This is a genomic window from Streptomyces sp. NBC_01261 (assembly GCF_036226385.1).
Lineage (GTDB): Bacteria > Actinomycetota > Actinomycetes > Streptomycetales > Streptomycetaceae > Streptomyces.
On sequence record NZ_CP108463.1, the window covers coordinates 6,772,501 to 7,001,321 of the forward strand.

Sequence of the window (228,821 nt, forward strand, 5' to 3'; positions counted from 1 at the left end):
TCAGAGGCCAGTTCATCGGCGAACGTCCGGTGCTGGTTGCTCAAGGGTGGAACGTTGATTATTCGGTGTCGCCGCTCATCTCGGGCTGCAAGTACTGCTCTTCGGGGCGTGGAAAGCTGACCACGAGTGACGGGGATATTGGGCACGCTGTTGGGTGTCTGAGGGCACGGCCGTGAGGCTGCCTTCAGTGCCGACCCCGGTAAAACATCGTGTGAGCGGTGTGTGACGGGTGGTTGGTCGTTGTTTGAGAACTGCACAGTGGACGCGAGCATCTGTGGCCAAGTTTTTAAGGGCGCACGGTGGATGCCTTGGCACCAGGAACCGATGAAGGACGTGGGAGGCCACGATAGTCCCCGGGGAGTCGTCAACCAGGCTTTGATCCGGGGGTTTCCGAATGGGGAAACCCGGCAGTCGTCATGGGCTGTCACCCTTGCCTGAACACATAGGGCAAGTGGAGGGAACGCGGGGAAGTGAAACATCTCAGTACCCGCAGGAAGAGAAAACAACCGTGATTCCGGGAGTAGTGGCGAGCGAAACCGGATGAGGCCAAACCGTATACGTGTGAGACCCGGCAGGGGTTGCGTATGCGGGGTTGTGGGATCTCTCTTTCACAGTCTGCCGGCTGTGAGGCGAGTCAGAAACCGTTGATGTAGGCGAAGGACATGCGAAAGGTCCGGCGTAGAGGGTAAGACCCCCGTAGTCGAAACATCAACGGCTCGTTTGAGAGACACCCAAGTAGCACGGGGCCCGAGAAATCCCGTGTGAATCTGGCGGGACCACCCGCTAAGCCTAAATATTCCCTGGTGACCGATAGCGGATAGTACCGTGAGGGAATGGTGAAAAGTACCGCGGGAGCGGAGTGAAATAGTACCTGAAACCGTGTGCCTACAAGCCGTGGGAGCGTCGCTGTATGTGCTTGCACATGCAGTCGTGACTGCGTGCCTTTTGAAGAATGAGCCTGCGAGTTTGCGGTGTGTTGCGAGGTTAACCCGTGTGGGGAAGCCGTAGCGAAAGCGAGTCCGAATAGGGCGATTTAGTAGCGCGCTCAAGACCCGAAGCGGAGTGATCTAGCCATGGGCAGGTTGAAGCGGAGGTAAGACTTCGTGGAGGACCGAACCCACCAGGGTTGAAAACCTGGGGGATGACCTGTGGTTAGGGGTGAAAGGCCAATCAAACTCCGTGATAGCTGGTTCTCCCCGAAATGCATTTAGGTGCAGCGTCGTGTGTTTCTTGCCGGAGGTAGAGCACTGGATAGGCGATGGGCCCTACCGGGTTACTGACCTTAGCCAAACTCCGAATGCCGGTAAGTGAGAGCACGGCAGTGAGACTGTGGGGGATAAGCTCCATGGTCGAGAGGGAAACAGCCCAGAGCATCGACTAAGGCCCCTAAGCGTACGCTAAGTGGGAAAGGATGTGGAGTCGCACAGACAACCAGGAGGTTGGCTTAGAAGCAGCCACCCTTGAAAGAGTGCGTAATAGCTCACTGGTCTAGTGATTCCGCGCCGACAATGTAGCGGGGCTCAAGCGTACCGCCGAAGTCGTGTCATTCATACAATAGGGCCAACGCCTGTATGGATGGGTAGGGGAGCGTCGTGTGCCGGGTGAAGCCGCAGCGGAAGCTAGTGGTGGACGGTTCACGAGTGAGAATGCAGGCATGAGTAGCGATACACACGTGAGAAACGTGTGCGCCGATTGACTAAGGGTTCCTGGGTCAAGCTGATCTGCCCAGGGTAAGTCGGGACCTAAGGCGAGGCCGACAGGCGTAGTCGATGGATAACCGGTTGATATTCCGGTACCCGCTGTGAAGCGTCAAACATCGAGCCCATTAATGCTAAGGCCGTGAAGCCGTTCCGGACCCTTCGGGGAATGGAAAGTGGTGGAGCCGCCGGCCCAAGATGGTAGTAGGTGAGTGATGGGGTGACGCAGGAAGGTAGTCCATCCCGGGCGGTGGTTGTCCCGGGGTAAGGGTGTAGGACGTGGTCTAGGCAAATCCGGATCACACATAGTCTGAGACCTGATGCCGAGCCGATTGTGGTGAAGTGGATGATCCTATGCTGTCGAGAAAAGCCTCTAGCGAGTTTCATGGCGGCCCGTACCCTAAACCGACTCAGGTGGTCAGGTAGAGAATACCGAGGCGTTCGGGTGAACTATGGTTAAGGAACTCGGCAAAATGCCCCCGTAACTTCGGGAGAAGGGGGGCCATCACCGGTGAGAGGATTTACTCCTTGAGCTGGGGGTGGCCGCAGAGACCAGCGAGAAGCGACTGTTTACTAAAAACACAGGTCCGTGCGAAGCCGTAAGGCGATGTATACGGACTGACGCCTGCCCGGTGCTGGAACGTTAAGGGGACCGGTTAGTCACTCTTCGGGGTGGCGAAGCTGAGAACTTAAGCGCCAGTAAACGGCGGTGGTAACTATAACCATCCTAAGGTAGCGAAATTCCTTGTCGGGTAAGTTCCGACCTGCACGAATGGCGTAACGACTTCTCGACTGTCTCAACCATAGGCCCGGTGAAATTGCACTACGAGTAAAGATGCTCGTTTCGCGCAGCAGGACGGAAAGACCCCGGGACCTTTACTACAGTTTGATATTGGTGTTCGGTTCGGCTTGTGTAGGATAGCTGGGAGACTTTGAAGCTCACACGCCAGTGTGGGTGGAGTCGTCGTTGAAATACCAGTCTGGTCGTGCTGGATGTCTAACCTGGGTCCGTGATCCGGATCAGGGACAGTGTCTGATGGGTAGTTTAACTGGGGCGGTTGCCTCCTAAAGAGTAACGGAGGCGCCCAAAGGTTCCCTCAGCCTGGTTGGCAATCAGGTGTTGAGTGTAAGTGCACAAGGGAGCTTGACTGTGAGACCGACGGGTCGAGCAGGGACGAAAGTCGGGACTAGTGATCCGGCGGTGGCTTGTGGAAGCGCCGTCGCTCAACGGATAAAAGGTACCCCGGGGATAACAGGCTGATCTTCCCCAAGAGTCCATATCGACGGGATGGTTTGGCACCTCGATGTCGGCTCGTCGCATCCTGGGGCTGGAGTCGGTCCCAAGGGTTGGGCTGTTCGCCCATTAAAGCGGTACGCGAGCTGGGTTTAGAACGTCGTGAGACAGTTCGGTCCCTATCCGCTGCGCGCGCAGGAACATTGAGAAGGGCTGTCCCTAGTACGAGAGGACCGGGACGGACGAACCTCTGGTGTGCCAGTTGTTCTGCCAAGGGCATGGCTGGTTGGCTACGTTCGGGAGGGATAACCGCTGAAAGCATCTAAGCGGGAAGCCTGCTTCGAGATGAGTGTTCCCACCCCCTTGAGGGGTTAAGGCTCCCAGTAGACGACTGGGTTGATAGGCCGGATCTGGAAGCCCAGTAATGGGTGGAGGTGACCGGTACTAATAGGCCGAGGGCTTGTCCTCAGTTGCTCGCGTCCACTGTGTTGGTTCTGAAACCACGAACAACCCCATGTCCGGGGCCACCGGGTGTGGTGCGGTTGTCTGTTTCATAGTGTTTCGGTGGTCATAGCGTGAGGGAAACGCCCGGTTACATTCCGAACCCGGAAGCTAAGCCTCACAGCGCCGATGGTACTGCAGGGGGGACCCTGTGGGAGAGTAGGACGCCGCCGAACAAATATTGCGAAAACCCCCGTACCGTTTATTCGGTACGGGGGTTTTCTGCGTTTAAGGCGTTCTGAATTCTGTGAAGGGCTCTGCTTTTCGAGCGGGGCCCGCTGTATTACAGACGGCCCGCGCTCTTGAGAGCCAGATATGCGTCCGCGAGTGCCGGCGCGAGATCGTCCGGTGTCGCGTCGACGATGGTGACGCCGGCCCGGCGGAGTTTTTCCGCGGTGCGGTCGCGTTCGGTCTGGGCGCGTGCGGCGGCTGCCGCCTCGTAGACCGCCTCTGTGTTTCCGCGGGCCGTGGCCATGCGGGCGATGTGAGGGTCTGCCACGGATGCGACCAGAACCGTATGGCGCTGGGTGAGTTGGGCGAGTACGGGGAGCAGGCCCTCTTCGACCGGGGCCGTGTCGAGGCTGGTCAATAGGACGATCAGGGAGCGGCGGGGTGCCGTGCGGATCGCGGTGGCTGCCAGGGCTCGGGCGTCTGTTTCGACGAGTTCCGGTTCGAGGGTCGCCATCGCGTTGACGAGTGACGGGAGTACGTCTCGTGCCGTGCGGCCCTGGACGAGGGCGCGGACCCGGCGGTCGTAGGCGAGGAGGTCCACGCGGTCGCCGGCGCGGGATGCGAGGGCTGCGAGGAGCAGGGCGGCGTCCATGGAGGCGTCGAGGCGGGGGGCGTCGCCGACGCGGCCCGCTGAGGTTCGGCCGGTGTCGAGGACGAGGAGGATGTGGCGGTCGCGTTCGGGGCGCCAGGTGCGTACCGCGACTGTTGTCTGGCGGGCGGTGGCGCGCCAGTCGATGGAGCGGGTGTCGTCACCGGGGACGTACTCGCGCAGGCTGTCGAATTCCGTGCCTTCGCCGCGGGTCAGGACGCTGGTGCGGCCGTCGAGTTCGCGCAGGCGGGCGAGTTTCGAGGGGAGGTGCTTGCGGCTGGTGAACGGGGGCAGGACGCGGACCGCCCAAGGGACGGCGTGGGTGCCTTGGCGGGTGAGGAGGCCGAGGGGGCCGTAGGAACGGATTGTCACTCGGTCTGCGTGGCGGTCGCCGCGGCGGGTGGGGCGTAGGCGGGTGGTGAGGCGGCGGCGCTCGCCGGGTGGGATTGTCAGGCGGTGGCGGGATCCGGCGAATTCGGTGCCGGGGCGCCAGCTGCTGGGGGGCCAGGCATCGCGGATGCGGGCGCGGAGCGGGCGGCGGGATGGGTTGGTGATCGTCAGGGTGACGTCGGCGGATTCGCCCAGCCGGACGGAGGTGTCGCCGGAGCGGGTCAGGCTCAGGCGGCGTACCGGGGCGGCCAGCGCGAAGTCGCAGGCGCAGGCCACCGCCAGGGGGGCGTTGACGGCCAGGATGCCCGTCCAGCTGGGTTCCCAGATGCCTACGGGGAGGGAGCCCAGGGCGGCGAGGAGGGCGGCGCGCCCGGTGAGGGCCATCAGCGGGGGACCGGGACGTGGGCGAGGATCGCGTTGATGACGGAGTCCGCCGTCACGCCCTCCATCTCGGCCTCGGGGCGCAGTTGTACGCGGTGGCGGAGGGTGGGGAGTGCCAGGGCCTTCACGTCGTCCGGGATCACGTAGTCGCGGCCCGTGAGCCACGCCCACGCGCGCGAGGTGGCCAGGAGGGCGGTGGCGCCGCGTGGGGACACGCCGAGGGTGAGGGACGGCGATTCGCGGGTGGCGCGGCAGATGTCGACTACGTACGCGGTGATTTCGGGGGAGATCGTCGTCTTGGCGACGGCCGCGCGGGCTGCTTCGAGGTCGGCCGGGCCGGCCACGGGGCGCAGGCCGGCGGCGTGCAGGTCGCGCGGGTTGAAGCCCTCGGCGTGGCGGGTGAGGACGTCGATCTCGTCCTGGCGGGAGGGAAGAGGGATCGTCAGTTTGAGGAGGAAGCGGTCGAGTTGGGCCTCGGGGAGGGGGTACGTGCCCTCGTACTCCACGGGGTTCTGCGTCGCGGCGACCAGGAACGGGTCGGGGAGCGGGCGCGGGGTTCCGTCGACCGTGACCTGGCGTTCCTCCATGGCTTCCAGGAGGGACGACTGGGTCTTGGGAGGGGTGCGGTTGATCTCGTCCGCGAGGAGCAGGTTGGTGAAGACCGGGCCGGGCTGGAAGCGGAACTCGGCGGAGCGCGTGTCGTAGACGAGGGAGCCGGTGACGTCGCTCGGCATCAGGTCCGGGGTGAACTGGATGCGCTTGGTGTCGAGTTCGAGCGCGGATGCGAGGGCGCGGACGAGCAACGTTTTGGCGACCCCAGGGACTCCTTCTAGGAGAACGTGTCCACGGCAGAGGAGGGCGACGACGAGGCCGGTCACGGCGGGGTCCTGGCCGACCACGGCTTTGGCGATCTCGGCTCGCAGGGATTCGAGGGAGGCCCGGGCGGTGTCCGGATTTCCCGCGGTCCCGGCGTTGTCAGTGGTCGGGTCCATCATGAACGGCGTACCTCTCTTTCGAGGGCGTCGAGTTGGTCGGCAAGTGCGATGAGGGCCGTGTCGTCGCTGGGCGGCGGGCCGAAGAGGAGGGCGTGCAGGGTCTGTCCGTCGCCGTGGAGATGGGCGGAGAGCGCGGGGAGCAGGGCTTCGGGCGCGTGCGCCTGGGAGACGGGGACGCCTACGAGGGGGGCGAGGCGGGTGCGGGTGGTGGAGCGCAGGGCGTTGGCCGCGCGGTCGCGGGCGTTGGCCTTGCGGTAGAGGCGGGCGCGGCCTTCGACGGTCTCGGAGGCGCGGATCACCACGGGGAGTTTCTCGGGCACCAGGGGGCCCAGTCTGCGTGCCCGCCACAGGGCGGCAACTCCTGCTGCGATGAACAGTTGCAGGGTGCCCCAGAGCCAGCCCGAGGGGAGCAGGTCGAAGAAGCTCTGGCTGCCGGAGGCGGTGGCCGAGGCGTCGGACAGCGAGGGGAGGTACCAGACCAGATGGGGGCGGGAGCCGAGGAGTTGGAGGGCGAGCGAGGCGTTGCCCTGCTTGTCGAGACGCTTGTTGAAGAGGATGTCGGGCGAGCCGATGACGACGGTGTCGCCGCCCTCGGACGCGGCCGGGAGGCGGAGCAGGGTCGATCGGCCCTCACTGGGGTAGCACTGGTCGGCGTTGTCGGCCGTGGTCGTGTACCGGTAGTCGCCGGTCTCCGCGTCGCCCGCGCGCCGGGCGGCGGGCAGGGAGCAGTCGGGGGAGAGTGTCGAGGCGAAGGCGGGTGCGGAGTCCGCGGTGACCTCGGGGGCGAGTCGGGGCAGGGACGCGGGACCGGGGGCGACGAGGACCGTACGGCTGCCGGAGTTGGCGAACGCCGAGTGCAGGCCGGACTGTTGACGCTTCGTCAGCAGATCGGGGACGGCGACCAGGAGGGTGGTGTCCGGGTCGGCCGCGGCGCGGGCCTGGGCCAGGGTGGTGACCACGCGCGTGGACACGCCCCGGTCGCCGAGGAGTTCGGCGACGGCGCGGCTGCCGTAGGGGTCGGCGGAGCGCGGGTCGAGGTCGCCGTGCCGTTCGTCGGAGCGGATCGCGGCGATCGCCACGCCTGCCGCCAGGAGGATCACGAGCGCGAGGAGGATGCCCCGCGCGCGGGTCCACACCTGGCGGGCGGTCGGCGAGGCCGAGGTGGCGGGAAGCGTGGCCTCCGCGGTCATTCGGCGGCCCCCTGGCTGCTCTGGTGGGCCGTGCTGTGGGCGCTGCTCGTGAGGACGGGCCTGGTGCGCTCCAGCTCGCGGTCGAGTTCGGCGATGCGCCGGTACGACTGCTCGCTCGCGCCGCGTCCGCCGTACGTCACGTCGTCGAAGTGCGCGGCGGCGGCGCGGAGTTCGGCCCTGTGCGAGGGCAGCGCGCGACCGGCTTCCGCGACGGCTTCGTCTGCTGTGCGGCCGGGGCGTACGTCGAGCAGGGCCCGTTCCTCCAGGGCGCGGACGATGGCACGCATGCGTTCCTGCACGGCGGGGTTCCAGTGTCCCTGGGCGGCGTGCGCCTCGGCGGCGGCGCGGTGTTCGGCGGCGCTGCGGGGACCGTCCTCGAACAGGGCGGCGGCGGAGCCGGGTTGGCGGCGCGGGGTGCCGAGGCGCCACCACAGGGCGGCGCCGACGACGAGGACGGCCAGGATGACGACGACCAGGCCGAGTGTGCCGCCGGGTGCTGCCGCCGATGCCGTGCCGAACAGTTTGTCGATCCAGTCCCAGATGGCGTCCAGGGCCCGCTGCACCAGGCTGGGGTCGTTCTCGTGGTACATCTGCTTGGACAGTTCACGCCGGGCCGCCTCCCGCGCGGGGTCGCGCGGGATCGTCACCGGCGGCTCGTCGCCCGAGAGGGCCGATGACCGTACGACGGTGCCGTGGGCGCGCAGCAGTGCCCCCGCGGCCGATGAGACGGCACGCGGCAGCGCCGCGGGTACCGCTGTGAGAACTCCCCCCGCCAGGCTCACCGCATCAACTCCCCGGAGTGGGGCCGGTGGCGGCGGTGCCCTGGTCCTGGACGCCGGCGGCGCGGGCCAGGTCGAGGTCGAGGGCCTCGCGCCGGATGCGCTGGTCGATGTACAGGAGCACGGTGACGCCCGCCGTGATCGGGAACGCGATCATGCGGCCGATCACCGAGCCGAGGCCGCTGATGATGAGGAACGTCCAGCCGAGGTCGCCGGTGCCGTCGACGAGGCCGCTGATGCCGTCGCCGCTGAACAGGCCGGCGATGAAGGCGAACGGGATGACGAGGATGGACGAGAGGATGCTCGCGATGATCTGGGCGAGCAGCTGGATGCCGAAGATCCGCCACCAGGAGCCGCGCACCAGCTTGGCGGAGCGGGTCATCGACTTCACGATGCCCTGCTTCTCCAGCATGAGCGCCGGCGAGGCCAGGGAGAAGCGGATCGCCAGCCACAGGGTGACCACGCAGCCGGCGAGGCCACCGAGGACGGCGAGCGCGATGCCCCCGTCCTGCGACCCGGTGACGGCCACGATGATGCCGGGCACGGTGGGGACGCCGATCAGGACGACGGCCATGAGGATCAGCAGGCAGATCAGGCCGAACAGTTTGAGCACCTGGGGGCGGGCGTCGCGCCAGGCCTCTCCGGCGGTGACCGGCTTGCCGAGCACGGCGCGGCTGGTGACCGAGGTGAGCAGGGCGGTGGCGACGACGGTGCCGATGAGGACGACCAGGTAGACGACGCCGGTGCTGAGGAAGGCCTCGCTCATGGCGCGGGTCACTTCGGAGGCGCTGGCGTTCGGGTCGTCGAGGGCCTGGGTGCTGGCGAGGTCGTTGAAGGCGAAGCCCTGGACGAGGACGACGACGGTCTGCATGACGACGGCGACGGTGAGGGAGATGCCCAGGACCGTGCGCCAGTAGGTCCGCATGGTGGAGACGGCGCCGTCGAGGATCTCGCCCACACCGAGCGGGCGGAGCGGGATGACACCGGGCTTGGCCGCGGGCGGGGGGCCGCCCCAGCCGGTTCCCCAGCCGCCGGGAGCGCCGTTGCCGCCGTAACCTCCGTAGCCGCCGCCGTATCCCGCAGGGCCTCCAGGGCCCGCCGGGCCGCCGGGGTGGCCGCCCCAGCCCGGGCCGGGCGGTGGGGGCGGGGGCGCCTGGCCCGGGCCGGGGGCGCCGGTGGGCGCGGACCACTGGGCGGGTGGCGGCTGCTCCTTGGACCACTGCGGGCCGGGGCCCGACGGGTCTGTGCCCGGCTGGTCCGCGGGCTGTGCGGGGCCGGGGCCGTCGGTCGGCTCGGCGGGACCGGACGCGCCGGGCTCGGGCCCGTCGGGCGGGGCGGATCCGGGCGAGGCCCAGCCCGGAGTGTCGTTCATCGTCGCTCCTTCACGGTGCCCGTCCGCGGGCGCGGCGGCAGGTTGGCAGCCATCGTGCCATGGGGTGGTCGGGCGGTGACCGGCCGCGGTATGGGCTGCACACCTTCAATTGTCCGCCGGATCCGGGGCAGACTGACCGCATGGCTGATCAGTACGCGCAATCCGGCGAGGACGGCCGGCCGACCGAAATACCCGCGATCCGTTGGGACGAACCTCCCGAGGGCCCTGTGCTGGTCCTTCTCGACCAGACGAGACTGCCGGCCGAGGAGGTCGAGCTGGTGTGCACGGACGCGTCCGCGCTGGTGGAGGCGATCCGCTCGCTGGCGGTGCGCGGTGCGCCGCTGCTCGGCATCGCGGGGGCGTACGGCGTCGCGCTCGCCGCCGCGCGGGGCTTCGACGTGGACGAGGCCGCGATCGCCCTGGCGGGTGCCCGGCCCACCGCGGTGAACCTTTCCCTCGGCGTGCGCAGGGCCCGGACAGCGCACCGGGCCGCGCTCGCCGAGGGAGGCGGTGTCGAGCGGGCGGCGGCGGCAGCGTTGGCAGCGGCGCGGCGATTGCACCGGGAGGACGCCGAGGCCAGCGCGCGGATGGCCGCGCACGGGCTGGCCCTGCTGGACGAGCTGCTGCCCGGCGGTGGGCACCGGATTCTGACCCACTGCAACACCGGGGCGCTGGTGTCGGGCGGCGAGGGCACGGCCTTCGCGGTGGCGCTCGCGGCGCACCGGGACGGGCGGCTGAGGCGGCTGTGGGTGGACGAAACGCGTCCGTTGCTGCAAGGTGCTCGCCTGACGGCGTATGAGGCGGCACGCAACGGAATGGCGTACACCTTGCTCACGGACAACGCGGCGGGCTCTTTGTTCGCGGCCGGGGAGGTGGACGCGGTACTGATCGGGGCGGACCGGATCGCCGCCGACGGTTCGGTGGCGAACAAGGTGGGGAGCTATCCGCTCGCCGTGCTCGCCCGGTACCACCATGTGCCGTTCATCGTGGTGGCGCCGGTGACGACGGTGGATCCGGACACGCCGGACGGGGCGTCCATCGAGGTGGAACAGCGCCCCGGCTTCGAAGTGACGGAGATCACGTCACCCCAAGTGACGGTGTCGGGAGCGGGAGGCGGGATTCCGGTGGCACCCCTGGGGACGCAGGCGTACAACCCGGCGTTCGACGTGACGCCTCCCGAGCTGGTGACGGCGATCGTCACCGAAGAAGGCGCTGTTTCGCCCGTGACGGCGGAGGCGCTGGCAGAGCTGTGTGACAGGTCACGACAGGTAACGATTTAGTTAATGGGATGATGTCGTTTATGAAGGGACGAGTCCTTGTCGTCGATGACGACACCGCACTGGCCGAGATGCTCGGCATTGTGTTGCGTGGTGAAGGTTTTGAGCCGTCTTTCGTAGCCGACGGCGACAAGGCGCTGGCCGCTTTCCGTGAGAGCAAGCCCGACCTGGTGCTCCTGGACCTGATGCTGCCCGGACGGGACGGTATCGAGGTGTGCCGCCTGATCAGGGCGGAGTCCGGGGTACCGATCGTGATGCTCACCGCGAAGAGCGACACCGTCGATGTCGTGGTGGGCCTGGAGTCGGGCGCTGACGACTACATCGTGAAGCCGTTCAAGCCGAAGGAGCTGGTCGCCCGGATCCGGGCGCGGCTGCGGAGGTCGGAGGAACCGGCGCCCGAGCAGCTCGCCATAGGCGATCTGGTCATCGACGTGGCCGGTCACTCCGTGAAGCGGGACGGGCAGTCGATCGCGCTGACGCCGCTGGAGTTCGACCTGCTGGTCGCGCTGGCCCGTAAGCCGTGGCAGGTGTTCACGCGTGAGGTGCTCCTGGAGCAGGTCTGGGGCTACCGGCACGCGGCGGACACCCGGCTGGTGAACGTGCATGTCCAGCGGCTGCGTTCCAAGGTCGAGAAGGACCCGGAGCGGCCGGAGATCGTGGTGACCGTCCGCGGGGTCGGTTACAAGGCGGGACCGAGCTGACATGTCCAGGGACAGTGCCGCTTCGGCGCCCGGGGGGTCCGGGGCCCGCGCGGGGCGGCCTGTCGGCCGGACGGCGGCGGGCTCCCGGTGGGCACGCCTGTGGGAGGGCGCGCTGCTGCAGGGCGGGGTCCAGGGCAGCCCGGTCCTCCGCCTGTTCATGCGCTGGGTGCGCCGGCCGCTGCTGCCGGTCATGCGGCTGTGGCGGCGCAACATCCAGCTCAAGGTCGTCGTCACGACCCTGCTGATGTCACTGGGCGTCGTCCTGCTGCTGGGCTTCGTCGTCATCGGGCAGGTGCGCAACGGCCTGCTGGACGCCAAGGTGAAGGCCTCGCAGAGCCAGGCCACGGGCGGTTTCGCCGTGGCCAAGCAGCGGGCCGACGAGGCGGGCAGTGGCGCCGCCGCCGACGGTTCCGCGACCGACGACGGTTCCTCCCAGAACGTCATCTCGTGGATGAGCGACCTCGTGTCGTCGCTGTCCAGTGGCGGCCAGGGGGCCTTCGACGTGGTGACACTGCCCGCGGGCATGGACAGCGGCAGCGGACGCAGCCCGCGCGGCTCCGGGTACGTCGACCCGTCCGCCAGCGTGCCCGAGGACCTCCGTGCGCGGGTCAACGACCGTACGACGGCGGCCCAGAGCTACACCCGCATCATCTACAGCAACGGCAAGGAGTCCCAGCCGGCGCTGGTCGTGGGCAAGCAGGTCAACGACCCGAACGGCGACCCCTACCAGCTGTACTACCTCTTCCCGCTCACCCAGGAGGAGAAGTCGCTCAGCCTGGTCAAGGGAACCCTTGCCACGGCTGGGCTCTTCGTCGTCGTCCTCCTGGGGGCCATCGCCTGGCTCGTCGTACGGCAGGTCGTCACGCCGGTGCGGATGGCCGCCGGGATCGCCGAGCGACTGTCCGCCGGGCGTCTACAGGAGCGCATGAAGGTCACCGGTGAGGATGACATCGCGCGCCTCGGCGAGGCCTTCAACAAGATGGCGCAGAACCTTCAGCTGAAGATCCAGCAGCTGGAGGACCTGTCGCGGATGCAGCGGCGGTTCGTGTCCGACGTGTCGCACGAGCTGCGGACGCCGCTGACGACCGTACGGATGGCGGCCGATGTCATCCATGACGCGCGCGTGGACTTCGATCCGATGACCGCGCGGTCGGCCGAACTGCTCGCCGACCAGCTGGACCGGTTCGAGACGCTGCTCGCGGACCTGCTGGAGATCAGCCGCTTCGACGCGGGCGCGGCAGCCCTGGAGGCCGAGCCGATAGACCTCAGAGTGGTCGTACGGCGGGTCCTCAGCGGCGCCGAGCCGCTCGCCGAGCGCAAGGGCACACAGATACGCGTCGTCGGCGACCAGCAGCCCGTGGTGGCCGAGGCGGATCCCCGGCGGGTGGAGCGGGTGCTGCGCAATCTCGTCGTCAACGCCGTGGAGCACGGCGACGGCAAGGACGTCATAGTCAAGCTCGCCACCGCGGGCGGGGCTGTCGCCATCGCGGTGCGCGACTACGGGGTGGGGCTCAAGCCCGGTGAGGCGACCCGGGTGTTCAGCCGCTTCTGGCGCGCCGACCCGGCACGCGCGCGTACCACCGGCGGTACCGGTCTGGGGCTGTCCATCGCCCTGGAGGACGCGCGGCTGCACGGCGGCTGGCTGCAGGCGTGGGGTGAGCCCGGCGGCGGTTCGCAGTTCCGGCTGACGCTGCCACGGACCGCGGACGAACCGCTACGGGGCTCACCGATACCCCTGGAGCCGAAGGACTCACGCCGTAACCGCGGGCTCAGCGACGCAGGGCTGCCGAGCGGGGGCGGCGACAAGCGCGCGACGGTCCCGGTGCAGCCGATGGGCGACCAGGTGCCGCCGATACCCTCGCGGGCCCCGATCGCCCCCAGGATGGCCGCCACGACCGCCACGGCGGACCCGACGGCGCTGCCCGGCAACGGCGCGCGTGTGGTGCCCCGGCCGACCGGCGGAACCCGGCGGCAGGAGGACCGGTCGCCCGCGGAGTCGGCCCGGAGCGAGACCACGGGCATGGACCCGGCCGGCGTACCTGAGGACTCGAACAAGCAGGGGGAGGCATCTCGTGGGCGCTGACCGCGCGGTGGGCGCCCGGCGGAAGCCGGCACGCGCGGCGGCGTACGTCGCGATGGGCGTCGTAGTGCTGGCGGGATGTGCCTCGATGCCCGACAGCGGGGATCTCCGGGGGGTCGAGTCGACGCCCCGACAGGACACCCAGGTGCGCGTTTTCGCGATGCCGCCCCGGGAGGACGCGTCGCAGGGGGAGATCGTGCAGGGCTTCCTGGAGGCGCTCACCAGCGACGATCCGAACTACAAGACGGCGCGTATGTACCTGTCCGCCAAGGCCGCGCGGAACTGGCAGCCGGAGCTGTCCACCACGGTGCTCGCCGACGGACCGAGCACGGAGGCCGTCCGTCCCCCGGTCGGCCGGGAGGACACCGGCACTTTCACGTACACCCTGACCGGCGACCGGGTCGCCACGGTGGATTCGCAGCAGGCGTACGCGCCGGCGGACGGGCAGTACAGCAGGGCCGTACATCTGACGAAGGACGCGAAGAGCGGCCAGTGGCGCATCGACGACCTGCCGCAGGGCGTCGTCATGGGCGAGTCGGACTTCCAGCGCAACTACATGTCGGTCAACAAGTACTACTTCGCGTCGAACACGACGGCCGGGACGAGCTCCCAGCCGATCGCGGTCGCCGACCCCGTCTTCGTACGGCGGCGGGTGGACCCGATGACGCAGATGGTGCGGTCGCTCCTGAGCGGGCCCACCAGTTGGCTCGGGCCCGTGGTCAGGTCGAGCTTCCCGACCGGGACGGCGCTGCGGAAGGGCGTCACCTCGCTGACGCCCGACGATCAGAACAAGGTGACGGTCCCGTTGAACCAGAAGGCCTCGCGGGTGGGGCTGGCCCGGTGCGACGAGATGGCCACGCAGATCCTCTTCACGCTCCGGACCATGACGCCCACGGTGGACAAGGTCGAGCTGCAGGCCGCCGACGGCGCGCAGTTGTGCGACTACAACGAGAGCGACGCGGACACCCTCGCGGCACACGGTGTCGTGAACCATCCCGTGTACCTGTACTTCCTCGACGACAAGCACCGTGTGGTGCGGATGTCCAGCCGCGGCGCGCACGCCGATCCGGTGCCGGGCGCGCTGGGCGAGGGCGAGACGCAGCTGCGGTCGGTGGCGGTGTCACGCGACGAGGAGACCGGGGCCGGGGTCGGCCTCGACGGGAAGTCGCTCTACGTCGGGTCGATGGTGTCCGGTGCCTCGCTCGGGGACCCCGTGCTGACCAGCCAGGGCAAGACGGAGGCCGACCGCCTGACGGCTCCCAGCTGGGACGCGCAGGGCGACCTCTGGGTGGCCGACCGGGACCCGAAGAAGCCTCGGCTGCTCCTGCTGCAGAAGGGCGCGGGACAGCCGATAGCGGTGGAGATGCCGGGACTGGACGGCCGTATCGAGTCGGTGCGGGTGGCCGCCGACGGGGTGCGGATCGCGCTCGTCGTGGAGAAGGACGGCAAGCGGTCCCTGCTCGTCGGGCGGATCCAGCGGAGCGGGGCGGCGGGGGAGACCCCGGTGATCTCGGTCCTCGAACTGCGTTCCGTGACCCCGGACCTGGAGGAGATCACGGCCATGTCGTGGGCCGGGGACAGCCGGCTCGTGGTGGTGGGGCGCGAGCACGAGGGCGTGGTGCAGATGCGGTACGTCCAGGTCGACGGCTCCACGCCGGAGGGCCCGGCGCCCGCGGCCCTGACCGGGGTGAAGGAGATCGCCGCGTCCGAGGACGACAAGCTGCCGCTGGTGGCCTACTCGGAGGACGGGATCGTACGGCTGTCCAGCGGGGCGCAGTGGCAGAAGGTCGTCAAGGCGGGGTCGGCGCCGGTGTATCCGGGGTGACGCGTTGACGCACCGATGCGTCGAGGCTTTGAGATGGCCGAGGCACTGAGGTGGCGGACTGAAAGCGGCCGTCTCCGGTCGGGCTGAGGCTCGGGGAGGCGGCCGTTCGCGTGTTCCGCGGTGGCTGTTCCGGGTGGCCTCGCACTCGTGTGGGTGACGGCTGTTGACGGTTGCGCGGAGTTGTCCACAGGCCCTTGTCCACAGGGGTGGCCGGTCGGGCGGGGCGTTGGCACAGTGGTGGGCATGCGGGGGTGGTGGCGGGACCTCACGGATCTGGTGCTGCCGGCCGAGTGCGGGGGCTGCGGCAGGCCTCGCACGGTCCTCTGCCCGGAGTGCCGTGCGGCTCTGAGCGGGGCCGTACCGGGCCGGGTACGACCGATGCCCGAGCCGGTGGGGCTGCCGGCGACGTATGCGGCGGCTCCTTATGCGGATGAGGTGCGGGCGGCGATCCTCGCTCATAAGGAACGGGGGGCGCTGGGGCTTGCGGGGGCGTTGGGGGCGGCGTTGGCGGGGGCTGTGCGGGTGGGGCTTCGGGAGAGCCGGGGGCGAGGCTACGGGGCTGTGGCCGGGCGGGATGCGGGCTTGCTGGGGATGGACGGGGGTGTGGAGGGGCTGGGCGGAGGCTTGGCGCAGACATTTGGGGAGCTGGGGGAGGAGGAGCTGCGGGAGGAGGCCGACCGGGGCGGTTGGGCGCGGGGCGCGGCAGAACGGTCGGGGCGGGGTGCGGGAGATCCCGGCTCTGGTGGTGGGCAGGTCGCGCGGTTGAGGGTGGCCGGGCCTGGTACGGGGGAGGTGGGGGAGGCAGCGGCAGAGGCTGTGGGGTATGGCGCAGGGCTTGGCGCAGGGCTTGGTACGGCGCCGAGTGGGCGGGATCAGGCAGATTCGGTGCAGGGTGGGCAGGGCCAGGTACCGCAGCCGCAGGCACGACAGGCTCACGCTGGGGGAGCCGCGCAGGCTCCGGCAGGACAAGCCGCGCAGCCCTGGACGAAAAGAGCTGCGCAAGCTCGTGCAGGACATGACCAGGCTGAGGTCGGGCAAGTCCCGGTGGGGCTTCGCCAGGATGAAGGCGGGCAACTTCAGGTGGGGCTTCGCCAGGATCAGGGCGGGCAACTTCAGGCGGGGCTTCGCCAGCCGCAAGTCGGGTGGCACACGGATGCCGGTCGTGTTGAGCCCCAGAGCCACGGTCACGCGCCCGTGCTGCTCGTCCCCGTGCCCTCTGCGCGGAGCACCGTGCGGGCCAGGGGGCAGGATCCGGCCCGGCGGATCGCGCTCGCCGCGGCGGGGGAGTTGCGGCGGACCGGGACGCCGGCTCGGGTGGTGGCGGTGTTGCGGCAGCGGAGGTGGGTCGCGGATCAGTCGGGGCTCAACTCGCGGGAGCGGATGGGGAATCTCGACGGTGCGCTGGAGGTGGTCGCGGGTGGTGCGCGGTTGCTCGTCGGCGGTCCGGTGGTGCTCGTGGACGACCTGATGACGACCGGGGCCTCCTTGAGGGAGGCGGCGCGTGCCGTGCGGGAGGCGATCGCGGGCGGCGGGGAAGTTGGCGCGACTGCCCCTGTGTACGCGCGTGTGTCCAGGGAAGGCAGAGAGGAACACAACGAGAGATCAATGGAGAACGGGAGGAACATGGCACTCAGTGCACCGGGAATCGTGAGTGCGAACGGCCCCGCTGACCTGATCTGCGCCGCGGTGATCGCGGCGTCGCCGGATTCCTTCGAAATAAACCGGAACTGACCGTGAACTTGCGTCGTTGCAGGTAATGACGAGACCAATTCACCTGAACGGAGGTACGCGGCAGTAGAGGGTGACGACATCCGTCCGGGCGAGATATGTTCGGTTGTGAGAGAAAGGCGCAGGCCGCACCTCTCCTATCCGAATGCCGTGCTGTGGGTTTTCTGCAATCACCCGCGGCCATGGGGTGGAGATCTTGCCCATGGGGGAGGAGGAGGTGGAAGTCACCGAGTCCGAGGGTCCGGGGTGACCGGAGCCTGGTGCGAAAGGGAGACGCTCCGCAGCGAAGCGGAGCGATCCGGGAACGGAGTTCTGCGTGGACATCGTCGTCAAGGGCCGCAAGACCGAGGTGCCCGAGCGGTTCCGCAAGCACGTGGCCGAGAAGCTGAAGCTGGAGAAGATCCAGAAGCTCGACGGCAAGGTGATCAGCCTCGACGTGGAGGTGTCCAAGGAGCCGAACCCCCGACAGGCCGACCGCTGTGACCGAGTGGAGATCACGCTCCGCTCCCGCGGTCCGGTGATCCGGGCGGAGGCATCGGCCAACGATCCGTACGCGGCACTCGACCTCGCGGCGGAGAAGCTGGATGCCCGGCTGCGCAAGCAGCACGACAAGCGCAACACCCGGCGCGGCGCCCGCAGGCTCACCGCCGCCGAGGTCCCCGACCATGTCCCGGGCGCAGCAACGCTCAACGGCAACGGCCACGCCGTCCCGGACGAGCAGTCGGACGGTGTGCCCACCAAGAAGATCGGCTCGCTGGAGGTCAAGGGCGAAGGCCCCCTGGTCGTCCGCGAGAAGACCCACGTTGCCTCTCCGATGTCCCTCGACCAGGCGCTCTACGAGATGGAACTGGTCGGACACGACTTCTACCTGTTCGTCGACTCCGAGACCAAGGAACCGAGCGTCGTCTACCGACGCCACGCCTACGACTACGGCGTCATTCACCTCAGCACGGACCCGATGGTCACGCAGGCGCAACCGCCCGCGGCCGGCGGCACGCTGGGCGGCTGACCCACCCGGCAGACAGCTGAGCCGGTGCCCCTGGAGCGCGTGTGCGCCCCCAGGGGCACCGGTGTGCGACCACTTCGCGCCCCGCTCCGTGACCGCACCGTCGTCCGGGCATGGAATCATGGCCGTACAGGCCCAACCGGTGGGCCGCTGCCTTGGGTTGGCGATGGCACAGGACCACAGGCCACAGCCTTCAGGGGGAGGAACGATGGCGGACAGCTTCGGACCGATGCATGTCGGAGATGCCGACGGCGGCGTCGTCGGTATGAGCCCTGATGCGGGCTCGACACGCAAGGAGCCGATCAGAGTCCTTGTCGTGGACGACCATGCCCTCTTCCGTCGTGGCCTGGAGATCGTGCTGGCGGCCGAGGAGGACATCCAGGTCGTCGGCGAGGCGGGCGACGGCGCCGAGGCCGTGGACAAGGCCGCTGATCTGCTGCCGGACATCGTCCTGATGGATGTGCGGATGCCGAAGCGGGGCGGGATCGAGGCGTGCACCTCCATCAAGGAGGTGGCACCCAGCGCGAAAATCATCATGCTCACGATCAGCGACGAAGAGGCCGATCTCTACGACGCGATCAAGGCGGGCGCGACGGGTTATCTCCTCAAGGAGATCTCGACCGACGAAGTGGCCACCGCCATTCGCGCCGTGGCCGACGGACAGTCGCAGATCAGCCCCTCCATGGCGTCGAAACTGCTCACCGAGTTCAAGTCGATGATCCAGCGCACCGACGAGCGCCGGCTGGTGCCCGTGCCCCGGCTCACCGACCGTGAGCTGGAGGTTCTCAAACTGGTCGCCACCGGAATGAACAACCGCGATATCGCCAAGCAGTTGTTCATCTCCGAGAACACCGTGAAGAACCATGTGCGCAACATCCTGGAGAAGCTGCAGCTGCACTCCAGGATGGAGGCGGTCGTCTACGCGATGCGGGAGAAGATCCTGGAGATCCGCTGACCCTCGGGCCAGGTGTCCCTCATGCCAGGAGGCGGGCCAGTTCTCCGGCGAGGGGGGCGCGCAGCTCGGGGGCGTCGACCCGCTCCACGCGTACGTCCGTGCAGTCCACCCAGCTCGCGGCCTCGACCAGGGCCTGGGCGACGGACGGGACGGCCTTCACGCCGTCCAGGGTGACCTGCTTGGCCACCAGTGTGCGGCCCTCGCGCGCGGGGTCGACGCGACCGACCAGCCGGCCTCCCGCGAGCACCGGCATCGTGAAGTAGCCGTAGATCCGCTTGGGCTTGGGGACGTAGGCCTCCAGGCGGTGGGTGAAGCCGAAGATGCGTTCCGTGCGGGCCCGTTCCCAGATCAGGGAGTCGAACGGGGACAGGAGTGTGGTGCGGTGGCGGCCGCGCGGGGGTGTCTCCAGGGCAGCCGGGTCGGCCCAGGCGGGCTTGCCCCAGCCCTCGACCGTGACCGGGACCAGGCCCGAGTCGGCGATCACCGCGTCGACCTGCTCACCCTTGAGGCGGTGGTAGTCGGCGATGTCCGCGCGCGTGCCGACGCCCAGTGAGGCGCCCGCCAGGTTGACCAGGCGGCGGAGGCACTCCGTGTCATCCAAGTTGTCGTGCAGCAGCGCCTTCGGGATCGCGCGCTCGGCGAGGTCGTACACCCGCTTCCAGCCGCGGCGCTCCACGCACACCACCTCGCCGTACATCAGCGCGCGCTCCACGGCGACCTTGGCGCCGGACCAGTCCCACCACTCGCTGGTGCGCTTGGCGCCGCCCAACTCCGTTGAGGTGAGCGGTCCTTCGGTGCGGAGCTGCTTGATGACCTGGTCGTAGGTGCCGTCGGGGAGGTCGTGGTTCCAGTGCGGGCGGCTCCGGTAGGCGCGGCGGCGGAACGCGAAGTGGGGCCACTCCTCCACCGGGAGGATGCACGCGGCGTGCGACCAGTACTCGAAGGCATGCGTCTCGGTCCAGTACGCGTCCTCGACCGTCTTGCGGGGGACCGCGCCGAGGCGGGCGTACGGGATGAGTTCGTGGGAGCGGGCGAGGACCGAGATGGTGTCGAGCTGGACCGCGCCGAGATGGCGGAGCACGCCGCGCACGCCCGCGCGGCGGTCGGGGGCGCCGAGGAAACCCTGGGCACGCAGGGCGATGCGGCGGGCATCGGCTGCCGACAGGTCGGTCGTGGGGCGCGGGGCACTCGTCATGTCTCCGCACGATAGAGGGTGGCACTGACAACGCGGGCCGACCTGCGGATTCGCCGCTGCTTCAGCGCCGGGCGGGCAGGTACGGCGCCGTCGACGGCAGGCCCAGGTCGGACGGGAGCAGGGAGCCGCCCCAGCAGTCCCGGCGTACGCCCCCGTGGTTGATCGCGGAGCGCAGCGTGCCCTCCATGGTGAAGCCGGTGCGTTCCGCGACCGCGCGCGAGGCCTTGTTGCCGACCTCCGCGCGCCATTCCAGGCGGTCGATCGACATGGCGGTGAAGGCCCAGCGGGCAACGGTGAGTACGGCCTCGGTCATGTAGCCGTTGCCGCGGTTTTCCTTCGTGCCCCAGTAACCGACCTCGCCGACGCCGAGCGAGCGCATCGTGATCCCGAGCATCCCCACCAGCTCCCCTTCGGGGAGAAAGAGACCGAAGGTGAACATCGAACCGTTCGCCCAGCCCTCCGGGACCAGTTGTTCGGTGAAACTCTGCGCGTGCTCCAGGAGGTAGGGCGAGGGGATCGTCGTCCAGCGCTGGATGTCGGGGTCCTGGGCGGCGGAATACACGACGTCGGTGTCCTGCGGGCCGACGCTGCGCAGGAGGAGACGGTCGGTCGAGAGCGTTACGGGTTCCATCGGCCGATTCTGCTCGGGGGCGCACAAGGACGCCATACTTTTGCGCAGCGTGAGCGGGTGATCACATTTCGCGCAATTCCTCGGAGGGGCGCGGCACCATCGGCGACCCCCGGCCGTTGTCCCTTTGAAGCAGATGTGAAGGAGTGGGCGGTCGGCGTCCCCGGCAGGCTCCCGGCGTGGCGGGGTCCTCGCATACGATGGCCGTTGCTCAGTCATGTCATTGGTAACCGACCGTCCCAGGCCCGACCGGCAAGGAGACCAAGCCCCGTGTCCGTCCTCTCGAAGATCATGCGTGCAGGCGAAGGCAAGATCCTGCGCAAGCTGCACCGCATCGCGGACCAGGTCAAGTCCATCGAAGAGGACTTCGTGGACCTCTCCGACGCCGAGCTGAAGGCCCTCACCGAGGAGTACAAGCAGCGCTACGCCGACGGTGAGACCCTGGACGACCTGCTGCCCGAGGCGTTCGCCACCGTCCGCGAGGCCGCCAAGCGCGTCCTCGGCCAGCGCCACTACGACGTGCAGATGATGGGCGGCGCGGCCCTGCACCTCGGCTACGTCGCCGAGATGAAGACCGGCGAGGGCAAGACCCTGGTCGGCACCCTGCCCGCGTATCTGAACGCCCTCTCCGGAGACGGCGTCCACATCATCACGGTCAACGACTACCTGGCCGAGCGCGACTCCGAGATGATGGGGCGCATCCACAAGTTCCTGGGCCTTGAGGTCGGCTGCATCCTGGCCAACATGACCCCGGCCCAGCGCCGCGAGCAGTACGCGTGCGACATCACGTACGGCACGAACAACGAGTTCGGCTTCGACTACCTGCGCGACAACATGGCGTGGTCGCAGGACGAACTGGTGCAGCGCGGCCACAACTTCGCGATCGTCGACGAGGTCGACTCCATCCTCATCGACGAGGCCCGTACGCCGCTGATCATCTCCGGCCCGGCCGACCAGGCCACCAAGTGGTACGGCGACTTCGCCAAGCTCGTCACCCGCCTGAAGAAGGGCGAGGCGGGCAACTCGCTCAAGGGCCTGGAGGAGACGGGCGACTACGACGTCGACGAGAAGAAGCGCACGGTGGCCATCCACGAGGGCGGTGTCAGCAAGGTCGAGGACTGGCTGGGCATCGACAACCTCTACGAGTCGGTGAACACCCCGCTGGTGGGCTACCTGAACAACGCCATCAAGGCCAAGGAGCTCTTCAAGAAGGACAAGGACTACGTCGTCATCGACGGCGAGGTCATGATCGTCGACGAGCACACCGGGCGTATCCTCGCCGGCCGCCGCTACAACGAGGGCATGCACCAGGCCATCGAGGCGAAGGAAGGGGTGGACATCAAGGACGAGAACCAGACGCTCGCCACGATCACCCTTCAGAACTTCTTCCGCCTCTACAGCAACCTCTCGGGCATGACCGGTACGGCGATGACCGAGGCCGCCGAGTTCCACCAGATCTACAAGCTCGGCGTCGTCCCGATCCCGACCAACAGGCCCATGGTCCGCAAGGACCAGTCGGACCTGATCTACCGCACCGAGGTCGCGAAGTTCGAGGCGGTCGTCGACGACATCGCCGAGAAGCACGAGCAGGGCCAGCCGATCCTCGTGGGTACGACGTCGGTCGAGAAGTCCGAGTACCTCTCGCAGCAGCTCGCCAAGCGCGGCATCCAGCACGAGGTGCTGAACGCGAAGCAGCACGACCGTGAGGCGCCGATCATCGCCCAGGCCGGCCGCAAGGGCGCCGTGACCGTCGCGACCAACATGGCCGGCCGCGGTACGGACATCAAGCTCGGCGGCAACCCCGACGACCTCGCCGAGGCGGAGCTGCGCCAGCGCGGCCTCGACCCCGAGGAGCACATCGAGGAGTGGGCGCAGGCCCTGCCCGCCGCCCTGGAGAGGGCCGAGCAGGCGGTCAAGGACGAGTTCGAAGAGGTCAAGGACCTCGGCGGCCTGTATGTCCTCGGCACCGAGCGGCACGAGTCGCGCCGTATCGACAACCAGCTGCGAGGTCGCTCCGGCCGCCAGGGAGACCCGGGCGAGTCCCGCTTCTACCTCTCCCTCGGCGACGACCTGATGCGGCTGTTCAAGGCCCAGATGGTCGAGCGCGTGATGTCGATGGCGAACGTCCCGGACGACGTTCCGATCGAGAACAAGATGGTCACGCGCGCGATCGCGTCCGCCCAGTCGCAGGTCGAGCAGCAGAACTTCGAGACCCGCAAGAACGTCCTCAAGTACGACGAGGTCCTCAACCGCCAGCGTGAGGTCATCTACGGCGAGCGCCGCCGTGTCCTGGAGGGCGAGGACCTGCAGGAGCAGGTCGTGCACTTCATGGACGACACGATCGACGCGTACATCACCGCGGAGACCGCCGAGGGCTTCCCGGAGGACTGGGACCTCGACCGGCTGTGGGGCGCGTTCAAGCAGCTCTACCCGGTGAAGGTCACCGTGGAGGAGCTGGAGGAGGCGGCCGGGGACCGGGCCGGTCTGACCGCCGAGTTCATCTCCGAGTCCATCAAGGACGACATCCACGAGCAGTACAAGGACCGTGAGGAGCAGCTCGGCTCCGAGATCATGCGTGAGCTGGAGCGCCGCGTCGTGCTGTCGGTCCTGGACCGCAAGTGGCGCGAGCACCTCTACGAGATGGACTACCTCCAGGAGGGCATCGGCCTGCGCGCGATGGCCCAGAAGGACCCGCTGGTCGAGTACCAGCGCGAGGGCTTCGACATGTTCACCGCGATGATGGACGGCATCAAGGAGGAGTCCGCCGGCTACCTGTTCAACCTGGAGGTCCAGGTCGAGCAGCAGGTCGAGGAAGTCCTCCTGGAGGACGACAAGCCGTCGCTCGACAAGGAGGACACGGTGCCCGCGCAGGCGAGCGCCCGTCCCGAGATCCGCGCCAAGGGGCTCGACGCCCCGCAGCGGCCGGACCGGCTGCACTTCTCCGCGCCGACCGTGGACGGCGAGGGCGGCATCGTCGAGGGCGACTTCACCAGCGACGACGAGCCGGTGCGCTCCGAGGCGGACGGCCTCACGCGCGCGGAGCGCCGCAAGCAGGGGCGTCGGAGCAGCCGCCGCAAGAAGTGACGGTCGCTCCGCGGGTCGAGCGGTTGAGCTGCGGCGGGCGGCCCCTTGATGAGGGGTTGCGCTTGCCGGGGCCGCCGCTCTCCGGTGGAGGACCTTGAAGGGCCGGGCATCGTGAAGGTGCCCGGCCCTTCGGCGTGTGTGCGTGTGTGCGGGCGGAATGCGGGCGTGTGCGGTTGCGGGCGGGCGCGGGGCAGCGGTGGGTACGGCGGGGCGCGTCGACCGGCGCGGACGGGAGCGACCCGGCGTAGCGTGCGGTTGCCTTGCCCGCCAGCCGCCAGCCGCCAGCCGCCAGCCGCCAGCCGCCAGCCGCCAGCCGCCAGCCGCCAGCCGCCAGCCGCCAGCCGCCAGCCGCCAGCCGCCAGCCGCCAGCCGCCAGCCGCCAGCCGCCAGCCGCCAGCCGCCAGCCGCCAGCCCACCCGATCCCGGTTCGCTCTAGCCGCCGTAGCCCTCGGTCCGCCGGCAGGGCTTCTCAGTCGTCGTCCGGGTGCGGTGCGCGGGGGCCGCCCAGTTCCACCGCCTTCGGTCCGCCGGCAGGGCTTCTCAGTCGTCGTCCGGGTGCGGGGCGCGGGGGCCGCCCAGTTCCACCGCCGTGCAGCGCCAGCGGAGGTCCGCGCCGCGTTCCAGGCGGAAGGCCATGGCCCGTACCTGGTCACCGGCGCCGATGCGGGCGAAGGCCTCCACGGCGCCCTCGCGGGCGACGTAGTAGCCGATGTCGCGGACTACCGGGCGCGTGCCGCGAGTGGCGCGCAGGGGGCCGTGTTCGGCGAGGCGGGCCAGTTCGTCGTAGGCGCGTCCGGCGGTGTGCCGGAGCATCCAGTGGACGGGTCGCTGACCGCTCAGGACGGCGAGGAGACGGTCGGCGAAGAGGTCGGTGGGGCGGGGCTGCGGGACGCGGCTGCGGGCGGCCTGGGCGGGCACGGTGTGGGGGTCGGCGTGCGGCGAGGTGTGGGGAGCGGCTCGGCCTGCCACGGGAGTTGATGCCGTTGGGGCTGTGCGGTGGCTGGGCGCCGGTGCGAGGGCCGTAGGGGCTGCGCCTCGGCCTGAGGTCGGCGTGGGCGTGGCAGAGACTGCGCCTCGTCCCGCCGCAGCCGGTGTACGAGCCCCGCGTCCCGGCGCGGCTGCCGGGCGGCCGTCTCCCGGTGCCGTACGGGCTGCGCCCTGGCCGGGAGCCGCAGACGGGGTGTCCGTGTCTGTGTCCGTCGCCGGAGCCGCGCTCTCCGCCGCAGGTGTCGTACGGGACGTGCCCCCGCCCTGTCCGCGAGGCGAAGCCGTGCCGGGGCGGCGGGGGTCGCGGCGGGTCGGGGGGCGGGTCGGGGTGTGCTGGGCGGTCCTGGTCATGACCTTGTGCATGGGGTCCCCGTTTGGTCGGCCCGGGATGTACCGGGAAGTAACTTCGTGGTTGGGGATCTTGTACGGGGCCATGGGCGGGGGTTGCAAGGAAGGGGCGGCGCGCGTCGGAGGGGCTGGATTGTTCACTTATCCGAGTGATTGAGGGGCCTCGAAGCCCGTCGGCGCAGGGGTGTCCCGGGTGAATTTCAGGCGTGGGGTGGACGCCTCCGGGGGTGTGGGTGGGGACTCGATGGGGGACCCCGCGCACGTATCCTGGAGCCCCTCCCGGAGGCGCGGCACCGTCCGCGGAACCCCCTTCCTGGGGGCACTCTCCGAACTACGAAAGCGGCCAGCCATGCGCGTCTACGTCCCCCTGACCCTCTCCGGTCTCGCCGAGGCGTACAAGACGGGTGAGCTGGGGACGGGGCCCTTCGCCGCGTACGCCGTGACGCCCGCGCTGCGCGAGTGGTACCTCTCCGACGACATCGAGGAGCTGGAGTACGCGGCGCTGAACCGGGCCGCGCTCGGCTCGCTGCGGCTGCTGGCGTTGCACCCCGACGCGCCGCGGCGCCGGGTCGTGGTCGCCGTCGACGTACCCGACGGCACCGCGCACGCCGACCCCGATCGCGGACTCGACCCGGCGGCGCTCGGCGAGGTGCGGGTCAGCGGAACGGTGGCGCTGGCCAAGGCGGCCGCCGTACACGTGGATCTCGGGGACGCGGAGGGCGATGTGCGCGCCGCCGCCGACGCGCTTGCGGCGGCGGACCGCGGGGACGACGACGCGCAGTTCGTCGTGGACGGGGCCGAGGACCACGAGCTGCTCTGGTACGCGACGCAGGAGATCCCGAACCTCGTCGGGCTGGCCGACTGAGCCCGTTCGGCGGCGGCCGGATGGCCTTATGTGCCCGTTGACCTGCGATTATCTTGATTGTCAGTGGCGGCGGGTACTTTTTTGGCATGGGGATGCAAGGAAGCGCGCACATCGTCTGGGACTGGAACGGCACGCTGTTCCACGACAATGACGCGATCATCGGGGCGACGAACGCGGCGTTCGCCGAGTTGGGGCTGACGCCGATCACGATGGAGGAGTACCGGGCGCTCTACTGCGTGCCGGTACCCAAGTTCTACGAGCGGCTGCTGGGGCGGCTGCCCACCGGTTCCGAGTGGGAGGTCATGGACGTGACCTTCCATCGGTACTACGCCGAGCACCGCGTCGTCTGCGGGCTCACCGAGGGCGCGGCGGACCTGCTCGCGGGGTGGCGGACGGCGGGTCGCAGCCAGTCGATCCTCAGCATGTACGGCCATGACGAACTCGTCCCGCTGGTGCGGGAGTTCGGTATAGAACCGCACTTCATACGGGTCGACGGGCGCACCGGCCCCTCCGGCGGCAGCAAGGCCGAGCACATGGTGCGGCACCTCGGCGCGCTGACCGGCGTGGACCCCGCGCGCACCGTGGTGATCGGGGACGCCGCCGACGACGCGGTGGCCGCCCTGCACGTGGGGGCGCGGGCCGTGCTCTACACCGGCGGTTCGCACAGCCGGGCCAGCCTCGAAGTGGTCGGCGTACCGGTGGTGGACTCGCTGGCGGAGGCCGTCGCGGAGGCGGAGCGGCTGGCGGCGTGACGGTGACCGGTCGGCAGGGGTGACGAGCCGCGACGCCTTCAAGAGGCCGTGTCTTCCGAAGTGCCGCGTCTCAAGGGCTCTGTGCCTCAGAGACACGGCACTTCAGGAAACACCGCTCACCTCGTCACCTCATGCAGACCGCCGAGGTCACGTCACCGGTGCCTTCGCCCGCAGCACCGTCAGGAACTCCCGCATCCAGCTGGAGTGATCCGGCCACGCGCGAGCGGAGACCAGCGTGCCGTCGACCACCGTCTCGGTGTCCTGGAAGGTCGCGCCGGCGGCCTGCATGTCGAGTTCGAGCGCCGGGTACGCCGTGACGCGTCGGCCGCGCAGGCCGTCGATCGCGGCGGTGAGCAGGGGGCCGTGGCAGATCTGGGCCACGGGCTTGTCCGTGTCGAAGAAGGACTTGAGGATCTTGCGGAGTTCGGGATCGTTGCGGAGGTACTCGGGGGCCCGGCCGCCGGGGATGACGAGGGCCGCGTACTGGCCGGGATCGACCTCGGAGAAGGCGAGATCGGCGGGCCACGTGTAGCCGGGCTTCTCGGTGTACGTGTCGAAGCCGGGTTCGAAGTCATGGACGACGAACTGCAGCTTCTTGCGCTCGGGAGCCGCGATGTGGACCTCGTAGCCCTCCTCGCGCAGGCGTTGGTAGGGGTAGAGGACCTCCAGTGACTCCGCTGCGTCTCCGGTGACGATGAGGATCTTCGCTGTCATGTCGGTGCGCTCCTCGGTGGCCGTGGCATGCGTCTCGGTCGGGCGTCATGAGCTCACGGGTTCGTGGACTCATGGGCAACGTGCCGCGTGCCGGGGTGCTTGCCAAGGGGCCTCACAGCTCGGACACCGTCATCGTCCCGACTGCCCGTGAATACGACGATTTCACGTACTGCGCCCCTGTGCATAACGTCAAAGTTCCACCCTCTGTTTTGTACACAACCGGCTCATGACGAGCCCCCGGTAAGGAGAGATAGCCTTGTGGCGTGATCAGCGCGATATTTCGCGGGGGCATCGTCGCCCCTGCTCCGCGCCCGGCGACCACGGACGACATCCGTGACCGGGCGGCGGTCGCTGGTCCCAGGGTCTGTCCGACAGACCCTCGCGGGCGGGACGGAGCTCCAAGGGCTCCCAGGACGCCGTGCACACCCCGGGTACCGACGCGACAGAGAGCAGCGTCACACCCGTCGGGCGTGCCGAAAATGGCTGATAACCCACCGCTCATCTCACCTTGCGGCATAGCGTCTGAGCAGACCGGAGAACCCGGGCCGTGGCGTCGAGCCGCAGGGGAAGTGACCGTACTTCTTTCTACGTCACGCAACGGCGCGCGACAGGAGCCAGAGGACAATGCAGACCAAGCTGGACGAAGCAAAGGCCGAGTTGCTTGAGAGGGCTGCTCGGGTAGCTGAGAACAGCCCGGTCGGGGGGCATCTACCGACCGGGACGACGGACGAGGGCACCCCGGACCGGGACACCGTGCTCGCGTTCCTCCAGCGCTACTACCTGCACACCGCCCCGGAGGACCTCGCGGACCGCGACCCGGTCGATGTCTTCGGTGCCGCCTTCTCCCACTACCGGCTGGCCGAGACCCGACCCCAGGGCACGGCGAACGTACGGGTGCACACCCCGACGGTCGAGGAGAACGGCTGGACGTGCAGCCACACCGTCGTCGAGGTCGTCACCGACGACGTGCCCTTCCTCGTCGACTCGGTGACCAACGAACTGACCCGCCAGGGCCGTGGCATCCACGTCGTCATCCACCCGCAGATCGTCGTCCGCCGCGACCTCACCGGCAAGCTCGTCGAGGTGCTCACCACCCCGCCCGCCGGTGAGCTGCCGCACGACGCGCACACCGAGTCCTGGATCCACGTCCAGATCGACCGCGAGACCGACCGCGCCGACCTGAAGCAGATCACCGCCGACCTGCTGCGCGTCCTGTCCGACGTGCGCGAGGCCGTCGAGGACTGGGAGAAGATGCGGGACTCGGCCCTGCGGATGGCCGACGAGCTGCCCACCGAGCCGACCGCCTCCGACCTGCCCTCCAGCGATGTCGAGGAGGCCCGTCAGCTGCTGCGCTGGCTGGCCGCCGACCACTTCACCTTCCTCGGCTACCGCGAGTACCAACTCCGCGAGGACGACTCCCTCGCTGCGGTCCCCGGCACCGGCCTCGGCATCCTGCGCTCCGACCCGCAGCACGGCGGCGAGGACAGCCACCCGGTGAGCCCGTCCTTCGAGCGGCTCCCGGCCGACGCCCGGGCCAAGGCCCGCGAGCACAAGCTCCTCGTGCTGACCAAGGCCAACAGCCGTTCCACGGTGCACCGTCCGTCGTATCTCGACTACGTGGGCGTGAAGAAGTTCGACGAGAACGGCGAGGTCGTCGGCGAGCGCCGCTTCCTGGGCCTGTTCTCCTCCGCCGCCTACACCGAGTCCGTCCGCCGGGTGCCCGTGATCCGGCGCACGGTCGACGAGGTGCTCGAAGGCGCCGGGTTCTCGCCCAACAGCCATGACGGGCGCGACCTGCTGCAGATCCTGGAGACGTACCCGCGCGACGAGCTGTTCCAGACCCCGGTCGACGAACTCCGGTCCATCGTCACGTCCGTGCTCTACCTGCAGGAGCGCCGACGGCTGCGCCTGTACCTGCGCCAGGACGAGTACGGCCGCTACTACTCGGCCCTCGTCTACCTCCCGCGCGACCGCTACACCACGGGCGTACGCCTGCGGATCATCGACATCCTCAAAGAAGAACTCGACGGCATCAGCGTCGACTTCACCGCCTGGAACACCGAGTCGATCCTCTCCCGGCTGCACTTCGTGGTCCGCGTCCCGCAGGGCACCGAGCTGCCGGAGCTGTCCGACGCCGACAAGGACCGCATCGAGGCCCGCCTGGTCGAGGCCGCCCGCTCCTGGGCCGACGGCTTCGGCGACGCGCTGAACGCCGAGTGCGGCGAGGAGCGCGCGGCCGAACTGGTGCGCCGCTACGGCAACGCCTTCCCCGAGGGCTACAAGGCGGACCACTCCCCGCGCGCCGCCGTGGCCGACCTGGTCCACCTCGAAGCGCTCACCGAGGAGCAGACCTTCGAGCTGAGCCTCTACGAGCCGGTGGGCGCCGCCCCCGACGAGCGCCGCTTCAAGATCTACCGCAAGGGCGCCCCGGTCTCCCTGTCGGCCGTGCTGCCGGTCCTCAGCCGCCTCGGTGTCGAGGTCGTCGACGAGCGGCCGTACGAACTGCGCTGCTCGGACCGTACGACGGCGTGGATCTACGACTTCGGGCTGCGGATGCCCAAGTCGCAGAACGGCAGCGGGGACCACCTCGGCGACGACGCGCGCGAGCGGTTCCAGGAGGCGTTCGCCGCCACCTGGACCGGGCAGGCCGAGAACGACGGCTTCAACGCGCTGGTGCTGAGCGCCGGGATCGACTGGCGACAGGCCATGGTGCTGCGGGCGTACGCCAAGTACCTGCGGCAGGCCGGTTCCACCTTCAGCCAGGACTACATGGAGGACACCCTCCGCAACAACGTCCACACCACCCGGTTGCTCGTCTCCCTGTTCGAGGCGCGGATGTCGCCGGACCGGCAGCGCGCCGGGCGCGAGATCGTGGACGCCCTCCTCGAAGAGGTCGACGCGGCGCTCGACCAGGTGGCGAGTCTCGACGAGGACCGCATCCTGCGGTCCTTCCTGACCGTCATCAAGGCGACCCTGCGCACCAACTTCTTCCAGGAGGCGCTCGGCGGGCACGCGCACGCGTACGTCTCGATGAAGTTCGACCCGCAGGCCATCCCGGACCTGCCGGCGCCGCGACCGGCGTACGAGATCTGGGTGTACTCGCCGCGCGTCGAGGGCGTGCACCTGCGCTTCGGCAAGGTCGCGCGCGGCGGGCTGCGCTGGTCGGACCGGCGAGAGGACTTCCGTACCGAGATCCTCGGCCTGGTCAAGGCGCAGATGGTGAAGAACACCGTCATCGTGCCGGTCGGCGCCAAGGGCGGCTTCGTCGCCAAGCAGCTGCCCGACCCGAGCGTGGACCGGGACGCGTGGCTGGCCGAGGGCATCGCCAGCTACAAGATGTTCATCTCGGCCCTGCTCGACATCACCGACAACCTGGTGGCCGGCGAGGTCGTCCCTCCGGCGGACGTCGTCCGGCACGACGAGGACGACACCTACCTCGTGGTCGCCGCCGACAAGGGCACCGCGACGTTCTCGGACATCGCCAACGGGGTCGCCGAGAGCTACAACTTCTGGCTCGGCGACGCCTTCGCCTCCGGCGGCTCGGCCGGCTACGACCACAAGAAGATGGGCATCACCGCGCGCGGGGCCTGGGAGTCCGTCAAGCGGCACTTCCGGGAGCTGGGCGTCGACACCCAGAGCGAGGACTTCACGGTCGTCGGCGTCGGCGACATGTCCGGTGACGTGTTCGGCAACGGCATGCTGCTGAGCGAGCACATCCGCCTGGTCGCCGCCTTCGACCACCGGCACATCTTCCTGGACCCGACCCCGGACGCAGCCGTCTCGTACGCGGAGCGGCGCCGCATGTTCGAGCTGCCGCGCTCCAGTTGGGCCGACTACGACACCAACCTGCTGTCGGCCGGCGGCGGCGTCTTCCCGCGTACCGCGAAGGCGATCCCGGTCAACGCCCACGTCCGCGAGGCCCTCGGCATCGAGGACAAGGTCGCCAAGATGACACCGGCCGACCTGATGAAGGCGATCCTCAAGTCGCGGGTCGACCTGCTGTGGAACGGCGGCATCGGGACGTACGTCAAGGCCAGCACCGAGTCCCACGCGGACGTCGGCGACAAGGCCAACGACGCGATCCGCGTGGACGGCGCCGACCTGCGCGTCAAGGTCGTCGGCGAGGGCGGCAACCTGGGCCTGACCCAGCTCGGCCGGATCGAGTTCGCCCAGCAGGGCGGCAAGATCAACACGGACGCGATCGACAACAGCGCGGGCGTGGACACCTCCGACCACGAGGTGAACATCAAGATCCTGCTCAACGGCCTGGTCACCGACGGCGACATGACCGTCAAGCAGCGCAACAAGATCCTCGCCGAGATGACCGACGAGGTCGGTGCGCTCGTCCTGCGCAACAACTACGCGCAGAACACCGCGATCGCCAACGCGCTCGCCCAGTCCAAGGACATGCTCCACGCCCAGCAGCGCTTCCTGCGCACCCTGGTCCGCGAGGGCCACCTCGACCGCGCGCTGGAGTTCCTGCCCACCGACCGCCAGATCCGCGAACGGCTTGCCCAGGGACAGGGGTTGACCAGTCCCGAGACGGCCGTCCTGCTGGCGTACACGAAGATCACGGTCGCCGACGAGCTGCTGCACACCACGCTGCCCGACGACCCGTATCTGCGCACCCTGCTGCACGCCTACTTCCCGACCGCGCTGCGCGAGACGTTCGCCGAGCAGATCGACACCCACGCGCTGCACCGCGAGATCGTCACCACGGTCCTCGTCAACGACACGGTCAACACCGGCGGTACGAGCTTCCTGCACCGCCTCCGCGAGGAGACCGGGGCCTCCCTGGAGGAGATCGTCCGGGCGCAGACCGCGGCCCGCGCGATCTTCGACGCCGCCGAGGTGTGGGACGGCGTCGAGGCCCTCGACAACACCGTCGAGGCGCCCGTCCAGACCCGCATCCGGCTGCACTCGCGCCGCCTGTGCGAGCGCGGCACCCGCTGGCTGCTCAACAACCGGCCGCAGCCGCTCCAGCTCGCCGAGACCGTCGAGTTCTTCAGCGAGCGCGTCGAACAGGTCTGGTCCCAGCTCCCCAAGCTGCTGCGCGGCGCGGACCTGGACTGGTACCAGGAGATCTACGACGAGCTGACCGGCGCCGGCGTCCCGGCCGAACTCGCCACGCGCGTGGCCGGGTTCTCCTCCGCCTTCCCGGCGCTCGACATCGTCTCGGTGGCCGACCGCACGGGCAAGGACCCGATGGACGTCGCCGAGGTCTACTACGACCTCGCCGACCGCCTGCACATCACCCAACTCATGGACCGCATCATCGAGTTGCCCCGCGCGGACCGCTGGCAGTCCATGGCCCGCGCCTCCATCCGCGAGGACCTGTACGCGGCCCACGCGGCGCTGACGGCCGACATCCTCGCGGCGGGCAACGGCACCTCGACCCCCGAGCAGCGCTTCGCGTCCTGGCAGGAGAAGAACGCGGCGATCCTGGGCCGGGCGCGGACGACCCTGGACGAGATCCAGGGCTCGGAGACGTTCGACCTCGCCAACCTGTCGGTGGCGATGCGCACGATGCGCACGCTGCTGCGCACGCACTCGTAGTCCCTGAGTCGTAGTCACTACGCGCCTTCATTAGAAGTCGCCCATCAGTAGCCGCTACGACGAGGAGGGCGCCCTGGGCCGTGACGGCTCGGGGCGCCCTTTTCATGGAGTGCCTTAGGGGTAATCGGAGGGAGGACTTACTCTGCCCCGCTAAGCCTGGTGACGTGACTCCGAACCTCACCGAGGAACGCGTGGCCGAGCCCGTCCGACCGGTGCGCAAGGTCGTCCTGGAAGTCGTGAAATTCGGCATCGTCGGCGGCAGCGGCGTCCTCGTCAACTTCGCGGTCTTCAACGCCCTGCTGCACGGCCTGCGGTGGCCCGCGATGCTCGCGACCGTCCTGGCCAGCTGCGTCGCCATGGGCGCCAACTACCTCGGCTTCCGCTACTACACCTACCGCGACCGCGACGCCCCCGGCGCCCGCCGGATCGCCCTGTTCTTCGTCTTCAGCGGCATCGGCGTCCTCATGGAGAGCGGCCTCTTCTACGTCGGCTACCACGGACTGGGCCTCCACGGTCCGCTTGAGGCGAATGCCGTGAAGGCCCTGTCGATCGTGCTCGCGTCCGCGTTCCGCTTCCTGGTCTACCGCACCTGGGTGTTCCAGGACGAGGACCTCTAGACGACGGCGACCTGGCCCGCCGGCGCCGGCGCCGGGGTCGCTTCCTTGGGCTTGTCGGCGCCGCCCGTGAAGGCCTCGTACGCCTCCAGGACCTCCTCCGTCGGCCCGTCCATCAGCAGCTCGCCGCGCTCCAGCCACAGCACGCGGTCGCAGGTGTCGCGGATCGACTTGTTGTTGTGGCTGACGAGGAAGACCGTGCCCGCGTGCTGGCGCAGCTCGCGGATCCGCTCCTCGGAGCGCCGCTGGAACGACCGGTCGCCCGTCGCCAGCGCCTCGTCGATCAGGAGGACGTCGTGGTCCTTGGCGGCGGCGATGGAGAACCGCAGCCGGGCGCCCATGCCGGAGGAGTACGTCCGCATCGGCAGGGTGATGAAGTCGCCCTTCTCGTTGATCCCGGAGAAGTCGACGATGCCCTGGTAGCGCTCCTTGACCTGCTCCCGGGACATGCCCATGGCCAGGCCGCCGAGGTACACGTTGCGCTCGCCGGTCAGGTCGCCCATCAGGGCCGCGTTGACGCCGAGGAGGGAGGGCTGGCCGTGGGTGTAGATACGGCCGTTCTCGACCGGGAGGAGGCCCGCGACGGCCTTGAGGAGGGTGGACTTGCCGGAACCGTTGGTGCCGATGAGCCCGATCGCCTCGCCCTTGTAGGCGACGAAGGACACCTTCTTGACGGCGTGGACCCTGCGGACACCCGCGGCCTTCTCGGTCTTCTCGCGGTGCATGATGCGGTTGAGGGCGGCGGTCGCGGAGCCGCGTCCGGCGCCGGTCCCGTTGACCCGGTAGACGATGTCCACGCCGTCGCAGACGACGGTGGGGATGGTGCTGTCCGCGGCCACGGGGGTCCGCTCGGTGTGGTACTCGACGGTCTGCTCAGCCACGGCCGTAGGTCTCCTCAGCCTTCCAGAAGTAGATGAAGCCGCCGACTCCGGCGATCAGCGCCCAGCCCAACGCCGCCGGCCACACGTGCGGGGGGAGCTGGCTGGAGTGGTAGCTGTCGATCAGCGAGTAGCGCATCAGGTCGATGTAGACGGCCGCCGGGTTGGTCTCCAGGGCGAGCGTCACGATGTGCGGCAGGTGGTCCTTGCTGGTCAGCTTGTCGATGCTCCACATGACGCCGGAGACGTACATCCAGGTGCGCAGGATGAACGGCATCAGCTGCGCGATGTCCGGCGTCTTCGCGCCCATCCGGGCCATGATCATCGAGACGCCCGCGTTGAACGTGAACTGGAGGATCAGCACCGGGATCGCCATCAGCCAGGAGAAGCTGATCGGCACACCGAAGCAGAGCAGGATCACGACCAGGGCGGCCATCGAGAACAGCAGCTGCTGGAGCTGCTGGAGCGCGAACGAGATCGGCAGCGCGGCCCGCGGGAAGTGCAGGGCCCTGACCAGGCCGAGGTTGCCCGAGATCGCCCGGGTGCCCGCCATGATCGAGCTCTGCGTGAACGTCCAGATGAACACGCCCGTCACCAGGAACGGGATGTAGTCCGGCACGCCGCGCTTGGTGCCCAGCAGGATGCCGAAGATGAAGTAGTACACCGCCGCGTTCAACAGCGGCGTCATCACCTGCCAGACCTGGCCCAGCTTCGCCTGGCTGTACTGGGCGGTCAGCTTGGCGGTGGCGAACGCGGTGATGAAGTGCCGGCGCTCCCACAGCTGGCGGACGTACTCGCTCAGGGAGGGGCGGGCGCCACTGACCGTGAGGCCGTGGCGTGCGGCGAGCGCCGCGAGGTCGTCTTCGTCGGCCGGAGCCGGCGAAGGGGGCGGTGTGTGGAGGACCTGGCTCACATCCGCTGCTTTCGCTCGGGGGGAGGGGGTGCGTGCGTCCGGCTGCCGTGTTCCGTTGCCCGGCGTTTTCTTACGCTTCTCTTTACGTTCTCTTACGTCGGGACGGGACCGTATCGTCGCAACGTGAGCGTAGGCGGATTCTGCGTCGGAACGCAACCGTTTCGTCGTGACGGATGTGATGAGGCCGTTAGGTTTTGGGCCGGGACGGGTCTGTTGCGTCGATACGGTCCGAGTGGACGGGGGTGGACGGGGGTGGACGGGGGTGGACGGGGGTGGACGGTGGGATCTTGGCGTGGGGTCGGGCCGGGCGCGTTGCGAGGACGGGCCGGTTCCGTCGCGGCGACGGGCCGGTTGCGTCCCCACGAGCCGCCCGCTCGCTCATCGGTCCACCGTCCGCCGCGCGCCGTCCGCGTCACGACGAGCCTGTTTCGTCGCAACGCGCCACGCACACGCCGCGTCGGAACGCAACCGTTTCGTCGCAACGCCCCTATGCTTGGGCTATGACGACGAACGCCGACGAGCCCCAGACACGTCAGCGCCGCCGCACCCCCGCCGGGGCGGCCGTACTCCGCGAGGATGTGACCGAAGCCATCCGGGCGGCGGTCTTCGAGGAGTTGGCGGCGGTCGGATATGCCCGCATGTCGATCGAGGGGATCGCACGGCGCGCGGGAGTCGGCAAGACGGCGGTGTACCGTCGCTGGCGTTCGAAGCTGCACCTGGTGCTCGACGTCGTGTCGGCGATCGCGGTCATGGGACTGCCGACGCCGGACACCGGCTCGCTGGAGGGTGACCTGCGGATGCTGTACGAGGTGACGTCACGGGCGTTGCGTCACCCCGTCGCCTCGCAGATCATCCCGGACCTCCAGGCGGAGGCGGCCCGTAACCCCGAGATCGCCGACGCCATGCAGAAGGCGCTGCGCGAGGGCCAGGAGGGCGTGGCCAGCAAGATCCTCGCGGCGGCGGAACGGCGTGGCGAGATCCGCCCCGGCATGGACGAGGACCTGGCCCTGGACCTGATCTCCGGCCCCCTGTACTGGCGTGCCGTGGTGATCCGCAGCCCGAAGCTGCCGAAGGGCTACCTGGGGGCGCTGGCCCGGGCGACCACGGAGGGTCTCAAGGCGCTGTAGGCCTCCGCCGTACCCGCCGGCTCCCCGACTCCCTCTCTCCCGCGCCTCTCGGTCGACCGGTGAGTCAGCCGCCCCCGTGGTCCAACCGCCGCGCCAGCTCCCCGAGTTCAGCCGCGCGCAGCACCCGCCCGCTGAACCCCGGCAGTGGTACGTGCAGGACCTCGGTCCAGCGTTCGGGGATCGCCGTGCTGCCGTACACCGCGCCGGCGAGGCCGCCCGTCAGGGCGGCGACGGTGTCCGTGTCGCCGCCGAGGTCGATCGCGGCGCGTACGGCGTCCTCGTAGGAGGACGTGGTCCGCAGGGCCCAGACGGCGGAGCCGAGGCAGGGCCAGACGGCCCCGTTGAACTCCGTCGCCAGGTCGGGGTGCCAGTCCGGGGCGAGGACGACGCGGTAGCGCTCCTGATGGTCGGGGTGGACGGACCGGAGGGTCTCCGCGACGGCGTCCAGTGGGTCGCCGCCGTTCAGTGCGACGCGTGTCAACTCGTGGAGGACGGCGGTGCCTTCCCAGGCCGCGCGGTCTCCGTGGGTGAGGGCGGCGATGCGGCGGGCGGCGTCCGTCGTGGCGTCGCGTCCCGCGCGCGCGAAGTGGACGGCCGACGGGGCGGCGCGCATCAACGCACCGTTCCCGGCGCCCCGTTGGCTCGTCTGGAGGTGCAGGGCGGCGGCCTGGTCCCAGGGGTCGCCGCTGCCCAGTACGGCCTCGGTCTGCAGCCCGATGTCCTTCGGGTCGGCGGCCGCCCATTGCCGGAACCGCCGGAACATGTCCGGGAGTTGGAGCCCGCCGCACTCCAGCAGCGACTCCGCGACGAGTACGGCCATCTGCGTGTCGTCGGTCGCCTCGCCCGGGTCCCAGCCGCCGCCCCCGCACATCTCGCCGCCATGACCGGGCACCGGAAAACGGACGGAGAAGGCGCCTTCGGGACCGAACTCGAAGGGCGCGCCGAGCGCGTCACCGACAGCGGAGCCGAGGACGGCGCCCAGAGCGCGTTCCGATCGCGAACAGCCGTCCACAGGGCCGGAGTTCATCAGTCCCCCGTGTTCATCCAGACCGCGCGGCCCCCGGATGCAACCGCACCCACCCCTCCCAGGCCGACGCGATCATGTCCTGGACGTCGTGCTTGGCCTTCCAGCCCAGCTCGGTGGTGATGCGGTCGGCGGAGGCGACGACGCGGGCCGGGTCGCCGGGGCGGCGGGGGTGGACGGTCGGGGGGCGGTCGTAGCCGGTGACCGCGTTGATGAGGTCGATCATCTCGCGGACCGAAACGCCTTCGCCGCGGCCGATGTTGAGGGTCAGGGCGCGGCCGGGGGAGGCCTGGAGGGCGCGGGCGGCGACGACGTGGGCCTCGGCCAGGTCCACGACGTGGATGTAGTCGCGGACGCAGGTGCCGTCCGGGGTGGCGTAGTCGTCGCCGAAGATGCGCGGGGGCGCGTTCTCGGTGAGCTTCTCGAAGACCATGGGGACGATGTTGAAGACGCCGACGTCGGCGAGTTCGGGTGCGCCGGCGCCGGCCACGTTGAAGTAGCGCAGGGAGGCCGTCGACAGGCCGGTCGCCCTGCCCGTCGCGCGGACCAGCCACTCGCCGGCCAGCTTGGTCTCGCCGTACGGCGACATCGGGACGCAGGGCGTCTCCTCCGTCACCAGCTCCACGTCCGGCATGCCGTAGACGGCCGCCGAGGACGAGAAGACGAAGGACGGGACGCCGGCCGTGGTGACCGCCTCCAGGAGGACGCGCAGGCCCTCGACGTTCTCCCTGTAGTAGTGCAACGGCAGGTCCACCGACTCGCCGACCTGCTTTTTCCCCGCCAGATGCACGACTCCGGTGACGTCCTGGTCGGCGAGGGTGCGGGCCACCCGTTCCGCGTCCAGGGTCGAACCCACCACCAGGGGCACGCCGTCGGGCACGCGCTCGGCGATGCCGGTGGACAGGTCGTCGTAGACGACCGCCTGTTCGCCCGCCTCGGTCATCGCCCTCACGACGTGCGCTCCGATGTAGCCGGCGCCGCCGGTGATCAGCCAGGTCATGTGCGGCCGTCCCCTCCGTCACTGGATGTCGTTCGACCCGCGCGCGGTGCGTCCCCCACGCGTTCCGGGCCTCAGTCAATCAGGCGCCGGAGTGTGCCGAGGTCAGCTGCTGGGACTCCCCGTAGGGGCCGGGGGACTGCACGCGCGCGTGCGTCGTCGCCGGGAGCGGCCTCGACGACCGCCACAGACGGACGAACGAGAGGACGGCCGCGGCGGCCAGCAGGCCATTGCGTACGACCATCAGGGCACAGCCCGTCCAGGTGGAGTGGATGACGTCGAGGTACAGGACGGGAAACTCGACGGAGCTGACCGCGGTCGCCGCCACGATCAGCGCGGCCGTCGCGCGCTGGGTCGTGAGCCGCGAGGTCAGACAGACGGCGGCCAGGCCGAGCAGCCAGATCATGTACTGGGGACTGATCACCCGGCTGGTCACGGTGAACAGCAGGACGGCGCTCAGCGCGGCGTCGTACGGGGTCGCGTCGGTCCAGCGGCGGGCCCGGAGCCGCCACCAGAGCAGGAGCCCGAAGGCGACCGCCGTGAGCGCGAGGGAGGCGTCGGTCACGGAGGAGACGTACGGCCCCGTGAACTCCATCGCGCCGTATCGGTAGTGCACCTGGCCCGGCCAGCCGACGTGGGTCGCCAGGCCGAGGGCCGTGCCGCCGAGCGACTCGATCTGTACGCCCCGGCCGCCCTGTTGGCGCAGGAAGGCGAAGGGATTGTTGAACAAGACCACGAGAGACATGAGCGACAAGGCCCCCGTCCCCACCGCCCACGACCACACCGACCGCGTGGTCCGCCCCCTCGGCATCCCCAGCAGCACCAGCGCCGGCCACACCTTCACCAGCGCGCCCAGCGCGGCGAACGCGCCGCACACGCGCGTGGAGCGCGACAACGTCAACAGGGAGATGACGGCGAACGCCGTGACCTGCACGTCGTAGCGGACGAGGGGCATGTGCAGGAGGAGGGGGAGGCAGGCGATCCAGTACGCGGCGCCGCGCAGGCTGTGGCCGGGGCGGGTGCCCGCGCGGGCCAGGGTCAGCGTGATCACGGCATCGGTCGCGAGGGTGAGGACGACGAAGGCCTGGAAGTACGTCAGGTCCGGCAGCAGCGCGGGGGCCAGGAGGACGGGGCCGGCGCCCGGCGGGTACTGCCACAACGGGTCGTGCGCCGGGAACGCGCCGTGCGAGAGGACGCCGTACCAGTGGTGGTACAGCCGCCACACCTCCCGTGCGACCCCACCGTGGCCGAGCAGGGGGAGGCCGTTGTACGCGAGGAGGAGCAGCATCCCCGCACGGGTGGCGAGCCAGGCGAGGGTGAGGGCGAGGAGACGGTGTCTGCGGGCGGCGTTCATCATGGCGGATCGTAAGCCGGGCGAATGCCGCAGGAATGCTAATACACCGTCAATCGTCGGTAAGAGCTTGCTAACAGTACAAAATCAGCCAGGTGGACAGCCAAGGTGAGGGTGAGTACAGGCACGGGCGACGGACGCGTGCGGGGGTCGTGGCCGTGGTCGTGCCGGTGGTCGTCATGCTCGCGCTGGGGCTGTGGGGGCTCGACCGCGGCGGGATGTGGGGCGACGAGGGTGTCACGTTCCTGGTCGGGCGGCGCACGGTGCCGCAGATCTGGCACCTGTTGCACGGCGTCGACGCGGTGCACGGCCTGTACTACCTGCTCATGCACGCCGTCCTCGCCGTCCACCCGGGTGAGGTGACCCTGCGCCTGCCATCGGTGTGCGGCGCGGCGGCCACGGCAGGCCTCGTCGCGGCCCTCGGCGTCCGCCTGGCCCGCCCCCGCGTCGGCCTCTGGGCCGGCCTCCTCTACGCGATCACCCCGCTGACCGGCCACTACGCCCAGGAAGGCCGCTCCTACGCCCTTGTCGCGGCGGGCGTGGCGTGGGCGACGCTGCTCCTGGTACGGGCGTTGGAGGGGCGTTCGTGGTGGCCGTACGGCGCTGTCCTCGCCGTGACCTTCCTCCTGCACGAGTTCGCGGTCCTGGTGCTCTGCGCCCACGCACTGACGCTGGCGGCGGCGCGGGCGCCCAGGGCGACGTGGCTCGGCTGGGGCCGTTCGGCCGGTGTGGCGGGGGGCGCCCTGTTGCCCCTGGCCTGGGTCTCCCAACGCCAGTCCGCGCAGGTGGCCTGGCTGAGGATCCCGGACTGGGACACGACCGAACGCCTCGCCCGCGACTTCCTCGCCGTCGCCCCGACCGGCATCGTCTTCTGGGCCTCACTCCTCCTGATCCTCCTGGGCCTCGGCTCCAACCGCCTCACGTCGGTAGCCCTGCCGTTGCTCCTGGTACCGCCGGTCCTCCTGCTGACGGTGTCTCAATTCAGGCCCTTGTTCCACGAGCGGTACGTGCTGTATGCGCTCGCGGGGGCGCCGTTGCTGGTGGCGGCGGGGGCGGACCGGGTGGTGGGGGCACTCAGGTGGCTGTGGCTGGAGGCACGGGGCGTGCCGACCGGTCGGCGCACAGAGGTCGAGCGGATGGTCGTTGGGGCCGGGAGTCGCCGCGAGTCGGCGGGTGCGGTGAGCGGGGTTGGTCACCGCCTGGGGGACGACCGTAGGACAGGAGCCGGAGTCGCAGCCCAAGCCGACGCCAGGGACGAAGCCGCATCCGAAGCCCTGGAAGAACCCAGGACCCGAGCCGACGTACGAGACAGAGCCGCAAGCGCAGGCGAAGCCGGAGCTGGAGGCGGCGCCCGACCCACAGCCGGACTGGGAGCCGGACCCGCAGCCGGAGTCGGAGCCGGGCCCCGAGCCGGAACCGGAGACAGAGCCGGAGCTGGAGACGGCGCCCGAGCCGCAGCCGGACTGGGAGCCGGACCCGCAGCCGGACTGGGAGCCGGTGCCACAGTCGGAGTCGGAGCCGGGCCCCGAGCCGGAACCGGAGACAGAGCCGAAGCTGGAGACGGCGCCCGACCCACAGCCGGACTGGGAGCCGGACCCGCAGCCGGACTGGGAGCCGGTGCCACAGTCGGAGTCGGAGCCGGGCCCCGAGCCGGAACCGGAGACAGAGCCGAAGCTGGAGACGGCGCCCGACCCACAGCCGGACTGGGAGCCGGACCCGCAGCCGGACTGGGAGCCGGTGCCACAGTCGGAGTCGGAGCCGGGCCCCGAGCCGGAACCGGAGACAGAGCCGAAGCTGGAGACGGCGCCCGACCCACAGCCGGACTGGGAGCCGGACTGGGAGCCGGTGCCACAGTCGGAGTCGGAGCCGGGCCCCGAGCCGGAACCGGAGACAGAGCCGAAGCCGGAGCTGGAGGCGGCGCCCGACCCACAGCCGGACTGGGAGCCGGACCCGCAGCCGGAGTCGGAGCCGGGCCCCGAGACAGAGCCGAAGCCGGAGTTAGAGGCGGCGCCCGACCCGCAGCCGGACTGGGAGCCGGACCCGCAGCCGGAGTCGGAGCCGCGCCCCGAGCCGGAACCCGAGACAGAGCCGAAGCCGGAACCGGAACCGGAGACAGAGTCGAAGCCGGAGTTGGAGGCGGCGTCCGAGCCGCAGCCGAACGGGGAGCCGGTGTCACAGTCGGAGCCCGATACGGAGCCGCAGTCGGAGCCGGGCCCCGAGGCAGAGCCGCAAGCGCAGGCGAAGCCGGAGCTGGAGGCGGGATCCGGGCCACAGCCGCAGCCACAAGCCACCCATCTTTCATCGGAGTTGACCGTACGACCCTCCTACGGTCCGGCACCAGCCGCCCCGCGACCGACCGCCGCCCACCCCGCCGCACCCACCTCGCCACCCGCGCCAACCTCGTAACCCTCGCCGGCGTCCTAGCCGCAACCGCCCCCTTCCTCCACAGCCTCCCCGCCTACCGCGACGACCGCTCCGCCGCCCACCGCCCCGAGAATCTCGCCGCCGTCTCCACCCTCGCCGGGCGTGAACTCCGCCCAGGTGAACCGGTGTTGTTCCTGCCCTCGTTCTGGCGGGTGACGGCGCTGGCGTATCCGGGGCCGTTCGTAGGGGCCCGGGATCTGGCGTTGGGGGAGTCGGGGGCGAGGTCGGGGACGCTCAGCGGACGGGAGGTGGGGCCGGGTGAGTTGAGGGCGCGGCTCGCCGGGGTGGACCGGGTCTGGATCGTCGCGCAGTCGAATCTGCTGCCCTCGCGCTGGGTACCCGGCGACCCGACCGACCGGGTCAAACTCGACGTCGTGGACGGGGAGTTCGCGCGAAGACAGGAGTACGTACGAGGGCGAGTGAAGCTCGCCCTCTACATCCGCCGAATGCCCCCGCAATCCACGCAGCCGAACCAGCCGGCACCTACACCTACACCTACACCTACGCCTCGTCCAACGTCGCCGAATCCAACGCCCCCGTGAGCTGGTCAAGCCGCTCCCGCAGCGCCCGGATCTCGTCAAGGTCGAACCCCGTCGCCCCCAGGATGCGCCGAGGCACCTCGACCGCCCGCTCGCGCAGCGCGACCCCCTCGTCCGTGAGCCGCACCTCCACCGACCGTTCGTCACGGACGCTGCGCTCACGCCGTACCAGACCCGCCGTCTCCAGCCGCTTGAGCAGCGGGGACAGCGTGCCGGAGTCGAGCCGCAGGTGTTCGCCGAGCTTCTTGACGGGCAGCTCGCCGTGCTCCCACAGCACCAGCATCACCAGGTACTGCGGATACGTGAGCCCGAGATCCTTGAGGATCACCCGGTACACACCCCCGAAGGCACGCGACGCGGCGTTCAGGGAGAAGCAGATCTGCTGGTCGAGGCGGAGCCAGTCGGTGCTGGGAGAGGCGGCGGGAGTGGTGGTCATGCCCCCAGGATAGCGCTAGTGGGCCATTTAGTTGTGTGCAATTGAATTGTGTGCTCTACTTCTCTCTGTGAGGCGGTCCGGACACCCGGACCGGCCACCCCCGTACAGACTTCCGAGAGGGATGGTTTCCATGGACGCGATCTACACCGCCGTAGCCACCGCCACCCACGGCCGTGACGGCCGCGCGGTCAGCAACGACGGCAAGATCGACCTTCAGCTCGGCATTCCGGTCGAGATGGGCGGCAACGGCCAGGGCACCAACCCTGAGCAGCTCTTCGCCGCCGGTTACGCCGCCTGTTTCGGCAGCGCCCTCGGCCTCGTCGGCCGGCAGGCGAAGGTCGACGTCACCGACGCGGCCGTGACCGCCGAGGTCGGCATCGGCAAGCAGGGCGAGGGCTTCGGCCTCAAGGTGACCCTCCGCGTCGAGCTTCCCGACACCGTGGACGAGGCGACCGGCCGCAAGCTGGTCGAGACCGCCCACCAGGTCTGCCCCTACTCGAACGCCACCCGCGGCAACATCGAGGTCGACCTCGTCATCGAGTAGTCGCTACGACCCTCCCGTGACCCGGCGCAAAGGTGGCCGACGGCATACGCGCCGTCGGCCACCTCGTCGTACCGCACCTCACCTCACCGCAACGAGTGGGCGTGCTCCCCAAGTCCCTGCCCCGGCACCGGCGTCGGCACGGGTACGGCCCCTGCCGCCTTCCCCCGCACCACACCCTCCAGCAACAACGGCACCCCCACCACCGGCAACAACCACACCAGCACGATCAACCGCCCACCCCACACGCTGATATCGGGATGCGCGGCCTGCGTGAGAATCCCCGTGAACGCGGCCCCGATCAGGAACACCCCGAACGCCGGCCGCCGCACCGCACCCCACGCCCCCGCACCCAGCGCGGCCACAAGCATCGGCTGCCACAACTGCTGCCGCGTCCACTCCAGCCAGAAGTCCGCTTCCAGGTGCAGGAATTCGGGCCACAGCCGCGTGCGGTCGGGCCGGGCATAGTGATCGGTGAGCAGGTCCTGAAGACTGTCGGTCTGGGACGGATAGTGGAGCGCACTCGCCAGAACCAGCGTGCCCAGCGCGGCAGTTGCCCCGAGCACGGCGACCGTCACCAACGCCCGCCCCGGCGCCCGCCCACGCCGCATTCGCCCTACGGCGACCACCGCACCCGCACCGGCCAGGCACAGCCCGAGGAACAGGGACTGCGAGTGCTTGACGGTGAAGAGAAGCACCAACGAACCGCCGACCAACGAGAGCCCGACACGCGTACGTTGCCCCTTCAGCACGAGCGCGCAGCCCCACACCGCGGCCAGCGTCAGGGCCGTCATCAGCCCCTCGGTCATCGGCCGCATCGAGGTCGTCCCGCACGGCAGCACGTAGTAGAGGGCCTGCCCGGTCAGCGCGAGCGGCACCGACACGGACAACGTGCGCAGGATCAGGAAGACAAGGATCCCACCCCCGACCGTGAGGACGACACTCGCCGACCACATCCCCCAGACCGGCCCGAGCAGCGTCACGAACGGCACCAGGAACACCGGGTAACCGGGCCGCACTTCGAAGATCCGCATGAACCGCTCGGACGTGAACGGCGTGATGAACCCGCCCGTCTGCCCTGCCTGCAGCCGCGCGTTCACCCGCCGCCACTCCGCGTCCCGGCACTTCTTCGCGACCCGCGCGGCCGGGTCCTTGCCGTGGAAGTTCAGCGGGTTCACGCTCTGGTCGCGCCGCGCGTTCGCCCCCTGGCTCGCGCAGCTGTAGTCGATGGCGACGGTCGCCGCCTCACGCTCGCTCGCCCCGCGCAGACTCATCGCGTACGACAGGTAGTTCTTCGTGTCGGGGGTCGCCCGCCCGGTGACATTGGCGAGTTGGAGCACCGCGAACACCGCGGCCAGCACCAGCACCCAGGTACGCGGCCTCATGAGGACGCCAACTGGTCGTGCCCACTGGCAGGAGAGGGCACCCGCGCACCGGGCTCGGCCTGCGGCAGCCGGCCCCCGTCGCCCAGAAGCAGGGTCCGTACGACCCTCTCCGCGGCCTTCCCGTCCTCGAACTCGCAGTACCGCGACCGGAATTCGGCCCGCAGCCGCGTCGAGTCGTCGTCCCGCCAGGCACCCGACGCGAACACCCACGCCAACTCCCGGTAGGAACCGGACACATGACCCGGTGGCGCGGCGGTGACGTCGAAGTAGGTACCCCGGCTGGCCGCGTACGCCTCCCGGTCGTCGGCGTGCAGCACGATCGGCCGGTCGAGGGTGGCGTAGTCGAACATCAGGGCTGAGTAGTCGGTGACGAGCGCGTCGGACGCCAACATGACGTCCTCCACGGAGGGTTCGTCGGTCGCGTCGACCAGGACCCCGCGCCGGTGCAGGTCCGCGAGGCCCATCCCGCGCGCGGGTCCGGTCGCGAGGGACGGGTGCAGCCGGACGACGAGGGTGTGCTCCGGGCCGAGATCCTCGGCGAACCGGGCCAGGTCCAGCCGGTCGACATGCCCGCCCCGGACGTACTCGCGGCGGGTCGGCGCGTACAGCACGACGGTGTTCCCGGCGGGGATGCCGAACCGTTCCCGAACTGCCGCCCCCGCTGCGGGAGTCGCGCCGACGAGAACGTCGTTGCGCGGGCTCCCCGTCCGCGCCGAGGCGAAGTGACACGGATACGCCCGCTCCCACACCAGCTCCGAGTGCCGGTTGGCGACGAGGCTGTGGTCCCAGCGGTCGGCCCGGCGCAGCATCTGCGGTACGTCGACGCCGAAGCGCCCGCCGGGCTTGTCCAGCAGGTCGGCCGCCATGTACTTGAGCGGGGTGCCCTGGTGGGTGTGGATGTGGACGCTGCCGGGGCGCTTGGTGAGGGTGCCGGGCCAGTTGACGTTGTTCACGAAATACGTTGCACGGGCGGTGAGTTGGCGGTACCGCAGGGTGTTGAGGAGGACGTGCTCGACATCCGGCGGCAGCAACGCGGCCTGCTCCGCGTCCTGTACGACCCACACGCCCCTCAGCTGCGGGGCGATCTCCCGCGCCTTGTAGTAGACGGCGGCCGGGTCGCCGAGGACCCCGCGGTGCGAAAAGGCCGAGTACACGACGAGGTTGGGGTCCAGCGAACGGCGGGCGTGCAGCGCGCCCCAGCCGCCCTTGACCCGTCCGGCCGCCGATTTGCGGGCCTGCGACGCCCGGCGTTCGAGCTGCCGGGCGGCCCGCCCCGCCTGCCGCCGCACCCGGTACCGCGCGTAACTGCCTTCCAGGGCACGGACTTCGGCGTCCGCCTTCGCGCCCACCGGCTTGTGCCTGGCGAACAGTTCGGCCGTACGACGGAAGAACTCGGCCTTGTCGGACGGGGGCAGCCGGTCCGGCTTGGCGAGGATGTCGAGACAGTGCTCGGCCATCTTGCGGTGCAGGTACGGCAGCCAACTCGCCAGCTCCGGGCGGGAGTCGACGAACGCGAAGACCCGCTCGTACTGGTCGTGGACGTCGAAGTGCTTGCGGCTGGTGGTGGACAGGATGTTGCCCTGGCGCCGCTGCCGGTAGTTCAGGCAGATCCGGTCGAGGGTGGCGATCCGTTCGGCGCTGAGCAGCACCGGGAACGTCCAGGGCGTGTCCTCGTAGTAGCCCGGCGGGAACTCGAAGGCGTGCTTGTGCACGAACTCCCGGCGGTACACCTTGTTCCACACGACCATCAACAGGTCGAGGATCTCCGGGTGTTCGGCGACCGTGAAGGTGCCGTCGACCTCCGTGAGGACGTGCGCGAGAACGTTGCGCCGGGTGCCGCCCCACCAGTAGGTGCGCGCGTAGTCGAAGACCAGGACATCCGGGTCGCCGCTGGCGTCGAGCCGGTCGGCCATCGCGCGCAGGGCACCCGGCGTGAGGGTGTCGTCGCTGTCGAGGAAGAACAGGAAGTCGCCGGTGGCCAGGGGCATTCCGGCGTTGCGGGCGCGGCCGAGGCCGACGTTCTCCGGCAGATGCAGGACCTGCACACGCGGGTCGCGGGCCGCGTACTCGTCGAGGATCGCGCCGCACCCGTCCGGCGAGCAGTCGTTCACGGCGATCACCTCGATGTCCTGGTACGACTGCTCCAGAACCGAGTCGAGGCACTCGCGCAGAAAGCCCTGCACCTTGAAGACGGGGACGATGACGCTGAAGCGGGGCACTTCGGGTTCAGCTCCTTACGAGGGTGGCGGCGGGGGCCGGGACGCGCTCCGAGAGCGGGACCACGGGCGGCACGGTCTCCGGCGGCTCGCCGAGGAACACCCGGCGTACGACCCGCTCGGCGGCCAGTCCGTCGTCGAACTCGCAGAAACGGGACCGGAATTCGGCCCGCAGGGCGCTGGACTCCGCCCCCGCGTACGAGCCGTCGCGGAACACCTCCGCCAGCTCCTCGGGCGTGCGGGCGACCGGGCCCGGCGGCGCTTCCATGAGGTCGAAGTAGACGCCCCGCGTCTCCCGGTAGACCTCCCAGTCGTCGGCGTACACGACGATCGGCCGGTCGAGGTTGGCGTAGTCGAACATGATCGACGAGTAGTCCGTGACCAGCGCGTCGGCGGCCAGGCACACGTCCTCGGAGGAGCGGTGGCCGGTCACGTCGATGATCCGGCCGCTGCTCTTCGCGCGGCCCTGGTCGTAGAAGTAGTGGGCGCGCAGCAGCACGACCACGTCGTCGCCGGCCGCCGCGCAGAAGGCATCCAGGTCGAGGCCCGTGTCGAAGCCGGTCTGGTAGTCGCGGTGGGTGGGCGCGTACAGGACGGCCGTCTTGCCCTCCGGGACCCCCAACTCCGCCCGGACACGGGCCACTTCGTCCGCCGTCGCCGTGTAGTAGACGTCGTTGCGCGGATAGCCGTACTCCAACGCCTCGTACGAGCCCGGGAAAGCGCGCTCCCACATCTGGGTGGAGTGCCGGTTGGAGGAGATGTTGTAGTCCCAACGATCCACCCGGCCCAGCAACTTGGCGAAGCTGCCGGTCGCGGCGGCCACCACCGGGTACGTCGACTGGTCGACGCCCATCTTCTTCAGCGGGGTCCCGTGCTGCGTCTGGACGTGCACGCTGCCGGGCCGTTTGACGACGCCCTCCGCGAAGTTGGCGTTGTTCACCAGGTACTTGGCCCGCGCCAGCACCTCCCAGTACTTCCGGCTGCCGATGACGGCGTGCTCGACACCCTTCGGTACGGCGTCCACCGCGTCCGGCTCGACCAGGAACACCGAGCGGATGTGCGGGGCGAGTTCACGCGCCTTGGCGTGGATCGCGGCCGGGCTGCACGCGTAGCCGCGTCCCCAATAGGCGCAGTACACAGCCAGGTTGGGGTCGAGGCGACGGCGCAGGGCGCGGGCGTAGAGGAGCCGGGTGCGGAGCATCCGGGGGCGCGGGACCCTCCCCCAAGCTCTCGACTTCGCTCGACTCGGGGGGACCCCCATGGCCGCCCCCACCACCGACCGGTTGGCGCCGCGCAGCGCCTTGAACGCCGTGTACGCCCCCGACGCCAACAGCCGGTGCTGCACTCCCAGACTCCCGCCCGGCGCGTGGAAATCGGCGGGCCGGTGACTCCGGTACAGCCGTCCGGCCCGGCGGAAGAAGGCGCGGTGCCCGGAGGGGAGGCGCTCGGGCCGCGAGGCGGTCTTCAGCACCACGGCGAAGAGCTGCTCGAACAGCGCGTGCGACCGCTCGGGAGCCAGACCCTGGGCCGCGCCGAGCACCAACTCCACCTGGTCGAGCAGTTGATGGTGGTGCTCGCCGGGCAGGTTGAGCCGGCTGCCCTGCCTGCGCAGCAGATGCCGTACGACCACCGAGCGCAGGACCGCCACGCGCTCGGCGGCGACGGTGACCAGGCCGCCCCAGCCGAGGTCGGTGAACCGGCCCTCGGGGAAGGTGAGTCGGTGCTCGGTGAGGAAGGCGCGGCGGTAGGCCGCGCTCCACGCCGGGAGCTGCACGCCGGTCAACTGCGGTGCCTGGGAGGGGGAGAAGGCGCCCGCCGGGGTCTTCGCGAGCAGCGGGGCGGCCGGGTTGGTGGGCTCGCCCTCCCACCACGGGGTGCGCTCGTGCTCGAAGTACAGGACGTCGACGTCACCGGTCTTTGTCAGCCGGGCGTCCAGCGCGGCCAGCGCGCCCGGGGCGAGGGTGTCGTCGCCGTCCAGGAACAGGACGTGGGCGCCGGTCGCCGCCCGTAGCCCGGTGTTGCGGGCCCCGCTCAGGCCTGCGGAGGGTGGCGAGTTGACCGGCGCCACCCGGGAGTCCCGCCCGGCGTGGCCGGTGGCGACGTCGGCGGCCGGGGAGCCGGGGGCGTCGCAGACGGGGATCAGCTCGAAGTCGCCGTAGGACTGGGCGAGGACCGAGTCCAGGGCCAGGGACAGCCGGCCGGCGACCCCGTGGGACGGGACGATGATGCTGAAGCGGGGCATTCTGTTCTTTCTCCCGTGGTGCGGAGGGGGCCGGGTCAGTGCGCGCGGCAGGCCCTGGGGCGTCCGGTCGGGCGCCAGGTGGTCGGGCGGGTCGGGGTGGGACGTGACGGGCTTGAGGGCATGTGAACTCCCCGGTGTGGGAACGGCGTTCAGAGGCGGTCGGTGACGGGCTGGGACGCCGCGGGCTGCGGCACGGTGGCGAGCGGGGAGCGCGTGGGGCTCGCGGCGGTCGACGGCACCGGGTGGCGCTCGGCGAGCGGCACGACCGGCGGGAGGCCGGTCTCGCCCAACACCACGTGGCGTACGACGCGTTCGGCGGCGCGGCCGTCGTCGTAGGGGCAGAAGCGCTCGCGGAACGCGGCGCGCAGCTGGGCCGAGCGGGAGCCGCGCCAGTGGTCGGTCGCGAAGATGTCGATCAGTTCGTCCTCGCTGCGGGCGACCGCGCCCGGCGGGAAGGCGCGCAGGTCGAAGTAGGTGCCGCGGGCCGCCTCGTAGGCCTCCCAGTCGTCGGCGTGGATGACGATCGGGCGGTCGAGGTTGGCGTAGTCGAACATCAGGGACGAGTAGTCGGTGACCAGCGCGTCGGAGGCGAGGCAGAGCGACTCGACGCTGGGGTGGTCGGTGACGTCGATGATCCGGCCGGTCGCGTGGGCGGCGAGCGGGCCGTCGTGCCAGTAGTGGGCGCGGGCCAGCACGACGAAGCGCGGGCCGAGGCGGCGCAGGACGCGGTCGAGGTCGAGGTGGGCGCGCTGGACGCGCCGGTAGTCGCGGTGGGTCGGGGCGTAGAGCAGGGCGATGGTGTCCTGCGGGATGCCGAGGGACTCGCGCAGCCGGGTGACGTCGGCCGAAGTCGCCTGCTGGAACACGTCGTTGCGCGGGTAGCCGTAGGCGAGCGTGGTGTAGCTGCCGGGGTAGACGCGCTCCCAGGTCAGGGTGGTGTGGCGGTTGGCGGACAGGACGTGGTCCCACTTGTCGACGCCCTTGAGGAGTTCGGCGAAGTCCATGTCCCGTGCCGCTGCCGGGCGTTCCTGGAGGTCGAGGCCCATGTGCTTGAGCGGGGTGCCGTGTTGGGTCTGGATCATGACCTGGCCGGGACGCTTGACCAGCCGGCGGTCGAAGTTGACGTTGTTCACCAGGTACTTGGAGCGGGCCAGCGCCGTCCAGTAGGAGGCGGTGTCCGGGCGCAGCCTGCGGGTGACGGCCGGGATCGTGTGGTGGTGCTCGGGGCGGGCGATCCACGCGGTGCGGATGTGCGGGGCGTGGGTGCGGAACGCGCTCTCCAGCGCCCCCGGGTTGCAGCTGTGGCCGCGTCCCCAGTAGGCGGCGAAGACCGCGTGATCCCTGAGCGGGAGCCGGAGTTGGACGCGGTAGTGGAGCTGGAGGATCGCCGCCCTGAGTGCGCGCAGGGCCTTCGCGGTGAGCTTGACCGCGCTGCGGCGCCAGCTCATCGCCTTCTGCAGGGCGCGGAACGTGCGGTGGACGCCGAAGTGGACGAGCGTGTGGCGCATCCGGGTGCGCAGCGGGACCGGGGTGCCGGGGATGCGGTAACGGCGGTAGTGCGCGCGGGCTTTGCGCAGGAACTCGGCGCGGGTGCCGCGCGGCAGCCGGTCGGGCTTGGTGAACACCGTCGCGAGGTGGTCGACCATGCGCCGGAACAACACCGGCCGCCACTGGGCGAGTCGGGGGCGCGCGTCGACGAACGCGAAGACCCGGTCGTACTGGTCGAAGACGTCGAAGTGCTTACGGCTGGTGGTGCCGAGGATGTTTCCCTGGCGGCGCTGGCGGTAGTGGACGCAGACCCGGTCGAGGGTCGCGATCGTCTCCGCCGTCATCAGGACCGGGTAGGTCCACGGGGTGTCCTCGTAGTAGCCGGGCGGGAAGGCGAAGCCCTCGCGCTCGACGAACTCCCGTCGGTACGCCTTGTTCCAGGCCACCATGATGACCCGCAGGAGCCCGGGGCGGTCCTCCAGCCGGAAGGGCGCCGGGCCCTGTTCGGTCAACTGGGCGGCGACCTTGTTGCGTTGTGCCTCGCCCGACCAGAAGGTGCGCGCGTAGTCGAAGACCAGGACGTCCGGCTCGCCGGTCTCCTTCAGGCGGTCGGCGATCGCGCGCAGCGCGTCGGGCGTGAGCGTGTCGTCGCTGTCGAGGAAGACGAGGTAGTCGCCGGTCGCCTGTTCCAGACCGGCGTTGCGGGCGCGGCCGAGACCCTGGTTCTCGGGGAGATGGACGGCGCGCACCCGGGCGTCGCGGGCCGCGAACTCGTCGATGATCGCGCCGCAGGCGTCCGGCGAGCAGTCGTCGACCGCGATCAACTCCAGATCGGGGTACGACTGGGAGAGCACCGATTCCAGGCATTCGTGCAGGTACGCCTGCACCTTGTACGCGGGGACAATGACACTGAACCTGGGCAAGGGACATCCATGGGTCGGTCGGCGCGGGCGTTCTGCCCGGGAACGGCCGATGGAGTGACTTGGTTACGCCGGGTACGGCATACGGGGGACGCACGGTGAACGAAAAGGGGCGGGCCGGTGACGGCCCACCCCTTCGAACTATGCGCGTTTTGTGGCTATTTGACCGCTCCTGCCATCACACCGGTCACGAACTGCCGCTGGAACGCGAAGAACACGGCCAACGGGATCACCATGGAGATGAACGCACCGGGTGCCAGCACGTCGATGTTGTTGCCGAACTGGCGTACCTGCGTCTGCAGCGCGACCGTGATCGGCTGGGTGCTCGACTTGGTGAACACCAGCGCGACCAGCATGTCGTTCCACACCCACAGGAACTGGAAGATGCCCAGGCTCGCGATCGCGGGGCCGCCCAGCGGCATCACGACCCGCGCGAACAGCCGCAGTTCGCCCGCGCCGTCCAGCCGGGCCGCCTCCAGGAGTTCGCGCGGGATCTCCGCGAAGAAGTTCCGCAGCAGGAACACCGCGAACGGCAGCCCGTAGCCGACATGGAACAGGATCACCCCGAAGATGGTCCCGAACAGGCCGATTTTTCCGAAGAGTTCGGCGATCGGGATCAGCGCGACCTGCACCGGCACGACCAACAGGCTGACCACGCCCAGGAACCACCAGTCGCGGCCCGGGAACTCCATCCACGCGAACGCGTAGCCCGCGAGCGAGCCGATCACCACGACGAGGATCGTCGCCGGGACGGTGATCAGGACGGTGTTCCACAGCGAGTTGGTGATGTCGCTGTTCTCCAGCAGCGTCTTGTAGCTGTGGAGGGTGAGCTGGGACGGCTGGCTGAAGACCTTCCACCAGCCGCTCGCGCTCATGTCCTCCGGGCTGCGCAGCGAGGACAGCAGCAACCCGAGCGTCGGCACCAGCCAGAACAGGCCGACGAGGATCAGGAACACCCGGACCAGACCCCCGCTCGCCGCCGCCGCGAGCCGGGAGCCGAGCGACTCCCGCGCCTTGACGACCTCGACGGGCCCTGTCTTTCCCAGAGTTCCGGCATCCGTGGTCATCGCCGCACCTCCCGCCTGAGCCGACGCACATTGAAGAGCATCACCGGAATCACCAGCAGCAGGAGGAACACCGAGATCGCGCTGGCGATACCCGGCTGGTCCTCCGAGAAGCCCTTCCGGTACAGCTCCAGGGCCAGCACGTTCGCGTCGTCCTGCGAGGAACCCGGGGCGATGATGAAGACCAGGTCGAAGATCTTCAGCACGTTGATCATCAGCGTGACGGCGACGACCGCGAGCACCGGCGCCAGCAACGGCACCGTGACGCGCCGGAACACCTGCCACTCGTTGGCGCCGTCGACCCGCGCCGCCTCCAGCAACTCCCGTGGCACACCCGCGAGTCCGGCCGCGATCAGCACCATCGCGAACCCGGCCCACATCCACACGTACGACCCGATGATGGCCGGCGTCACCAACGACGGGCCCAGCCACTCCACTCCGTTGTAGGGCGCCTTGAAGTTGCCTGCCGGGAGCCGGAGTTGGGCCCCGTCGGCCTTGGCGGGCAGCGTGAAGGTGCCGTCGCCCGCGGCCTTCGTCGAGGCGACCACCTTGCCGTCCTTGACCGCCTCGATCCTCATGCCGCCGTAGCCGAGTTCGGACGGGTCGACGCCGCCGAGCTTGCCGACGCCCTTGCCGCGGGTGAAGTCCTGCCAGGTCGTGCCGGTGATCTTTCCCGGCTCAGGCTTCGCCGCTACGGCCTTCTTCGCGCCGTCGGGCATCTGGTCGGGGGCGACGCCGACCAGCGGGAGCGTGACGGTCTGGCCGGTGTGGACCGTCGTACTGGTGATGAAGGCGCCGTGGTCCGCCTTCAGCGGCGACTCGCGGCCCGGGTGGGCGTTGGGGAACGCCGACGACGAGACGAACGTGTCGTGGATGCCGACCCAGACCGCGTTGGCGACGCCCTTGTGCGGGTCCTGGTCGTAGACGAGGCGGAAGATGATGCCGGCGGCCAGCATCGAGATCGCCATCGGCATGAAGACGACCAGCTTGAACGCCGTTCCCCAGCGCACCCGTTCGGTCAGCACCGCGAAGATCAGACCGAGGGCGGTGGCGACCGTCGGCGCGAAGATCACCCAGATGACGTTGTTCTTCAGGGCGGTGCGGATGCCGTCGTCGGTGAACAGGGCCTTGTAGTTGTCGAATCCGGCGAATCCGTCACCGGCCTGGTTGCCGAAACTGCGGACCAGCGAGTACCCGATCGGGTAGACCACGAGCGCGCCGAGCAGCACCAGGGCGGGCAGCAGGAACAGCACCGCCACGGTCCTGCTGGTGCCGGTCACGCTCTTGCGGTTGCGGGGAGGGACGGAGGCCCCGGGGGCCTCCGCCGCAGCCGATGCCATCTCGGCTCAGCTCCCGCTCGCGTACGCCGCCGCCGCGTCCTTCTCCAACTGCGCCTGCGTGCCCGCGACATCCGTCGGGTTCTTCAGGAAGTCCTGGAGGTCCTTCCACTCGCCCTTGCCGGGCGTACCGCCGAAGGACTGCGGGGCCTGGTCGGACATGTCGAAGCGGAAGTCGTCACCGGCCGCGACCAGCGACTTGGCGATCGTCCGCTGCACCGCGTTCGGGTACGCCGAGTCCGGCACGTTCTTGTTGGGGGAGAGATAGCCGCCGAGCTTCGCCTGGATCGTCGCCGCGTCCGGTGAGGCGAGGAAAGTGGCCAGTGCCTGGGCCGCCTTGGAGTCCTTCAGGATGACGGCCGCGTCGCCGCCGGAGACCACGGGCGCGGTGGAGCCGACCGACGGGAACGGGAACACCTTCGCGTCGGTGCCCACCTTCGCCTTGGTCTCACCGATGTTGACCTGCACGAAGTCGCCCTCGTAGACCATCGCGGACTTCGGCTGGTCGCCGCCGTTGAAGGTCTGCGTGACGGACGCGGGGAACTCGGTCTGCAGCGCGCCGTTCTGGCCGCCTGCGATGTAGGCCTTCTTGCCCCAGATCTGGGCGAGCGTGGTGAGGGCCTGCTTGACGGAGGGGTCCGTCCACTTGATCTTGTGCTGGGCGAGCTGGTCGTACTTCTCGGGGCCGGCCTGCGACAGATAGACGTTCTCGAACCAGTCGGTGAGCGGCCAGCCGTCCGCGCCCGCGATCGAGAACGGGGTGACCCCGGAGTCGTAGATCGTCTGCGCGGTGGTCAGCAACTCCGCCCAGGTCTTCGGCTCCTTGGCGCCCGCGTTCGCGAAGACCTTGGCGTTGTACCAGATCAGCGACTTGTTGGCGGCCTTGTAGTAGACGCCGTACTGCTTGCCGTCGACCTTGCCGATGTCCTGCCAGCCCTGCGAGTAGTTCTTCTGCAACTCCGCGAGCGCGTCGGCGCCGAGGGGCTTGGCCCACTTCTTGTCGACGGCCTGCTTGATGGCGCCGGGCTGCGGGAGCATCGCGACGTCCGGCGGCTGGCCGCCCGCGATCTTCGAGCCGAGGAAGTTGATGATCGGGTCCTGCGCGGGCACGAAGGTGACCTTGGCACCCGTGCGCTTCTCGAACTCGGAGAGCACCGCCTTGAAGTTCTTCTGCTCGGCACCCGTCCACACGGCGGCCACTTCGAGGCTCGCGCCGTTCAGTTTCGGGAGGGTGACCGTGCCCGCGGTCTCCGAGGGACTGCTGGATTTACTGCTGTCGCTCTTGTTGTCACTGCCTCCACAGGCGGCGAGCGAGAGCGTCAGTGCCCCGGCGGCGACAACTGCCGCTGTACGTACGGTGGTGCGTGTCCGGTGTGTGCTGCTCGTGCTGCGCATCACTGCCCCGTTCTTCGTTCCTCGTCGAACGCTCGAACGCTTCCGTGCGCACTGTCTACGCCCGGTACTTGAACGCGGCAAGATGGCGTCCGCTGTCAAGTACGCGATCGTGATTGGGTCGTGACGTGGGGTTGTGTGGGCAACCTGTGAACGATCAGAGGAGCGACGGCACCTCCGCCGCCGACACCGAGCGCGTGGCCCGCTCCAGCGCGCTGGCCAGGAGCGCCAAGTCCGTCGGCCCGTTGCCCAGTTCGCGGACCGGGCGGCGGGCCGGCGGGTCGCCCATGCGCTGCCACTCCAGCGGCACGACCGTGGGCCGGAGCGTCGCCGTACGCGGGATACGGCCCGTCACACGGCCACCCTGGAACGGGGTCGCCCGCCCGTCCGGCAGCGTCAACCGGCCACGCCCCGGGGCGGGTTCGTCCGGCCCCTGGGTCGTCGCGTCGAGGCTGACCCGGAGGGTGATGTGCCGCGCGGGTTCGGTCTCGGACGTACGGGCCTCTACGGCGGCAGCCGCCACCAGGTGCACGCCGAGCCGCTCGCCCTCGCGGGCCACCGCCTCCAGTGCGCGTATCACCGACCCGGCCGCGGGACGCCCGGGGGAACCGAGCGGGGGCTTCACCAGCGCGTCCAGATCGTCGACCACCACGACGAGCCGGGGCAACGGCGGTGCCGCCTCGGTCTGTTGACGGGCCGCCGCCGACGGGCGCAGCCGGATCGTCGAACTGGTCGGGGACTCCAGATCCCCGGCACCGGACGTGCCGCGCTGGGAGATGATCCGCCCCGACACCTCGTGCCGCGAGTGCCACTCGACGAAGCCGATCCGGCCCAGCAACTCGGCCCGCCGCTTCAGCTCGGCGCTCAGCGACTGCGCGAACTCCCGCATGCGCACAGGGTCGTTGGCGGTGAGGTGGGTGGTGACATGCGGTACGTCCGTGCAGACCCGCAGCCCCTCGCCGTGCCCGCAGCTCGCGCCGACGCTGTCCCGCCCGTCCATCAGCACGATGCCGAGCCGGTCCGGGCGCTCGGCGGCGGCCAGGGACGCGACGACCGCCCGCAGCGACTCCGTACGGCCACTGCCCGGTGGGCCCTCGATCAGCAGATGCGGCCCCTCGGCGGCGAGGTCCGCGGTGACCGGCCCGCGCGGCCCGGCCCCGAGCACCGCCCAGGCCCGCCCGCCGACCGCGTCCTTGTCGTCCCCGGCATCCGCCCACCGCGTCAGCAGCGAGGCCGGGGTGGCCCGCGCCAGCCCCAACTCGTCCAGCAACCGCGCCGATTGAGGCAACGGCGCCGACACACGCGCGTGCCGTTCGTTCGCGGGCCCGTCCGTCCGGAGCGGCGCCAGCGCCCGCGCGAACCGCTCGGCCCAGGCGAGGGACACCGCGTCCACGGCGGCGATGGTGCCGTTCCCTACGGGGCCGGGGCGGGAGAGGGCGGGGTCGTGCCGGCCGAGGTGTGCCTGGTCGGGGTAGGGCTGTCCGAGGCCGGTCCGATCGGGGGCGGTGGCGGTCTGGTTGGGGCGCGATGCCGCTGTGCCGGGGCGGGATGCCTCCGTGCCGGTCCGCGGTGCTCCGGCTCCGTTTCGCGACGCTTCCGTACCGCCGGCCCGCGACGCTCCCGTACCGCCGTGCGCCACCCGCAACAGCCGTAGCGCCGTGGCGACATCACCGCTCAGCAGCGCGACCGCCCCGCACTCCCGGAACGTCGGCGCCGCCGCGCAGGCGGCCTCGTAGGTCTCCGTCACGGGGGACACGGGCGAGGCCGCCTCCGTCTCGGCGAGGCACACGACGTGGATACCGGCCCGGGGCCCTTCGTGGGCCAGCCGCGCCACCGCCTCGCGCACATCGGCGCCACCGGGATCACCGTCCACCACGAGCACGGTGTACGGCCCCACGAAACCGTCCGCCGAGCCGTCACCGTCGTCGGTGCGGGCCCACGCGGGACGGTGGGCGGCGCCACGGAGGGAATCGGCGGAACTGTCGGAGCCGGCGGGCCGGGGCCGGGTGGCGCCGGAGACCGGGTCGTCGGAGGTGCCGGAGCGGTGGTGGTGGGCGTCGTCGGTGGTGTGGTAGGTGGTCGGGGTGCCGGAGGTGCCCGTCGCCCCGCGCTGCTGACGGTCGTCGGCCGTGCGCCCCGCGGCGGCACTCAACTGGCCTTCGGCCGAACCGTGTTGTGAGGCGAGTGAACCGTGTGGTGCGGGGAGACCCGACCGTCCCTCCGCCGACCCGCGCTGCGCGCCGATGCCCGGAGTGCGACGGCCGGAGGCGCTGGAGGAGTTGGAGGCGCCCGAGGTGACACCCGGTCGCCCCCCGCCCCGCGCATCCATGACGTGGTCCTCAAGCCGCCGCAGCAGCTCATCAGTCCGGGCCGTCGCCTGTTCGCGGTCGTAGGCCAGCAGCAGTCGGCAGTCCTGGCCGTGTCCGGGGCGCAGGTGCGGCAGCCAGCCGAGCCAGGACCACTCGGCGGTTCGCTCGGCCACCGTACGCGCGCGGTCCGTGCTGATCAGCACGATCTCCAGGGCGTCGGGGGAGTGCAGCGCGGCGAGTTGGGCCACCACCGCGCGGGCCAGCCCCGAGAGCCGCGCGCGCGGACCGGCCAGGCCCAGTGCGCCGACCTCGCGGAGCCCGGCGGTCACCGGCACCGCGGGCAGCAGCGCCGAGCCGTCCGGAGTCGCCCGGTCCGCCGTGCCGAGCCGCACGGTGAGCGCCTCGGGGTGACCGGGGGCGCGCTCCCACAGGCGGGGGCCCGGGCCCAGGGCGGTGAGCAGCAGGGCCGCCGGATCGGGCCAGGTGTCGGGTTGCTGGAGGACGACGGGCGGGGGCGGCACGCTCTCGTCGGCGACCTCCTCGTCGTACGACGACTCGGGGTCCCCGGCCGTCGACTCGCCACGGCCGCCCGTCAGGCGCCGCGCCCACTTGCCGATGCCGCCGCGCCTGCGCACGCCCGGCGGCACGTCGGTGCCCTGGAGCGGGGTGCCCTTGCGTCCGCCGTGGGCGTCGTCGGTGTCGTCGTACGGGGGAATGCGGGAGGTCGTCGTAGGCGCGGAGAACAGGTCCTCGGCGCCCTCCGACCGCTCGTCGCCGAGAGGCTCGCCGAACACGCCGAAGCGGCCCGCGTGGGTGTCGCCGCCCTCGTGGACGCCCCGGTGCTCGATGCTCGGGGCGCTGCCCTGGCCCGGCACCACGAGGGGTTCGCCGCGGGAGTCGGCCGGGGTGCCGGGGGACACGCGCACGTGGCCCTCGCCGTCGGGGGCCGTCTCGGCGCGCGCTCCCGGGCCGCCGGACGGGGTCAGCCGCAGGGCCGACTCGCCGATGCGGAGCAACGCGCCCGGGGCGAAGCGCACAGGGCGGGTGCCCACGCGCGTGCCCGCCAGGGTCGTGCCGTTCGTCGAGCCCAGGTCGGCGACCGAGACGCGGCCTCCGGGGTCGACCGTCACCGCGCAGTGCAGCCGGGAGACGTCCGGGTCGTCCAGCGGGACGTCGGCGTCGGCGGAGCGGCCGATGTGGATCTGGCCGCCGTGCAGGAGGTGCACCCCGCCCGCGTCCGGGCCCGCGACCACATGGAGCCGGGTCGGGGCGTCGTCCAGCTCGGGATGTGCCTCGGGCTCGGCGGGGGCGCCCAGGGACAGCACCGCGCCGTCCGTCAGCGGCGGCTCGCCGAGGGTGCAGCGCTGGGTGTCGAGGCGCTCCACGCCCGCGTACAGCACGATCGGGCCGCCGGACTCACGGCTCCGCTCGGACTGCGACGCGGCCCCGTCGGCGGAGACCGCCGAGGCCAGCGCGGACGCCACCGCGGCCAGGGCCGTGCCGGCGGGCGCGGTGACCAGCACATCGCAACTCGCGGAGCGGCCCCGCGGCTGCGCGGGCGGCCCCAACGGGTCTACGACGGTCAGCCGGATCTGCATCGCCGTCAGCGGTCCCTTCTGCCCGGGCACGGAATTTCCCCCACCCCGCGCGAGCAATCGGCCAGTACTGCACGCATCCTCGCACCTGCCACTGACAACTCGCCCGGGGCCCGGTGGCAAGTGATCTTGATTGGTCAGCTCTGTCCCCAAAAGTGCCTGACCAGTGCCGCACCGGTGATCGAGTGAGACCGGTCATGTCCGCCTTCGGTGACCATTGGGGCAACCGGGAGACCGGGGAGAGCGTCTTTCCTTCGAACATGTACGGCGATGCTTACGTAGGTAGCCGCGAGAAGGGCGGCACTACAGTGGACCGGAACACAGGCAAGCAGCAGGGAGCGCAGACGTGCGGCCGGTAGGCAGCAAGTACCTCCTGGAGGAGCCACTCGGACGCGGCGCCACGGGCACCGTCTGGCGGGCCCGCCAGCGTGAGACCGCGGGCGCCGAGGCAGCCGTCCAGGGACAGCCCGGCGAGACCGTCGCGATCAAGGTTCTCAAAGAAGAGCTCGCGAACGATCCCGACATCGTGATGCGGTTCCTGCGCGAGCGGTCGGTGCTGCTGCGCCTGACCCACCCGAACATCGTCCGGGTCCGCGACCTGGTCGTCGAGGGTGATCTCCTGGCGCTCGTCATGGACCTCGTCGAGGGCCCCGACCTGCACCACTACCTGCGCGAGAACGGCCCCTTCAGTCCCGTCGGCGCGGCCCTGCTCACCGCGCAGATCGCCGACGCGCTGGCCGCCAGCCACGCCGACGGCGTCGTGCACCGCGACCTGAAGCCGGCGAACGTCCTGCTCAAGCAGGGCGGCGGCCAGATGTACCCGCTGCTCACCGACTTCGGCATCGCCCGCCTCGCCGACTCCCCGGGCCTGACCCGCACGCAGGAGTTCGTCGGCACGCCCGCGTACATCGCGCCGGAGTCCGCCGAGGGCCGCCCGCAGACCTCCGCCGTGGACATCTACGGCGCCGGCATCCTGATGTACGAGCTGGTCACCGGCCACCCGCCGTTCTCCGGCGGCTCGGCCCTCGAAGTCCTCCACCAGCACCTGAGCGCCGAACCGCGCCGCCCCTCGACGGTCCCCGACCCGCTGTGGACGGTCATCGAGCGCTGCCTGCGCAAGAACCCGGACGAGCGGCCCAGCGCCGAGAACCTCGCCCGCGCCCTGCGCGTCGTCGCCGAGGGCGTCGGCGTGCACGCGAACGCCGCGCAGATCGCCGCCGCCGAGAACGTCGGCAGGCTGCTGGCCCCCGACCCGGACCCCGCCGCCGTACCGGGCGTGCCCGGCGCCGCCGACCCGACGCAGGTCCTGTCGCACAGCGCGGGCGCCTACGACCCGAACGCGGCGACCAGCGTCCTCCCGCACACCAGCGGTCCGGTGGGCGCCGCCGACCCGACCACCGTGATGCCGAACCGCGGCGCGGCCGACCCGACCACGGTCATGCCGCAGAGCCAGGCAGGGCAGTACGGCCAGCAGAACCAGCAGAACCAGTCCGGCGGCCCCGAGCAGCCGCACCCCTGGCAGAACCAGCTCCGCGCGGCCCGCGACCGCAACGAACAGACCCAGTTCCAGCCCTACCTCGACCCGGGCGAGGACCCGCTGCGCCGCCGCCCCCAGCGCCAGGTCTCCCACCCGCAGCAGCAACCCCGCCAGGCCGCCCAGCAACGCCCGCAGCAGCGCCCCTCGCAGCGCCAGCAACCGCAGCGGCAGGGCGGCGGCTACGGCCATCCGCAGCAGCACCAGCCGCAGCAGTACGCCCCGCCGAGCCGCCAGCAGCCCCAGCGGCAGCCGGAGCCGACGCGCGAGCCCCGCCAGCCGCGGCAGCGCAGCGCCAACCCGATGAAGATCCCCGGACTGGGCTGCCTCAAGGGCTGCCTGTTCACGATCGTCCTGCTGTTCGTCGCGGGCTGGCTGGTCTGGGAGCTGACTCCGCTTCAGGACTGGATCGGCACGGGCAGGAGCTACTGGCACGAGATCAGCCACGTCGCCGGACAGGTGAGCGGCTGGGTCAAGGATCTGAGTTCCGCGACCGGCAACTGACGGGCAACCGACTCTCGACGCGACCGGCAACTGCCCCCCGAATCGCCCTTGTCGGACGCTGGCTTGGGGATTTGTCGACACCCAGTGGGTGATTTCCGCCTCGGCGGTGAAGGTTGGCTCATCCGACGCGTAGTTTTAGCGACACACGCGTCGGTAGGAGCAGCCTTGGCACGGAAGATCGGCAGCCGGTACACCGCCAACCAGATCCTGGGGCGGGGCAGTGCCGGCACGGTGTGGCTGGGTGAGGGACCCGAGGGGCCCGTCGCCGTCAAGCTGCTGCGCGAGGACCTCGCGTCCGACCAGGAACTCGTCGGACGCTTCGTGCAGGAGCGCACGGCCCTGCTCGGCCTGGAGCACCCGAACATCGTGTCCGTACGGGACCTGGTCGTCGACGGCAACGACCTCGCCCTCGTCATGGACCTGGTCCGGGGCACGGATCTGCGCACCCGCCTCGACCGGGAACGCCGGCTCTCCCCCGAGGCGGCGGTCGCGATTGTCGCCGACATCGCGGACGGACTCGCGGCGGCCCACGCGGCCGGCGTCGTCCACCGGGACGTGAAACCGGAGAACGTGCTCCTCGACATGCAGGGCCCGCTCGGCCCCGGCGGCGCGCACCCCGCCCTGCTGACCGACTTCGGGGTCGCCAAACTCATCGACTCCCCGCGCCGCACCCGCGCCACGAAGATCATCGGCACGCCCGACTACCTCGCCCCCGAGATCGTCGAGGGCCTGCCCCCGCGCGCGGCCGTCGACATCTACGCCCTGGCGACCGTCCTGTACGAACTCCTCGCCGGATTCACCCCGTTCGGCGGCGGCCACCCCGGCGCGGTCCTACGGCGCCACGTCACCGAGACCGTCGTACCGCTGCCCGGGATCCCCGACGAGCTGTGGCAGCTGATGGTCCAGTGCCTGGCGAAGGCCCCGGCCTCCCGCCTCCGCGCCTCCGAGCTCGCCGCCCGCCTGCGCGAACAACTGCCCCTGCTGGCCGGCATGCCCCCGCTGGACGTCGACGAGCCGGACACCGAGCAGGAGGAAGCGGAGCAGGAGGAGACCCCCGCGCCCGCGCCCGCGCGCAGCGAGCGGGTACGCCGGGGCGCCGTACCCCTGGTCCCCGGCGCCAAGCCCGCCGACTCCAACCGGGACACCCACACGTCGATGCGGGTCCCGGCACCGGACGAACTGGCGGGCGGCCCCCGCGGCACGGCCCGCGCCCCGCGCCCGGCGGGCGCCCCGCGCCCCGGCTCGGCCCGGCACCGCGCGGCCACGCGCCGTCGCCGGCTGACGCTGGCGGCGGCGGGCGTGGTGCTGGTCGCGGCGGTCGGGGTCGGCACGTGGGCGGCGACATCGGGCGACTCCGGTGGGGACTCCCCGGACACGAAGAACTCGGCACCGGCTTCGCCGTAAGGGGTCCGGGGGCGGAGCCTCCAGGGACGCCCGCCCCGGCGCCCGCTGGCCAGAGCCCCGTTTCAGGCCCGGCGCTGCCCGCTTGGCGGAGCCGTTACGCTGGAGGCGTGGCAGTCGTCGATGTATCCGAAGAGCTCAAGTCCCTCTCCTCGACCATGGAGTCGATCGAGGCCGTCCTGGACCTGGACACGCTGAGGGCAGATGTCGTCGTCCTTGAGGAGCAGGCGGCAGCGCCCTCCCTGTGGGACGACCCGGAGGCGGCGCAGAAGGTCACCAGCAAGCTGAGCCACCTCCAGGCCGAGATCCGCAAGACGGAGGCCCTGCGCAGCCGGATCGACGACCTCTCGATCCTCTTCGAGATGGCCGAGGAGGAGGACGACCCGGACACCCGCGCCGAGGCGGAGAACGAACTGACCGCCGTCAAGAAGGCGCTGGACGAGATGGAGGTCCGCACCCTCCTCTCCGGCGAGTACGACTCCCGCGAGGCCGTCGTCACCATCCGCGCCGAGGCCGGCGGCGTCGACGCCTCCGACTTCACCGAGAAGCTCCAGCGCATGTACCTGCGCTGGGCCGAGCGCCACGGCTACAAGACGGAGCTCTACGAGACGTCGTACGCCGAAGAGGCCGGCATCAAGTCGACCACCTTCGTCGTGCACGTGCCGTACGCCTACGGCACGCTCTCCGTCGAACAGGGCACCCACCGGCTGGTGCGGATCTCGCCCTTCGACAACCAGGGCCGCCGGCAGACCTCCTTCGCCGGTGTCGAGATCCTCCCGGTCGTCGAGCAGACCGACCACATCGAGATCGACGAGTCCGAGCTGCGCGTCGACGTGTACCGCTCCTCCGGCCCCGGCGGCCAGGGCGTCAACACCACCGACTCCGCGGTGCGCCTGACCCACCTCCCCACCGGCATCGTCGTCTCCTGCCAGAACGAGCGCTCGCAGATCCAGAACAAGGCGTCCGCGATGAACGTCCTCCAGGCCAAGCTCCTTGAGCGCCGCCGCCAGGAGGAGCAGGCGAAGATGAACGCGCTCAAGGGCGACGGCGGCAACTCCTGGGGCAACCAGATGCGTTCGTACGTCCTGCACCCGTACCAGATGGTCAAGGACCTGCGCACGGAGTACGAGGTCGGCAACCCCGAGGCCGTGTTCAACGGCGAGATCGACGGCTTCCTGGAGGCCGGAATTCGCTGGCGCAAGCAGCAGGAGAAGTAAGTTTGTCGACAAGGCAACTGCCGCCCACCGGGCGGTAGTTGCCTTTCGTGTATCCGGATGTCTGGGTTTTACATCACACTCACAGGTTCCATCTCCCAGCAAAGAACCCGTAGATGGACATTGCGCTCGCAACGGCCTTGACGTTGCTGTGAAAACTGGGAAGGGTGAAGCGTGGCATGCGTGTCTGCGGGGCGCATGTGAACCGGGGGGATCTCAGCTTTCGCCAGCCGCCACCCCCGTCGATCACGGCCCCGGACACCGACGCGCCACCCTGACGACGAGCTACTGGGGGTAGCAACCTAATGACCAAGAAGACGCGGATCCGTGTCGCGCGCATAGCGGCCGGCGCGATCATCGCCGCCGGCGCCTCGCTGACCGCCGCGGGTGCCGCATCGGCGCTCGACCTCGGTGTGACCGTGGACGGGAGCGGGGTCGGCGCGGACGTCAACGTCGACGACCCGACCACGCCGAGCACCCCGACGGACACGCCGACCGACGAGCCCACCGTCATCCCGACGGATGAGCCGACCTCGACGCCGCCGACGGACGAGCCGACCTCGACGCCTCCCACGGACGAGCCCACCGAGCCCACCGGCAACCCCACGGAGCCGACGGACGAGCCGTCCTCGGTCAGCCCCACGGACACCGCCACCAGCGGCTCCGGCACGGGCTCCACCGGCGGCAACAACACCGACCCCGACGGCGGCTCCTCCGCCCAGGAGGCGGGCACCTCCGCGCTCACCGACACCGGTTCCGACACGTCGGCCCAGGGCAAGGGCGGTGAGCTCGCCGAGACCGGTGCCGGCCAGACCACGTTCCTGCTGCTCGGCGCCGCGACGATGATCGCCGGCGGCATCGCCTTCCGCGTCCTGCCGCGCCTCGCGAGCAGCAACCGCGGCGGCACGATCGCCTGACGGTAGCCGTCCCCGTACGGACCGTACGCGCGTCGTACGACGAAGGGCCCGGAGCATGTCGCTCCGGGCCCTTCTGTATGTCCTTGTACAGGCCGCCTACGCGGTGACAGGCCGCCTATGCGGTCTGGTGCGCCACCAGCGCCAGCGCCGCGATCAACACCGCGAGCAGGGCGATCAGCGCCATGGGGTTGAGATTGCCCCACGGATTCTCCTGCTGCAGCCGCGCGCGGCTCGCACGGCAGACGGGACAACGGCCCTCGTTCACGGGCGCCGCGCAGTTCGCGCACACCAACCGGTCGTACGTCATGCGCTCGCCCTCCTTGCACCGGCTTTCACAGACACAACGCCGCGGGATACGAGAACGTTCCCGAACGTTCCCCTCCACTGTGCCAGGTTCCGCGGGATTCGGCGCGGCTCGCCTTATCCTGCCCCGACCCTGTGCGTTCCAGCCCTTCAAATCGGCGACAAAACGTGCAAGCGTCGCACAACCCCGGACGCCGACTGCGCGGGCACACCCGGGTCGCGTATGGTCACGCTCACCTACCCCCGGCTACCCGTGGTGCACCCGTGATCCGATTCGACAGTGTCTCCAAGGTCTACCCCAAGCAGACCCGCCCCGCCCTCAGGGACGTCTCCCTGGAAGTGGAGAAGGGCGAGTTCGTGTTCCTCGTGGGGTCCTCCGGCTCCGGAAAGTCCACCTTCCTGAGGCTGGTCCTCCGCGAGGAGCGGTGCAGTCAGGGCCAGGTGCACGTGCTGGGCAAGGACCTCGCCCGCATCTCCAACTGGAAGGTGCCGCAGATGCGCCGCCAGCTGGGGACCGTCTTCCAGGACTTCCGCCTGCTGCCGAACAAGACGGTCGCCGAGAACGTGGCCTTCGCGCAGGAGGTCATCGGCAAGTCCAAGGGCGAGATCCGCAAGTCGGTCCCCCAGGTGCTCGACCTCGTCGGGCTCGGCGGCAAGGAGGACCGCAGGCCGGGTGAACTCTCCGGTGGTGAGCAGCAGCGCGTGGCCATCGCGAGAGCCTTCGTGAACCGGCCCAAGCTCCTCATCGCGGACGAGCCCACCGGCAACCTCGACCCGCAGACCTCCGTCGGCATCATGAAACTGCTCGACCGGATCAACCGGACGGGCACCACCGTGGTGATGGCGACGCACGACCAGAACATCGTGGACCAGATGCGCAAGCGCGTCATCGAGCTGGAGGGCGGCCGTCTCGTCCGTGACCAGGCGCGTGGCGTCTACGGCTACCAGCACTGACAGCCGACCGACCGCCGTCTGATGTCCGTCCACGGAAAGGCCTGAAGAAGCCGCCATGCGCGCCCAGTTCGTACTCTCCGAGATCGGTGTCGGTCTCCGCCGCAACCTGACGATGACCTTCGCGGTCGTCGTCTCCGTAGCCCTGTCCCTGGCCCTCTTCGGCGGCTCGCTCCTGATGAGCGACCAGGTGACCACGATGAAGGGCTACTGGTACGACAAGGTCAACGTCTCGATCTTCCTCTGCAACAAGAGCGACGCCGAGTCCGACCCCAACTGCGCCAAGGGCGCGGTGACCGACGACCAGAAGAAGTCGATCGTCTCCGACCTCGACAAGATGGCCGTCGTCCAGAAGGTCGTCTTCGAGTCCCAGGACGAGGCGTACAAGCACTACAAGCAGCAGTTCGGCGACTCCCCGCTGGCCAGTTCCCTCACTCCGGACCAGATGCAGGAGTCGTACCGCATCAAGCTCAAGGACCCGGAGAAGTACCAGGTCATCGCGACGGCCTTCGACGGCCGCGGCGGCGTCCAGTCGGTGCAGGACCAGAAGGGCATCCTGGACAACCTCTTCGGCCTCCTGAACGGCATGAACTGGGCCGCCCGCGCGGTCATGGCGTTGATGCTGGTGGTCGCCCTGATGCTGATCGTCAACACGGTGCGTGTCTCGGCGTTCAGCCGGCGCCGCGAGACCGGCATCATGCGCCTGGTCGGCGCCTCCGGCTTCTACATCCAGGCCCCGTTCATCATGGAGGCCGCGGTCGCCGGCCTGATCGGCGGCACGGTCGCCTGCGGATTCCTGGTGGTCGGCCGGTACTTCATCATCGACCACGGCCTGGACCTGTCCCACAAGCTGAATCTGATCAACTTCATCGGCTGGGACGCCGTTCTGACGAAGCTCCCGCTCATCCTCGCGACGAGCCTCCTGATGCCCGCGCTTGCGGCGTTCTTCGCGCTGCGCAAGTACCTGAAGGTGTGACACATGCCAAGAGGGCCGTACGGGCAACCGCCCGTGCGGCCCTTCGCGTTGTCCTAGACTCACCGCCATGTCAGGTCGTGACCTGTTCTGTCAGCCCCGCCGCATCCGCCGCGGGGCCGCCCTGACATTGGTGTTCGCGAGTGTGCTGGTGGCCGGTGCGGCGGCCGGGTCGTTCGACGAACCCGGGCGGGCCGACCGGAAATCGGCTCCCGGTACGGCGCGTTCGGCGCACCTCGGACGTACCGAAGAGGTCGCGAAGGCCGCCGCCGAGGCCAAGGCCGACGGCAAGTCGCCCATGGAGGCCGCCGAGCGCGCCGTCAGCCGCAGCGGGGACCGGTGGGGTGCCGTGTACTCCCAAGGGGAGTACGAGGAGTTCGAGGAGGCCCTCGACGGCCAGTACACCGGCGTCGGGCTCTGGGCCCGCCGGGAGCGGGACGGCCGGATCGAGGTGACCCGTGTGCAGTCCGGGTCGCCCGCGGCCACCGCAGGGGTCCGCAAGGGCGACCGGCTGCGCAGCGTCGACGGGGAGAACGTCGACGGACAGCCCGTCACCGAGGTCGTCTCCTTACTACGGGGCGACGCCCAGGACGCCGCCGCCGGCACCGCCGTCACCCTCGGCCTGGAACGCGGCACGCACGCGTGGAGCGAGACCGTACGGCGCGCCCGCCTCTCCACCGACTCCGTGACCGTCCGCAGGCTCGCCGGTGAGGTCACCGTCATCAAGATCGCCGCGTTCACCAAGGGCGTCGGCGACCTCGTCCGCACCGCCGTACGACAGGCTCCCGCCGACTCCGCGTTCATCCTCGACCTGCGCGGCAACTCCGGCGGACTGGTCACCGAGGCCGTCACCACCGCCTCCGCCTTCCTCGACGGCGGCCTCGTCGCCACGTACGACGTCGACGGCCGGCAGCGCGCCCTGCACGCGGCCACCGGCGGCGACACCACCAGACCTCTGGTCGCGCTGGTCGACGGCGGCACGATGAGCGCGGCCGAGATGCTCACCGGCGCCCTCCAGGACCGCGGCCGTGCGGTCGTCGTGGGCTCCAGGACCTTCGGCAAGGGCTCGGTCCAGATGCCGAGCAAACTCCCCGACGGCGTCGTCGCCGAACTGACCGTCGGCCACTACCGCACCCCCTCCGGCCACACCGTCGACGGCCGGGGCATCACCCCCGACCTCGACGTCACCGCACAGGGACAGGCCGCCGTGGAGCGCGCCGAGACGGTGTTGAGCGGACTCGGGGACGCGTCGTAGGCGTTTGTGACGCCCGTCTGTAATCGCCTTTCCCTCGGACCCCCCTGTAGTGCGAAAATGGGCAGCACTATGAGCAAGGGAATGTACGTACCCAAGGAGTCCCAGCCCAAGCAGGGCGGCGGGGCCGCCGCCGGCAAGGCCAGGGACGGCGAGAAGGGCGGCAAGCGCAAGATCGTCGCCCAGAACAAGAAGGCCCGGCACGACTACGCGATCATCGACACCTACGAGGCCGGGATCGTCCTCTCCGGTACCGAGGTCAAGTCGCTGCGTGAGGGCCGGACCTCGCTGACCGACGGCTTCGTCCAGATCGACGGGGGCGAGGCGTGGCTGCACAACGCCCACATCCCCGAGTACCACCAGGGCACCTGGACCAACCACTCCGTGCGCCGCAAGCGCAAGCTGCTGCTGCACCGCGAGGAGATCGACAAGCTGGAGTCCAAGATCCAGGAGACGGGTCACACGATCGTGCCCCTCGCCCTGTACTTCAGCAACGGCCGGGCCAAGGCCGAGATCGCCCTCGCCCGAGGCAAGAAGGAGTACGACAAGCGGCAGACCCTGCGCGAGAAGCAGGACCGCCGGGAGTCGGACCGCGCGATCGCGGCGGCGAAGCGGAAGCAGCGCGGCGAGTAGCCACGAGGAATACGGTGGCCTCGCCGTGCGTTGGTCACGTACGATGGCGACTGCACCCCACAGCGGGTGTGTATCCCTCTCCGGAGGGGCTTGAAAAAACAACATGGGGATGATCGGTTTCGACAGCGGATGTCGAAGCAGGTGAAGCGTGTCGAGGAAGCGGCAATGATCTCGTTAACCATATGTCGCAACCAATAATCGCCAATTCCAAGAGCGATTCCCAGTCCTTCGCCCTCGCTGCCTAATAACAGCGACTGAAGGACCCTAAAAGGGTGTCAGCCCGGGAGTGTTCCCGACCCGGACCCTGGCATAATCTAGGGAACTAAACCATCGAGCCCGGTCACGGGGTTCGATGGGAAATCAAACAGTGACTGGGCCCGTCGGCGACTTGTTCGCGTGATCACCGGGGCCGAGAAAATCACAGCGAACTGCACACGGAGAAGCCCTGATTCTGCACCGGTGGACGCGGGTTCGATTCCCGCCATCTCCACTCATCCCATGTTTGTGATTGAGCACAATGGTAAAGCCCCCTGCCGCTTCGGCGGCAGGGGGCTTTTTCCTGTCACTGAATGGCGAAGGTCGCCATTCGCAGCCCGTCGCTCAGGACCAGGTACACGTCCGTACGACCCTTCGCCGCACCCGACAGGTCGGCGGTCACCGTCTCATAGTCGTACGACGACGCCGTCCCGCCCGCACGTGCCGTACCGACGAGCCTGCCGGTCGGAGAGCCCAGCCGGACCTCGACCGTGCCGGCGCCCGTACCCGCCACCCGGGCCGTGAACTTCGTTGCCCCCGCACCCAGTTGCGTATCCGCGAACTTCAGCCACGCCCCGTCCGCAGCCGCACCCACCGCCGTCCCGCTCGCCTTCGACTCGTCCATGAGGTGAATGCCGGAGTAGTCGTCGAAGGTCTCGGCGCGGGTCGTCCGGGACAGGTTCCGGGGTGGAATGGTCTCCCCGTGGACGCGCCAGGTCGTACGGGCGCGGATGTCCGCCGACGACGCTCCGGCCATGACGTCGTACGTGCCGCTTTCCACCGCCCATTTCGAGCGGGTGACGTCCCAGTGCGCGAGGTCTTTCCGCTGGATTTCCAGGCGGACCGTTTTTGTCTCGCCCGGTTTCAAGGAAACCCGCCGGAAGGCCTTCAATTGCTTCAGGGGTTCTTTGTCGCGGGATGTGCGCTGGTGTGTGTAGAGCTGTACGACCTCGTCGCCGGCCCGCGTTCCCGTGTTCGTCACCGGGACCTCGTACCCGCCGGTGACGGGCTTCAGGGCGCCGTAGCGGAAGGTCGTGTACGAGAGGCCGTAGCCGAAGGGATAGAGCGGGGTGCCCTGGAAGTACTCGTACGTGCGGTCGGACTTGATGATGTCGTAGTCGAGGATCGACGGGAGGTCCGACTCCGAGCGGTACCAGGTCTGGGTGAGGCGGCCGGACGGGTTGACGTCGCCGTAGAGGACGTCGGCCAGGGCGTTGCCCGTCTCCTGGCCCGCGTGGGAGGTCCAGAGGAGGGCCGGGACCTCCTTCCGCAACGCGCCCAGCGTGGTGGGGTAGCTGTTCTCGACCACCACCACCGTCTTCGGGTTGGCCGCGTGGACCGCCCTGACCAGGGTCTCCTGGGTCGGGGCCAGGGCCATGTCGGTGCGGTCGTGGGCCTCGCGGCCGTTGATCGACGGCATGGAGCCGATGACGACGACCGCCGTGTCCTTGCCCTTGACCGCCGCCACCGCGTCGGCGACTCCGCTGCGGACCACGTCCTTCGCGTAGTGCGCGGCCTGGTCCTTGGAGACCAGGCCCAGGGTGCCGTTCGCGTCGGTCGGGCCGAGGTAGAGGGGGCTCGACCACCAGGACTCCGACGTTTCGTAGCCCGCGTACTTCAGCAAGTACGTTCCGTCGTCCTGCTGTTCCAGCTTGAACTGCTGCTGGACGTACCAACCGTTGGGCTGCGTCTGGTCGTTGACGAAGTTGGACCAGTTGTAGCCGACGTATTTGCCGTTGGCGGCAGAGCGCAGGGTGACGATGCCGGAGCCCCAGTCGAAGGCGTCGAACTGGGCCGCTGTCGTAGGGGTGTTGGTGGTCTCCTGCAAGGGCGCGCCGGTGTCGCCGGTGCCCGCCGTGACGTACTTGCCGGTTGCCGTGTCGCGCAGGGCGATGCGGTCCACGCCCTCGCTGGTCGTGACACCGGTGCCGAGTTTCGTGGCGATGCCCTGTGCGGGGGTGACGGCGTAGGGGAGGGTGCCCGAGTACCAGTCGGTGTAGAGGGTGTCGGCGAGAGGGCCGACCACTGCTACGTTTTTCTGTGACACTTTCAGTGGAAGTGTCACACTTTTTTTGAGCAGCACCATTCCCTCGGCCGCCGCCTTGCGCGCCAGCTGCTGATGGGCCGGGCTGTTGATGACGGACGCGTCGATCGAGCCGTACTTGCCGCCGCCCGGGTCGAATTCACCGAGTCGGACGCGGACGGAGAGGATGTGGGAGACGGCCGTGTCGATGTCCGAGGGCTTCAACAGGCCTTGTTGGAGAGCCGAGTTGATGGCCGTCGTCGTCGGGCCGGGGTCGGCGCTGTTGTCCGTGAAGCTGTCTACGCCGGCCTTGAGCGCGGCAGCGTCGCCCTCCGTGACGCTGGGGTAGTACTGCTGCGGGGTGACGAGGTTGCCGGGGGCGAAGGCGTCGGTGACGTTCAGCAGGCTCTGGTCGGTCCACTTCCGTACGACGTCGTTCAGGTCCGGATTCACCGTGCTGGGGCGACCGTTGACCAGGTTGTACGACGTCATCACGCCCGTGGCCGCGTCCGCCTCGATGGCCGGTTTGAAGGCCGCCTCGTCGTACTCCTTCTCCACCCGGGGGCGGAGATCGGAGGACGTGGTCGCGCGGTCGACCTCGTTGTCGTAGGCGAGGTAGTGCTTCAGGGTGGGGGCCGTCTTGAGATGGTTCGGGTCGCCGCCGGTCAGGCCCTCGCCGTAGGCCGTCGAGAGGGCGCCGGTGAGTTCCGGGTCCTCGCTGTAGCCCTCCTCGTTACGGCCCCAGCGCGGGTCGCGGAGGAGGTTCACCACCGGGGCCCAGAGGTTCAACCCCCATCCGTCCGGGCGCTGTTGCTGGAAGCCGCGGGCTTCGTCGCCGACCGCCGAACCGACCTGCCGCATCAGCGCCGGGTCCCAGGTCGAGGCGAGTCCGATGGCCTGCGGGAAGTCGGTGGCTCTGCCGAGCCAGGCGACGCCGTGCAGGGCCTCGGTGCCGGTGCGGAAGGACTGGATGCCGAGGCGTGGGATCGCGGGCTCGTACTGGTGGAGGAGGGAGATCTTCTCGTCGAGGGTCAGTCGGGACAGGAGGTCGTCAACGCGCTTGCCCACCGGGAGAGTTGGGTCGCGGAAGGGGTACGGCGTGTCGGCCGTCGCCGGGGCCGTGGCTCCCAGACCGGCGATCAGGGCGAAGGCGACGACGAGGGTGGTTCGGTGTCTTCTCGTGCTGTGTCTTCTTCTCTTGCCTTTCATGTCATGGCTCCTCAAGTAGGGCCTTGCCTGCGGGCATTACCGAACTCGGAGACCTCAGGGCGCGTTGCGCGGTGCCGTGCTCGCGCGTTCCGTCAGCCGGGGGGACAGGAGCGTCGCGTCGGGCACGGTCTTGCCGCCCAGCTTCCGCATCAGCAACTCGACGGCCCTGGAACCGAGTTCGGCGGTCGGAAGGGCGACCGACGTGACCGGGACCCGTACGGACTCGGCGAGTTCGTCGGGGCAGATCGCGGTGATCGACAGATCGCCGGGGACGCGCAGTCCGAGGTGCTCGAAGGCGTCGATGAGGGGTTCCAGGAGCGGCTCGTTGTGGACGACGACTCCGGTCAACGCGGGCTGTTCGCGCAGCAGTTGCTCCGCTACGGCGGCTGCCGCGGCCGGTGCCGCCTCACAGGGGTGGACGGAGGAGGCGAGCCGGTTGCGGTCGGCGGCGGCCGTGAAGCCCTGAACGACCCGCTGGGCGAAGGCGGTTCCGCGGACGTACACCTCGGGCGGTGAGCCGACGAGGGCGACGACCCGGTGCCCGAGCCCCGCGAGCCGTTCCACGCACAGCTCGCCGGCCGCCTTGAAGTCGAGGTCGATACAGGTCAGCCCGTCCGCCTCGGCGGGAAAGCCGATCATCACGGACGGCCGGTCCAGGGAACGGAGCAACGGCAGCCGGGGGTCGTCGAGTTGGACGTCCATCACGATCATCGCGTCGACCAGTGCGGTGTCCGCGACCCGCCGCAAGCCCTCCTCGCCCTCCTCCTGGGTGAGCAGCAGGACGTCGTGGTCGTGGCGGCGGGCGGTGGTCACCACGGACACCGCGAACTGCATGACGACCGGGACGTGGATACCGGTCCGTAAGGGGATCACCAGGGCCAGGACGTTGGACCGGCTGCTGGCCAGGGCGCGGGCGCCGGCGTGCGGCCGGTAGCCCAGCTCGCGGATGGACGCCTCGACACGCAGCCGGGTCTCCTCGGAGATCGGGCGCTTGCCGCTCAGGGCGTACGACACGGTGCTGGGGGAGACACCGGCGTGCCGGGCCACATCCGTGATCTTCACCATCAGCCCAGCTCCAGGGTCAGGAACCCGCTGCCCGACTTCGACCGCGAACCGGCGGCCAGCGCCCACGAGATGGACGGATCACTGCAGGACGCCCGGAGCGTGTCCCCTTCCCGTACGACCGTGAAGGTCACCTCGCCGACCGACACCGTCACCTGCGCGCCCCGCCCCAGGTCGTACGCCCGCAGGGTGACGCCGTCCGTGTAGTCGTAGTCGGGCCGGTCGGACACCGCGCCGACCGGGATCACCGCGCCCGGCCGGACCAGGAGTGGCACGCTGTCGAAGCCGTGCTTCTCGCGCACCCAGCGCGGTCCGGTGACCGTCCGGCCGGTGAGGTAGTGGGTCCAGGTGCCCTCGGGGACGTAGTAGGAGACGTCCCCGTCGTCGCTGAACACCGGTGCGACCAGGAGATCCGGGCCGAGCATGTACTGCCGTTCCAGGTGCGTGCACCCGGGGTCGTCCGGGAACTCCAGCACCATCGCCCGCATCATCGGCACGCCCTCGGCGGAGGCGGTGCGCGCGGTCTCGTAGAGGTACGGCATGAGGCTCAGCTTCAGGCGGGTGAACTGCCTTAGTACGTCCACGGATTCCTCGTCGAAGAGCCACGGGACGCGGTACGACGAGCTGCCGTGCAGGCGGCTGTGGGAGGACAACAGGCCGAAGGCCAGCCAGCGTTTGAAGAGGGCGGGGGTCGGGGTGCCCTCGAAGCCGCCGATGTCGTGGCTCCAGTAGCCGAAGCCGGACAGGCCGAGCGAGAGGCCGCCGCGCAGCGACTCGGCCATCGACTCGTACGTCGCCTCGCAGTCGCCGCCCCAGTGGACGGGGTACTTCTGGCTGCCGGTTGTGGCCGATCGGGCGAAGACCACGGCCTCGCCCTCGCCCCGGTGCTTGCGCAGCACGTCGAAGACGGTGCGGTTGTAGAGGTAGGTGTAGTAGTTGTGCATCCGCTCGGGGTCCGCGCCGTCCGCGTAGGCCACGTCGACGGGGACGCGCTCGCCGAAGTCGGTCTTGAAGCAGTCGACGCCCTGCGCGAGGAGCGCCTCCAGCTTTCCGGCGTACCAGTCGCGGGCGGCCGGACTCGTGAAGTCGACCAGGGCCATGCCCGGTTGCCACAGGTCCCACTGCCAGACGCTGCCGTCCGGTCGGCGGAGGAGGTGCCCAAGTGCCTTGCCCTCGGCGAAGAGTGGCGAGCGCTGGGCGATGTACGGGTTGATCCAGACGCTGATGTGCAGGCCTTTGGCCTTGAGCCGGGTGAGCATGCCCTCCGGGTCGGGGAAGACCCTCGGGTCCCACTGGAAGTCGCACCAGTTGAACTCGCGCATCCAGAAACAGTCGAAGTGGAAGACGGAGAGCGGGAGTTCACGCTCCCGCATGCCCTCGATGAACGACGTCACCGTCTCCTCGTCGTAGGAGGTGGTGAACGACGTCGACAGCCACAGGCCGAACGACCAGGCGGGCGGGAGGGCCGGGCGGCCGGTGAGGGCGGAGTACTTGCGGAGGATGTCCTTGGGGGTCGGGCCGTAGATGACGTAGTACGTCAACTGCTGGCTCTCCACGCTGAATTGGACCCGGGACACCGCCTCCGAGCCGACCTCGAAGGACACCTTTCCGGGGTGGTCGACGAAGACGCCGTAGCCCGCGTCGGTCAGGTAGAAGGGGACGTTCTTGTAGGCCTGTTCGGTGGCGGTGCCGCCGTCGGCGTTCCACATGTCGACGACCTGACCGTTCTTGACGAGCGGGCCGAAGCGTTCGCCGAGTCCGTAGACGGAGGTGCCCACGTGGAGCCCGAGCTGCTCGCGGAGGTAGTGGGCGCCGGTCGCGTCGCGCATGATGCCCATGCCCTTGGGACCGCTGCTGGTGAGGGTGCGGCCGTGGGCGAGGAAGTCGACGTGCCAGGGGCCGGTGCGGGCCACCTTGACCGAGAGCGCGCCGGAGGTGAGGGTCGCGTGTTCGTCGTCGTAGGAGGTGTGTACGGCGAACTCCTCCTTCTGCACGTCGAACTGGGGGCCGCGCGGCTGTTCGCCCTCGAAGTGGGTGAAGGTGACGCCGATGATGTCGGGCATCGGGGCGTGGGCGCTGATCGTCACGACCGGTCCCTTCAGCAGGTCGCCGCGGTGGCGGATCGGCATGGTCGGCGCGTGGATCTCCAACGCCCCGTCCGGAGCGGTGACATCGAGGACCTCGACCGGGTGGGCGGCGGTGACGCCCTCGCGCAGCAGCCAGTAGCCGTCGGTGAACTTCATGTGGGGGTCCCCTTGCTACTTGACGGCACCCACGGCGATGCCGCGTGTGAGGGTCCGCTGGAAGACGAGGAAGAAGACGATGGCGGGCAACACACCCAGCAGGGCAGCCGCGTTGGTCATCGTGGCGTCCATCAGACGCTGGCCCTGGAGGACGCCGAGGGCCACCGACACGGTCTGGTTGTCGTTGGAGATGAGCATGACCAGGGGGAGCAGGAACTCGTTCCAGGTCCAGATGAAGAAGAAGACCAGCAGGACGCCGATGGTCGGGCGGCTGACCGGGACCACGATCCGCCACAGCACCTGCCACTTGTTGGCACCGTCGATCCGGGCCGCTTCGAGGATCTCGCGGGGGAACTGGCCGAGCACGGAGGAGAGGAGGTACGTGCCGAACGCCGCCTGGATCACCGTGAAGACGATGATGACGCTCAACCTCGTGTCGTACAGGCCGACTTGCTTGCTCAGGTAGTAGATCGGGTAGACCAGCGCCTCCTGCGGCAGCATGTTGGCGAGGACGAAGAAGGCCAGCACCCACGTGCGGCCTTTGATACGGCCGATGCCGATCGCGTACGCGTTGAGGACGGAGAGGGCGGCGGCGAGGAGGGCCACCGAGCCGCTGATCAGGGCCGAGTTGAAGAGTTTCTGGCCGTAGTCGACGCGCTGCCAGAAGTCCTTGAGGCCGTCCAGGTAGAGGCCCTGGGGGAGGCTGAGAGGGCCGTGTTCGGAGTACTCGGCCGGTGACTTCACGGCATTGACCACGACGATCAGGAACGGCACGACCATGAAGAGGGCCGCGAGGCACAGGGCGATCAGTACGGGGTAGCGGCGCAGGGCGGTCGTCATGTTCGGGCCCCTTCCTCGGCGTCCTCCGCGCGGGTCTGGAGTTTCAGGAAGGCGAGGGAGAGCACCAGGATGATCACCGTCAACACCGTTGATATCGCGGCTCCGTAGCCGACCTGGGTCTTCTCGAAGAACGTGGTGAAGGAGAAGTAGGACGGGACGTCGGTCGCGCCGCCCGGACCGCCCTTCGTGAGGACGTACACCGCGCCGAACACCTTGAGCGCCGCGATCGTGCACCAGGTGAGGACGACGTATATCTCCGGGCGGATCTGCGGCAGCGTGATGTGCCAGAAGCGGCGCCACCAGCCGGCGCCGTCCAGCTCGGCCGCCTCGTAGAGCTGCGGGTCCACGCGTTGCAGGCCCGCCATGAACACCACGAGCGGGAAGCCGAGTTGGACCCAGACCATGACGCCCATGACGCTGTAGAGCGCGATGTCGGGGTCACCCAGCCAGTCCTGCTGCCAGGAGCCCAACCCGACTGCTTTCAGAAGGGCGTTGAGGGAGCCGTTGTCGGGGGCGAGGATCCAGCTCCAGACGATGCCGGCCACCGCGATCGGGAGCACCTGGGGGAGGTAGAAGCAGGCGCGGAGGATCGCGGCGATGCGGGTGCCGAAGTGTTTGGCTATGTAGTCGAACAGGGCGGCGGCCAGGACGAGTCCGACCAGTGTCGGTACGGCTGCCATTGCCACGACCATGAACAGGCTGTGGCGGAAGGACGCCCAGAACTCCGAATCGTCCAGCAGGTCACGATAGTTGGCGAGGCCGGTCCACTTGGGGTCGCCCACGCCCTGCCAACTCGTGAAGCTCACGGCCGTGTTCATCAGGAAGGGGATGACGATCACGGCGAGGGCGGCGAGGGCGCCGGGGAGGAGGAAGAGGGCGTAGGAGTTGCGGGGGTGGGGGCTACGAGGGTCGCGCGGGCCGGGGTGTCGGTTCCTGCGGGTGGCCCGCGCGCCCTTCTCGACGGTGACCGTCATGTCGACGGGACGCCCTTGTCGTACGCCTTCTGCAGGTTGCTGAGATAGGCGTCCGGCTTCTCGCTGTTCGTGATCAGCTTCTGGGTCTCGGAGACGAGGACGTCGTAGAAGCCGGGGACCGGCCAGTCCGGGTAGAAGGCGAGGCCGTCGCGGGCGGAGACGGTGTTGAAGTTGGCGATGAGTTCCTTGGACTTGGGGTCGGTGATCGCGGAGGTGTCGGCCGCGACCGGGATGCCGCCCTTGTTGCCCATCAGGTTCTGGATCTTCTTCGACAGGGTGATGTCGATGAAGTCGTAGGCGAGTTGCTTGTTCTTGGCGCCCTTGGGGACGACCCAGATGTTGCCGCCGGAGCCGAGGGTGAGGTTCGAGCCGGGCCAAAGCGTCGTGTCCCAGTCGAACTTGGCCTCCGTCTGGAAGCGGCCGTACCACCAGCTGCCGGAGAAGAGGATCGGGGCCTTGCCCTGGATCCAGGAGACTCCGGCGTCCTCGGCCTTGGTGGAGCTGGAGGTCTTGGCGATGTAGCCCTTCTTCACCCAGTCGGCGAAGGTGGTCGCCGCGTAGGTCCAGGCCGGGTCGTGGAAGTCCGTCTTGCCCTTGTACAGCTCGTACTTGTCGACCCAGGCGCGGTCGGCCTTCGAGAGTGCCAGTTGGTAGAGGTACTGCTGGGCCACGTACTCGGCGCCGGCGTTGGCGAGGGGGGTGATGCCCTTCGCCTTGAACTCGCCCAGGGCGGTGGTCAGTTCGTCGAACGTCTTCGGTTCGGCGATCTTGTACTTCTTGAAGAGGGCCTTGTTGTAGTAGACCATCGTGTACTCGCCGTAGTCCGTGACGCCGTACCACTTGCCGGAGCCCATCACCCCGTCGGTGTTGTAGACGTCTGTCGTGCCTACGCTCGCCGGGATCTTCTTGTCCCAGCCGCGTGACTTCGCCTCGGCGGTGAGGTCTGTGAGCAGGCCTTGTTTCGAGAGCAGGCCTGCCGTCGCGTTGCCTTTGTTGTACTCCATGATGTCCGGGGCGTCCGAGGAGTTGAGGACCATGGGGGCCGTCTTCTGGATCTGCTCGAAGCCTTTCTCCTCGAACTTCACCTTGACGCCCGGGTGTTGGGCCTCGAACTCCTTGATGGCCTCGTTCCAGGCGACGCCCATCGCGCTGTCGGGACCCTCGTAGTGCCAGAGCTTGAGGGTTTTGCTGTCCGAGGAGTTGCTGTCGGAGCCGCCGCAGGAGGTGAGGAGCAGGGATCCGGTGAGGATCAGTGCGGCTGTCGTTGCTCGCCGTTGTGTCGTCAGCATCCAGTGCCTCCAGGGGAGTCGGAGGGGATCGAATCGATTCGACGGAAGGTGTCGAAGCGCTTCGATGAAGGAAGGTATGTAGGGGCTGTGAGGGCGTCAATGGGTGCGGCAGGGATTGGGGCAAGCGGTTCGATGGGTTTGTGGGTGGGTGCGGGTCCGGTGGGGGCTGGTCGCGCGGTTCCCCGCGCCCCTCAAGGGGTTGCTCTGCTCGGTGCTGCGATGACCAGCAGTGCTGTTGCTGCTGCCGCGACCGGTATCAGGAAGCCGGCCGTCACTCCCGCGTGCTCCGCCGCCCAGCCGCCCGTTGCCGAACCGCACGCGATGCCCAGCAACAAGCCCGTCACCGCCAGGCTCATGCCTTCGTTCAACCTGCCCTTGGGGGTGCGGTGTTGGAGCAAGGTCATTGCGGTGATCATCGTGGGGGCCGTTGCCATGCCTGCCGGCAGCAAGGCCGTCGCCAGTGCCGTCAGGGAGTCGAGCGTGCGTGCCGCCAGCAGGGGGAGGGACATCGAGATGCTCATCGCCAACAGGCACCATCGCAGGCGGCGTTCCGGTGCGTCCGTCGGTCTCAGCGTGCCGTAGAGCAGGCCCGCCGCGCAGGAGCCCGCCGCCTGGAGGGCCAGTACCGCGCCGCCCGCCGTGCGGTGGCCCGTCGCGTCCGCGTAGGCGAGTGTCGCGACCTCCATCGCGCCGAACACCGCACCGGTTGCGATGAAGCCGGCGATCAGGGGTGGGATGCCCGGGGTGCGGAGAGGCGAACTGCCCTTCGGGGTTGGGCTTGGCGGGGGTTCCGTGGCGCGCTGGGCCGTGAAGATCAGGATGCCTGTCACGAGCAGGACCGCCCCCGCCAGCGTGCCCGCCTCCGGGAAGAACGTGCCGCACAGGAAGGCCGCGAGCGCCGGGCCCAGCATGAAGCACAGCTCGTCGGCCGCCTGCTCGAAGGAGTTGGCCGTGTGGAGGGCCTCGGGATCGTCGGCGAGGAGGTGGGCCCAGCGGGCGCGGGACATGCCGCCGGTGTTGGGGGTCGTCGCGGTGGCCGTGTACGCGGCGAACAGGGTCCAGTCGGGGGCGCCGTAGTGGACGCAGAGGAGGAGGGAGAGGGAGCCCAGTGCCGCAACTGCCGTCGCTGGTACGGCTGTTCGGGACTGGCCGTGTCTGTCGGTGAGTCGGGCGATCCAGGGGGCGGTCATCGCGGTCGCCGCCAAGCCCGTTGCCGTCACCGCGCCGGCCAGGGCGTACGAACCCCGTGTGCCGGCGATCATCACGACCGCGCTCACGCTGAACATGCCGGCGGGGAGGCGGGCGATGAGGTTGCCGGCGGTGAAGGCCCGGGTGCCGGGGAGGGTGAACAGGCTGCGGTAGGTGGGCTGTTGGGGCGTACTGGGTGGCATGCGGCAAGCGTCGTCCGGAGTGGATCACCGGGTCCAACACCTGGTCAGGGGCGATTCACGCACCTGCGTTGTAGGTTCGCCGGATGCCTGCCCACCTGGACCCCCGACTCCTCCGTGCCTTTCTCGTCGTAGCCGAAGAACTGCACTTCAGCCGTGCCGCCGCTCGTATGTATGTCGCCCAGCAGGCGCTCAGTCGTGATGTGCGGCGGCTGGAGCGGGAGTTGGGGGTCGAGTTGTTCGTACGGACCACTCGGCAGGTGACGTTGACGGCGGACGGTGAGCGGCTGGTGGCGTATGCGCGGCGGGTGCTCGGGGCGCAGGAGGAGTTGCTTGCCGCGTTCCGGGAGGCCGGGCCCCGGCCGTTGCTCGTCGATCTGAACCTGCCGGGTCTGCTCACCGGGCGTCGCGTGCTGCACCGGGCCCGTGAACTCGCCCCCGAGCAGGAGCTGATGGCCCGCTACGAGAGTGGACTGACGGGCGCGGCGGGGGAGTTGCTGGCGGGGCGGCTCGATGTGTCGTTCGGGCGGTTCGCCGGGCTGGAGCCGGGGTTGCGGGCCGGGCTCGATCATCAGCTCGTGCGGTACGAGCCGATGGCGGTGCTGTTGCCCGAGGGGCATCGGCTGGCGTCGCTCGACGCGGTGCCGGTGGACGCGCTCGTGGGGGAGGTCGTGTACGCGGGGGCCGGGAATCCTCGTACCCCGGAGTGGACGGATCTCGCGCGTCGACTGTTCGAGGGGCGTGACATCGAGGTTGCCGCGCCCGCGCCCATGGCCGTAGGCGAAGAGGAGTTCGAACGGGTCATGGCGAAGACGGGGACGCCGATTCTCGCCGTGGTGGATTTTCCGGCCATGCCCCGGACAGTGCTGAGGCCATTGGTGAACCCGGTGCCGTTGTCCGTGGTGTCGCTCGTGTGGCGAAAGGGGCTGGTGCACCCCGGATTCGATGCGCTTCGACGTGCTGCGGTGGAGATCGGCAACGCCGATGGATGGCTGCGTCGGCCGGTTGATGGATGGATTCCAGCCATCGACGTGGACATGCTAAAAAGGAGGAAATGACGCATCCCGTCACATGGGGTGCTCCCCGTGCGCTACCTTCAGGGCCTGAGCACGGTGTGGTAAGGGGGGCGCGAGGACCGGGTGGGGGCCCGGTTCGGCGGCGTGTGCTCAGGGTCGTCTGCGCACCCGGAACAGTCCCGTGGGGGGATGAGCGTGCGCATGGAAAAGTGGCGAGAAGACGCCCAACCGGAATGGCCCCAAGCTGCATCCGCGACCAGAGAGGTACCGGTCATAGGCGGAGAGGCCGAGGAGGCGTTCCCGGACACCGAAGTGACCGGAGCGGTCGGAGGAACCAGAGGACCAGAAATCCTGGAGGGGGGCCGGCATGCCGCCAAGGTCGGTCGAAATATCGGCTCGGACGGTCGGCATGGCGGCGCGGATGCTCGTCATGCGGGCAAGGACAGTCGTCGTACGGCCAAGGACGGTCGCCGTATACGGACCGGGTGGCCCGAGCCGCCCGCCGGCAAGGACGTGTCCGCCATCGGCGCGGGAATCCTCGCCGATCCCTGGGGCGCGTCACCGGAGACGGGTACGGGGGCCGGGACCGGGTCCGGGTCCCAAGGGGGCGTTGCCGATCCCGACGAGGTGACCGTCCAGCTCGACGGGCCGGCCCAGCACGCGGAGGCCGGGGGCAAGACCGGCACCGGTGCCGGCCAGGACGGTTCCGACCGGCCCGTCTTCGTCGACGAGTCCGGACGTCGTAGCCGTAGGTACCGGCGGTTCGGTATGGCCGTCGGCATCGCGTGCGCGGTGTACGCCGTCGTCATCGTCATCACGTTGCTGTCCGGCAGTTCGGACGCGCCGTGGCTGCCGGTGCCGGGGCAGAAGGACGACGCGCCCGCGGGCAAGGTCGACACCTCGCCGTCGCCCGACCGGTCGGGGAACCCGTCCGGCGGCAGCGACAGCGTGGCGCCGGGGAACATCCCGACGGCGAGCGACGGTACGACGCCGTCGCCGGGCGCGCGCGCGAGCGGCACGGCCGGCGCGTCCGCGAAGCCCGGCGGCAGGACGAGCGCGTCCGCGTCGCCCGGGGCGTCCGCGAGCAGGAGCGCCTCGGCGCCGGCGGGGGGCAGCGCCACCAACCCGGTCGTACAGCCCTCGCGGTCGTCGACCACGCCGTCGTCCGACCCGTCCCCGACCGCCAGCGTGAGCACGCCGGTCGATCCGACACCGACCCCGAGCGCGACGACGGGCACCGGCACGGTGGCCGACGCGCCGAGCACCCCGTCGCCCGTGGCGCAGGGACCGGCCGCTCCCTCGGAACCGGCACCGTCCAAGACCCCGGAGCACATCCTCTGATGGCATCGCACAACCGCCGCCCCAGGCCCGCGAATCGGGCCCCGGGCGGGCGCCATGGCACAACTCCGTCCGGTCGGGCGGAAGTTGGGGGCAGCTCTGGGGCAGGGTCCGGAGCCGGCTCCGGAGGTGAGCCCGGATTCGGATCAGCTTCCGAGTCCGGAGTCGGGCCTGGAGCCGGCTTTGGAGCCGAACCGGGGTCCGCGGCGGCACCCGTGTCCGGAAGGCGGCCACCGGCGCCCGGAGAACCGCAGCGCGCCGCGCACTCCTCAGTGCCCCGCGCCCCGCATCGCGCCGCCTCTCGCGCCCCGCGCGTGCTCCGGCGCCGCCGGCTGTCCATGCGGTTCCTGCTGCCGATGCTGCTCCTCGTCGCGCTGCTGGCGATGATGATGCTGCGCGGCTACGTGCACAGCGAGATCCTCGCCGACCACCGCATCCGCCCCGAGGCGGCCACCAACAAGGTGCCGGACAAGATCCTCGACGGCGGCCCGGTCATCGACACCCGCAGCGGCCGTACGACCAGCCTGGACGTGCCGGACCACGACATCGTGCTGACCTTCGACGACGGCCCCGACCCGACCTGGACGCCCAAGGTCCTGGACGTGCTCAAGAAGCACAACGCGCACGCCGTCTTCTTCGTCACCGGCACGATGACCTCGCGCTACCCGGAGCTGGTCGAACGCATCGTGGCGGAGGGCAACGAGGTCGGCGTGCACACCTTCAGTCACCCCGACCTGTCCTTCCAGTCCAAGAAGCGCATCGACTGGGAGCTGTCCCAGACCCAGTTGGCGATCACCGGCGCGGCGGGCATCCGTACATCTCTCTTCCGCCCGCCGTACTCGTCGTCCGCCGACGCGATGGACAACCTGTCCTGGCCGGTGACCGAGTACATCGGCACCCGCGGCTACATCACCGTCGTCAACAACACGGACAGCGAGGACTGGCAGAAGCCGGGCGTCGCGAAGATCATCAGCAACGCGACCCCGCGCGGCGGCAAGGGCGCGATCGTCCTGATGCACGACTCGGGCGGCGACCGCCACGAGACCGTGCAGGCGCTGGACAAGTTCCTGCCGGAGATGCAGGCCAAGGGCTACAGGTTCGACAACCTCACCCAGGCACTCGGCGCGCGCAGCGCGCTCACCCCGGTGACCGGCGTCAACCTGTGGAAGGGCAAGGCGTGGATCTTCCTGGTCCGGGCCGCGGACGACATCACGGGCGTCCTGGTGGTGGGCCTGGCGATCACCGGCTCACTCGTCATCGCCCGCTTCGCGCTGATGCTCCTGCTCTCCGGCATCCACGCCCGCCGGGTGCGCCGCAAGGACTTCGCCTGGGGGCCACCGGTCACCGAACCGGTGACAGTCCTGGTCCCGGCGTACAACGAGGCCAAGTGCATTGAGAACACGGTCCGTTCCCTCATGGCGAGCGAGCATCCGGTCGAGGTGATCGTCATCGACGACGGCTCGGCGGACGGTACGGCGAGAATCGTGGAGGCGCTGTTCCTGCCGAACGTACGGGTCGTACGCCAGGTCAACGCGGGCAAACCGGCCGCCCTCAACCGCGGCCTGGCGAACGCCAGTCACGACCTCATCGTCATGATGGACGGCGACACGGTCTTCGAGCCGGCCACCGTACGGGAGCTGGTCCAGCCCTTCGGCGACCCGCGTGTGGGCGCGGTCGCGGGCAACGCCAAGGTCGGCAACCGGGATTCCCTGATCGGTGCCTGGCAGCACATCGAGTACGTGATGGGCTTCAACCTCGACCGCCGCATGTACGACATGCTCCGCTGCATGCCGACGATCCCGGGCGCCGTGGGGGCCTTCAGGAGAAGCGCGCTGGAGCGGGTCGGCGGCATGAGCGACGACACGCTCGCCGAGGACACCGACATCACGATGGCGATGCACCGGGACGGCTGGCGGGTGGTCTACGCCGAGAAGGCGCGGGCCTGGACCGAGGCGCCGGAGACGGTCCAGCAGCTCTGGTCGCAGCGCTACCGCTGGTCCTACGGCACGATGCAGGCGATCTGGAAGCACCGGGGCGCCCTGCTGGACCGGGGCCCGTCCGGCCGCTTCGGCCGCGTCGGCCTCCCGCTGGTGGCGCTGTTCATGGTGATCGCCCCGATCCTGGCCCCGCTGATCGACGTGTTCCTGCTCTACGGCCTGGTGTTCGGCCCGACGGAGAAGACGTTCCTGGCCTGGCTGGGCGTGTTGGCGATCCAGGCGTTCTGCGCGGCCTACGCCTTTCGCCTCGACCGCGAACGCATGACCCACCTCGTCTCCCTGCCCCTGCAACAGATCCTCTACCGCCAACTCATGTACGTCGTGCTGCTCCAGTCCTGGATCACCGCGCTCACCGGCGGCCGCCTGCGCTGGCAGAAGCTGCGGCGGACGGGGGTTGTCGGGACGCCGGGGGGTGCGGTGCCGGGGGCGCGCAGCGGTAGCGGTAGCAGTAGTGACCGGAGGACTGTGGCATGACGCACGGATACACGGCGGGTACGGGCACGAACCCGGATCCCGAGTCGACACCGGCGTACGGGATACCCCAACAGCGCCAGCAGGAAACGGAGTTGGCACCGGAGCCGAAGAAGGCGAAGGGGGCGGGCGGCCGGGACCGCTACCTCGACCTCCTCCGCTCGATCGCCCTGGTCCGGGTCGTCGTCTACCACCTCTTCGGCTGGGCGTGGCTGTCGGTCCTGTTCCCGTCCATGGGCGTGATGTTCGCGCTGGCGGGTTCGCTGATGGCCCGCTCGCTGAACCGTCCCGCGCTGGGTGTGATCAGGGGTCGGCTGCGGCGACTGCTGCCCCCGCTCTGGGCGTTCGGCGCGGTCGTGCTGGTGATGATGTTCGCGAGCGGCTGGAACCCGCTCAAGGACCCTGACCTGGGCGGCAGTTGGGGTGTGCTGAAGCTCTTCGACTACCTCGTGCCGTTCGGTGCGCCGCCGTATCCCGAGCATCTGGGTTCGGAGTCGGGCCTGTTGGAGAGCACGTGGGCCGACCAGGCGGCGGGCCCGTTGTGGTACTTGCGGGCGTACCTGTGGTTCGTGATCGCGTCGCCGTTGCTGCTGTGGGCGTTCCGCAGGATCCCCTGGGCGACGCTGCTGGCACCCTTGGCTCTGACGGCGGTTGTGGGCACGGGCCTGGTGACCATCCCCGGCGAGACGGGCAACGCGGTCTCCGACTTCGCGGTGTACGGCGGCTGTTGGGTCCTGGGCTTCGCGCACCACGAGGGCGTACTGAAGAAGGTCCCGCGCTACCTCGCGGTGTCGGGCGCGACCCTGATCATGGGCTTCGGGCTGTGGTGGGCGTCGGGTCATCTGGGCCCGGACGGCTGGGACCTGAACGACATCCCGCTCGCGCAGGCGGCCTGGTCCTTCGGCGTCGTGGTGATCCTGCTCCAGTACGCGCCGTCCTGGCAGCAGTTGCCGGGGCGGTTGGCTCGCTGGGACAAGCTGGTGACGCTGTCCAACAACCGTGCCGTCACGATCTACCTGTGGCACAACCTCCTCATCATGGCCACGGTCCCGATCATCGACCAGCTGTACAACCTGCCGTTCATGGAGAGCGACGCGGCGACGTCGCTCCTCGACAAGGCGGACACGTTCCTGATGTTCCTGCTGATCTGGCCGCTGATCGCGGTGGCGATCCTCGCGTTCGGGTGGATCGAGGACATCGCCGCCAAGCGGAGTCCGAGGCTGTGGCCCAACGGGGTTGTGCGGGGCCGGAGTCGGCGGAAGGTGGCGTCTTCTTAGTCGGAGTCGGAGTCGGAGTCGGAGTCGGAGACGGGGGCGGAGAGAGCGACGGCGACCGGTCCGAACAGGTTCACCAGTTGCTGCTGGAGAGCCATCACATCCGTCATCGTGTACAGGCCCCGGCCGGGTACGGGTTCTCCGCCTCGTGGCCCGTCCGCGTGCGCCGCCGCGACGGACCTGACCTGATGGGCCGGGTCGGGCAGATACGTGAGGCCGGTGACGCGGAAACGGGCCAGGGCCGCCGGCTGAACGTGCCCGCGTAGAACTCGATCACGGGCGTCTCGTTGAGGCCCTCCACCTCCCACACGTAGGCGGCGTGGAAGCGCCTGCCCAACTCGACGGACAGGACATCGCCCGTGCGCAGGAACGTGAGGGGGCGGGGGACGCTCGGCTTGCGGGTCAGCGGAGCGGGTTCCGTGGACAGGAACTTCTTGATGTTCTCCGACTGCCGCGCGAAGGCGTCGGAGAGCACGACATCGTGATTCAGCTAGTCGATCGCCCTGATCGCGTGCGCGGTGAACTCGTCACCAACGCCTACCGGCACCCACACGGCCCCGCGTCCCTACGGCTCCTGGGGCGGCTGGCCGATCGGGGACGGCTGGTCGATGGACCGGGGAGCGGGAAAGCTGCTGCAGTTCGAAGGGGGCGGCCATTGAGTTACCGCCGAAGTCCACCCGAACCCGGTGCCGGGGCGACGTGGTAGGGGGATGCTCCCGCCCTTCGAGCCCCCGACACCCTCCTCTCAGAAATGTGACACTTTGCTGCAAACTGTCACACTTCCACGACCCACCTCCCCCCGAGAGCCCCCACACCCGCCAGGTGCCCACCTCACCGCGCCCACCCTCCGCCCGTGAGAGCAACGTTCCCTTCCGGTCACTCACAGCCACAGCGTGGAAACGCGCCCTCCCTACCTTCGGGATGCATCACTGCTCGTTACCCCGTAGTGCACCGTGGAGGCGTCATGACAGCCACTGGCAAGTGGATCGAGCACTGGGACCCGGAGGACGAGACCTTCTGGCGGGAGACCGGGGAGAAGGTCGCGCGGCGGAATCTCGTCTTCTCCGTGCTCTCCGAGCACATCGGCTTCTCGATCTGGACCCTGTGGTCCGTGCTGGTGCTCTTCATGGGCCCGGAGTACGGGCTGACCCCGGCCGACAAGTTCCTGCTGACGTCGATGGTCACGCTGGTCGGCGCGGTCGTCCGGGTGCCGTACACCTTCGCGGTCGCCGTCTTCGGCGGGCGGAACTGGACGATCGTCTCCGCGAGCCTGCTGCTCGTCCCGACCATCGCCGCCTTCGTGGTGATGAAGCCGGGGACCTCCTTCGACACCTTCCTCTGGATCGGCCTGCTGGCCGGCATCGGCGGCGGCAACTTCGCCTCCTCCATGACCAACATCAACGCCTTCTTCCCGTTGCGGAAGAAGGGGTGGGCTCTTGGGCTCAACGCCGGTGGGGGCAACATCGGTGTTCCGGTCATCCAGTTGGTCGCCCTCGCGATCATCGGCGCCGGTGGCGGGCCGCGCGTACTGCTCGGGATCTACATCCCGCTCATCCTCGTCGCCGCCGTCCTCGCCGCCCTCTTCATGGACAACCTCACCTCCGTGAAGAACGACACCGGCGCCGCCAAGGACGCCGCGCGCGACTGGCACACCTGGATCATGGCGTTCCTGTACATCGGCACCTTCGGGTCGTTCATCGGGTACGCGTTCGCGTTCGGGCAGGTGCTTCAGGTCCAGTTCGGCCGTACGCCGCTGCAGGCCGCGTATCTCACCTTCATCGGCCCGCTGCTCGGCTCGCTCATCCGCCCGGTCGGCGGGTGGCTCGCGGACCGCTACGGCGGCGCGAAGATCACGCTGTGGAACTTCGTCGCCATGGCCGCCGCCACCGCCGTCCTGATCGTCGCCAGCATGCAGAAGTCGCTGCCGCTGTTCGTCACGGTGTTCATCGTGCTGTTCGTGCTCAGCGGGCTCGGCAACGGGTCGACGTACAAGATGATCCCCGGCATCTTCCAGACCAAGGCGCTCGCGAAGGGGCTCGAAGGGGACGGGGCCGCCGCCTACGGACGTCGGCTCTCCGGGGCCTCCATGGGGCTCATCGGGGCCGTGGGCGCGCTCGGCGGGGTCGGCATCAACCTCGCCTTCCGGCAGTCGTTCCTGTCCTCCGGCTCGGGGACCGGCGCGTTCGTCGCCTTCCTCGTCTTCTACGGCCTCTGCTTCGGGGTGACTTGGGCCGTATACCTTCGCCGCCCGACCGCCCAGGCTCAGGCCAAAGCTTCCGCATCGGAGGCGAAGTCGCAGCTCAGCTATGCCGAGGTGTGACGTAACACCGGCGACATAAAGCCGAACCGAGCCTGTCACGCACCGTTGACAGGCTCGGTTCGGCATGTAGGCACCGGGTCATTCCACACACGACCGCGTGTACGACTACGTTCGGGACGAGAGCCATGCACGAGGAACAGCAGCCAGCGGAGCGCGCGCAACACGGGCCCCTCTCCGGGTTCACCGTGGGCGTCACCGCCGCGCGCCGTGCCGACGAGCTGGGGGTACTGCTCCAGCGGCGCGGCGCGGTGGTCGTGCACGCGCCCGCGCTGCGCATCGTGCCCCTCGCCGACGACAGCGAACTGCTCGCCGCGACCAAGGAGTTGATCGACCAGGCGCCCGACGTCGTGGTGGCCACGACCGCGATCGGGTTCCGGGGGTGGATCGAGGCCGCCGACGGGTGGGGGCTCGGCGAGGCGCTCCTGGAACGGTTGCGCGGGGTGGAACTGCTCGCGCGCGGGCCCAAGGTCAAAGGGGCGGTGCGCGCCGCCGGGTTGACCGAGGAGTGGTCGCCGTCGTCCGAGTCCATGGCGGAGGTGCTGGACCGGTTGCTGGAGGAGGGTGTCGAGGGGCGCCGGGTCGCGATCCAGCTGCACGGCGAGCCGTTGCCCGGGTTCGTGGAATCGTTGCGGGCCGGGGGAGCGGACGTGGTCGTCGTTCCCGTGTACCGGTGGATGCCGCCCGAGGACATCGCCCCGCTGGACCGGCTCCTCGACGCCACGGTCTCCCGCGGCCTGGACGCGCTGACGTTCACCAGCGCACCGGCCGCCGCGTCACTCCTCTCCCGCGCCGAGACCCGGGGCCTGCTCCCCGAACTCCTCGCCGCCCTCCACCACGACGTCCTGCCGGCCTGCGTCGGCCCCGTCACCGCCCTCCCGCTCCAGAACCACGGCATCGCCACCGTCCAGCCCGAACGCTTCCGCCTCGGCCCCCTCGTCCAACTCCTCTGCCAGGAACTCCCCGGCCGCGCCCGCACGTTGCCCATCGCGGGCCACCGCGTGGAGATCCGCGGCCACGCGGTCCTGGTAGACGGCGCGCTACGACCCGTCCCACCGGCCGGCATGTCCCTGCTCAGGGCCCTGTCCCGCCGCCCGGGTTGGGTCGTCGCCCGCGCCGAACTCCTCCGGGCCCTCCCCGGTGCCGGCCGCGACGAACACGCCGTGGAAACAGCGATGGCCCGCCTCCGCACAGCACTTGGTTCCCCGAAGCTGATCCAGACGGTGGTGAAGCGGGGGTACAGGTTGGCGTTGGATCCGGCGGCCGACTCCAAGTACTCCGACGAGTGAACCGGTGCGAGGGCGGGCGTGGGGGGCGGCCGTAGCTGAGGGCCGCGCCCCCAGACCCCCGCGTCGGCCCTGAACGGGCCTAGCCCTCAAACGCCGGACGGGCTGGATCGTGCCGCACCGCGCTGAGAAGCGACCCTGCGCCGAAAGCCCCCGTACAACACCAGCCCTCGTACCAGACACCCCACGCCCACGGTCGACAGGACAGCCCGCACCACGTTCCACCCCACCCACGCGCTCTCGAACCGCTCCCGCGCCACCCCCGCGTCCGCCGTGTCCGCCAACCCGTCGTTCAGCGGGATGTTGAAGGCGACCGTCACCAGAAACGCCAACGCGTACGCGACCAACCCCGCCCACACCCACCCCCGGTACGGCCTCCCGCGCGCCTGCCACGCGGACACCCCGGCCAGCACCAACGCCCCCATGAAGCTCAGGAAGAACACCGGGTTCTGGATCACGTCGTTGATGTTGCGCATCACCTCCACGAACACCCGGTCGTCGCTGCGCGCCAGCGCCGGCATGATCGCGCAGGCGAACACGTAGAAGACCCCGGCGATCAACCCCATCGCGACGGTGGCCGCACCCAGTACCCAGCCCGTACCGCTCGTGCCCTGTTCCTCTGTCATGCCCTCCAGTCAACGGACAGGGCACCCCGCCGAACATCGCCGAGACGCGCGACCGCATACGCGACCGTCCACACCGATGTCCACGCCCGCCCCGCACAAGGGGTTACGGCCACGCGAGCGGGCAGGCACTGTAGGGAGAACGGCTTCCCGCACCCGCGACCGCACCCCGCACCCCTCTTCGCCCCACTCACCCACCCACCCCCACCGACCGACCCGACGACCGGGGCAATCCCTAGGTGGTGACAGGCACATGGCACTGGGTTCGACCATGGCCCCGTACGAGCTGCGTTTCGACGCCGGGCGGATCTGTCTGGATCTCCTCGCGACCACGCATCCCGAGGAACGGCTCGACGCGCCGGAGCCGCTCCGCGCGTGGATCGTCCGATCGGGACTCGTCCCCGCGACCACCCCGCTCACGCACGTCGATTCCGGCTGGCTTGTCGGTTTTCGTGAACTACGGGGGCAAGTAGCCCAGTTGGTGCGCAGGAGTACTGGTTCCGACATCCGGACCTACGACCTCGCCCTCGCCCGCGTCAACGACCTCGCCCGCGCCGCACCCCCCGCTCCCCGTGCCGTACGCGATGAAGAGGGCGTGCTGGTGCGGCGGTTGGACGGGACCCCGGGGTGCGGCGCGCTGCTCGCGGTCATCGCGCGGGACGCCGTGGAACTGCTCACCGATCCCGTCGCGCGGGCCTCGCTGAGGGAGTGCGCGGGGGACAACTGCCCGATCGTCTATCTGGATTCGTCCCGGGGGCGGCGGAGGCGCTGGTGCTCCAGCGAGGTCTGCGGGAACCGCGAAAGAGTGGCCCGGCATCGGCGGCGCGCCGCGCTCGCGCGAGCCTGAGAATCCCTTATGTGGCTTCTGTGGAGTGACGGGACGTCAATTGCCGAAGTGATTTCGACAACAGTGCGTTTCACTCCGGCGCGGTCCGGGCAGCCCTCGTGATCTTGCTCGTGTGGTGGAAATGTAAAGATCGTACGGTGGGAATGTGCACTCATGTCCCGCTCGTCACGTCAGTTCAAAGAAAACTGTCGCCTCACGTTGAACACCCGCCCACCCGCTCGCGTACCTCTCCATGAGCGACCGACCGGGGGAACCCCCGGACACCGGAGGTGGGCGTGCGCAAGGATTCCGTCGTGGCCAATGAACACGCACCGAGGGCCCGACATCGCATGTCCCAGTCCTCGGAACCTGATGAGGAGCTGATGCGTGCCCTGTACCGAGAGCACGCCGGACCCTTGCTCGCCTATGTGTTGCGGCTCGTCGCCGGGGACCGGCAGCGTGCCGAGGACGTGGTGCAGGAGACGCTCATCCGGGCCTGGAAGAACGCCGGCCAGCTCAACCGGGCGACCGGATCGGTACGACCCTGGCTTGTGACGGTGGCACGGCGCATCGTCATCGACGGTCACCGCAGCCGGCAGGCCCGGCCGCAGGAGGTGGACCCGTCGCCGCTGGAGGTCATCCCCGCGGAGGACGAGATCGACAAGGCGTTGTGGCTGATGACACTGTCGGACGCGCTGGACGACCTGACCCCGGCCCACCGGGAGGTGCTCGTCGAGACGTACTTCAAGGGACGTACCGTCAATGAGGCGGCCGAGACGCTTGGCATCCCCAGTGGCACGGTGCGCTCAAGGGTGTTCTACGCCCTTCGATCGATGAAACTTGCTCTGGAGGAGCGGGGGGTGACGGCATGAGCATTTACGGGGGATACGGAACGGGTAGTCCTGGTTCCATGCAGGGATCTCAGGGCTCGAACGAACACGAGACCGTCGGCGCCTACGCCCTCGGAATTCTCGATGACACCGAAGCAACCGCTTTCGAGGCCCATCTCGCCACCTGCGAATGGTGTGCCCAGCAGCTCGACGAGCTGGCCGGGATGGAGCCGATGCTGGCGGCGCTCGCGGATCTGCCGGGCACCGGTACCCCTGCGATCGCCGAGTCCCTGGCCGCGAAACCCAGTCCACGGCTGGTGGAGCGGCTGGTCGACGACGTCGGTGAACGTCGGGCCCTGAAGCGCCGACGCAGTTTCTACATGATCGCCGCCGCGGCGGCCCTGATCATCGCGGGACCGCTGGCCGTCATCGCGGCCAACGGCGGCGACAGCTCGGGCCAGAAGGGCAGCGTGGCCGCGTCGCCCGCCAAGACCACCTTCGACACTTTGTCCGACAAGGTCACGGCGACGGACGCGAGCACCAAGGTCACCGCGACCGTGGCGATGTCCAAGAAGGACTGGGGCACCCTCGGGGTCGTCGAGCTCAAGAACGTCAAGGGCCCGCTGAAGTGCTCCCTGATCGCCGTCGGCAAGAACGGCGAACGCGAGACCATGAGCTCCTGGTCGGTCCCGGCCTGGGGTTACGGCATCGCGAACGCCACGAAGACGGAGGCCAAGAACCCGCTCTACGCCCAGGGCGGCGCGGCCTTCACACCGAACGAGATCGACCACTTCGAGGTCATGACCTTCGACGGCAAGAAGCTCGTGGCAGTGGACGCGTAAGCACCGGTACAACCGACCGGTTGTGGTGTGTGGGGCCCGGAACGCGGAAGGTGCGCGTGCCGGGCCCGCGTCTTTGTCAAGATCCACCGGGCAGGCCCCTCACTACCGAGGCCTTTTTTCGCGTACGGTTGACGGCTGCCCAGCACGTCAGAAGGGGGCCCGGTGGCCGCACAGGCTCAACAGGAGACCGCGCTCGACACGGTGTCCGACAAATCCGCCCAGGATTCACTACGGGACCGGGAGATCAGCGTCGAACAGGCACACCTGGACCGGGTGTACCGGCGGCTCGAAGAGAAGATCCACGAGGCCGAGTTCCTCATGAACGACGCGGCCAAGCGCGGCCAGGTGGGCACGCCCGGCGCGCTCGCCGAACGGGACGCACAGGTGTTCCGCGCCGGTATCCACCTCAACCGGCTCAACAACGAGTTCGAGGACTTCCTCTTCGGCAGGATCGACCTCCTGCTCGGAGAAGACGGCAAGAAGGGGCCCGACGGCGCCTACACCGCCGTGGAGCCCGCCGAAGGCGCTGTCCGGGACGACCGGACCGCCGACATCGCCGAGACCCTGCACATCGGGCGGATCGGGGTCCTGGACTCCGAGTACGCGCCGCTGGTCATCGACTGGCGGGCGCCCGCCGCCGCGCCCTTCTACCGGTCCACGCCGGTCGATCCGGGGCGGGTCGTGCGCAGGCGCGTCATCCGGTCCAAGGGGCGGCGGGTCCTCGGGGTCGAGGACGACCTGATGCGGCCGGAGCTGACCGCCTCCCTCGACGGCGAGCAACTGGCCGTCATCGGCGACGGCGCCCTCATGGCCGCGCTCGGCCAGGCCCGCAGCCACACCATGCGCGACATCGTGGCGTCGATCCAGGCCGAGCAGGACCTGGTGATCCGCGCCCCCGCCGCCTCGGTGACATACGTCGAGGGCGGCCCGGGGACGGGGAAGACCGCCGTCGCGCTGCACCGCGCCGCCTACCTGCTCTACCAGGACCGGCGCCGGTACGCGGGCGGCATCCTCATCGTCTCGCCCACCCCGCTGCTGGTCGCGTACACCGAGGGTGTCCTGCCGTCCCTCGGCGAGGAGGGCCAGGTCGCCATCCGGGCGATCGGTTCGCTCGTCGACGGCGCCGAGGCCACCCTGTACGACTCCCCGGCGGTGGCCCGCGCGAAGGGGTCGTACCGGATGCTCGCGGTGCTGCGGAAGGCCGCGCGCGGGGCCCTGGAGCTGAGCGATTCGCCGAACCGGCTGCGGGTCGTCGCCTTCGGGCGCCGCCTCGAACTGGAGGCCGCCGACCTGGAGCGCGTCCGGCAGAGCGCGCTCAGCGGTACGGCCCCGGTCAACATGCTGCGGCCGCGCGCCCGCAAGCTGCTCCTGGACGCCCTGTGGGAGCGCTCCGGTTCGGCCGGCCGGCACACCGACCCCGAACTCGCCGCCGAACTGCGCTCGTCCTTCGACGAGGACATCGCGAGCGAGGACGACTTCATCGCGTTCCTCGACGCCTGGTGGCCCGAACTCACCCCGCGCGCCGTCCTGAAGTCCATGTCCGACGAGCGCAAGCTGGGCCGCTGGGCCCGGCGCATCCTCAACCCCGGCGAGGTCCGCAGGGTCGCCCGCGCGCTGAAGCGGGACGGCCTCTCGGTCCACGACGTGGCGATCCTCGACGAACTCCAGGCGATCCTCGGCACCCCGGCCCGCCCCCGCAAGCGCCGCGACCTGGACCCGCTGGACCAGCTCACCGGCCTCGAAGAGCTGATGCCGACGCGTGAGGAGTCGCAGCGCGAACGGGCCGAGCGGCTCGCCCAGGAGCGTGTCGAGTACGCGCACGTCATCGTGGACGAGGCCCAGGACCTCACCCCGATGCAGTGGCGCATGGTCGGCCGCCGCGGCCGGCACGCCACCTGGACGGTCGTGGGCGACCCGGCCCAGTCCTCCTGGTCGGACCCCGACGAGGCCGCCGAGGCCCGCGACGAGGCCCTCGGCTCCCGCCCCCGCCGCCGCTTCACCCTCACGGTCAACTACCGCAACCCGGCCGAGATCGCGGAGCTGGCGGCGAAGGTCCTGGCCCTGGCGATGCCCGGCTCCGAGTCTCCGTCCGCGGTCCGCTCGACCGGTGTGAAGCCCCACTTCGCCGTCGTACGGAACTCGTTGTCCGAGTCGGTCCGCGCGGAGGCCGCCCGGCTGCTCGACCGTGTCGACGGCACGGTCGGCGTGGTCGTCGCCATGAACCGCCGCGAGGAGGCCCGCCGTTGGCTCACCGGCCTCGGGGACCGGGTCGTGGCCCTCGGCAGCCTGGAGGCCAAGGGGCTCGAATACGACGCGACGGTCGTCGTCTCGCCGGCGGAGATCGCCGACGAGTCGCCCGCCGGCCTCAGGGTCCTCTACGTCGCCCTCACCCGCGCGACCCAGCAGCTCACGGTCGTCTCGGCCGAGCGGGACGAACCGGACGCGAACGGGGTGCCGGATCTGCTGAGGGACTGACCGGACCGGACCCGATCGAGGGGTGCTTTATATGAACTCTCGGGATGGGAATGGTCTTACGGGATCTGTTTGTTAGCCTGGTATGTGACACCGGCCCGATCCAAGCCCCCGGGCCCAACCTTCGTCGCTTAGAGCGACCACTTGCCGCGAGGCGAGCATGGCGGGTCGGTGTCATTGCTTGTCAGAGAGGTCCCCGTCACGGGAAAAGTGACGGGGACCTCTTTTTCTTGCGAACAAAACGTTCGCAATCGGGGGCGGCTAACGCCTACCCGGTAGTAGGTGCGACCATCGGAACGCATACTCAGCTCAACGGTGAAAGCAGAGGAAGTCGGCCATGGCTACGGCGCCCAGCGTCTCCTACTCGATCACGGTCCGTCTGGAGGTGCCCGCCAGCGGAACGGCGGTATCCCAGATCACCACGGCCGTGGAGTCCCACGGAGGCTCGGTGACCGGCCTCGACGTGACCGCCTCCGGCCACGAGAAGCTCCGGATCGACGTCACCATCGCGGCGTCCTCGACGGCCCACGCCGACGAGATCGTCCAGCAGCTGCGTGGCATCGAGGGCGTCACCCTGGGCAAGGTCTCCGACCGTACGTTCCTCATGCACCTCGGCGGCAAGATCGAGATGCAGTCCAAGCACCCGATCCGCAACCGTGACGACCTCTCGATGATCTACACCCCGGGTGTCGCCCGCGTGTGCATGGCGATCGCGGAGAACCCCGAGGACGCGCGCCGCCTCACCATCAAGCGCAACTCCGTCGCGGTCGTCACCGACGGCTCGGCCGTGCTGGGCCTCGGCAACATCGGTCCCATGGCCGCGCTGCCGGTCATGGAGGGCAAGGCGGCCCTGTTCAAGCGGTTCGCCGGCATCGACGCCTGGCCGCTGTGTCTGGACACCCAGGACACCGACGAGATCGTCGCGATCGTCAAGGCGATCGCCCCGGGCTTCGCCGGCATCAACCTGGAGGACATCTCCGCGCCGCGCTGCTTCGAGATCGAGGCCCGGCTGCGCGAGGCCCTCGACATCCCCGTCTTCCACGACGACCAGCACGGCACCGCGATCGTGGTCCTCGCCGCGCTGACGAACGCGCTGCGGGTCGCCGGCAAGGGCATCGGTGACATCAGGGTCGTCATGTCCGGCGCGGGCGCGGCCGGTACGGCCATCCTCAAGCTGCTGCTCGCCGCCGGCGTCAAGAACGCGGTCGTCGCCGACATCCACGGTGTCGTGCACGCCGGCCGCGAGGACTTGGTCGACGCCAAGCCCGACTCGCCGCTGCGCTGGATCGCCGACAACACCAACCCCGACGGCCTCAAGGGCACCCTGAAGGAGGCCGTGCGCGGCGCCGACGTCTTCGTCGGTGTCTCCGCCCCGAACGTCCTCGACGGCGACGACGTGGCCGCGATGGCCGAGGGCGCGATCGTGTTCGCGCTCGCGAACCCCGACCCCGAGGTCGACCCGACGATCGCCCGTCAGACGGCGGCGGTGGTCGCCACGGGCCGCTCGGACTTCCCGAACCAGATCAACAACGTGCTGGTCTTCCCGGGTGTCTTCCGCGGTCTGCTCGACGCGCAGTCCCGCACCGTCAACACCGAGATGATGCTCGCCGCGGCGACCGCACTCGCGAACGTGGTGACCGAGGACGAGCTGAACGCGAACTACATCATCCCCAGCGTCTTCAACGACAAGGTCGCCGGCGCGGTCGCGGGCGCGGTGCGTGACGCGGCGAAGGCGGCGGGAGTGGTGGCGGCCTCGACGGCGCCCTCCGCGTCGTAGAACCCCTCGAACGGCGGGTGTGCGGCGGTTGTGAGGATCGCCACGGCCGCTCACCCACCGGCGCGTCGCGGAACCCCGGGCCTTCGGCGGCCGTTTATCGTGGCGGCCAGGTTTCGGGCCTTCCAGGCCCGGCCCTCGCTGCCGGGAGCCGACGGAGCGTCACCACGCAGAGGGCGTGGCGCTCTTCGTGTGACTCCCAAGGGTGTTCTCGCGACTCCTACGGGTGCCGGATTGGCTTTCCCGCCGCAGGTAGGGGCAGGATGCGTCTTCGGGCGCGAGGGTCTGGACGACGGACCCGGGTCCGGGGACTCACCGAGGACCCTGGCAGCATCGGCTTCACCGTGCCCGATATGCGGCTCCGCCGCGTGGCACGCCTCAAACGGCAAGAAGAACACGGGAGTAACAACATGAACCGCAGTGAGCTGGTGGCCGCGCTGGCCGACCGTGCCGAGGTGACTCGCAAGGACGCCGACGCCGTTCTGGCCGCGTTCGCCGAGACCGTCGGTGAGATCGTCGCCAAGGGCGACGAGAAGGTCACCATCCCCGGCTTCCTGACCTTCGAGCGCACCCACCGTGCCGCTCGCACCGCGCGCAACCCGCAGACCGGCGACCCGATCAACATCCCCGCCGGTTACAGCGTCAAGGTGTCCGCGGGCTCGAAGCTCAAGGAAGCCGCCAAGGGCAAGTAGTCCTTCGCGTACGCGACGGGATTGCGTACGAGGCTCAAGTAACGCGAATGGGGCGGCCACCCGGTCAGGGTGGCCGCCCCATCGTCGTACGACCGACTGCTAGCCGAGCGCCTTGCCCGGGAGTTCGACCTTCGCGCCCAGCTCCACGAGCTTCTCCATGAAGTTCTCGTAGCCGCGGTTGATGAGGTCGATGCCGTGGACGCGGGACGTGCCCTGGGCCGCCAGCGCCGCGATGAGGTACGAGAAGCCGCCGCGGAGGTCGGGGATGACCAGGTCGGCGCCCTGGAGGCGGGTCGGGCCCGAGACGACCGCCGAGTGCAGGAAGTTGCGCTGGCCGAAGCGGCAGTGCGAGCCGCCCAGGCACTCGCGGTAGAGCTGGATGTGCGCGCCCATCTGGTTGAGCGCGGAGGTGAAGCCCAGCCGGGACTCGTAGACCGTCTCGTGCACGATGGACAGGCCCGTCGCCTGCGTGAGGGCGACGACCAGCGGCTGCTGCCAGTCCGTCTGGAAGCCGGGGTGCACGTCCGTTTCGAGCGCGATGGACTTCAACTGGCCACCGGGGTGCCAGAAGCGGATGCCCTCGTCGTCGATCGCGAAGGCACCGCCCACCTTCCGGTAGGTGTTGAGGAACGTCATCATCGAGCGCTGCTGCGCGCCCTTGACGTAGATGTCGCCCTCGGTCGCCAGTGCCGCCGACGCCCAGGACGCGGCCTCCAGACGGTCCGGGAGGGCCGCGTGGGTGTAGCCGCCGAGCGAGTCCACACCGGTGATGCGGATCGTGCGGTCGGTGTCCATGGCGATGATCGCGCCCATCTTCTGCAGTACGCAGATGAGGTCCTCGATCTCCGGTTCCACGGCCGCGTTGGCGAGTTCGGTGACGCCCTCCGCCAACACCGCCGTCAGCAGCACCTGTTCGGTCGCGCCGACGGACGGGTACGGCAGCTGGATCTTCGTGCCGCGCAGCCGCTGCGGGGCCTCCAGGTACTGGCCGTCCGCCCGCTTCTCGATCTTCGCGCCGAACTGCCGCAGCACCTCGAAGTGGAAGTCGATCGGCCGGCCGCCGATGTCGCAGCCGCCCAGCCCCGGGATGAACGCGTGCCCGAGCCGGTGCAGCAGCGGACCGCAGAACAGGATCGGGATGCGCGACGAGCCCGCGTGGGCATCGATGTCGGCGACGTTGGCGCTCTCCACGTGCGACGGATCGAGCACCAGCTCGCCCGGCTCCTCACCCGGACGGACCGTCACCCCGTGCAGTTGCAGGAGGCCGCGTACGACACGAACGTCACGGATGTCCGGAACGTTGCGCAGTCGACTTGGCTCACTGCCCAGCAGGGCGGCGACCATGGCCTTGGGTACGAGGTTCTTCGCACCGCGGACACGGATCTCGCCCTCCAGCGGGGTTCCGCCGTGGACAAGCAGTACGTCGTCTGAGCCGTTGACGGTCATGAATCTCGCGTTCCGTGGAGTTGGGCAGGGGCCGAAGAGACAGAGTAATCGCCGCCCACCCCCCTCCTGTAAGCCCAAGGAGTACCCAGCTACGTCATAGCTGTGTCACAACACGAACCGTTCCCAATCGGGCACATGGGGTCACGGGGCGGGGGTGTGCGCGGAGGACGCTTCGGTGCGCCCTGAGCTGCGTTCACTCAGGTACCCGCATTGCCTCCCCCATCACGGGGAAGATGCGGGATCATGTCAGGCATGACCGAGGTGTCCTCGCTCACAGGGCGGTTGCTCGTGGCAACACCCGCCCTGGCGGACCCGAACTTCGACCGCGCGGTGGTGCTCCTTCTCGACCACGACGAGGAGGGCTCCCTCGGTGTCGTCCTCAACCGCCCGACCCCGGTGGACGTCGGCGACATCCTGGAGGGCTGGGCGGAGCTCGCCGGCGAGCCGGGAGTCGTCTTCCAGGGCGGCCCGGTCCAGTTGGACTCGGCCCTCGGCGTCGCCGTCATCCCGGGCGGCGCGACCGGCGAGAGCACCCCGCTCGGCTGGCGGCGCGTGCACGGCGCGATCGGGCTCGTCGACCTGGAGGCCCCGCCGGAGCTGCTCGCCTCGGCGCTCGGCTCGCTGCGGATCTTCGCCGGGTACGCCGGCTGGGGGCCGGGGCAGCTGGAGAACGAACTGGCGGAGGGCGCCTGGTACGTCGTCGAGTCGGAGCCCGGTGACGTGTCCTCGCCGTCCCCGGAGAGACTCTGGCGCGAGGTGCTGCGCCGCCAGCGCAGCGAGCTGGCGATGGTGGCGACGTATCCGGACGACCCGTCCCTGAACTGATCCCCGAACCGATCCCCGAACTGAACGACCCTTCGCGGAACCGATGCCCGTGAGCTTCAGTACCCTTGGCACTATGAGCACTCTTGAGCCCGAGCGCGGGACTGGTACGGGGACCCTCGTAGAGCCGACGCCCCAGGTGTCGCACGGCGACGGGGACCATGAGCGCTTCGCCCATTACGTCCAGAAGGACAAGATCATGGCGAGCGCCCTCGACGGCACTCCCGTGGTGGCGTTGTGCGGCAAGGTCTGGGTGCCGGGGCGCGACCCGAAGAAGTACCCGGTGTGTCCCATGTGCAAGGAGATCTACGAGTCCATGGGCTCGGGCGGGGACGGCGACAAGGGCAAGGGCGGCGACAAGTAGCCGTTCGGCCGGTCCGACTTTCTGAGGCTCTCGGTTTCTGAGGCCCTCGGGGCGCGCTTCGGTGCGCTCCGAGGGCCTTTTGCGTGTCACGAAGTGGTTGAGACCTCTTGTGGCCGCGTTCATCCACTCCTTAATCTCCGTGGTGTTGTGCAGAGCGAAACGCCCATTGCATATGTTGCAACGCACGCCCGGATTCCCGGAGGAACGCTCCATGAAGCTCGCCCCCCGATTCGCCGTACTCGTGGCGGCCGCCGCTGTCGTCGCCGGCTGCGCGCCCCAGACCTCCGACAACTCGTCCTCCGACAAGGACGACCAGAGCGGCACCCTGCGGGTGTGGCTCTTCCAGGAGGTCGGCAACGATCCGAAGGCGAAGGTCGTCGACTCCGTGGTCGCCGCCTTCGAGAAGGCGCACAAGGACACCGAGGTCGACGTCGAGTACATCCCGATCGACACCCGCGCCCAGCGCGTGAAGGCCGCCTTCAACGACCCGAAGTCCGCGCCCGACGTCATGGAGTACGGCAACACCGACACGGCCGGCTATGTGAAGGACGGCGGACTCCTCGACGTCACCGAGGACTTCGGCGCGTGGAGCGAGGCCAAGGACACCGACCCGACCGCGAAGCAGTCCGTCACGGTCGACGGCAAGATGTACGGCTCCCCGTTCTACGTCGGCGTCCGCGCCCTGTACTACCGCACCGACGTCTTCAAGGACCTGGGCCTCCAACCCCCCAAGACCATGGCCGAGTTGGCCGCCACCGCCCGGAAGATCCACAAGGCGAAGTCCGACCTCTACGGCCTTGTCGTCGGCGGCGCCTACACGTACGGCGCGATGCCCTTCGTCTGGGCCAACGGCGGCGAACTCGCCACGGCCAAGGGGGGTTCGGGGGACTCGTACACCTCCGCGATCGACAGCGCCGCCGCCCAGAAGGGCATCAAGGCCTACACCTCGCTGTTCACCAGCGACAACTGTCCCGCCGCCAAGTGCGCGGTGATGGGCGGCAACGACACGATCACCGCGTTCGCGGCCGGCAAGGCGGGGATGGCGATCGGGGGCGACTTCAGCCACACGGCGGTCGAGGCGGGCAAGGTCAAGGGCAAGTACGCGGTCGTGCCGTTGCCCGGGGTCGCGTCCGGGTCTGTCGCCCCCGCGTTCGCCGGGGGCAACAACATCGGTGTCCTGAAGAGCACTTCGCACCGCACGCTCGCGGTGGACCTGATGGAGCAGCTCACCTCGAAGACGACGCAGGCGTCCATGTTCGACGCGATGGGGTTCCTGCCGACGTTCACCGACGTCCGGGACGCGGCCGCGGCGAAGGTGCCCTTCGAGAAGCCGTTCGTGGAGACGCTGGCCGCGGGGACGAAGTTCGTTCCCGCGGCGCCGGGTTGGTCGGAGATCGACTCCTCGTTGGTGCTGCCGACGATGCTGCAGGAGGTCATCAGCGGCAAGAAGAGTGTGGCTGCGGCTTCGGGGGATGCGGCGAAGAAGATGAACGACGCGTTCAGCTCCGCGGGTTGAGCGGATGCGTACGCGAAAGGCCTGGACCCCCTGGCTCTATCTCGCCCCCGCTCTGGTCGTCCTTGGCGGGTTGCTGGTCTACCCGATTTACCAACTCGGCCTGATCTCCTTCTTCCAGTACACGCAGGCCCAGGTCAGTGGTGGGGAACCGACGACCTTCAAGGGGTTCGGGAACTACTCGGAGTTGTTCTCGGACAGTCAGTTCTGGCAGGTGCTGCTGTCGACCGTGTTGTTCGCGGGGGCGTGTGTAGTCTCGACGCTCGCCGTCGGGTGTGCGCTCGCGGTGTTGCTCACGCGGGTGCGGGCCTTGCCCCGACTGGTGCTGATGCTGGCCGCGTTGGGGGCCTGGGCTACGCCTGCGGTCACCGGGTCGACCGTCTGGCTGCTGCTCTTCGACCCGGACTTCGGGCCGGTGAACCGCATCCTGGGCCTCGGTGACCACTCCTGGACGTACGGACGGCTCAGCGCGTTCTTCCTCGTCCTGCTCGAAGTGGTCTGGTGCTCCTTCCCGTTCGTGATGGTGACGGTCTACGCCGGGATTCGCGCCGTGCCCTCCGAGGTGCTGGAGGCCGCCGCGCTGGACGGGGCCTCGCAGTGGCGGATCTGGCGGTCCGTCCTCACGCCGATGCTGCGGCCGATCCTGACCGTCGTCACCATCCAGTCCGTCATCTGGGACTTCAAGGTCTTCACCCAGATCTACGTCATGACCAACGGCGGCGGCATCGCGGGCCAGAACCTCGTGCTGAACGTGTACGCCTACCAACAGGCCTTCGCGTCCTCGAAGTACAGCCTCGGCTCGGCGATCGGTGTCGTCATGCTGCTGATGCTGCTCGCCGTCACGCTGGTCTATCTGCGCCTGCTGCGCAGGCAGGGGGAGGAGCTGTGAGTCTGCTTCGCGGTCTTGTACGGCGGCCCTGGCGGCTCGCCGCCGAGGCCTCGGCGCTGCTGATCGCGGTCGTCGTCGCCTTCCCCCTCTATTGGATGGTGCTCAGCGCCTTCAAACCGGCCGGGGAGATCGAGTCGAGCGAGCCCCGGCCATGGACGCTCGCGCCCTCTCCGGACTCGTTCCGGCGGGTGTTCGGGCAGCAGGAATTCGGCCGGTACTTCGTCAACAGCCTTGTCGTGGCGGGCTCGGTGGTCGTCGTCTCGGCGCTGATCGCCTTTCTCGCCGCGACGGCGGTGACGCGATTCCGGTTCCGCTTCCGGACCACCCTCCTGATCATGTTCCTGGTGGCCCAGATGGTGCCCGTGGAAGCGCTGACGATCCCCCTGTTCTTCACCATGCGGGGGCTCGGGCTGCTGAACACCCTGGGGTCGCTGATCCTGCCCCAGATCGCGTTCTCGCTGCCGTTCGCGATCTGGATGCTGCGGGGGTTCGTGAAAGCCGTACCGGACGCGCTGGAGGAGGCCGCGTACATCGACGGGGCGAGCCGGACGCGATTCCTGTGGCAGATCCTTTTCCCGCTCGTCTTCCCGGGGCTGGTCGCCACGAGCGTGTTTTCCTTCATCTCGGCCTGGAACGACTTCCTCTTCGCCAAGTCCTTCATCATCAGCGACACTTCCCAGTCGACCCTGCCGATGGCCCTCCTCGTCTTCTACAAGCCGGACGATCCTGACTGGGGCGGGGTCATGGCGGCCTCCACGGTGATGACGATTCCGGTGCTGGTGTTCTTCGTACTCGTACAGCGACGTCTGGTCTCGGGGCTGGGCGGAGCGGTTAAGGACTGACGTGACTGACGTGACTTCAGAGACGGAACTGATTCCGGCGCCGAGCAGCGTCGCGCACGCGCTGCCCGGTGGGGGTGTGGGCTACGTCCTCGACGCCGGGACCGAGATCGACGCGGGCCCCGGCACCGAGCGGGTGGCGCAGTGGCTGCGGGCCACCGTCGGCGCGGCGACCGGACTGCCCCTGTCGCCTCATCAGGACAGCGGAAACCGCATCATGCTGCGCGTCGGCCCGGGGGAGTCCGACGATTCGGAGGCCTACACCCTGATCGTGGACGGGTATCTGGTCCACCTCTGGGGGGCCGACGAACCCGGCCTGTTCTACGCCGCCCAGACCCTCCGTCAACTCCTCGGCCCCGAGGCGTTCCGCCGCGCCCCGGTCACCACCGAGCGGCGCTGGGAACTGCCCGCGGTCAGCATCCGCGACGCACCCCGATTCCGCTGGCGCGGCCTCATGCTCGACGTCGCCCGGCACTTCATGCCCAAGGAAGGCGTCCTGCGCTACCTGGATCTGATGGCGGCGCACAAACTCAACGTCTTCCACTTCCACTTGACGGACGATCAGGGCTGGCGCGTACAGATCAAGCGGTACCCGAAGCTGACCGAGATCGGGTCCTGGCGGGCGCGCACGAAATTCGGCCACCGTGCCTCACCGCTGTGGGACGACAAGCCCCACGGCGGCTACTACACGCAGGACGACATCCGCGAGATCGTCGCGTACGCCGCCGAGCGGCATATCACCGTGGTCCCCGAAATCGACGTACCGGGACACTCGCAGGCCGCCATCGCCGCGTATCCGGAACTCGGCAACACCGACGCCCTCGACACCGACTCCCTCTCCGTCTGGGACACCTGGGGCATCAATCCGAACGTACTCGCCCCCACTGACAACACCCTGCGCTTCTACGAGGGGGTGTTCGAGGAACTCCTGGAGCTGTTCCCCTCGGAGTTCGTCCACGTCGGCGGCGACGAATGTCCCAAGGACCAGTGGAAGCAGTCGGCGACCGCGCAGGCGCGCATCAAGGAACTCGGGCTCGCGGACGAGGACGAGTTGCAGTCGTGGTTCATCGGGCACTTCGACAAGTGGCTCTCCGCGCGCGGGAGAAGGCTCGTCGGCTGGGACGAGATCCTGGAGGGCGGGCTCGCGGACGGAGCTGTCGTGTCGTCATGGCGCGGCTACGAGGGTGGGATCACCGCCGCCCGCGCGGGCCACGACGTCGTCATGTGCCCTGAACAGCACGTGTACTTGGACTGGCGGCAGGCCCCCGGGGAGGACGAGCCGGTGCCGATCGCCCATGTGCGCACCCTTGAGGACGTCTACCGCTTCGAGCCGGTTCCCGAGCAGCTCAGCGAGGCCGAGGCACGGCATGTGCTGGGCGCGCAGGCCAACGTGTGGACCGAGGTGATGGAGGATCACGCACGCGTGGACTACCAGACGTTCCCCCGGCTCGCGGCCTTCGCCGAGGTCGCCTGGAGTGCTCTTCCGGCGCCCGCGGAACGGGACTTCGGCGACTTCGAGCGCCGGATGGCCGCCCACTACCCGCGCCTCGACGCCCTGGGGGTCGCCTACCGTCCGCCCACCGGACCACTGCCGTGGCAGCGGCGCCCCGGGGTGCTCGGCCGACCCAAGGACGGCCCGCCCCCGAACGCGTAGAACCCGTAAGGGAAAAAGGCCCCATGGGTCACCGTTGAGTGGCAATCCGCGCGTACCGGTGATGCCGTACGAAAACGGACCATCTCCCTGATGAGGCGGGCGAATGCCTCCTTGCGGACCCCCGCGCTCGGGTCTTGCGAAGATGTGCCAGAGTTGCCACGTCCGCCCTGTCAGCACGTACCGTACGGCAGCAACAGGTGGGACCAGGTGGGGCAGCGGGAAGGGGCAGCCGGTTTGACCACGCACGCACCGCAGGCGGGGCAGTCCGTCACGCTGCCCACGACGCTGGACGAGGCCGTGGCGGCGCTCACGGACCTGCCCACGGCCGTCCCGGTGGCCGGTGGCACCGACCTCATGGCGGCCGTCAACTCGGGCCAGCTGAGGCCCAGCGCGCTGGTCGGTCTCGGGCGGATCAGCGAGATCCGCGGCTGGCAGTACCAGGACGGGCACGCGCTGCTCGGCGCGGGCCTCACGCATGCCCGGATGGGCCGCCCGGACTTCGCCGCCCTCATCCCGGCGCTCGCCGCCTCCGCGCGTGCCGCGGGCCCGCCGCAGATCCGCAACGCGGGCACCCTGGGCGGCAACATCGCCTCGGCCGCGCCCACCGGGGACGCGCTGCCCGTACTGGCCGCCCTGGAGGCGACGCTGATCATCGCGGGCCAGGACGGAGCCCGCCGGGAGATCCCGGTGTCGCACCTCCTGGCCGGCGTGGAGATGCTGCGCGGCGGCGAACTCATCGGCTTCGTGCGCGTGCCGCTGCTGCACGCCCCGCAGGTCTTCCTGAAGGCCACCGGCAGGACCGGCCCCGGGCGCTCGGTCGCGTCCGTCGCGGTCGTCCTCGACCCCGCCCGGCGCGGGGTCAGGTGCGCCGTCGGAGCCATAGCGCCGATGCCGCTCAGACCGCTGGACGCCGAACAGTGGGTGGCCCGGCTGATCGACTGGGACAACAGCCGCACGATCGTCCCCGAGGCGCTGAGCGCCTTCGGGGAGTACGTCGCCGCGGCCTGCATCCCCGACCCGGTACCGGCCGAGGACGGCTCCGTGGAACAGCTTCCGCCCGCGGTACTGCACCTGCGGCGCACCGTCGCCGCACTGGCCCGACGAGCACTCGGGAGGGCGCTGTCGTGACCGACGACCAGCACGGAGAGGGCACCCCTCAGGGCGGCGGACGCTGGGACCCGCTGCCCCAGGGCGACTACGACGACGGCGCCACGGCCTTCGTGAAACTCCCCGAAGGCGGCATCGACGCCCTCCTGGCCGCCCCGGGGCACGGCTATGTGCCGCCGCCCATCACGGCCACCCCCGCCCCGGACGCCGACCCCTCGGGCACCGGCTCCTGGGCGATTCCCGCCGAGGGCGTCCAGTGGCCCGACCCGAACGCCGTACCGCAGCGCGGGACGGCCGGGGGCGACCAGTTCTCGTACCGCCCCGGGTCCACCGGCCAGTGGACCTTCCAGGACACCAACGCCCCGGACGCGGGCGCCGCTCCCGGTCGCGACGTGACCGGGGAGTGGTCGATCCCCGTCGCCGGCGGTGATCTCCCGGACGAATCGGGCGAGTTCACCACCTCGGCCCTGGTCGAGCAGTGGGGCGGCACCCCGCCGGCCACCCTGCCCGGCGGCGCACAGGCGCCCTGGGCGACGGACGGCGCGGGCCAGAACTGGGCGCAGCAGGCGTCGGACACCGGAGTGGTCGAGCGGCCCGGCGAGCACACCGACGGACGCGGTCTGGAACACCCGGCCGACCGGTCCGCCACGCACACCACCGGCGAGGTGTCGGCACGGGCCGCCACCCGGCCGCCCGCCGAGGCGACCCGGCAGCCGTACGGCGAACCCGGCGACCCGTACGCGCACACCCGATCCGAAGCACCCGGCGACCCCTACGGCGACGCGCGCGCCGACCGCCACGACGACACCGCCGCCGAACTCGCCGCGGACGACGCGCAGTCGGCTCACGGGAGCGGCGCGGCGGGCGACGACGGCGAAGGGCCCGCGGAGGGCACTGAAGGGCCCGCTGCGGCGTCCGCGGCGGTCGATGCGGCCGACGGTGCCGACGACGCTCCGGAGGCCGCTGAGGCGCCCGTGGCGGCCGTCGAGCCCGACGCGCCGGACGAGGCCGCCGAACCGGCCCCGAAGATCCCCGGCGAGGAACACCCCCTCGCCTCCTACGTGTTGCGCGTCAACGGCGCCGACCGGCCCGTCACCGACGCCTGGATCGGCGAGTCGCTGCTCTACGTGCTGCGCGAACGCCTCGGCCTCGCGGGCGCCAAGGACGGCTGCTCGCAGGGCGAGTGCGGGGCCTGCAACGTCCAGGTCGACGGCCGGCTCGTCGCCTCCTGCCTGGTGCCCGCCGTCACCGCCGCCGGCTCCGAGGTCCGTACGGTCGAGGGTCTCGCCGTCGAGGGGCAGCCCTCGGACGTGCAGCGGGCGCTCGCCAAGTGCGGTGCCGTGCAGTGCGGTTTCTGCGTGCCCGGCATGGCGATGACCGTGCACGACCTCCTGGAGGGCAACCCCGCGCCCACCGAACTGGAGGCGCGCCAGGCCCTGTGCGGCAACCTGTGCCGCTGCTCCGGCTACCGGGGTGTCCTGGACGCCGTACAGGAGGTCGTCGCCGAGCGCGAGGCGCACGCCGCTGCCGCCGAACCCGAGTCGGACGGCGACGAAGCGCGTATTCCCCACCAGGCGGGTCCCGGGGGCGGTGGCGTCCACCAGTCGGCGTTCGAGTCCCCGCGCACACAGGACCAGGTGTACGGCCAGGACGGAGGTCAGGCGTGAGCAACGAAGCCGCCACCGCGACCACGGAGGCCGCGCCCGCCCCGGAGCTGCCGGGCCACGGGCTGGGCGCCTCGCTCCCGGCCGCCGACGCCCGCGCGAAGACCGAGGGCACCTTCCCGTACGCGGCCGACCTGTGGGCCGAGGGCCTGCTCTGGGCGGCCGTCCTGCGCTCGCCGCACCCGCACGCGCGCATCGTGTCTGTCGACACGTCCCACGCGCGGGACATGCCGGGTGTCCGGGCCGTCATCACGCACGAGGACGTGCCGGGCCGGGACCGCTACGGCCGGGGCACGGCCGACCGTCCGGTGTTCGCCTCCGAAGTGGTGCGCCACCACGGGGAGCCCATCGCCGCGGTCGCCGCCGACCACCCCGACACCGCGCGCATGGCCGCCGCGGCCATCATGGTCGAGTACGAAGTACTCGACCCGGTGACCGACCCCGAGCAGGCCTTCGAGGCCGAACCGCTGCACCCCGACGGCAACCTGATCCGGCACATCCCGCTGCGTCACGGCGACCCGGACGCGGTCGCCGACATCGTCGTGGAGGGCCTGTACCGCATCGGCCGCCAGGACCCCGCCCCCATCGGCGCCGAGGCCGGTCTCGCCGTACCCCGCCCCGACGGCGGCGTCGAGCTCTACATCGCCTCCACCGACCCGCACAACGACCGCGACACGGCCGCCGCCTGCTACGGCCTGGAGCCCGACCGCGTGAAGGTCGTCGTCACCGGCGTCCCCGGGGCCACCGCCGACCGCGAGGACCAGGGCTTCCAACTCCCGCTCGGACTGCTCGCGTTGAAGACCGGCTGCCCGGTCAAACTCACCGCCACGCGCGAGGAGTCCTTCCTCGGCCACACCCACCGCCACCCCACGCTCCTGCGCTACCGCCACCACGCCGACGAGGACGGCCGGCTGGTCAAGGTCGAGGCCCAGGTGCTGCTCGACGCGGGCGCCTACGCCGACACCTCCTCGGAGGCGCTGGCCGCCGCCGTCTCCTTCGCCTGCGGCCCGTACGTCGTCCCGAACGCCTTCATCGAGGGCTGGGCCGTGCGCACCAACAACCCGCCCTCGGGACACGTCCGGGGCGAGGGCGCCATGCAGGTCTGCGCCGCCTACGAGGCGCAGATGGACAAGCTCGCCAAGAAGCTCGCGATGGACCCGGCCGAGCTGCGCCTGCGCAACGCCATGGCCACCGGTGACGTCCTGCCGACCGGTCAGACGGTGACCTGCCCGGCGCCGGTCGCCGAACTCCTCCAGGCCGTACGGGACTTCCCGCTGCCGCAGCTCCCCAAGGACACCCCCGAGGACGAGTGGCTGCTGCCCGGCGGCCCCGAGGGCGCGGGCGAACCGGGCGCGGTGCGCCGGGGCGTCGGCTACGGCCTCGGCATGGTCCACATGCTCGGCGCCGAGGGCGCCGACGAGGTCTCCACGGCCACCGTGAAGGTCCACGACGGCATCGCGACGGTGCTGTGCGCGGCCGTGGAGACCGGCCAGGGCTTCACCACGCTGGCCCGGCAGATCGTCCAGGAGACCCTCGGCATCGACGAGGTGCACGTCGCCCCCGTGGACACCGATCAGCCCCCCGCCGGCCCTGGTTGCCGAGGCCGTCATACCTGGGTATCGGGCGGCGCCGTCGAACGCGCCGCGAAGATGGTCCGCACCCAGCTCCTCCAGCCCCTGGCGCACAAGTTCGGGATGTCGACCGAGCTGCTCCAGATCACCGACGGCAAGATCACCTCCTACGACGGTGTCCTCTCGACGACCGTCACCGAGGCCCTGGACGGCAAGGAACTCTGGGCCACCGCCCAGTGCCGTCCGCACCCGACCGAGCCCCTGGACGAGGCGGGTCAGGGCGACGCCTTCGTAGGGCTCGCCTTCTGCGCGATCCGCGCGGTGGTCGACGTGGACATCGAGTTGGGCTCGGTCCGGGTCGTCGAGCTGGCCCTCGCCCAGGACGTCGGCCGCATCCTGAACCCGACCCAGCTGGTCGCCCGCATCGAGGGCGGTGTCACCCAGGGCGTCGGCATCGCGCTGACGGAGAACCTGCGCACCGCGCGCGGGTTGATCCGCCACCCCGACCTCACCGGCTACGCCCTGCCCACCGCCCTGGACGCCCCCGACATCCGGATCGTGAAACTCGTCGAGGAACGTGACGTGGTCGCCCCCTTCGGGGCGAAGGCGGTCAGCGCGGTCCCGGTGGTCACGTCCCCGGCGGCGATCGCGTCCGCGGTGCGCGCGGCGACGGGCCGTCCGGTGAACCGGCTGCCGATCCGCCCGCAGGCTGCGGTGGTGACGAACAGCGGTCCCTACGGGCAGTAGGTGCCAGGTGCTTGAGGGGGTCGTCCTCATCACCGGCGTGATGGCCTCCGGCAAGTCGACGGTCGCGCAGGCGCTGGCGGAGCGGCTGCCGAGGGCGGCGCATGTCCGGGGTGACGTCTTCCGGCGGATGATCGTCTCGGGGCGCGAGGAGTACGTCCCCGGTGCGGGCGGCGCGGGGGAGTCCCAACTCCGGTTGCGGTACCGGCTGTCGGCGGCGACCGCGGACGCGTACGCGGAGGCCGGGTTCACCGCGGTCGTCCAGGACGTGGTGCTGGGCGCGGAGTTGTCGGCGTACGTCGACCTGATCCGCACCCGCCCGCTGCACGTGATCGTCCTCGCGCCGACCCCCGCGACCGTGACGGCACGGGAGGCGGGGAGGGCGAAGAGCGGCTACGGCGCGTGGACGGTCGAGGAGTTGGACCGCGCGCTGCGGACGGAGACCCCGCGCATCGGCCTGTGGCTGGACACCTCCGGGCTGACGGTGGGGGAGACGGTGGACGCGATCGTCGGGGGACGGGAACGTTCGCGGGTGGTCTGAGCGTCTGATGAGGTGAGGACGTTTCGGACGTTTCGCGTCCTCCGGGGCTCTGTAGGGCGTTTTCGCTGGTCAGGGCCGTTGTCAGTGGTGCCGCGTAGTGTTCTGGGCAGTGGGGACGACAGCGGAACACCGGTGCCACACGGGGAAGATTCACGCACGGGGGAACGATGAGCAGGACCGACGCCGGTGCTACGGCGACCATGATCACCTTGACCGAGGACGACCTCGATCCGTACATCACGCACGCGTCGACGCGTCGTTGGCTGACCGGTCCCGGACTGCCGGGCGACAGCGGCCTGTTGACGTTCGAGGAGCTGCGCAGGGCGGGCCTGCGGACGGTGGCTGACTCGCTGGGCGACCCCGCGCCGCTGGCGGAGGAGCTCCGGGACCAGCTGGTGATAGGCGCGCTCTGGGGACCCGACGGCGGCGAGGCGGAGTCGATCCTGCTGGACGGCGAGACGGGCGAGATCGCGACGACGTACTTCTTCCACGACCGCCCGCACCTCATGGAGACCGGCCCGCTGGCCCCGTCGATCGAGACGCTGGCCCGCTTCACGACGACCACGGACGAACTGACGGACCTGCGCGGCCAGTTCGCGTCCTACGAGGGCCGCCACGGCACGAAGACGGCGGCGGAGGCATCACGTCAACTCCTCGCGGTCTTCGAGTCGGAGACGGACGGCGAAGTCCCCCCGTTCTGGAAGGCGGCGGCCCTGATCCGTCCGCTCGCGCTGGTCGCGGGCCCGGGCACGACGTCAGGCCTGACCCTCGACATCCCGGCCCGCCTGCTGGACCAGGAGTTCGGCCAGGGCGCGGTCGCCCGCTTCGAAGAGGTCGACTTCCCCGCCACCCTCACTCACGAACCGACCCGCCGCTTCCTGCGCGAGACCGGCCTTCCCGAGGACGCGTTCCTCTTCCAGCTCGACACGGAGGTCCCGCTCCCCACCCTCACCGAGTTCTTCGAGGACGAGCCCGCCGAGGAACTCCCGCCCCGCGCCGACCAGTTGATCCGCCTCGGCTACCTCATGGAGGACAACAGCCTGGTGGTGGACGGCGCGACGGGCGAGGTCCTGACGTGGAGCGAGCCGGAGGCGACACTGGCTCCCCTCAACACGGACGTCTCGACCCTGGCCTTCACCCTCTGGCTGCTCCACCGCGAGAAGGCGATCGACGCGGACCTGTCGGGCGAGCTGACGGCAGAGGCGTACGACCAGTTGGCGACGACGATGCTCCAGACGCTGTCGGCGGTGGACCCGACGGTGGCGGGGCGCCGGCGGGCCGGCCGCGATCACCCGCACTACTGGACGGAGGCGTTCCAGGACGAGGCGGGCGGGGTGCTGTGACGCGCGCGTGGGCGGCCGAGGAATTCGTTCGCGCCGCGGTGGGGCGAGCCGCTACCGTCCGCGTGGCCGCACCGCGGTGGGTGGGGGCGGGGTACGAGACGGCACGGGCGAGGGGACCACACATGGAGACCGAGCGCATGCGGACCGACCGACTGGGCCTGCTCCTGGAGCAGTTCGACAAGGCCCGGGAGATGGCCCAGGTCCGGCTGAAGGGCCTCGGTGACGAGGAGTACCTCTGGGAGCCGGCCCCCGACTGCTGGTCACTCCGGCACCGGAGCGAGGCGGTGACACCGAGGGCGTTCGGACCGGGGGAGTGGGTTCTCGACCTGGGCGCGGCGGACATCCCGGCGAGCGAGTACGCGGAGGTCGCCCGGCAGGCCGCCGACGGCATGACGGTCGCGAAGATCGCCGAGGACTGGAGCGTGACCGTCGAACGCGTCGAGGAGATCCTCGCCCACGAGGGCGAGCCGGAACCCGACACGACACCGATCACGACCATCGCGTGGCGCCTGGGACACCTGCACTTCCAGTTCGCGGGGGCGTGGGAATGGGCGTTCGGTGAGCGGCGCCGGGACCCGAAGCAGATGGTCGACTTCAGCCCCTCCGCAGCCCTGACCCTGGACCGGTTCTGGCCGGTGATCGACCGCTGGCGAGCAGCCGTGGCCACGGTCACGGAGGACCAGTTGGACGTGGTCGGCTTCTCCCGGTACCCGTACGGCTCCGACCCGGACGACCCGTACGTCTCCGTACTGGCGGGGGCGAACCTGGAGTTCATCCACCACATGGCGGAGATCGCGTTGCTGCGGGATCTGTGGCGGACGCGGGGTGCGAGCGAGGGCTGAGCCCGAGGCGCCTTCGGGGAGTTCAGGCGCCTCGCGGGAGTTCGGCCGAGGGCGGGGAAGGGAAGCACCTCAGGCCGGGGCGAGGGGCTCGGCGGGAACGGTGGCACCGAGCGCGGCGTTCTGCAGGGCCGTGATGCGCTCGATCACGAGCCCCGCCAGTACGGCAGCCGCGATCATGAGTGCCTCCTCCACCACCAGGAAGGCCATCGAGCCCGGGGCCACCCGGATCGCGACCGTGAGCACCAGCGCGTGCCCGACCCAGGCGGCCCACCACGCGTTCACCAGGGTCGTGTCCCGCTTCTCCTGCCAGGACGCGGAGCTCGCGCGTCCGATGGCGAGGACGATCCCGCGAGGGACCACGAGGTTGACCAGCGGAACGAACCACATGCCGATCGTCCGGCCCCGGCTCGGCACCGAGGCCCCGGGCGACAACTCCTGCGCGTTGCGCCGGGATTGGGTGAGCCACACGAGGAACAGCACGATCGCGAGAGTCGTCAGATAGACGGAGACCATGGAGACGAGGCCCGACTCGGATGCGTCCGTGCGGTGCAGGTATTGATCCCGGACCGTCGCCGCACGGAACACGTCCCCCACAGCGGACACGGCTATCGCCACCTGCGCGGAACGGACCAGGATCCGGGGAGCTCTGCGGGCGGTACTCGTCATCGGCTTCGGCCTGTCTCGGAGGCGGGTGCGGCCGCGGCGGACGCCGGGGCTGAGTGATCATAGGGTCCGATCGCCGCACGCGCGTACGATTTTCGCGTCCCCGCTCCGGGACTTCGGCCGGTCAGCCCGCCGCAGGACTCTGCGGGTCCTGCGGAACCCGCGCCCGCACGAACCCGTGACTCCGCTCCACCTTCGCCACATGCAGCGTGTAGCTCTCGTACCACTGGTCCTGCCCGCGTTTCTGCGCCGCACGGTGCTCCGCGTTGGTCCGCCACTCCGCGAGCGCGTCGGCGTCACGGAAGTACCCGACGGTGATCCCCAGCCCGCCCGGAGTCTGCGCGTGGTCCATCCCCAGATACCCGGGGATGGCCCTCACCAGCTCCTCCATACGTGCGTTGGTGTCGCCGTAGCCGCTCTGCTCCTGGGTTCGCACGGTGGTGAACACGGCTACGTAGTAAGGGGGTTGATAGGCCTCGACGGGCGTGACAGGCGCGACAGGTGCTTCGGGGTGATCGCTCATGGCGCCACGGTAGGGCAGGGCGCACCCGGTGTTGACGCCGAGAGGTGAACCGGCACGTGGCACCGCCGAGGTCGGGCAGAGGGCCACGCCGCGTGCTTGTCGGACGTACGACCGGAGGCCGTGGCGGGAATCGAACCCGCGTAACTCGCCCTGCGGGCTTGCCTGTTGTGCCCCTCTGCGGGGGAGTCGCAGCCGTACCTCGGTCAAGGTCGTCGCCACTGCTGCCGACGTCAACGACAAGCTCGCGACGCCGAGCCGCCGACCCGCGCCCGGCCGGTTCTGCCGGTTCGGTCGGTTCGGCCGGGATCAGTGGTCGGAGGCGGTCAGCAGGCCGATCAGGTAGCTCGCGATCGAACGCTCCAGCGCCGCGGCGAAGGGCGTACGGAGGAAGGCGAGGCTCGGAGCGTAGGCGTAGGCGGTGCGTGCGGCCTCCGCCGGGTGCCGGGTGCCGGGTGCCGGGTGGTTGCGTGTCCACAGTGCTCCGACGAGGACGCTCGTCATGTCGGCCGCTTCGGCTTCCTTCCGGTCGCCGGGTTCGGGCAGGAGGGCGTACGACCTGTTGCGGATGTTCGGCCGCGAGGGGTAACTCACGCCGCTGGGACAGGCGTTCGTCGAGTACGGGCGGATCGCCGAGACCCTCTGCGCCTGCTCGCCGTCGTCGACCCGGCCGATGACACCTACCGCCGGCGGGCGACGCGGTACATCGGCGCCGCCGCCGCCCGGCTCCGCGCCGTGGGCCACGAGATCCGCGACGAGGATGTCGCCCGCCCGTCCCCGCTCAAGCACCGCGACCTCGACGTCCCGGGCCGCTACGGCTTCGATGCCGTCCGTCCCCGTCGGCGGGAGCCTGCGGCCGTTGCGCGATTGGCAGGCGGCGGGGCTCGACGACGGTGAGGACGGTGGGCGGGACTGGCCGGGCGGTGGGTCAGAGGGTGAACTCGACGGGTTCCCTGCCCTGCGTGACGAGGCTCTTCCACAGGTCGCTGGGGTTGCCGGTGGAGGCGTTGCGGAACTCCTCCCAGTACCAGTCGGCGCCCAGGAGCTGCTTGACGCGGGGTACGGCGACTCCGTCGGGGCCGGTGTAGTAGCGGACCTTCTCGATCCTGCCGTCCGTGACCGCCTGGTAGATGGCCTTCGCGGTCACGGCCGGGCTGGAGCCGGTGCCCTGCATGCCGAAGAAGCGCTGCATGCCGGACTGGTACTCCTCGGGGATGTCGTCCGCCTGGTCGATCTTGGTGAAGATGCGTGTGGCGTGGGCGCCCGGGAAGACCGCCTTGACCGAGACCCCGAAGGCCGCCATCTCGATGTTGAGGCCCTCGGAGAAGGCCGCGACCGCGGCCTTGGAGGCGGCGTAGACGGCGGTGTAGGGGTAGCCCTGGTCGGCGCTGATCGAGGCGATGTTGACGATCACGCCGGAACGCTGCTCGCGGAAGTGCGGCAGGAAGGCCTTGGTCAGGGCCATCAGACCGAAGACGTTGGTCTGGAACTGGTCGTGGACCTGCTCCATCGAGGAGGCCTCGACGGGGCCCATGTGGTAGTAGCCGGCGTTGTTCACCAGCGCGTCGATGCCTCCGAACTGGGCGGCGGCCTGTTCGGCGAAGGCGGCGTCGGCGCCCTCGTCGTTGACGTCGAGCAGCAGGGTCTTCACGTTCGGCAGGTCGTCGTGGATGGCGAGGTCCGTCTCCTTGCGGACGGTCGCCACGACGTTCCAGCCCTGGGACGCGAACAGGCGGACGCTGTCGCGGCCGAAGCCTGAGGTGGTGCCGGTGATGACAACGGTGCGGTTCATGAGGGGGACTCCTTCGTGGTCTTGGCGGTGTCGATCCGCCGGGGCACACGCCGCCGGATGGCCCGGCCAGAGGTGGCGGTCTCTTGCGTGATCACGGATCGGCAATTTCAGACCGCCGGTCTGTTGAGATGCCCCCAACTTAAGGTACCGGCGGTCTGATGTCAAAAGACCGGGAGTCTGTAATATGTGGGGCATGAGTACTTTCCAGCGTGCGCGCAGCGAGGAGCAGCGAGAGATCCGGCGGCGGGCGATCCTCGACACCGCCGCCGCCATGCTCGACGAGATGCCGGTGAGCGCGGTCAGCCTCAACGAGCTGAGCCGTCGCGTCGGGCTCGCCAAGTCGAACGTGCTGCGCTATTTCGAGTCCCGCGAGGCGGTCCTGCTGGAGCTGCTGGACCACGCCTGGAAGGGGTGGACGGCAGACCTGCCCGACCTGCTGACCGCCGGTATCGACGCGGAGGCCGCGGCGGAGGAGCGCGGCGAGCAGTTCGCCGCGGTGATCGGTGACTCCCTCGCCGAACGCCGCATGCTGTGCGATCTGCTCAGCGCACAGGCCGGCGTGCTGGAACACAACGTCTCCCCGGAGGTCGCCGCCCGCTACAAGAGGGCCGCCGTCGACAACGTCGACGCGCTCACGGCCCTCGCCCGCGTTCACCTGCCCGAGCTGGGAGATCGCGCTCAGCAGCTGGCCGCGTCCATGATCATGGTGATCGGCGCGGTGTGGACCCACGCCCGCCCGTCGCAGGCGATGCTCGCCGCCTACGAGGCCGACCCCTCGCTCGCTGTTCTGAAGATGGACTTCGCCATCGCCCTGCGAGAAGCGCTGGCCACCCTCACCGTCGGCACGCTCGCCCGCACTTCTCCCTGAATCCCACCCTCAGCCCAAAGCCGAGCCACCCCCTCTCATGCCTAGGAGCAGCCGTGCGCGTCATCGTCTTCGGAGCGTCCGGAATGGTCGGCCACGGCGCGGTGCGCGCCTGTCTCCTCGACGAGGCCGTCACCGAGGTCCTCGTCGTCGTCCGCAGCCCTCTTCCTCTGGACCATCCAAGGCTGCGGCAGATCATCCACACCGACTTCACCGACTACACCGCCGTCCAGGACCAGTTGAAGGGCCTGGACGCGTGTTTCTTCTGCCTCGGCGTCTCCGCCGTCGGGCGCGGTGAGGAGGAGTACACCCGCGTCACCTACGACTACGCCCTCGCCGCCGCCCGCGCCCTGAACGCCGCGAACCCCTCGCTGACCTTCGTCTACGTCTCCGGCGAGGGCACGGACAGCACCGGCAGGAGCCGCCAGATGTGGGCCCGCGTCAAGGGCCGCACCGAGAACGACCTGCTCGCCATGCCGATGCGCGCGTACATGTTCCGCCCCGGCTACATCCAGCCCGTCGGCGGCGCGACCTCCCGCACCCCGGTCTACCGCGTCCTGTACCGCATCACCGCGAGCCTGTACCCGGTCCTGCGGCGAGCCTTCCCCCGCCATGTCACCACCACCGACGCCGTCGGATCCGCCATGCTCGCCGTCACCCGGCTGAAAGGCGCGGGCCCCACGGTGCTGCACAACCCCGACATCAACCGCCTCGCCGCAGCCGAGCCCGGGCAAGCGCCCAAGCCTCCGCACTCCTGACTGCCCTGGGGGCCGCTCCCGGTGACCCCCGGCCATGGGCGTGGCGCTCCGGATCGGCTGCGCGAGGACGTCGACCGTCCGTCAGGAGCAGATCAGCACCCGCATCAACAGCAGGCCCTCAGAAATACGGCCGGCCCCACCGTATTTCTGCGTTCGGGTGGGGCTGCGACCGGAACCGCTCGCGCAGGTCGATCTCCTCAGCGGCGAGCGGGTCCTCGGGCAAGCAACTGACCCGGACCCGTCCTGAACGGGGCCCCAGACCTGGAGAGCGGCCTTCGATCAAGGAACATGCAGATCAAAGCTACTACTGGAGGCCGTGGCGGGAATCGAACCCGCGTAACTCGCTTTGCAGGCGAGTCCCTGAACCACTCGGGCACACGGCCGTGTTTGGTGATTTGACCGTAGGGCCGGGGGGTGGGGCCGGGCAAGGGGGCCGGGGGTGGTGCAACGGGACTGCCACACGCCGTTCATGAAGAGGAGCGGGGCGGCTGTGGTCGTACGACCAAGGTCTCAGTCCTCGACCATCCTCCGACAGGGGTCAACCCGGCCTGTGGACCTTACGCTGGCGGGCATGACCGTCCTTGAACCTCGTGACGCCGACGTCACCGACAGCGCCTCTGACCTGGCCGACGAGTGTCGTGACTCCGTGTTGGGGCGGTCGCATCGGGCGCTCAGTGTCGGGATCGTGTCCGTCGTTCTGCTGATCGCCTTCGAGGCGACGGCGGTTGGGACCGCGATGCCGGTTGCCGCTAGGGAACTGGGCGGGGTGTCGTTGTACGCGTTCGCGTTCTCCGGGTACTTCACGACCAGTCTCTTCGGGATGGTGTTCGCCGGGCAGTGGTCGGATCGGCGGGGGCCGCTCGGCGCGTTGACCAGTGGGATCGGGGCTTTTGCCGCCGGGCTGGTGGTGGCCGGGACCGCTCAGGTCATGTGGGTGTTCATTCTCGGGCGGGCCGTGCAGGGGCTCGGGGGTGGGCTCGTCATCGTCGCTCTGTACGTCGTCGTCGGGCGGGCTTATCCGGAGCGGTTGCGGCCCGCCATCATGGCCGCGTTCGCGGCGAGTTGGGTGGTTCCGTCCATTGTCGGGCCGCTCGCCGCCGGGGCCGTGACGGAGCATCTCGGGTGGCGGTGGGTGTTCCTCGGGATTCCGGTGCTTGTTGTCTTTCCGCTCGCGCTCGCCCTTCCTCAGATACGGCGGCGGGCGGCCGGGCCCGTGTCGGAACACGATCAGCAGTCGTCCGGGTCCTTCGACCGGCGGCGTATTCGGCTCGCCTTCGGGATCTCGGTCGGCGCCGGGCTCTTCCAGTACGCGGCTCAGGACGTGCGGTGGTTCTCGCTTCTCCCCGCTGCCGCCGGTGTCGCGCTGCTCGTGCCCGCCGTGCTCGGGTTGTTGCCGCGGGGGACGTATCGGGCGGCGCGGGGGCTGCCCTCCGTCGTGTTGTTGCGAGGGGTGGCCGCGGGATCGTTCATCTCGGCGGAGTCCTTCGTGCCGTTGATGCTCGTCACGCAGCGGGGGCTGTCGCCGACCTTGGCCGGGTTCTCGCTCGCGGCGGGGGGTGGGACGTGGGCGCTCGGGTCGTGGGTGCAGTCCCGGGCGGGGGTCGAGCCGTATCGGGAACGGCTGATGACGGTCGGGATGGTGCTGGTGGCTGCCGCCATCGCCGGGGCGCCGAGTGTTCTTTTCCATGCCGTGCCCGTGTGGATCGTCGCCGTCGCGTGGGCGTTCGGGTGTTTCGGGATGGGGCTGGTGATCTCCTCCACCAGCGTGCTGCTGCTTCAGCTGTCCGCTCCGGCGGAGGCCGGGTCCAACTCCGCCGCGTTGCAGATCTCCGACGGGTTGTCGAATGTCGTGCTGCTCTCTGTCGGCGGGGCCGCGTTCGGGGCGTTGGGCGGGGGCACGGTGGGGCATGTCGTCGGTTCGGCGGGTGGTGGGGGACATCCGGGGGCGTTCGCGGCGGTGTTCCTGCCGATGGCGGGGGTGGCGTTGGCGGGGGCCTGGGTGACCACCCGGGTGCGGGCGGAATCGCGGTGACGTCGCGTGTGGCGCTCGGCGCCGCTCGCCGGCGCTCGGTGTCGTTGAAGGGCGGTTGGACCGACTGTGGTACAGGGACGAGGGGGGCTCGATGCCCCTGCGTGACCGCTCGGCGGGTGGTGGGGGCCGTCCGGGGGCCTGGGTGACCTACGCGGGTGCGGGCGGAATCGCGGTGACGTCGCGTGTGGCGCTCGGCGCTGCTCGCTGGCGCTCGGTGTCGTTGAAGGGCGGCTGGACCGACTGCGGTACACGGACGAGGGGAGCTCGATGCCCCTGCGTGACCGCTCGGCGGGTGGTGGGGGCCGTCCGGGGGCGTGGGTGACCACGTGGTGCGGGGGAACGTCAAGGAGCCGTGAGCCGTAGAGCGGGATCGTGGTGATATTCCGTCGCCTGCCGGTGATCGGCGCCCCTACCCTCGCCCCATGCACCAGCCGACCTCCCGCCACCAGCTCCACCTCGAACTCGACCCCGGCCTCCGGCAGGCCCTCGATGACCTCGCCGACGCCACCGGCCGGCCACCGGAGGACCTCGTGCGGGACGCCGTAGGCAGATATCTGGACGAGGAGGGTGCGGCGGTGCGGGCGGCGGCCGAGCGGCTTGCCGTCGCGCATGCCGATCTGTTGAGGAGACTCGGCGAATGACGTACGACTCCAGCGCCTCCGGCCGTCGTCACCTCACCGTCGGCGAAGTGACCGACGTCGCGCGGATCGCCTTCGGCGGTCGGGCGCCCGAGGTGCGTGAGCCGGGGCTGTTCGCCTCGGCGGTTCACCGGCCGCGCGCTCGTATGTTCGGTACGGCGGCCTACGCGGATCTGTACGAGCAGGCCGCCGCTCTTCTCCACGCCCTCGCCACGAACCACCCCCTCGTCGACGGCAACAAGCGCACCGCGTGGCTCGCCGCCGCGGCCTTCCTCGCCGTCAACGGGGTCGATCTCGCCGAGGTGGACCAGGACGGGGCATATGACCTGGTCATCGACGTGGCCTCGGGGACGGAGGGGGACGTGGGGGTGATCGCGGAGGTGCTGCGAGGCCTCGCCGGACAACCGATGTGACCTCAGTCCCACCCCCGCCACCCCGGCGCAGTCCGCACGCTGACACCGCCACCCCGCCGGTAGGGTGGCCCGGTTGTCATATGTAGCCGACGTAGCCGACGTGACCGAGCCGCCCTACCCCCGAACCCGGAGACCGTGACTACTACCGCCGCCTCCTCCGCCAGCTCCCACCACCTCTCTCCCGCCTTTCCCGGCCGCGCCCCCTGGGGCACCGCCGGCAAGCTGCGTGCCTGGCAGCAGGGCGCGATGGACAGGTATGTCCAGGAGCAGCCGCGGGACTTCCTCGCGGTCGCGACCCCCGGTGCCGGCAAGACGACCTTCGCGCTCACCCTTGCCTCCTGGCTGCTGCACCACCATGTCGTGCAGCAGGTGACCGTGGTCGCGCCGACCGAGCACCTGAAGAAGCAGTGGGCGGAAGCCGCCGCGCGGATAGGGATCAAACTCGACCCGGAGTACAGCGCGGGGCCGCTCGGCAAGGACTACGACGGTGTCGCGATCACGTACGCCGGTGTCGGCGTACGGCCGATGCTGCACCGCAACCGTGTCGAGCAGCGCAAGACGCTCGTCATCCTCGACGAGATCCACCACGCCGGTGACTCCAAGTCGTGGGGCGAGGCGTGCCTCGAAGCCTTCGAGCCGGCCACCCGCCGCCTCGCGCTGACCGGTACGCCGTTCCGGTCCGACACCAATCCCATTCCCTTCGTGACGTACGAAGAGGGAAACGACGGGATCCGGCGGTCCTCCGCCGACTACACCTACGGGTACGGCAACGCGCTCGCCGACCACGTCGTCCGGCCCGTCATCTTCCTCTCCTACAGCGGCAACATGCGCTGGCGGACGAAGGCCGGTGACGAGATCGCCGCGCGGCTCGGCGAGCCGATGACGAAGGACGCGATCAGTCAGGCCTGGCGTACGGCGCTGGACGCGCGCGGTGAGTGGATGCCGAGTGTGCTGCGCGCCGCCGACCAGCGGCTGACCGAGGTCAGGAAGGGCATCCCGGACGCCGGTGCCCTCGTCATCGCCACCGACCAGGACTCCGCGCGCGCCTACGCCAAGCTGATCCGCGAGATCACCGGCAGCAAGGCGACCGTCGTGCTGTCGGACGACACCGGTGCCTCCAAGCGCATCGACGACTTCGCGGCGAGCAACGACCGGTGGATGGTCGCCGTACGCATGGTGTCCGAAGGTGTCGACGTGCCTCGCCTCGCCGTCGGCGTGTACGCCACCACCATCTCCACGCCCCTCTTCTTCGCCCAGGCCGTCGGCCGCTTCGTGCGGTCCCGGCGGCGCGGCGAGACCGCCTCCGTCTTCCTGCCGACCGTCCCGGACCTCCTCACCTTCGCCAACGAGATGGAGGTCGAGCGCGACCACGCCCTCGACAAGCCCAAGAAGGAGGGCGAGGAGGACCCGTACGCCGAGTCCGAGAAGGAGATGGAGGAGGCGAACAAGGAGCAGGACGAGGACACCGGCGAGCAGGAGCAGTTCTCCTTCGAGGCCCTGGAGTCCGAGGCCGTCTTCGACCGCGTGCTCTACGACGGCGCCGAGTTCGGTATGCAGGCGCACCCGGGGAGCGAGGAGGAGCAGGACTACCTCGGTATCCCCGGACTCCTCGAACCCGACCAGGTGCAGATGCTGCTCCAGAAGCGGCAGGCCCGGCAGATCGCGCACAGCCGCAAGAAGCCGGACGGGGAAGCCGACCTGCTGGAGCTGCCCGCCGAGCGGCGGCCCGTCGTCTCCCACAAGGAGATGATGGAGCTGCGGAAGTCGCTCAACACCATGGTCTCCGCGTACGTCCACCAGACCGGCAAACCGCACGGCGTCATCCACACCGAGCTGCGGCGCACCTGCGGCGGTCCGCCGAGTGCCGAGGCCACGGCCGGTCAGCTGCGGCAGCGCATCGCGAAGGTCCAGGAGTGGGCCACCCGCATGCACTGACCGACCCCGCTCGCGCACCCGCCTGACCCGCACATCTGTACGGAATCCGCGCAGGAGCGACCCCCAGGTCAGGACATATCGACATGAACGGAACCGGTCCGTACCAGTCGGTGACCGGATTCTGGACGGAGACTTCCGCTCAGCGAACCGCCTTCGCTAGTGTCCCGCTACGCACACGCCCCGTGGCAGCGCCGCCGCGGAGCGCAGCCGTGAAGCGACTGGGCCCGGACACGCCGGGCCGCCTCGCCGATCGGCGGCCTCTGAAGCGCGTCACTGACGGGACTCGGTGACGCATCCGCCGCCAGGGGGCCGCCGACCTCACCACTTAAGGAGTGGGCGTCGTGACCGCGGAGACCTCCCAGACGCTCGACCGAGGACTGCGCGTCCTCAAACTGCTGGCCGATACGGACCACGGGCTGACCGTCACCGAACTGTCCAACAAACTGGGCGTCAACCGGACCGTCGTGTACCGGTTGCTGGCCACCCTCGAACAGCACGCACTCGTACGCCGTGATCTCGGCGGCCGGGCCCGCGTCGGGCTCGGCGTGCTGCGACTCGGCCGCCAGGTGCATCCCCTCGTACGGGAGGCGGCGCTCCCCGCGCTGCGTTCGCTGGCCGAGGACATCGGGGCGACCGCTCACCTCACCCTGGTCGACGGGGCGGACGCCCTCGCCGTCGCGGTCGTCGAGCCGACCTGGACCGACTACCACGTCGCCTACCGCGCCGGCTTCCGCCACCCCTTGGACCGTGGTGCCGCCGGCCGCGCGATCCTCGCCGCCCGGCACCAGGCCGCGGACGAACCCGGATACACCCTGACGCACGGCGAGTTGGAGGCCGGCGCGAGCGGTGCCGCGGCTCCGCTGCTGGGCGTCACGGGGGTCGAGGGCAGCGTCGGCGTCGTGATGCTGGCCGACGCGGTGCCCGAGCGGGTCGGACCGCGGGTCGTCGACGCGGCGCGCGAGGTCGCCGAAGCGCTGCGCTGAGGCCTGAGGTCGTTTACCGCCAGGGGTGACCGGCGCCCGGCCGAAAGTGGCCGTCGCGTTAGATTGATCCCGTGCTCCTCTCTCGCCTCACGCGCCCCCAGGCCGTAGCCGTCTGCGCCCTGCCCGTCGTGGCCCTGCTCGCCACGGCGGGTTTCGCGCCGCTGCCGTTCTCGCTGGCGCAGCCCGGCCTGACCGCGAACGTGCTCGGCGAGAACAAGGGCACCCCGGTGATCACGATCTCCGGGGCGCCGGTGCGCACGACGAGCGGTCAGCTGCGCATGACGACGATCGAAGCGACCGGGCCCGATCAGCGTGTGTCGTTGAGCGATGTGATCGACAGCTGGTTCCGTACCGATCGAGCGGTCATGCCGCGTGACTCGGTCTACCCGAGCGGCAACAGCGTCAAGGAGATCGAGCAGCACAACACGGAGCAGATGCGGGAGTCGCAGGACGACGCGACCACCGCCGCGCTCAATTACCTGAAGCTCAGCGACAAGAAGGTCAAGGTCACCCTCACGCTGGCGGACGTCGGCGGCCCCAGCGCGGGCCTGCTGTTCACCCTGGGCATCATCGACAAGCTGAACGGCGACGGCAGCGGCGGTGATCTGACCGGCGGTCGCACGATCGCCGGTACGGGGACGATCGGCACCGACGGTACGGTCGGCGCGGTCGGGGGAGTGGCCCTCAAGACCCAGGCCGCGCGACGTGACGGTGCGACGGTGTTCCTGGTCCCCAAGGCGGAATGCTCGGACGCCAAGTCCGAACTGCCCAAGGGTCTACGACTGGTCGCGGTGACCTCGCTGAAGGGCGCGGTGTCCGCCCTGGAGGCGCTGGAGACGGGTAAGGGGTCCGTGCCGGGCTGTTAGGCGAGCGCCGGCTTCGTACCGCCGGGGGTGGCGGCCAGTCGCAGACCCAGTTCTACGAGGGTCCAGCCGAGGCGGGTGCGGAGTTCGCGGGGGTGCCTGGCCTGGGCGGCGAGGCGATGGGCCGCGGCGTCGGCCTGGAGTTCGGCGGCGCGGGCATGGTGCAGCTGAAGGTGGGTTTCCGGGTGCATCGGGGTCTGCCTCGTCTCACTCTGATTCGGTCGGGAAGGCGTGCAGGTGGAAGCGCACCTGTTCTGCTCCGGGTGCGTTCTCGTCCTCATAGCTTTCGAGCAACTCGTGCATTTTTCCGACGAGTTCACGGGTGCGCTCGGGTGTCAGCCGCACGGTCCAGTCGCTCATGTCGGTCGAGTGGGACCAGTTGGGCAGCCAGTCCTCGCGGGTGCCGACCCAGGTCGACAGTTCACGGGCGTGGGTGGTCGCCACCTCGTGCAGGAACGTGTCGGCCGCGCCACGCACCGCCGGGTCGGCGTCGATGAGCAGGTTCTCGTCGAAACCGATGCCCTGCTCGACCGCCTGCCACCAGCGCTCCCGCCCCTTGCCGCGCTCCGGGGCGTCTTCGACGAACCCGTGCGTGGCCAGCTGGCGGAGGTGGTAGCTGGTCGCCCCGCTGGACTCGCCCAGCCGCTCGGCGAGCATCGACGCGGTGGCCGGTCCGTACCGTCGCAGCGCGTTCAGCAACTGCATCCGCAGCGGATGGGCGATCCCGCGCAGCGAACGGGCGTCGAGATTGCGGTACTTGGACGGTTCGGGCTCGTACATGAGTACAAAGATAGCGTTGCAAAGGACCGGTTGCAACGGATTCTTTGCAACTAACCCTTTGGAACTCGCCCCCCCCGCAAGCCCTACTTGACCAACCCCTCCGCCTTCATCCAGTCCAACGCCACCTGATGCGGATCCTCCCCGTCGACATCCACCTTCGCGTTCAGCGTCCGCGCCACCGTGTTGTTCAGCTTCTTCGTCACCGGGTCCAGGACCCGCGCGATCGCCGGCCACTTCTTCAACGCCTTCGTGTTGATCTCGGGCGCCGCGTTGTAGTTGGGGAAGAACTTCTTGTCGTCGGCCATCACCGCGAGGTTCATCGACTTGATGCGGCCGTCGGTGGTGAAGACCTCGCCGTACGTGCAACTCCCCTTCTTCACCTGGGTGTAGATGATCCCGGTGTCCATCTGCGTGATGTTCTTCGCGGGGAGGTTCATCCCGTACGCCTTCTCCATGCCCGGCAGCCCGTCCGCGCGGTTGGCGAACTCGCTCTCCACGCACACCGTCACCGCGCCCGGGTCCCGCTTCGCCAGCGCGGCCACCTCGGACAGCGTCTTCGTGCCGTACTTCTTGAAGTTGGCCTGGTTCATCGCGAGGGCGTAGGTGTTGTTCAGGGCCGACGGCGGCAGCCAGGTGATGCCGTTCTTCAGGTCCGCGTCCCGTACCGCCTGCCACTGCTTCATCGGGTCGGTGATCGGCTTGCTGTTGCCGAGGTAGGTGATCCACGCGGTGCCGGTGTACTCGTACATCCCGTCCGCGTCACCGGACTTGACGGCCTCCCGCGCTCCGATCGAACCCTGGATGCCGGTCCGGTCCAGGACGTCCGCGCCGGCCGCCTCGAAGGCGATGCCCATCATCGCGCCGAGGACCAGCTGCTCGGTGAACTCCTTCGAGGTGACGGTGAGATGGGCACCCTTGAGGGGCTCGCCCCGCCCGACCGTGCCGGGGCTGACGTCGTCGACCATCGGGGAACCGCTGGTCAGTCCGCAGCCGGAGACGACGACCAGCGTCCCGGCCAGCACCAGACAGGTGCGCCTCATGAGCCCGTCTCCAATCCCCTTGGCCGCAACAGGAGTTCGGCCAGGGAGGCCAGCCAGTCCACGAGCAGGGCGAGACTGACCGTGAGGATCGAGCCGAGCACCAGGACCGGCATCCGCTGGGTGGTGATGCCGGTGGTGATCAGGACGCCCAGGCCGCCGCCCCCGCCGAAGGTCGCCAGGGTGGCCGTACCGACGTTGAGGACCAGGGCGGTTCGGACCCCGGCCAGGATCAGCGGGACGGCGAGCGGCAGCTCCACCTTGGCCAGGACGCCGAGTTGGGACATGCCGATGCCTCGGGCGGCTTCGAGGAGGGTCGGGTCGTTGGCCTTCAGGCCCGCGATGGTGTTGGACAGGACCGGCAGGACGGCGTAGATGATGATGCCGATCAGGGCCGCCTTCTCGCCGGTGCCGAGCCAGATCACCAGCAGGGCCAACAGGCCGATCGCCGGGGTCGCCTGTCCCATGTTGGCGAAGGTCATCGCCACCGGGGCGGCCTTGCGGAACGCCCTCCGGGTCAGCAGGACGCCCAGCGGGATCGCGATGATCAGCACGAAGAACGTGGAGATCACGGTCAGTTGGACGTGCTGCCAAAGAGCCTTGCTCACCTGGCCGTTGGAGAGGGCGTTCTCCGAAATGGCGTCCAGGTGCGCCTGGTTGAACCACAGCCAGGTCGCCAGCAGGATCGCCACCAGGGCGGCGGGCAGGAACGTCAGCTTCTGCCAGGTGATCCGGCGTTTCGGGGGAGTCGCGGGCGGCGGGGCCTCGACTTCCGTCTCCTCTTCCAGCTCGGGAGTGGTCACGCCTTCTCCTCCCCGCCGGCGCCTTCCTGCTCGGCGTGCGTCTGGAGGGCCCGGGCCTCCTCCAGCCCGTGTTGGGCCTCCATCGCCTCCAGCCGGTCGGCCTCCAGGAGTTCGTGCACGGAGTTCATCAGCGTCTCCATGTCGACGACGCCGGTGTACTCGCCGCGCCGCCCGGTGACCGCGACCCGCCCCGCGTTGTCCGTGAGCACCGCCTCCAGCGCGTCCCGGAGCGTCGCGTCCCGCGTCACCGTGTCGCTGACCAGCGTGCCCGCCCGGGCCAGCGACCCCTTGGCGCGCATCATGTCGCCGCGCCGCAGCCACTTGTAGGGCCGGCCCCGCTTGTCGAGGAGGAGGATCTCGTTGGTGCCGCTGTCCCGGAGCTTGTCGAAGATGTTCTGGAGCGGGTCGTCGACGGTCACCGTCGGGTAGTCGGTGATCTCCACGTCCCGTACGCGGGTCAGGTTCAGCCGCTTCAGGGCCGCGCCGGCGCCCACGAACCCGGACACGAAGTCGTCCGCCGGGTTGGTGAGGATCGCCTCCGGGGTGTCGAACTGCGCGATGTGCGAGCGTTCGCGCAACACCGCGATCCGGTCGCCCAGTTTGATCGCCTCGTCGAAGTCGTGGGTGACGAAGACGATCGTCTTGTGCAGTTCGTGCTGGAGCCTGATCAACTCGTCCTGGAGATGATCGCGGGTGATCGGGTCGACCGCGCCGAACGGTTCGTCCATCAGCAGCACCGGCGGATCCGCCGCCAACGCCCGTGCCACGCCCACGCGTTGCTGCTGTCCGCCGGAGAGCTGGCGCGGATAGCGGCCCTGGAACTCGCCGGCGTCCAGCCCGACCAGGTCGAGCATCTCCTCCACCCGGTCCCTGATCCGGGACTTGGACCAGCCGATCATCTTCGGCACGAGCGCGATGTTCTGGGCGACGGTCATGTGCGGGAAGAGCCCGCTCGACTGGATCGCGTAGCCGACCTTGCGGCGCAGCTTCACCGGGTCGATGTCGGTGACGTCCTCGCCGCCGATGCGGATCCGGCCGCCGGTCGGTTCGATCAGCCGGTTGATCATCTTGAGCGTCGTGGACTTGCCGCAGCCGGACGGGCCGACGAAGACGACGAGTTCGCCCGCCTTGATCTCCATGTTGACGCTCTCGACGGCCGGGTCGGCGCTGCCCGGATACCGCTTGGTCAGGTTCTCCAGCTCGATGGAGGCACCGGAGGTCGCGGTCGCCGGCTCGGACGCGGATCGCTCGGACGCGGATGGCTCAGGCACGGATCCCCCTGGGAATGGTCAGCCGTCCGAGAAGGACGTACGCGGCGTCGAACAGCAGCGCCAGGACGATGATCCCGAGCGTGCCCGCGAGCACCTGGTTGAGGGCGTTCTTGCTGCCCAGCGACCCGATCCCGCGGAAGATCTCGTTGCCGAGGCCGGGCCCGGAGGCGTACGCCGCGATGGCCGCGATGCCCATCAGCATCTGGGTGGAGACCCGGATCCCGGTCAGGATCGGCGGCCAGGCCAACGGCAGTTCGACCCGCAGGAGCCGCGCGAGCCGGGACATCCCGATGCCCTTCGCCGCGTCCACGAGCGACGGGTCGACCCCGCGCAGGCCCACGATCGAGTTCCGGACGATCGGCAGCAGGCCGTACAGGGTCAGAGCGATCACCGTGGGCGGAACGCCAAGACCGACGATCGGAATGAGCAGACCGATCATGGCGAGCGACGGAATGGTCAGGATGGTCGAGGTGGCCGTGGTGGCGAGGTTGCCCGCCCACTCGCTCCGATACGTGACGACCCCGATCACCACACCGATCAGCGTGGCCACGACCATGCACTGGAAGACCGCGCTGGCGTGCTGGTAGGCGTCGGTGAGCAGTTGCTGGTGCCGGTTGCCCACGTACTCCCAGAAGCTCACATGCCCACACCCCTACGTCGGCCAGGTCGTCCCTTCCGGGTCTTCCGCCGCCTGTTTCACCAGCGGGATGATCCGCAGCGGAACGGGGTTCTCCATGACGATGGCGGTGGCGGCCCGGACAATGCCATCAAAACCGACAACCCGGTCGATGACCCGCTGGAGATCGGCGTTCGACCGGGCCACGAGCCGGCACAGCATGTCCCCGCTGCCGGTGGTGGTGTGCAGTTCGAGGACCTCGGGGACGGTCGCCAAGTGCGCCCGGACGTCCGGGCCTTGCCCCTGCCGGATCTCCAGCGTCGCGAACGCCGTGACCGGATACCCGAGCGCCGCCGGATCGACCTGCGGGCCGAATCCCCGGATGACGCCATTCGACTGAAGCCGGTCCAGCCGCGCCTGCACCGTCCCGCGGGCCACCCCCAGCCGCCGGGACATCTCCAGCACCCCGATCCGCGGCTCCTCGGCCAGCAGCACGATGATCCGGCCGTCGAGACGATCGATGCCCATGGTGTCCGCCTCCGAGGATGGTCATCCTGTACAGAAAGACCGCCGAAACGGTCGTATCGCTGAACAGAATGCCCAGCAGATACGCAAACTATTGCGCACCTTGCCAGGGAGGGGGGAGCCTGCGGACATGACGCAGACCACTCACCACACCCCCGACACCGCCCGGCAGGCCGACCCCTTCCCGGTGAAGGGAATGGACGCGGTCGTCTTCGCCGTGGGCAACGCCAAGCAGGCGGCGCACTACTACTCCACGGCCTTCGGCATGACGCTGGTCGCCTACTCCGGTCCGGAGAACGGCAGCCGCGAGACCGCCTCGTACGTGCTCACCAACGGCTCCGCCCGCTTCGTCCTCACCTCCGTCATCAAGCCCGCCACCGCCTGGGGCGAGTTCCTCACCCGGCACGTGGCCGAGCACGGCGACGGTGTCGTCGACCTCGCCATCGAGGTGCCGGACGCGCGCGCCGCGTACGCCTACGCCGTCGAGCACGGCGCCCGCTCCCTCGCCGAGCCGTACGAGCTGAAGGACGAGCACGGCACGGTCGTCCTCGCCGCCATCGCCACCTATGGCGAGACCCGCCACACGCTCGTCGAGCGCACCGGCTACGACGGCCCGTACCTCCCCGGCTTCGCCCCCGCCGACCCGCTCGTCGCGGCCCCCGCGCACCGCACCTTCCAGGCGATCGACCACTGCGTCGGCAACGTCGAACTCGGCCACATGAACGAGTGGGTCGGCTTCTACAACAAGGTCATGGGCTTCACGAACATGAAGGAGTTCGTGGGCGACGACATCGTGACCGAGTACAGCGCGCTGATGTCGAAGGTCGTCGCCGACGGCACGCTCAAGGTCAAGTTCCCGATCAACGAGCCCGCCGTGGCGAAGAAGAAGTCGCAGATCGACGAGTACCTGGAGTTCTACGGCGGCGCGGGCGTCCAGCACATCGCGCTCAACACCAACGACATCGTGCAGACCGTACGGACGATGCGCGCGGCCGGAGTGAAGTTCCTCGACACCCCAGACTCCTACTACGACACCCTCGGCGAGTGGGTCGGCGACACCCGCGTCCCCGTCGACACCCTGCGCGAGCTGAAGATCCTCGCCGACCGCGACGAGGACGGATACCTTCTCCAGATCTTCACCAAGCCGGTCCAGGACCGGCCTACGGTGTTCTTCGAACTGATCGAGCGACACGGCTCGATGGGCTTCGGCAAGGGCAACTTCAAGGCGCTGTTCGAGGCGATCGAGCGGGAGCAGGAGAAGCGGGGCAACCTGTAACGCACAGGTCCCGCAAGGGACTTGGGAGGACCGTGGCCGACGCGCCGATCGACCTGTCGGCACCGGCGCTGCGCTGGCTGTGGCAGAAGGGCACCCTGCACGAACCCACGGTCCTCCAGTCGTTCGCCCTCGACGAGGTCCACCAGCGCCTGTACGTCCTCCAGTTGAGAACGGGCGGCGCCGACACCGGCAACCTCTGCCTCAACCAGCTCGACTACACGGGCAGGGCGCTCGGCCACATGCACCTCCAGGGCTTCGGGCACGGCGTCAGCATGGGCGTGCAGAACACCGCCGACGGCGACGTGTGGATCTGGACCGAGGCCGCCGCGAAGACCGGTTCGGGCGGTGCCTACGGCCAGGCCGTCACCCGCTTCCACTTCGCCGGCGGCGCCACCCGCACCTCCGCCGACGTCGCCATCCGCAAGCCGATCGCCGACTCCACCAACAACCAGCCCACGGTCTGCATGACGTCGAAGCGGTTGGCGATCCGCTACCGCATCGCCAACCAACCCCGTTACAGGGTCTGGGACTTGGACGCCTTCGTAGCCCGCGACTACGCCACTCCGCTGGCCGACATAGCCCAGACCGGCGCCCACCCGAACCCGGCGATCCCGTTCCAGGGCTACGCCCTCGACGGCGACCACCTCTACCAACTCGCCGGAACCGCCTACGAATCCACCACCAACCCGCCCGCGAAACACGGCAACGCCTACGTCTCCTGCCTCGACATCCGCACCGGCGAACTCGTCCAGCAGTCCCGCACGGAGGCCGGCTACAACCTCACCTACCGCGAACCGGAAGGCCTCGCCGTCCGCACCAAGCCCCGCACCCGCCTGTGCGTCGGCTTCGCGTCCGGGGAGGCGGGGGCACGGAAGTTCTCCCTCTGCTACAAGCCGTAGCGGTCAAACAGGTCCGGTCGGCTTCTCCTGCGGCTCCTTGTCCGTCGGCAGGGGCTCGGTGGGCGGCTCGCCCAGCGTCGCCAACGCCGCCTGCGCCGGCGGCACCCGCAGCGGTGAGAAGTACGGGTTGATCTGCAACGCCTCCTGGAGATGCCGGCGCGCGGACGCGAACTTCTCCAACTCCTTCTCGATCATGCCCCGGTGGAACGCGTACAGCGCGTCCCGCACCCCACCCCCGTGCACCCTGTCCGTCGCCGCCGACGCGAACTTCAGCGCCTCCTCGTCCTGCCCCGCCCGGTGCAGCGCCCACCCGAGCGCGTCGGCCACCGGGATGCCCGGCTGCCGCGTCCACTCGGCACGCAGTCGCCGTACGGCGTCCCGGGCGTCGCCGTGGTCCGCCTCGAACACGCCGAGGATCAGCTCGTCGTCCACGCCGGCCGCCGCGTCCTTGGCGGCGAGGGCGCGCAGCGTGTCGTACTGGACGCGGGCGGCCTGCGTGAGTCCGAGCGACTCGTACAACTCACCCAGTTCCAGGGCGTATTGGGGGGTCGGCTGCTTGGCGAGGGCGACCTGGTAGGCGTTCAGGGCCTCCGAGGTGCGGCCCAGCGCCGCCAGCGCGCGGCCCTTACCGGCGAGCGCCTCCCGCTGGTCGGGGTCGAGCCGTACGGCCGCCTCGAAGTGCCGTAGCGCGACCTCACGGTCCCCGCGTTCCCAGGCCAGCTCGCCGGCGCGCTGCAGCCAGGCGGCCTGCTCCGCCGGGGCGGTGGCCTTCGCCGCCGCGTCGGCGAGCTGGGCGGCGGCGTCCTCGCGCCAGCCCCGGTCGCGGTAGACGGCGGCGGCCCGCGCCATCACGGCCGGGCCGGTGTGCAGCTCCAGCAGCTTTTCGAGGGTGCGCTGGGTCGCCTTGTAGTCACCGAGGCCGGTGTACGCGTCGATCAGCAGCGGATACGTCGTCCACCGCCTCGGCGCCGCCTTCACCGCGGCCTCGCCCCAGGTGCGCGCGGCACGGAAGTCCCGCCGTTCGTTCGCGAGGGCCGCCAGGCCGTCCATCGCGACGGCGCTCGCGTCGTTGCCCTTCGCGCGCACCTTCAGCGAGGTGCGGAGGGCCTCCTCGGCCTTCGGGTAGTACAGGGTGTCCCCGGTTCGCCGCCCCTGCTCCACATAGGCCGAGCCGAGCACCGCCCACGACCGGGCGTCCCTCGGATGGACCCGTACCCGCGTCTCGCGGTCGCCGATCAGCGCGGCCAGGTCGGGCAGCGCGGCCGGCACCCCCGCGGTGACCGCGCTCAGCGCCTGCGCCTTGGGGCCCGGAGCGGGCGGCGGCGCCGGACGCGGCTCCTCGGGGAGCAGCCACAGCAGTCCGCCGACCACGGCGCACCCGGCGACCGTCGCGATCAGCACCCGGCGCGGAACGGGGGAGCGGCGCCTGGGCGCCTCCGCCACCAGGGACGTACCGGGGCCCCGCTGTTCGTTCTCCATGGCGCTCACTGTGCGTCAGTACGACGACCACATCCCGGCACCCAAAGCCACGCGCGGACGGGGTTCACACCGATGGCCGCGAGTGCGACGCTGTGATCATGAGCCGTATCGAAGCGCCTCGCGACCAGGACACCGGGACCCTCGTCGACCGGCTGCTGGCCGGGCTGCCCGCCGAGGCCGTCCTGACCGACCCGGACGTCACGGCCTCGTACGCCAACGACATGGCGAGCTTCTGCCCGTCCGGCACCCCTGCCGTCGTCGTGCTGCCGCGCACGGTCGAACAGGTCCAGCACGTCATGCGCGTCGCCACCGAACTGCGTCTCCCGGTCGTCCCGCAGGGCGCCCGCACGGGCCTGTCGGGCGCGGCGAACGCGTCCGAGGGCTGCATCGTGCTGTCCCTCGTCAAGATGGACCGCATCCTGGAGATCAGCCCGGTCGACCGCATCGCGGTCGTCGAGCCCGGGGTCATCAACGCGACCCTCTCCCGCGCGGTCAACGAGCACGGCCTCTACTACCCGCCGGATCCCTCCAGTTGGGAGATGTGCACGATCGGCGGCAACATCGGCACCGCGTCCGGCGGGCTGTGCTGCGTGAAGTACGGGGTGACGGCCGAGTACGTCCTCGGCCTGGACGTCGTCCTCGCCGACGGGCGGCTGATGAGCACCGGCCGGCGTACGGCCAAAGGCGTCGCCGGGTACGACCTGACCCGGCTGTTCGTCGGCTCGGAGGGCTCGCTCGGGATCGTCGTCAAGGCGACCCTGGCGCTGAAGCCGCAGCCGCCCCAACAGCTCGTGCTGGCGGCCGAGTTCGGGTCCGCGGCGGACGCGTGCGACGCGGTGTGCCGGATCATGGCGGGCGGGCACGTGCCGTCCCTCCTCGAACTGATGGACCGTACGACCGTCAAGGCCGTCAACGACCTGGCGCACATGGGACTGCCGGAGAGCACCGAGGCGCTGCTGCTCGCCGCCTTCGACACGCTGGACCCGGCCGCCGACCTGGCCGCCGTAGGAGTCCTGTGCGAGGCGGCCGGAGCCACGCAGGTCGTGCCCGCCGAGGACGCGGCCGAGTCCGAACTGCTGCTCCAGGCACGGCGGTTGTCGCTCACGGCGCTGGAGGCGGTCAAGGGCACGACGATGATCGACGACGTGTGCGTGCCCCGGTCCCGGCTCGGCGAGATGCTCGAAGGGGTGGAACGGATCGGTGAGAAGTACCGGTTGACGATCGGCGTCTGCGCGCACGCCGGTGACGGCAACACGCACCCCACCGTGTGCTTCGACGCGCAGGACGCCGACGAGTCCCGGCGCGCCCGCGAGTCCTTCGACGAGATCATGGCCCTCGGCCTGGAACTCGGCGGCACCATCACCGGCGAACACGGCATCGGCGTCCTGAAGAAGGAGTGGCTGGCCCGCGAGATCGGCCCGGTGGGCGTCGAGATGCAGCGGGCGGTCAAGGCGACCTTCGACCCGCTGGGGATCCTCAACCCCGGCAAGCTGTTCTGACGGCGGGCGCCGGGCACCCCTTCCCGACAGAATGTGACACTTGGGGGGTGGAGTGTCACATTTCCTGAACTCACTCCCCGTCCCGCGACTCGTCCGACGGCCACGGGTCGCGCAGCCACAGATCGTCGGCCGGGGTCGGTGCGAGCAGCTCGGCCAGGCCGGCGTCGATGCCGAGCTGCTCGGCCTCAGAGCCCGGAGGGACCACCCGGAGGGTGCGCTCCAGCCACGCCGACACCTGCGCCGACGGGGCCTCCAGCAGGGCGTCCCCGTCGGGTGAACTCAGCGCCATCAGGACGACACTGCGCCGCTCCACCTTCGTCGGCCACACCCGCACGTCCCCGTGCCCGCATGGCCGGAACACGCCCTCGACGAGGAGTTCGCGGGCGAACGTCCAGTGCACGGGGTGCTCGGAGTTGATGTGGAAGGAGATGTGGACGGCGTACGGGTCGTCGGTGCGGTAGCTCAGCCGGGCCGGGACCGGAATGCTGCGCTCCGGCGACAGGATGAGTTTGAGCTCCAACTCCCGCTCTACGACTGTGTGCATGACGTGTGTCTCCTCTCGTTGACCGGGCCTCGCGGTGGGCCCGTACGAGTGGAGAGGGGGTGCGGGCGGAAGCATTACGCGAGTTCGGGCATCTTTTTTTTCCGTGGTGCGTCACGAAGGCTTCGCGGGGCTTCGGGGCGTGTGGACTCCGTGCACGAGGTTGCCCGGAAAGGGGTGGGTCCGGCGGGACGGGCAGTGGTGGTCGCACGGGTCTGGTAGATGTGGACACCCCCATTTGACCTCCGAGCAGATACGGGACGACGGACATGAGCGCCCCAACGCCGGCACCCGGTGACGACAGGCCCCGCGAGGGGTACTACCCGGACCCGTCCATTCCTGGCTATGTCCGGTACTGGAACGGCGCGGCCTGGGTGCCCGGCACCAGCCGCCCGGCGCCGTCGGACGGCCTGCCGCCGGGCGCGCCGGGTGCGTCCGTCGAGGAGACCGGGCCGCACTTCTTCGACGAGGACCCGGCACCGGGCCACCAGGTGAGCCCGGCTCAGGCCCAGCACGGCAGCCGTCCCGAACCGGCGGCGGCCTGGGGCGCGGACCGCGCCCACCAGAGCGGCTTCGGCGGCGACCAGGACCGCCGCGTCTCCTGGGGCTCCCCGGACCCGAGAACGCCCGCCGACCCGAGAGTCCCCGTGGACAGCCCGGCGACGGTCTCCCCGGAGGACCCGCCCAGCCCCGGCACCTTCGTCTTCCGCCGCCCGACCACCGGGGGAGGGGACACCCCGTCGACCCCGCGCACACCCCAACAGGGCGGGGCGTTGGGGGCGCACGCCGGGGGCGCGGGGGATGCGGGGGGCTTCGGCCCCCACAACCCCGTCGCCAACAACCCCGTCGGGAACACCCCCTCCAGCGACCCCTCCGGCCCCGGCTTCGGTGCCGGTAAGGCAGCCGCCGCTCGTGCCGCGCAGGCTCAGGCGGGCCAGGCGGGTAGCGGCTCCGGGGCAGCCGCCCCCGTGGCGCCCTCCGCCGCCTCCACGGCGCTCTCCGGGCCCCAGCAGGCCGCCCCCGGTGTCCCTCAGCAGTCCGGCCCGGCGCAGCCGCAGGGTGCCGGCGTGGGCATGCCCATGGCTGCCGGCCCCGGAGGCGGGCAGCCGTCCTGGGCGCAGCAGGTGCACCGGCTGGCCGGGGACGAGGACGGGCCGGTGGCGCCCTGGAAGCCGCCTGTGGAGGACGTGTTCCAGGCGGCGGCCCGGCGGCAGTCGGCGGCGCGGCCCGCGGGGCTCGGGAAGCGGCTGGTCGCGCGGCTGATCGACACCGTCGTGCTCGGCGCGGTCACCGCCGTGGCCGCCGTACCGCTGGGCACCAAGGCCGTGGACCACCTCGACGACAAGATCGACGTGGCCAAGCTCTCCGGCCGTACCGAGACGGTCTGGCTGCTGGACGGCACGACGGCCGCCTGCCTGGGGATCGTCCTCGCCGTGCTCCTCCTCTTCGGGGTCCTCTACGAGGCGCTGCCCACCGCCAAGTGGGGCCGCACCCTGGGCAAGAAGCTCTGCGGTATCGAGGTCCGCGGGATCGAGAGCCACGAGCCTCCCGGCTTCGGCGGGGCGCTGCGCCGCTGGCTCGTCTACAGCGTCCCGGGGCTGCTCGGCATCGGGATCGTCGGCGTCGCCTGGTGCCTGTTCGACCGGCCCTGGCGCCAGTGCTGGCACGACAAGGCAGCACATACGTTCGTGGCGGCATAGGGGCCTACGGCATCCGGGGTACCTGATTCCGTACCCCGGACGGCCGCTCGCCGGATGCGGAGGCGGGCGGTTCGCGGTCGACTCGGCCCATGAGCACCGAACCGCCTCCGGGCTCCGGCCAGCAGCCGCCGGAAGACGACCCGTTCAGGAAGCAGCCCCCTCCTGGCCAGGGATCGGGCTCACCGTACGACCAGTCCTACGGGAACCAGCCCCCGCAGCCTCCTCCGTACGGCGGCGGTAGCGGCGGCGGTGACCCCTACGGCGGCGGCTCCTACCCCACCGACCCCCTCGCCGGTATGCCCCCGCTCGCCGACAGCGGCCGGCGCACGCTCGCCCGGATCATCGACCTGATCCTCGTCGGCATCGTCGTCTGGCTGCTCACCTGGGCCTTCGGCGTCCACGAGTACGACGTCGGCTCCAACGGCGCCTCGTACGCCAAGTCGCTCGGCCAGTCGCTCATCGCGGCCGTGCTCTACATCGGCTACGACACCGTGATGATGGCCAAGTCCGGTCAGACGCTGGGCAAGAAGTGGCTGGGTCTGCGCGTGGCCAACCTCGACAACGGGTCGACGCCGTCCGTGCAGACCAACCTGATCCGCGCGGCGGTGCTGTGGATCCCGTTCGCGTTCTGCTGCGCCTGCATCTGGACGGCGATCTGCGGCGGTTGGAGCTTCTTCGACAAGCCGTACAAGCAGGGCCTGCACGACAAGGCCGCCAAGACCGTGGTGGTCAGCACGCGTTGAGGCGGGCGCACACAGCGATCGGCGGGTCCGTGGTCAACGGGCCCGCCGATTCGCGTAGTCGAGCTTGAGGCCGAGCTTGGGCTTGTGCTTGGTCTAGGGAGTGCTCCGCTCCCGTACCGGCTCCGCGGACGACACGGCGGCGGCGGACACGGTCTCGCGCCGTACCGACACCGGCACCCGCTGCCGCTGCGGAACGGCCGGAGCCGCGGTCTGGGGGGCGGCCTGGGCCACTGTCCGGGTACGGGTCTTCGGCTGCGGCACCGTCAGGGAGACGAGCACCCCGAGGGCGAGTGCCGCGCAGGCGATGACAGCGATGCCCAGACCCGAGTTCGTCTGTGACAGCAGCAGCATGGCGAGCGTCGAGAAGATCACGGTGAACGAACCGTAGGCGAGCTGTGCGGCGGTCGGACGAGGCATGGCAATCGAGTCCTCGTTAGGCGATGGAGGGGAGACTGTGAAAGGGGGGTGCGACAAGGATGTCGGCCTGGCTTTCCGCCGGTTCCGGGCGTTCCGCCAGTCGACTCTATTCGCCTGCATGCCCGAGTGGAACGTGCAGTAAGCATGACCTAACACACGGCTCCGGTGCATGGGGGGCGCACAGAGTCATACCGTCCACCAAGTGGACGGATGTACGCGCCTGTTGAGTGATCCACGAGTCGGCCGTGCGCGTCCGTAAAGCGGACCCCGGCTTCGCATAGTGCACTTGTCCTGCTCAAGTCAAGGTCTGTCTTTTCTCGTAAACCTCTAGTCAAATAACGTCACTTGACTATCACGCGGACACCGCGCGCGGACCTTCCATGACTTCCAGGACCCCCCTTCCGCGCGGTCGGGTGCGCAGGGGAGGACCTCAAGTGACCAGCAGACCCTGGACGTTCAGAGCGGCCGCGGTGGGCGTCGCCCTCGCGGCGGCCACCGCCACGTTCTCGACGTTCGCCGTGGCGGAGGCCGGTACCGCGGCCAAGTCCGCCAGTGTGAACCGGCACGACCCGGCACCGGTCGCACAGAAGGAGCACGACCTCGACGGCCCGCTGAGCAAGACGCAGGACGCGCAGCGCCAAGAGGCCCTGAACCAGGTCATATCCGGGAAGGCGTCGGTCAAGGACCGCAACGGCTCGAAGGTCGTCCAGCTCAAGAGCAAGGGCGGCAAGAGCAAGTACGTCGAGCTGGGCCGCGAGAAGACCGACAAGATCTTCACGATCCTGGTCGAGTTCGGCGACCAGGTCGACAGCCGCTACGGCGGCACCGTCGGCCCGCTGCACAACCAGATAGCCGCGCCCGACCGGGCGAAGGACAACTCGACGGCCTGGCAGGCGGATTACAACCAGGCGCACTTCCAGGACCTGTACTTCGGCACCGGCAAGAAGACCGAGTCGCTCAAGAAGTACTACGAGAAGCAGTCCTCGGGCCGCTACTCGGTCGACGGCGAGGTCACCGACTGGGTCAAGGTCCCCTACAACGAGGCCCGTTACGGCTCCAACAAGGCCTCCACCGGCGCCTGGTACGCGGTGCAGGACGGCGTCAACGCCTGGGTCGCCCAGCGCGAGGCCGCCGGTGACACGGCCGCCGAGATCAAGACGGAGCTGGCCCAGTTCGACCAGTGGGACCGCTACGACTACGACGGCGACGGCAACTTCAACGAGCCCGACGGCTACATCGACCACTTCCAGATCGTGCACGCCGGTGAGGACGAGTCCGCCGGTGGCGGCGCGCAGGGCGAGGACGCGATCTGGGCCCACCGCTGGTACGCCTTCGGCACCGACGCCGGCTCCACCGGCCCGGACACCAACAAGCTCGGCGGCACCCAGGTCGGCGACACCGGCGTCTGGGTCGGCGACTACACCATCCAGCCGGAGAACGGCGGACTCGGCGTCTACGCCCACGAGTACGGCCACGACCTCGGCCTGCCCGACGAGTACGACACCGCGGGCGGCGAGAACTCCACCGGCTTCTGGACGCTGATGTCGTCCGGCTCCTGGCTCGGCACCGGCAAGCAGGCGATCGGCGACCTGCCCGGCGACATGAACGCCTGGGACAAGCTCCAACTGGGCTGGCTGGACTACGACATCGCCAAGGCCGGCACCAAGTCCAAGCACACGCTGGGCGTCGCGGAGTACAACACCAAGAACCCCCAGGCTCTCGTGGTGCAGTTGCCCGAGAAGGCGGTCACCACCGACGTCATCGCCCCGGCGCAGGGCGCCACGCAGTGGTGGAGCGGCAGCGGCAACAGCCTGAGCAACACCCTTTCCCGGTCGGTGGACTTGACCGGGAAGACGTCCGCCGCGCTCACCCTGGACGGCTGGTACGACGCCGAGGCCGACTACGACTACCTCTACACCGAGGTGTCCACCAACGGCGGCACGAGCTGGACCCCGATCGACGGCACCCTCGCCGACGGCTCCGCCATCCCGCGTGACGGCAGCGGCAACCCGGCCCTCACCGGCACGGCGGCGGCGTACCAGAAGCTGACGTACCCGCTGAACGCCTACGCGGGCCAGAAGATCGACGTCCGCTTCCGCTACCAGACGGACAGCGGGGTGGCGCAGAAGGGCTTCACGGCCGACGAGATCACCGTGACCGCCGACGGCACCGCCCTCTTCTCCGACAACGCCGAGACGGCCGATCCCGCGTGGACGGCCAAGGGCTTCACCCGCATCGGCTCGTCCTTCACGGACGACTACGCGCAGTACTACATCGCCGAGAACCGTCAATACGTGTCGTACGACAAGGTGTTGAAGGTCGGCCCGTACAACTTCGGCTTCTCGACGACCCGTCCGGACTGGGTGGAGCACTACGCCTACCAGAACGGCCTGTTGATCTGGAAGTGGGACACCTCGCAGGCGGACGACAACACCAGCGAGCACGCCGGTGAGGGTCTGATCCTGCCGATCGACTCCCACCCGACGCAGCTGAAGTGGTCCGACGGCACCCTGATGCGCAACCGCGTGCAGGCCTACGACTCGCCGTTCGGCCTGGAGCGCACGGACTCGATCACGCTGCACAACGCGGACGTCGCGACCAAGATCAAGTCGCAGCCCGGCGTTCCCGTCTTCGACGACAGGAAGTCGACCTACTACGACACGTCGAACCCGACGGCCGGTGTCAAGATCACTGACACCAACACCCGGATCAAGATCGTCAAGCAGCCGCACGACGGCTCGACGGTGAGCGTCCAGGTCGGCCCCTCGGCGAAGTAGTCGGTAAAAGCGCAGGTCAGAAACGTATCGGCGGTGACCCCCTGGCGGGTCGCCGCCGATCCGTGTTTAGGTGCGTCCTGTGCTTGGCTTATTGACACCGACTTCTACCTCGACCCGCCAGGGGGTGTGACCGCATTGTCCGCAGGAGGTTTCTGCAGGCTGCCGACCGGCAGCGTGGTGGTGGCGTTGAACCTGCCCAGACCCAGCGCCCAGGGTGACGGCTGCGTCCGCGTTCTCGTCCACGCACGCAACCGCGCCCGGGCTCTGACCCGGCTCCGCAACCTCGGGATGCGGGCCGTCTACCTGCGCGGCAACGCGGAGCCGCCGACACCGGACGAGATCACGGCCGTCCTGCACCACCCCGACGGCCTGATATGGCGCACGGCCCCGGCCCCTGACAACGCTGTCGTGATCCCGGGACCGGAGCGGGCACAGGAGCTGTGGCATCCGATCCGGGCGCTGCTCCGGAGGCCTGCGGCCTCGGCGTAACGCTCCGCGGGAGGGGCGGTGTTCTGTCTGCCGGCCCGGTGGGGGCTGAGCGCGCAGTTCCCCGCGCCCCTTGGGAGCAGCCCCTTCGGGGCGTGCCATCGCGAGGGCGCCAAGCTACGCGCCGAAACAGCCGTGCGCCCCGCAAGGGGCGCGGGGAACTGCGCGACCAGCCCCCACGGCCCGCGGACGACGCACGACCCCCGACAGGCGGACTGGGCCGATCGACCCCATCCTGGGATGGCTCGGGGCACCCTAGACCGCTGCGGAGGCCCGTTCGTGGCTACCGTCCTGTACCGCCTGGGGCGCCTGGCCTTTCGCCGGCGTTGGTATGTGACCGTCCTCTGGGTCGTCATCCTCGCAGCCTTCGGCTTCGCCTCCAGCAAGGCGGCCGACGCCCCCGCCACCACCTTCTCCACCCCGGGTGTCGAGTCCCAGCGAGCCTTCGACCTGATCCAGGAGCGCTTCCCCGGCGTCCAGGCGGACGGCGCCGTCGCCCGTGTGGTGTTCGTCGCACCGGATGGGCGGAAGATCACCACCGGCACGGACCGCGCCGCTGTCGTCCGGCTCGTCGACGAGGTCTCCGGCGGACCACAGGTCGTCGGCGCCGTGAACCCCTTCCAGGCGGGCGCGGTCAGCAAGGACGCGACGACGGCGTACTCGACGATCACGTACACGGTGCAGGCCAACGACCTCACCGACGTCGCCAAGAACAACCTCGGAAACGCCGCGCGACAGGCCCGCGCCGCCGGCCTCACCGTCGAGATCGGCGGTACCGCGCTCGCCGCACAGCCCGCCGCGGGCGGCGTCGGCGAGGTCATCGGCGTCGGCATCGCCGCCGTAGTGCTGCTGATCACCTTCGGATCACTGGCCGCCGCCGGACTCCCGCTGCTGACCGCACTCCTCGGCGTGGCCATCTCGATGACCGTGATCACCACGCTGGCCGCCACCCTCGGCCTCTCCGACACGACCGGCACCCTCGCCACGATGCTGGGCCTGGCCTGTGGCATCGACTACGCGGTGTTCGTCGTCTTCCGCTACCGCGAGGAACGCGCCAACGGCCACACCACCGAGGAAGCGGCGGGTCTCGCCGTCGGCACGGCCGGTTCGGCGGTCGTCTTCGCCGGTCTGACCGTCGTGATCGCACTCGCCGGCCTCGCCGTCGTGGGCATCCCGCTCCTCACCAAGATGGGCCTCTGCGCCGCCGCCGCGGTCGCCCTCGCCGTGCTCATCGCGCTGACCCTCGTCCCGGCCCTGCTCGGCTTCTGGCCGCGTGCCGTCCTCTCCCGCCGCTACAAGACGACCGGCCGCCGCATCCAGGGCGTGGCCGGCAACATGGGCAGCCGCTGGGCCGGGTTCGTGCTGCGCCACCCCTGGCCGGTGCTGTTCGGCACGGTCGCCGGCCTGGTGGTCCTCGCGCTCCCCGTGCTGGGCCTGCAACTGGGCCAGTCCGGCGACGAGGCCAAGTCCACCGCGACCACCGAACGCCGGGCCTACGACGACCTCGCCAAGGCGTTCGGCCCCGGCTTCAACGGCCCGCTGACGGTCGTCGTGGACGTGTCCGACTCCGCCCACCCCAAGGCCGCCGCAGCCACGGTCGAGCGCCGGATCGCGGCGGTACCGGGCGTGGTCTCGGTGACCCCGATCCGCTTCAACTCCACTGGCGACACGGCCCTGTTCACCGCCGTGCCCGCCGAGGCACCCACGAGCGAGAAGACCGTGGACCTCGTCCACACCATCCGCGACGACCGCCCCGCTGTCGAATCGGCGGCCCCCGGCGCGACCTTCGAGGTCACCGGCACCACCGCCCTCAACATCGACGTCGCCCAGAAGGTCAGCGGCGCCCTGGTCCCGTACCTGATCGTCGTCGTTGGCCTGGCGGTACTGCTCCTGCTCCTGGTGTTCCGCTCGATCGTCATCCCGATCAAGGCGGCCGTGGGCTTCCTGCTCTCGGTGCTGGCCGCCCTCGGCTGCGTGGTCGCGGTCTTCCAATGGGGCTGGGGCGCAAGCCTGTTGGGCGTGGAGACCACCGGCCCGATCATGAGCCTGATGCCGATCTTCCTGGTGGGCATCGTCTTCGGCCTGGCCATGGACTACGAGGTCTTCCTCGTCTCCCGCATCCGCGAGGCCTACGTCCACGGCAGCGCTGCCCACGCCTCGATCGCGACCGGGTTCCGCTACAGCGCCCGCGTCGTCACGGCCGCCGCCCTCATCATGATCTCGGTCTTCGCGGGCTTCATCACCGCCGGCGACTCGATGATCAAGATGATCGGCTTCGGCCTCGCGATCGCCGTCCTCTTCGACGCGTTCATCGTCCGTATGGCCTTCGTCCCGGCCGTCCTCGCCATCCTGGGCGACCGCATCTCCTGGCTTCCGCGCTGGCTGGACCGCCTGCTCCCGAACGTAGACATCGAGGGCGAGAGCCTGAGCCGCCGACACCCGGTGAGCGGGAGCGCCCCTGAAGGGGCGCGGGGAACTGCGCGACCGGCCCCCACCGGCGCGCAGACAAAGAACAACTAGACGACAGGTTTCCCGGTCAACTCGACACCGGCCGAACGCAGTTCCTCCAGCGCCCGGTCGGTGGTCTCCTTCGCCACCCCGGCCGTCAGATCAAGCAACACCTGCGTACGAAACCCTTCCCGCACGGCATCCAACGCGGTCGCCTTCACGCAGTGATCGGTCGCGATCCCCACGACATCCACCTCGTCGATCTCCCGCGCCCGCAACCACTCCCCGAGCGAAACCCCGTTCTCGTCCCGCCCCTCGAACCCGCTGTACGCCGCCGCGTACGCCCCCTTGTCGAAAACGGCATCGATCGCCCCGGAGGCGACCGCGGGCGCGAAGTTCGGGTGGAACCCGACCCCCTCCGTGCCCGCGACACAGTGCGCGGGCCAGGAGTGGGCGTAGTCGGGGTTGTCGGCGAAGTGCCCGCCGGGCGCGATGTGGTGGTCGCGGGTGGCCACGACGTGCCGGTAGCCGGCCGGCGCCTGCCCGATCAGCTCGGTGACGGCGGCGGCCACATCCGCACCGCCGGCCACCGCGAGACTGCCTCCCTCGCAGAAGTCGTTCTGTACGTCAACGACGATCAAGGCGCGGCGCATGGTGGTGTCCTTCGACGGTGAGTGAACTTCGAGCGTAGAGACTCCGGCGGCACTACGGGAGGGCGTACCCCTGATTTTCGTACGGGTCTTAACCAGCGGGCCTCGACCAGCGGGTCCCGACCGGGGGTCTTCATCGGCGGTTCTTAACTACCCGACCGCAGATGCACGTACTCCGTCGGAATCACGGCCTCCCCGCGCGACAACTGGGTAGCCGACAACGGCAGGTTGCCCCGCGCCCCCGCATGCCGGTCCCGTACGACGTCCAGCGTTTCGCGCGCGACGACCTCGCCGCCCTTGACCAGCTCCACCAGCAGCTGCCGGTCGGCCAGTTCGGCCGGGACCGGCCCGGTGCCGACGACCTCGGCCTCCGCGATCCCGTCGTCGTCGACCCGCCGTGCGGCCCACTTGCGCCCGCCGATCGACGTCTTGCCGCCGCTGGACTTCTTCGCGACCGGCACCAGCGGCGCCTTCGGATCGGCGGACTCGGCGCGCGCGACCAGCTTGTAGACCATCGAGCAGGTCGGATGCCCGGACCCGGTCACCAGCTGGGTGCCGACGCCGTACGCGTCGACCGGCGCCGCCGCCAGCGAGGCGATGGCGTACTCGTCCAGGTCGGAGGTCACCACGATCTTCGTGTCGACGGCGCCCAGCTCGTCCAACTGCTGCCGCACCCGGTGCGCGACGAGCAGCAGGTCGCCCGAGTCGATCCGGACGGCGCCCAGTTCGGGCCCGGCGACCTCGACTGCCGTACGGACGGCCTCGGTGACGTCGTACGTGTCGACGAGCAGCGTGGTGTTGCGGCCCAGCGAGTCCACCTGGGCCTGGAACGCGTCGCGTTCGTTGTCGTGGAGCAGGGTGAAGGCGTGCGCGGAGGTGCCGACGGTCGGGATGCCGTAGCGGAATCCGGCCGCGAGGTCGGACGTAGTGGCGAAACCGCCGACGTAGGCCGCGCGGGAGGCGGCGACCGCGGCGAGTTCGTGGGTGCGGCGGGCGCCCATCTCGATCAGCGGGCGCTCCCCGGCGGCGGAGGCCATGCGGGAGGCGGCGGCCGCGATCGCGGAGTCGTGGTTGAGGATGGAGAGGATCACCGTCTCCAGGAGCACGCACTCGGCGAACGACCCCTCGACCCGCATGATCGGCGAGCCCGGGAAATACACCTCGCCCTCCGGGTAGCCCCAGACGTCACCGCTGAAGCGGTAGTCGGCGAGCCACTCCAGGGTCTCCTCGTTGACGACGTTCCGCTCGCGCAGGAAGCCGAGGACGTCCGCGTCGAACCGGAAGTTCTCCACCGCGTCCAGCACGCGCCCGGTGCCCGCGACGACGCCGTAGCGACGTCCTTCGGGCAGCCTCCGGGTGAAGCACTCGAAGACCGAACGCCGGTCGGCCGTCCCTGCCTTGAGGGCGGCCTGCAGCATCGTCAGCTCGTAGTGGTCGGTGAAGAGCGCCGTCGAGGGAACGTCCACCGGCAGCCCAAGGTCCGCTGTGTTCATGGCAACGGATGGTACTCCCATCTCGTCACTCTGACGATTTGTGGGGTCCATTTGTGCGGGGCCCCCCTTGTGGTGGCAGCATGGGCCGTGTGACGTCACCCGCACCCCTGGAGATCGAACGGACCGAGTCGGCGGAGGAGGCTTTCGCCGTACCCGAGCCGGACGTCCCCTGGGTCACGATCGTGCACAACGACCCGGTCAACCTCATGAGCTATGTCGCGTACGTCTTCCAGACGTACTTCGGCTACTCCAAGGACAAGGCCCACAAGCTCATGCTCGACGTCCACCACAAGGGCCGCGCGGTCGTCTCCAGCGGAAGCCGCGAGGAGATGGAACGCGACGTGCAGGCGATGCACGGCTACGGTCTGTGGGCCACCCTTCAGCAGGACCGGAAGTAGCGACCCATCCCGATGCCAGGACACTTCGAACCACTTCGCGGCGGCGGCGCGGCCGTCGCGCTCGACGACGTCGAGATCTCCATCATCCGCTCGCTGGCCGTGCAGCTCCTGGAGCTGATCGGCCCCGGCCCGGGCGAGGACGCCTCCGCCGACCCGCTCGCCGAACTCTTCGCCGAGGGCCCGAGCGAGCCGCCCGCCGACCCGGTGCTCCGGCGCCTGTTCCCGGACGCGTACACCGACCCGGAGCAGGCCCCCGACTCCCCGCAGGACGCGGAGGAACGGATGGCGCACTCCGCCGAGTTCCGCCGCTTCACCGAGAACGACCTGCGGGCCGGCAAGCGCGAGAACGCCCTCGCGGTGGTCCGCACCCTCGACGCGCTGACCCTCGGGGGCGACGGCGGCGCGATCCTCAAGCTCACCGCCGAGGAGTCCCGGCAGTGGCTCGGCTCGCTCAACGACCTGCGCCTGGCGATCGGTTCGCGCCTCGACATCACCGACGAGGACGACACCGACGACCTCTACCGGCTCCCGGACGAGGACCCGCGCAAGCCGATGGTGATGGCGTACCTCTGGCTGGGCGGCCTCCAGGAGACGCTGGTCAACACCCTGATGCGCTGACCGGAGCAGCCGTTCCGTTCGCTCAGCGGACCCTCAAATCCGGATAACGATCACGTCACCGCGACGGCCGGGAATGCCGGCCGTCGCTCCTTTTTGTCCGCTTCTTCCTGTGGTGTGTGCCACAAATGTCCCCGCCGATCGCGATTCTGACCGTGATAGATCTTCACGACCGCCCGGCGGACGCCACCCATGTCCCGCCGGGTTCGCCATGCGGCCGACGGACCTCGGCCGGGCAGCTCCAAGTCCATGGGGGGATTCGGAGAAAGGCGCACCACACATGACCTCCGCTCAGGTCGGGACGGACAAGGCCCCCGAGGAGGGGTACGAGCGCGGGCTCGGCAGCCGTCAGGTCCAGATGATCGCGATCGGCGGCGCCGTCGGCGTCGGACTGTTCCTGGGAGCCGGGGCGAACATCGCCAAGGCCGGCCCCAGCCTCATCTTCATGTACGCCCTCGCGGGCGTGATCATCTTCTTCATCATGCGGGCACTGGGCGAACTGCTCCTGTACCGCCCGGTGTCGGGCTCCTTCGCGGAGTACTCGCGCGAGTTCCTCGGCCCGTTCTTCGGCTACTTCACCGCCTGGACGTACTGGCTGATGTGGGTGGTGACCGGCATGGCCGAACTCACGGCCGCCGCCATCTACGTCAACTACTGGTTCCCCGCCGTCTCCCAGTGGGTGACCGCGCTCGCCTTCCTGGTGATCCTCTTCGTGGCCAACCTGATCTCGGTGAAGCTGTTCGGCGAGATCGAGTTCTGGTTCTCGATGGTCAAGGTCACCGCGCTCATCGGCATGATCGTGATCGGCCTGGGCGTCCTCACCTTCGGCTTCAGCAGCGCCGGTGACACCGCCTCCGTCGCCAACCTCTGGCAGTTCGACGGCTTCTTCCCCAAGGGCATCGGCTCCTCCCTGATGACCCTTCAGGGCGTCATGTTCGCCTACCTGGCGGTCGAGCTGGTCGGCGTCACCGCGGGCGAGTCCGAGAACCCGGAGAAGACCCTTCCGAAGGCGATCAACACCCTCCCGTGGCGCATCGCCCTCTTCTACGTCGGCGCCCTCACGGTCATCCTCTGTGTCGTCAAGTGGACCGAATTCGCCCCGGGCGTCAGCCCGTTCGTCGAGGCGTTCGCGAAGATCGGCATCCCGGCGGGCGCCGGAATCGTCAACTTCGTGGTCCTCACGGCAGCCCTCTCGTCCTGCAACTCGGGCATGTACTCCACGGGCCGCATGCTCCGTACCCTCGCGGACAACGGCGAGGCCCCCAAGGTCTTCAGCAGGCTCTCCGCCTCCAGGACCCCCGCGACCGGCATCACGATCTCCGTCGCCTTCATGGGCATCGGCGTGGTCCTCAACTACATCGTCCCGGAGAAGGCGTTCGGCTACGTCACCTCGGTCGCCACCGCCGCCGGCATCTGGACCTGGCTGATGATCCTGATCAGCCACGTCCTCTACCGCCGCGCGGTCGACGCGGGCCGCCTCCCGGCCTCGTCCTTCCCGGCCCCGGGCGGCGCGAAGTTCTCCTACGTGGCCATCGCGTTCCTGCTCTTCGTCACCGGCCTGATCGCCTACGACCCCGACTCCCGCGTCTGCCTCTACGTCATGGCGGGCTGGACCATCGCCCTGGGCGCCGGCTGGTTCGCCCTCAGGATCCGCGACCCGCAGGTCACCGAGCGCCGTGACCCGGAGTTCGAGAAGGTCGGCTGACCCGACCGATCCCGGCATACGGGCCGCCCCGTACCACCACTCGGTACGAGGCGGCCCTTCTGCTTATCCTGACGACCATGCCGACCCTGACCATCACCCAGGCCCTCTTCGACCAGATCGTCGCCCACGCGCGCGCGGACCACCCCGACGAGGCGTGCGGAGTCGTCGCGGGCCCGGCGGGCCAGGGCCGCCCCGAGCGCTTCGTCCCGATGCTGAACGCGGCCCGCTCGCCCACGTTCTACGAGTTCGACTCGCAGGACCTGCTGAAGCTCTACCGCGACCTGGACGACCGCGACGAGGAGCCGGTGATCATCTACCACTCCCACACCGCGACCGAGGCCTACCCCTCCCGCACCGACATCGCCTACGCCAACGAACCCGGCGCCCACTACGTCCTCGTCTCCACCGCCGACTCCGACGAGGTGGGCCCCTTCCAGTTCCGCTCGTACCAGATCCTGGAGGGCGTGGCCACGGAGGAGGAGGTCAAGGTGGTGGAGTCGTACTGATCAGGCCCTGCTCTCGTGCCGACCCGGCCCTGATCTCGTACTCCGGATGAAATCCGTCCGAAGCGTGAGATCCCCTACTGAGGACCGGACCGGGAATCGATACGATGAGCCCATGGTTCTTCTCGACGTGAGCGACAAGGCGCCGGGCACGCTGCTCGTGGCGCGGCTGCACGTCGACCTGTGCAGGCTGAACAGCGCCATCTGTTGACAGCGCGCTGTCGCCGCACGGCCGTGCACCGCGACGCGTCCACACCTGGGCCGCGCGCCCACCGAGACCAGACCCCTCCCGCTTCCGACAGGAGCCCCTTGCCATGGCCATCGAGGTCCGCATCCCCACCATCCTTCGCACCTACACCGGCGGCGAGAAGGCCGTCGAGGGTGCCGGCGAGAACCTCGCCGCGCTCTTCGCCGACCTCGAAACCCGGCACGCGGGCATCCAGGCCCGCATCGTGGACGGCGGCGAACTGCGCCGCTTCGTCAACGTGTACCTGAACGACGAGGACGTCCGCTTCCTCGACGGCATCAACACCAAGCTGACCGACGGCGACAACGTCACGATCCTGCCGGCCGTCGCCGGCGGCATGCGCTAAGGCCCGCTGACCGCTGATGCGTTACGACTCCCCGCTGGCCGCGGTGGGCAACACCCCTCTGGTGCGCCTGCCGCGGCTCTCGCCGTCCACCGACGTCCGCATCTGGGCCAAGCTGGAGGACCGCAATCCGACCGGCTCGGTCAAGGACCGCCCGGCCCTGCACATGATCGAACAGGCGGAGAAGGACGGCCGCCTCACCCCCGGCTGCACGATCCTGGAGCCGACCTCCGGCAACACCGGCATCTCCCTCGCCATGGCCGCTAAGCTCAAGGGCTACCGCATGGTCTGCGTGATGCCCGAGAACACCTCTCAGGAACGCCGCGACCTGCTCAACATGTGGGGCGCGGAAATCATCCCCAGCCCGGCGGCCGGCGGCTCCAACACGGCGGTCCGCGTGGCCAAGGAACTCTCCGCCGAACACCCGGACTGGGTGATGCTCTACCAGTACGGCAACCCGGACAACGCGGGCGCCCACTACGCCACGACCGGCCCGGAGATCCTCACCGACCTCCCGTCGATCACCCACTTCGTAGCGGGCCTCGGCACCACGGGCACGCTGATGGGCGTGGGCCGCTACCTCCGCGAACACAAGCCGGACGTCAAGATCGTCGCCGCGGAACCCCGTTACGACGACCTCGTCTACGGCCTCCGCAACCTCGACGAGGGCTTCGTCCCCGAGCTCTACGACGCCTCCGTACTGACGACCCGCTTCTCGGTCGGCTCGGCCGACGCGGTCACCCGAACCCGGGAACTCCTCCAACAGGAGGGCATCTTCGCCGGCGTCTCCACCGGTGCGGCCCTCCACGCGGCGATCGGCGTGGGCAAGAAGGCCGTAGCGGCCGGGGAGAGCGCTGACATCGCCTTCGTGGTGGCGGACGGCGGCTGGAAGTACCTGTCGACGGGCGTCTACACGGCGGCAACGACAGAAGAGGCGATCGCCACGCTTCAGGGCCAACTCTGGGCGTGAGGTGAGGCTTTTAGGGCGCGGGGAACTGCGCGACCAGCCCCCACGACCCGCACCCGACGTACGACCGTCAGCCGGTGAGGTGACGGACCTGATCCCACAGGACCGGGTCCACCACCCCAACCCTCCGCCGGAAGTCGGACACCGCCACCTTCCGCAACTCGTCGGTCTCCAGATAGCTGGCCCGCCCCCGAGAATCGCCGACGGCCCCCGGCGGCAAGGGAATCACCCCGCCCCGCCCATCGTGATACTTGCTGGTGATCTTCGCGACGGTGACCTTCCGCCCCCGCACCGCAAGCACCAGACAAGGCCGATCCTTCGCGGCCCCGGGTTGATCCTCGTAGGGCACGTTCGCCCACCAGATCTCAGCGGGCCGAGGCCGATCCCCCCGCACCCGCCGGGACGACCCCCGCCCCCACCCGTCGACGAGCGTGGCGACCAACGCCAGCAACACCACAGCCGCAAGCCCGAGCCACCAGTACGTGTTCATACGAACGACCGTACCGGCGCGCAAACAGCGCCGCGCGCCCTCTTGGAACCCCACGCGCCCCGGTTCCAGCCGAACCGGTGACACCACAGGTGAGTTCCCCCACAACAGCCCTTGGCGGAGGAGCGACCGGCCCTTTTGCGCCTTACGCTCGACGGACCGCACGACCCCCGTCACCCAACTCCAGAAGTTCCCGCCAGCGGAGGTTTCTGCTTTATGAAGCTCACCGTCGTCGGCTGCTCGGGGTCGTTCCCGTCCGCGGAATCGGCCTGTTCGAGCTACCTCGTAGAGGCCGACGGCTTCCGGCTGCTCCTCGACATGGGCAACGGCGCCCTTGGCGAGCTGCAGCGCCACTGCGGTCTCTACGACCTCGACGCGATCTTCCTCAGCCATCTGCACGCCGACCACTGCATCGACATGTGCGCGTACTTCGTCGCGCGCTACTACCGCCACGACGGCGGCCGCTGCGACCCCATCCCGGTCTACGGCCCCGAAGGCACCGAACACCGTCTGACCACGGCCTACGCCGACACCCCCACCGCCTCCTCCATGAGCGAGGTCTTCGACTTCCACACGGTGAAGCCGTCCACGTTCGACGTCGGCCCCTTCACCGTGCACACCGAGCGGGTCCGCCACCCCGTCGAGGCGTACGGCATCCGCGTCGAACACGGCGGCCGGTCCCTGACGTACTCCGGCGACACGGGCGTCAGCGAGTCCCTCGACGAACTCGCCCGGGACACCGACCTGTTCCTGTGCGAGGCCGCGTTCACGCACGGCAAGGAGAACATCCCGGACCTCCACCTCAACGGCCGCGAGGCCGGCGAGACGGCCACCCGCGCCGGCGTCCGCCGCCTGGTCCTCACCCACATCCCCCCGTGGACCGACCCCCAGGCCAACCTGGCCGACGCGCGCGAGGCCTACGCCGGACCGGTGGAACTGGCGGCGCCGAGAGCGTCGTACGAGATCTAGTCCTACGCAGGTGAAGGCCCCCGGTACCGAAAGGTGCCGGGGGCCTTCGTCACGCTGGTTTCACGCTGCCGCGAGGATCACGCCTTGGTGAGGTCCTCGACCTCCTCCTCGGGCTCGCGGCCCGGGGTGGGGAGGTTCCACTTGGTGATCGCGAAGCGGAAGACGAAGTAGTAGATGGCGCCGAAGACCAGACCGATCGGGATGATCAGCCAGGGCTTGGTGGCGAGGTTCCAGTTGAGGGCGTAGTCGATGAAGCCCGCGGAGAAGGTGAAGCCCGCGTGGACGCCGAGGGCCCAGGTGATCGCCATGGACAGGGCGGTCAGCACCGCGTGGATCGCGTAGAGCACCGGGGCGATGAACATGAACGAGAACTCGATCGGCTCGGTCACACCGGTCACGAAGGACGTCAGCGCGAGCGAGATCATCATGCCGGTCACGGCCTTGCGGCGCTCGGGACGGGCGGTGTGCGCGATGGCGAGCGCGGCGGCCGGCAGGCCGAACATCATGATCGGGAAGAAGCCCGCCATGAACTGTCCGGCGGTCGGGTCGTGGGCGAAGAAGCGGGTGAGGTCGCCGTGCACGACCGTCCCGTCCGGCTTGGTGAAGTCGCCGATCTGGAACCAAGCCACCGAGTTGACGAACTGGTGCATGCCCACCGGGATCAGACCGCGGTTGATCAGACCGAACAGACCGGCACCGAACGCGCCCAGACCGGTGATCCACTCGCCGAAGTTCGAGATGCCCTCACCGATGGGCTTCCAGATCAGGCCGAAGAAGACACCCATGATCGTGCCGACGAACGCCATGATGATCGGGACGAGACGGCGGCCGTTGAAGAAGCCGAGCCAGTCGACCAGCTTGGTCCGGTGGAACTTCTGCCACAGCACCGCGGAGAGCAGACCCATGATGATGCCGCCGAGGACACCGGGGTTGTTGTAAGTCGCGGGTACGTCCGCGCCCTTGAGGATCTGCGCGTCGGTGACGGGGAAGGCCTTGAGCACATTGCTGTAGACGAGGAAGCCGACAAGCGCCGCGAGGGCGGTGGAGCCGTCGGACTTCTTGGCGAAGCCGATCGCGACACCTATACAGAACAGCAGCGGCAGGTTGTCGAAGATCGCGCCACCGGCGGTGGCGAAGACAGCCGTCACCTTGTCCGGCAGGTGCAGCTTGTCGTGGATGTCGTCCTGACCGAACCGGAGCAGGATGCCCGCCGCCGGAAGCACGGCGATCGGCAGCTGTAGGCTGCGACCGATCTTCTGCAGGCCCTGGAACAGGCCGGATCCCCACTTCTTTGTGGGTGCCGCCGTCGGCGCGGTGGCAGTGCTCATGGACTTCCTCCATCGGGTGGTGGTCTACACCACTCAGTGGTGTAGACCTGTTGTAGCAGATGAAGTCCGCATAAAGGAACCCGCGAATCCTGCGACCGAATCGCTACGCGACGTACACGACGACGTACCCGGTGGCGTCCATGAAGAAGGGCCCCCGGACCGATGGTCCGGGGGCCCAACTCGCTTGCCCTGCCTGCCTGTTCCGTCAGGCCTTGGTGACGTCCTCGCGCTCGTCCTCCGGCTCCCGCCCCGGCGTCTTCAGGTCGAACTTCGTGATCGCGAAACGGAAGACGACGTAGTACACCGCCGCGAAACACAGCCCGATCGGAATGATCGCCCACGGTTTCGTCGCCAGGTTCCAGTTGATCGCGTAGTCGATCAGCCCCGCCGAGAAGCTGAAACCGTCGTGCACCCCCAGCCCCCAGGTCACCGCCATCGACACCCCGGTCAGCACCGCGTGGACGGCGTAGAGGACCGGCGCGATGAACAGGAACGAGTACTCGATGGGCTCGGTGATACCGGTCACGAAGGACGTCAGCGCGACCGAGAGCATCAGGCCGCCGACCTCCTTGCGACGGCTCGGCTTCGCGCAGTGTGCGATCGCGAGCGCCGCCGCCGGCAGCGCGAACATCATGATCGGGAAGAACCCCGAGGTGAACTGCCCCGCGTGCGGGTCGCCCGCCAGGAACATGTTGATGTCACCGTGCACCACCGTCCCGTCCGGCTTCGTGTAGCTGCCGAACTGGAACCAGATGGGCACGTTCAGGAACTGATGCAGCCCCACGACCAGCAGCGCCCGGTTGGCGAGACCGAACACCCCCGCACCCAGCGCACCCCGCGCGCTCAGCCAGTCGCTGAAGTGTTCGAGCCCGCTGCCGATCGGCGGCCAGACCCACAGCGCCACCGCCGCCACCGCGATCGCCACGAACGACATGATGATCGGCACCAGCCGCCGCCCGTTGAAGAAGCCGAGCCAGTCCACCAGCTTCGTACGGTGGTACCGCGCCCAGAAGAACGCGGTCAGCAGCCCCAGCACGATCCCGCCGAACACCCCGGGATTCTGGTACGTGAACACCGAGACCGAGTGATCGGCGGCCTGGCACCCGATGCCGGGCACCACGTTCGTGCCGCCCGTGCAGTCCTTTGGGAACTGGCGCAACACGTTGTAGTAGACGAGGAAACCGACGAGCCCGGCCAGCGCCGTCGACCCGTCCGACTTCTTCGCCATGCCGATCGAGACACCCACACAGAACAGCAGCGGCAGCCCGAGCTGCCCGTCGAGCAGCGCCCCACCCGCACCCGCCATCACCTTCGAGACATTGGTCCACCCCAGCCCGTCGTCCCCGAACACGTCCGGCTGCCCGAGCCGGTTGAGGATGCCGGCCGCCGGCAGCACGGCGATGGGGAGTTGGAGACTGCGGCCCATCTTCTGCAGCCCCTGGAACAGACTGCCCCAAAGGGTCCGCCCAGGACGGGCGGCGGCACTGTCGGCACTCATGGACGCCCCTCGGTAATGTGGTGTAGACCAGTTGGTGACGTGATCGTTAACCATCATTCGGCACGCACGACATGACCGCTCGCGAAGCTGGGCCAACTGTGGGTTACTGCGACAAAGCGGTTCGGATCAGGGAGAGAACAACATGGCCACCAAGGCTGAGAAGATCGTTGCCGGGCTGGGCGGCATCGACAACATCGAAGAGGTCGAGGGCTGCATCACCCGCCTGCGCACCGAGGTGAAGGACCCGGCCCTCGTCGACGACGCCGCCCTGAAGGCCGCCGGCGCCCACGGCGTCGTCAAGATGGGCACGGCCATCCAGGTCGTCATCGGCACGGACGCGGACCCGATCGCGGCGGACATCGAAGACATGATGTGAAGCGCGGGGATCGTTCCCGGCTTTGACCCGAGCGCCGACCCCGGCCTCATCCACGGCGTCACGCGCTGAGGGGCTCCTCCCACCGCGGGAGGAGCCCCTTCCTCATGTACCACTAGGCTCTTCGCCATGTCTCGAATCGACGGCCGCACCCCCGAACAGCTCCGCCCCGTCACCATCGAACGCGGCTGGAGCAAGCACGCCGAGGGCTCCGTCCTCGTCTCCTTCGGCGACACGAAGGTCTTCTGCACCGCCTCGGTCACCGAGGGCGTCCCCCGTTGGCGCAAGGGCAGCGGCGAGGGCTGGGTCACCGCGGAGTACTCCATGCTGCCCCGCGCCACCAACACCCGCGGCGACCGCGAGTCCGTCCGCGGCAAGATCGGCGGTCGCACCCACGAGATCAGCCGCCTCATCGGCCGCTCGCTCCGCGCGGTCATCGACTACAAGGCCCTCGGCGAGAACACCATCGTCCTCGACTGCGACGTGCTCCAGGCCGACGGCGGCACCCGTACGGCGGCCATCACCGGCGCGTACGTGGCGCTCGCGGACGCGGTGACCTGGGCCCAGGGCAAGAAGCTCATCAAGGCCGGCCGCCAGCCGCTCACCGGCACGGTCAGCGCCGTCTCGGTCGGCATCGTCGGCGGAGTCCCGCTCCTGGACCTCTGCTACGAGGAGGACGTCCGCGCCGAGACCGACATGAACGTCGTCTGCACCGGCGACGGCCGCTTCGTCGAGGTCCAGGGCACGGCCGAGGCGGAGCCCTTCGCACGCGACGAGCTCAACGCCCTCCTCGACCTCGCGGTCGCCGGCTGCGACGAGCTGACCGCCGTACAGCGAAAGGCACTTGAGGCCGCGCTGGAGAAGTAAGAGGCTGGACCGGTCAAGTAAAGGACGTACCAAGAGAGGCGGGCTGCGGGGTCAACCCGGCGGCCCGCCCCCGCGTCCCTACGCATACGGAACGGAAACGGGGACGGCCACCCAGGCCCACCCCAGGGGGAGGCACCGAACCATGGCCGCAAGCCGACGAAGCCGCAGCAGTCGACGCAGTATCGCCATAGCCGCCACCGCGGCGGTGATCGGCCTGACCGCCGGCCTCGCCACCGGCTGCGACGCCGTCGACAAGGCCATCGACTGCGTCCAGACCGCCGACACCATCGCCGACAGCGTCACCGGCCTCCAACAGGCGGTCGAGAACGCGGCCAACGACCCCACCCAGACCGACGCGTCCCTCAACTCCATCGAGAAGGACCTCGACAAGATCGGCGACAAGACCGACAACGCGGACGTCAACAAGGCGGTGGACGATCTCGGCAAGGCCGTCGACAACGTCCGTACGGCGGTCAAGAACGGCGACAACACACCCGACATCAGCCCGGTCACGGACGCGGCGGGCGAACTGACGAAGGTCTGCACGTCATAGGCGTGTGACGGGGGTTGGAATACTGAACGCCATGACACGCCTGATCCTCGCCACCCGCAACGCCGGCAAAATCACCGAACTGAGGTCCATCCTCACCGCCGCGGCCCTGCCCCACGACCTCGTCGGCGCGGAGTCCTACCCGGACATCCCCGACGTCAAGGAAACGGGCGTGACCTTCGCGGAGAACGCCCTCCTGAAGGCCCACGCCCTGGCCCAGGCAACAGGCCTCCCGGCGGTGGCCGACGACTCGGGCCTCTGTGTGGACGTCCTGCACGGCGCCCCCGGCATCTTCTCGGCCCGCTGGTCCGGCCAACACGGCGACGACCAGGCCAACTTGAACCTCCTCCTCGCCCAGCTCTCGGACATCGCGGACGAACACAGGGGAGCCCACTTCGCCTGCGCGGCGGCCCTGGCCCTACCGGACGGCACGGAACGGGTGGTCGAGGGCCAGTTGCGGGGCCTGCTCCGCCACACCCCGACAGGCACGAACGGCTTCGGCTACGACCCGATCCTCCAGCCGGAGGGCGAGACACGAACCTGCGCGGAACTCACGGCCGACGAGAAGAACGCGATCAGCCATCGGGGGAAGGCGTTCCGGGCGTTGGTGCCGGTGGTTCGGGAGCTGTTGGGCTGACTTCACGAAAATGCCCCGCATCTGCGAATCGCAGGTGCGGGGCATCCTTGTGCGCCCGGTCGGATTCGAACCGACAGACACGACCACCTAAAGATCGCCGCTCAGCCCTTGGCGTACGGGCGCCAGTGCTGAGACCTACTTTACTGGGCGCCGCAACCGCGTTGTCGACCTCCTCTGCACCAGGTGCTGGTGATCGCGTGACAGCCGGGGCACAGCAACCGAAGGTTCTCGCGCCGGTCGTCACTCCAGTCCCCGTTGATGTGATCGACCTCCGGCGTCATGGGTCTCCCGAGCCACTCGGGGCCGATCCCGCATTCGGCGCACACCTCTGGTGCACCTACCTCCAGGAGCGCCCGACGCAGCAGATGGGTTCTCGTTCGGCGGCTGCCGTCGTGCTGGACGAGGATGTCTTCGGCGCGCCGAAGAAGCACGCCGCCTGACCGACCTCGCTGGTGCGCCTGTCCCAGAAAGTGAGAGGTGTCGAGGTCGTCCTCCGACAGCCGTTCCCGGCGCAGCGTGCGCAGTCTGCCGTTGTACGGATCCATCCCCAGTGCGCGGAGCGCGTCCGCGATGGATGTGGCTCCCGCGATGGCGCGGCACAGTTCGTCGGTGCTCGGTTTGGCCGGCGCCGCGTTCGATCGTCTCGGCCGTGGCATGGGGGAGACGTCGATTCCGAAGTGGTCGAAACGCCGGAAGAGGTAGCGGCGAAGCTTGCCGTGGGGCTGGGTACCGAGGAAGCCGATGACCTCGTCGATGTCGGAACAGCGCGCGGCTGCTTCGGCCAGGCGCGCGCGGGTGTACTGCGCGCTGCTGCTCATGAGACGTCACCCTTGACGCGTCCTTTTCCGCGCCCCCGGCAACTGTCGGTCGTCGAACGGCAGTTGGGGCGCAGGAACCGCGGATTCTCGATTCGGTTGTCGCGCCAGTTGCCGTCGATGTGATCGACCTCCAGCGGGAGCGGATGCCTTCATCGCCCACTTGAGCCGATCGCTCGGGATGCGCCGAGCCCGACCGGTCGGCTGCTCGACGAGCATTCCCTCAGGCGTCCGGGGCGCCGGGCTTCACCCCGCCGGGTGGGCATCCGAAAGTGTGAGGTGTCGATGTCGTACGCCTTGATGCGGCGGCTGATGTGCGTGTGGTGTCCGCCCACGACCTCCAGCCCGAGACGCCGCGGTACCTCGCACATGTTCGTCGACGCCGAAACGGCCGCCTGGAGTATCTCCTTCGTCCACCTCACCCCCTCCCGCTCGAAGGGGGAGACGTCCACTCCCAGCCTTTCCAACGCCTCGGACAACGTCCGAGCCCCCTGAGCCGCCTCCTCCAGCCGCTTCTGCGAATACGCGCTGACTCCCACCGTTTCCCTTCCGATCCCGACCACACGTTCGCGGTCTCGAACGGAGTAACGAGAGGCTTGTCGGACAGTCACGCCCGACACGTAGAGCGGTTGGTAGACTGTGGGTCGCTGAAGCCTTCCAGGAGTGGACCTTTGTCCGCCCGGGAGGCTTTTTTCATGACCTCTTTCATGGCGGCACCACATGTACTCGTACGACCAGCCACCCCCGCCGACCGCCCCGTCGTCGAGCGGCTCTGGCTGATGTTTCGGCATGACCTGTCCGAGTTCGCGCCCGGAGGGCAAGTGCAACCTCAACTGCCCAACCCGGACGGCACCTTCCGCAGTGAGCGGGTGACCGCGGCGTTCGGCGGCTCGGACGGTGACTGGGCGCCGTATCTCTTCGTGAGCGGCGAGCATCCCGTCGGGTTCGCGTTCGTGCGGGGGATCGGCTCGCCCACCCGGATCCTCAACAGCTTCTTCGTCGTGCGCGGCGCCCGGCGGGCCAGGGTCGGGATGGGAGCCGTGCGGGATGTCGTCGCGCGGCATCCGGGGAGTTGGGAGGTCGCGTTTCAGGACGCCAATCCGGGGGCCGTGGCGTTCTGGCGGCGGGTCGGTGAGGAGCTTGCCCCCGGGGAGTGGGGCGAGGAGCGCAGGCCGGTGCCCGGGCGGGCCGACCTGCCTCCCGATGTGTGGATCTCGTTCAGGTACGGAAAGGCGGTAGGGGCCTAGAGTCCCGGAACCTCAGACGCCCAGGTCCTTGATGATCTTCGCCACGTGGCCGGTCGCCCGGACGTTGTACAGCGCGTGTTCGACCTTGCCGGACTCGTCCACGATGATCGTGGAGCGGATCACGCCCATGTAGGTCTTGCCGTAGTTCTTCTTCTCGCCGAAGGCCGCGTAGGCGTCGAGGGCCTTCTTGTCGGGGTCCGCGAGGAGGGTGACCTTGAGGTTCTCCTTCTCGCGGAACTTGGCGAGCTTCTCCGGCTTGTCGGGGGAGATGCCGATGACGTCGTAGCCGGCGCCCGTCAGCAGGTCCAGGTTGTCCGTGAAGTCGCAGGCCTGCTTGGTGCAGCCGGGGGTCAGGGCCGCCGGGTAGAAGTAGACGATGACCTTGCGGCCCTTGTGGTCGGCGAGGGACACCTCGTTGCCGTCGGCGTCGGGGAGCGTGAAGGCGGGGGCAACGTCCCCGGGCTGGAGTCGTTCACTCATCGCGCTAGCGTAACCGGGGGTGCTGACAGTGCACTCCGCGCGAGAGCTGACAGACTGTCCGGCACAAGTACCAGCAGACTTCGGAGGCCGTACGGTGACGGACACGTCGAACACGCCGGACACCAGAACCCCGGCGCAGATCGAGGCGGACATCAAGCACCGCCGCGATGTCCTCGCCGACACGCTCGACGAGATCGGGGTGCGGGTGCACCCGAAGACCATCGTGGGCGACGCGAAGGCCAAGGTCGCGTCGAGCATCGACCACACCCTCGGCAGGGCGTACGTCGGTGTCAACCGGGTCGTGAGTGACGTCAAGGGTCAGTTCGTGGACGAGGAGGGTGCGCCGCGCGTCGAGCGGATCGTTCCTGTCGCTCTCGTCGCCGTCGGGGTGGTGGGGCTGTTCGTCCTCGGATCCCGGCGTCGCGGTGGCCGTAAGGGCTGAAACCGTGGGTGACCCGCCCGCGTACGGACGGGTCCTGGGCAGGTAGGTTCGTGGGCGTGAGCGCCAAGAGAGACGAGCAGAGCACCCAGCACGACAAGCTGCCCATCCGGATGCTGCACGACCGTGTGCTCGTGCGGCAGGACAAGAGCGAGGGCGAGCGGCGTTCGGGTGGCGGGATCCTGATCCCCGCGACGGCGGCCGTGGGGCGCCGGCTGGCCTGGGCCGACGTCGTCGCCGTGGGCCAGAACGTGCGGACCGTGGAGCCCGGCGACCGGGTCCTCTACGACCCCGAGGACCGCGCCGAGGTCGAGGTGCGCGGGGTCGCCTACGTCCTCATGCGCGAGCGGGATCTGCACGCCGTCGCCGCGGACCGGTTCGAGGGTTCCGAGGACTCGACCGGCCTGTATCTGTAGGACGCGTACCTGTAGGCAGCAAGCCCCGAGGGGGCTGGTGACCATCGTCACCAGCCCCTTTTGCCGTCCCTTTGCTACGTTGGAGAGCAACCCGACGAGACGCGCCGTACCGGGAAAGCGACACGGAAAGACGACGCACCCCCGTTCAGTACGTACGTCTCGGAGGTGCCTGTCATGGCCTGGGTTCTGCTCGTCGTCGCCGGTCTGCTCGAAGTCGGCTGGTCGATCGGCATGAAGTACACCGACGGTTTCACCCGCCTCGTCCCCAGCGTGTTCACCGGCGCCGGAATCGTCGCCAGCATGCTGCTGCTCTCGTACGCCGCGAAGTCGCTGCCCATCGGTACCGCCTACGGCGTGTGGGTCGGGATCGGCGCGGCGGGGGCGGCGGTGCTCGGCATGGTGGTGCTGGGGGAGCCCGTCACCACCGCCCGGATCTTCTTCGTGTGTCTGCTGCTGGTCGCCGTCGTGGGGCTGAAGGCCACCTCCGGTCACTAGGCGCCGGCGGGACCGGTCACTCCTTCTTGCGGCCTGTGCTCTGCGGGCCGGCGGTCGTTCCTCCGGTCGTCGTGCCGTCGGTGGTGCCGTCGGTCGTGGTTCCTGTGGTGCCGCCGGTCGTCGTGCCGTCCGTGGTCGTGCCCGTCGTACCCCCGGTGGTCGTGGTGTCGCCGTCGGTCGTCGTGCCGCCCGTGGTGGTGGTGCCGTCCGTCGTGGTGCCGGTCGTGCCGCCGGTGGTCGTGGTGTCGCCGCCGGTGGTCGTCGTGCCGCCGGTCGTCTGGCCGCCCTGTGTCTGGCCCTGGGTGCCCGGGCCGCCCGTCGTGGTCGTGCCGCCGTTGTCCTGGTCGCCCGTGGTCGCCGGCCGGCTGGGCTGGAGGCTCGGGGGTGCGACGGTCTCGGCGCCGTCCTGGAGCTGGAGGTCGAAGTCGCTCGCCTCGGTGCCCTTGAGGGCCGACTTGGTGAACTGGGCCCAGATCTCCGCGGGTGCCCCGCCGCCGTTGACGCGTTCGAGGCCCATCGCGCCGTAGAGCGACTTGTGGGCGGCGGTCGTCGGGTCCTGGCCCATGACCGAGACGACCGTCGCCAGGTCCGGGGTGTAGCCCGCGAACCAGGCCGCCGTGTCCTCCTCCGCCGTGCCGGTCTTGCCGGCCGCCGGGCGGTCGGCGCCCTGGGCCGCGGTGGCCGTGCCGTTGTCGACGACGCTCTGCAGGACCGAGGTCGTGGTGTCGGCGGACTCGCGGCTCACCGCGCGGGTGGTCTTGTTCGCCGGCAGCTTGATGTCGCTCGTGCCGTCCTTGGTGATCTTCGAGATCATCGTGTACGTGTGCCGCTCACCGTGGTTGGCGATCGTGGCGTACGCCTCCGCCATGTCGAGCACGCTCGCGGTGGACGGGCCGAGCGCGATGGACGGGGTCGCGGTCAGGTCGGGGGTGTCGGAGGGGAGGCCGAGGGCGACGGCGGTCTGCTTGACCTTCGTGGGGCCCACGTCGACCGCCATCTGCGCGTACACCGAGTTGACGGACTTGTCCGTCGCCGTACGGACGGTGATGTCGCCGTAGGAGACCTCGTCCTCGTTCTCGGGCGCGTACGAGCCGCCGTTCCAGCCTTCCACGGGGCGCTTGTTGGTGCCGTCGTAGTAGGTGTTGGGCGTGATGGTCTGGCCGTCCTGGGTCTGCGAGTCGTTCTGGATCGCCGAGGCGAGGACGAACGGCTTGAAGGTGGAGCCCACTTGGAAGTCGCCGCGGGTCGCGCCGTTCGTGTACTGCTTCACGTAGTCGACGCCGCCGTACATGGCGACGATCCTGCCGGTCTTGGGATCGACCGAAGCCCCGCCCGCGCGCACGTAGTTGTCGACCTTGCGGCTCTTCTTGTCGAGCTTGGACATGACTTGGTCGTTGACGGCCTTCACGAAGGCGTCCTGCTTGTTCTTCTGGAGCGTGGTGGTGATGCGGTAGCCGCCGGCTTCGAGGGTGTCCGCGTCGATGATCTTGTTGGTGGTGAGGTAGTCCTTGATCGCGCCGACGATGTAACCCCGCTGTCCGGACATGCTCGTTGAGGCGGTGGCCTCCTTCGGCATGGGGAACTTCATGCCGGCGCGCGCGGACTCGGTGAGCCAGTGCTTCTTGACCATGCCGTCGAGGACGTAGTTCCAACGGGCCACCGCCGCGGCCTTGTTCTCGGGATGCGCCACGACGTCGTACTCGCTCGGCGCGTTCAGCAGCGCGGCGAGGTAGGCGCCGCGGCCGGCGTCGAGTTCGGTGGCGTCCTTGCCGTAGTAGGCCTGGGCGGCGGCCTGGATGCCGTAGGCGTTGCGGCCGAAGTAGCTGGTGTTGAGGTAGCCCTCCAGGATCTCGGCCTTGGACTCCGTGCGGTCCAGCTTGATCGAGATGAAGAACTCCTTCACCTTGCGGGTGACGGTCTGTTCCTGGCCCAGGTAGTAGTTCTTGACGTACTGCTGGGTGATCGTCGAGCCGGACTGGGTGCCCTTGCCGGTCGCGGTGTTCCACGCGGCGCGGACCATCGCCTTGGGGTCGACGGCGGACTCGGTGAAGAAGTCCCGGTCCTCGGCGGCCAGTACGGCGTGCTGGGCGTTCGCGGAGATCTGGTCGAGGCCGACGTTCTCGCGGTTCACCTCGCCGTCGCGGGCGAGTTGGGAGCCGTCCGCGTAGAGGTACACGTTGGACTGCTTCATCGCGAGGGCGTTGGCGGGCGGGATCTTGACCAGCGAGTAGCCGAGGAAGAACGCGCCGATCAGCAGTGCCACGAGCACGACGAGCCCGCCGAGCGTCATCCGCCAGGTCGGGATCGCCCGCCGCCACCCCGTGCGCTTGGGCCGCTTGGCCTTCTTGGGCTTCTCGCCCCCGGATGCCCCGGCTGTCCCTGCTGTCTCTGCTGTCCCGGGCACCCCAGGCGCCTCGGGTGCGGCGGCCGCTTCCGGCTCTCTCGGTGCCCAGCCCTGATTCGGCTGCGGCGGCTGCGGCTGGTCGCTCATGTCGTGCACGGACTCCTGTTTCGCGTCGTACCGTCCCGCACTGCCTCGTACGTTCCTGTACGGCCTTGTGCGCTTCTGCGCCCCCAGACGAAGACTCTCGCACCATGCGTTCCGTTCCCGCCGATCGGCACGCACTTGCCCGGAAAATGCGTGGCGTGCGTCACCACCTGCGGACTAGGCTCCTGCGCTTCGGTGTCAAGACGGGGTGGAGGGTGGTTTCTGTGGGCGCTGGGCGGTTGTACATGGCCGTCGCGGCGGGGGGTTTCAGGCGGTACGCGACGTACCGGGCGGCGACGCTCGCCGGGGTCTTCACCAACACCGTCTTCGGTGTCGTCCTCGTCTACACCTACCTGGCGCTGTGGGACGAGCGACCCCATCTCGGGGGGTACGACCAGGCGCAGGCGGTGACCTATGTGTGGCTGGGGCAGTGCCTGTACGCGACGCTGGCGATCCAGGGCGGCGGGTTCGAGAAGGACCTGATGGAGCGCATCCGCACGGGCGACATCGCCGTCGACCTGTACCGGCCCGCCGACCTCCAACTCTGGTGGCTGGCGAGCGACTTCGGACGGGCCCTGTTCCAACTCCTCGGCCGGGGCGTGATCCCGTTCGTGTTCGGCTCGCTGTTCTTCCCGATGGCGCTGCCCACCGACGTCATGTCCTGGGCGGCCCTCCTGGTCGCGCTGCTGCTGGCGATCCTCGTCAGCTTCGGCATCCGCTACCTCGCCGCCCTGAGCGTGTTCTGGCTGATGGACGGCACGGGCATCAACCAGGCCATGATGATCCTGGGGATCTTCTGCTCGGGCATGGTGCTCCCGCTGAACGCCTTCCCGGGCGCGCTCGGCGATGTCGTACGGGCGCTGCCGTGGGCGGCGCAGATCCAGATGCCCGCGGACGTGCTGATGGGGAAGACCGCTCCGCTGCACGCGTACGCCTTCCAGGCGGCCTGGGCGGTGGCGCTGCTCACGGCGGGGCGACTGATGCAGTCGGCGGCGACGCGGAGGGTGGTGGTTCAGGGTGGCTGAGACGACCCGAACGAGTGAGGGGGTGACCCTTCGGTATCCGGGTGACGGTGAACTGCCGCGCTGGCGCGAGGGGTTGCGTGCCTACGGGATGATCGCCGGGATGTGGATCCGGTCGAGCATGACCTACCGCACGTCCTTCGTCATCACTGTGATCGGCAACCTCCTGGTGACCGGCCTCGACTTCGCCACGATCCTGCTGATGTTCTCGCAGGTCCACTCGCTGGGCGGCTGGTCCCTGCCCGAAGTCGCCTTCCTCTACGGCCTGTCGGCCACCGCGTTCGGCATCTCCGACCTGGTCCTCGGCTCGATGGACGTGCTGGGCGCCCGCATCCGCGACGGCTCCTTCGACACGCTCCTCGTACGCCCCGCACCGGTCCTGGCCCAGATCGGCGCCGACCGGTTCGCGCTGCGCCGCCTGGGCCGGATCACCCAGGGCGGCCTGGTGCTGGGGTACGCGCTGCTCCACATCGACGTCAACTGGACTGTCGGCAAGCTGCTGTTGGTGCCGATGATGCTGATCTGCGGCGCGGCGATCTTCGGTTCGCTGTTCGTGGCGGGCGCGGCCTTCCAGATCCTGGCGCAGGACGCGGCCGAGGTGCAGAACGCGTTCACCTACGGCGGCACCACGCTGTTGCAGTACCCGCCGGCCGTGTTCGGCAAGGACTTCCTGCGGGGTGTGACCTTCATGCTGCCGCTCGCCTTCGTCAACTGGGTGCCCGCCTCCTATGTGTTGGGGCGGCCGTACCCGCTGGACCTGCCGCCGGGCGCGGAGTTCGCCTCGCCGCTGGTGGCACTCGCCTTCTGCGTGCTGGCCGGGCTGGCCTGGCGCGCCGGGCTCAAGTCGTACCGAAGTACTGGGAGTTGAGGGTGACAGAGCAGGCGTTCATCGAACTGGACCGCGTCGAGAAGGTCTTCGACGTGCGCAAGAAGACCGGGTTCATGAAGCGGGAACGGCGCCAGGTGCGGGCCGTCGACTCGATCTCCTTCGCCGTGGCCCGCGGCGAGATGGTCGGCTACATCGGTCCGAACGGCGCCGGGAAGTCGACCACCATCAAGATGCTGACCGGCATCCTCACCCCGAGCGGGGGCCGGCTGCGGGTCGCCGGCATCGACCCGTCCCGCGAACGCACCCGGCTCGCGCACCGCATCGGCGTGGTCTTCGGCCAGCGGACCACCCTGTGGTGGGACCTCCCGCTGATCGACTCGTACAAGCTGATGCACCGCATGTACCGCATCCCCGACGCCCGTTACGCCGAGAACCTCGACCGCTGTGTCGAACTCCTCGAACTGGGCGCCCTGTTGGACGTGCCCGTACGACAGCTCTCCCTGGGCCAGCGGATGCGCGGCGACATCGCGGCGGCCCTGCTGCACGACCCCGAGGTGCTCTACCTCGACGAGCCGACCATCGGCCTGGACGTCATCTCCAAGGCCCGAGTCCGGGAGTTCCTGCGGGACCTGAACGCCGAGCAGGGCACCACGGTCCTCCTCACCACCCATGACCTCCAGGACATCGAGCAGCTCTGCTCCCGCGTGATGGTCATCGACCACGGCCGTCTGATGTACGACGGCCCCCTCGCCGGTCTGCACGAGGCGGGGGAGAGCGAGCGGACCCTGGTGGTGGACCTGGAACGGGAGTTGCCCCCGATCGAGGTGCCGGACGCGCGGGTCGTGAAGGTGGAGGGCCCGAGGCAGTGGCTGGCGTTCCCGGCGTCGGAGTCGGCGGCTCCGCTGGTCGCGCGGATCGCGGCGGAGTACCCGATGGTGGACCTGTCGGTGCGCGAGCCGGACATCGAGGCGGTGATCGCCAAGATGTACGCGGAACAGGCCGAGAAAGCGGTCTCATAGCCCCGGTGAAGTCACCTCACAGCTCCGCGTGAAGTCACCTCGTAGCCCTGCGCGGAGTGACCTCGTAGGCTGCTCCGTATGACCGACGACGCAGTCCCGGAACTCCGCGCATCCGACGCCGACCGTGAGCGGGTCGCCGAGGTGCTGCGCGACGCCGTCGCGGAGGGCCGCCTCGACATGGAGGAGTTCGAGGAGCGTCTGGAGGCGACCTACAAGGCGCGCACGTACGGCGAACTGACGCCCATCACCCAGGACCTGCCGGTCGCCGGGGTCACCCCGCCGCCGGTGAACATGGTCAAGGAGCCGGTGGACAGGGGGAGTTGGGCCGGGCGGATCGTCGGCGGCGAGGGGTCCTCGACCTGGGCCGTGGCCATCCTGTCCGGGTTCCAGCGCAAGGGCCGGTGGACGGTCCCGAAGCGGTTCACCTGCTTCTCCTTCTTCGGCGGCGGCGAGATCGACCTGCGCGAGGCGAACTTCGCGGACCGCGAGGTCGAGATCAACTGCATCGCGATCATGGGCGGCGCCCAGGTCGTCGTGCCGCCGGGCGTCGAGGTCGTCGTCCGCGGCATCGGCATCATGGGCGCCTTCGACCACAGCCAGGAGGGCGTGCCGGGCGACCCGGGCGCCCCGCGCGTGATCCTCACCGGCTTCGCCTTCTGGGGCGGGGTCGGCGTGGAACGCAAGGTGACCCGGGCGGAACGGCAGCGCCTCAAGGAGGAGCGCCGCCAGGAGAAGCTGGAGCGCGGCTCGTCCGCCAAGGAGCTCTACGGCTCCCACCGCGACGCCCTGTCCGGCCTGCACGACGCCCACCGCGAGGCCATGGACGAACACCGCGAGGCGATCCGGCGCCGCCACGAGGAGCGCAGGGAACGGCACGAGGAGCGCCGCGAGCGGCACCGGGACCGGCGGGAGCGCCGGCACCGGGACTGGGACTGAGGCTTTTTTACGAGGGGACCGGGTTACAGCTGGGCGGGGACCGCGCCCTTGAGGTCCGCCAGATCGATCGTGGCGCCCATCTTCCGGTAGCCCCGGTCGCTGGGGTGGAGATGGTCGCCCGAGTCGTACTCGGCGGCGAACCGGCGCGGGGCGTACGGGTCGCGCAGCGCCTTGTCGAAGTCGACGACGGCGTCGTACACCGTGCCGCTCCTGATCGCCGCGTTCACCTCCTGGCGTACGGCCTCCCGGGCCGCCGTGTACCGGAAGTAGTCGCCGAAGGGCATCAGGGTCGCGCCGATGACCTTCACGCCGCGCGCGTGGGCCTGGCGGACCAGGGTGCGCAGGCCGGCGAGGACCCGGTCGGCGCGGGCGCCGTGCAGGACGTCGTTGACGCCGAGGTCGACGACGACGACCTTGACGTTCGGACGGCCCAGCACGTCACGGCCGAAGCGGACGAGGCCGCTCTGGTTCTCGGCGGGCCGGCCGGCGAGGCTCGTGAGTATCTGGTTGCCGCTGATGCCCTCGTTGACGACGCTGTAGCGCGGCACGTCCCGCCCGGCGGCCAGGGCCGCGCGCAGCCGCTCCGAAAAGGCGTCCGGCCAGCGGCGGTTGGCGCTCTCCGTCGAGGTCGACCCGTCGGTGATCGAGTCGCCGAACGCGACGACCGTGCCCTTCGCCTGGTCGCTCAGCACGTCCACCGCGGTCAAGTAGCGCCAGATCGCGGTGCGTTCGCGGTACGGCGTGCCGGTCGCGTCCTCGGCGTGGTCGCCTTCGGCGAGATAGGAGATCTGCCGTGCGTACGGGTGGTAGGTGACCGGTCCCGACGCGGTGGGGGAGTAGGTGGTGACCAACAGGTCGGCGCCCGCCGGGACTTGGAGGCGCACGGCGTCGCTGAGGATCTGCTGCCCGGCCGGGATCGTCACCGAGGTCGCGCCGCCGAAGGTCAGCCGCCGCATGGTGCCCTGGGCCGCGGCGGAGCTGTTGCGGGCGGCGGCGACGGCGATCGAGGCGTGCGTGATGCTGAGCGGGGCCCGGCCGTAGAGGTTGGAGAGGGTGATCCGGGCGCTCGCGCCGCCCGCGCTGGTGTGGACGATGTTGCGCACCGAGCGGCGCGCCGTGCCGGTCCGCTCCGTACCGGTCTCGCCGCTCACCGGAGCGGCGGCCCAGGCGCCCACCCAGGTGCCGGCCGAGGCGGGGGCGGCGGAGTTGCCGCCGGAGCGTGCGCCGGCGGAGTTCTTCCCGTCGTCGCCCCGGCTTCCGTCGCCCGCGGCGGCCCCGACGTATATGCAGACGGAAAGGACCGCGATCAAGGTGATGATCGCGGACAGTAGGGCACGCTGCTTTGTGGGGGACACCCCCACACCCCCGTCACGAGGCTTGGTCACGCGGTGGGCCTCCTCGGGTGAGTGGCAGGGCTCTGCCATTTTGCCCGATCGGGTGACTGTGGGAACTCCTGTTCCGTTCCGGGAGTCGATCAGGAAGGGACAATATGTACGGTACCGGCGAACGGGCGGGGCGGTCGGAGCGGGTGGAACGGGTGGAGCGGATGGAACGGACAGAGGCGGGGTTGGGGGCGGCGACCGAGAGTGACGGGTCCCGCCGCACGATGACCACGTTCAGCGCGGCCGACCAGGAGCGACAGCGCGGCGTCCGCCGGATGAAACTGACGGCGCTCGCCCTGTTGCTCTTCGTGGCCGTCGTGTACGTGCTCGCGAAATGGGCGTCGCACTCGGGCGCGGGCCCCTGGACGGGTTATGTCGCCGCGGCGGCCGAGGCGGGCATGGTCGGCGCGATGGCCGACTGGTTCGCGGTCACCGCCCTCTTCCGCCACCCGCTGGGCCTGCCCATCCCGCACACCGCGATCATCCCCACGAAGAAGGACCAACTGGGCGTCTCCCTGGGCGAGTTCGTCGGCGAGAACTTCCTCTCCGAGGAGGTCGTACGGCAACGCCTGCGCGCGGTCGGCATCGGCAGCCGCCTCGGCGCCTGGCTGGCGGACCCGGACCACGCGGACCGCGTGACGGCGGAACTCTCGGCGGCGCTCCGGGGCGCCCTCACCGTCCTGCGGGACTCGGACGTCCAGGCGATCGTCGGCGAGGCGATCACCCGCCGGGCCGACGCCCAGGAGATCGCCCCCGGCATCGGCAAGACCCTGGAGCGAATCGTCGCCGACGGCGGCCACAAGCGAGTCGTCGACCTGATCGTGGCCCGCGCGCACGACTGGCTGGTCCTGCACGACGAGCAGGTCATGGACGCGGTCGAGGGCGGCGCCCCCGGCTGGACCCCGAGATTCGTCGACAAGCGCATCGGCGAGCGCGTCTACAAGGAACTGCTCCGCTTCGTCACCGAGATGCGCGACATGCCCTCCCACCCGGCCCGTGGCGCCCTGGACCGCTTCCTCGGCGACTTCGCCGCCGACCTCCAGTCCGACACGGAGACCCGCGCGCGCGTGGAGCGCCTCAAGGGCGACGTCCTCGGCCGCGGCGAGGTCCAGGACCTGATCGCCAGCGCGTGGACGTCCGTACGCTCGATGATCGTGTCGGCCGCCGAGGACGAGCGCAGTGAGCTACGGCTGCGGGTGCGGGCCTCGCTGCTGTCGCTGGGCGCGCGGATGGCCGTGGAACCGAAGCTCCAGGCGAAGGTCGACGGCTGGGTGGAGGGCGCGGCCGTGTACGTCGTGACGACCTACCGCAAGGAGATCACCTCCCTCATCACGGACACCGTGGCGGGCTGGGACGCGGAGCACACGACCCGGAAGATCGAGGCGAACATCGGGCGTGACCTGCAGTTCATCCGGATCAATGGCACGGTGGTGGGGTCGTTGGTGGGCTTGTTGATCTATACGGTGACGCGGCTGGTGGGGGTGTAGGCGGGGTGCGGGGGCGGGTGTAGGGGTCGAATTCCGGGGGCACCCGGAGGGGGTTCGCTCGACGAGGAGGAACCCCGATGGCCAGTGCGAGTGAGAGTGCGCGTGCGAGTGCCGAGACGCCGGCCGGGAGTGGTGGTGGCCGGACGGTCACCTCGTCCATTCCCGCCCGGCTCGACCGCCTCCCGTGGTCCCGCTGGCACTGGACGATCGTCATCGGCCTCGGCACCGTATGGATCCTCGACGGCCTGGAGGTCACGGTCGTCGGCAACATCGCCGGCCGCCTCTCCGAGCCCGGCAGCGGGCTGCCGATCAGCTCCGGGCAGATCACCGGTATCGCGGCGGCCCTGTATGTGGCGGGTGCGTGCGTGGGTGCCCTGTTCTGGGGCCGGCTCACCGACCTCTACGGCCGTAAAAAGCTCTTCATGATCACGCTGGTGGTGTACCTCGCCGCTACGGCCCTCACGGCGGCCTCCTTCTCCACCTGGTGGTTCTTCACGTTCCGCTTCCTCACGGGCTTCGGGATCGGCGGCGAGTACGCGGCGATCAACTCGGCGATCGACGAGCTGATCCCGGCGTACTGCCGGGGCCGCGTCGACCTGATCATCAACGGCAGCTTCTGGGTGGGCGCGGTGGGTGGGTCGTTGTTGTCGATCGTCGCGCTGAACACCGACATCTTCGCGGCGGACGTGGGTTGGCGGCTGACCTTCGCGCTGGGCGCCGTGCTCGCGCTGGTCATTCTTCTCGTGCGACGGCATGTGCCGGAGAGCCCGCGCTGGCTGCTGATCCACGGGCGGGATCGGGAGGCGGACGAGGTGGTGACGTCGATCGAGCGTCGGATCGAGGCGGAGCAGGGGCACGAACTGCCGCCCGCCGAGGGCGAGATCACCATCCATCAGCGCAAGAGTGTGTCGTTCGGGGAGATCGCCCGCACGATCTTCCGCGACTATCCGAAGCGGGCGACGCTCGGCTTCTCGCTCTTCATCGGGCAGGCGTTCCTCTACAACGCGATCACCTTCGGCTTCGGCGCGATCCTGACGAAGTTCTTCGACGTGCCCACGGGCAACACCGGTTACTACTTCGCGGTCATCGCGGTCGGCAACTTCCTGGGCCCGCTGCTGCTGGGCAGGCTGTTCGACACGGTCGGGCGCCGGGTGATGATCTCGTCGACGTATCTGCTCTCGGGGCTGTTGCTGTTCGGCACGGCGTGGTTGTTCGACCGGGGGTCGCTGAGCGCGACCACGATGACGGCGTGCTGGTGCGCGGTCCTGTTCTTCGCGTCGGCGGGCGCGTCCAGCGCGTATCTGACGGTCTCGGAGATCTTCCCGATGGAGACCCGGGCGATGTCGATCGCCTTCTTCTACGCGTTGGGTACGGCGGCGGGTGGGATCAGCGGGCCGCTGCTGTTCGCGGATCTGACGGGGACGGGGAAGGTGGGGGACACGGTGCTCGCGTTCCAGATCGGGGCGGGGCTGATGTGTGCGGCGGGGCTGGTGGCGGCGGTGCTGGCGGTGCGGGCGGAGGGGCGGTCGTTGGAGGATGTGGCTACGCCGTTGACAGCGGTGAAGTCGCCTTCGGTCGGTGCGGCGGGGGCGGCGTAAGGGGGCCGGGTCCGGTGGATCCGCCGGATCTGAGTACTCGTACTCTGTCGCGGCCCCGGCGGCGGGGGAACCCTCGTACGTATGACCGAGAAGCTGCTGAGCCCCCTGCGCACGCGCCCCTGGCCGGAACGCTGGCTGACCCGGATGCTCGGTGCGGGGGGCGCGGCGGCGGCGTACGTCGTGTGTGTTCCGTCGGGATCGGTGCCGGTGTCGGTGGCGGGTGAGGTGTCCGGTGGTGGCGGGGTGCTGCTCGCGGTGATCCTGGTGTTCCTGGCGGGCTACTTCGGTCACCGGGACGACCTGGCCTGGCCGTTGCTGGTGGTGGCGGTGCCGCCGGCCGTGTTGATGTACGTGTCGTTCGAGTCGGAACAGCCGCTGGCGTGGGCGTTCGCGACGTTGGTGATCGGGGCGGGGGCGTTGATCGCGGCGGCGGTGGGACGCTGTTTCCGGCCGCGCGGCGCGGAGGATTCGACCGAGGGTGTGCTGTGCGCCGCTGCCCACCGATCGTGAGGAGCCGTATCCGATGAGCGTCCGCAGGATCGTCCCCGACTTCCGAGTGGCGGCGGAGGGCGAGGACTCGATGAGCACGAACGCAGACTTCTACGGCCTGCTGGGCTTCGAGGAAGTCATGAACCAGGGCTGGGTGATGACCCTGGCGTCTCCCTCGAACCCCAGTGCCCAGATCAGCTTTCTCACGGAGGAACGCACCGCCCCTGTCGTTCCTGACCTGAGTGTGGAGGTCGAGGACGTGGACGCGGTGTGGGCGGAGGTCGTCGCGTCCGGTGCGGAGATCGTGCGGGAGTTGCGGGACGAGGAGTGGGGGGTGCGGCGGTTCTTTGTGCGGGATCCGGGTGGGCGGGTGGTGAATGTGCTGGGGCATCAGCACTGAGGCGGTCGTCTTCGGGTGCGGGTTGGGTGGGGCTGGTCGCGCCGTTCCCCGCGCCCCTGGGTGGTTGGGGGTGCGGCTTTGTGTCCCGGTGCGGGGTGCGTTGTGGTTCGCCTGCTGTGCGTTGGGGGGCGGCGCCGCGCCGGGGGGTGTCCGTCCTCGGATCGGCGCGGGAACCGTTGCTCACCGACTTGACCGTGTTGACGCGCCGACCGCTGCGGGCGGACACCCCCCGACACGTCGCCTTGGCGCCGTACGCGGGCGACGGTCGTCACGCGTGGCGGTCGGCTACCGCCCAGGAGGCGAGGGCTACGGCGCCGGCGACACCGAAGACGGCGGGCCAGGCGCCGACCTTCTTGGCCAGCGGGTGGGAACCGGCGAACGCGGCGACGTAGGCGACCGTGAGTGCACCGGCCGCCTTGCCGCCGGCCTGCTGGCGCCACTGTTGTGCGGCGGTGGCCACGGCGAGGGCGACTCCGCCGAGCTGGCGCTTCCTGGTCCAGCGGGCGACGCCGTACCCACCGACAAGCCCGCTCGCGGCGACCACCGCACTGGGAACGTTGCGGACGCTGGGGACCTTGGCCATGACGTGCCTCCTGGAGCTGATGGAACCGAGCTGACCGGATATAGCCACCGAGGCTAACGCGCGGTCCTACGTCAGTCTCGGTGGCCTACGGCTTACACCTCAGGTCTACGGCTCACGGCTCACGGCTCACGAGGAGAGCCACTCCGTGGCGTTGAGGGCGAGGGCGGCGTTGGTGGCGCCGGTGTCGTTCCAGCCGTCGTAGAGCGTGTTGCCGGACTGGCCGGTGCCGTCGTCGATCGGTGAACTGTCGCCCCAGAACGCGACCTTGCCGCTGCCGAAGGTGCTGGTGGCGAAGAAGGCGCCGGTGTTCCCGGAGTAACCGGAGCGGTACAGCAGGCCCTTGACGGCGGAGTTGTCGGCGGGCTTGAGGGTGGCCGTGGTGCCGTTGGCGATGAGGCTCTTGGTGACGGTGCCGAAGGAGCCGTGCAGTACGGCGTTGCTGCTGTCGCTGATGGCGGCCGGGTAGCCGGAGCTGATGTTCAGCGAGTCGATGGAGAGGCCGAACGGGTCGGTCGAGTCGACGCTGTTGTTGGTCATCAGGTCGTTGAGGATCTGGACCGCGTCGTAGCCGTCGTTGTTGCGGTCGGACCCGGTGTGGTCCGAGATCATGAACAGCCCGCCGCCGGCCTTCACGAAGTTCATGATGGCGGTCTTCTCGGCGGTCGTGAACTTGATGTTCGGCTCGGGCAGCACGAGCGTGTCGAATTTCGAGAGATCGGTCGCCGACGAACCCCCGTAAGTGAGCGCGCTGGTCGCGGTCTTGAGGCTGTAGTCGCCGGTCTTCTGCAGCGCGATGCCCCACGACGAGAGCGCCCCGGTCCAGTCCTTGTCGGAGGAGGGGGAGGAGTCCTGGGACAGCGGGTCGGGCTTGCTCGTGGAGATGATCCAGTCCGCGTTGCCCGCCTCTTCGGCGTGCCCGTCGTCGAACAGGACACGGTGCGTGGTGGCCGCGTGCGCGGGGGTGACGGTGGCGGCTTGTACGGCAGCGCCGGTGGCGAGCATGCCGAGGACGGTGAGGGCGGTGGTGAACCTGTGACGTGACGTGAACTTGCCAAGCTTGAGCATCCGGTGAACCTCCGTGAGTGGGGGATTCCATCAGTGGGGGGGTGGAATGAACAGGGGTGCGGGTGCTGCGGATGTCACTGACTGCGGTGAATCTTCGCGCGTAGAACGGTAGTTGAGTGATCACCGATCGACACACGGGAGGACGGTACACAGGGGGGTGGGGGTGTCGGGAGGGGGCCTCGGCGGTTCACGTAGATCTCTTACTCGGCGATACCGCGGGCGGGGAAAGGGCGCGGTGCCGGGCGCGACGACGCATCGCGACCCGGCACCGAAGTGCTGACGAACTGATGTTGAGGTGCTGATGTTGAGGTGCTACCGAACCGCTTACCGGACGTCGACGAAGTCGCCGGGCGCTGTGGCCGCGGCGGTGGTGGCGGTGCCGGCGAAGACGTAGCGGTAGTAACCGTCGACCGTGGCCTTGGTGGTGGTCTTCAGGACGCCGGTGCTGTTGGTCTTGACCGTCTTGAGGGTGGTGTAGGTGCTGCTGCTCTTCTTCCGGAACTGCAGCTTCGCGGGCTGGGACACGTACCCCGCGTACTTGCCCGTCGACCAGTTCGCGCGGGCCAGCTTCCCCGTGACCGTGATGGTCTTGCCCTTCTTGACCGGCTCGGGCGTGGCGTCGGCGGTGAGGGTGGCGGCTTTCTTGATCGAGGCGGTGGCGACGTCGTCGTTGTAACTGGCGTTCGCGTACAGGTCCCAGGCCCCCAGGAACAGCTTCCAGGTCCCGGCAACCCCGTTGTTCTTCATGTCGGTTGCGGGGTGGATGTTGAAGACGGCCTTGCAGGTGTACGTGCCCTGGGTCGCCGTCTCCGTGCAACTCGGGTCGTCGTCCGTCCCGAGCCCACCGGTGATGCCGTCCGTGGTCGAACTGTCGGTCCCCTGCCACAGGAACGCCTCGGTGAGCGCGATGCCGTTCGCGTCCTTGGCGGTGTACGTGACGGTCACGGACTTCGTGCCGGTGGTACCGAGGACGATGTCCTTGCCGCCGTTGATGGCGGGGTGCGAGAACTTGGTGTTGCCCGAGGAGTCTCTGGGCTGAACGGACTTCGCTGCGAAGGAAGTTAGCCCCGCCGTCGTACTGGGACGCTCCGCCGCCTGGGCGGCCACCGGAAGCGCGAGCGCGGACAGGACGACGGCACCGGAGACAACGGCGGCAGCCGCAACACGTATGCGCATGAAACCCCCACAGGAACCTGAGAGGCCCGCCCAAGTCTCCCCTTGGTTGGGCCTGTTGATCTCCGCATGATATGGACTCGGGTCGGAAATGGTGAAGATCTTTTGTGCAATAAGTGCGTAACGGGCCAGAGGGGCTTGGGAGTTGGGTGAGGGCATCGAATGCCTTGTGGCGGAGGGCCAGTTCAGCGGTGTCGGTGATGTCCTGCGGAACCGTATGCCCCGAGCGCAGCCGCAGGAGCTGGCCATTCGCTACAACGCGGTCCGTACGATGAGGACCCCGCCACTCAGACTCACGGTCGCGGCTTTGATCGCAAACTGGACGACGCCCAGGAGCCCCGCAGTGACCACCCCTGTCCGCCCTCGACTCCCCACCCCGACAGGCAAGTTGCCCCGTCCCGACGCATCCGCACTCTGCGCGCTCGTCCTCACCCTGGGCCACCTGGTGACGGCATACCTGACACTCCTGGCATACGCCGCCGACCCCGCAGGCCCCTGGGACAGCGAGACGGTCGCCCACTCGAACTTCGCGGCCGGCTCCTCCTTGGCGCTCACTGCCGTTACGGCGGGGTTGAGTTGGGCGTTCGTCAAGGGTGAATGGCTCCGTCGATGGTGGTACGCGATCCCGTCGGCACTGGCGGTCGCGGCGGTGCTTCGACTTACCTTGCTGGCTCCGGAGCTCTGACCTTCACCCGGAAACGGGGGAAATGAAGTGGCCGACGTTCTCGGATCCCCGGGGCATTGCACGTCGTTCTCGGCTGAGTGGTGTCCCAACACCACCAGCTGCTTCGGGAGTTCATGGCAGGATCTGCCCGCATGGAATTCTCCGAGGTGGTCCGCCGGCGACGCATGATCCGGCACTACACCCACAAACCGCTGACCCCGGAGGTGATCGAACGCATCCTCGCCTCCGCGCTACGAGCCCCCTCGGCCGGCTTCTCCCAGGGCTGGGCGTTCCTGGCCCTGACCGACCCGGCCGACCGCGCCCGCTTCTGGCCGTTCGTCCCCACCCGGGTTGAGAACACTCCGACGATGCAGGACGCCCCGCTGGTCGTAGTACCCCTGGCCCACAAGGCGGCCTACCTGGCGCGCTACGCCGAACCCGACAAGGGCTGGGAGGACCGAGCCGAGGCCCGCTGGCCCGCGCCGTACTGGTACATCGACACGGGAATGGCCTCCCTGCTGATGCTCCTGACCGCGGTCGACGAGGGGCTCGGTGCCTGCTTCTTCGGCATCATGCCGGAGCATCTGGAGCCGTTCCGGGCGGAGTTCGGGGTGCCGGAGGAGTACGACCCGATCGGCGGGATCACGGTGGGGTACCGGGCTGAGGACGTTCCCGAGCAGAGCGGGCGGGTCGCGGAGCGGCGGCGGGGCATGGAGGATGTCGTGCACCGGGGGCAGTGGGGGCGGCACGCCTGAGTGGGAGCGGGCCAGGGCCGGAAGCGCTGCGCTGGCCGGGGTGAGGACTATCGCTCGGTTGGCGCGTCTTCAGGCAGGTCCCTCAAGGCTGCGAAATCCGCCTGTCCTGCAAGGCGTTCGTGAAGGCATGCCAAGCCTGTCGCCGGACGCTGAGTGAAGAACCCTTCTGGTTCTTCGAGTCCCGTATCAGAGCCCCATCTTGCGTACGCGCGCACTCGACACACTCCGTCCCACTACCCCCGCTGTACGAGGACTTGAACCACTGGTGCGTCGAGGGCGCCGACATCAGGACTCCTTGCTTATGCGGTGGACGATATCCGTGGAGGACTCAAGGTCGAGTGCCTGTGCGCTGAGGTACTCGAACGCCAACCTATAGCGCGCCAGTTCCTGCGGCTTCTCCATGAAGAGGCCACCGCTGAGCAGGTCCACGTACGCCACGTCGAGGTCCGGAGTCGGGCCCCGCAGGATGGCGAAGCTGCCAACTGCCGCTGCGTGTGCGCCCTTTGAGAAGGGGAGCACCTGAACGGTGACGTGCGGGCGTTCAGCTAGGGCTAGCAGGTGGCCGAGTTGCTCCCGCATGACCTCGCGTCCGCCGACCTGGCGACGGAGCGCCGCCTCATCGATCACGCACCAAATGCGCGGTGGCTCGTTGCGGTCGAGGAGTTCCTGGCGCTTCATGCGGATGTCGACCATGTGCTGCACTTCGCGCTCCGGGCACTGCACCTCCGAGGCTCGGTGGACTGCCTCGGCGTAGGCGCGAGTTTGGAGTAGCCCGGGGACGTACATGCACGCGTAGTGGTCTTCGCGTACGACCTCGTCCTCAAGCGTGAGCATGAGGTTCATGGACTCAGGGATCGGGTCGGCGAGTGATCGCCACCAACCTTGGATCTTCGCGCCCTTGGCCAGCTCGACGAGGGCGAGACGTTCTGCGTCAGAGGATCCGTATTCACGGCAAAGGGCGTCAACAGCCGGCCACTTGACAGTCCCTTCCTTCGTCTCGTAGCGACTCAGCGTTGCCTTTGAGATGCCGACACGGGCACCTGCCTCCTCCAGGGTCAAACCCTTGGATTCACGGAGTCGGCGCAGGTCGGCGCCCAGCTGGCGCCTTCGAGTGGTGGGTCCAACTGGCATGCTTACGGCCCTTCGTGTCGATCTATCAGATCGTGCTGGTTGTTCGAGTCTGACGGCAAGACAGCGCGCGCCGGGGGCGCGTGAGGCCGGAGTGCGCTCCTTCCAGTAGAAAATGAGAGTTCCATTTTGAGAGTTCCAGTGCAACCCTCGGTGTGAAGGTAGTGACGCATCGCAACCTGCCGTGCAGGTGGAGGGATTGAGACATGGACTGCGCTATGTGCACGCCGAGGGCGGCGTGGGAACTCCCGTTTCTGGCAGAGCCCGAGGAAGTGGCCGCTCTACGTCGGGTGTTACGGATCCATCTGAGGATCTGGGGCCTGCAAGAACTGACCGCCGCGGTCCAACTCTGTGTCAGTGAGCTCGTCTCCAACGTGATCACTCACGTGGGCGCAGGTACCCCGACCACGCTCGTCGTCTCTGTGAACGGCACCCGCCTGCGCATCGAAGTCCATGACCCGGATACGCGTGCCCTACCCACACTCGTGGACGCTACCGATGATGCCGAAACAGGGCGGGGTATGGCCCTCGTGACGGCTACCACTGACCGCTGGGGTGTTCAGCTCCTCGCCGATCGCAAGGTGACGTGGTGCGAGTTCGCTACTGCTCTGCACGCCCCCGACGAGCACTGCGGTAGCCGTCGGGCAAGTCGCCTTGGGGCGGCAACCACGGAGGCGGCGGCGATCGATGCCATCTCTGATCTTCTGCACTGGCTTCGGGTGCACGGCCATGACCCGGAGGAAGCCCTAGACCGAGCTCAGATGCGTTTCGAGGCTGAACTCGGTCTTGTGGGCGACTAGTTGGGCAACGCTACCCAGCAGCAATCGCGGAGTAGGTCCAAACATCCGCGGGGAGCGTGTGCTTCAACTTCCACTTGATCGCCATCGGCTTGCTCCCGGTGGAGCCGTCGAATTCGGCGGGGCCAAGCAGCATCCACGGTTGGGCGCCCCCGATGTCCGTGCTTTTGTAGCGGCGTACGAAGAGCAGGACGTGACTGCCCTCGGCTACGTGATTCTGGTAGCGCAGACCGGTGGGAGACGTTGCCGACGTCTGGTTCTGGGACTCCCAGTGGAAGAGGGTCTCGCTCAACGCGTAGTCGTGGTAGCGGGTTTGAGGAGAGAAGTCCTTCTCGTCCTTCTCCAGCGTGATCAGGAGCGCGTCGGTCTTGATCGACTCGCACCACTTCACGCCCTCGCGGAAGTCGGCCGGCATGAAGCCACCGATGGAGGACTGGCCAAGGGCAGGGAGAATTTCTTCGCGGCTGTACGAGGCATGCACGGTCAGCGGAATACCGCTTTGTCCGCCTACGCCGAGAAGCGGGATCGGGACGTGTTCCGTGTGGGCGAGGTTGTACTCCAGCATCTGGCGCAGCTCGCTGCGAACTGCGTTCTGTTCAAGCAGAGTTGAGAATCCCGCGTCGTAGTCCGCGAAGCCCTTGCGGGTGATGCCACCAAGCGGCCACAGCTGGAAGAACAGCATGCGGGCGTAGGCCCGACCCTGCTCGTCGAGTTCGCCGTAGGCAGGAGCGTCGTCCGCCAGCATCCGCGTGTATGCGGCTACCCGTAGCGGGTCGTCCACGTGGAGAAAGGCGGACACGCGCTTGAGGAGGGCGGCTTCACCTTCCGGCGGCTCACCCTGCAGAAGCCCGGAGCGGCGCAGCAGGCCTGTCCAGGAGTTGCCGTTGCCTCGGTAGAGCTCCTTCAGCTCGCGACCGCTCTCGTGCAGGTACCGGCTCAGGCTCGGCTCGGCGTAGTCGGCAACCTCACGTGCCAGCGCCGTGACGTTGACGCCGATCTGGTCCTTGATGTTGGCGATGATGGTTTTCTTCGCCTTCTCCTCAAGGATGATCTGGCAGCCGGACGGCAGCTGGGGGAAGTCATGCTCGATGTTGTCGAGCAGCCGCTTGCGGGTGAGGTTCGTGAGCGCGCGGAACTGGTTCTCGAAGCGGAACTCCTTGCGGTGCTGCCCAATGAAGTCCAGCACGGTCAGTACGGCCTTGTCTTCGGTGCGGCGAAGGCCGCGGCCGAGCTGTTGAAGGAAGACGGTGGCGCTGGAGGTAGGGCGCAGAAGAAGCAACGTATCCACGTCAGGGATGTCGAGCCCTTCGTTGAAGAGGTCGACCGAGAAGATCACTTGCAGTGCACCCGACCTGAGGTCTGCCAGGGCCTGTGCGCGCTCTTGGCTGGATGACTCCCCGGACAGGGCAACGGCGTTGAGGCCGGCCGTTCGGAAGGACTCGGCCATGAAGTGCGCGTGCGCAACCGAGACGCAGAAACCCAGCGCTCGCATAGCCCCAGGGTCGGTCACCTTGTCTCTGACAGCCTTCACGACCAGCCGCGCTCGTGCCACGTTCCCCGTCAGCACGTTGCTCAAAGCGCCCGCGTCATACGCCCCGCGCTTCCACTCCACCGTGCTCAAGTCGGTGGTGTCGGTGATACCGAAGTAGTGGAAGGGGCTGAGGAGTTCATTTTCGAGTGCTTCCCACAGTCGCATCTCGGCGGCGATACGGCCGTCGAAGAACTCGTCCTGGATGTTCTTGCCATCCATGCGCTCGGGCGTTGCGGTCAGCCCGAGCAACTCGGCCGGCTGGAAGTGGTCAAGGATCTTTCGGTATGTCGGTGAGGTCCCGTGGTGGAACTCGTCGATCACGATCACGTTGAAGTGATCACGGGCGAGACGGTCGAGCGCTCGTGCGTTCAGCGACTGGACGCTGGCGAACATGTGATTCCAGCGCTCCGGAATCTCACCGCTGTGAAGCGACTCCCCGAAGTTCGCGTCCATCAAGACGTCTTGGTAGGTCCGTAGAGACTGCTGAAGGATCTCCTTGCGGTGCGCGACGAACAGCAACCGCAAGTCGCGGCCGTGCTTCTTCCGCAGCTGTCTGTAGTCAAGTGCAGCCATCACCGTCTTGCCGGTGCCTGTCGCTGCGACCAGCAGATTCCGGTGTACATCATGCACATCCCGCTCGACGTTCAGCCGCTCCAGCATGTCGCGTTGATGTGGATACGGTCGTACCTCAAGGCCGGAGAGAGTAATCCCGCGGTCTTTAGCGGCAGTTGAAGAGGTCCCTCCTGCGATGGCCAAGGCCTCCTGGAGTCGTTCTCCGTCGGCGTCGGGGTCGTACGTCTCGAAGGACAGGTCGTTCCAGTACGCCTCGAAGGTCGCCTCGAACTTACGCAAGACGTCTGGCGTGGCGATCGAAGAGAGCCGGACGTTCCACTCCAAGCCGTCGAGGAGAGCGGCCTTGGAGAGGTTGGAACTGCCTACATACGCAGTGTCGTAGCCGCTCTCGCGACGGAACAGCCACGCCTTCGCGTGCAGTCGCGTCGATCGCGTCTCGTAGTTGACCTTGACCTCGGCGTTGAATTCTCGCACCAACCGGTCCAGCGCGCGCCGTTCGGTGGCGCCGATGTAGGTCGTGGTGATGACCCGTATCGGCACGCCACGGTTGTGGGCCGCTTGCAGGGACTGCTCGATGATGCGCAGTCCGTGCCACTTCACGAAGGCGCAGAGTAGGTCGACGTGGTCGGCAGTGGCGAGCTCGGCACGTAGTTCGAAGCCGAGGCTTGGGTCCTCCGGCGAGTTGGTGATGAGGGCGGTGTCGGAGAGAGGGATACCGGGGCGAACGGCGAAGACGCCGGGTGCCTCCTGCCGTGTCAGCGCGAGGAGTTGACGAGGGCCGTCAGCCACCAGGTCCACCCATTCTTGGGCGCCTTCGAGGGTGCTGATGGATTCCAGGATGTGGTTGGCCGCGTGTACCCGCTCCACGCTCGGGAGGCTTTGCAGCACGCGTCGCACGGTCCCTGCGACGTGCCGGGCCAATACGTGTGGTACTGACTCCGACCCCACAGCATCTGTCACGGGATACCAGCCTAGGCTGCCGAGCTCCTTCAACTGCTGCTCGAAGCGCAGCGTGATGAGCTCTTCGTAGAGGCCTGCTGGGGGCTCCGTGGGTACTCCTGGCTTGGTCACGTCGGCATCCCCCGCTCGCTCTGACAGATGTCCCATGTCTAACAGAGGGCACTGACACCGACACATGAGGCATGGGAGTGGTCGGTTCACGGATCACAAATGATCAATGCCGAATACTTGTTTGACATGACCGATCGAAGTCGGTCCAGTATGGGCTGTGGAAATCAAACGGGTGTCCGGGAACATCGATGGTGTCGTCGTAGGGGATCTCTTCGGTAGCCGGCTCGACGTACTGGGCGCCAAGCTTCATCAGACCAACCAACGGGGCATCTCCTGTCTCAAGGATGAGGAGGATGGCCTGCACATCGCCGATGCCATCGTCCTCAACGGTGGGTACGTGGACGATGACGACCAGTGGACGTTCATGAGGTACACGGGAGCGTCAGAGGGAAAGGGCCGGGACTCCACTACTGGCCGACTTCTGCGCAGTCAGTCGTGGGAGTACGCCGACAATGCCGCCCTCAAGCGAAGCTATGAACGTGAGCGCCCGATCCGCGTCATACGTGGCTTTGAGGGTGATAAACGTTACTCGCCGCCCAAGGGCTACCGATTCGACGGCTTGTTCAGGGTTACGGCCATTCGCACGGCCACCTCTAAATGGCCTGCTCCCGATGGTTCCGAGATCGATATCTGCCAGTTTGATCTGGAGCGGCTGCCTGACTCGGAGCAGGCGCTGTCGGCCATGGGGAGCCGAGTTGCCGAAGCGCTCGAAGCGGTAGAGCAAATCCTTGAGGAACCGGGCGAGGAGAGATACCCGGAGGCGCGGACCGTGGAGATTCAGCGCCTCATGCGGAGTGTTGCAACGTCACGTCGCGTCAAGAAGCTGTACGACGGGCAGTGTCAACTCTGTGGCCTTCGCTTGCTCGGGCCGGATGGCGAGCCGCATAGCCAAGGTGCGCATATCAGGCCCTTGGGTAGGCCTCACAACGGACCCGATGTGGAGCCGAACATTCTCTGTGTGTGCCCCAACTGCCATGTCCGGCTGGACGTTGGTGCTGTTGTTGTGGACGAGAACTGGTCGATCATTGTGCGCGCAACCATCTTCGGAACGCCTATGTTGCCGAGGCTCAAGACCAAGCGTTCGCATCGAGTGCACCCGGACTACCTGCGCTATCACCGTGAGTGGTGGGAGAAGCTAGGGACCCGTGGACAGGGATCGTAGCGATTCGTCCCGCCACACGGCCGCCAAGTAGATGTAGGGCTTGGCGGCCGCGGAGCGCCCGTCGGATCAACGTGGTTGCCCGTGACACTCCCCATAAGCCCGCCCCGACCCACACCAGCAACTAGCCCCCCGCTGAGGCGGCCAAACCACAGCCCGCCCCCGAGCCGCAAGAGTCGTCGCATACTGCGGCAACAGATCAACATCCCCCGGCGAAGCCCCCTCAGACGCAGCGAACGCCTCATAAGAAGGCACAGTCCCGGTCACGATCCCCAGGTTCTGCGTCCCGCTCGCCGCCAGCTCCCGCAACGACCCCTCTATCGTCGCGAGGTGCTCCTCGTGCGACGGGTACTCCACCGCGAGGGACTCGTACGCCCCCACCAGTTCGGCCAACTCCCCCTCGGGCCAGTGCAGTACGGCCACCGGGAAGGGCCGGGACAACGCCTCTCGGAACGCCCCCAACTCCGCCCGCAACCGCGAGATCTCCGCCTCAAGCTCCGCCGGGTTGTCCGACCCCAGTGACCACACCCGCTTCGGATCATGCAGCTCGTCCAGGGACACGGGCGACGACGACGATGAGGGAGACGAGGAGGGCGAGGAAGACGACGAGGACGCGTGGGCCGAATGCAACGTGTCCGCCAGCGTGTCCCACTCGTCGTGCGACACGCCCAGCATCCGCCGCACCCGGTGTCGGCCGTACAGCAACGGGTGGGTGGAGTAAGGGGGTTCGGGGACATCGGTCAGGAGCAGCGTCACGCCCTCCGTGAACGTCTCCTGCGCCGCCTCCAACTCGTCGTGGGACTCCAGGGACTCCGCGACGATCACCCAGGGGGCGGCATCGCGGGGGGACGCGGTCCGGACCCCGTCGATGATGGCCCTGGCCTCGGCCTCGTGGCCGTACTCCCAGAGGTTCGAGGCCTTGAGGGCCCGTACCAGGTGCGGGGTTTCCAGGGCGTCCGCCGATGACAGCAGGCGGTCGTAGAGCGCGGTGGCGGCGGGGCGGTCGCCGGCCAGTTCCAGGTGGGCCGCGGCCTGGAGGAGCAGGGCTTCGGCGTCCTCGGGGTAACGGGCGGCGGTCCGTTCGAGGCGGGCCGCTTCGGCGGAGTGGTCGACGTTCTCGGCGGGCGTGTCGGGGCGCATGAACGACACGGTACTGCCGATGCCTGCACAGATGGAGGCAAGGGCAGAGATATGCCCAGGTCGGCCGGTGAGAGTGGCGTGGGGGAGCGGTGAGGGGACCGCCTCGCGGGGAACACCGGGTTGCTTCCCGGTTCCCGCCGGTTTTACGGCCGCCTCCTTTCTACGATCCCTGTGCTTCTACAACCCCTGTGCTTCTACGATCCCTGTGCCTCTACAACCCCTGTGCCTCTACAACCCCTGTGCCTCTACGACCCCTGTCCTTCTACGACCTTCACCTCCCGCCCCCGCCCCGTCCCGCCAGCCGCAACCCCTCCAACCCACACCGCAGCCCCCATAACCCCCATCCCCACCCCCACAATCCCCGCCCCCACAAACAACGGAGCCGCATACCCAAACCCCGCACTGATCACCAGACCCCCCGCCCAAGCCCCCACCGCGTTCCCCACATTCGAAGCCGACACATTCGCGCTCGCCGCCAACGGCACACCCCCCGCCGCATCCGTCACGCGTGTGATCATCCCGGGGACCGTCGCGAAGCCGAACACGCCCAGCAGAAAGACCAGGATCACCGAGGCCGGGCGGCTGCTCGCCAGTAGTCCGAATACCGCCAGTGTGAACGCCAGGCCCGCCAAGGACACGAGCAACGTCACGTCCCGGTCGTGGTCCGCGCCCCGCCCGCCCGCGATGTTGCCGACGACCAGCCCCGTGCCGTAGACGACCAACAGCCAGGCCACATCCGTCGTCGAGAAGCCCGCGACCCGCGTGAAGGTGTACGCGAGGTAGCTGAACGCGCCGAACATGCCGCCGTAGCCGAGGGCCGTGGCTGTCAGGGTCAGCCATACCTGGGTGGAGCGGAAGGCGCGCACCTGCGTGCGGAGGTCCGCCGAGCCACTCCTCGCTCCCGCCGACGCCGGTACGAGTACGGCGATGGCGATCAGCGCCACCGCCCCGATCGCCGTGATCGCCCAGAACGTCGCCCGCCAGCCCCACCGTTCGCCGACGAGCGCGCCGAAGGGGACGCCCAGCACGTTCGCCACCGTCAGGCCGGTGAACATCAACGCGACTGCCCGCGAGGCCCGTTCGGGAGGGACCAGGCGGCGGGCGACAAGGGAGCCTATGCCGAAGAACGAGCCGTGGCACAAGGCCGCCACGACTCTGCCCAGCAGCATCACGCCGTAGTCGGGGGCCAGCGCCGACAGCAGGTTCCCTGCTACGAACAGGGCCACCAGGCCTACCAGGACCGGCTTTTGGGGCAGGTGCGCCGTCGCCGCCGTCACCGCGATCGCGCCCACCGCGACCGTCAGCGCGTAGCCGGAGATCAGCCAGCCCGCCGCCGCCGTGGACACGTGCAGGCCGCGGCTCACCTGGGGCAGCAGCCCGGCGATCACGAACTCGGTCAGGCCGATTCCGAAACCGCCGAGCGCCAGGGCGAGCAGGCCGAACCGGCCGCCGCCGTAACCGGGTTGGAGGCCCGGGGTCAGATCACCACTCCGTCGATCTGCAGCGTCTGCACCGCCCCCGCCGCGAACGTCGCGCTCACCGTCTTGCCGCTCAGGTACGTGTCCGAGTGGGAGGCGTACAGGTCGCCTCCGCCACCCGTCACCGTGTTCCAGCGCGGGACCAGACCGCTCGAACCGCCCGCCACCGTCGTGAACTTGGACAGGTCGAAGGTCAGTTTCGTCGACGACGAGCCCGTGTTGGCGGCGACGATCACCAACCGCTTCGCCGATGCGTCGTAGCCCGCCGCCGCGTAGCTCACTCCCGTGTCCAGGATCGTCATGCCGGGGCGGATGTGGCGGCTGAACTGGGCCATCACGTAGTACTTCGTCTGCACCGCGCCGGCCGTGAGCGTGTTCTGGTCGTACGCGATCATCGCCCAGCCGGACGACGGGTCCATGACCTGCCAGTACGTCCATGCCGTGGGGTGCAGCCAGCGGAAGTCGTAGAGCAGGTTGCCGGCCATCGTCAGGCCCGTGGAGTCGCTGTCGCCGGTCTCGGAGTTCCAGAGGGCCTTGCCCGCCGTCGTCACCACGTCCGTGTAGAGCAGGTCTCTACGGCCGCCCGAACCCTGGTAGCCGTGGACGTTGACCCGGTTCACGTACCCCTTCGTCGTCGAGCTGAAGGCGCTCCAGGTCGTGCGCGCGAGGTCGTAGCTCGTCTCGTCGGACGCCGAGATCTTCGTGCTCGTCAGGCCTCGGCTGTCCAACTCGCTGCGCACGTACGGGAGTACGGCCGACTGGACCGTCGAGTCCATGTGGCAGCCCTCCTGCGTACCCGTCGCCGTCCACCAGCTCGACGAGGGTTCGTTGAAGGCCTCGACCGTCGCGAAGTTCACGCCCCAGTTGTTCTTCGCGTAGAGGGCGACGGACGCGAGATGGGAGGCGTGCTGGCGGTAGTTCCAGGTCTGGAGGTTGTTGCCGCCGCCCGAGGCGCCCGACGGGTTGTGGTTCGAACACATCCACCACATGGGGGAGTTGGCGAAGAGTTCGGTGGTCGCGCCCCGCGAGGTCGCCTTCACCAGCATCGCCCGCTGGGTCGCGTCCGCCGTCCAGTCCCAGGCCGAGGACGTGGGGTCCTCGTTGTTCCAGTCCTGCCAGTAGCCCTCGATCTGCTTGAACGCGGGGATGTTGGCGGAGGCCACCATCGACTCGCCGCTCACCGAGTTCCAGCTGCACGCGCCGAGGTTGTAACGGGCGATGTTCAGGCCCAGGCCCGGCAGCGAAGTGCCGTTGTACGTCGTCGACTTGGTGGTGAAGAAGATGTCGGCGAAGTCGTCCCTGGCGCCGAAGACGTTCGCCCACCAGGCCAGCGAGGTGCCCCAGCCCTCCCAAGTGCCGTACTTCGTCGCCGGGTTGACCGCGACCGTCGCGTCGGCCCGTGCGGTACCGGTCGCCAGGGCGGTGCCGAGGAGCCCACCGCCCGCTGCGGCCAGCAGGGTTCTGCGTCGGATCATCTCTACTCCCGATTCGCTCAACCGCCGGTCGTCCCACCGGCGTCGGCCATCCCCCCGGCTCGTGCCATCAGGAAGCATCGGGTGCGGTGCGTGAGGTTGTCGAGGGTTGCGACACCCCTTTCTAAAACCCGTGTACGAAGGACCGAACGGGCACCCTTTCCGGTCATCGGAGCCGTGACTCTGGTGAGTTCGCGAACCGGCCCCTATCGTGCGGCCCATGCGGGTTCCCGTCGTGCAGCACCGCGGCCGTCGACGCCGTGCGCTGGGCCGACGCGCCCTGTGGACCGGTGGGGAGTTCCTCGTCACCGCCGGGGTCGTCCTGCTCCTCCTCGTCGTCCACGAGCTGTGGTGGACCAACCGGGAGGCCCGTCAGGGCGCCGAGCACCAAGTGCGGGCCCTGGAACGGCAATGGGCGACACCGGGTGCGGGAAGTGGCGACACCCCGTCGGCCAACGCCGGGCTGGCGGGCGGCAGTTCACCGCGCCGGGGCACCTCGGCCGGTGGCTCGACCACGGTCACCGGTTCCGCCACCGTTCCCCGCCGCTCCCAGGCCTACGCCGTCCTCACCATCCCCCGCCTCCACCTCCGCGTCCCGATCGCCGAGGGCGTCAGCAAGCAGAACGTGCTCAACAAGGGGTACGTCGGCCACTACCCCGGCACCCAACAGCCGGGCCAGGCAGGGAACTTCGCGCTCGCCGGACATCGCAACACCCACGGCGAGCCGTTCCGGTATCTCCCGCGACTGCGCCTCAAGGACACCGTCCAGGTGGAGACGAGCGCGGCCACCTACACGTACACCGTCGACAGGATCCTGCCGCAGACCTCCGCCTCCGACTCGGGCGTCATCCGGCCGATCCCGCGCTCGATCGTCAAGCCGTCCTACGGCTTCAGCCGGCCCGGCCACTACGTCACCCTCACCACCTGCACCCCGGACTTCACGTCCAGGTACCGCATGGTGGTGTGGGGCACCCTGACCTCCGCGCGAGCCCGGTGACCTCTGACCTCCACGCGAGCCCGGTGAAGACTCACGCGCGCTCCCGCAGCACGACCACACTCACCGCCGCCACCACCGCGAGCCCCGCCGACACGACCATCGCGACGTCCGCGCCGCGGGCGAGTCCGCCGCCCGCCGACGTGGCGATCGCGATGGTCAGCGCGACCCCGGCGCACGAGCCGATGTAGCGGAACGTCTGCTGTGCGCCGGAGCCCATCGCGGCCCGGGCCGCCGGTACGGACTCGACGGACAGCAGCGGCAGCGCGGCGTTCAGCAGGCCGCTGCCGACGCCCGCGATCACCAGTCCCGGCAGCAGCCGTAGCCAGGAACCGGAGTCCAGCGCGCCCAGCATCGTCAGGACGCCGGCCGCGTGGAGCAGGAAACCCAGGGCGAGTTGGTGCCGGGGCGAGACGCGGCCGGCGAGGCGGCGGGCCTGGAGGGCGACCGCGAAGGACAGGCCCGACCAGAGGAGGAACAGCCAGGCCGTGTCCATCGCGGACAGGCCCAGCGTCTGCTGCAACAGCGCCGGCAGGAAGCTGAACAGGCCGATCACCGCGAAGCCCGTGAAGAGGCCGCCCGCAGAGGACGCCAGGAAGAGGCGGTGACGCAGCAGGCTCAGGTCGATCATCGGGGTCGCGATCCGGCGTTCCACCAGTGCGAAGACGCCGACGAGCACCACGGCCGCCAGTGCCAGCAGGCCCACCGGGGCGCGCAGCCAGCCGTCGCGGCCCAGCGTGAGGGCGGCGACGAGGGCGACCAGGGCCAGCCCGAAGGTGACCGCTCCGGCCAGGTCGGGGCGTCCGCCGCGCGGCGCGCGGGACTCGGACAGCGTACGGACGCCGAGGGCCGCCACGACGATCGCCGCCGCGCCGAGCACGGCGTAGATCAGCCGCCAGTCCGGCATCGCGCCCGCGACCAGCGGGCCGACCGCTATGCCGCCGCTGACGAACGCGCCCCATACGCCGGTCGCGTGCAGACGGCCGCGCGGGGTCGGGAAGGCGTGCACGATCAGGCCCAGGCTGCTGGCGAGCAGCGCCGCGCTGGACGCGCCCTGCGCGATACGGGTCAGGGTGAACAGCCAGGTCGAGGACGTGAGCGCGGAGAGCGCCGTGGTGATGCCCAGCGCGAAGGTGCCGGCGAGGAAGATCCGGCGGCGGCCGTAGTCGTCGGCGAGGCTGCCGGCGACCAGGAGCAGCGCGGCCAGGCCCAGCGGGGTGCCGTTCAGGAGCCAGGCCTGGGCGGAGAGCGGGGTGTGCAGGGCGGTGGCGATGTCGGGGAGCGTGACCATCGGCGCGGTGTACGTCATCAGGGCCACGGCGGTGGCCGCGCTGGTCAGGGCGAGGGTGGCGCGGGGGTGCGGCACGCTCGGCCCGGAGACCTCGGGGGCTTTCGTCACCTCGGCGGCCTCGGCGACCTCATCGAGGGTTCGTTCATTGAACCTAGTCATGTGGAGCACCGTAGCACCTCAGGTTCGTTCATTGAACTTACTGGCGGAAAGTGGCTACAGTGGAGGGCATGTCACTAGGCAAGGACTACGCGGGACAGGAGTGCTCGATCGCCCGGGCGCTGGAGGTGGTCGGGGAGCGCTGGACGCTGCTCGTCGTCCGGGACGCCCTCTACGGCGTACGGCGCTACAACGACTTCCTCGCCCACCTCGGCATCCCGCGCGCGGTCCTCGCCGGCCGCCTCCAGGCCCTCACCGCCGAGGGCATCCTCGAAAAGCGCCGCTACCAGGAGTCCCCGCCGCGCGACGAGTACGTCATCACCGAGCGCGGGGTCGCCCTGTGGCCGGTGCTGCGCTCGCTCGGCCGGTGGCAGCGCGAGCAGTACGACGAGACGCAGCTGCGCTACTTCCGGCACGCGGACTGCGGCACCGAACTCGGCTCCTACGGCGAGTGCCCCACCTGTGCCGTCGTCGTCCCCGTCGCGGATGTCATCATGGACCCGGGCCCCGGACTCGATCCGGACCCGACGGACCCGGTCAGCCGGGCGTTCCTCGAACCGAGGCGACTGCTCCAGCCGATCGAGCCGGATCCGGTATAACGAACGGTACGAGAACGGCAGTTGGAGAGGGGGAGGATCATGAAGCGCCAGCATTGGGCGAGCGCCCTGCTGCTCCTCTTCCTGCTCCCGATCGTGCTGGTGGACGCCGGTAGCCTCCCGGCCGTCGTCGCGCTCGCCGCGACCGGTACCGCCCTCGCCGTCTGCGCCCTCCTCACCGCGCGCAGCGCACCCGCCGTACCGCCCACCCGGGTCCGTACGGCCATCCGCGACCGGGCCCGCCGTACGGCGTTCCTGCCCCAGCGCGACCCCGACGCCTCGGGCCGCCCACGCCCCCGAGCCCCCGGACACCCCCTCCGGACGACCACCGCGTAGGCATTCCCGGAAGCCTTTTCCGCCGCCACGCGGGGCCGTCCCGTCGCCATGCCCACTCCCGGCACGACGAGACCCACGGAGGGCTCACCCATGTCCGTCTTCGCTGCCCTGGTCGGCCAACTCGCCGACCTGCTCCACCCGTTGTTCGGTACGGCCGCTGCCGCCGCCGCGATCGTCCTGTTCACCGCTCTCGTACGACTCCTCGTCCATCCCCTGTCGCGGGCCGCGGCGCGCGGGCAGCGGGCGCGGGCCCAACTCCAGCCGCGGGTCGCCGAGTTGCGGAAGCGGTACGCGAAGCAGCCCGAGAAGCTGCGGAAGGCCGTACTCGACCTGCACACCGAGGAGAAGGTGTCCCCGCTCTCCGGAATCCTGCCGAGCCTGCTCCAACTCCCGGCGTTCTTCCTCCTCTACCGTCTGTTCTCCGGTGGCGGCGACGGCCTGCTCGCCCACCGGCTGTTCGCCGCGCCGCTCGGCGGACGCTGGGCCGACGCGCTCGCCGGGGACGGAATGTTCGGACCGGCCGGGCTCGTCTACGTCGGGCTGTTCCTCGTCGTCGCCGCGGTCGCGACCTTCACCTACGTCCGCACCCGGCGCGCGGCCACCGACACAGGTACAGGTGCAGGTACCGGCACGGGCGCCCTCGGCAAGGTGCTGCCGCTCCTCTCCTACGGCACGCTGATCACCGTGGCCGTCGTGCCGCTCGCCGTCGCGCTGTACGTGGTGACCAGCGCGGCCTGGAGCGCCGTGGAACGGGCGGTTCTCTACACGTGACGGCAGCCTGACGGCTCGTGGTTACGGTCCAGTCCGTGAACCAGGTATTGCGGACTGGACCGTGAGCTTGGAGGATCGACCAGTCCTCCGATGGCTGCACCCATCGGTCGACCGTCCGCGATCGATGGAGATGGTGAACATGAAGCTGCTGCGAGTCGGTACGGCGGGGGCGGAGCGGCCCGCGCTGCTCGACGCCGAGGGAACCCTGCGGGACCTGTCCGGCATCGTCCCGGACATCGACGGGCCGCTGCTCGCCGACACCGCCGCGCTGGGCCGGATCCGGGCCGCGGCCGACGCCGGGGAGCTGCCGGCGCTGGACGCCGACGGGCTGCGGGTCGGGCCGCCGCTGGCGGGGATCGGCAAGGTCGTGTGCATCGGGCTGAACTACCACGACCACGCCCGCGAGACCGGCGCCGAGCCGCCCGCCGAACCGGTCATCTTCTTCAAGGCGGCGGACACGGTCGTCGGGCCGTACGACACGGTGCTGGTCCCTCGCGGGTCGGTGAAGACCGACTGGGAGGTCGAACTCGCGGTCGTCATCGGGCGTACGGCCCGCTACCTGGAGTCCCACGAGGAGGCGCTCGCGCATGTCGCGGGGTATGCGGTCGCGCATGACGTGTCCGAGCGGGAGTTCCAGATCGAGCGGGGCGGGACGTGGGACAAGGGGAAGAACTGCGAGACGTTCAACCCGCTCGGGCCGTGGTTGGTGACGGCGGACGAGGTTCCGGATCCGCAGGGGTTGTCGCTGCGGCTGTGGGTGAACGGGGAGTTGAAGCAGGACGGGACGACGGGTGAGCAGATCTTCTCGGTGGCTGAAGTGGTGCGTTATGTCAGCCAGTTCATGACCTTGTATCCCGGGGATGTCATCAACACCGGTACGCCTGCGGGGGTTGCTCTTGGGCAGCCTGAGCCGAAGCCGTTCTTGCGGGCCGGGGATGTCGTGGAGTTGGAGATCTCTGGGTTGGGCAAGCAGCGGCAGGAGTTCAAGGACGCCTAAGGGGTGGGGGCTGCTCGTCGTTCTGCGGGTGCGCGGCCGTTGGGGCTGGTCGCGCCCACGCGGCGGAGCCGCAAATCGATACGGCCCCGCGCCCCTAAAAACTCAGGTCAGTAGAGAGGCGAGCTTGCGCCAAGCCTCGCGGGGGAGGGAGTCGCGTGCGGCCCCGTCGACCACTTGGAGCGCCACGTGGTCCGCGCCTGCCGCTAGGAAGGCGTCGATCCTGGCGCGGATTGAGGACTCGTCGCCCCAGGCGAACACCGCGTCCACCAGGCGGTCGCTGCCGCCATCAGCGAGGTCGGACTCGGTGAAGCCGTTGCGGAGGAAGTTGTTGGTGTAGTTGGGGAGGGCGAGGTACATGGCCAGGTAGTCGCGGGCCAGGGTGCGGGCCCGGGTCGGGTCCGTTTCCAGGACCACCTTCAACTCCGGGGCCAGGAGCGGGGTTTCGCCGAGGATGGCGCGGGCCTTGGCCGTGTGCTCGGGGGTGACCAGGTACGGGATCGAGCCGGCCGAGCGGTCGCGGGCCAGCTCCAGGGTCTTCGGGCCCAGGGCGGCCAGGAGGCGGCGGTCGGCGGGGACTCCGGCGGTGTCCAGGGCGTCCAGGTAGCTCACGAGTGCCGAGTACGGGCGGCGGTACTGGTCCGCCAGCTTGGCGTGGCTCACCCCGAGGCCGAGCAGGAAGCGGCCGGGGTGAGCCGCCTCCAACTCCGCGAAGCCCGCGGCGCTTTCGGCCGCGTCGTACTGCCAGATGCTCTGGATGCTGGTGCCGACGGCGAGCGTCGAGGTCGCCTCGATCAGCGGTACGGCATGTTGGGCGGCACTGCTGCCGCCCAACCAGACGGCGCCGTAACCGAGTTGCTCCAACTCGGCCGCCGCGTCGGCGAGTTCACCGCGCCGGGTTGGGTCCTCGGTGCGCAGGCCCACGCTCCAGATGCCGTACCGCCCGACCGTTTCCCTCAGCTTCTTCGGCGTATCGCTGCTCATCGCTGCTGTTCCCTCCGCTGTCGGACCTGGACCTGTGGACCTGTGAGCCCTGTGGACAGTGCCAACCGGAGTCGGGCCGCGCTTAATCCCGTCGTTCAGTCCCGTCGTTCGTCGTCCAGGAACTGCTCCAGTGCCGCCACCACGAATCGGTGGTCCTGCAACTGCGGCAGCCCGCTCACGGTCACCGTGCCGATCACACCCACGCCCTCGACCCTGATCGGGAACGAGCCGCCGTGGGCCGCGTACTCGTCCGGGTCGAGGCGGGAGGAGTCCTCGAAGGTGCTGCCTTTGGCGCGGAAGCGGGTGCCGACCAGGTAGGAGGCGGCGCCGAAGCGTTCGACCACCTTGCGCTTGCGGTCGATCCACGCGTCGTTGTCGGGGGAGGAGCCCGGCAGTGCCGCGTGGAAGAGCTGCTGGCCGGCGCGGCGGATGTCGATGGCGACCGGGGCCTGGCTCTCGCGGGCCAGTTCCACGAGGAGGGAACCCAGCGCCCAGGCGTCGTCGTAGGTGAAGCGCTGGAACACCAAGTGCCGTTCCTGTGCTTCGAGTTCCTCCACCGTCGGGGTGATCTCGGGGGCGATCCGCTGGGTGATCGCGGGCTTGTTCTGGGTCACAGGGTCACCGTCACTCCGTCGCGGGCGCTGCGGCGCGCGGCTTCCAGTACGTCGAGGGTGGCGGCCGCCTCCAGGGCGGTCACCGGGTTGGGGCCGCCGTCGCGGAGGGCGGCGGCGACGGCCGCGTAGTACGCGGGGTAGTCGCCGGGGAGGGTCGGCTCGGGGCGGCCGCCGCCGGTGAGCGGGGACTCTCCCGCGCCGACACGGCCGTGGAGCGACTCGGGTTCCTGGCCCCAGGTCTTCTCGGTGCCCGGGCGCTTGCCGTCGCGGAGGTCGGCCTCCTGGGGGTCGAGGCCGTACTTGACGTAGCCCGCCTTGGAGCCCAACACCCGGAAACGCGGGCCGAGTTGGGCGGTGGTCGCGGAGACGTACAGGTGCGAGCGGACGCCGCTCGTGTGGGTCAGGGCGAAGAACGTGTCGTCATCCGTCTCCGCGCCCGGGCGGCGGATGTCCGACTCGGCGTACACGGAGGTGACGGGGCCGAAGAGGGCCAGTGCCTGGTCCACGACGTGGCTGCCGAGGTCGTAGAGGAGACCTCCGATCTCTGCCGGGTCGCCGGACTCGCGCCAGCCGCCCTTGGGCTGCGGGCGCCAGCGCTCGAAACGGGACTCGAAGCGCCAGACGTCGCCCAGTTCGCCCTCGGCCAGGAGCTTGCGGACGGTCAGGAAGTCGTTGTCCCAGCGGCGGTTCTGGAAGACGGAGAGGAGCAGGCTGTGCTGCTCGGCGAGGGCCGCCAGCTCGCGGGCCTCGGCTGCCGTGCCGGCGATCGGCTTGTCCACGACGACCGGGAGGCCGGCCTTGAGGGCGGTGGTCGCGAGGGCGACGTGCGTCTTGTTCGGGGACGCGATGACGATCAGGTCCAGGTCGTCGGCGTGGGCGAACAGTTCCTCGGGGGTCGCGGCCGTGCGGACGTCCGGGAACTCCGCGCGGGCCTGTTCCTGCCGCTCCGGGTTCGAGGTGACGACCGTGTCGAGGGTGAGGCCCTCGGTGGCGGCGATCAGCGGGGCGTGGAAGACGGAACCGGCGAGGCCGTAGCCGACGAGGCCGACGCGGAGGGGTGTGCGAGTCGTGCGTCCAGTCATGTCCCCCACTTTCGCAACGCTGTTGCCAAAGTGCAAGTGGTGGGGAGAATGGGGGTGTGGACAACAGTGCGCGGGGCGGGACGGCGGCGGCGGGGGCGGCGCGGGCTGAGGCTGGGGCGGGGTCGGGGGTTGGAGTCGCGGCGGGGGTCGGTTCGGCGAGTGAGGCCGGGGCCGGGGCCGGGACCGGGACCGGAGTGGAGATCGGAGTGGGGATCGGTTCGGCGGGCGAGGCAAGGGTCGGGGCAGGGATCGGGGCAGGGATCGGTTCGGCGAGCGTGGCAGGGGGCAGGTCGGGGGTCGGTCCGGTGGGGGCGAATCTGCTTGCCGTGCGCAGTCACAACGCCGCGCTGGTTCTCGACCTGCTTCGGACGGCCGGCACGGACGGGATCAGCCGGCTCGAACTCGCCGACCGCACCGGGCTCACTCCGCAGGCCGTCAGCAAGATCACCGCCCGGTTGCGGGACTCCGGCCTCGTCGCGGAGGCGGGGCGGCGTGCGTCCACGGGCGGGAAACCGCGCACGGTGCTGAGGTTGGTGCCGGAGGCCGGGCATGCGGTGGGGGTGCATCTGGACCGGGATGAGCTGCGGGTGGTGCTGGTCGATCTCACCGGGGCGGTGGTGGGGGAGCGGGGGGCTCCGCTGGATTTGGGGGCGGGGGCCAGGGTTGTTGTGGAGGCGGTGGCTCGGGAGGTTGAGGAGTTGGTGGGGGGAGGGGGTTTGGGGGGTGGTGCCGGTGCCGGTGTGAGTGCTGATGCGGGTGCCGGTGCTGGCTCGGTGGCTGGCGGTACGGAGGTTGTCGGTGCGGCGGGTGCGGGTGTCGAGCACCGCCTCGCCGATCCTGCGGGCCTTGCTGACGCTGCCGGTCCTGCTGATCCTGCGAGCCCTGCCGACGCCGTGCGTCCCGCTGGCCTGGTGCGTTCCGTGAACCCGGCATCCGGGCGTTCTGTCGATTCCGGGCGCCTCGCTGACGCTGCGCGTCCTGCCGATCTTGTGGGCCCGGCTGACGCCGTGCGTCCCGCTGACCTGGTGCCTCCCGCGAATCCGACATCCGGGCGTCCTGCCGGTTCTGGGCGCCTGGCCGACGCTGCGCGCCTCGCTGACGCCGGGCGTCCCGCCGACCCGGTACGTACCGTGAACCCGGCGTCCGTGCGTCCCGCCGATCCTGCGCGTTCCGCTGATCCTGCGTGTCTCGTGAACCCGGCGTCTGTGCGTCCCGCCGATCCTGCGAGCCCCGCCGATGCAGCCCGTCCCGGTGATTCCGCTGATCCCGCCCGTCCCACTGACCCCGCACCGCACCGCACCCCCGCTCACCTCCTCGGCGTAGGCGTAGCTCTCCCCGGTCCGCTCGATCACGCTCGCGGCATCCTGCATCGGGTTACTGGGTTTCCCGAGTGGGACGGGTTTCCGTTGCGGGACGCGTTGGCACGGCGGCTCGGGGTGCCTGTTGTGGTGGACAAGGACACGAACGCCGCCGCGTTGGGGCTGGCCGTCGGTGGGGAGGGCGGGTCGTTCGCCTATCTGCATCTCGGAACCGGGCTCGGTGCCGGGCTGGTGATCGGCGGGGGTGTGCACCGGGGGGCGCGGACCGGGGCCGGGGAGTTCGGGCATCAGGTGATCCAGCTGGACGGGCCGCCCTGCGACTGCGGGAACCGGGGCTGCATCGAGGCCCTGTGCCTGGCCGCCGTAGCGCGCGGCGATGTCGATGAGGCGGCTCGGGTGCTGGGCGCGGGCGCCGCGAATCTCGTGGGCCTGCTCGACATCGACCTCGTGCTGCTGGGCGGCCGCACTGTGGCCGCCGACCCGGAACCCTTCGTGCGCGGAGTCGCCGCCGTCCTCGACGAACGCGCCCGGCGCGAGGGCGCACGCGAGGTCGCCGTGCCCGTACGGGTCGCCCCCGGCGGGGCGCGGGGGGTCGCGGAGGGGGCGGCGCAGTTGCTGCTGGGGCCGCTGTTCGGACGGGCGGACGGGTAGGTGTCCGGAGGAATGTGACACTCGCACCCCGGTGTGTCACATTTCCGCCGGAGGGGGTCGGTCCCGCGTCCGTGCGAGGCATTCGCGCCGCGGACCGGCAGGCAGAGGAGCCAGGCGGTCCGGGGAAGCGTGACACTTCCGCCGGATCTGTGACACTTCCGCCGAACAGGGGTCCCGCCGCGCCCGTTCGAGGCATTCGCGGCCCGCGCTCGGCACGGCACCCCGATCGCCAGCGCCCGTCCGGCACGCTCATGTGTTTATGCGACTTCCCCTGAGTCCACGCACCCCACTGCGCACACCCCTGCCCCAATCCCAGCCCCGGTCCCAGCCCCTGTCCTCGTCGCCGTCCCGGCCCGTGACCCTGTCCCGGTCCTCGCCCCCCTCTCCGTCCCTGTCCCGGTCCTCGTCGCCCTCCCCGGACCAGCCCGTGACCCCGGACCAGCCCGTGACCCCGAACCAGCCCGTGACCTCGGACCAGCCCTCGTCCCCATCTCCGTCCCGATCCCCATCTCCGTCCCGATCCCCATCTCCGTCCCGATCCCCATCTCCGTCCCGATCCCTGTCCCGGCCCGTGACCCTGTCCCGGCCCGTGACCCTGTCCCGGCCCGTGACCCTGTCCCGGCCCGTGACCCTGTACGGGCCCCTGTCCCTGTCCCGGCCCCGATCCCTGTACGGGCCCCTGTCCCTGTCTCAGCCTCCGTCCCGGTTCCTGACCCGGTCCCTGACGCTGACCCAGTCCCTGCCGCTGCACCGGCCCGTGCCCCTGCCCCGATCCCTGTCCCTCCGACTCGCCGCAGCCGCCGCCCCCCTCCTCTTCCTCCTCCTCACCGCCGCCCCGCCGGCCCACGCGGCGGCCTCCGCCCCCGCCTGCGCCGCCCCCGACGCCCGCGCCTTCCCCCTCACCACCCGCATCCACGACGGCCCGGACAGCTACGCGGCCGGCGGCGGCTACGGCACCTGGTATCTCGACCTCACCAACACCACCGCCCGCCGCTGCACCGCGATCCACCCGGTCGTCGTCCTCGTCGACCGACAGCGCGCCCTGAAACCGTCCCAGCCCAAGCTGGAGTTCTACGACGGCACCCGCCCGCGCCCCTACCCGGTCCACTTCGAGAAGACCGACGAGGCCGAACTCGTCGGCGCCTTCGACGACGGCTTCCCGGGCTTCACCGTCGACCCCGGCAAGACCCTCACGGTGAAGGTGCGCCTCGCCCTCGCCCCGGACACCGTCGCGAACGAGATCACCGCCGACGCGGCCGTCGTACAACGCCATGCCGACGACGGGGACTGGATCGGTCAGTCGAACGACTACCGCTTCGATGTCGAGCCCGCCGTCCCGGGATCCACCGCCCCCGCCACCTCTACGACGACTCCCGCGCCCGCCACCACCGCGCCCGCCGAGGACCTCTCGTTCACCGACGAACTCGCCCGCACCGGAATCGGCCCCGCACACCTCGTCCTCGCCGCCACCTCCGTCCTCCTCGTCACCACCGGCGCCCTGCTGCTGGCCCGGAGGCGCCGATAACACCGGCCGCCACCTCTGCGACGATCTCTCCGTGGACTACCCGAACGACCAGGCCCCCGGCGCCCCCGTGCGCTCCGGCATCCCGGAGCACGGCCGCATCCCCAAGTACTACGCGGTCAAGGCCCAAATCGCCGTGCTCGTCGACGAGTTGGGGGAGGGCGGCCTGATCCCCACCGAGCGCGATCTCTCCGAGCGGTACGAGGTCGCCCGCGAGACCGTGCGGCAGGCGCTGCGCGAACTCGTGCTGGAGGGCAGGCTGCGCCGGCAGGGCCGCGGCACGGTCGTCGCGGGTCCCAAGCTGGAGCAGCCGCTGTCCCTGGCCAGCTACACCGAGGGCGTACGGCGGCAGGGGCGCACCCCGGGCCGCAGCCTCGTCACGCTCGACCGCTTCCCGTGCACCGACGCGCTCGCCGCCGAGACCGGGCTGACCCGCGGCGAACCCGTCTGGCACCTGGAGCGCGTCCTCCTCGCCGACGATGAGCGGGTCGGCCTCGAAAGCACCTACGTCTCCGTCGCCCGGGTCCCACACCTGGATACGGACTTCGAGCCCGACTCCTCCTTCTACGGCTATCTGGGCGCCCGGGGCATCCACTTCGGCGACGCCGACGAACGCATCGAGACCGTGCTCGCCACCCCGCGCGAGGCCCTCCTCATCGGCACCCCGCCCGCCCTTCCGATGCTGCTGATCCACCGGGTGTCGAGAGACACGGAGGGCCGCCCGCTGGAACGGGTGCGGGGCCTGTACCGGGGCGACCGCTTCTCCTTCACCACGCACCACCGCGGCTGAGAAACGCGGACGCTCCACACTCCCTAATTATCACGGATATATAACGGGTCTAGCCCAAACGTGATGGGTCGTTCACGCTTTCGTTGGGAGCCGGACCTTTCCGGTTCCCGGATCCGGAGGAGCGTGGCCGTCGTGAGAGTGACAGTCGTCGGAGGCGGCGTGGTGGGAACCATGCACGCCTGGCAAGCAGTGGAACGCGGCCATGAGGTCGTACAGATCGAGCGCGAGGCGGAGGCTCGCGGTGCTTCGTTGCGCAACTTCGGGCAGATCTGGGTGAGTGGCCGCGCGGGCGGCGAGGAACTCGAAACCGCCCTGCGGGCAAGGGAGTTGTGGGAGGGGATCGGCGCCCGTGTTCCCGCGCTCGGCTTCCGGGCCAACGGGTCGCTGACCCCGGTGAGGGGCGACCGTGAACTCGCCGTCGCCGAGGCCGCCGTGGCCCGTGAGGACTCCGCGGCCCGCGGCTACAAGCTCCTCACCCCCGCCGAGGCCCGCGCCGTCAACCCCGCCCTGCGCGGCGACTTCACCGCCGCCCTGTACTGCGAGCGGGACGCGGCCGTCGAGCCCCGCACCGCCCAACTCGCCCTGCGCGCCGAGCTGTCGAAGTCCCCGAACTACACCTTCCTGCCGGGCCGAGAGGTCCGCGAGGTCATCGGCGAGCACGCGGTACGCGACGACCACGGGGACGTGCACGCCTCCGACGCGGTCGTACTGTGCACGGGCGCCTGGCTCGGCGGTCTCGTCCGCGAACTTGCCGGGCCCGAACTCCCCGTCCGCCGCGTCCGGTTGCAGATGATGCAGACCGACCCGCTCGGTGAGCCGCTCACCACGTCGATCGCCGACGCGGACAGTTTCCGCTACTACCCGGCCTACCGAGGCCCGGCCCTTGACCAACTCAACGCCGAGCAGCCGCAGTTGCCGACCGCCGCCGAGCACGCCATGCAACTCCTCATGGTGCAGCGCGCCGACGGCGGACTGACCATCGGCGACACCCACGAGTACGAGCACCCCTTCGCCTTCGACACCACCGAGGACCCCTACGACCACCTCGCCGAGGTCGTCGAGTCGTTCCTCGGCCGCCCCCTCCCGAAGATCCGCCGCCGCTGGGCGGGCGTGTACGCGCAGTGCACCGACCCCACCCGCGTCGTCCATCGCCAACAGGTGCGCGACGGCGTGTGGTTGGTGACCGGGCCGGGCGGTCGCGGCATGACCTGCTCCCCTGCCATCGCCGAGACCACCGCGAACGAACTGGACTGGTGACCCCCGTGACCTCTCTCATCAACCCCGCGACAGCCGACATCCGTCTCGTCGTTCTCGACATGGCCGGCACCACGGTCGCCGACGGCGGTCTCGTCGAGGAGGCGTTCGCCGCTGCCGCCCGGCACATGGGCGCGGAACCCGCTGACATGCTCGACTACGTCCGCGCCACCATGGGCGAGTCCAAGATCTCCGTCTTCCGCCACCTGTTCGGCGAGGAGACCAAGGCCCAGGACGCCAACAAGGCCTTCGAGACGGCGTACGCCGAACTCGTCGACGGTGGCCGGGTCGCCGCCCTCCCCGGCGCCCGCGAGACCATCGAGACCCTCAAGTCCCAAGGCCGTACGGTCGTGTTGACCACCGGCTTCGCGCGCACCACGCAGGACGCGATCCTGGCCGCGCTCGGCTGGCAGGACCTCGCCGACCTCACGCTGTGCCCCGCCGACGCCGGCGGCCGGGGACGTCCCTACCCGGACATGGTGCTGACCGCCTTCCTGCGTACGGCAGTCGCGGATGACGTACGGCAGCTGGCCGTCGTCGGCGACACCTCGTACGACATGCTCAGTGGGGTACGCGCGGGGGCGGGCCTGGTCGCCGGGGTCCTGACCGGCGCCCATGGCGCGGACGCGCTGCGGGCGGCCGGGGCGGACCAAGTCCTCGACGGCGTCGGACAGTTGCCCGGAGTCATCGCATGAGGAACGGCATCCGGTTCGACTCCGTCACCGTCGCCTACGACGGCACCGTCGTCCTCGACGCCCTCGACCTCACCGTCGAACCCGGCGAGGTCATGGCACTGCTCGGGCCGTCCGGCTCCGGCAAGACCACCGCGCTGCGGGCCGTCGCCGGGTTCGTACGGCCGGTGTCGGGGCGGGTGTTCCTCGGCGGCCGTGACGTCACCGACCTGCCGCCGTACCTGCGGGGCGTCGGGATGGTCGTCCAGCAGTACGCGCTGTTCCCCCACCTGCGGGTCGAGGAGAACGTGGCGTTCGGGCTCAGGGCGCGGAAGGTGGCGCGGGCGGAGATCCGTACCCGGGTCGCCGAGGCGCTGGAGATGGTCGGCATGGGGGAGTATGCCCGGCGCCATCCACGGGAGTTGTCCGGCGGGCAGCAGCAACGGGTCGCGATCGCACGGGCGTTGGCGATCCGGCCCGGGGTTCTTCTTCTGGATGAACCCCTCTCCGCGCTCGACGCACAGCTGCGGTCCGGGATGCTGGCCGAACTCGCCCGGCTGCACCGGGAGTTGCCCGAGGTGTCGATCCTCTACGTCACCCATGACCAGGTCGAGGCGCTCACTCTGGCCGACCGGATCGCCGTGATGGACCGGGCTCGGCTTCAGGAGTGCGGGACGCCGCGCGAGCTGTACCGGGCGCCCAAGAGTGAGTTCACGGCGTCCTTTGTCGGCAGCGCGAATCTGTTGCCGGTGACGGTGGGGGAGCGGGGGGTGTTCTTCGGGGAGCGGCGGGTTGAGGTGCGGGGGGTTGTGCCGGGGGCGGAGGCGACCTTGTGCGTACGGCCGCATCTGGTCGGGCTGGGGGATGGACCCAATCAACTCGCGGGTGTCGTACGGGAGATCCAGTGGCGTGGCGCGACCCACCGGCTCTACGTCGATGTGGATGGGCAGCGGGTTGTGGCTGACGTGCCGGAACTGAAGAAGCCGCCTGTTCATGGGGACGCGGTGACTCTTCATTTCGCTCCCGATGATGCGGTGTTGCTGGCTGCTGGAGTTGGCGATGAGTGAGGTTGTTCGTTGGCCGCGGGCCGTCCGGGGCTGGTCGCGCAGTTCCCCGCGCCCCTGGGGGGTGGCTCTGGCCCCAATCATCATCCTCGGGCTCTTCTTCCTTTACCCGCTTGGCCTCGTTGTCCAGCAGTCGTTCCAACCCGACAGTGGCGGAACCTCCCTCCAGCCCTACGCCGACGTCTTCTCCTCCGAGTTGTTCCGTACCGCCCTCTGGACCACCGTCTGGATCGCAGTCACCTCCACCGCCGGCTGCCTGGTCCTCGGTTTCGTGCTCGCGCTGATCATCGCCTTCGTCCCCTTCCCCGGAGCGAAAACCGTCGCCCGCTTCATCGACGTCTACCTCTCCTTCCCCTCCTTCCTCATCACCCTCGCCCTGCTCTTCATCTACGGCACCACGGGGATCGTCGGTTCGTTCCAGTTCCTCGCGACGCCCTGGGGAGTGCTGCTCGCGGAGGTCACCTACTTCACGCCGTTCGTGATGCGGCCGCTGCTCGCCGCGTTCTCGCAGCTGGACACCGCGCAGTTGGAGGCGGCCAGTTCACTCGGAGCCAGGGCGCCCCGCATCATCCGGCAGGTCATCCTGCCGGAGGCGCTCCCCGCGCTCGCCGCCGGCGGGAGTCTCGTCCTCGTCCTCTGCCTGAACGAGTTCGGGATCGTGCTGTTCACCGGGGCGAAAGGGGTCACGACTCTCCCGATGCTCGTGTACAGCAAGGCGATCCTGGAGTCGGACTACCCGGGCGCGTGTGTGGTCGCCGTCGTCAACGTCCTTATATCCGTGGGGCTTTACGGCCTCTACCGGGTGGTGAGCCGTCGTGTTGGTGCATAGCCGCAAGGCGAAGTGGGCTGTGTGGCTGGTCTTCGCCGTGCTCTTCCTGCCCCTCTTCGCGCTGCCCCTCCTCGTCGTCCTCGGGGCGTCCTTCGCCACCAACTGGTCCGGTGTGCTGCCCTCCGGTTTCACCACCTCCCACTACTCCGCCGCCACCAGGGGCGAGGCCCTCCAGGCGCTCACCACCAGCCTGGTCACCGCCCTCACCGCGAGCGTGTTCGCGCTCGCCATCGGGACCTGGGCCGCGCTCGCCGCCGCCGGGCTCAGGAAGCGCCAACGCAGGGTGCTGGACGCCCTGTTCGTGCTGCCGGTGGCCGTGCCGTCCGTCGTGGTCGGACTGGCGATCCTGGTCGCGTTCTCCAAGCCGCCGATGCTGCTCAACGGCACCCGGTGGATCGTGATCCTCGCCCACACCGTGCTCGTGACCGCCTTCGCCTACCAGTCCGTGTCCGCGGCGATCGTCCGCCTCGACCCGGCCTACGAACAGGCCGCCGCCTCCCTGGGCGCCCGGCCGCTGTACGTCCTGTGGCGGATCCGGCTGCCGTTGCTGCTGCCCTCGCTCACCGCCGCCGTAGGACTCTGTTTCGCCCTGTCCATGGGTGAGTTGAGCGCCACGATGATGCTCTATCCGCCCGACTGGACCACGCTTCCGGTCCTCATCTACTCGGCCACCGACCGCGGCGCCCTCTTCGCCGGGTCCGCGCTCGCCGTGGTCCTGATGGCGGCGACCCTGCTCGTCCTGCTCGTCGTCTCCCGCGTCCGGAACCGAGCCTCGTACCGCTGATCCCCACCCGCCGCGGATCTCCAACCACCTTCGCCAAGCAAGGAGTTCACCTCGCCATGCCCAGAAACACGCTCAGGATCGCCGTAGCCGTCTCGCTCTGCGCCAGCCCGTTGCTCACCGCCTGCGGCGGCACCTCCGCCGCCTCGGACGCCAAGGTCGTCACCGTCTACAGCGCCGACGGGCTCAAGGGCGAGAACGGTGACGGCTGGTACGACGAGATCTTCAAGGACTTCGAGAAGAAGACCGGCATCCAGGTCAAGTACGTGGAGGGCGGCTCCGGCGAGATGGTGCAGCGGGCCGTCCGCGAGAAGAGCAACCCGCAGGCCGATGTCCTGGTCACCCTGCCGCCGTTCATCCAACAGGCCGACAGCAAGGGGCTGTTGCAGAAGTACACCCCGGCCGGCGCCGACCAGGTGAGCGGCGCCGACAAGGCCACCGACGGCACCTGGACCTCTGTCGTCAACAACTACTTCGGGTTCGTCTACAACAAGAAGCAGCTCACCCAAGCGCCCACCACCTGGGACGAGTTGCTCGACGGCACGTACAAGAACAAGCTCCAGTACTCCACGCCCGGAGTCGCCGGTGACGGAACCGCCGTACTGATCAAGGCGATTCACGACTTCGGCGGGAAGGACGCGGCCCTCGCCTACCTCAAGAAGCTCCAGTCCAACAACGTCGGGCCGTCCGCCTCCACCGGCAAGCTCGCGCCCAAGGTCGACAAGGGCGAGCTGCTCGTCGCCAACGGCGATGTGCAGATGAACTACGCCCAGTCCAAGACCATGCCGAACCTCGGCATCTGGTTTCCGGCGAAGCGGGGCGGCAGGCCCACCACGTTCGCCCTCCCGTACGCGGCCGGCCTCGTCACCGAGGCCCCGCACAGCGCCAACGGCAGGAAACTCCTCGACTACATGCTCAGCCGCACCGCCCAGCAGCAGGTCAGCTCGGTCGGCGGCGGCTTCAGCGCCCGCCGGGACGTCAAGGCCACCGACGCCAACGCCACCGCCCTGACCGAGCTCATGACCGGCGTCGAGATCTTCCAGCCGGACTGGGCCGACATCGACAGGAACCTGACGTCGTACGTCGAGGACTGGCAGTCCGCCACGGGCAGTTGAGCCTCCTGGAGCCTCCCGTGAAGCCGACCCTCAGATGAGGTCGACGAGGTCCGCGATGGAGTCGACGACGTTCGTGGGGCGGTAGGGGTAGCGGTCGAGGTCGCCCTTGGTCGTCAGCCCGGTGAGGACGAGGAAGGTCTCCATCCCGGCCTCCAGCCCGGCGAGGACGTCCGTGTCCATGCGGTCGCCGATCATGGCGCTGGTCTCCGAGTGCGCGCCGATGGTGTTCAGCGCCGACCGCATCATCAGCGGGTTCGGCTTGCCGACGAAGTAGGGCTCCTTGCCGGTCGCCTTGGTGATCAGCGCGGCCACGGAACCGGTGGCCGGCAGGGCGCCCTCGGGCGAGGGGCCCGTGTTGTCGGGGTTGGTCGCGATGAACCGGGCGCCGTCGTTGATGAGCCGGATCGCCTTGGTCAGGGCCTCGAAGGAGTAGGTCCGGGTCTCGCCCAGGATCACGAAATCGGGGTCGGAGTCGGTCAGTACGTACCCCGCGTCGTGCAGTGCCGTCGTCAGCCCGGCCTCGCCGATCACATAGGCGGTGCCGCCGGGGTGCTGGTTGTCCAGGAACGCGGCGGTGGCCAGCGCCGAGGTCCAGATGTTCTCGACCGGCACGTCGAGGCCGATCCGGTTCAGTCGGGCGTGCAGGTCACGCGCGGTGTAGATCGAGTTGTTGGTGAGGACCAGGAACGGGCGTCCCTTCTCGCGCAGCGTCTTGATGAACGCCTCCGCGCCGGGCACCGGGACGCCCTCGTGCATCAGCACCCCGTCCATGTCGGTGAGCCACGATTCGATGGGCTTGCGCTCTGTCATGGGTGGGCTCTCCTGCGGTACGCGGGCATGTGAGGTGACCATGCTATGCACCTTCCGGCGCCGTCCCCCATACGGAGCAGCGGGGCGTGGCTGAGGATGCGGGTGCCCGCTGCGAGGAGGAGTCTCCAGATATCTGGAGGTTCACGATGGGTTCACTGAAAGTCACACTCTGTGCGGGTGCCGCGGTGGTCCTCGCGACGCTCACCCCGACGGCGTACGCGGCGGACGGAGGCGGTGTCACGGTGACCCCCGCCTCCCCGGCCCCCGGCGCCGACGTCGCGCTGAGGATCAGCGGCTGCGCCGGTACGACGGGATCGGCGGCGTCGGCCGCGTTCGTCGCCGACGCCAAGCTGGTCGGCGCGGCCGGCACCCTCGCCGGCGAGACCCGGGTCCGCACCTCGCTGGAGCCGGGCAGCTACGACGTGAAGATCACCTGCGGGAGCGTGACGGTGAAGGGCGCGATCAAGGTCGTGGCGGACGCTTCCCAGTCGCCCTCGGCGCCCCCCTCCGCCCCCGCCTCGCCCGTCGCCCCGGTCCACGCGGGCGGCGGCGGTGCGGCGGCGCACCTCGCGGCCGTGGACGCGCGCGCGGTCGGTCCCGGTACCGCGCACGCCGTGGTGGGTCTGCTGCTGGCCGGCTTCGCCGCGGCGGCCGTGGCGCTGCGCAGCGCCCGCCGGAGCCTGAGGCCCTGTCGCCGAATTCCCGTCCGCCCAGCGACGCCCGGCACGTTCCCCCGCAGCCTTCAGGGCGTGGGAGGTGCCCCCACTCGCCGCACCGGGCCCAGAACCAAGGACGTCCAGTACGAGGCTCTGGACCCGGCACTCCCCAGCCTCCGGCCGGGGGCCCCGGAGCAGGCGCCGGACGCCGCCGGGCCCGCCCTCCGGGCGGACGACGGGAATGTGACGACAGGGCCCAGGACGGGCTGACCGGCCATGTTCGATCACGACAGGCCCGCCGAGCACGAGCGTTCCTCCGGCACCGGGCGGCTGCTGACCGGGGTCGCCTGGGCCGTGCTGCTGCTCGGGCTCTGGCTGTGGGGGCAGGACCTGACCGACATCCGGCTGGGCATATCCGCGCCGACCACCGGTGACGTGGCAGCGGTCGGACGGCCCCCGGAAGCCGAACTCCCGCCCGCCGCGCAGCCGTTGGGGAACGCGCTGCCGCAGCGCGTCGACATCCCTCAACTCGCCGTCCAGGCACCGGTGGTGGCCCGCGGCCTGGACACGCAGGGCGCGATCGACCCACCGCCGTTCGACCAGGCGGGCGTGGTCGGCTGGTACGGCAGCGGAGTACGGCCCGGGGCCGTGGGCACCGCGTTGATGGTCGGGCACGTCGACACCGAGACCCGACCCGCCGTCTTCTACAAGCTCAGCACGCTCCGCCCGGGCGGAACGATCCGGGTGATCCGCGACGACGGCAAGGTGGCCGAGTTCACCGTCGACGACGTCCGCGTCCTGACCCGCGCCCACTTCGACGCCCAACAGGCCTACGGCACACGGCAGTCGGGCCGCGCCGAACTCCGCCTCATCACCTGCGGCGGCACCTTCGACCGCGTCGGCCGCAGCTACACGGCGAACGTGATCGTGTCCGCCTACCTCACCGGCACCGGACTCTGACAACCGGGCCCGGCCGACGACCTGCTCCCCCCTGAAGCCGCCGACCGGGCTGGTCCTCAACCGCACGCGCACGGGCTGCGGGAGTAACCCGGCGAACGGCGCGGGAGGTCTGGAAAGCCAGTGGTGGAAGGTGTGGACTCGGCCAGGGGCTGGGGCCGTTGGGAATGACTCTAGAACGAATGGGCGTCCGGGCCTAGAGGGCGAATAACGCCATGTCCCACGGCAGTTGCTCGCTGTCATATGCACTGGTCACAGTCGATCCACCGGTCCCCCCTCGATCACCGCGAGCGCGACCCGGTCCAACGGCAACCGGCGCCGCCGCGCATGCCCGCGCAGCGCGATGAACGCCTCGTCGGTGCCGATCTGCCAGCGCTCGGCGAGCATCCCCTTGGCCTGCTCGATCCGTACCCGGCTCGACAGCGCCTCCTGCAACTGCCCGGCCAGGGAACGGGATTGGGCATACGCGCGGTTGTTCTCCAGCCCGAGACCGGCGGCGTCGGCGAGTGCCTGCGCCACCACCAGCTCCGAACGCCAGCTGTCCGAGGCGCGGTCGGGCAGCGTGGGCACGAACACGTTGAGCGCGCCGAACAGGGAGTCCCGCCGCCGCACCGGCACCGCGAAGGTCGCCACGACGCCGTGCCGCAGGGCCTGCTCGGTGAACTCCGGCCAGCGGGCGGCCTCGTGGGCCTCGCCGATCGAGACCGGCGGAACGGGCCGCCCGGAGCCGTAACTCTCCAGACAGGGCCCGCCGTTGCGCTGAGCGGCAAGCAGGTCGAGAGCGACCTCCTCCCGACCGCCGCGCGTGCTCCCGCCCAGCGCCACCGCCTCACCACGGTCGATCAGCACGATCCCGGCAGCCCAGGCGGACAGCAACTCCACGCAGCGATCGGCCAGCCGCCGCAGATAGTCCCCGGTGTCGAAGGTCTCCGTCACGGTGTCGGCGGCCTCCACCAGCGCCGCGGCGAACCGGCCCTCCCGGGTCGTGTGGTGCATGACGGCCACCTTCTCCCTGCCCCGGAACCGATCCGCCGGGCAGACCCTAGGCCGCGCACCTACCCACAAGGACGGAGGTGTAACGGCCCGCCGACAACACTCCGGTGTTCTCGTGGGCGGCACGCCACGTATGTCGCGATTGACCCTTGGATCGGTACAGTCAAGGGGGAGTTGGACGTACGGCGGCCAGAGGACCCCTGTCTCCTTGGTGCGCGAACATCGGCGCTGGCCCTGGGGGCGGCACTGCCAACGGCGGGATGCTCCTCCTCGGGGGACGGGGACAGGAAACCCGACGCGGCCCGCCTGGTGGCCCCTTACGTCAACGCGGGCAAGGTGGCCGCACCGGGACTGCGGCCAGTACTCCCACGGTGGCGCGTACCGGGCCTGGATCGACGCGATGCCCCCTCCAGCATCTGTTCCAGCGCGGGCCCCTCCTCCCCGCGAAACCCCGCAAACTGTTCCGTACGCGCGAAACGCGGTGTTAACCGGTCATACGCGTTCATTGGGGCGCGTGTGCGGATCATGTGGAGCCGTTGTGGACAATCTTGTGCGCACGTTGTCGAAGTGCTCTCTTATGGCGTTCTCGGCACGTTTCGCATCCCCGGACCGGACCGCGTCGAGGATCGCCCGGTGCTGACGGCAGGTGACCTCGGGGTCCTGCGGGCCGGTCGCGAGATCGGTGTGGACGCGGTGGAAGGCGTCCCAGAACGCGTCCAGGACCTCGCTCAGCAGCACGTTGTCCAGCCCCCGGTAGAGCGTGGCGTGGAAGGCCCGGTCGGTGGCCGCCAGCCCGATCCCCTCGGCGGCCTCGCGCTCCATCTGCCGTACCAGCGCGTCCAGTTCGACGAGATCCCGCTCCGGCAGCCGCCCCGCGAGCCGGGCGACGAGCCCCGACTCCACCGCCTCCCGCAGTTCGAGCAGCTGGAACAGGCTGTCGTCGCCGCGGTAGTGCCCGACGACGGTACGGAACGCGAGGCCCTCGACCATCGGCGCCAGCGACATCGGGCCGACGTACGTCCCGAACCCGTGCCGGATCTCGACGATCCCCATCGCCTGCAACGCCTTGAGCGCCTCGCGCACCGAGTTCCGGCTCGCGCCGAGCAACGCCATCAGTTCGGGCTCGGTCGGCAGCGGGGCCCCGGAGGACAGCCGACGGTCGAGGATGAGCTTCTTGATCCGCTCCTGCAGGTCACGGGCTGTCATGGCGAGAGGGTATCCGGCCAAACGGGGGGCGAGCTGTGTTCCGCCCGCACGGATGTTCCGTCCGCCCGGATGTCCCCACCCATGCAAAAGGCCCTCCGCGGTGCGGAGGGCCTCGCTGTCTGTGCGCCGCCAGGGACTCGAACCCCGGACCCGCTGATTAAGAGTCAGCTGCTCTAACCAACTGAGCTAGCGGCGCCTGTTGACCTGCACAACTCTACCGGATGCCCCGGGGTGCTCCCGACCACCCCCGGACGGGCCCCGGTGGGCCGCTGTACATCATTCGGACCGTCAACATGCGAGTCCGGAAGACAGTTGAGAAGCTGGCGGATGTGCACGAGCGCGGATATTTCCACCTGGAGTGTGAGGGGCATCGCATGGAGACTCCGGTATTCGAGGAATTCGATCCCGCGAGCGATTGCGACTGCCCCGGATGTGCTGACCGGCGGCGCCTCCAGTCGCATTCCCCGACCGGCCGGACCGTCGGCCACCCCGCCGCCCAGCGGGCCCTCTTCGTGGCGGCCGCCGCGTCCGCCGCCCTCGCCGCCGGGCACGCCGTACCGGCCGCGGCCGCTCCCCACGCTCCGGCTCGCCCCGGCGTTCCCGCAGGTGACACGGGTGACGAGCCCGCGACCCCGCAGGGGAGCAAGGCCCCGCTGCACGGCCCGAGCGGCAAACCGGCGAAGCCGGCCGGTGCGGTCAAGGCGCCCACGACCACCCGCGCGGAGATCATCAACCGGGCCAAGACCTGGATCGCGGCGCAGGTGCCGTACAGCATGAACGCGTACTGGTCGGACGGTTACCGGCAGGACTGCTCGGGGTTCGTCTCGATGGCCTGGGGGCTGCCGGGGAACGAATGGACCGGGAGTCTCGACCAGTACGGGGTGCGTGTTTCCAAGGACGAACTGGAGCCCGGCGACATTCTCCTGTTCCACAATCTCGCGAACCCCGAGAAAGGTTCGCACGTCGTCATTTTCGGCGGCTGGACCGACTACACGCACACCTACTACATCGCCCTGGAGGAGACCCCCTCGCACGCCCGCCGTCAGTCCACTCCGTACGCGTACTGGAGCCACTCGGACAGCTATGTGCCGTACCGCTACAAGGGCGTGACGGGCGGTACGGAAGGGGTGACACCCGTGGCTCCGGTGACCCCGGTGGACGCGGGCAGGACGAACACGCCGTATCCGGGAGCGTCTTCTTTCGGCCCCGGTGCCGACAACAAGTACGTCACCCAGCTCGGCACGATGCTCGTCGCCCGGGGCGCCGGGTCGTACTACACCGCGGGTCCGGGCCCGCGCTGGTCGGACGCGGACCGGCGGGCCACCCAGGCGTTCCAGCTCGCCCAGGGCTGGACCGGCGCGGACGCGGACGGCCTGCCCGGCCCGCAGACCTGGCAGCTCCTCGTCACCGGCAAGGGCAAGAACGTAGGCGGCGCGGCGGTGGGGGCGGCGGGCCCGCCGGCACCTTCCTCCCACGGCGTCCCCGGCTACCCGGGCAAGGCCGTGTTCCGCCTCGGCGCGAACAACAAGTACGTCACCGAGCTGGGAAAGCAGCTGCTCAAGAAGGGTTTCGGCAAGTACTACACGACGGGCCCGGGTCCGCGCTGGGGCGAGCCGGACCGCCGTAACGTCGAGGCCTTCCAGCGCGCCCAGGGCTGGCGCGGCGGCGCGGCGGACGGCTATCCGGGCCCGGAGACCTGGCGCCGGCTCTTCTCGTAACCAACGCACGATCACGCTCATCCCCACCCGTTGTGACGCATCTGGCGCGGAGGCTGGAGGCACCTATGAGTACGACGACCACTTCACAGACGCCCGAGAACGAGGGGCCGCCCGAGGGACAGACCCGTCCCGCGCGGCTCATCCAGAACGAGGCGACCACCGAGATCCCCGTCCACCTGCTGTTCCGCGACGACCCCGACCCGGTCTCGGTACCGCTCAGGCCCGCCGTCGTGGCGCGTCGGCAGGGCACCGGCGAGCAGCCCCGCTTCCGCCGCCCGGTCCCGGCCAAGCCGCGCCCGGCCCCGGAGGTCGACCCCGACCTGGTGGAGCGTCCCGCGCGGGTGCTGCCCGGCTCGGCGGGCGTGCTCGCCGGTTCCTGCGGACTGGCCGGCTGCCTCGCCACCTCGTGGTGGGCGGGCGTCCTGCCCCCGCTCGCGACCGGGGCGCTACGACTCCCGTTCTACGCCGGTGCCGGACTCGGTCCCGCGCAGTGGGCCGCGTACGCCGGGGCCGGCGCGCTCGGGCTGTTCGGCTTCGGGGGGCTGGCCCGGGGCCGTACCGGACGGGCCTGGGTGCTCGGCCTGTTCGGGCGGTACCGGGGGACCGTCCGGCGCACCGGGCTGATGTGGGTCAACCCGTTGCTGCTGCGCCGCCGCGTCGACGTACGGCTGCGGCACTGGCGCAGTGAGCCGATGCCGGGGGCCGACGCGAACGGGGTCGCGCTGCGGGTCGTGACGCTCGTGGTGTGGCGGGTGCGGGACACCGCGCGGGCCACGCTCGGGGTCGAGGACCATGAGACGTATCTGCGCGAGTGCGTGGAGGCGGCGCTGGCCCGGGTGCCGGTGGAGCCGCCGGGCGGGGGCGCGAAGGGCGCGGCCGACCTGGCCGTCGACGCGCTGACCCGACTGGTCGCGGCGGACTCGGCGCCGGTCGGCATCGAGGTGTTCTCGGTGCGGCCGGTCCGCGTGGAGTACGCCCCGGAGGTCGCCGCGGCGATGACCCGGCGGCGTATCGCCACGCTGGACGCGCAGCAGCGGGCGACGATGCTCACGTCGGTGGTCGACTCCGTGGAGGACACGGTGACGCGGCTGACCATGCGGGGTCTGGTGGAGCTGGACGACTACGAACGCCGGGCGCTGGTGAAGGACTTGACGGTCGCGTTCTGCTCGGGGCGGGGGGAATCGGCGCCGTGAGCGGTATGGACAGGGTCAAGTAAGGGCAATAATCTGGGACTTGGTCTAGACCTGCACGGCTCACGGAACCTCCCCACACGTTTTCCAGGAGCGGCAGCATGCGCAAAAAGACCAAGTGGTACGCGGGCGTGCTCGGGCTCACCACGGCCGGGGCCATCGTGCTCTCGTCCGGGGCCGCGAGCAGCCACGGCTACACCGACCTCCCCATCAGCAGGCAGAAGCTCTGTGCCAACGGCACGGTGACGAACTGCGGTGACATCCAGTACGAGCCGCAGAGCGTCGAGGGCCCCAAGGGCTTCCCGGCGGCCGGCCCCGCCGACGGCCAGATCTGCAACGGCGGAATCAGCCGCTTCGCCCAGCTCAGCGCGCCGAAGGCCCCGTCGGGCGTCGCCTGGCCGACGACCAAGGTGACGGGTGGTCAGTCGTACACGTTCCGCTGGCAGTTCACGGCGATCCACGCGACGACGGACTTCAAGTACTACGTCACCAAGGCGGGTTGGAACCAGAACCACAACCTGGCCCGCTCGGACCTCAACACCACCCCGTTCCTCACCGTCCCCTACAACGGCCAGCGTCCCTCGTCGTCCACCATCTCCCACACCGGCACGCTGCCGTCCGGCCTCTCCGGCCACCACGTGATCGTCGCGGTGTGGACGATCGCGGACACGACCAACGCGTTCTACTCCTGCTCGGACGTCACGTTCTGAGGGCGTGAGGTTCTGAGCCTCGCTTGAGGCGGTTCGGCATCCCCCGGGGGTAGGTTCCCTCCACCAAGCGGTACTTGACCTCGGGGGACACCATGGAAGCGCTGTTCTACGTCGTACCCGTACTCATGATCGTGCTGGTGCTGTTCGGCGCGGGCGCCGTGATCCGTCGTTCGCGGCGCGTCAGCAGTGCCTGGAGCAGCGGGCTCACGGCCGAGGCCCGCTGTCTGCGGACGTACACGACGACCAGCGGCGGCGGGGACACCATGGTGTCGACGTCGCTGCACCACGTGTACGAGTTCACGACGCGCGAGGGCCGGATCGTCCGGTTCGAGGAGCGGGGCGGACCGGGGACGACCCTGGAGGGCGACATCGTCACCGTGCACTACGCGGCCGACCACCCCGAACGGGCCACCGCCCACGCCCCGTCCCGCGGGAAGCTCGCGGCGGGCGCGGGCTGCGCGCTGGTGTTCTTCGGCGTGGTCGTCGCCTTCTGTGTCGTCTTCATCCTCGTGGCCCACAAGATGTTCGACTTCATGGGCTCGTAGTCTCCATATCTGACGGTACGTCAACTACCCTGCGCCTCCATGGAGTCCAGCAGGCGTACCGTCGCGGAACTCGTGCAGGCACGGTGGGGTGACCACCGTCCCGGACTGTGGTGCGGGCAACAGGTGCTCACCCACCACGAGATGGCGTCCGGCGCGGCGGCCAGAGCGGCGCTCCTCGCCGACCTCCTGCCACCCGGCACCGCACCCCATGTCGGTGTACTGCTCGACAACACCCCCGAATATCCACTGTGGTTGAGCGCGGCTGCCCTCGCGGGAGCGGCCGTCGCCGGTATCAACCCCACCCGCCGGGGCCCCGAACTGGCCCGCGACATCCTGCACACCGAGTGCCGGTTCCTCGTCACCGAGCGCGCCCACCTCCCGCTCCTCGATGGCCTCCAACTCCCCGGCGTGCAGCTCTTGGTGACGGACACCCAGGCATACGACGACCTGCTCGCCCCGTACGCCGACGCGAAACCGGACGCTTCCCGCGCCACCCCCGACGACCGCGTCCTGCTCTACTTCACCTCCGGTTCCACCGGCGCCCCGAAGGCCGCGATCTGCACCCAGGGCCGACTGGCCGCCGCCGGGCGCTCGTTGGCCGACAGCTTCGGGGTCCGCCCGGACGACGTGCACTACATCTGCATGCCGATGTTCCACGGCAACGCGGTGATCGCCGACTGGGCACCGGCGTTGGCGGCCGGGGCGGGGGTGGCGCTGCGGCGGCGGTTCTCGGCGTCACGGTTCCTGGACGACGTACGGACGTACGGGGCCACGTACTTCACCTATGTGGGCCGCGCCGTGCAGTACATCCTGGCCACCGAGGAACGCCCCGACGACCGGGACAACCCGCTGCGGACGGGCTTCGGGACGGAGGCGGGGGCGGTGGACGCGGCGGCGTTCGAGCGGCGGTTCGGGGTGCGGCTGGTGGAGGGGTACGGGTCCTCGGAGGGCGGGGCGGCGGTGCAGTGGTCGCCGGGGACTCCGGCCGGGGCGGTCGGGCGGGCGGCGCCCGGGCTCGCCGTACTCGACCCCGAGACGCGGGCCGAATGCCCGCCCGCCGTCTTCGACTCGGCCGGCCGGCTGCTCAACGGGGAAGAGGCGATAGGGGAGTTGGTGAACCGCGGCGCCAACCCCTTCGAGGGCTACTGGCGCAACCCCGAGGCGGATGCCGAGCGGCGCCGGGCGGGCTGGTACTGGACCGGCGACCTCTTCTACCGCGACCCCGACGGCTACCTCTACTTCGCCGGCCGCACCGACGACCGCCTCCGCGTCGACAGCGAGAACCTCGCCGCCGCGATGATCGAGAACATCCTCGCCCGCTACGAGGGCGCCGACGCCGTGGCGGTCTACGCCGTACCGGACCCGGTCACCGGCGACCAGGTCATGGCCACGATCGCCGGGCACTTCGATCCGCTCGACTTCGCGGAGTTCCTGCTGGCCCAGCCGGATCTGGGGACGAAGATGGCACCACGGTTCGTGCGGGTGGTGGAGCGGATGCCGGTGACCGCGACCAACAAGATCCATCGGGCGGGGCTGCGGCGGGACGGGGTCGTATGTTCCGATCCGGTGTGGTGGCGGCCTCCTGGGGAGGCGGCCTACCGACGACTGACCCCTGAGGACGCCGAAGGGCCCCTCGTCGGAACGAGGGGCCCTTCATCGGTGCGCCGCCAGGGACTCGAACCCCGGACCCGCTGATTAAGAGTCAGCTGCTCTAACCAACTGAGCTAGCGGCGCGTGACTCACGCCTTCCGCTGGATCTGAGTCTCGCGGAGGGCGACGAGAAAAATACTACCTGGTCCGGAGGGGTGCTCTGAACCAGGTTTACGCGCGCTAGATCGCGAGGGACAGCAGTACCGGTCCCGCCTCGCGGTTCAGCGTGTCCGCCGCCTCGCGCAGGCGGTGGGCGTGCTCGACCGGGAGGGAGAGGGCCAGGCAGCCGACCGAGGCGCCGGCCGTGATCGGGACCGCCGCGCAGACCGTGCCCACCGCGTACTCCTGGAGGTCGAGGTGGGGGACGGTCGGCGGCTGGGTCTCCAGGCGGGAGAGCAGCAGCCGGTCGCTGGTGATCGTGCGCGAGGTGAGGCGGGCCATCTTGTGCCGGGAGAGATGGTCGCGCCGGCCGTTGTGGTCGAGCTGGCCCAGCAGGCTCTTGCCGAGCGCGGTCGCGTGCGCCGAGACGCGGAAGTCGACCCACTCGTTGACCGCCGGGGTGGTGGGCCCGGCCGCGTACTGGGTGATCGTGACCTCGCCGTCGACGTACCGGCTGACGTAGACCGCCGCGCCCAGACAGTCGCGCAGCCGGTCCAGGGTCCGCTGGATCTGCTCGCGCACCGCCTGCTCCCGGCCCGCCGCCGAGCCGAGCCGGCTCAGCGCCTCGCCGGTGATGTAGGCGCCGTCGGTGAGCTGCTCGACGTAGCCCTCGCGGCGCAGGGTCCGCAGCAGTATCGTCAGGCGCTCGGTGCCGAGGCCGGTGCGACGGGCGAGTTCGGTGTCCGTGACACCGGTGGAGTGTCCGGCGACTGTCTCCAGGATGCGCAGTGCGTCCTGTACCGAGTGGTAGGGAGCGGTCGGCTCGTGCATCAGCGCCACGGTGTTTCTCCCTGCGCTCGCTTTTTGGGCCGTGATACCGGACAGCGAATCCCCTCCACGATAGCTGTCAAACGGCCGATGTGGAGCGGCTGTTGGCGAGATTGTGGCCTTCCTTATGGCCTCCGAACTGCGGCGCGAATCCTTTGGCATATGCCTTTGTCATGTCACGTGACGTGGACCTTGGGTGTTCGATTGCTCACGTGTCGTAATTGAATAAATGTCAAAGAATGGCGCCGAGGAATTCCCGGGTCCGTTCTTGTTCCGGATCGCCGAAGATCTGCTCCGGCGGGCCCGATTCGATGACCCTGCCCGCGTCGAACATCAGGACTTGGTCCGAGATGTCCCGGGCGAAATTCATCTCGTGGGTCACACAGAGCATGGTGATGGCGGTGGTGCGGGCGATGTCCCGCAGGACGTCGAGGACGCCCGCGACCAGTTCCGGGTCGAGCGCGGAGGTCACCTCGTCGAGGAGCAGCACCTGCGGCCGCATCGCCAGCGCCCGCGCGATCGCGACGCGCTGCTGCTGACCGCCGGAGAGCTGGGTCGGGCGGGCGCCGGCCTTGTCGGCGAGGCCGACCAGGTCGAGCAGTTCCAGGGCGCGCGCCTCCGCCTCGTCCCTGGGCAGGCCCAGGACGGTGACCGGCGCCTCGGTGACATTGCGCAGCACGGTCATGTTCGGGAACAGGTTGAACTGCTGGAACACCATCCCGATCTTCTTGCGGATCTCCCGGACCTGCTTCTCGGGCGCGGGGAAGAGCTGCTCCCCGTCGACGGTGATCGTGCCCTCGTCCGGCTTGGTCAGGGTCATCAGCAGCCGCAGGATCGTGGTCTTGCCCGACCCGGAGGGACCGATCAGGGTGACGTGCTTGCCGGACTCCACGGAGAAGTCGAGGTCGTCGAGCACGGTGTTGGACCCGAAGCGCTTGGTGACGTGGTCCAGGCGGATCAACTCGCTGCCGTCCACCGGGGGGTTGGCGTTGGCGTCGGTTTCCTTCGTCAGGGGCGTGTCAGCGGACAAGGCGTCGCTCCAGGGCTCGGATCAGCAGGGAGGCGGGATAGGAGATGAGGACGAAGGCCACACCGATCACCGTGATGGGCTCGGTGAACTGGTAGTGGTCCTGGGAGAACAGCCGGGCCCGGCCCATCAGTTCGAGGACGGTGATCACCATCAGGATCGGGGTGTCCTTGAGCATCGCGATCACGTAGTTGCCCAGCGCCGGGATCACCCGGCGGATCGCCTGCGGCAGGATCACGGCCGTCCAGGTCCGGCGCACCGACAGGTTCAGCGCGGTCGCAGCCTCCCACTGACCGACCGGCACCGCCTCGATGCCCGCGCGGTAGACCTGCATCGTGTACGTCGAGTAGTGCAGCCCGATCGCGAAGACACCGGTGGTCAGCGCGGAGAAGGTCAGGCCCCATTCCGGCAACACGTAGAACAGGAAGAACAGTTGCACCAGCAGCGGGGTGTCCCGCACGAACTCGGTGACGACCCCGACCGGCCAGCGCACCCAGCGAGTCGGCGCCCGCATCAGCAGCGCCCACACCAGTCCCAGCACGAAGGACATCGGCGACCCCAGGAGCAGGATCTGCAGGGTGACTTTCAGGCCGTCCCAGAAATACGGCATGAAGTCGCTCACGGCGTTCCAGTCCCACTTCACGAGACCCCACCTCCGACACCCACGGTCTGGCCCCGCTGGGACTCGGTGCTCGCGGGCCCCTTGCCGATCCCGGCCTTCAGCTTCTTCTCCAGTCCGCGCATCAGCCGGGTGAGCGTGAAGGCGATCACGAAGTAGATCAGCAGGATGTACGTGTAGATCTCCGCGCTCTGCTGCAGCGCGAGCCGCACCAGGTTGGCGCTGAAGGTGAGATCGCCCATGCCCATGACCGAGACCAGGGCGGTGCCCTTGAGCAGTTCGATCAGCAGGTTGCAGAAGGACGGGATCATCTCCGGCACGGCCTGCGGCAACAGGATCAGCCGCATCCGCTGCCAGGGCGTGAAGCTCAGCGCGACACCGCCCTCCTGCTGGGCCGGGTCGACCGCGTTGAGCGCGCCACGCACGATCTCCGTGCCGTACGCGCCGTAGGTCAGACCGAGAGCGAGCGTGCCCGCCCACAGGGGGACCAACTGCCAGCCGAAGGCGACCGGCAGGACGAAGAACACCCAGAAGATCATGACGAGGGCGGAGGTGCCGCGGAACACCTCGGTGTACAGACCGGCGAGGAAGCGGACGATCCACAGTCGGTGGGTACGGGCGACGCCGACGACGAAGGCCACGGCGGTCGCCAACAGCGCGCTGAGGACGAGGAGTTGGACGGTGGTCCAGACTCCCCTGAGGACGAGTTCCCAGAGGCCCGAGGTCATCCGCCGCAGAGCTCCTTCGCGGTGAGGTCCGTCATCTCGTCCTTGCTGAACCCGAAGGGCCGCAGGATCCGGAACAACTCCCCGCTCTTCTTGAGCTTGCGCAGCTCGACGTTGAAGGCGTCGCGCAGCCTCGTCTCGGTCGGCCGGAACGCGAAGGCGCCCCCGTCGATCCGCGGTTTCCCGTCGACGAGCGGCGCGAAGGGCGTGGTCGACTCCGCCTTGGCCGACTTCTTCACGACCGCGCGTGTGGTGAGCGCCGTACCGGCGAAGACGTCGACACGCCCCGCTTCCACGGCGTTCAGCCCCGCGACCTGGTCCGGGACGATCAGGATGTCGCTCTGCTCGTACCCGGCGTCGACGGCGTGCTGGATCTGCGCGTACCCGGTGCCGGTGGCGAACTTCGCCTTCTTCGTGACGACGTCCTTGTAGGTGCGCAGCCCCTTCGGGTTGCCCTTGCGGACGACGAACGAGTCGAGCACCTGGTAGTCGGGGTCGGCGAAGATGACCTGCGCGCAGCGTTCCGGGGTCACGTACATCCCGGCGGCCACGACGTCGAACTGCTGCGAGTTCAGGCCGGGTATGAGCGAGCCGAACTCGGTGGGCACGGGCTGCACCTTGTCGACGCCGAGCCGCTTGAAGATCGCTTCCGCCAACTTCGGTGCCTCACCGGTGAGTTGACCGTCCCTGTCGATGTACCCGAACGGGATCTCACCCGCGATCCCCAGCCGTACGACGCCCTGCGCCTTCAGCCGGTCGAGCAGTTCACCGCCGCTCGTGGTCGACGCGGTGGCCACACGGCTGCAGCCGGCCGCGCCCAGCGCACCTGCCGCCGCCACCCCGGCGAGCAGTGCCCGACGGGTGTGACCCGGCGGGTGACCGGATGTGTGTCTGTCGTTCCCAATTGGTGGAGCCATGGGCGCGCAGCTACCCGACCGCCCCCGGGTTATGCACCCTGGAAGACATGACGGATCACTTCATCGAGGTCTCACTCGCAAAGCGGAACGTCCACTGCCGGGCAAAACTGCTGGTGGAACGCGCCCCGCTGACCTGCGCGGCCATCTCGGACGCACTCCCGCTCATCGGCGACGTCTACCACGCCAAGTACGCCCGCAACGAGATCTACGCCCTTTTCCCGCCCTTCGCAGAAACGGAACCCCCGCTGGAGAACCCCACGGTCACCCCCATACCGGGCGATCTCTGCTATTTCGCCTTCGCCGGCACGGAACTCGGCACGAAGGCCTACGGCTACGACCGTGAGGTCCGCGCCGGCACGACGGTCGTCGACCTGGCCCTGTTCTACGAACGCAACAACCTCCTCCTCAACGGTGACGTGGGCTGGGTGCCCGGCATCGTCTGGGGCCAGGTGGTCGAGGGCCTGGAGGAGATGGCGGAGGCCTGCAACGACCTGTGGCGGTCGGGGGCGGCGGGGGAGAGCCTCAGCTTCCGGCGGGCCTGACGCCGGAGACCTCGGCGCCGAGCAGCGCGTGCGCCGCCCGCAGCACCAGATCGTCCCGGTGCCGGGCCCCCACGATCTGCAACCCGACCGGCAGCCCGTCGCCGTCGTTCCCCACCGGGACGGTGGCGGCGGGCTGCTGCGTCAGGTTGAAGGGGTACGTGAACGGGGTCCAGCCCGTCCAGCGGCGGTACCCGGAACCCTTCGGGACCTCAACTCCCGCCTCGAACGCGGTAATGGGGAGCGTCGGCGTCACGAGAAGGTCGTAGCGCTCGTGGAACAGGCCCATCCTGCGGCCGAGTTCCATGCGGGCGTCCACCGCCGCGAGATAGTCCAGCGCCGAGAAGCCCGCTCCCGTCGCGCAGATCTCCCGCAGCCCCGGGTCGAGCAACTCCCTTTGTCGCGGCGCGAGTTTCTGCGTCACGCGGGCCGCGCCGCTGAACCACAGGGTGTGGAAGGCGTCCACCGGGTCGCTGAAGTCGGGGTCGGTCTCCTCGACGTACGCGCCGAGCGCGGCCAGCCGCTCCACGCCCCGCCGTACCGCCGCCGCGACCGCCGGACGCACCGCGACCTGGCCGCCGAGGGACGGGGAGTACGCGATCCGCAGGCCCTGTATGCCGTCCGCGAGCCCCTCCGTGAAGGAGGTGGGCGGGCGGTCGAGCCCCGACCAGTCACGGGCGTCCGGTACGCCGATCACGTCCAGCAGCAGCGCCGCGTCCGCCGCGTCCCGGGTCATCGGGCCGACGTGCGACAACGTGCCGAACGCGCTCGCCGGGTACAGCGGCACCCTGCCGTACGTCGGCTTCAGCCCGAAGATCCCGCAGAAGGACGCGGGGATACGGACACTGCCGCCGCCGTCCGTGCCCAGCGACAACGGGCCCGCGCCGAGGGCGACGGCCGCCGCGCTCCCGCCACTTGAACCACCCGCCGTGCGCGAGGGGTCGTGCGGATTGCGGGTGATCCCGGACAGCGGGGAGTCGGTGACGCCCTTCCAGCCGAACTCCGGGGTCGTCGTCTTGCCGATGAACACCGCGCCGTGCTCACGGAGCCGGGCCACCGAGGGCGCGTCCTCGTCCCAACCGCCCTGCTCGGCAATGGTCCTGGAGCCGCGCAGGGTCGGCGCGCCGCGCTGGAGCAGGATGTCTTTGACCGTGACCGGCACCCCGTCGAGGAGTCCGGCGGGTTCCTCGCGCTGCCAGCGTTCCGCGGACTCGGCGGCCCGCGCCAACGCGCCCTCCGCGTCGAGCCGTACGAACGCGTTCACGGCGGGCTGGATCTCCTCGGCCCGATCGAGGGTGGCGCGGGTCGCTTCCACGGGACTGAACTCCCTTCTGCGGTAGCCGTCGAGGAGTTCCACGGCGGTCAGCTCGGTGAGTTCGGTCGTCATCCGGCCCTCCAGAGTGGGGAGTTCAGTGCCCCGGTACGTACCCACGCTTCTTGTCGACCACGTTCGGCAGCGGCTTTCCCGCCTCCCATCTCTCGTACGCCGCCACGAACTGCGTGCCGAGTTCGTCCCGCCAGCCGACCGTGTCGCCGCTCATGTGCGGGGAGACGATCAGCCCCGGGACCTGCCACAACGGGCTGTCGGGGGTGAGGGGTTCGGCCTCGAAGACGTCCAGTGCGGCGCCCGCGATCCAGTGCTTGGTGAGGGCCTCGGCGAGCGCGCTCTCCACGACGAGTTGGCCCCGCCCCACGTTGATGAAGCGGGCCGAGGGCTGCATGCAGCCGAAGCGCCGGGCGTCGAACATGCCCCGCGTGTCGTCGGTGAGCGGGGCCGCCGAGATCACCCAGTCGGCGCGGGCCATCAGCCGGTCGAGTTCGCCGGGGCCGTGGATACCGGTGCGCGGGGTGCGGCCGACCAACGCGGTAGTCACCCCAAGTGCCTTGAGCGTGCGGACGATCGCCCGCCCGATCGGCCCGGAGCCGACCACACAGGCACGCGTTCCGGCCACCCGCTGCGCCTCGCGGTGCCGCCAGGTCCGCTCCTGCTGGAGTTCCAGCGTCCTGGGCAGGTCCTTGGCCATCGCGAGGACGAGGGCGGCGACGTACTCGGCGATCGGCTGGTCGAAGACACCGCGCGCGTTCGTCACCACCGTGTCTGAGGCGGCGAGTTCGGGGCACATCAGGTGGTCCACACCCGCGCTGGCCGTGTGCACCCAGCGCGGCCGAGGACCCTCGCCGGGCCAGGCGGCACGTACCGCGTGCGAGGCGAAGTCCCACACCAACAGGACGTCGGCGAACGGCAGTTGATCAGCGAGCGTCGACGCGTCGGCGTGCGCGACGCGGACCCGGCCGGTGAGCTTGCCGAGCCGGGGCAGCGGGTCGGCGTCCAGAACGAGAAGGGTGGGCAGGGCAGGGGGAGTTGCGGTCATGCGAAGCCGTTTCTCGCGGGAGGTACAGCGTGAAGCACGGCGGGAAGCACCGGGCCCGGCCGTCTGACATGCACGGATTGACCACGCTCGCACTCGAACCTACCTTCGTCAACACGGACGCCCGCACGGACCGTTGTCACCCCGTTTCTCTTGGTGAGGCCGGTGTAGCCATGCATGTTTCCTTCCTGGGCGGACCCCGCCCGCAGCGCGGTGTCGGTGTTGTCGCCCCCTTCGACTTCGCGCTGGACCGCGAGTTGTGGCGCTGGGTCCCCGACGACATCTCGCTGCATCTCACGCGGACGCCGTTCGTGCCCGTCGAGGTCAGCCTCGACCTGGCGCGGCTCGTCAGCGAGCACGAGACGCTGCACGACGCGGTCCGCACGCTGAACGCGGTCGCCCCCGAGGTCGTCGCGTACGCCTGCACCTCCGGGAGCTTCGTCGGCGGGGTCGCCGGGGAGCGCGCGATGTGCGAGGCGATGACCCGGGCCGGCGAGGTCCCGTCCCTGACCACCTCGGGCGCCCTGCTGGCCGCCCTCACCGAACTGGGCGCCCGCCGTATCGCCCTGGTCACGCCGTACACGGTGTCCGTCACCCAGTCCCTGGAGGAGTACCTCGCCGAGGCCGACGTCGAGGTCACCGGCCGCGCCTTCATGGGCCTGACCCGGCACATCTGGAAGGTGCCGTACCGCGACGTCGTCGACATGGCCCGCCAGGCCGTCGAGGGCGTGGTCGACGCGCTCTTCATCAGCTGCACCAACCTCCCGACGTACGACGTGATCCCCCAGCTGGAGGCGGAACTGCGCATACCGGTGATATCGGCCAACCAGGTCACGATGTGGGCAGCCCTGCGTCGACTGGGTACGCGTGCCGTGGGCCCCTATCAGGCGCTGCTTGGGGACACCTCCCACGCCCATGGGGGCAGTGGGGAAGAGTCCGCCCGTCGCCAGGGGCCGGTACTGCCGGAAGAACACCAGGAAGGCTGGTCATGACCGCACTCGGATTCCTCTACCCGGGCCACTCCGCCGAGGACGACTACCCGCGCATGGAACAGCTCCTCGGCAGTGACGTCCGCCTCGACGTGGTCCACACGGACATCGGCGAGGACGCGCACCGCGTGGACGCGCTCCTGGAGATGGGTTCCCCCGAGCGCCTCACGGCGGGTGTCGAACAACTCCGCATGTCCGGCGCCGAGGCCGTCGTCTGGGCCTGCACGAGCGGCGGTTTCGTCTACGGCTGGGAGGGCGCCCAGGGCCAGGTCCGCGCCCTCGCCCGGTCGGCGGGTCTGCCCGCGTCGTCGACGTCCTTCGCGTTCGTCCACGCGGCGAAGGAACTGGGGGTGCGACGGGTGGCCGTAGGAGCGACGTACCCGGACGACGTGGCGGCCCTGTTCGCGGCCTTCCTGCGAGCCGGGGGAGTGGAACCGGTCACGCTGCGCGCCTCCGGCATCATCACCGCCGCCGAGGTCGGCACCTGGGGCTACGACGAGGTGCTCGCCCTGGCCCGGGCGGTGGACGGCCCGGACGTCGAGGCGGTCCTCCTCCCGGACACGGCCCTGCACACCGCCGCCCACATCCCGGACCTGGAGAAGGAGTTGGGCAAGCCAGTCCTCACGGCCAACCAGGTCACGGTCTGGGAGGCCCTGCGCCTGGCGGAGCGCAAGGTCAACGCGCCGGATCTGGGCGCGCTGTTCACGAAGGAACCGCTCGTACAGGCCGGCTGAACAAGCCGGGCCGGGGCGTGGGGGTGTCCTCGGGGAATGTGACACTCGGGGCCCCGAGTGTCACATTCCCCGAGGACACCCCCACCACCACCTGCCTGCCGAGAGCCCTCCCTCCGGGAATAAAGCGGAGACAGCCTCCTGTTAGGCGGAGAACGAGCGGGGAAGCACACCGCACAGCTCACAACAGGAGGCACCCACCGTGGCGGCAGACGACGAGATCCGGGGCACGGTACAGGGCACCGCCCCCGTACCCCTCTCCGTACTGGACCTGGTGACCGTGGGCGCCGGCCGCACCGCCACGGAGGCGCTCGGCACCAGCGTGAAGATCGCCAAGCTCGCCGAGTCGCGCGGCTTCCACCGCTACTGGGTCGCCGAGCACCACTCGATGCCGGGTGTCGCCTCCTCCTCGCCCGCCGTGATCCTGGCGAACCTCGCCGCCCACACGGACCGCATCCGCCTCGGCTCGGGCGGCGTCATGCTCCCGAACCACGCGCCGCTCGTCATCGCGGAGCAGTTCGGCACCCTGGAGGCACTCGCCCCGGGCCGCGTCGACCTCGGCCTCGGCCGCGCCCCCGGCACCGACGGCGCCACCGCCGCCGCCCTGCGCCGCACCGACCGGCTGAACGAGGGCGCCGACGACTTCCCCGAGCAACTGGCCGAACTCACCCGCTTCTTGGACGACGACTTTCCCTCCGGCCACCCCTACGCCCGCATCCACGCGGTCCCCGGCCCGATCCAGTCGACCTCGCCCGGCGGCGTCCAGTCCCCGCACCGCCCGCCGATCTGGCTGCTCGGCTCCTCCGGTTTCAGCGCCCGCCTGGCCGGCATGCTCGGCCTGCCGTTCGCGTTCGCCCACCACTTCTCGGCGCAGAACACGATCCCGGCCCTGGACCTCTACCGCGAGTCGTTCCGCCCGAGCGCGGTGCTCGACGCGCCGTACGCCCTGATCGGTGTCTCCGCCCTCGCCACCGACGACGAGAAGGAGGCCCGCCGCCAGGTGCTGGCCGCCGCCCTCAACATGGTCCGGCTGCGCACCGGCCGCCCCGGGCTCGTGCCCACCCCCGAAGAGGCCGAGGCGTACGAATTCAGCGCCATGGAGCGGGAGTTCATCACCTCCTGGAACGCCAACGTCATCCACGGCACGGTCGACGAGGTCCGCGCCGGACTCGACGACCTCCAGAAGCGCACGGGCGCCGACGAGTTGATGCTCACGTCCCACGCCCACAACGGCGACCTGCGCCTGCGCTCGTACGAACTGATCGCCGACGCCTATGAGTTGACGGCCGGTCAGGAAGCCTGATTGCAGGCCTTCGTCCCCAGCAGCTCGGAGATACGATCCGGCGCCACCGGACGGGAGTACAGCCACCCCTGTCCGGTGTCGCAGCCGATCCGGCGCAGCCGGGCGGCCTGCGCCGAGGTCTCCACGCACTCGGCGGTCACCGACAGGCCCAGCTGGTGGGCGAGTTGGATCATCGCCTCGACGATGACCTCGTCCGCCGGGTTCGGCGGGACGCCCTCGCCCTCGTACTGGAAGCCCCGCACGAAGGACCCGTCCAGCTTCAGCACGGAGACCGGCAGCCGGCTCAGGTACGCCAGGTTCGAGTAACCGGTGCCGAAGTCGTCGATGGCGATGTGCACACCCATGTCGCTCAGCGCCTGGAGCGTCTGCAACGGCCGCCCCGCCGACCCCATCACCGCGGACTCGGTCAGCTCCAACTGCAGCAGCCGCGGGTCCAGTCCGGTCTCGGCCAGCGTCTTCGCCACATCCGCGACCAGGTCCGAGTCCCACACCTGCCGTACGGCCACGTTGACGCTCACGAAGATCGGCGGCTCGTCCGGGTGGTCCAGCTGCCAGCGCCGGGCCTGGCGGCAGGCGGTGACCAGGACCCAGTGGCCGAGCTGCACGATCGAGCCGTCCTCCTCGGCCAGTCCGATGAACCGATTCGGCGTCAGCATGCCGAACTGCGGGTGGTTCCAGCGCACCAACGCCTCGACCCCGCGCAGCCGTCCGTTCTCCATCCCCACCAACGGCTGGTACTCCAGGGTGAATTCACCCCGCTCGATGGCCGGGCGGAGCGTGGAGGCCAGCGCCTGACGGGTCATGCGGTGCGCGTTGCGCTCCGGATCGAACAGTGTCCAGCGGGACTTGCCGTCCGCCTTCGCCCAGTACAGCGTCGTGTCGGCGGCCTGCATCAGCCCGGTGGCCGTCGTACCGGACGCGTGCCGCTCGACCACGCCGATCGACGCCGACAGCGACAGCCGCTGCCCGGACAGGTCGAACGGCGCCTGCAAGGCCTTCAGCACCGACTCGGCGAGTTCGGCCAGTTGGTCGGTACCGGTCGAGTCCTCGACGAGCAGCGCGAACTCGTCCCCGCCCAGCCGAGCCACCAGCGGCGAACTCGCCCGCGCGTAACCGGCTTCGTCCGCACACCGCGTCAACCGCTCGGCCACCGCGGCCAGCAGCCGGTCGCCGACCCGGTGGCCGAGCGTGTCGTTGACCGCCTTGAAGCCGTCCAGGTCCAGATAGCACAGGCCGATCCGCCCGGTGCCGCCCTGCTCGTACGACTCCGCCTCCAGCGCGGCCGAGAGCCGCTCGAAGAACAGGGTGCGGTTGGGCAGCCGGGTCACCGGGTCGTGCATCTCCAAGTGCCGTAGTCGCGCCTGGAGTTCACGGCGGGCGCTGATGTCCGTGAGCGACAGCAGCACACTGTGCTCCTCGGCCGGCAGCGGCGCCACGGTCACCTGCACCCACAGCACGTGCCCGTCGGGGTGCTTGACCCGGCGGGTGCAGCTCAGCTTGGCCTGCCGGCCGCGCAGCACCTCGCGATAGGCGTCCCAGGTGCGCGCGTCCGACTTCAGGTCCATCAGCTCGGCCGCGACCAGCCCGGTCAGCGCGGCCCCCGCCTTGCCGAGCAGCGCGCCGAACGAGTCGTTCGCGCTGACGACCAGACCGTCGCGGTCCACGACGGCCATCGCGAGGGGAGCCGCGGAGAAGGCGGAACCGAGACGGCCGTCTTCGAGGGGCTCAAGGGACCCGGGGGACGGATGGGGCTCGTGGGAATCCGGGATCCCGGTGGAATCGGGGACTTCGGTACGAGGCGATGCCTCGCCCTTACTCTCTGTGACGGCTGGCCGGATGAGGTCTGCCTCGGGCGCCGGCCCTTCGGACGTTCCGCTCACCGCTCGCTCCCGCAGTGCACTCGATCTTCGGATGGGTCTCGTCGGGATGGCCGACCGGGTGGGGGGCCGCCGTGCCGTGTCCGTGCAGGAAAGTGTGCCGATCATAGAGGTT

General features: G+C 69.6%; 195 protein-coding genes, 4 tRNA genes, 2 rRNA genes, 1 other RNA gene, 8 pseudogenes and 1 riboswitch. Of the genes and pseudogenes, 123 read left to right on the plus strand and 87 right to left on the minus strand.

The genetic code is table 11. From position 1 onward, the window contains the following. Positions 1–276 precede the first annotated feature (276 nt). Positions 277–3,399: ribosomal RNA gene (locus OG226_RS30160) — 23S ribosomal RNA — on the plus strand. A gap of 92 nt (positions 3,400–3,491) precedes the next feature. Then, a 5S ribosomal RNA gene (gene rrf, locus OG226_RS30165) occupies positions 3,492–3,608 on the plus strand. 107 nt (positions 3,609–3,715) lie between these two features. On the opposite strand, the gene OG226_RS30170 is transcribed toward rrf, so the two are convergent. The 5 genes from OG226_RS30170 to OG226_RS30190 are packed head-to-tail and all read right to left on the minus strand — an operon-like array spanning position 3,716 to position 9,359. Further along, entirely contained in the window at positions 3,716–5,026 is a 1,311-nt protein-coding gene (locus tag OG226_RS30170; protein WP_329350604.1) for a DUF58 domain-containing protein, read from the minus strand. Next, complete coding sequence (locus OG226_RS30175; protein WP_328682899.1) at positions 5,026–6,015, minus strand: AAA family ATPase; 990 nt, start codon at positions 6,013–6,015, stop codon at positions 5,026–5,028. The genes OG226_RS30170 and OG226_RS30175 overlap by 1 nt, the downstream gene beginning before the upstream one ends. Further along, a complete protein-coding gene (locus OG226_RS30180; RefSeq protein WP_329350605.1) occupies positions 6,015–7,208 on the minus strand; it encodes a DUF4350 domain-containing protein in 1,194 nt (397 codons plus the stop codon). The genes OG226_RS30175 and OG226_RS30180 overlap by 1 nt, the downstream gene beginning before the upstream one ends. Continuing rightward, positions 7,205–7,990, minus strand: a complete 786-nt coding sequence (locus OG226_RS30185; RefSeq protein ID WP_329350607.1) for a DUF4129 domain-containing protein — start codon at positions 7,988–7,990, stop codon at positions 7,205–7,207. Before OG226_RS30185 ends, OG226_RS30180 begins: the two co-directional genes overlap by 4 nt. A gap of 4 nt (positions 7,991–7,994) precedes the next feature. Then, complete coding sequence (locus tag OG226_RS30190) at positions 7,995–9,359, minus strand: hypothetical protein (protein ID WP_329350608.1); 1,365 nt, start codon at positions 9,357–9,359, stop codon at positions 7,995–7,997. A 140-nt stretch (positions 9,360–9,499) separates the two neighbouring features. Here OG226_RS30190 and mtnA point away from each other — a divergent pair, with 140 nt between their 5' ends. From mtnA to OG226_RS30210, 4 genes are read left to right on the plus strand one after another with little or no spacing between them, the layout of a single operon-like run. Then, positions 9,500–10,639 (plus strand): S-methyl-5-thioribose-1-phosphate isomerase, encoded by a 1,140-nt coding sequence (mtnA, locus tag OG226_RS30195; RefSeq protein ID WP_328682903.1) that lies wholly within the window; start codon positions 9,500–9,502, stop codon positions 10,637–10,639. An 8-nt stretch (positions 10,640–10,647) separates the two neighbouring features. Beyond that, positions 10,648–11,337: a two-component system response regulator MtrA gene (gene mtrA / locus OG226_RS30200; RefSeq protein WP_187284748.1), complete on the plus strand. Its 690-nt coding sequence runs from the start codon at positions 10,648–10,650 to the stop codon at positions 11,335–11,337. 1 nt (position 11,338) lies between these two features. Continuing rightward, complete coding sequence (mtrB, locus tag OG226_RS30205) at positions 11,339–13,420, plus strand: MtrAB system histidine kinase MtrB (RefSeq protein WP_328682904.1); 2,082 nt, start codon at positions 11,339–11,341, stop codon at positions 13,418–13,420. Beyond that, positions 13,410–15,242 (plus strand): LpqB family beta-propeller domain-containing protein, encoded by a 1,833-nt coding sequence (locus tag OG226_RS30210; protein WP_328682905.1) that lies wholly within the window; start codon positions 13,410–13,412, stop codon positions 15,240–15,242. Before mtrB ends, OG226_RS30210 begins: the two co-directional genes overlap by 11 nt. Before the next feature lie 53 nt (positions 15,243–15,295). Here the strand turns inward: OG226_RS30210 and OG226_RS51650 are convergent. Continuing rightward, positions 15,296–15,394: pseudogene (locus OG226_RS51650) on the minus strand (AAC(3) family aminoglycoside 3-N-acetyltransferase); the annotation flags it as partial. Between the two features lie 91 nt (positions 15,395–15,485). On the opposite strand from OG226_RS51650, the pseudogene OG226_RS30215 reads away from it, so the two are divergent. The 4 genes and pseudogenes from OG226_RS30215 to OG226_RS30230 all read left to right on the plus strand — a co-directional run. Beyond that, positions 15,486–15,794 (plus strand): annotated as a pseudogene (locus tag OG226_RS30215) (ComF family protein); the annotation flags it as partial. A 492-nt stretch (positions 15,795–16,286) separates the two neighbouring features. Next, on the plus strand, positions 16,287–16,973 hold the full coding sequence (locus OG226_RS30220; protein WP_328686469.1) for a ComF family protein: 687 nt from the start codon (positions 16,287–16,289) through the stop codon (positions 16,971–16,973). Positions 16,974–17,286: 313 nt separating this feature from the next. After that, complete coding sequence (gene hpf, locus OG226_RS30225) at positions 17,287–17,979, plus strand: ribosome hibernation-promoting factor, HPF/YfiA family (protein WP_019056767.1); 693 nt, start codon at positions 17,287–17,289, stop codon at positions 17,977–17,979. A 205-nt stretch (positions 17,980–18,184) separates the two neighbouring features. Beyond that, entirely contained in the window at positions 18,185–18,931 is a 747-nt protein-coding gene (locus OG226_RS30230) for a response regulator transcription factor (RefSeq protein ID WP_329350609.1), read from the plus strand. A gap of 19 nt (positions 18,932–18,950) precedes the next feature. On the opposite strand, the gene OG226_RS30235 is transcribed toward OG226_RS30230, so the two are convergent. Together OG226_RS30235 and OG226_RS30240 are read right to left on the minus strand one after the other, a co-directional pair. After that, positions 18,951–20,126 (minus strand): winged helix-turn-helix domain-containing protein, encoded by a 1,176-nt coding sequence (locus OG226_RS30235; protein ID WP_329350610.1) that lies wholly within the window; start codon positions 20,124–20,126, stop codon positions 18,951–18,953. 61 nt (positions 20,127–20,187) lie between these two features. Further along, positions 20,188–20,757: a GNAT family N-acetyltransferase gene (locus tag OG226_RS30240; RefSeq protein ID WP_329350612.1), complete on the minus strand. Its 570-nt coding sequence runs from the start codon at positions 20,755–20,757 to the stop codon at positions 20,188–20,190. A 267-nt stretch (positions 20,758–21,024) separates the two neighbouring features. Here OG226_RS30240 and secA point away from each other — a divergent pair, with 267 nt between their 5' ends. Then, positions 21,025–23,838: a preprotein translocase subunit SecA gene (gene secA, locus OG226_RS30245; RefSeq protein WP_328682909.1), complete on the plus strand. Its 2,814-nt coding sequence runs from the start codon at positions 21,025–21,027 to the stop codon at positions 23,836–23,838. 540 nt (positions 23,839–24,378) lie between these two features. Here the strand turns inward: secA and OG226_RS30250 are convergent. Continuing rightward, positions 24,379–24,807 carry an Rv3235 family protein gene (locus OG226_RS30250; protein ID WP_329350614.1) on the minus strand — a complete coding sequence of 143 codons (429 nt, stop codon included), beginning with the start codon at positions 24,805–24,807 and terminating at the stop codon, positions 24,379–24,381. 715 nt (positions 24,808–25,522) lie between these two features. Here OG226_RS30250 and OG226_RS30255 point away from each other — a divergent pair. Beyond that, entirely contained in the window at positions 25,523–26,038 is a 516-nt protein-coding gene (locus tag OG226_RS30255) for a DUF6912 family protein (protein ID WP_328682911.1), read from the plus strand. An 86-nt stretch (positions 26,039–26,124) separates the two neighbouring features. After that, entirely contained in the window at positions 26,125–26,790 is a 666-nt protein-coding gene (locus OG226_RS30260; protein ID WP_329350615.1) for an HAD family hydrolase, read from the plus strand. A 147-nt stretch (positions 26,791–26,937) separates the two neighbouring features. Here OG226_RS30260 and OG226_RS30265 read toward each other — a convergent pair whose 3' ends face one another. Next, positions 26,938–27,504, minus strand: coding sequence for a DJ-1/PfpI family protein (locus tag OG226_RS30265; protein WP_329350617.1), 567 nt, complete (start codon positions 27,502–27,504; stop codon positions 26,938–26,940). Positions 27,505–28,128: 624 nt separating this feature from the next. Here OG226_RS30265 and OG226_RS30270 point away from each other — a divergent pair. Both OG226_RS30270 and OG226_RS30275 read left to right on the plus strand, forming a co-directional pair. Next, positions 28,129–33,060 (plus strand): NAD-glutamate dehydrogenase, encoded by a 4,932-nt coding sequence (locus OG226_RS30270; protein WP_328682914.1) that lies wholly within the window; start codon positions 28,129–28,131, stop codon positions 33,058–33,060. A 164-nt stretch (positions 33,061–33,224) separates the two neighbouring features. Beyond that, positions 33,225–33,677 (plus strand): GtrA family protein, encoded by a 453-nt coding sequence (locus OG226_RS30275; RefSeq protein WP_329350619.1) that lies wholly within the window; start codon positions 33,225–33,227, stop codon positions 33,675–33,677. Here the strand turns inward: OG226_RS30275 and OG226_RS30280 are convergent. Then, positions 33,674–34,555 (minus strand): ABC transporter ATP-binding protein, encoded by an 882-nt coding sequence (locus OG226_RS30280; protein ID WP_329350621.1) that lies wholly within the window; start codon positions 34,553–34,555, stop codon positions 33,674–33,676. The two genes, OG226_RS30275 and OG226_RS30280, sit on opposite strands and share 4 nt — an antisense overlap. Beyond that, positions 34,548–35,465: an ABC transporter permease gene (locus OG226_RS30285; RefSeq protein WP_328682917.1), complete on the minus strand. Its 918-nt coding sequence runs from the start codon at positions 35,463–35,465 to the stop codon at positions 34,548–34,550. Before OG226_RS30285 ends, OG226_RS30280 begins: the two co-directional genes overlap by 8 nt. Positions 35,466–35,965: 500 nt before the next feature. Here OG226_RS30285 and OG226_RS30290 point away from each other — a divergent pair, with 500 nt between their 5' ends. Then, a complete protein-coding gene (locus OG226_RS30290) occupies positions 35,966–36,592 on the plus strand; it encodes a TetR/AcrR family transcriptional regulator (protein WP_328682918.1) in 627 nt (208 codons plus the stop codon). Positions 36,593–36,656: 64 nt separating this feature from the next. Here OG226_RS30290 and OG226_RS30295 read toward each other — a convergent pair whose 3' ends face one another. The 3 genes from OG226_RS30295 to OG226_RS30305 form a co-directional block, all read right to left on the minus strand. Then, complete coding sequence (locus OG226_RS30295; RefSeq protein WP_329350622.1) at positions 36,657–37,619, minus strand: ADP-ribosylglycohydrolase family protein; 963 nt, start codon at positions 37,617–37,619, stop codon at positions 36,657–36,659. A gap of 13 nt (positions 37,620–37,632) precedes the next feature. After that, on the minus strand, positions 37,633–38,616 hold the full coding sequence (galE, locus tag OG226_RS30300) for a UDP-glucose 4-epimerase GalE (RefSeq protein WP_329350623.1): 984 nt from the start codon (positions 38,614–38,616) through the stop codon (positions 37,633–37,635). Between the two features lie 79 nt (positions 38,617–38,695). Continuing rightward, positions 38,696–39,967 (minus strand): glycosyltransferase family 87 protein, encoded by a 1,272-nt coding sequence (locus OG226_RS30305; RefSeq protein ID WP_329353550.1) that lies wholly within the window; start codon positions 39,965–39,967, stop codon positions 38,696–38,698. Positions 39,968–40,143: 176 nt separating this feature from the next. On the opposite strand from OG226_RS30305, the pseudogene OG226_RS51655 reads away from it, so the two are divergent. Both OG226_RS51655 and OG226_RS30315 read left to right on the plus strand, forming a co-directional pair. Then, a pseudogene (locus OG226_RS51655) lies at positions 40,144–41,040 on the plus strand (glycosyltransferase family 39 protein); the annotation flags it as partial. Positions 41,041–41,152: 112 nt separating this feature from the next. After that, on the plus strand, positions 41,153–42,370 hold the full coding sequence (locus OG226_RS30315; RefSeq protein WP_329353757.1) for a hypothetical protein: 1,218 nt from the start codon (positions 41,153–41,155) through the stop codon (positions 42,368–42,370). A gap of 519 nt (positions 42,371–42,889) precedes the next feature. On the opposite strand, the gene OG226_RS30320 is transcribed toward OG226_RS30315, so the two are convergent. Beyond that, complete coding sequence (locus tag OG226_RS30320) at positions 42,890–43,363, minus strand: MarR family winged helix-turn-helix transcriptional regulator (protein ID WP_328682921.1); 474 nt, start codon at positions 43,361–43,363, stop codon at positions 42,890–42,892. A gap of 130 nt (positions 43,364–43,493) precedes the next feature. On the opposite strand from OG226_RS30320, the gene OG226_RS30325 reads away from it, so the two are divergent. Then, complete coding sequence (locus tag OG226_RS30325) at positions 43,494–43,907, plus strand: organic hydroperoxide resistance protein (protein ID WP_019056748.1); 414 nt, start codon at positions 43,494–43,496, stop codon at positions 43,905–43,907. An 83-nt stretch (positions 43,908–43,990) separates the two neighbouring features. Here the strand turns inward: OG226_RS30325 and OG226_RS30330 are convergent, their stop codons facing one another. The 8 genes from OG226_RS30330 to OG226_RS30365 all read right to left on the minus strand — a co-directional run bounded on the left by OG226_RS30330 (position 43,991) and on the right by OG226_RS30365 (position 59,855). Next, entirely contained in the window at positions 43,991–45,289 is a 1,299-nt protein-coding gene (locus tag OG226_RS30330; RefSeq protein ID WP_329350624.1) for a hypothetical protein, read from the minus strand. Beyond that, complete coding sequence (locus OG226_RS30335) at positions 45,286–47,508, minus strand: bifunctional glycosyltransferase/CDP-glycerol:glycerophosphate glycerophosphotransferase (protein ID WP_329350625.1); 2,223 nt, start codon at positions 47,506–47,508, stop codon at positions 45,286–45,288. Before OG226_RS30335 ends, OG226_RS30330 begins: the two co-directional genes overlap by 4 nt. A 7-nt stretch (positions 47,509–47,515) precedes the next feature. Continuing rightward, a complete protein-coding gene (locus OG226_RS30340) occupies positions 47,516–49,747 on the minus strand; it encodes a bifunctional glycosyltransferase/CDP-glycerol:glycerophosphate glycerophosphotransferase (RefSeq protein ID WP_329350626.1) in 2,232 nt (743 codons plus the stop codon). A 149-nt stretch (positions 49,748–49,896) separates the two neighbouring features. Continuing rightward, a complete protein-coding gene (locus OG226_RS30345) occupies positions 49,897–52,158 on the minus strand; it encodes a bifunctional glycosyltransferase/CDP-glycerol:glycerophosphate glycerophosphotransferase (RefSeq protein WP_329350627.1) in 2,262 nt (753 codons plus the stop codon). 155 nt (positions 52,159–52,313) lie between these two features. After that, positions 52,314–53,222, minus strand: a complete 909-nt coding sequence (locus tag OG226_RS30350; protein WP_327403611.1) for a carbohydrate ABC transporter permease — start codon at positions 53,220–53,222, stop codon at positions 52,314–52,316. After that, entirely contained in the window at positions 53,219–54,559 is a 1,341-nt protein-coding gene (locus OG226_RS30355; RefSeq protein WP_328682926.1) for a carbohydrate ABC transporter permease, read from the minus strand. Before OG226_RS30355 ends, OG226_RS30350 begins: the two co-directional genes overlap by 4 nt. 6 nt (positions 54,560–54,565) lie before the next feature. After that, positions 54,566–55,951 (minus strand): ABC transporter substrate-binding protein, encoded by a 1,386-nt coding sequence (locus OG226_RS30360; RefSeq protein ID WP_328682927.1) that lies wholly within the window; start codon positions 55,949–55,951, stop codon positions 54,566–54,568. 154 nt (positions 55,952–56,105) lie between these two features. After that, a complete protein-coding gene (locus tag OG226_RS30365; protein ID WP_329353551.1) occupies positions 56,106–59,855 on the minus strand; it encodes an FHA domain-containing protein in 3,750 nt (1,249 codons plus the stop codon). Positions 59,856–60,198: 343 nt separating this feature from the next. Here OG226_RS30365 and OG226_RS30370 point away from each other — a divergent pair, with 343 nt between their 5' ends. From OG226_RS30370 to OG226_RS30385, 4 genes are all read left to right on the plus strand, one after another. Beyond that, positions 60,199–61,890 carry a serine/threonine-protein kinase gene (locus OG226_RS30370; RefSeq protein ID WP_329350629.1) on the plus strand — a complete coding sequence of 564 codons (1,692 nt, stop codon included), beginning with the start codon at positions 60,199–60,201 and terminating at the stop codon, positions 61,888–61,890. A 165-nt stretch (positions 61,891–62,055) separates the two neighbouring features. Further along, the gene (locus OG226_RS30375; RefSeq protein WP_329350630.1) at positions 62,056–63,294 is read left to right on the plus strand and encodes a serine/threonine-protein kinase; all 1,239 of its coding nucleotides are present in this window, start codon (positions 62,056–62,058) and stop codon (positions 63,292–63,294) included. A 107-nt stretch (positions 63,295–63,401) separates the two neighbouring features. After that, the gene (gene prfB / locus OG226_RS30380; RefSeq protein ID WP_328682930.1) at positions 63,402–64,508 is read left to right on the plus strand and encodes a peptide chain release factor 2; all 1,107 of its coding nucleotides are present in this window, start codon (positions 63,402–63,404) and stop codon (positions 64,506–64,508) included. Positions 64,509–64,810: 302 nt separating this feature from the next. Beyond that, positions 64,811–65,422, plus strand: a complete 612-nt coding sequence (locus tag OG226_RS30385; RefSeq protein ID WP_328682931.1) for a hypothetical protein — start codon at positions 64,811–64,813, stop codon at positions 65,420–65,422. Positions 65,423–65,537: 115 nt separating this feature from the next. On the opposite strand, the gene OG226_RS30390 is transcribed toward OG226_RS30385, so the two are convergent. Then, positions 65,538–65,729 (minus strand): hypothetical protein, encoded by a 192-nt coding sequence (locus OG226_RS30390; RefSeq protein ID WP_328682932.1) that lies wholly within the window; start codon positions 65,727–65,729, stop codon positions 65,538–65,540. A 260-nt stretch (positions 65,730–65,989) separates the two neighbouring features. Between OG226_RS30390 and ftsE the strand changes: the two genes are divergently transcribed. The 5 genes from ftsE to ssrA all read left to right on the plus strand — a co-directional run bounded on the left by ftsE (position 65,990) and on the right by ssrA (position 70,027). Next, positions 65,990–66,679 carry a cell division ATP-binding protein FtsE gene (ftsE, locus tag OG226_RS30395; protein ID WP_019065989.1) on the plus strand — a complete coding sequence of 230 codons (690 nt, stop codon included), beginning with the start codon at positions 65,990–65,992 and terminating at the stop codon, positions 66,677–66,679. Between the two features lie 55 nt (positions 66,680–66,734). Then, complete coding sequence (gene ftsX / locus OG226_RS30400; RefSeq protein WP_327403619.1) at positions 66,735–67,652, plus strand: permease-like cell division protein FtsX; 918 nt, start codon at positions 66,735–66,737, stop codon at positions 67,650–67,652. A 67-nt stretch (positions 67,653–67,719) separates the two neighbouring features. Then, a complete protein-coding gene (locus OG226_RS30405; RefSeq protein WP_329350632.1) occupies positions 67,720–68,904 on the plus strand; it encodes a S41 family peptidase in 1,185 nt (394 codons plus the stop codon). Between the two features lie 81 nt (positions 68,905–68,985). Next, positions 68,986–69,534 (plus strand): SsrA-binding protein SmpB, encoded by a 549-nt coding sequence (smpB, locus tag OG226_RS30410; RefSeq protein WP_328686472.1) that lies wholly within the window; start codon positions 68,986–68,988, stop codon positions 69,532–69,534. A 105-nt stretch (positions 69,535–69,639) separates the two neighbouring features. Beyond that, positions 69,640–70,027: a transfer-messenger RNA gene (ssrA, locus tag OG226_RS30415) on the plus strand. 69 nt (positions 70,028–70,096) lie between these two features. Here ssrA and OG226_RS30420 read toward each other — a convergent pair. From OG226_RS30420 to OG226_RS30450, 7 genes are all read right to left on the minus strand, one after another. After that, complete coding sequence (locus OG226_RS30420; protein ID WP_329350633.1) at positions 70,097–73,021, minus strand: glycoside hydrolase family 3 protein; 2,925 nt, start codon at positions 73,019–73,021, stop codon at positions 70,097–70,099. 54 nt (positions 73,022–73,075) lie between these two features. After that, positions 73,076–74,086, minus strand: a complete 1,011-nt coding sequence (locus OG226_RS30425) for a LacI family DNA-binding transcriptional regulator (RefSeq protein WP_329350635.1) — start codon at positions 74,084–74,086, stop codon at positions 73,076–73,078. Continuing rightward, complete coding sequence (gene yicI / locus OG226_RS30430; RefSeq protein WP_443044807.1) at positions 74,086–76,326, minus strand: alpha-xylosidase; 2,241 nt, start codon at positions 76,324–76,326, stop codon at positions 74,086–74,088. The genes OG226_RS30425 and yicI overlap by 1 nt, the downstream gene beginning before the upstream one ends. Positions 76,327–76,341: 15 nt before the next feature. Next, a complete protein-coding gene (locus OG226_RS30435) occupies positions 76,342–77,166 on the minus strand; it encodes a carbohydrate ABC transporter permease (RefSeq protein WP_328682936.1) in 825 nt (274 codons plus the stop codon). Next, on the minus strand, positions 77,163–78,140 hold the full coding sequence (locus OG226_RS30440) for a carbohydrate ABC transporter permease (protein WP_329350637.1): 978 nt from the start codon (positions 78,138–78,140) through the stop codon (positions 77,163–77,165). Before OG226_RS30440 ends, OG226_RS30435 begins: the two co-directional genes overlap by 4 nt. Beyond that, entirely contained in the window at positions 78,137–79,429 is a 1,293-nt protein-coding gene (locus OG226_RS30445; RefSeq protein ID WP_329350638.1) for an ABC transporter substrate-binding protein, read from the minus strand. Before OG226_RS30445 ends, OG226_RS30440 begins: the two co-directional genes overlap by 4 nt. 191 nt (positions 79,430–79,620) lie before the next feature. After that, a complete protein-coding gene (locus tag OG226_RS30450) occupies positions 79,621–80,820 on the minus strand; it encodes an MFS transporter (protein ID WP_329350639.1) in 1,200 nt (399 codons plus the stop codon). A gap of 83 nt (positions 80,821–80,903) precedes the next feature. On the opposite strand from OG226_RS30450, the gene OG226_RS30455 reads away from it, so the two are divergent. Beyond that, positions 80,904–81,875: a LysR family transcriptional regulator gene (locus tag OG226_RS30455; protein ID WP_329350640.1), complete on the plus strand. Its 972-nt coding sequence runs from the start codon at positions 80,904–80,906 to the stop codon at positions 81,873–81,875. A gap of 386 nt (positions 81,876–82,261) precedes the next feature. On the opposite strand, the gene OG226_RS30460 is transcribed toward OG226_RS30455, so the two are convergent. Further along, positions 82,262–83,167: a hypothetical protein gene (locus tag OG226_RS30460; protein WP_329350641.1), complete on the minus strand. Its 906-nt coding sequence runs from the start codon at positions 83,165–83,167 to the stop codon at positions 82,262–82,264. Positions 83,168–83,509: 342 nt separating this feature from the next. Here OG226_RS30460 and OG226_RS30465 point away from each other — a divergent pair, with 342 nt between their 5' ends. Then, a complete protein-coding gene (locus OG226_RS30465; RefSeq protein ID WP_329353552.1) occupies positions 83,510–85,642 on the plus strand; it encodes a bifunctional polysaccharide deacetylase/glycosyltransferase family 2 protein in 2,133 nt (710 codons plus the stop codon). After that, positions 85,639–86,916 carry an acyltransferase family protein gene (locus OG226_RS30470; protein ID WP_329350642.1) on the plus strand — a complete coding sequence of 426 codons (1,278 nt, stop codon included), beginning with the start codon at positions 85,639–85,641 and terminating at the stop codon, positions 86,914–86,916. The genes OG226_RS30465 and OG226_RS30470 overlap by 4 nt, the downstream gene beginning before the upstream one ends. 103 nt (positions 86,917–87,019) lie before the next feature. Here the strand turns inward: OG226_RS30470 and OG226_RS30475 are convergent, their stop codons facing one another. Continuing rightward, positions 87,020–87,388 (minus strand): hypothetical protein, encoded by a 369-nt coding sequence (locus OG226_RS30475; RefSeq protein WP_329350643.1) that lies wholly within the window; start codon positions 87,386–87,388, stop codon positions 87,020–87,022. Between the two features lie 489 nt (positions 87,389–87,877). On the opposite strand from OG226_RS30475, the gene OG226_RS30480 reads away from it, so the two are divergent. After that, positions 87,878–89,233 carry a nitrate/nitrite transporter gene (locus OG226_RS30480; RefSeq protein ID WP_329350644.1) on the plus strand — a complete coding sequence of 452 codons (1,356 nt, stop codon included), beginning with the start codon at positions 87,878–87,880 and terminating at the stop codon, positions 89,231–89,233. 125 nt (positions 89,234–89,358) lie between these two features. Beyond that, positions 89,359–90,519: a uroporphyrinogen-III synthase gene (locus tag OG226_RS30485; protein ID WP_328682946.1), complete on the plus strand. Its 1,161-nt coding sequence runs from the start codon at positions 89,359–89,361 to the stop codon at positions 90,517–90,519. Between the two features lie 86 nt (positions 90,520–90,605). Here OG226_RS30485 and OG226_RS30490 read toward each other — a convergent pair whose 3' ends face one another. Further along, positions 90,606–91,142 (minus strand): anthrone oxygenase family protein, encoded by a 537-nt coding sequence (locus tag OG226_RS30490; protein WP_329350645.1) that lies wholly within the window; start codon positions 91,140–91,142, stop codon positions 90,606–90,608. Between the two features lie 250 nt (positions 91,143–91,392). Here OG226_RS30490 and OG226_RS30495 point away from each other — a divergent pair, with 250 nt between their 5' ends. From OG226_RS30495 to OG226_RS30520, 6 genes are all read left to right on the plus strand, one after another. Continuing rightward, positions 91,393–91,986 carry a CGNR zinc finger domain-containing protein gene (locus OG226_RS30495; protein ID WP_329350646.1) on the plus strand — a complete coding sequence of 198 codons (594 nt, stop codon included), beginning with the start codon at positions 91,393–91,395 and terminating at the stop codon, positions 91,984–91,986. Between the two features lie 329 nt (positions 91,987–92,315). Next, a complete protein-coding gene (locus OG226_RS30500) occupies positions 92,316–92,837 on the plus strand; it encodes a sigma-70 family RNA polymerase sigma factor (protein WP_019056398.1) in 522 nt (173 codons plus the stop codon). 38 nt (positions 92,838–92,875) lie between these two features. Further along, positions 92,876–93,637 carry an anti-sigma factor family protein gene (locus OG226_RS30505; RefSeq protein ID WP_328682949.1) on the plus strand — a complete coding sequence of 254 codons (762 nt, stop codon included), beginning with the start codon at positions 92,876–92,878 and terminating at the stop codon, positions 93,635–93,637. Between the two features lie 162 nt (positions 93,638–93,799). Further along, entirely contained in the window at positions 93,800–96,112 is a 2,313-nt protein-coding gene (locus OG226_RS30510; protein WP_328682950.1) for a HelD family protein, read from the plus strand. Positions 96,113–96,446: 334 nt separating this feature from the next. Next, complete coding sequence (locus OG226_RS30515) at positions 96,447–97,886, plus strand: NAD-dependent malic enzyme (protein ID WP_328682951.1); 1,440 nt, start codon at positions 96,447–96,449, stop codon at positions 97,884–97,886. 407 nt (positions 97,887–98,293) lie between these two features. Further along, positions 98,294–98,575 carry an HU family DNA-binding protein gene (locus OG226_RS30520; protein ID WP_105974351.1) on the plus strand — a complete coding sequence of 94 codons (282 nt, stop codon included), beginning with the start codon at positions 98,294–98,296 and terminating at the stop codon, positions 98,573–98,575. 99 nt (positions 98,576–98,674) lie between these two features. On the opposite strand, the gene murA is transcribed toward OG226_RS30520, so the two are convergent. Further along, entirely contained in the window at positions 98,675–100,021 is a 1,347-nt protein-coding gene (gene murA / locus OG226_RS30525) for a UDP-N-acetylglucosamine 1-carboxyvinyltransferase (RefSeq protein WP_328682952.1), read from the minus strand. Positions 100,022–100,273: 252 nt separating this feature from the next. On the opposite strand from murA, the gene OG226_RS30530 reads away from it, so the two are divergent. The 12 genes from OG226_RS30530 (at position 100,274) to OG226_RS30585 (ending at position 113,914) form a co-directional block, all read left to right on the plus strand. Continuing rightward, the gene (locus tag OG226_RS30530) at positions 100,274–100,846 is read left to right on the plus strand and encodes a YqgE/AlgH family protein (protein WP_328682953.1); all 573 of its coding nucleotides are present in this window, start codon (positions 100,274–100,276) and stop codon (positions 100,844–100,846) included. Between the two features lie 73 nt (positions 100,847–100,919). Continuing rightward, positions 100,920–101,207: a DUF3039 domain-containing protein gene (locus tag OG226_RS30535; protein ID WP_026178118.1), complete on the plus strand. Its 288-nt coding sequence runs from the start codon at positions 100,920–100,922 to the stop codon at positions 101,205–101,207. A gap of 211 nt (positions 101,208–101,418) precedes the next feature. Next, a complete protein-coding gene (locus OG226_RS30540) occupies positions 101,419–102,723 on the plus strand; it encodes an extracellular solute-binding protein (protein ID WP_329350647.1) in 1,305 nt (434 codons plus the stop codon). Between the two features lie 4 nt (positions 102,724–102,727). Then, positions 102,728–103,609 (plus strand): carbohydrate ABC transporter permease, encoded by an 882-nt coding sequence (locus tag OG226_RS30545; RefSeq protein WP_329350648.1) that lies wholly within the window; start codon positions 102,728–102,730, stop codon positions 103,607–103,609. After that, entirely contained in the window at positions 103,606–104,451 is an 846-nt protein-coding gene (locus tag OG226_RS30550) for a carbohydrate ABC transporter permease (RefSeq protein WP_328682956.1), read from the plus strand. The genes OG226_RS30545 and OG226_RS30550 overlap by 4 nt, the downstream gene beginning before the upstream one ends. Positions 104,452–104,512: 61 nt before the next feature. After that, positions 104,513–106,102: a beta-N-acetylhexosaminidase gene (locus OG226_RS30555; protein WP_443067010.1), complete on the plus strand. Its 1,590-nt coding sequence runs from the start codon at positions 104,513–104,515 to the stop codon at positions 106,100–106,102. Positions 106,103–106,336: 234 nt separating this feature from the next. Next, positions 106,337–107,230, plus strand: coding sequence for an FAD binding domain-containing protein (locus tag OG226_RS30560; RefSeq protein ID WP_327403651.1), 894 nt, complete (start codon positions 106,337–106,339; stop codon positions 107,228–107,230). After that, a complete protein-coding gene (locus tag OG226_RS30565) occupies positions 107,227–108,876 on the plus strand; it encodes a 2Fe-2S iron-sulfur cluster-binding protein (protein WP_329350652.1) in 1,650 nt (549 codons plus the stop codon). Before OG226_RS30560 ends, OG226_RS30565 begins: the two co-directional genes overlap by 4 nt. Next, positions 108,873–111,191: a xanthine dehydrogenase family protein molybdopterin-binding subunit gene (locus tag OG226_RS30570; RefSeq protein ID WP_328682959.1), complete on the plus strand. Its 2,319-nt coding sequence runs from the start codon at positions 108,873–108,875 to the stop codon at positions 111,189–111,191. Before OG226_RS30565 ends, OG226_RS30570 begins: the two co-directional genes overlap by 4 nt. 7 nt (positions 111,192–111,198) lie before the next feature. After that, positions 111,199–111,729 (plus strand): AAA family ATPase, encoded by a 531-nt coding sequence (locus tag OG226_RS30575; RefSeq protein WP_329350654.1) that lies wholly within the window; start codon positions 111,199–111,201, stop codon positions 111,727–111,729. Between the two features lie 167 nt (positions 111,730–111,896). Next, positions 111,897–113,072, plus strand: a complete 1,176-nt coding sequence (locus OG226_RS30580) for an SUKH-4 family immunity protein (RefSeq protein ID WP_329350655.1) — start codon at positions 111,897–111,899, stop codon at positions 113,070–113,072. 122 nt (positions 113,073–113,194) lie between these two features. After that, entirely contained in the window at positions 113,195–113,914 is a 720-nt protein-coding gene (locus OG226_RS30585; RefSeq protein ID WP_329350656.1) for a DinB family protein, read from the plus strand. A 69-nt stretch (positions 113,915–113,983) separates the two neighbouring features. Here the strand turns inward: OG226_RS30585 and OG226_RS30590 are convergent, their stop codons facing one another. Continuing rightward, positions 113,984–114,580: a DUF4328 domain-containing protein gene (locus OG226_RS30590; protein WP_329350657.1), complete on the minus strand. Its 597-nt coding sequence runs from the start codon at positions 114,578–114,580 to the stop codon at positions 113,984–113,986. 121 nt (positions 114,581–114,701) lie between these two features. Further along, the gene (locus OG226_RS30595) at positions 114,702–115,100 is read right to left on the minus strand and encodes an antibiotic biosynthesis monooxygenase family protein (protein WP_329350659.1); all 399 of its coding nucleotides are present in this window, start codon (positions 115,098–115,100) and stop codon (positions 114,702–114,704) included. A 544-nt stretch (positions 115,101–115,644) separates the two neighbouring features. Here OG226_RS30595 and OG226_RS51660 point away from each other — a divergent pair. Continuing rightward, positions 115,645–116,004 (plus strand): annotated as a pseudogene (locus tag OG226_RS51660) (Tn3 family transposase); the annotation flags it as partial. 21 nt (positions 116,005–116,025) lie between these two features. Here OG226_RS51660 and OG226_RS30605 read toward each other — a convergent pair. Continuing rightward, the gene (locus tag OG226_RS30605; RefSeq protein WP_329350662.1) at positions 116,026–116,889 is read right to left on the minus strand and encodes an SDR family NAD(P)-dependent oxidoreductase; all 864 of its coding nucleotides are present in this window, start codon (positions 116,887–116,889) and stop codon (positions 116,026–116,028) included. Between the two features lie 193 nt (positions 116,890–117,082). Here OG226_RS30605 and OG226_RS30610 point away from each other — a divergent pair, with 193 nt between their 5' ends. Together OG226_RS30610 and OG226_RS30615 are read left to right on the plus strand one after the other, a co-directional pair. Next, positions 117,083–117,757, plus strand: coding sequence for a TetR/AcrR family transcriptional regulator (locus tag OG226_RS30610; protein WP_329350664.1), 675 nt, complete (start codon positions 117,083–117,085; stop codon positions 117,755–117,757). Between the two features lie 53 nt (positions 117,758–117,810). Beyond that, entirely contained in the window at positions 117,811–118,512 is a 702-nt protein-coding gene (locus OG226_RS30615; RefSeq protein WP_328682967.1) for an NAD(P)H-binding protein, read from the plus strand. Positions 118,513–118,820: 308 nt separating this feature from the next. Here OG226_RS30615 and OG226_RS30620 read toward each other — a convergent pair. After that, positions 118,821–118,895 (minus strand) — tRNA-Cys (locus tag OG226_RS30620). Positions 118,896–119,083: 188 nt separating this feature from the next. Between OG226_RS30620 and OG226_RS30625 the strand changes: the two genes are divergently transcribed. The 6 genes from OG226_RS30625 to OG226_RS30650 all read left to right on the plus strand — a co-directional run bounded on the left by OG226_RS30625 (position 119,084) and on the right by OG226_RS30650 (position 125,379). Beyond that, positions 119,084–120,544 (plus strand): MFS transporter, encoded by a 1,461-nt coding sequence (locus OG226_RS30625; RefSeq protein ID WP_328682987.1) that lies wholly within the window; start codon positions 119,084–119,086, stop codon positions 120,542–120,544. A gap of 422 nt (positions 120,545–120,966) precedes the next feature. Next, positions 120,967–121,185: a hypothetical protein gene (locus OG226_RS30630; protein ID WP_328682988.1), complete on the plus strand. Its 219-nt coding sequence runs from the start codon at positions 120,967–120,969 to the stop codon at positions 121,183–121,185. Beyond that, positions 121,182–121,595 carry a type II toxin-antitoxin system death-on-curing family toxin gene (locus OG226_RS30635; protein ID WP_328682989.1) on the plus strand — a complete coding sequence of 138 codons (414 nt, stop codon included), beginning with the start codon at positions 121,182–121,184 and terminating at the stop codon, positions 121,593–121,595. Before OG226_RS30630 ends, OG226_RS30635 begins: the two co-directional genes overlap by 4 nt. Positions 121,596–121,730: 135 nt before the next feature. Continuing rightward, a complete protein-coding gene (locus OG226_RS30640; protein WP_328682990.1) occupies positions 121,731–123,530 on the plus strand; it encodes a DEAD/DEAH box helicase in 1,800 nt (599 codons plus the stop codon). Between the two features lie 341 nt (positions 123,531–123,871). Further along, positions 123,872–124,513: an IclR family transcriptional regulator gene (locus OG226_RS30645; RefSeq protein WP_033286087.1), complete on the plus strand. Its 642-nt coding sequence runs from the start codon at positions 123,872–123,874 to the stop codon at positions 124,511–124,513. A gap of 71 nt (positions 124,514–124,584) precedes the next feature. Continuing rightward, the gene (locus OG226_RS30650; protein ID WP_328682991.1) at positions 124,585–125,379 is read left to right on the plus strand and encodes a S16 family serine protease; all 795 of its coding nucleotides are present in this window, start codon (positions 124,585–124,587) and stop codon (positions 125,377–125,379) included. On the opposite strand, the gene OG226_RS30655 is transcribed toward OG226_RS30650, so the two are convergent. The 7 genes from OG226_RS30655 to OG226_RS30685 all read right to left on the minus strand — a co-directional run bounded on the left by OG226_RS30655 (position 125,376) and on the right by OG226_RS30685 (position 130,411). Beyond that, a complete protein-coding gene (locus OG226_RS30655) occupies positions 125,376–125,567 on the minus strand; it encodes a hypothetical protein (protein WP_329350667.1) in 192 nt (63 codons plus the stop codon). The genes OG226_RS30650 and OG226_RS30655 overlap by 4 nt on opposite strands. A 16-nt stretch (positions 125,568–125,583) precedes the next feature. Then, positions 125,584–126,156: an ArsR/SmtB family transcription factor gene (locus OG226_RS30660; RefSeq protein WP_329350668.1), complete on the minus strand. Its 573-nt coding sequence runs from the start codon at positions 126,154–126,156 to the stop codon at positions 125,584–125,586. A gap of 83 nt (positions 126,157–126,239) precedes the next feature. Further along, positions 126,240–127,196: a glycine betaine ABC transporter substrate-binding protein gene (locus OG226_RS30665; protein WP_329350669.1), complete on the minus strand. Its 957-nt coding sequence runs from the start codon at positions 127,194–127,196 to the stop codon at positions 126,240–126,242. Continuing rightward, positions 127,193–127,996, minus strand: coding sequence for an ABC transporter permease (locus OG226_RS30670; RefSeq protein ID WP_443044809.1), 804 nt, complete (start codon positions 127,994–127,996; stop codon positions 127,193–127,195). The genes OG226_RS30665 and OG226_RS30670 overlap by 4 nt, the downstream gene beginning before the upstream one ends. Then, positions 127,993–129,267: a betaine/proline/choline family ABC transporter ATP-binding protein gene (locus OG226_RS30675; RefSeq protein WP_328682995.1), complete on the minus strand. Its 1,275-nt coding sequence runs from the start codon at positions 129,265–129,267 to the stop codon at positions 127,993–127,995. The genes OG226_RS30670 and OG226_RS30675 overlap by 4 nt, the downstream gene beginning before the upstream one ends. Then, a complete protein-coding gene (locus OG226_RS30680) occupies positions 129,260–129,907 on the minus strand; it encodes an ABC transporter permease (RefSeq protein WP_318016613.1) in 648 nt (215 codons plus the stop codon). Before OG226_RS30680 ends, OG226_RS30675 begins: the two co-directional genes overlap by 8 nt. A 12-nt stretch (positions 129,908–129,919) precedes the next feature. Beyond that, positions 129,920–130,411, minus strand: coding sequence for an Lrp/AsnC family transcriptional regulator (locus OG226_RS30685; protein ID WP_318016612.1), 492 nt, complete (start codon positions 130,409–130,411; stop codon positions 129,920–129,922). Between the two features lie 127 nt (positions 130,412–130,538). On the opposite strand from OG226_RS30685, the gene hppD reads away from it, so the two are divergent. After that, a complete protein-coding gene (gene hppD / locus OG226_RS30690; RefSeq protein ID WP_329350670.1) occupies positions 130,539–131,684 on the plus strand; it encodes a 4-hydroxyphenylpyruvate dioxygenase in 1,146 nt (381 codons plus the stop codon). 32 nt (positions 131,685–131,716) lie between these two features. After that, on the plus strand, positions 131,717–132,583 hold the full coding sequence (locus OG226_RS30695; RefSeq protein WP_328682997.1) for a phage baseplate protein: 867 nt from the start codon (positions 131,717–131,719) through the stop codon (positions 132,581–132,583). Between the two features lie 3 nt (positions 132,584–132,586). On the opposite strand, the gene OG226_RS30700 is transcribed toward OG226_RS30695, so the two are convergent. After that, a complete protein-coding gene (locus OG226_RS30700) occupies positions 132,587–134,062 on the minus strand; it encodes a tetratricopeptide repeat protein (protein ID WP_328682998.1) in 1,476 nt (491 codons plus the stop codon). A gap of 92 nt (positions 134,063–134,154) precedes the next feature. On the opposite strand from OG226_RS30700, the gene OG226_RS30705 reads away from it, so the two are divergent. Continuing rightward, a complete protein-coding gene (locus tag OG226_RS30705) occupies positions 134,155–135,561 on the plus strand; it encodes an FAD-binding oxidoreductase (protein WP_328682999.1) in 1,407 nt (468 codons plus the stop codon). A gap of 70 nt (positions 135,562–135,631) precedes the next feature. Here OG226_RS30705 and OG226_RS30710 read toward each other — a convergent pair whose 3' ends face one another. Then, complete coding sequence (locus OG226_RS30710; protein WP_328683000.1) at positions 135,632–136,105, minus strand: SsgA family sporulation/cell division regulator; 474 nt, start codon at positions 136,103–136,105, stop codon at positions 135,632–135,634. A 266-nt stretch (positions 136,106–136,371) separates the two neighbouring features. On the opposite strand from OG226_RS30710, the gene OG226_RS30715 reads away from it, so the two are divergent. Further along, positions 136,372–137,802 (plus strand): RDD family protein, encoded by a 1,431-nt coding sequence (locus OG226_RS30715; protein WP_328683001.1) that lies wholly within the window; start codon positions 136,372–136,374, stop codon positions 137,800–137,802. An 89-nt stretch (positions 137,803–137,891) separates the two neighbouring features. Continuing rightward, positions 137,892–138,545, plus strand: coding sequence for an RDD family protein (locus OG226_RS30720; RefSeq protein ID WP_328683002.1), 654 nt, complete (start codon positions 137,892–137,894; stop codon positions 138,543–138,545). Between the two features lie 93 nt (positions 138,546–138,638). Here the strand turns inward: OG226_RS30720 and OG226_RS30725 are convergent, their stop codons facing one another. Next, entirely contained in the window at positions 138,639–138,962 is a 324-nt protein-coding gene (locus OG226_RS30725) for a hypothetical protein (RefSeq protein WP_328683003.1), read from the minus strand. 434 nt (positions 138,963–139,396) lie between these two features. Here OG226_RS30725 and OG226_RS30730 point away from each other — a divergent pair, with 434 nt between their 5' ends. From OG226_RS30730 to OG226_RS30740, 3 genes are all read left to right on the plus strand, one after another. Beyond that, the gene (locus tag OG226_RS30730) at positions 139,397–141,739 is read left to right on the plus strand and encodes an immune inhibitor A domain-containing protein (RefSeq protein WP_329350673.1); all 2,343 of its coding nucleotides are present in this window, start codon (positions 139,397–139,399) and stop codon (positions 141,737–141,739) included. Between the two features lie 135 nt (positions 141,740–141,874). Then, on the plus strand, positions 141,875–142,228 hold the full coding sequence (locus OG226_RS30735) for a hypothetical protein (protein WP_327403683.1): 354 nt from the start codon (positions 141,875–141,877) through the stop codon (positions 142,226–142,228). 276 nt (positions 142,229–142,504) lie between these two features. Beyond that, positions 142,505–144,745, plus strand: coding sequence for an MMPL family transporter (locus tag OG226_RS30740; RefSeq protein WP_329350675.1), 2,241 nt, complete (start codon positions 142,505–142,507; stop codon positions 144,743–144,745). On the opposite strand, the gene OG226_RS30745 is transcribed toward OG226_RS30740, so the two are convergent. Continuing rightward, on the minus strand, positions 144,742–145,326 hold the full coding sequence (locus tag OG226_RS30745) for an isochorismatase family protein (protein WP_033286041.1): 585 nt from the start codon (positions 145,324–145,326) through the stop codon (positions 144,742–144,744). The genes OG226_RS30740 and OG226_RS30745 overlap by 4 nt on opposite strands. 143 nt (positions 145,327–145,469) lie before the next feature. Further along, positions 145,470–146,816 carry a nicotinate phosphoribosyltransferase gene (locus OG226_RS30750; RefSeq protein ID WP_329350676.1) on the minus strand — a complete coding sequence of 449 codons (1,347 nt, stop codon included), beginning with the start codon at positions 146,814–146,816 and terminating at the stop codon, positions 145,470–145,472. 80 nt (positions 146,817–146,896) lie between these two features. On the opposite strand from OG226_RS30750, the gene clpS reads away from it, so the two are divergent. The 7 genes from clpS (at position 146,897) to OG226_RS30785 (ending at position 151,597) form a co-directional block, all read left to right on the plus strand. Then, positions 146,897–147,214 carry an ATP-dependent Clp protease adapter ClpS gene (clpS, locus tag OG226_RS30755; RefSeq protein WP_327403687.1) on the plus strand — a complete coding sequence of 106 codons (318 nt, stop codon included), beginning with the start codon at positions 146,897–146,899 and terminating at the stop codon, positions 147,212–147,214. A 12-nt stretch (positions 147,215–147,226) separates the two neighbouring features. Beyond that, positions 147,227–147,832, plus strand: a complete 606-nt coding sequence (locus OG226_RS30760; protein ID WP_328683008.1) for a DUF2017 domain-containing protein — start codon at positions 147,227–147,229, stop codon at positions 147,830–147,832. Positions 147,833–148,109: 277 nt separating this feature from the next. Continuing rightward, positions 148,110–149,534, plus strand: coding sequence for an amino acid permease (locus OG226_RS30765; protein ID WP_329350677.1), 1,425 nt, complete (start codon positions 148,110–148,112; stop codon positions 149,532–149,534). Between the two features lie 77 nt (positions 149,535–149,611). Further along, the gene (locus OG226_RS30770; protein WP_329350678.1) at positions 149,612–150,040 is read left to right on the plus strand and encodes a M67 family metallopeptidase; all 429 of its coding nucleotides are present in this window, start codon (positions 149,612–149,614) and stop codon (positions 150,038–150,040) included. A gap of 112 nt (positions 150,041–150,152) precedes the next feature. Further along, positions 150,153–150,248, plus strand: a complete 96-nt coding sequence (locus OG226_RS30775; RefSeq protein WP_019065921.1) for a putative leader peptide — start codon at positions 150,153–150,155, stop codon at positions 150,246–150,248. Between the two features lie 103 nt (positions 150,249–150,351). Continuing rightward, positions 150,352–150,630 (plus strand): MoaD/ThiS family protein, encoded by a 279-nt coding sequence (locus OG226_RS30780; protein WP_327403692.1) that lies wholly within the window; start codon positions 150,352–150,354, stop codon positions 150,628–150,630. 16 nt (positions 150,631–150,646) lie between these two features. Next, complete coding sequence (locus OG226_RS30785) at positions 150,647–151,597, plus strand: PLP-dependent cysteine synthase family protein (protein ID WP_328683011.1); 951 nt, start codon at positions 150,647–150,649, stop codon at positions 151,595–151,597. Between the two features lie 67 nt (positions 151,598–151,664). Here OG226_RS30785 and OG226_RS30790 read toward each other — a convergent pair whose 3' ends face one another. Then, on the minus strand, positions 151,665–152,084 hold the full coding sequence (locus OG226_RS30790) for a type II toxin-antitoxin system PemK/MazF family toxin (protein ID WP_328683012.1): 420 nt from the start codon (positions 152,082–152,084) through the stop codon (positions 151,665–151,667). 213 nt (positions 152,085–152,297) lie between these two features. Here OG226_RS30790 and OG226_RS30795 point away from each other — a divergent pair, with 213 nt between their 5' ends. Next, a complete protein-coding gene (locus OG226_RS30795) occupies positions 152,298–153,050 on the plus strand; it encodes an MBL fold metallo-hydrolase (protein ID WP_328683013.1) in 753 nt (250 codons plus the stop codon). Between the two features lie 77 nt (positions 153,051–153,127). On the opposite strand, the gene OG226_RS30800 is transcribed toward OG226_RS30795, so the two are convergent. Together OG226_RS30800 and OG226_RS30805 are read right to left on the minus strand one after the other, a co-directional pair. Then, positions 153,128–154,378, minus strand: a complete 1,251-nt coding sequence (locus tag OG226_RS30800) for a PTS transporter subunit EIIC (protein ID WP_329350680.1) — start codon at positions 154,376–154,378, stop codon at positions 153,128–153,130. Between the two features lie 205 nt (positions 154,379–154,583). Further along, positions 154,584–155,876 (minus strand): PTS transporter subunit EIIC, encoded by a 1,293-nt coding sequence (locus OG226_RS30805; RefSeq protein WP_328683015.1) that lies wholly within the window; start codon positions 155,874–155,876, stop codon positions 154,584–154,586. Positions 155,877–155,982: 106 nt separating this feature from the next. Between OG226_RS30805 and OG226_RS30810 the strand changes: the two genes are divergently transcribed. From OG226_RS30810 to rdgB, 4 genes are all read left to right on the plus strand, one after another. Further along, entirely contained in the window at positions 155,983–156,252 is a 270-nt protein-coding gene (locus OG226_RS30810) for a PTS glucose/sucrose transporter subunit IIB (RefSeq protein ID WP_266776471.1), read from the plus strand. A 126-nt stretch (positions 156,253–156,378) separates the two neighbouring features. Then, positions 156,379–157,116, plus strand: coding sequence for a ribonuclease PH (gene rph, locus OG226_RS30815; protein WP_019056710.1), 738 nt, complete (start codon positions 156,379–156,381; stop codon positions 157,114–157,116). 142 nt (positions 157,117–157,258) lie between these two features. Next, entirely contained in the window at positions 157,259–157,669 is a 411-nt protein-coding gene (locus OG226_RS30820) for a hypothetical protein (RefSeq protein ID WP_328683016.1), read from the plus strand. A gap of 31 nt (positions 157,670–157,700) precedes the next feature. Next, complete coding sequence (rdgB, locus tag OG226_RS30825) at positions 157,701–158,303, plus strand: RdgB/HAM1 family non-canonical purine NTP pyrophosphatase (RefSeq protein WP_329350683.1); 603 nt, start codon at positions 157,701–157,703, stop codon at positions 158,301–158,303. Positions 158,304–158,353: 50 nt separating this feature from the next. On the opposite strand, the gene OG226_RS30830 is transcribed toward rdgB, so the two are convergent. The 3 genes and pseudogenes from OG226_RS30830 to OG226_RS30840 all read right to left on the minus strand — a co-directional run bounded on the left by OG226_RS30830 (position 158,354) and on the right by OG226_RS30840 (position 159,657). Beyond that, positions 158,354–158,426: transfer RNA gene (locus OG226_RS30830), tRNA-Leu, on the minus strand. A 17-nt stretch (positions 158,427–158,443) separates the two neighbouring features. Continuing rightward, complete coding sequence (locus OG226_RS30835) at positions 158,444–159,121, minus strand: HNH endonuclease (protein WP_329350684.1); 678 nt, start codon at positions 159,119–159,121, stop codon at positions 158,444–158,446. Beyond that, positions 159,118–159,657, minus strand: a pseudogene (locus OG226_RS30840) (HNH endonuclease). The gene OG226_RS30835 and the pseudogene OG226_RS30840 overlap by 4 nt, the downstream one beginning before the upstream one ends. 156 nt (positions 159,658–159,813) lie before the next feature. Here OG226_RS30840 and OG226_RS30845 point away from each other — a divergent pair. Beyond that, positions 159,814–160,365, plus strand: coding sequence for a GNAT family N-acetyltransferase (locus tag OG226_RS30845; protein ID WP_328683019.1), 552 nt, complete (start codon positions 159,814–159,816; stop codon positions 160,363–160,365). Positions 160,366–160,377: 12 nt separating this feature from the next. Here OG226_RS30845 and bcp read toward each other — a convergent pair whose 3' ends face one another. Further along, positions 160,378–160,845, minus strand: a complete 468-nt coding sequence (gene bcp, locus OG226_RS30850) for a thioredoxin-dependent thiol peroxidase (RefSeq protein ID WP_328683020.1) — start codon at positions 160,843–160,845, stop codon at positions 160,378–160,380. Between the two features lie 94 nt (positions 160,846–160,939). Between bcp and OG226_RS30855 the strand changes: the two genes are divergently transcribed. From OG226_RS30855 to sugE, 3 genes are all read left to right on the plus strand, one after another. After that, positions 160,940–161,287, plus strand: a complete 348-nt coding sequence (locus OG226_RS30855) for a DUF3618 domain-containing protein (RefSeq protein ID WP_328683021.1) — start codon at positions 160,940–160,942, stop codon at positions 161,285–161,287. Positions 161,288–161,343: 56 nt separating this feature from the next. Beyond that, a complete protein-coding gene (locus tag OG226_RS30860; protein ID WP_026150372.1) occupies positions 161,344–161,700 on the plus strand; it encodes a GroES family chaperonin in 357 nt (118 codons plus the stop codon). A 68-nt stretch (positions 161,701–161,768) separates the two neighbouring features. Continuing rightward, positions 161,769–161,840: riboswitch (guanidine-III (ykkC-III) riboswitch) on the plus strand. 34 nt (positions 161,841–161,874) lie between these two features. After that, positions 161,875–162,195, plus strand: coding sequence for a quaternary ammonium compound efflux SMR transporter SugE (gene sugE, locus OG226_RS30865; RefSeq protein ID WP_329350685.1), 321 nt, complete (start codon positions 161,875–161,877; stop codon positions 162,193–162,195). A 16-nt stretch (positions 162,196–162,211) separates the two neighbouring features. Here sugE and OG226_RS30870 read toward each other — a convergent pair whose 3' ends face one another. Beyond that, positions 162,212–164,686, minus strand: coding sequence for a transglycosylase domain-containing protein (locus OG226_RS30870; RefSeq protein ID WP_329350686.1), 2,475 nt, complete (start codon positions 164,684–164,686; stop codon positions 162,212–162,214). A 221-nt stretch (positions 164,687–164,907) separates the two neighbouring features. On the opposite strand from OG226_RS30870, the gene OG226_RS30875 reads away from it, so the two are divergent. The 4 genes from OG226_RS30875 (at position 164,908) to OG226_RS30890 (ending at position 168,489) form a co-directional block, all read left to right on the plus strand. Further along, complete coding sequence (locus OG226_RS30875) at positions 164,908–165,708, plus strand: ABC transporter permease (RefSeq protein WP_328683024.1); 801 nt, start codon at positions 164,908–164,910, stop codon at positions 165,706–165,708. Positions 165,709–165,796: 88 nt separating this feature from the next. Beyond that, positions 165,797–166,573: an ABC transporter permease gene (locus OG226_RS30880; protein WP_328686474.1), complete on the plus strand. Its 777-nt coding sequence runs from the start codon at positions 165,797–165,799 to the stop codon at positions 166,571–166,573. A gap of 2 nt (positions 166,574–166,575) precedes the next feature. Further along, positions 166,576–167,553, plus strand: coding sequence for an ABC transporter ATP-binding protein (locus OG226_RS30885; RefSeq protein WP_328683025.1), 978 nt, complete (start codon positions 166,576–166,578; stop codon positions 167,551–167,553). Between the two features lie 78 nt (positions 167,554–167,631). Continuing rightward, entirely contained in the window at positions 167,632–168,489 is an 858-nt protein-coding gene (locus OG226_RS30890) for a DUF1707 SHOCT-like domain-containing protein (protein ID WP_328683026.1), read from the plus strand. A 23-nt stretch (positions 168,490–168,512) separates the two neighbouring features. Here OG226_RS30890 and OG226_RS30895 read toward each other — a convergent pair whose 3' ends face one another. Beyond that, positions 168,513–169,874, minus strand: a complete 1,362-nt coding sequence (locus tag OG226_RS30895) for an SGNH/GDSL hydrolase family protein (protein ID WP_329350689.1) — start codon at positions 169,872–169,874, stop codon at positions 168,513–168,515. A 104-nt stretch (positions 169,875–169,978) separates the two neighbouring features. On the opposite strand from OG226_RS30895, the gene OG226_RS30900 reads away from it, so the two are divergent. The 4 genes from OG226_RS30900 (at position 169,979) to OG226_RS30915 (ending at position 173,845) form a co-directional block, all read left to right on the plus strand. Next, positions 169,979–171,358, plus strand: coding sequence for a DUF445 domain-containing protein (locus OG226_RS30900; RefSeq protein ID WP_329350691.1), 1,380 nt, complete (start codon positions 169,979–169,981; stop codon positions 171,356–171,358). Positions 171,359–171,435: 77 nt separating this feature from the next. Further along, positions 171,436–172,956: an MFS transporter gene (locus tag OG226_RS30905; RefSeq protein WP_328683029.1), complete on the plus strand. Its 1,521-nt coding sequence runs from the start codon at positions 171,436–171,438 to the stop codon at positions 172,954–172,956. An 81-nt stretch (positions 172,957–173,037) separates the two neighbouring features. Beyond that, positions 173,038–173,466, plus strand: a complete 429-nt coding sequence (locus OG226_RS30910; RefSeq protein WP_329350693.1) for a hypothetical protein — start codon at positions 173,038–173,040, stop codon at positions 173,464–173,466. 13 nt (positions 173,467–173,479) lie between these two features. Beyond that, on the plus strand, positions 173,480–173,845 hold the full coding sequence (locus OG226_RS30915) for a VOC family protein (protein WP_328683031.1): 366 nt from the start codon (positions 173,480–173,482) through the stop codon (positions 173,843–173,845). A gap of 268 nt (positions 173,846–174,113) precedes the next feature. Here the strand turns inward: OG226_RS30915 and OG226_RS30920 are convergent, their stop codons facing one another. The 3 genes and pseudogenes from OG226_RS30920 to OG226_RS30930 all read right to left on the minus strand — a co-directional run bounded on the left by OG226_RS30920 (position 174,114) and on the right by OG226_RS30930 (position 176,669). After that, the gene (locus OG226_RS30920) at positions 174,114–174,428 is read right to left on the minus strand and encodes a hypothetical protein (protein WP_329350695.1); all 315 of its coding nucleotides are present in this window, start codon (positions 174,426–174,428) and stop codon (positions 174,114–174,116) included. 132 nt (positions 174,429–174,560) lie between these two features. Beyond that, positions 174,561–175,493: pseudogene (locus tag OG226_RS30925) on the minus strand (hydrolase); the annotation flags it as partial. 324 nt (positions 175,494–175,817) lie between these two features. Further along, a complete protein-coding gene (locus tag OG226_RS30930; protein ID WP_329350696.1) occupies positions 175,818–176,669 on the minus strand; it encodes a hypothetical protein in 852 nt (283 codons plus the stop codon). Positions 176,670–177,009: 340 nt separating this feature from the next. Between OG226_RS30930 and OG226_RS30935 the strand changes: the two genes are divergently transcribed. Further along, a complete protein-coding gene (locus OG226_RS30935) occupies positions 177,010–177,351 on the plus strand; it encodes a hypothetical protein (RefSeq protein WP_329350697.1) in 342 nt (113 codons plus the stop codon). Positions 177,352–177,482: 131 nt separating this feature from the next. Then, on the plus strand, positions 177,483–178,085 hold the full coding sequence (locus OG226_RS30940) for a nitroreductase family protein (RefSeq protein ID WP_329350698.1): 603 nt from the start codon (positions 177,483–177,485) through the stop codon (positions 178,083–178,085). 82 nt (positions 178,086–178,167) lie between these two features. Here OG226_RS30940 and OG226_RS30945 read toward each other — a convergent pair whose 3' ends face one another. Next, positions 178,168–178,371 carry a DUF397 domain-containing protein gene (locus OG226_RS30945; protein WP_329350700.1) on the minus strand — a complete coding sequence of 68 codons (204 nt, stop codon included), beginning with the start codon at positions 178,369–178,371 and terminating at the stop codon, positions 178,168–178,170. Beyond that, complete coding sequence (locus tag OG226_RS30950) at positions 178,371–179,216, minus strand: helix-turn-helix domain-containing protein (protein WP_329350701.1); 846 nt, start codon at positions 179,214–179,216, stop codon at positions 178,371–178,373. Before OG226_RS30950 ends, OG226_RS30945 begins: the two co-directional genes overlap by 1 nt. A gap of 203 nt (positions 179,217–179,419) precedes the next feature. Here OG226_RS30950 and OG226_RS30955 point away from each other — a divergent pair, with 203 nt between their 5' ends. Next, a complete protein-coding gene (locus OG226_RS30955) occupies positions 179,420–180,013 on the plus strand; it encodes an ATP-binding protein (RefSeq protein ID WP_329350703.1) in 594 nt (197 codons plus the stop codon). 10 nt (positions 180,014–180,023) lie between these two features. Here the strand turns inward: OG226_RS30955 and OG226_RS30960 are convergent, their stop codons facing one another. Then, positions 180,024–183,221, minus strand: a complete 3,198-nt coding sequence (locus OG226_RS30960; protein ID WP_329350704.1) for a DUF3427 domain-containing protein — start codon at positions 183,219–183,221, stop codon at positions 180,024–180,026. A gap of 121 nt (positions 183,222–183,342) precedes the next feature. On the opposite strand from OG226_RS30960, the gene OG226_RS30965 reads away from it, so the two are divergent. Continuing rightward, a complete protein-coding gene (locus OG226_RS30965; RefSeq protein WP_329350705.1) occupies positions 183,343–184,347 on the plus strand; it encodes a YDG/SRA domain-containing protein in 1,005 nt (334 codons plus the stop codon). Between the two features lie 66 nt (positions 184,348–184,413). Here OG226_RS30965 and OG226_RS30970 read toward each other — a convergent pair whose 3' ends face one another. The 3 genes from OG226_RS30970 to OG226_RS30980 form a co-directional block, all read right to left on the minus strand. Beyond that, entirely contained in the window at positions 184,414–185,484 is a 1,071-nt protein-coding gene (locus OG226_RS30970) for an SEC-C domain-containing protein (protein ID WP_329350708.1), read from the minus strand. A gap of 245 nt (positions 185,485–185,729) precedes the next feature. Further along, the gene (locus OG226_RS30975; RefSeq protein ID WP_443066922.1) at positions 185,730–186,872 is read right to left on the minus strand and encodes an MFS transporter; all 1,143 of its coding nucleotides are present in this window, start codon (positions 186,870–186,872) and stop codon (positions 185,730–185,732) included. A gap of 89 nt (positions 186,873–186,961) precedes the next feature. Next, positions 186,962–188,437, minus strand: coding sequence for a beta-1,6-galactanase (locus OG226_RS30980; RefSeq protein WP_328683054.1), 1,476 nt, complete (start codon positions 188,435–188,437; stop codon positions 186,962–186,964). A gap of 217 nt (positions 188,438–188,654) precedes the next feature. Here OG226_RS30980 and OG226_RS30985 point away from each other — a divergent pair, with 217 nt between their 5' ends. Then, positions 188,655–189,431 (plus strand): class E sortase, encoded by a 777-nt coding sequence (locus tag OG226_RS30985; protein WP_329350709.1) that lies wholly within the window; start codon positions 188,655–188,657, stop codon positions 189,429–189,431. Between the two features lie 31 nt (positions 189,432–189,462). Here the strand turns inward: OG226_RS30985 and OG226_RS30990 are convergent, their stop codons facing one another. Beyond that, positions 189,463–190,878: an MFS transporter gene (locus tag OG226_RS30990; protein WP_329350711.1), complete on the minus strand. Its 1,416-nt coding sequence runs from the start codon at positions 190,876–190,878 to the stop codon at positions 189,463–189,465. Between the two features lie 68 nt (positions 190,879–190,946). On the opposite strand from OG226_RS30990, the gene OG226_RS30995 reads away from it, so the two are divergent. The 4 genes from OG226_RS30995 to OG226_RS31010 all read left to right on the plus strand — a co-directional run bounded on the left by OG226_RS30995 (position 190,947) and on the right by OG226_RS31010 (position 193,575). Continuing rightward, positions 190,947–191,474 (plus strand): winged helix-turn-helix transcriptional regulator, encoded by a 528-nt coding sequence (locus tag OG226_RS30995; protein WP_329350712.1) that lies wholly within the window; start codon positions 190,947–190,949, stop codon positions 191,472–191,474. 39 nt (positions 191,475–191,513) lie between these two features. After that, positions 191,514–191,807, plus strand: coding sequence for a DUF6412 domain-containing protein (locus OG226_RS31000; RefSeq protein WP_329350713.1), 294 nt, complete (start codon positions 191,514–191,516; stop codon positions 191,805–191,807). A 90-nt stretch (positions 191,808–191,897) separates the two neighbouring features. Further along, a complete protein-coding gene (gene yidC / locus OG226_RS31005; protein ID WP_329350714.1) occupies positions 191,898–192,578 on the plus strand; it encodes a membrane protein insertase YidC in 681 nt (226 codons plus the stop codon). Positions 192,579–192,717: 139 nt separating this feature from the next. Then, a complete protein-coding gene (locus tag OG226_RS31010; protein ID WP_328683060.1) occupies positions 192,718–193,575 on the plus strand; it encodes a fumarylacetoacetate hydrolase family protein in 858 nt (285 codons plus the stop codon). Positions 193,576–193,677: 102 nt separating this feature from the next. On the opposite strand, the gene OG226_RS31015 is transcribed toward OG226_RS31010, so the two are convergent. The 3 genes from OG226_RS31015 to OG226_RS31025 all read right to left on the minus strand — a co-directional run bounded on the left by OG226_RS31015 (position 193,678) and on the right by OG226_RS31025 (position 196,252). After that, entirely contained in the window at positions 193,678–194,556 is an 879-nt protein-coding gene (locus OG226_RS31015; RefSeq protein ID WP_329350716.1) for an LLM class F420-dependent oxidoreductase, read from the minus strand. A 95-nt stretch (positions 194,557–194,651) separates the two neighbouring features. Beyond that, entirely contained in the window at positions 194,652–195,170 is a 519-nt protein-coding gene (locus tag OG226_RS31020) for a heme-degrading domain-containing protein (protein WP_329350718.1), read from the minus strand. Then, a complete protein-coding gene (locus OG226_RS31025; protein ID WP_329350720.1) occupies positions 195,167–196,252 on the minus strand; it encodes a Gfo/Idh/MocA family protein in 1,086 nt (361 codons plus the stop codon). Before OG226_RS31025 ends, OG226_RS31020 begins: the two co-directional genes overlap by 4 nt. A gap of 260 nt (positions 196,253–196,512) precedes the next feature. Between OG226_RS31025 and OG226_RS31030 the strand changes: the two are divergent. From OG226_RS31030 to OG226_RS31080, 11 genes and pseudogenes are all read left to right on the plus strand, one after another. Continuing rightward, a pseudogene (locus OG226_RS31030) lies at positions 196,513–196,998 on the plus strand (MarR family transcriptional regulator); the annotation flags it as partial. A gap of 4 nt (positions 196,999–197,002) precedes the next feature. Continuing rightward, positions 197,003–197,176 carry a hypothetical protein gene (locus tag OG226_RS31035; RefSeq protein WP_329353758.1) on the plus strand — a complete coding sequence of 58 codons (174 nt, stop codon included), beginning with the start codon at positions 197,003–197,005 and terminating at the stop codon, positions 197,174–197,176. After that, positions 197,146–198,222, plus strand: a complete 1,077-nt coding sequence (locus OG226_RS31040) for an ROK family protein (protein ID WP_329353555.1) — start codon at positions 197,146–197,148, stop codon at positions 198,220–198,222. Before OG226_RS31035 ends, OG226_RS31040 begins: the two co-directional genes overlap by 31 nt. Before the next feature lie 721 nt (positions 198,223–198,943). Beyond that, positions 198,944–199,747 (plus strand): hypothetical protein, encoded by an 804-nt coding sequence (locus OG226_RS31045; RefSeq protein ID WP_443067011.1) that lies wholly within the window; start codon positions 198,944–198,946, stop codon positions 199,745–199,747. 31 nt (positions 199,748–199,778) lie between these two features. Next, the gene (locus OG226_RS31050) at positions 199,779–200,534 is read left to right on the plus strand and encodes a GntR family transcriptional regulator (RefSeq protein ID WP_328683064.1); all 756 of its coding nucleotides are present in this window, start codon (positions 199,779–199,781) and stop codon (positions 200,532–200,534) included. 132 nt (positions 200,535–200,666) lie between these two features. Then, the gene (locus tag OG226_RS31055; protein WP_328683065.1) at positions 200,667–201,791 is read left to right on the plus strand and encodes a TIGR03364 family FAD-dependent oxidoreductase; all 1,125 of its coding nucleotides are present in this window, start codon (positions 200,667–200,669) and stop codon (positions 201,789–201,791) included. 5 nt (positions 201,792–201,796) lie between these two features. Then, a complete protein-coding gene (locus OG226_RS31060) occupies positions 201,797–202,483 on the plus strand; it encodes a phosphonatase-like hydrolase (protein ID WP_443066923.1) in 687 nt (228 codons plus the stop codon). Beyond that, positions 202,480–203,526, plus strand: a complete 1,047-nt coding sequence (locus OG226_RS31065; protein WP_329350724.1) for an ABC transporter ATP-binding protein — start codon at positions 202,480–202,482, stop codon at positions 203,524–203,526. Before OG226_RS31060 ends, OG226_RS31065 begins: the two co-directional genes overlap by 4 nt. Next, positions 203,519–204,352 (plus strand): 2-aminoethylphosphonate ABC transporter permease subunit, encoded by an 834-nt coding sequence (locus OG226_RS31070; RefSeq protein ID WP_329350725.1) that lies wholly within the window; start codon positions 203,519–203,521, stop codon positions 204,350–204,352. The genes OG226_RS31065 and OG226_RS31070 overlap by 8 nt, the downstream gene beginning before the upstream one ends. Continuing rightward, positions 204,339–205,136: an ABC transporter permease gene (locus tag OG226_RS31075; protein ID WP_328683069.1), complete on the plus strand. Its 798-nt coding sequence runs from the start codon at positions 204,339–204,341 to the stop codon at positions 205,134–205,136. The genes OG226_RS31070 and OG226_RS31075 overlap by 14 nt, the downstream gene beginning before the upstream one ends. 56 nt (positions 205,137–205,192) lie before the next feature. Further along, the gene (locus OG226_RS31080; protein WP_329350727.1) at positions 205,193–206,248 is read left to right on the plus strand and encodes a 2-aminoethylphosphonate ABC transporter substrate-binding protein; all 1,056 of its coding nucleotides are present in this window, start codon (positions 205,193–205,195) and stop codon (positions 206,246–206,248) included. Positions 206,249–206,278: 30 nt separating this feature from the next. On the opposite strand, the gene OG226_RS31085 is transcribed toward OG226_RS31080, so the two are convergent. Continuing rightward, the gene (locus OG226_RS31085; RefSeq protein WP_327403753.1) at positions 206,279–207,058 is read right to left on the minus strand and encodes an HAD-IIA family hydrolase; all 780 of its coding nucleotides are present in this window, start codon (positions 207,056–207,058) and stop codon (positions 206,279–206,281) included. A gap of 146 nt (positions 207,059–207,204) precedes the next feature. On the opposite strand from OG226_RS31085, the pseudogene OG226_RS31090 reads away from it, so the two are divergent. Continuing rightward, positions 207,205–207,744 (plus strand): annotated as a pseudogene (locus OG226_RS31090) (hypothetical protein); the annotation flags it as partial. 246 nt (positions 207,745–207,990) lie between these two features. Next, a complete protein-coding gene (locus tag OG226_RS31095; RefSeq protein ID WP_328683072.1) occupies positions 207,991–208,674 on the plus strand; it encodes a class F sortase in 684 nt (227 codons plus the stop codon). 249 nt (positions 208,675–208,923) lie between these two features. Here the strand turns inward: OG226_RS31095 and OG226_RS31100 are convergent, their stop codons facing one another. The 3 genes from OG226_RS31100 to OG226_RS31110 form a co-directional block, all read right to left on the minus strand. Beyond that, the gene (locus OG226_RS31100; RefSeq protein ID WP_329350728.1) at positions 208,924–209,667 is read right to left on the minus strand and encodes an ANTAR domain-containing protein; all 744 of its coding nucleotides are present in this window, start codon (positions 209,665–209,667) and stop codon (positions 208,924–208,926) included. A 489-nt stretch (positions 209,668–210,156) separates the two neighbouring features. Continuing rightward, a complete protein-coding gene (locus OG226_RS31105) occupies positions 210,157–210,870 on the minus strand; it encodes a FadR/GntR family transcriptional regulator (protein WP_329350730.1) in 714 nt (237 codons plus the stop codon). Between the two features lie 122 nt (positions 210,871–210,992). After that, positions 210,993–211,066, minus strand: a tRNA-Lys gene (locus OG226_RS31110). A gap of 178 nt (positions 211,067–211,244) precedes the next feature. On the opposite strand from OG226_RS31110, the gene OG226_RS31115 reads away from it, so the two are divergent. From OG226_RS31115 to OG226_RS31135, 5 genes are all read left to right on the plus strand, one after another. After that, positions 211,245–212,588: a peptidoglycan-binding protein gene (locus tag OG226_RS31115; RefSeq protein ID WP_329350731.1), complete on the plus strand. Its 1,344-nt coding sequence runs from the start codon at positions 211,245–211,247 to the stop codon at positions 212,586–212,588. 65 nt (positions 212,589–212,653) lie between these two features. Continuing rightward, a complete protein-coding gene (locus tag OG226_RS31120) occupies positions 212,654–213,781 on the plus strand; it encodes an SPFH domain-containing protein (protein WP_329350733.1) in 1,128 nt (375 codons plus the stop codon). A 98-nt stretch (positions 213,782–213,879) separates the two neighbouring features. Next, on the plus strand, positions 213,880–214,488 hold the full coding sequence (locus OG226_RS31125; RefSeq protein WP_328683077.1) for a lytic polysaccharide monooxygenase auxiliary activity family 9 protein: 609 nt from the start codon (positions 213,880–213,882) through the stop codon (positions 214,486–214,488). 92 nt (positions 214,489–214,580) lie between these two features. Continuing rightward, the gene (locus tag OG226_RS31130) at positions 214,581–215,033 is read left to right on the plus strand and encodes a DUF3592 domain-containing protein (protein ID WP_329353558.1); all 453 of its coding nucleotides are present in this window, start codon (positions 214,581–214,583) and stop codon (positions 215,031–215,033) included. Positions 215,034–215,072: 39 nt separating this feature from the next. Next, positions 215,073–216,728, plus strand: a complete 1,656-nt coding sequence (locus tag OG226_RS31135; protein WP_329350735.1) for a long-chain-fatty-acid--CoA ligase — start codon at positions 215,073–215,075, stop codon at positions 216,726–216,728. Here OG226_RS31135 and OG226_RS31140 read toward each other — a convergent pair. The 6 genes from OG226_RS31140 to ehuB form a co-directional block, all read right to left on the minus strand. Beyond that, positions 216,694–216,767: transfer RNA gene (locus OG226_RS31140), tRNA-Lys, on the minus strand. The genes OG226_RS31135 and OG226_RS31140 overlap by 35 nt on opposite strands. Before the next feature lie 96 nt (positions 216,768–216,863). Then, the gene (locus OG226_RS31145; RefSeq protein ID WP_328683079.1) at positions 216,864–217,622 is read right to left on the minus strand and encodes an IclR family transcriptional regulator; all 759 of its coding nucleotides are present in this window, start codon (positions 217,620–217,622) and stop codon (positions 216,864–216,866) included. Between the two features lie 220 nt (positions 217,623–217,842). Continuing rightward, on the minus strand, positions 217,843–218,640 hold the full coding sequence (ehuA, locus tag OG226_RS31150) for an ectoine/hydroxyectoine ABC transporter ATP-binding protein EhuA (RefSeq protein ID WP_443044812.1): 798 nt from the start codon (positions 218,638–218,640) through the stop codon (positions 217,843–217,845). Further along, positions 218,630–219,280, minus strand: a complete 651-nt coding sequence (gene ehuD / locus OG226_RS31155) for an ectoine/hydroxyectoine ABC transporter permease subunit EhuD (protein ID WP_329350737.1) — start codon at positions 219,278–219,280, stop codon at positions 218,630–218,632. Before ehuD ends, ehuA begins: the two co-directional genes overlap by 11 nt. Beyond that, positions 219,277–219,984: an ectoine/hydroxyectoine ABC transporter permease subunit EhuC gene (gene ehuC / locus OG226_RS31160; protein ID WP_328683081.1), complete on the minus strand. Its 708-nt coding sequence runs from the start codon at positions 219,982–219,984 to the stop codon at positions 219,277–219,279. The genes ehuD and ehuC overlap by 4 nt, the downstream gene beginning before the upstream one ends. Next, complete coding sequence (gene ehuB / locus OG226_RS31165; protein WP_328683082.1) at positions 219,981–220,898, minus strand: ectoine/hydroxyectoine ABC transporter substrate-binding protein EhuB; 918 nt, start codon at positions 220,896–220,898, stop codon at positions 219,981–219,983. The genes ehuC and ehuB overlap by 4 nt, the downstream gene beginning before the upstream one ends. A gap of 47 nt (positions 220,899–220,945) precedes the next feature. Between ehuB and OG226_RS31170 the strand changes: the two genes are divergently transcribed. Beyond that, on the plus strand, positions 220,946–221,440 hold the full coding sequence (locus OG226_RS31170; protein ID WP_329350738.1) for a DUF3830 family protein: 495 nt from the start codon (positions 220,946–220,948) through the stop codon (positions 221,438–221,440). Here OG226_RS31170 and OG226_RS31175 read toward each other — a convergent pair. After that, entirely contained in the window at positions 221,421–222,824 is a 1,404-nt protein-coding gene (locus OG226_RS31175; RefSeq protein ID WP_329350740.1) for an amidase, read from the minus strand. The two genes, OG226_RS31170 and OG226_RS31175, sit on opposite strands and share 20 nt — an antisense overlap. A 22-nt stretch (positions 222,825–222,846) precedes the next feature. Continuing rightward, positions 222,847–223,809, minus strand: a complete 963-nt coding sequence (locus OG226_RS31180) for a D-2-hydroxyacid dehydrogenase (protein WP_329350742.1) — start codon at positions 223,807–223,809, stop codon at positions 222,847–222,849. Between the two features lie 170 nt (positions 223,810–223,979). Between OG226_RS31180 and OG226_RS31185 the strand changes: the two genes are divergently transcribed. The 3 genes from OG226_RS31185 (at position 223,980) to OG226_RS31195 (ending at position 226,829) form a co-directional block, all read left to right on the plus strand. Next, positions 223,980–224,798: a maleate cis-trans isomerase family protein gene (locus OG226_RS31185; protein WP_329350745.1), complete on the plus strand. Its 819-nt coding sequence runs from the start codon at positions 223,980–223,982 to the stop codon at positions 224,796–224,798. Beyond that, a complete protein-coding gene (locus OG226_RS31190) occupies positions 224,795–225,529 on the plus strand; it encodes a maleate cis-trans isomerase family protein (RefSeq protein WP_328683086.1) in 735 nt (244 codons plus the stop codon). The genes OG226_RS31185 and OG226_RS31190 overlap by 4 nt, the downstream gene beginning before the upstream one ends. 199 nt (positions 225,530–225,728) lie before the next feature. Then, positions 225,729–226,829: an LLM class flavin-dependent oxidoreductase gene (locus tag OG226_RS31195; RefSeq protein WP_329350747.1), complete on the plus strand. Its 1,101-nt coding sequence runs from the start codon at positions 225,729–225,731 to the stop codon at positions 226,827–226,829. Here the strand turns inward: OG226_RS31195 and OG226_RS31200 are convergent. Then, complete coding sequence (locus OG226_RS31200) at positions 226,817–228,709, minus strand: putative bifunctional diguanylate cyclase/phosphodiesterase (protein ID WP_329350749.1); 1,893 nt, start codon at positions 228,707–228,709, stop codon at positions 226,817–226,819. The two genes, OG226_RS31195 and OG226_RS31200, sit on opposite strands and share 13 nt — an antisense overlap. Positions 228,710–228,821: the final 112 nt, after the last annotated feature.

What these genes read in the sequence shown, in the direction of transcription:
- OG226_RS30360 (WP_328682927.1), bottom strand. Translation starts at nt 55,951, where the DNA reads ATGCGCAGCACGAGCAGCACACACCGGACACGCACCACCGTACGTACA.
- OG226_RS30405 (WP_329350632.1), top strand. Translation starts at nt 67,720, where the DNA reads ATGTCAGGTCGTGACCTGTTCTGTCAGCCCCGCCGCATCCGCCGCGGG.
- sugE (WP_329350685.1), top strand. Translation starts at nt 161,875, where the DNA reads ATGGCCTGGGTTCTGCTCGTCGTCGCCGGTCTGCTCGAAGTCGGCTGG.
- OG226_RS30585 (WP_329350656.1), top strand. Translation starts at nt 113,195, where the DNA reads ATGGAGACCGAGCGCATGCGGACCGACCGACTGGGCCTGCTCCTGGAG.
- OG226_RS30625 (WP_328682987.1), top strand. Translation starts at nt 119,084, where the DNA reads ATGACCGTCCTTGAACCTCGTGACGCCGACGTCACCGACAGCGCCTCT.
- OG226_RS30535 (WP_026178118.1), top strand. Translation starts at nt 100,920, where the DNA reads ATGAGCACTCTTGAGCCCGAGCGCGGGACTGGTACGGGGACCCTCGTA.
- OG226_RS31185 (WP_329350745.1), top strand. Translation starts at nt 223,980, where the DNA reads ATGCATGTTTCCTTCCTGGGCGGACCCCGCCCGCAGCGCGGTGTCGGT.
- OG226_RS30595 (WP_329350659.1), bottom strand. Translation starts at nt 115,100, where the DNA reads ATGAGCGATCACCCCGAAGCACCTGTCGCGCCTGTCACGCCCGTCGAG.
- OG226_RS30520 (WP_105974351.1), top strand. Translation starts at nt 98,294, where the DNA reads ATGAACCGCAGTGAGCTGGTGGCCGCGCTGGCCGACCGTGCCGAGGTG.
- OG226_RS31035 (WP_329353758.1), top strand. Translation starts at nt 197,003, where the DNA reads ATGCGGGTGCCGGTGCTGGCTCGGTGGCTGGCGGTACGGAGGTTGTCG.
- OG226_RS30365 (WP_329353551.1), bottom strand. Translation starts at nt 59,855, where the DNA reads ATGCAGATCCGGCTGACCGTCGTAGACCCGTTGGGGCCGCCCGCGCAG.
- OG226_RS31190 (WP_328683086.1), top strand. Translation starts at nt 224,795, where the DNA reads ATGACCGCACTCGGATTCCTCTACCCGGGCCACTCCGCCGAGGACGAC.
- OG226_RS30230 (WP_329350609.1), top strand. Translation starts at nt 18,185, where the DNA reads ATGGCGGACAGCTTCGGACCGATGCATGTCGGAGATGCCGACGGCGGC.
- OG226_RS30320 (WP_328682921.1), bottom strand. Translation starts at nt 43,363, where the DNA reads ATGACCACCACTCCCGCCGCCTCTCCCAGCACCGACTGGCTCCGCCTC.
- yicI (WP_443044807.1), bottom strand. Translation starts at nt 76,326, where the DNA reads ATGAAGTTCACCGACGGCTACTGGCTGCTGCGCGAGGGCGTCACCGCC.
- OG226_RS30265 (WP_329350617.1), bottom strand. Translation starts at nt 27,504, where the DNA reads ATGACAGCGAAGATCCTCATCGTCACCGGAGACGCAGCGGAGTCACTG.
- OG226_RS30635 (WP_328682989.1), top strand. Translation starts at nt 121,182, where the DNA reads ATGACGTACGACTCCAGCGCCTCCGGCCGTCGTCACCTCACCGTCGGC.
- OG226_RS30270 (WP_328682914.1), top strand. Translation starts at nt 28,129, where the DNA reads ATGCAGACCAAGCTGGACGAAGCAAAGGCCGAGTTGCTTGAGAGGGCT.
- OG226_RS31115 (WP_329350731.1), top strand. Translation starts at nt 211,245, where the DNA reads ATGGAGACTCCGGTATTCGAGGAATTCGATCCCGCGAGCGATTGCGAC.
- OG226_RS30700 (WP_328682998.1), bottom strand. Translation starts at nt 134,062, where the DNA reads ATGGAGAACGAACAGCGGGGCCCCGGTACGTCCCTGGTGGCGGAGGCG.
- OG226_RS30435 (WP_328682936.1), bottom strand. Translation starts at nt 77,166, where the DNA reads ATGACGACCGCCCTGCGCCGCTACCCCGTACTGATCGCCCTGTGCCTC.
- yidC (WP_329350714.1), top strand. Translation starts at nt 191,898, where the DNA reads ATGTCCGTCTTCGCTGCCCTGGTCGGCCAACTCGCCGACCTGCTCCAC.
- OG226_RS30905 (WP_328683029.1), top strand. Translation starts at nt 171,436, where the DNA reads ATGGCCAGTGCGAGTGAGAGTGCGCGTGCGAGTGCCGAGACGCCGGCC.
- OG226_RS30540 (WP_329350647.1), top strand. Translation starts at nt 101,419, where the DNA reads ATGAAGCTCGCCCCCCGATTCGCCGTACTCGTGGCGGCCGCCGCTGTC.
- galE (WP_329350623.1), bottom strand. Translation starts at nt 38,616, where the DNA reads ATGACCTGGCTGATCACCGGCGGCGCCGGCTACATCGGAGCGCACGTC.
- OG226_RS30630 (WP_328682988.1), top strand. Translation starts at nt 120,967, where the DNA reads ATGCACCAGCCGACCTCCCGCCACCAGCTCCACCTCGAACTCGACCCC.
- OG226_RS30495 (WP_329350646.1), top strand. Translation starts at nt 91,393, where the DNA reads ATGGCACTGGGTTCGACCATGGCCCCGTACGAGCTGCGTTTCGACGCC.
- OG226_RS30915 (WP_328683031.1), top strand. Translation starts at nt 173,480, where the DNA reads ATGAGCGTCCGCAGGATCGTCCCCGACTTCCGAGTGGCGGCGGAGGGC.
- OG226_RS30785 (WP_328683011.1), top strand. Translation starts at nt 150,647, where the DNA reads ATGCGTTACGACTCCCCGCTGGCCGCGGTGGGCAACACCCCTCTGGTG.
- OG226_RS30240 (WP_329350612.1), bottom strand. Translation starts at nt 20,757, where the DNA reads ATGGAACCCGTAACGCTCTCGACCGACCGTCTCCTCCTGCGCAGCGTC.
- hppD (WP_329350670.1), top strand. Translation starts at nt 130,539, where the DNA reads ATGACGCAGACCACTCACCACACCCCCGACACCGCCCGGCAGGCCGAC.
- OG226_RS30350 (WP_327403611.1), bottom strand. Translation starts at nt 53,222, where the DNA reads ATGACCACGGATGCCGGAACTCTGGGAAAGACAGGGCCCGTCGAGGTC.
- ehuB (WP_328683082.1), bottom strand. Translation starts at nt 220,898, where the DNA reads ATGGCTCCACCAATTGGGAACGACAGACACACATCCGGTCACCCGCCG.
- OG226_RS30440 (WP_329350637.1), bottom strand. Translation starts at nt 78,140, where the DNA reads ATGACGGTCACCGTCGAGAAGGGCGCGCGGGCCACCCGCAGGAACCGA.
- OG226_RS30715 (WP_328683001.1), top strand. Translation starts at nt 136,372, where the DNA reads ATGAGCGCCCCAACGCCGGCACCCGGTGACGACAGGCCCCGCGAGGGG.
- OG226_RS31015 (WP_329350716.1), bottom strand. Translation starts at nt 194,556, where the DNA reads ATGAGCAGCGATACGCCGAAGAAGCTGAGGGAAACGGTCGGGCGGTAC.
- mtrB (WP_328682904.1), top strand. Translation starts at nt 11,339, where the DNA reads ATGTCCAGGGACAGTGCCGCTTCGGCGCCCGGGGGGTCCGGGGCCCGC.
- OG226_RS30545 (WP_329350648.1), top strand. Translation starts at nt 102,728, where the DNA reads ATGCGTACGCGAAAGGCCTGGACCCCCTGGCTCTATCTCGCCCCCGCT.
- OG226_RS30940 (WP_329350698.1), top strand. Translation starts at nt 177,483, where the DNA reads ATGGAATTCTCCGAGGTGGTCCGCCGGCGACGCATGATCCGGCACTAC.
- OG226_RS31100 (WP_329350728.1), bottom strand. Translation starts at nt 209,667, where the DNA reads ATGCACCACACGACCCGGGAGGGCCGGTTCGCCGCGGCGCTGGTGGAG.
- OG226_RS30900 (WP_329350691.1), top strand. Translation starts at nt 169,979, where the DNA reads ATGTACGGTACCGGCGAACGGGCGGGGCGGTCGGAGCGGGTGGAACGG.
- OG226_RS30750 (WP_329350676.1), bottom strand. Translation starts at nt 146,816, where the DNA reads ATGAACACAGCGGACCTTGGGCTGCCGGTGGACGTTCCCTCGACGGCG.
- OG226_RS30660 (WP_329350668.1), bottom strand. Translation starts at nt 126,156, where the DNA reads ATGTACGAGCCCGAACCGTCCAAGTACCGCAATCTCGACGCCCGTTCG.
- OG226_RS30970 (WP_329350708.1), bottom strand. Translation starts at nt 185,484, where the DNA reads ATGCGCCCCGACACGCCCGCCGAGAACGTCGACCACTCCGCCGAAGCG.
- ftsX (WP_327403619.1), top strand. Translation starts at nt 66,735, where the DNA reads ATGCGCGCCCAGTTCGTACTCTCCGAGATCGGTGTCGGTCTCCGCCGC.
- OG226_RS30385 (WP_328682931.1), top strand. Translation starts at nt 64,811, where the DNA reads ATGACCAAGAAGACGCGGATCCGTGTCGCGCGCATAGCGGCCGGCGCG.
- OG226_RS31180 (WP_329350742.1), bottom strand. Translation starts at nt 223,809, where the DNA reads ATGACCGCAACTCCCCCTGCCCTGCCCACCCTTCTCGTTCTGGACGCC.
- mtnA (WP_328682903.1), top strand. Translation starts at nt 9,500, where the DNA reads ATGGCTGATCAGTACGCGCAATCCGGCGAGGACGGCCGGCCGACCGAA.
- OG226_RS30190 (WP_329350608.1), bottom strand. Translation starts at nt 9,359, where the DNA reads ATGAACGACACTCCGGGCTGGGCCTCGCCCGGATCCGCCCCGCCCGAC.
- OG226_RS30480 (WP_329350644.1), top strand. Translation starts at nt 87,878, where the DNA reads ATGACAGCCACTGGCAAGTGGATCGAGCACTGGGACCCGGAGGACGAG.
- OG226_RS30930 (WP_329350696.1), bottom strand. Translation starts at nt 176,669, where the DNA reads ATGCGCATACGTGTTGCGGCTGCCGCCGTTGTCTCCGGTGCCGTCGTC.
- OG226_RS30870 (WP_329350686.1), bottom strand. Translation starts at nt 164,686, where the DNA reads ATGAGCGACCAGCCGCAGCCGCCGCAGCCGAATCAGGGCTGGGCACCG.
- OG226_RS31085 (WP_327403753.1), bottom strand. Translation starts at nt 207,058, where the DNA reads ATGACAGAGCGCAAGCCCATCGAATCGTGGCTCACCGACATGGACGGG.
- OG226_RS30805 (WP_328683015.1), bottom strand. Translation starts at nt 155,876, where the DNA reads ATGAGTGCCGACAGTGCCGCCGCCCGTCCTGGGCGGACCCTTTGGGGC.
- OG226_RS30910 (WP_329350693.1), top strand. Translation starts at nt 173,038, where the DNA reads ATGACCGAGAAGCTGCTGAGCCCCCTGCGCACGCGCCCCTGGCCGGAA.
- OG226_RS31070 (WP_329350725.1), top strand. Translation starts at nt 203,519, where the DNA reads ATGAGTGAGGTTGTTCGTTGGCCGCGGGCCGTCCGGGGCTGGTCGCGC.
- OG226_RS30290 (WP_328682918.1), top strand. Translation starts at nt 35,966, where the DNA reads ATGACGACGAACGCCGACGAGCCCCAGACACGTCAGCGCCGCCGCACC.
- OG226_RS30795 (WP_328683013.1), top strand. Translation starts at nt 152,298, where the DNA reads ATGAAGCTCACCGTCGTCGGCTGCTCGGGGTCGTTCCCGTCCGCGGAA.
- OG226_RS30960 (WP_329350704.1), bottom strand. Translation starts at nt 183,221, where the DNA reads ATGGGACATCTGTCAGAGCGAGCGGGGGATGCCGACGTGACCAAGCCA.
- OG226_RS30465 (WP_329353552.1), top strand. Translation starts at nt 83,510, where the DNA reads ATGCGGTTCCTGCTGCCGATGCTGCTCCTCGTCGCGCTGCTGGCGATG.
- OG226_RS30580 (WP_329350655.1), top strand. Translation starts at nt 111,897, where the DNA reads ATGAGCAGGACCGACGCCGGTGCTACGGCGACCATGATCACCTTGACC.
- OG226_RS30500 (WP_019056398.1), top strand. Translation starts at nt 92,316, where the DNA reads ATGTCCCAGTCCTCGGAACCTGATGAGGAGCTGATGCGTGCCCTGTAC.
- OG226_RS30945 (WP_329350700.1), bottom strand. Translation starts at nt 178,371, where the DNA reads ATGTCGGCGCCCTCGACGCACCAGTGGTTCAAGTCCTCGTACAGCGGG.
- OG226_RS30425 (WP_329350635.1), bottom strand. Translation starts at nt 74,086, where the DNA reads ATGGTGAAGATCACGGATGTGGCCCGGCACGCCGGTGTCTCCCCCAGC.
- OG226_RS30820 (WP_328683016.1), top strand. Translation starts at nt 157,259, where the DNA reads ATGGCCGCAAGCCGACGAAGCCGCAGCAGTCGACGCAGTATCGCCATA.
- OG226_RS30835 (WP_329350684.1), bottom strand. Translation starts at nt 159,121, where the DNA reads ATGAGCAGCAGCGCGCAGTACACCCGCGCGCGCCTGGCCGAAGCAGCC.
- OG226_RS30780 (WP_327403692.1), top strand. Translation starts at nt 150,352, where the DNA reads ATGGCCATCGAGGTCCGCATCCCCACCATCCTTCGCACCTACACCGGC.
- OG226_RS30530 (WP_328682953.1), top strand. Translation starts at nt 100,274, where the DNA reads ATGACCGAGGTGTCCTCGCTCACAGGGCGGTTGCTCGTGGCAACACCC.
- OG226_RS31120 (WP_329350733.1), top strand. Translation starts at nt 212,654, where the DNA reads ATGAGTACGACGACCACTTCACAGACGCCCGAGAACGAGGGGCCGCCC.
- OG226_RS31170 (WP_329350738.1), top strand. Translation starts at nt 220,946, where the DNA reads ATGACGGATCACTTCATCGAGGTCTCACTCGCAAAGCGGAACGTCCAC.
- OG226_RS30800 (WP_329350680.1), bottom strand. Translation starts at nt 154,378, where the DNA reads ATGAGCACTGCCACCGCGCCGACGGCGGCACCCACAAAGAAGTGGGGA.
- OG226_RS30845 (WP_328683019.1), top strand. Translation starts at nt 159,814, where the DNA reads ATGACCTCTTTCATGGCGGCACCACATGTACTCGTACGACCAGCCACC.
- OG226_RS30235 (WP_329350610.1), bottom strand. Translation starts at nt 20,126, where the DNA reads ATGACGAGTGCCCCGCGCCCCACGACCGACCTGTCGGCAGCCGATGCC.
- OG226_RS30390 (WP_328682932.1), bottom strand. Translation starts at nt 65,729, where the DNA reads ATGACGTACGACCGGTTGGTGTGCGCGAACTGCGCGGCGCCCGTGAAC.
- OG226_RS30920 (WP_329350695.1), bottom strand. Translation starts at nt 174,428, where the DNA reads ATGGCCAAGGTCCCCAGCGTCCGCAACGTTCCCAGTGCGGTGGTCGCC.
- OG226_RS30710 (WP_328683000.1), bottom strand. Translation starts at nt 136,105, where the DNA reads ATGCACACAGTCGTAGAGCGGGAGTTGGAGCTCAAACTCATCCTGTCG.
- OG226_RS31105 (WP_329350730.1), bottom strand. Translation starts at nt 210,870, where the DNA reads ATGACAGCCCGTGACCTGCAGGAGCGGATCAAGAAGCTCATCCTCGAC.
- OG226_RS30590 (WP_329350657.1), bottom strand. Translation starts at nt 114,580, where the DNA reads ATGACGAGTACCGCCCGCAGAGCTCCCCGGATCCTGGTCCGTTCCGCG.
- rdgB (WP_329350683.1), top strand. Translation starts at nt 157,701, where the DNA reads ATGACACGCCTGATCCTCGCCACCCGCAACGCCGGCAAAATCACCGAA.
- OG226_RS30485 (WP_328682946.1), top strand. Translation starts at nt 89,359, where the DNA reads ATGCACGAGGAACAGCAGCCAGCGGAGCGCGCGCAACACGGGCCCCTC.
- OG226_RS30665 (WP_329350669.1), bottom strand. Translation starts at nt 127,196, where the DNA reads ATGAGGCGCACCTGTCTGGTGCTGGCCGGGACGCTGGTCGTCGTCTCC.
- OG226_RS30175 (WP_328682899.1), bottom strand. Translation starts at nt 6,015, where the DNA reads ATGGACCCGACCACTGACAACGCCGGGACCGCGGGAAATCCGGACACC.
- OG226_RS30420 (WP_329350633.1), bottom strand. Translation starts at nt 73,021, where the DNA reads ATGAAAGGCAAGAGAAGAAGACACAGCACGAGAAGACACCGAACCACC.
- OG226_RS31080 (WP_329350727.1), top strand. Translation starts at nt 205,193, where the DNA reads ATGCCCAGAAACACGCTCAGGATCGCCGTAGCCGTCTCGCTCTGCGCC.
- OG226_RS31175 (WP_329350740.1), bottom strand. Translation starts at nt 222,824, where the DNA reads ATGACGACCGAACTCACCGAGCTGACCGCCGTGGAACTCCTCGACGGC.
- OG226_RS30985 (WP_329350709.1), top strand. Translation starts at nt 188,655, where the DNA reads ATGCGGGTTCCCGTCGTGCAGCACCGCGGCCGTCGACGCCGTGCGCTG.
- OG226_RS30470 (WP_329350642.1), top strand. Translation starts at nt 85,639, where the DNA reads ATGACGCACGGATACACGGCGGGTACGGGCACGAACCCGGATCCCGAG.
- OG226_RS30460 (WP_329350641.1), bottom strand. Translation starts at nt 83,167, where the DNA reads ATGTGCTCCGGGGTCTTGGACGGTGCCGGTTCCGAGGGAGCGGCCGGT.
- OG226_RS31135 (WP_329350735.1), top strand. Translation starts at nt 215,073, where the DNA reads ATGGAGTCCAGCAGGCGTACCGTCGCGGAACTCGTGCAGGCACGGTGG.
- OG226_RS31130 (WP_329353558.1), top strand. Translation starts at nt 214,581, where the DNA reads ATGGAAGCGCTGTTCTACGTCGTACCCGTACTCATGATCGTGCTGGTG.
- OG226_RS30880 (WP_328686474.1), top strand. Translation starts at nt 165,797, where the DNA reads ATGATCGCCGGGATGTGGATCCGGTCGAGCATGACCTACCGCACGTCC.
- OG226_RS31125 (WP_328683077.1), top strand. Translation starts at nt 213,880, where the DNA reads ATGCGCAAAAAGACCAAGTGGTACGCGGGCGTGCTCGGGCTCACCACG.
- OG226_RS30170 (WP_329350604.1), bottom strand. Translation starts at nt 5,026, where the DNA reads ATGGCCCTCACCGGGCGCGCCGCCCTCCTCGCCGCCCTGGGCTCCCTC.
- OG226_RS30890 (WP_328683026.1), top strand. Translation starts at nt 167,632, where the DNA reads ATGACCGACGACGCAGTCCCGGAACTCCGCGCATCCGACGCCGACCGT.
- OG226_RS30260 (WP_329350615.1), top strand. Translation starts at nt 26,125, where the DNA reads ATGGGGATGCAAGGAAGCGCGCACATCGTCTGGGACTGGAACGGCACG.
- OG226_RS30330 (WP_329350624.1), bottom strand. Translation starts at nt 45,289, where the DNA reads ATGAGGCCGCGTACCTGGGTGCTGGTGCTGGCCGCGGTGTTCGCGGTG.
- OG226_RS30305 (WP_329353550.1), bottom strand. Translation starts at nt 39,967, where the DNA reads ATGAACGCCGCCCGCAGACACCGTCTCCTCGCCCTCACCCTCGCCTGG.
- OG226_RS30605 (WP_329350662.1), bottom strand. Translation starts at nt 116,889, where the DNA reads ATGAACCGCACCGTTGTCATCACCGGCACCACCTCAGGCTTCGGCCGC.
- ehuC (WP_328683081.1), bottom strand. Translation starts at nt 219,984, where the DNA reads ATGACCTCGGGCCTCTGGGAACTCGTCCTCAGGGGAGTCTGGACCACC.
- OG226_RS30255 (WP_328682911.1), top strand. Translation starts at nt 25,523, where the DNA reads ATGCGCGTCTACGTCCCCCTGACCCTCTCCGGTCTCGCCGAGGCGTAC.
- OG226_RS31010 (WP_328683060.1), top strand. Translation starts at nt 192,718, where the DNA reads ATGAAGCTGCTGCGAGTCGGTACGGCGGGGGCGGAGCGGCCCGCGCTG.
- OG226_RS30325 (WP_019056748.1), top strand. Translation starts at nt 43,494, where the DNA reads ATGGACGCGATCTACACCGCCGTAGCCACCGCCACCCACGGCCGTGAC.
- OG226_RS30775 (WP_019065921.1), top strand. Translation starts at nt 150,153, where the DNA reads ATGGTTCTTCTCGACGTGAGCGACAAGGCGCCGGGCACGCTGCTCGTG.
- OG226_RS30655 (WP_329350667.1), bottom strand. Translation starts at nt 125,567, where the DNA reads ATGCACCCGGAAACCCACCTTCAGCTGCACCATGCCCGCGCCGCCGAA.
- OG226_RS30445 (WP_329350638.1), bottom strand. Translation starts at nt 79,429, where the DNA reads ATGCTGACGACACAACGGCGAGCAACGACAGCCGCACTGATCCTCACC.
- OG226_RS30955 (WP_329350703.1), top strand. Translation starts at nt 179,420, where the DNA reads ATGGACTGCGCTATGTGCACGCCGAGGGCGGCGTGGGAACTCCCGTTT.
- OG226_RS30990 (WP_329350711.1), bottom strand. Translation starts at nt 190,878, where the DNA reads ATGACTAGGTTCAATGAACGAACCCTCGATGAGGTCGCCGAGGCCGCC.
- murA (WP_328682952.1), bottom strand. Translation starts at nt 100,021, where the DNA reads ATGACCGTCAACGGCTCAGACGACGTACTGCTTGTCCACGGCGGAACC.
- OG226_RS30720 (WP_328683002.1), top strand. Translation starts at nt 137,892, where the DNA reads ATGAGCACCGAACCGCCTCCGGGCTCCGGCCAGCAGCCGCCGGAAGAC.
- OG226_RS30515 (WP_328682951.1), top strand. Translation starts at nt 96,447, where the DNA reads ATGGCTACGGCGCCCAGCGTCTCCTACTCGATCACGGTCCGTCTGGAG.
- mtrA (WP_187284748.1), top strand. Translation starts at nt 10,648, where the DNA reads ATGATGTCGTTTATGAAGGGACGAGTCCTTGTCGTCGATGACGACACC.
- OG226_RS30760 (WP_328683008.1), top strand. Translation starts at nt 147,227, where the DNA reads ATGCCAGGACACTTCGAACCACTTCGCGGCGGCGGCGCGGCCGTCGCG.
- OG226_RS30450 (WP_329350639.1), bottom strand. Translation starts at nt 80,820, where the DNA reads ATGCCACCCAGTACGCCCCAACAGCCCACCTACCGCAGCCTGTTCACC.
- smpB (WP_328686472.1), top strand. Translation starts at nt 68,986, where the DNA reads ATGTACGTACCCAAGGAGTCCCAGCCCAAGCAGGGCGGCGGGGCCGCC.
- OG226_RS31095 (WP_328683072.1), top strand. Translation starts at nt 207,991, where the DNA reads ATGTTCGATCACGACAGGCCCGCCGAGCACGAGCGTTCCTCCGGCACC.
- OG226_RS30455 (WP_329350640.1), top strand. Translation starts at nt 80,904, where the DNA reads ATGCCTGCCCACCTGGACCCCCGACTCCTCCGTGCCTTTCTCGTCGTA.
- OG226_RS30770 (WP_329350678.1), top strand. Translation starts at nt 149,612, where the DNA reads ATGCCGACCCTGACCATCACCCAGGCCCTCTTCGACCAGATCGTCGCC.
- rph (WP_019056710.1), top strand. Translation starts at nt 156,379, where the DNA reads ATGTCTCGAATCGACGGCCGCACCCCCGAACAGCTCCGCCCCGTCACC.
- OG226_RS31065 (WP_329350724.1), top strand. Translation starts at nt 202,480, where the DNA reads ATGAGGAACGGCATCCGGTTCGACTCCGTCACCGTCGCCTACGACGGC.
- OG226_RS30685 (WP_318016612.1), bottom strand. Translation starts at nt 130,411, where the DNA reads ATGGGCATCGATCGTCTCGACGGCCGGATCATCGTGCTGCTGGCCGAG.
- bcp (WP_328683020.1), bottom strand. Translation starts at nt 160,845, where the DNA reads ATGAGTGAACGACTCCAGCCCGGGGACGTTGCCCCCGCCTTCACGCTC.
- OG226_RS30950 (WP_329350701.1), bottom strand. Translation starts at nt 179,216, where the DNA reads ATGCCAGTTGGACCCACCACTCGAAGGCGCCAGCTGGGCGCCGACCTG.
- OG226_RS31025 (WP_329350720.1), bottom strand. Translation starts at nt 196,252, where the DNA reads ATGACTGGACGCACGACTCGCACACCCCTCCGCGTCGGCCTCGTCGGC.
- OG226_RS31000 (WP_329350713.1), top strand. Translation starts at nt 191,514, where the DNA reads ATGAAGCGCCAGCATTGGGCGAGCGCCCTGCTGCTCCTCTTCCTGCTC.
- OG226_RS30295 (WP_329350622.1), bottom strand. Translation starts at nt 37,619, where the DNA reads ATGAACTCCGGCCCTGTGGACGGCTGTTCGCGATCGGAACGCGCTCTG.
- OG226_RS30745 (WP_033286041.1), bottom strand. Translation starts at nt 145,326, where the DNA reads ATGCGCCGCGCCTTGATCGTCGTTGACGTACAGAACGACTTCTGCGAG.
- OG226_RS30790 (WP_328683012.1), bottom strand. Translation starts at nt 152,084, where the DNA reads ATGAACACGTACTGGTGGCTCGGGCTTGCGGCTGTGGTGTTGCTGGCG.
- OG226_RS30490 (WP_329350645.1), bottom strand. Translation starts at nt 91,142, where the DNA reads ATGACAGAGGAACAGGGCACGAGCGGTACGGGCTGGGTACTGGGTGCG.
- OG226_RS30355 (WP_328682926.1), bottom strand. Translation starts at nt 54,559, where the DNA reads ATGGCATCGGCTGCGGCGGAGGCCCCCGGGGCCTCCGTCCCTCCCCGC.
- OG226_RS30980 (WP_328683054.1), bottom strand. Translation starts at nt 188,437, where the DNA reads ATGATCCGACGCAGAACCCTGCTGGCCGCAGCGGGCGGTGGGCTCCTC.
- OG226_RS30180 (WP_329350605.1), bottom strand. Translation starts at nt 7,208, where the DNA reads ATGACCGCGGAGGCCACGCTTCCCGCCACCTCGGCCTCGCCGACCGCC.
- clpS (WP_327403687.1), top strand. Translation starts at nt 146,897, where the DNA reads ATGGGCCGTGTGACGTCACCCGCACCCCTGGAGATCGAACGGACCGAG.
- OG226_RS30340 (WP_329350626.1), bottom strand. Translation starts at nt 49,747, where the DNA reads ATGCCCCGCTTCAGCATCATCGTCCCGTCCCACGGGGTCGCCGGCCGG.
- OG226_RS30505 (WP_328682949.1), top strand. Translation starts at nt 92,876, where the DNA reads ATGCAGGGATCTCAGGGCTCGAACGAACACGAGACCGTCGGCGCCTAC.
- OG226_RS30995 (WP_329350712.1), top strand. Translation starts at nt 190,947, where the DNA reads ATGTCACTAGGCAAGGACTACGCGGGACAGGAGTGCTCGATCGCCCGG.
- OG226_RS30610 (WP_329350664.1), top strand. Translation starts at nt 117,083, where the DNA reads ATGAGTACTTTCCAGCGTGCGCGCAGCGAGGAGCAGCGAGAGATCCGG.
- OG226_RS30765 (WP_329350677.1), top strand. Translation starts at nt 148,110, where the DNA reads ATGACCTCCGCTCAGGTCGGGACGGACAAGGCCCCCGAGGAGGGGTAC.
- OG226_RS30725 (WP_328683003.1), bottom strand. Translation starts at nt 138,962, where the DNA reads ATGCCTCGTCCGACCGCCGCACAGCTCGCCTACGGTTCGTTCACCGTG.